The following is a 227448-nucleotide window of genomic DNA, read 5'->3' as shown; positions in this document are numbered from 1 at the left end:
GCGCGGCGCCGGTCATCAGCAGCACGGCCTTGACGATCTGGACCCAGGTGGTGCCCTTCATGCCGCCGAACACCACGTAGACGATCATCAGCGCGCCGACGCCGATGATCGTCCAGACCTTGCCGGCCTCGCTGGTGATGCCGAGCAGCAGGCCGACCAGCGCGCCCGCGCCGACCATCTGGGCCAGCAGGTAGAAGATGCTGACCACGATCGTGGACACGCCCGCCGCCGTGCGCACCGGGCGCGGGCTCATCCGGAACGCCAGCACGTCGGCCATGGTGAACTTGCCGGAGTTCCGCATCAGCTCGGCCACCAGCAGCAACGCCACCAGCCAGGCGACCAGGAACCCGATGGAGTACAGGAACCCGTCGTAGCCGGAGACGGCGATGATGCCGGCGATGCCGAGGAAGGAGGCGGCCGACATGTAGTCGCCGCCGATCGCCAGGCCGTTCTGGACGCCGCTGAAGGACCGGCCGCCCGCGTAGTAGTCGGCGGCCGTCTTGGTCTGGCGGCTGGCCCAGAACGTGATGGCCAGGGTGCCGGCGACGAAGGTGAGGAAGAGGATCATCCCCAGGGTCGTGGAACTCACTGCGTCTTCTCCTCGACCTCGTGACGGAGCTTGTCGGCGATCGGGTCGAGCTTCCTCTCGGCGTGCCGGGCGTACGCCCACGCGATGAGGAACGTCGAGACGAACTGCAGCAACCCGAAGATCAGCCCGACGTTGACATCGCCGAACAACTTGATGCCCATGAAGCCGCGGGCCCAGCCGGACAGCACCACGTACAGCAGGTACCACACCAGGAAGGCCACCGTCATGGGGAAGGTCCAGCGGCGGAAACGCCGCTTCAACTCCTGGAACTCACTGCTCTCCTGAACCTGTTCATAGACGGACGCGTCATGTTCTCTGGTCGTCACGAGACCTCCACTGTGATGCGGATCACGCTCAACGTAAGAGCGCAACCTACCCGTCGTGGAGAGCCGTGGGGGTGCTGTTCGGCGAGCCGCTCGCGTACCGCGATTAGTTGGGGATGGCCTGCGGTGAAAGGTCTGTTCGGCGCGATGAGCGGTCGGGTATTCCGTTCACCCCGATATCGGACGCGGCGGGCCGGGCAGGGCGCTCAGCGCCTGATCCAGGTCCTCGACGAGGGTCGCGGCGGGCTCCAGGCCGATCGACAGGCGGGCCAGGCCGACGGGGATGCCCATGGTGGCCCGTACGCTCTCCTCGACGGTCAGGGCGGGGGCGTTGACAAGGCTCTCGAAGCCTCCCCAGGACACCCCGATCCTGAAATGTCGCAATTTATCGAGGAAAAGTGCGGCCTGTTGGCGATCGTCCGTGGCGAGTTCGATGCTGAACAGGCTGGAGAAGCCGGACATCTGCCGCAACGCGGTCGCATGGCCCGGATGCGAGGGCAACCCCGGATGGTTCACCGCCCGTACGGCGGGATGCCCCTCCAGGAACGCCGCCACCGCGAGCCCCCGCTCCTGGTGGGCGGCCATGCGCACGGGCAGCGTGCGCAGCCCCTTGATCACCTTGGCCGCGTCGTGCGGCGACATGGCCGCGCCGTAGAGCTGGTACTCCGTCAGCGCCAGCGGCCGGATCAGCCGGGCCGGGCCGACCACCACGCCGCCGACCAGGTCGCTGTGCCCGCCGACGTACTTGGAGAGCGAATGCACGACCAGGTCCACGCCCAGCGTCAGCGGTTTCTGGAACAGCGGCGTGGACCAGGTGTTGTCCATGACCGTGACGAGCCCGCGCCCGCGCGCCCAGGCCGCCACCTCCGCGATGTCCACGATCGCGTACGCCATGTAGGAGGGCGACTCGAAGTAGAGTAGGCGGGTACTCGCCCTGATAGCGCTGTCACATCCCGCGAGGTCGTCGACGTGCGTATGCGTGACGCCGTACTTCTCCAGGTAGCGCAGGAACTGCGTGGTCGGCCCGTACACCGCGCCGAGCACCAGCACGTGGTCGCCGGCGGAGACGATCGAGGAGATCGTCGCCGAGATGGCGCCCATCCCCGAGCCGAAGCACTTGGCCCGCTCACCGCGCTCCAGCGCGGCCAGCTTGCGCTGCGCCACGTCGACGGTCGGGTTGGTGCCGCGGCCGTAGACGTACCGCTCGTCCTCGTCCCGGATCGCGGCTCCCAGCTCGGCCGCCGTCCCGAAGGTGAACAACGAGTTCTCGAACACCGGCGGGTTCACCGCGCCCAGTGTCCACGGCTCGTCCTCGCCCATCCGGCCGCAGATCCATTCATCCTCCATGGGGGCAGACTATGACAACGCGTAAGCCCACCATGGCGGACGTCGCCCGGCACGCGGGCGTCAGCCTGAAGACGGTGTCCCGCGTGGTCAACCAGGAGCCGCACGTCCGGGCCTCGCTGCAGCAGCGGGTGCACGACTCGATCAGCGCGCTCGGCTTCCGCCGCAACGAGGCCGCCGCCCGGCTGGCCCGCGGTGCGACCATGCTCACGCTCGGCCTGGTGATGGAGAACATCTCCAACGAGTTCTACGCCCGCCTCGCCGCCGCGGTGGAGGCGGCGGCGGCCGAGCACGAGGCGCTGGTGGTGTTCGGTTCGTACGAGGAGCGTCCGGACAAGGAGCGCATGCTGATCGAGTCGATGCACGCGCGGGGCGTGGACGCGCTGATCGTCGTGCCCTCGCCGGCCGACCACTCCTGGCTGGCCGAGCACGTCGGCCCGCGCACGGTCTTCGTCGACCGCGTGCCGCGCGGGCTCGACCGGGCCGACGTGGTCAGGCTCGACGACGAGCGCGGCGGCCGGACGGCCACCGCGCACCTGCTCGCCCACGGGCACCGCCGCATCGCGCTGATCTCCGACGACGACGGGCTGAGCTCGGTGCACGACCGGGCCCGCGGCTACCGGGCGGCGCTGCGCGAGGCGGGGGCGGCGGCCGACGAGGCGCTGGTGGTGCGGGGGGTGTTCGATCCCGGGCGGGTGTCGTACGAGGTGGGGCGGCTGCTCGACCTGCCCGACCCGCCGACGGCGTTCTTCGCGACGAACAACCGGGCGGCGATCGGCGTGCTGGAGGCGTTGCGGGAGCGTCCCGAGCGGCCGGCGTACGTGGGGTTCGACGACTTCGCGCTGGCCGGCCTGTTCAGCCCGGGGGTGACGGTGGTGCGGTACGACATCGGCCGGCTGGCGCGCGGCGCGGTGGAGCTGCTGCTGGATCCCGTCCGCGAGCCGCGGCGGATCACGGTTCCCGTGGAGCTGGTCGCCCGGGGGTCCGGGGAGTTGCCGCCTGCCTGACCTTCCGGTCAAACCTCCCCCAAGTCCCCTTATGTCGGAGCCTGATGGGATACGGGAGGGGTAATCGCAGGTCATGGCCGAGAGCAGCCCGTACCGCGATGACCGTACGCCCGAGGAGCAGGCGCTCGGCTCCGGCGCGTCGGCGCCCGCCCGTCCGAGCCCTGAGGTCTGCCTGGAGATCTCCGAGATGCGGGTGGAGGAGGCCGGGCCGGAGGGCCGGGCCCCGGGCGCCCGGCGCGGCGGCGCGCGGGCGCGGGCGACGCTGCGGGTGCGGCTGGACGACCTGGCGCACCTCATCGACCACCTCCTGAACGCCGCCCCCCACCTCCTGGACCACCTGCCCTCGACCACCGACACTCCCCCACCCCGCACCGCCCGCCACGCCTTCCCCACCACGCCCACCCCCTCCACCCGGGACTCCCTGTCCTCGGGGAAGACCGCTGCGGGGACGCCTGCCTCGGCGGCGCGGGGAGGCGGGGTGTGGGGAGGCCGACCGGAGGAGGGCGGCGGGGTGCGTCGGGGGTGGCCGAGGGGTGGCGCCCCCTCCTGGCGACCGGAGCGAAAGCACGCGGGCGACCTGGGAGCGGCCACCGGACGGACCATCCATCACGCGGCCCCCGTCGAGGAGGCCCCGCACACCGTCCCGGGGCACGAGGTGCTCGACGTCGAGACCCACGCCGGCACGGCCGCCAGACCCATGACCGAACAGGCCGCCCGGCACAGCGACGCCTCCCACCCGACGCCCCCGACCAGACCGTACTTCGCCCCCGACGAGGGAACCCTCCCGGACGAGCCCCCCACCGCAAGCGCCACACCGCACGAACCGCCTGCCGCGGGCACCACGCCGCATGAGCCCTTCCGTCAGGCCCAGGACGTCATGCCCTCGACTGCGGGCAGTCGTACCCACGCGATGCGGTCCGGCGGCCGAGACCTGGGGCCCGGCCGTTCCAAGACACCGCCCGCCGGCGTCGGTGACCGCCCGGGTCTGGACCCTCCGCCGCAGGAGCCGTCCCATCCGGGCCTCGCCCACCGGATACCGTCCCAGCCCGGCCCTCGGTCACAGGCGCCGGCCCAGCCCGCCCACGCGCCGCAGGCGTCAGGCCAGCAGCACCAGCCCGGCCGGCCCGCGACCCATCCCGGCAGCACGCCGCAGGAGTGGACCCGTCCGCACGTCCCACCCCAGGGGACGGCCCAGCCGCGCCCAGGCCGAACCCCAGCCCCACCCGACACCGAGCCAGAGGGGTCGGCCCGGCCGGACGTCGCGAGGGAAGGGGCGAGTCAGCCCTGGCCCGGCCGAAGCACGTCCGCACGCGCCGCCGGCCCGTACCGCCCCGGCCTGGACCCACCGCCCCAGAGCGAACAGCCCCATGACCAGGGCGGCATCCCGCGTCCCACGGAAGGCGACCGCAAGCCCCGGGCCGCGAGCGCTCAAGAAAGCCCAGCCTCATCGAGGGCAGCAGGCAGCGCGGCGGCCGTGGGCGGCGCTGGGACCGAAGGCGGCCCTGGGAGAGGACGAGGTGCCGGAGCCGGCGCGGGGGCCGGAGATGTGGCGCACAACGAGGGCGCCAGTGGAAACGGGGTGGCGTCGGAGCGCTTGGGAGGCGTCGCCGCGGGCTGGTCGTGAAGGGCGAGAGGGCGCAAGGGCGGGCAGACGCCCACCGGCACGCTCCCGCGCGCCGGCCGGGCGCGCAACCGACGCCCCGGGCACAGGACCGACGGCCCGGGCACGGGACCGGCGGGCGGACGAGGGACCGGAGGGCCGGGGGCGGGTCATGGGGAGCGGGGGTGCCAGTCGCCGCGGTCCAGGTCGAGGTTTTCCGGGGTGTGGAGGCGGACCATCGTGCGGGCCACCCCCGGCGGCACGCGGTGCGGCGTCAGGAACGACACCGACACCATCACCGTGAACGCGATCGGCACCGTCCAAGCAGCCGGCTGGGCCAGCAGCGCCCCCGTGAGCCCCTCGTACGGCCCCCCGGTGATCGTGGCGAGCACGGCCGAGCAGGCGAGCCCGCCCCCCACGAACAGCCCCGCCAGCGCCCCGGTGGTGGTGAGCCGCCGCCACCAGATGCCCAGCACCAGCAGCGGGCAGAAGGACGAGGCGGCCACCGCGAACGCCAGCCCCACCACGTCCGCGACCGGCAGCGCCCGCGCCCACAACGCCAGCGCCAGCGGCACGGCGACGGCCATGAGCGTGGCGATCCGGAAGGAGCGCACCCCGCCCTTCAGCAGGTCCTGCGCGATCACCCCGGCGACGGACACGGTCAGCCCCGAGGACGTGGAAAGGAAGGCCGCGAACGCCCCGGCCGTCACGAGGGCGGTGAGCAGGTCGCCGAGCGTGCCGCCGATCATGCGGCTGGGCAGGGTGAGCACGACCGCGTCGGTGCGCACGAGGTCGGGGGCGTAGAGGCGGCCGAGCCAGCCGTACAGGGCGGGCAGCAGGTAGAACGCGCCGAGCAGGGTCAGCACGACCAGCGTCGTACGGCGGGCGGCCCGGCCGTCGGGGTTGGTGTAGAAGCGCACGAGCACGTGCGGCAGGCCCATCGTGCCGAGGAACGTGGCCAGGATCAGCGAGTACGTCGAGTAGAGCCCGTACTCCTTGGCCCCGGCCAGCGGCATCTGCCAGGTGGTGGCGTCCTGGACGCTGAGGGCGGGCGCGCCGTCGCCCTTCCAGGCCAGCAGCAGGAACACCAGCGGCACGGCCAGCGCGGTCAGCTTGAGCCAGTACTGGAACGCCTGCACGAACGTGATCGACCGCATGCCGCCGGACAGCACGTTCACCGCCACCACCCCCGCGACCAGCAGCCCGCCCGCCCACACCGGCGCCCCGGTGATCGTGCGCAGCACCAGCCCGGCGCTCTGGAACTGCGGCATCAGGTACAGCCATCCGATCAGGACGACGAGCACGCTGGCGGTCCTGCGCACGGTCATCGACTCCAGCCTGGCCTCGGCGAAGTCGGGCAGCGTGTACGCCCCCGAGCGCCGCAGCGGCGCCGACACCAGCACCAGCAGCACCAGGTAGCCGCCGGTCCAGCCGACGGGCAGCCACAACATGTCCACGCCGTAGGACAGGATGAGCCCGGCGACGCCGAGGAAGGAGGCCGCCGACAGGTACTCGCCGCCGATGGCGGAGGCGTTCCACAGGGGGCTGACGGTCCGGGAGGCGACGTAGAAGTCGGAGGTGGTGCGGGAGAACCTGATGCCGTACGCGCCGATGAGCACGGCCGCCGCCATCACGACGACCACCGCGGTGAGGCTCACGAGGGGCCCTTCGCGCCGGTCACCGGCGTTCCACCAGCTCGGCGAAGTGGCGTTCGTTGCGCTCTGCCTGGCGGACGTACAGCCAGGCGCCGATGACGAAGGCGGGGTAGATGAGCCCGGCCAGCACCGCCCACGGCAGGGAGACGCCGAGGACGTCCACCTCGCGCAGTTCGGGGATGAGCAGGAACAGCAGCGGCAGGCCGCCGACCACGCAGGCCAGCACGGTGCAGACGAACAGGGCGAGCCGGAACTGGGTGCGCAGGAGCGAGCGCATGTAGACCTCGCCGAGGCGGGTCTGCTCGTCGATCTCCCTGGTGGCCGGGTAGCGGGGGCGGCGGGCGGCGGCGGTGCGCGGGCTGGTGACGCTGACCCGGCGCGGCGTCTCGGAGCGGCGGAAGGCGTCCATGCGGCGGGCGGCGTCGGTGCGGCGGGTCGCATCGGTGCGGCGGGCGGGGTCGGTGCGCGGCGACCCCGCAGGACGCCCCGGCCGGGGATCGGAGGTCATTCCGTCCTGCCCTTCCTGGCGCGGCGGACCAGCAGGTCGCGCAGCTCGCGGGTGTGCCGCCGGCTCACCGGGAGCTCGGTGTCGCCGACCCGCACGCTGCACCTGCCGGAGTCGATGTGCAGTTCCTCGATGTGCTTGACGGCGACCAGATGGCTGCGGTGCACCCGGACGAACCCGGCCGGGGCCCAGCGCTCCTCCAGCGTGGCGAGCGGGATGCGGACGAGGTGGCTGCCGTTCGCGGTGTGCAGCCGGGCGTAGTCGCCCTGGGCCTCCACGTAGAGGACGTCGGCGCTGGAGACGAACCGGGTCACGCCGCCCAGCTCGACGGGGATGGTGTCGCTCTCGCCGGTCTCGGCGGGCACGTCGGCCGAGACCGCCACGCGCCTGATGGCCTCGGCGAGCCGTTCGGGACGCACCGGTTTGAGCAGGTAGTCCTCGGCCTTGATCTCGAAGGCGTCCACCGCGTGCTCCTCGTACGCGGTGACGAACACGACCCGCGGCGGGTTGGCGAACTGCGACAGCAGCCGTCCGAGCACGACGCCGTCCAGGCCGCGCATGCGGATGTCGAGGAAGACGGCGTCGATCGGGCGGCCCTCGGCGATGCCGCGGTCCAGCAGGCGCAGCGCGGCCGCCCCGTCGCGCGCCGTCACCACCTCGCCGATGCGGGCGTCGGCGCGGAGCAGGTAGGACAGATCCTCCAGCGCGGGGAGCTCGTCGTCCACCGCCAGGACGCGCAGCCCGGTCACACTCACTCCTCACACCTCGAATGCATTAGACAGTGATGAAACCCGCACCAAACGTCAAGGCCGTCACGGCGGGGTCACAGGTGGGGGCAGGTGTGGGAAGTCGGCGGGAGGTCAGCGGGCCGAGACGCCGGGGTGGTACTTCGGCAGGCGCACGTTGACCTTGGTGCCCGCGCCCGTGCCGGTCTCGACGACCAGGCCGTACTCGTCGCCGTAGACCTGGCGGAGCCGTTCGTCGACGTTGGCCAGGCCGACGCCGCCGGTGGGGGCGATCTCGCCGGCCAGGATGCGGCGCAGCCGGTCGGGGTCCATGCCGAGGCCGTCGTCCTCGACGCTGATGCGGCACTCGGCGCCGGCGTCCTCGGCGATGATCGTGATGCGGCCGACGCCGTTGCGGCTCTCCAGGCCGTGCCGGACGGCGTTCTCGACCAGCGGCTGCAGGCACAGGAACGGCACCGCGACCGGCAGCACCTCGGGGGCGATGCGCAGGGTGACCTGCAACTGGTCGCCGAACCTGGCGTGTTCGAGGGTGAGGTAGCGCTCGATCGAGTGCAGCTCCTCGGCCAGCGTGGTGAACTCGCCGTGCCGCCGGAAGGAGTAGCGGGTGAAGTCGGCGAACTCCAGCAGCAGCTCGCGGGCGCGTTCGGGGTCCGTACGGACGAAGGAGGCGATCGTGGTGAGCGAGTTGTAGATGAAGTGCGGCGAGATCTGCGCGCGCAGGGCCCGGACCTCGGCCTCCATGAGCAGCGTGCGCGAGCGGTCGAGCTCGGCCAGCTCCAGCTGCGAGTTCACCCAGCCGGCCACCTCCTGCGCCGCCCTGACCAGGCCGGCCGAGGCGTTCTGCCCGTAGGCGGCCAGCGCGCCGACCAGGCGGTCGTCGGTGGTCAGCGGGACGACGACGGCGTGCCGGATCGGGCATTCGAGCAGCTCGCAGTCGATGGTGAGCACCTGGGTGCGGCCGTCCCGCAAGGTGGCGGCGGCGTGCTCGAACGCCTGGGCGGCGTGGTGGTCGCCGGCGCCGTCGTAGACGAGCAGGCGCTCGCGGTCGGTGATCGCGAGCGCGGCCGAGCCGAGCAGCGCGCGCAGGTGGCGGGAGGCGCGCTCGGCGCCCTCGGGGGTCAGCCCGGCCCGCAGCGGCGGCCCGGCCATGGACGCGGTGTGCAGGGTCTCGAACGTGGCCCGCTCGGCGGGGCTGGTGCCCAGCTCGCGGCGGCCCCGCATGACGCGCCAGAGCACGATCGCGGGCACGCCCACCAGCACGGCCACGACGGCGACGCCGACCAGGTACTCCACGCGCCCCGAGCCTAGCGCCCGCCGCCGCCCGTGCCGCCCGCCGCCCTCACTCGGCCGCCAGCGCCTTGGCGACGGCCGCCGCGTAGGTCTCGGCCTCCTGCGCGGACTCGTAGGCGGTGCGCGGCCAGAAGAAGCCGCGCAGCCCGTCCTTGCGGTTGCGCGGCACGACGTGCACGTGCAGGTGGGGCACGCTCTGGCTGATCCGGTTGTTCATCGCCACGAACGTGCCGGCCGCCTCCAGCCCCTCCTCCACGGCCCTGGCCATGGCCTGCACCCGGGAGAAGAACGGCCCGACGTCGGCGAGGTCGGCCAGCGTCTCGACGTGCAGCCGGGGCACGACGAGCACGTGCCCCTTGAAGACCGGGCGGGTGTCGAGGAAGGAGACGGCCACCTCGTCGGCGCTCACCACGTGGGCGGGACGCGCGCCGGCGATGATCTCGCAGAACAGGTCGGTGCTCACCGCCCGACCTTATCGGCGAAGGCCGTCCAGCTCGTCATGTTGGGCGCGGTCCACTCGTCGGGGGCGTGCAGGAAGCGCTCGCCGACGCGGTCGCGCAGCCGCCCGGGGACGTCGGCGACCTTGGCCCCGCGGCAGTGGTAGACCAGCCCGCCCGGCCGCTGTCCCATGGCCATCCAGGGCAGCCAGGGCGAGACCCGGCACCAGGAGAAGACCGCCGGCACGTCGGGCATGCCGGACTCGACGTCGGCGGCCGAGGCGAAGAACTGGAAGAGCTCCAACGCCCGATACGTGTCCCGAGCCGAGTTTTCCGGATATTTCGCGACAGGTAGTGGCGAAGGATAGGAAAGGCGGATGTCGGCGTTGTAGACGACCTGCTCCCCCAACCGCGTCACCGGCACCGGATAGGCCCCGAGCCGCTGGTTGACCGGGTCGTTGAAGACGTGCTGCACCTCGACGGACCGCCCGGTGAGCGGGTTGTCCCACACGTCGATCGGTTCCCTGGTCCTCGGGTCGAGGTAGAGCGCCGCCTCCCTGGTCAGCAGCTCCCAGCCGCCGTCGGCCGGGCGCGCCCGCGCCACGTTCAGCCCCTCGAAGCCGAACAGGTGATGGGGGCCGTCGTCGTCCTGCCAGCCGTAGACGTCGCCGGTCCAGTAGGAGATCGTCTCGGCGCCGTCGGCCGAGGCACGCACCCGGATGAAGTCCATGATCCGGAGCTTACCCCTTGCTTCGAGACAGCATGTTGCTATCTTTAGAGACATGGTGTCGCTAAATGAGCGGACCCGGCAGAGCTGGCTCCCGCTGATCGTGCTCGGCGTCGGAATGTCGATGATCATCATCGACGCGACGATCGTGAACGTCGCCGTCCCCGCGATCATGGGCGATCTGGGGTTGTCGGCCACGGACGTCGAATGGGTCAACTCCATCTACTCCCTGGCCTTCGCCTCCCTGCTCATCCCCCTCGGCCGGACCGGCGACGTGCACGGCAGGCGCCGCATGTTCGCCGTCGGCCTGGTGGTGTTCCTGGCCGCGAGCATGCTGGCCGCCTCCGCGCCGAGCGGCGCGCTGCTCATCGCCGCCCGCGTCGTCCAGGGCGTCGGGGCGTCCATGGTGGTCCCGATGACGCTGGCGATCATCAACTCCCTCTACACGGGCTCGCGCCGGACGATCGCCTTCGCCGTCTGGGGCTCGATCATCGGCGGCATGGCCGCGCTCGGCCCGCTGCTCGGCGGCTGGGTGGTGACCGACTTCGGCTGGCGCTGGGCGTTCTGGGTGAATCTGCCGATCGGCCTGCTCGTGCTGCTCGGCACGGCCCGGGTGCCCGAGTCGAAGGACGCGGCGGCGGGCGGCTCCGACGTCCCGGGCGTGCTGCTGTCGGTGGTCGGCCCGGCCGCGCTGGTGTTCGGCCTGATCGAGGGCCAGCGCTACGGCTGGTTCACGCCGACCGGCGAGGCCACGCTGTTCGGGTGGACCTGGCCGCTCGGCGGCGTCTCGCCGATCCCGTTCGCCTTCGGGCTCGCGGCGCTCGCGCTGGCCGCGCTGCTGCTGGTCGAGCGCTCGCGGGCACGATCGGGCCGCCCGGTCGTGCTGGACCTGTCGCTGTTCGCCATCCCCTCCTTCAGGTACGGCGGCGCCGCCGCGATGATCATCAGTCTCGGCGAGTTCGGCCTGATCCTGGTGCTGCCGCTGTTCCTGCAGGCGGCCATGGGGTTCACCGCGTTCGCCACCGGCCTGATCATCGCCTCGCTGGCCGGGGGCACGTTCCTGGCGGGCGGCGTCGTCCCGCGGCTCGACCTGGCGCCCAGGGTCATCGTGCGGCTGGGGCTCGTCCTGGAGGCCGTGGGCGCGATCGCGATCGGCCTGGCCGTCTCCCCCTCGCTCGGCCCGTGGACGCTGGTGCCGTGGCTCGTCCTGTACGGCGTCGGCGTCGGCTTCGCCTCGGCCCAGCTCCCGAACGTGATGCTCGCCGACGTGCCCGCCCGCCGCTCCGGCGTGGCCTCCGGGCTCCAGAGCACGATCCGCCAGCTCGGCGCCGCCGTCGGCATCGCGGTGCTGGGCGCCGTCCTGGTCACCGGCCTGGACGCGGCGATGGCCGAACGCCTGCCCGGCGAGCCCGCGCTCGGGCAGGCCGTACGGGAGAGCGCCGGCGCGGCCATCGCGGCGATCAGGGACCCCGCCGACCACGCCGCCGCGGTCGCGGCGGGCGCCGACGCCACCCGCCGGGTCACGATCGTGACCGGCCTCGTGCTGTTCGGCGGCGTCGGGGCGACGTTCCTGCTGCCCGATACTGGGAGGAGACGACGCGAAGAGGAGTGAGTCCGGTGCCGAGGATCAGCGCGGCGACGGTGGCCGACCATCGGGCCAGCCAGCACGCGGCCCTGCTGGCGGCCGCCATGGAGGTCCTGGCGGCCGAGGGCCCGGCCGGGCTCACCCCTGCGGCCGTGGGCGCGCGGGTCGGGCTGGCCCGCTCCAGCGTCTACCGCTACTTCTCCTCCACCGCCGACATCCTGGCCCAGCTCGTGGAGGACGCGATCCCCCGCTGGGCCGACCGGCTCGTCACGGCCACCCGCGACGGCGGCCTGGAGGAGCGGGTGCGCGCCTTCGGCGCCGTGTCGCTGGCGTTCGTGACCAGCCCCGACCACGCGCTGCTGCGCGCGGTGGCCGCGGTCGACCTGCCCGCCGAGTGCCGCCACCGGCTCGACCAGCTGCACGAGACGATGATCGAACCGCTGCGCGGGCTGCTCGCCGAGGCCGGGGAGCCGCATCCCGACCTGGTGGCCCACCTGGGGTGGAGCATCCTGGGCGAGGGCCGCCGCCGCCTGGCCGCGTGCGCCGACTCCGGCGAAGGCGCCGAGGCCGAGGTGATCACCGCGACCACCCTCGACGTGTTGTGCCGGGCCGTGCTCAGCGCACGGTGATCTCGAAGACCGCCTCGCCCGACTGCCGCCTGCTCTCCTCGTCGGGCGGCGTCGAGCTCTGGCCGCACCGCCAGCAGTCGCGCAGCGTGATCTCGGCGGTGCCCGGGCTCTTGGTGTTGAAGACGAAGTAGGCGGTGCCGCCGCTGCCGGGGCCCTGGCCCGCGCTCCTGCGCTCCTCGCTGATGTAGGAGGCCACCCTGGCGTCGGGCACCGCCGCCAGCCGCCAATCGTCGCCCACCGAGGGGTTGTCCGGGACGGCCAGCGAGAACCGCTGCCCGGGGCGCAGCTCGGCGCGCACGGTCGTGCCCTTGGCGCCCTTGACGACGGTGCCGAAGTCGCTGACCGCCGAGCCGTCGCCGCAGCCGGCCACCAACCCCGAGGTCAGCAGGGCGAGTGCGGCGGCGACGGCCTTCCCACGCTTCACTCGGGAAGGCTATCCTCCTTCGGCGGGTCCCGGGGCTCCACGTACGGCTCCTGCCCGACGGGCTCGCCCTCGGCGATCTGGCGTTCCCTGATGAGCTCGGCGTCCAGCTCGGCGCCCAGCAGCAGGGCCATGTTCGACAACCACAGCCAGATCAGGAACACCACGACGCCGGCCAGCGTGCCGTAGGTCTTGCCGTAGGACCCGAAGTGGGCCACGTACAGGGCGAAGCCGCCGGAGACCACGACCCAGAGCACCACCGCGAGCAGCCCGCCGGGGGTGATCCAGCGCACGCCGGGCTGGCGCACGTTCGGCGCGGCCCAGTAGAGCACCATGATCAGCCCGGCCGCGACGAGCGCGAGCACCGGCCATTTCAGGATGTCCCACGCGGTCACCAGCGCGCTGCCCAGGCCGAGCGCTCTTCCGACGCTCCTGGCCAGGTCGCCGGTCAGCGCGACGGAGATCGCGCCGAGCGCCAGCAGCACGGTGGCCAGCACGGTGAGCCCGATCCGGAGCGGGGTCACCTTCCAGAACGGACGCCCCTCGTCGATGTCGTAGATGGTGTTGCCGGCCCGGATGAACGCGCCGATGTAGCCCGACGCCGACCAGAGCGCGACCAGCAGGCCGACGATCGCGACCAGGCCGGCCGAGGCCGCGTTCTCCTGGACCGACCGCACGCCCGTGACGATCAGGGAGCGCACCTCGTCGGGCGCCAGCACCACGAGGTTGCCGACCAGGGTGGCGGTGTCGCGCCTGCCGAGCAGGCCGAACACCGACACCAGCACGATCAGCGCGGGGAAGATGGACAGGACGGCGTAGTAGGTGAGCGCTGCCGCGAGGTCCTGGACGCCGTCGTTGCGGAACTCGACGACGGTGCGTTTGAGCACGCTCCACCAGGCCCTGCGCGGCAGTTCCGCAGGTCTTTCGGGGGAACGCACGCCTACTTCGCCCTGTTGCGCTTCCTGAGCCGCCGCACGACGAGGGCCGTCACCGCCGCCGCCGCGGCCAGCAGCAGCACCGGACGCTTGCGCGCCCCGGTGGCGGCGTCCTTGACCTGGTGGGGGGTGGCCTCGCGGACCTTGCCCGCGACCTCGCCGGCCATGCCCTTGGCCGTGCCGGTCACCTCGGCGGCCTTGCCCTTGGCCACGCCGGTCATCTCGGCGACCTTGCCCTTGGCCGTGCCGGCCGCCTCGGCGGCCCGGCCCTTCAGGTCGGCCTTGTGGGCCAGGGCGCTGACCGTGTCGCCCAGTTCGTTCCTGGTCTCCTTGATGCTTTTTCGCACGTCGTCCTCTTCCTCGTCGTCCTCGCCACGGCCCCCGCCCCCGCCCAGCGACTCCTCCTCGACCGCGCGGCTCTCCACCGCCTCGGTCCGGTCGTCCGGCACGGGGGTCTCGGGGATGAAGGTCTCGTGTTCCTGCCGGGCCAGTTCGGCCCGTTTCGCGTTCTCCGCAGCCCCCGGTCTCGTCGGAGGCACGTTGATCGACTCGCGTTCGGTCGGCGTGCCGACGGTCGCCCTGCGGGCGCCCACGTCACCGGCGTGCTGCTCGCTGTATCCGGGGTCCGTCTCGCTCATCGGCGTGCCCTCTCCTTGACCATGTCGATATCGGCCTTGACGCTCGCGATGGTCTCCTGGGGGACCGGCGGCGTGGCCTGTTTCACCTGGTTCTTTCCGGTCAGGCCGAGCAGGGCGGCGGCGATGAGCAGAACCGCCCCCACGATCGCGGCGGCCGCCCACGCGGGCATGACCAGAGCGAGGAGCAGGACGACGGCGGTCACCAGCGCGGCAGCGCCGAAGAACGCGGCCATCCCGGCCGCGCCGAACAGCCCCGCGCCGAACCCGGCGCGCCTGCCCTTCTCCGCGAGCTCCAGCCTGGCCAGGCGCAGCTCGTCCTTGACGAGCCTGGAGACCTGGTCGGACAGATCACTGACCAGCTTGTGGGTATCGTTCACGACGTCGCCTCCTCCGCTGAGGAAGGCGACTACCCAGCTGACCGCCTGTTATTACCTCTTGGCGGCCTTCAGCAGGAACCGGAGGACGGACGCCACCGGCGACTCGGGCGCCTCGCACCAGTTGTCGGGCTGCTTCGGCTTGCTCCACGGTGCGGGCAGCTCGCACGAGGGAGCCTGCGGCTCAGGCCGCTCACACCACGATCCGGGAGTGTTCATCCTTCGATGGTACGACCTCCGGCCCGGCCCGCAGAAGACTCGCGGACCGGTCGCTCCAGGCCGGCGGTAACCTGCCGGGGTGCTGGTACACGGGGTGTGGGCGGGTGACGGGCTCGCCTTCTGGGGAGAGGTTCCCGGCCGGGCCGCCGCCGTGTCCCGTTGGGCGGGCGCGCGGCCCCATCCGTTCGCCGCGTCCCCTGCCGAGCTGGCCGGCGCGCCGGGCCTCGGGGTGGGCGGGCCGTCCAGGGAGCTGGAGCTGCTGCTGCCGGGGGCGGCCAAGGGGCCGCTGCCCTCGCCGGAGACAGGGCTGCTGACCGAGGTGGTCAGGCCGCGGCTGCTGCCGTGGCGGGTGCCCGCGGTCGTGCTGCCGCCCGCCGAGGCCCTTGCCGCGCTGGACGGCCTTCCGGGCGACGCCACCGCCACCGTCCGCCATTGGGCCGCCATCGCCGCGCTCGCCCGCGACCTGGTGGGCCGTGGCCGGGTCGTCCCCCAGCTCGTCCCGGTGCCCGATGCCGACGGGGCCGCGCCCGATGCCGACGGCGCCGCGCTGGCTCTGTGGCGGCCCGTGCTGACCGGGGCCGACGCCGCCTACTTCCGCGACCTGGCCCTGGCCATGCCGCCCGCCTGCCGCACCTGGGCCGCCGAGCGTCCGGCCGCCGGGGTGCAGCTCCAGGCGCTGGAGGCGTTCACCGACGCGCTCGTCCGGCAGGCCGTCACCACTCCCCTGGCCGCCCCCTCCGCCGCCGCCCCGGCGACGCCGCGGGAGCGGTGGCTGGCCGCGCTGACCGGCGACCCGGCCTGCCCCGACGACCCGGGGCTGCGCGAGGAGCTGGACCGCTGGCGGGCGGCCGTCACGGCGGCCGAGGGCGCCACCCGCGTCTGCTTCCGCCTGCTCGAACCGGCCGCCGGCGACGACTGGCGGGTCGAGCTGGCGCTGCAGGCCGCCGACGACCCCAGCCTGTACGTCCCGGCCGCCCGCGTCTGGGACGGCGAGAAGGGCCTGCCCGGCCGGCCGGAGCGCGAACTGCTGGCCGGGCTCGGCCGCGCCGTGCGGCTCTACCCGGAGCTGGACCGGGCCCTGCGCGTGCCGGAGCCGAGCGAGCTGGCCCTCGACACGGCGGGCGCGTTCGCCTTCCTGCGCCAGGCCGCGCCGCTGCTCCAGGCGGCCGGGTTCGGGGTTCAGCTGCCGCGCTGGGCGGGCCGTACGCGGCTCGGGCTCAAGCTCACCACCAGGACCAAGCCGCAGACGGCGGCCGTCAGCCAGGGTTTCGGGCTGCGCGAGCTGGTCGACTTCCGCGTCGACCTGGCGGTGGGCGAGGAGACGATCAGCGAGGCGGAGCTGGCCGAGCTGGCCAGGCTCAAGGTGCCGCTGGTCCGGGTCCGCGGCCAGTGGGTGGAGCTGGACGACCGGCAGCTCAAGGCCGCGCTGCGGGCCGTGGAGGGCGTGCGCGCGGGCGAGGCGGCCGCGGCCGACCTGCTGCGCCACGTGATCCAGGGCGACGACGAGCTGCCGTTGCTGGCGGTCGACGCCGACGGCGTGCTCGGCGACCTGCTCTCGGGCCAGGCCGAGCGGCGGCTCACCCCGCTCGCGACCCCGCCGGGCCTGGACGCCGTGCTGCGGCCCTACCAGGAGCGCGGGCTGGCGTGGCTGAGCTTCCTGTCCGAGCTGGGCCTCGGCGGCGTGCTCGCCGACGACATGGGCCTGGGCAAGACGGTCACCACGCTGGCGCTGCTCGTCCACGAGCGGGCCGCCGCGCCCACGCTGCTGGTCTGCCCGATGTCGCTGGTGGGCAACTGGCAGCGGGAGGCGGCCAGGTTCGCCCCGGGGCTGCGCGTGTACGTCCACCACGGCCCCGGCCGGGACGCCGCCCGCATCGCGGCGGCCGACCTGGTGATCACCACGTACGGCACCGCCCACCGCGACCTGGAGATCCTGCGGGAGCACGAGTGGCGCCGGGTGGTGTGCGACGAGGCCCAGGCGATCAAGAACAGCGGCACCCTCCAGGCCCGCGCCGTCCGGTCGATCCCCACCGGCACCCGGCTGGCCCTGACCGGCACGCCCGTCGAGAACCACCTCGCCGAGCTCTGGTCGATCATGGAGTTCGCCAACCCCGGCCTGCTCGGGCCGCGGGCCCGCTTCCGCACCCGGTTCCAGGAGCCCATCGAGGCCCGCCAGGACGAGCAGGCCGCCGATGCGCTGAAGCGGGCGACGGGCCCGTTCATCCTGCGCCGCCTCAAGACCGACCGGTCCGTCATCTCCGACCTGCCGGAGAAGATCGAGATCAAGGAGTGGTGTCCGCTCACCCCCGAGCAGGCCACCCTCTACCAGGCCGTCGTCGACGACATGCTGGCCCGGATCGACGACAGCGAGGGCGTCGAGCGGCGCGGCCTGGTGCTGTCGGCCATGGCCAGGCTCAAGCAGGTCTGCAACCACCCGGCCCACCTGCTCAAGGACGGCTCCCGCCTGGCCGGCCGGTCGGGGAAGCTGGCCCGGCTGGAGCAGCTGGCCGAGGAGGTCCTGGCCGAGGGCGAGAAGGCGCTGCTGTTCACGCAGTACGCCGAGTTCGGCACGATGCTCCAGCCCTACCTCGCCCAGCGGCTCGGCCGTCCGGTCCTGTGGCTGCACGGCGGCCTGCCCAAGAAGACCCGCGACCGTCTGGTCGAGCGTTTCCAGCACGACCCGGAGCCGATGTTGTTCCTGCTGTCGCTCAAGGCGGCCGGCGTCGGGCTCAACCTGACGGCGGCGAGCCACGTCGTCCACGTCGACCGCTGGTGGAACCCGGCCGTGGAGGACCAGGCCACCGACCGGGCCTTCCGCATCGGCCAGCGCAGGAACGTCCAGGTGCGCAAGCTGATCTGCGCGGGCACCCTCGAAGAGCGCGTCGACCAGATGATCGAGCGCAAGAAGGCGCTGGCCGAGCGGGTGGTCGGCGCCGGCGAGGAGTGGCTGACCGACCTGTCCACCGACGAGCTGCGCGAGGTGTTCCGCCTCACGGGAGGGTCCTGACCATGCCCGACTGGTACGACGGCGGCGGCCCCATCGAGGTCGAGGGCGGCCTGCGGGCCCGGTCGCGGCGCGGCAGCATCGGCTCGGCCTGGTGGTCCAGGCGCTTCGTCGACATCCTGGAACGCGTCTGCGACAAGGGCCGCCTGTCCCGCGGCCGCGCCTACGCCCGCAAGGGCCAGGTGCTCTCGATCGACCTGTCGGCGGGGCTGGTCCGGGCGTCCGTGCAGGGGTCGCGGCCGAAGCCGTACGACGTCGTGGTCAGGATCGATGTCTACGGCGAGGACGTGTGGGCGCGGCTGGAGGAGGCCGTCGCGGCGCAGGCCGTCCACCGGGCCAGGCTGCTGGCCGGGGAGATGCCGGTCGAGATCGAGGAGCTGTTCGCCGCCCATGGCGCCGACCTGTTCCCGCGCGACCTGGACATGGAGTGCTCGTGCCCCGACTGGGGGTTCCCGTGCAAGCACCTGTCGGCCGTGCTCTACCTGCTGGCCGAGTCGTTCGACGACGACCCGTTCCTGGTGCTGGCCTGGCGCGGGCGCACCCGCGAGCAGCTGCTCGGCTCGCTGGCCGACGACCCGCCCGCGCCCGACCCGCTGGAGGTGGCCGACGTGCCGTTCGCCGACCGGCTGGCCGACTTCTACGCCCCCGGCGCCACCGCGCACCGCCCGGAACGCCGCCCCGCCGCGGCCGCCCCCGACCTGCTGCCGCGGGTCTTCCCGCCGCCCGCCGGCCTGGCGGACGCGCTCGCCCCCGCCTACCGGGCGCTGGGCGAGGGCTGAGGTCAGTTGTCCTCGAAGGAGTCGGGGACCATCACGCGCACGCCGTTGGGCACCACGCGCAGCGTGATCGGGGTGCGCAGGCGCACCTCGCCGTCGACGTCGGCGGCCATCGGCGGGTCGGTCTCCAGCAGCATCTCCCGGCCGACCACGAACGGGCCGCCCGCCAGGCTGCGCCAGCGGCCGGTGGTCGCGCGCAGCAGCGTCTCGCCGAGCAGGCGCAGCTTCTTGCCCGAGCCGAGCTGGTAGGCCACCAGCATGCCGTTGTCGATGCTGATGTCCTTGGCCACCTGCCAGCCGCCGTGGAAGCGGCCGTTGGCGATGTTGAGCTGGTGGGTGAGCAGCTCGTGGCGCTGGCCCTCGACGGTGATGTAGGCCCGGAAGGGCCGGTGGCCCGGCAGCACGGTCAGCGCGGTCATCGGGTAGGCCGGACGGCCCACGATGCGCTTGAGCCAGGGCTTGACCCGGCCGGCCACCTCGACCGAGACGCCGAAGCTGGCCAGGTTGGCGAAGGGCCGGTCACCGGCCATGCCGAGGTCGATGTCGGCGACCTTGCCGGTGGAGAACACCCGGATGGCGCCGGCCAGGTCGAGCGGCAGGCCGAGGCTCCTGGCGAAGTTGTTGGTGGTGCCGAGCGGCAACACGCCGAGCGCCACGTCGCGGTGGGCGACGTGGCGCACGGCCGAGGAGAGGGTGCCGTCGCCGCCGCCCACGATCAGCAGGTCGGGGTCGGTGGCGAGGGCGGTGTCGAGCAGGTCGCGCAGCCGCTTGGGGTTGTAGACCGACAGCTCGGCCAGCGGCTCGAACCCCAGGTTGTGCAGCTGCTCGATGACCTCGAAGTAGTGGCGGCGGCCGCGGCGTGAGCGAGTGTTCACCACCACCGCCACCCGGCGATCCCGCCGGATCGCCTCAGTGTGCTCGATCTTGGTGCGCAGTTCGCTCATGGTCATCAATCGTAGGCGCTGTGTCCGCCGCTCAGTGCTGGATCGGGGGGCCGCCGGAGACCGGCGGCCCCCCTTACGCTACTTCTTCGGCGGGACGACCTGGACGATGGCGCCCAGGTTGCCCGGCAGCTGGCTGATCAGCTTGAACTGCACGCCCAGCGCCTTGCCCTCGTCGCCGGGGTTGCCCGACCCGGCCACGTGGCCGTTGCCGAGGTCGGTCCCGTACAGCTCGGTGGCGGGGGTGCCGTCCAGGTGCACCACGCGGGTGCTGTACGGCTGGTCGCCCTTGCTCGGCACCACCGCGGAGGCGTCGAAGTCACGGTAGTAGAGCGAGCCGTTCTGCAGCTCGAAGCCCGGAACCCAGGTCTTCGCGTCGGTGAAGGACGACACGCCCCTGAGCGCGGGGATGTTGGTGCAGTACTCGCTGAACGGCTCGTCCGGCGCCTCCAGGCACTCCTTCAGCGGGTACGTCTGGTCGAAGGAGAAGGCCGCGTTCGAGGACTGCGTGCGGCCCTCCATGTTCTTGTGCCTGGTCGGGTCCTTCTGGGCGGCGGTGCCGGTGCGGCGCAGCGGGTCGTAGTGCGAGTCCACGACCAGCAGGCTGCCCTTGGAGCCGATGCTCGGCGGCAGGGTCAGGTTGTTGACCACCGAGTTGTTGGTGAAGGTCGAGTCGCGGTACCAGACCAGCAGGCCGGGCGCGTTGTACTTGACCTTCTCGACCTTCCACGCCCCGTCGCGGGAGTAGTTGGTGTCGTAGGCGTACTGCAGGCCCTTGTCGAAGCCGTCGAAGTTGCGCCACTCGGCGAGGTAGAAGCGGGAGATCTCGCGCGAGCCGTTGTTGACGGTCCAGCCCTGGCCGCTGGTGTTGGTGAACGTGCCGCCGGTGGCCTTCCAGCCGTTCTCGCCGTTCTCGACGTCGTCGCTCCAGACGGCGGTGCCGCCGTTGGTGAGCGAGAAGTCGTCGGCGTGCCAGCCGCGCGGCTCGAAGGCGGCGTCGGTGTTGTAGGTCAGGCGCAGCTTGATCGACTGCCCGGCGTACGGCGTCAGGTTGACGTAGTCGTGCCGCCACTGGCCGCCGGTGTCACCGGTGAGCCCGTACTTCTTGTTGCCGAACGTCTTGAGGTTCTTGTTCGGGTCGGGGTAGCCGTCGGGGGTGGTGACCTCGGCGCCGGCCTCGTCGTAGACCTTGAGCTGGGTCCAGGTCTGGCCGCCGTCGGTCGAGACCTCCACGAAGCCGAAGTCCCAGTCCTGCTCGATCTCGTAGTTGTTCCACATCCAGAACCGCACGTCGGAGCCGGCGGGCACCGGGACGTCGCGGGTCAGGGTCTGGTTGGCCCAGTCCTGGTCGAGGTTGGACCACCAGGCCTTCGTGCCGCTGTGCGGGTCGATCATCTTCAGCGGCGTGGAGGCCAGGTTCACCCGGACGCCGTCCTCGGTGTACTTGGGCGTGCGCGAGGACTGCCCGACCGTGACGGACTGGGCGGCGTCACCCGGGTTGAACGTCTTCGGGTTGGCCCAGCCGAGCACCCACTTGTCCCACAGGCCCATGTGCGTGGGCATGGACTGGAAGATGGGGCCGGAGTGGGAGCCGCTGGACATCAGGTCCCAGAAGTCCACCGCGGAGCTGGCCTGGCCGCTGGTGTCGTACAGGTCGGGCAGGCCCAGGTCGTGGCCGTACTCGTGGGCGAAGACGCCGACGCCGGAGTCCTCGGGCTGCACGATGTAGTTGGAGATCTTCTTGTCGCTGCCGGGGATCTTGTAGCCGCCCGCGACCGCGCTGGAGTGCGCCCAGATGGCGTAGGTGCCCTCGGCGCCGCCGTCGGAGGACTTGTCCTTGCCGGCGTGCACCATCACCAGGTGGTCGATGACGCCGTCGGGCTCGTTGAAGTTGCCGTCGCCGTCGGAGTCGGCCACGTCCTCCTGGTCGTAGTCGGCCCACGGGAAGTTCGGCTGGGCCGCGGCCAGGGCGTTGACCGTGTCGATGGCGAGCTGGCCCGCGCCGGTCGGGTTGCTGGGGTGACCCGACATGTCCTGCGGCTGGCCGCCACAGGCCGCGGCGCCGTAGTACGCCTCGGAGTGGGGGGCCTTGATCCAGCCGACGGCCGAGCCGGTGACGGAGTAGGCGCCCTTGGACAGCTCCTCGTACATCTTCTTCATCGTGAAGCCGGAGATGTCGATGCCGGGCTTGCCGTCGCGCGGGTCCTTGAGGTCCTTGCGCACGCGCTCGGTGATGCCCTCGTCGCTGTAGAGCATCTTGTTGAAGTGGTCGGTGCTGAAGTCCTTGAGCCAGAAGGAGTTGTTGTCCTTCTGCGGCAGCGTCGCCGGGTCGGGGATGTTGTTGTGCAGCGGGCCGTTCTTGAGCGTGCCCGGCGGCTCGACCACGCAGTCGTCCGGCGCGCTGTCGGTCGTGCGCAGCCGGTTGAAGCCGGAGAAGTCGTCGTTCGCCTGCTCGTTGAACTCGACCAGGACGGTGAGGAGCTTGGCGGTCTTGACCTGCTTGGAGTTCTTGTAGATCCATTCAGCCGGGTTGCGGCCGGTCCTGATCGCCTGGTTCTCGCGGGCGGCGAGGACGCGGGCCGCGGCGGGGTTCCCGCTGACGAACTTCCTGTCGAACTTCTCCGCCGGTGAGAGCGAGCGGGCCTTGCCCTTGTTCAGGCCGGGTTCCTGCGGCTCCTTCTCGACCCGCGGGGGAGCGTAGTTGATGTAGTAGTCCGCCGCCGTGGGCTGGTAGCTGGCCACTGACGTGGCCTGGGCCGCCGGGACGGTCAGCGCGGCGCCGAGGAGGGCGACCGCCGGGAACACGACTAACAGGCGCTTTGAGCTTGGCACCAGGTACCCTCTCTGCCCGGGGTCGCCGGGCGCATGGCCATAGGGTGTGCAATGCCGGACGCTAGAGGGTGGATAAACGGGTCGTAAAGTACGTTGTTGAAACGTGATCAAACTACGACATTTTGACCAACAGAATTGTCGCGGCGGCATCGCCCGCAATGGCCCGGCATAAACGCAACAACGCGATCTTGAAACGCCGGATCGGCCGGCAGGTCAGTCGGCGGCGAGCACCGGCGGCGGCTGCTCGGGGCCGGGGTCCGGCTCCACGGCGGGCGTCGCGTCCTCGTGCGGGTAGTGCAGGTCGAACGCGGGCCGCTCGGAGCGGATCGGCGGCATGCCGGTGAAGTTGTGCCGCGGCGGCGGGCAGGAGGTCGCCCACTCCAGCGAGTTGCCGTAGCCCCAGGGGTCGTCGAGCGTGACCCTGGGCGCGTGCCTGGCCGTCCGGTACACGTTGTAGAGGAACGGCAGCGTCGAGGCGCCGAGCAGGAACGCCCCGGCCGAGGAGATCTCGTTGAGCGCGGTGAACCCGTCGGCCGCGCTGTAGTCGGCGTACCGGCGCGGCATGCCGAGCTGGCCGAGCCAGTGCTGGACGAGGAACGTGGTGTGGAAGCCGGCGAACAACGTCCAGAAGTGCACCTTGCCGAGGCGGTCGTCCAGCATCTTGCCGGTCATCTTCGGCCACCAGAAGTAGAAGCCGGCGAACATGGCGAACACCACCGTGCCGAAGACCACGTAGTGGAAGTGGGCGACGACGAAGTAGGTGTCGCTGATCTGGAAGTCCAGCGGCGGCGAGGCCAGGATGACGCCGGTCAGCCCGCCGAGCAGGAAGGTGACCAGGAACCCCACCGCGAACAGCATCGGCGTCTCGAACGACAGATGGCCGCGCCACATCGTGCCGATCCAGTTGAAGAACTTCACCCCCGTCGGCACCGCGATGAGAAACGTCATGAACGAGAAGAACGGCAGCAGCACCTGCCCGGTGGCGAACATGTGGTGCGCCCACACGGTCATCGACAGCCCGGCGATGGCGATGGTGGCCCCGACCAGGCTCAGGTAGCCGAAGATCGGCTTGCGGCTGAACACCGGGATCACCTCGGTGACGATCCCGAAGAACGGCAGCGCGATGATGTAGACCTCGGGATGGCCGAAGAACCAGAACAGGTGCTGCCACAGCAGCGGCCCGCCGTTCGCGCCGTCGAAGACGTGCGTGCCGAGCTTGCGGTCCGACTCCAGCACCAGCAGCGCGGCGGCCAGCACGGGGAAGGCCATCAGCACGAGCATGCTGGTCAGCAGCACGTTCCAGGTGAAGATCGGCAGGCGGAACATGGTCATGCCCGGGGCCCGCATGCCGATGATCGTGGAGATGAAGTTGACCGCGCCGAGGATCGTGCCGAGGCCGGACATCACGAGGCCCATGATCCACAGGTCGCCGCCGGCCTGCGGCGAGTGGATGGCCGACGACAGCGGCGTGTAGGCGAACCAGCCGAAGTCGGCGGCCCCGCCCGGGGTGAGGAAGCCCGCCAGCACCATGAGCCCGCCGAACAGGAACAGCCAGTACGCCACCGCGTTCAGCCGGGGGAAGGCCACGTCGGGCGCGCCGATCTGCAGCGGCATGACCACGTTGGCGAACCCGGCGAACAGCGGCGTGGCGAACAGCAGCAGCATCACCGTGCCGTGGATGGTGAACAGCTGGTTGTACAGCTGCTGGCTGACCACCTGCATGCCGGGCCGCGCCAGTTCGGCCCTGATCAGCATGGCCATGACGCCCGCGACGAGGAAGAAGCCGAAGGAGGTGATCAGGTAGAGGTACCCGATGACCTTGTGGTCGGTCGTCGAGAGCCAGGAGGCGATGACGGTCCCGGTACGGCGGCGCCTGACCTGCTCGATCGAGGTGTCCCGAACAGTCGTCACGGCTGCTCCCTCCTTCGCGGAGTTGTGCCTGCCCCGATGTCCTCCATTCCACTCCCGCGCTCGCCGTACGGGAAGCGCTTCTTGGGAACGTCTTTGAACCGGTGTCCCACATGCCGGGCGATTACCGGACCCCTTGGGGACTTCTTCTATCCTTTGGACCGAACCGACTCGGAGGAGAGATCTCGTGACCGCACAGAGTGACTACGCCGCCCTCGTCCAGCGGGGGCTCTCGCTCGACCTCACCCGGGGCAAGCCGTCACCGCGCCAGCTCGATCTCTCCGACGGCATGCTCAAGCTGCCCACCTCCGTCAAGGCCGCCGACGGCACCGACGGCCGCAACTACGGCAACCTCCAGGGCCTGCCCGAGCTGCGCGAGATCTTCGCGCCGCTGGTGCAGGTGCCCGCCGGTCAGCTCGTCGTGGGCGGCAACTCCAGCCTGACGCTGATGCACGACACGATCGTGCACGCGCTGCTGTCGAAGGTGCCGGGGGCCGAGCGCCGCTGGGTCGAGGAGCCGGAGATCACGTTCCTGTGCCCGGTGCCCGGCTACGACCGGCATTTCACCATCTGCGAGCGGCTCGGCATCAAGATGACGGCCGTCCCGATGAACGCCGACGGCCCCGACATGGACGTCGTGGAGCGCCTGGTCGCCGCGGACCCGGCGGTCAAGGGCATCTGGTGCGTGCCGAAGTACAGCAACCCGTCCGGCGTCACCTACAGCGACGAGACCGTGCGCAGGCTGGCCGCCATGCCGACGGCCGCCCCCGACTTCCGGATCATGTGGGACAACGCCTACGCCGTCCACCACCTCACCGACACGCAGGACGAGCTGGCCGACCTGCTCGCGCTGGCGGCCGAGCACGGCAACCCCGACCGCGTGTTCGTCTACGCCTCCACCTCGAAGGTGACGTACGCGGGCTCGGGCGTGTCGTTCTTCGGCTCCTCGCCGGCGAACGTGGAGTGGTTCCTCGCCAACACCGCCAAGCAGTCCATCGGCCCCGACAAGCTCAACCAGCTCCGGCACGTGGAGTTCCTGCGCGACGCGGCGGGCGTGGCCGCGCACATGCGGCGGCACGCCGAGCTGATCGGCCCGAAGTTCGAGCTGGTCGACAAGGTGCTGACCGAGCGCCTCGGCGATCTGGCCACCTGGACCAGCCCGCGCGGCGGCTACTTCATCAGCCTGGAGGTGCCGCACGCCGCCGAGGTCGTGGCCAGGGCCAAGGCCGCGGGCATCGCGCTCACCCCGGCCGGCGCCACCCACCCCTACGGCCAGGACCCGGAGGACCGCACGATCCGCATCGCCCCCACCTTCCCCGAGCTGGACGAGCTGGAGCAGGCCATCGACGGCCTGGCCGTCTGCGTCCGCCTGGTGGCGGAGGAGCGCGGCTAGATCGCCCGGCCCCGGAAGCCGAAGATGTACTCGCGCGTCTCGCCCGGATGGAACGAGACGCCGACCCCCGGCTCGAACGCGACGTTGTCGCGGGCGCAGTAGTACAGCCGTTCCCACACGGCCAGCGCCTTCTCCCGGGCCGGGGCCTCGGCGTGGTCGCGCCTGCGGGCGCCGCGCGCGCCGAGCACGAACAGCAGCCCTAGCCCCCAGAACAGCCCGGTGAGGCAGAAGGGCGCGAGCAGCACCTCGCTCCACTGGGAGTCCTTGCCCATCGCGATCACCAGCGACACGACGAGGTGCACCAGGGCCGCCACGCCGAGCATGATCCACCCCTGGTTCCTGGCCCAGGGCGTGTAGTGGCGGCTGGGGAACGACATCCACACCGCGAGCTGCGTACGGCTCATGACGTGCTTCGACGCGCCCATCGACGGCGCGGTCGGCAGGTCGGCGACCTCGCGCTGGCCGGGCAGTCTGACCCTTCCGATCCGGTATGTCGTCCCCGCGGCGACCGCGCCCGGAACCGAGACGAGCTGGTCAGCCTGCGTACATACCGGGCACCTGACTTCCACCCAGGGCAGTCTGGCCTTAAGGAACGGTCCGCGCAAACCGTAGGGTGCAGGTGTGAGACCGATTGATGCCCTGGTGAACTCGCTGTCCGAAGCTCGCGTGCTGACCGACCCGGACGTGATCGACTCCTACGCCCGCGACCGCACGTTCGTCGAGCCGGGCAAGCCGCTCGGCGTGGTGCTCGCCGCCTCGCGCGAGGACGTGGTGACGACCCTGCGGTGGGCCACCGAGCACCGGGTGCCGGTCGTGCCGCGCGGCGCCGGCACGGGCCTGGCGGGGGCGGCCACGGCCGGCGACGGGACGATCGTGTTGTCGCTGGCCAGGATGACGGCCATCAGGGAGCTCTCCCCCGCCGACGAGATCGCCGTGGTGGAGCCGGGGGTCATCACCGCCGACCTCGACCGCGCCGCCCGCGAGCACGGGCTCATGTACGCGCCGGACCCCTCGTCGTACGAGATCTCCACGATCGGCGGGAACCTGGCCACCAACGCCGGCGGCCTGCGCTGCGTGAAGTACGGCGTCACCAGGGACGCCACGCTCGGCCTTGAGGTCGTGCTGGCCGACGGGCGGATCCTGAACACCGGCCGGCGCACGATGAAGGGCGTCACCGGCTACGACCTGACCGGCCTGTTCGTCGGCTCGGAGGGCACGCTGGGCGTGATCACCGCGGCCACCGTGCGGCTGCGGCGGGCTCCGGCCGCGCCGCCGGCCACGTTCGCCGCCGAGTTCGGCTCGCTGCGCGAGGCGGGCGCGGCCGTGTCGGCGATCATGGCCGCGGGCTGCCAGCCCTCGCTGATGGAGCTGCTGGACCGGGCCACGCTGGAGGCCATCGACGACTGGCGCAACATCGGGCTCGAACCGGCCACGCAGGCCATGCTGATCGGCCAGTCCGACGCGACCGACGGCCAGGCCGTGGCCGCCCGCATGGAACGGCTCTGCCTGGACAACGGCGCCTCGTTCGTGGCCGTCTCCTCCAGTCCGCAGGAGACCGAGGAGCTGGTCGGGCTGCGCAGGATGGCCTACCAGGCCAAGGAGCGGCTGGGGGCGTGCCTGGTCGAGGACGTGTGCGTGCCGCGCTCGGCGCTGCCCGAGATGATCACCGCGATCGAGGCGGCGGCGGCCCGGCACGGCGTGCGGATCTGCACGGTCGCCCACGCCGGCGACGGCAACCTGCACCCGGTCTTCATCTTCGAGCACGGCACGGCCGAGCCGCCCCCGCAGGTGTGGGCCGCGGCCGACGAGGTGTTCCGGCACGCGCTCTCGCTCGGCGGCACGCTGACCGGCGAGCACGGCGTGGGCGTGCTCAAGCGGCGCTGGCTGGGGCTGGAGTCCGGGCCGGTGGCGGCCGAGGTGCAGCAGGGCATCAAGTCGGTCTTCGACCCGCTGGGCATCATGAACCCGGGCAAGGCCATCTGAATTTGCCAAGCCGTGACCTTGGGGCTCCGGCGCGGACACGACCTGCGACGAAACACTGACATGTTCGGTCAAAAGGTGGAACTTACTTACAGGTCCGGCAGACGTCCCACATGTCACGCTGGTAGCGTTTTGCCCCATCTATTGGTTGTCATGGGGGTCCGACGTGAATCAGTTCCAGCCGCTGGCGGCGGACGACCCGCGGCGGCTGGGGGCGTACGACATCGTCGCCCGGCTCGGCGAGGGTGGTCAAGGCGTCGTCTATCTGGGCAAGAGCGACTCGGGTGACCAGGTCGCCGTCAAGCTGCTGCACAACGCCCTCGTGGCCGACGCCGACGCGCGGACCAGGTTCCTGCGCGAGGTGGCGGTGGCGCAGCGGGTCGCCCGGTTCTGCACCGCGCCCGTCCTCCACGCCGACCTCGACGGGAGCCGCCCGTACATCGTGAGCGAGTACGTGCCCGGCCCCTCGCTGCGCGAGCTCGTCATCAACGAGGGCCCGCGCCGGGGCGCGGCGCTGGAACGGCTCGCGATCAGCACGGCCACCGCGCTGGCGGCCATCCACCGGGCCGGGATCCTGCACCGCGACTTCAAGCCCGCGAACGTGCTCATGGGCCCCGAGGGGCCGGTCGTGATCGACTTCGGCATCGCCCGCGCGCTGGACTCCCCCGGCGCGACGGCCACGGGGATGGCGATGGGGACGCCGTCGTACCTGGCGCCGGAGCAGCTCAGCGGGGCCGCCGTGTCGGAGGCGGCCGACGTCTTCGCGTGGGGCGTCACGATGGTGTACGCGGCCACCGGCAAGCCCGCGTTCGGGGCGGACTCGATCCCCGTGGTGATGAACCGCATCCTGAACGAGGAGCCGCAGCTCGGCGGGATGGAGGGCGAGCTCGGCGCGCTGGTGGGCCTGTGCCTGTCGAAGGACCCGGCGCAGCGGCCGAGCGCCGACGAGCTGATCGTCCGGCTCACGGGGCAGCCCGCTCCCAAGGCCGCCATCGAGCCGGTCACCGGCGCGACCGCCACCCCGGCCGTGCCCCACCAGGCCGGCCCTGCGAACAGCCCCGCGAACAGCCCTGCAAATGGCTCTGCGGCCGGCTCCTCCAGTGCGGCGCAGGACGCCTACCCCGGTCCCTGGACCCAGCCCACCGGCACCAACGCCGTGCCCCGGCAGCCCGGCCCCGACAACCGCCCCGCCCCCGGCGTCCCGCAGGGACCGGCGGGCCCCCAGGGCACGGGCCCCCAAGGTACGGCGGGCCCTCAAGGTGCGGCGAGCGGTCCTCAGGGCGGCCCGGCCGGGTCCGGCGCGCCAGGCGGCCCCCACGCGGGCGCCATGCCCGGCGCCGCCCAGGGCGTCCCGCACCCGGGCGTCCCGCAGGCCGGAGCCCCCGGCGGTCCGCAGGCCGGCGTTCCCGGCGGCCCGCACACGCCCGGCGGGCCCCAGACGGGCGCTCCCCACGGCGGCGCCCCCGGCACGCCTCACGGAGGCACGCCAGGCGGCTCTCAGGACAGCGTTCCCGGCGGTCCCCAGGGCGGGGCTCAGGGCGGCGTTCTCGGCGGTCCTCAGGCCAGTGGCATGGGCGGTGCGGCCGCGCAGGCCGGTGCGATGGGCGGTACGGCCGCGCAGGGCGCGGTGCCGCACGGGCACCCGCACGGCGGCATGCCGGGCGCTCCTCAGCCGGGACACCCCGGTGGTCCCCAGGCGGGACATCCCGGTGGCTCCCAGGCGGGGAACGCGGGGGCGACCAGGGTCGGCGGTCCCGGTGGTCCCGGAGGTCCGCAGGGCGAGACGTCCGACAAGGCGCCCGACAAGCAGCGGCGGACGCTGACGCTCGCCCTCTCCGGCGCGGCCGCCGCCGCGCTGCTGGTGGTGGCGGGCGCCGTCGTGGTGCAGGCCAACAGCGACAAGGTCGCCGTGACCGCCACCGGCAGCACCTCCGAGAACCCCACGGGCGACGGACAGGGCGCGGGACAACCCGAGCCGCCGGTCGCCGAGGTGACCCCGGACCCGATCCTCCCGGCGGAGACCGGCGAGCCCGTCCCCACGCTGGACGTCGGCGAGGCCGAGCCGCCCGAGAAGGTCAAGCACACCAAGGACCCCGTCATCGCGGTCCCGAACCCGGTGACGACCGTGACGGCGACGGCCCGCCCGGCGACCAAGCACCCCACGCCCACGCCCAAGCCCACCAGGACGAAGAAGCCCACGGGGTTGATCGACGGCGAGGACCAGCCGGACACCACCCCGACCCCCGGCCCCACGACGACGGTCCCGGCCAAGAAGCCGACGACGAGCAAGCCGACCGTGAAACCGACCGTCAAGCCGACCGCCACGCCCAAGCCGAACACCTTCAACGTGGTGGCCGTCTGCGGCACCGGCTACAGGGTGATCGACAAGCACGCGCTGGGCACCTCGGCCACGATCTTCCTGCTCTACAACACCAGCGCGGGCAAGAACTGCGTGGTCACGATGTCGAAGCTGGTCTATCCCGGCAAGGTCTCCATGAACGCCACCCTCCAGGTCCAGGGCGGCGCGAGCGCCGGCAACCCGGGCAAGTTCACCGCGTACGCGGGCCCGGTCCGGCTGGCGGCCGTGAAGAAGTGCGTGATCTGGGGCGGTTCGTGGAACTCGCTGAGCTGGAAGTCCGGCTGGAGCCACTGCACCTGACGTGACGGCGCGCGGCGGGACCCCTTCCTTCCGCGCGCCCCGCTCGCTACGGTGACTGACGTGATCGTCAGGTCCCTGACCCTGCGCGGCAAGCGCACCCGGGCCACGTTGCTCGCGGCCGGGCGTGAGGCGTTCGAGGAGCACGGGTACGACGCCGTGCGGATCGACGACGTGTGCGCGCGGGCCGGGGTCTCCCACGGCACCTTCTACACGTACTTCGACTCCAAGGAGTCGCTGTTCGGGGAGGTGGCGCAGACGGTGGTCGGCGAGATGTTCGCGGCGAGCGCGGTCGGCGACGCCGCCTCCGGCGACCCGTACGCCCGCATCGAGGCCGCCAACCGCCTCTACCTGCGGGCCTGGGCGGCCAACTCGCGCCTGGTCCGCATGGTGGAGCACGCCGCCGACGCCGACGCCCGCTTCGGGCGGCTGGTGCTGGAACTGCGCGAGGCGTTCGTCCGGCGCGGCGCCGACGGGCTGCGCCGGCTGCAGGAGCAGGGCCTGGCCGACCCCGCGCTCGACCCGCGGCTGACGGCCGTCATGCTGGGCGGCATGGTCGAGCACTTCGCCCACGTGTGGCTGGATCTCGGGGAGCGGGCCGGCGAGCAGGACGCCGTCGACCACCTGACCCGGCTGTGGGCGCGGGCCATCGGGCTGACGCCCGCGTCGACTTCGCGACAGGAGGCCCCGTGATCAGGAGCCGGCTCGACCCGCGCGACGCCGATTATCTGGCCCGGCGCGCGGCCATGCTCGCCAAGCTGGCCGAGCTCGACGCCGAGCACGCCAAGGCGGTGGCCGGTGGCGGCGAGAAGTACGTCGAGCGCCACCGCCGGCGCGGCAAGCTGCTCGCCAGGGAGCGCGTCGAGCTGCTGATCGACCCCGATTCGCCGTTCCTGGAGCTGTCCCCGCTGGCCGCGTGGGGCAGCGAGTTCCAGGTGGGCGCGGGCATGGTGACCGGCATCGGGGTGATCGAGGGCGTCGAGTGCCTGATCACCGCGAACGACCCCACGGTCAGGGGCGGCGCGTCCAACCCGTGGACGCTGCGCAAGTCGCTGCGCGCGGCCGACATCGCGCTGGCCAACCGGCTGCCGTACGTCAACCTGGTCGAGAGCGGCGGCGCCGACCTGCCGACGCAGAAGGAGATCTTCATCCCGGGCGGCCGGATCTTCCGCGACCTGACACGGCTGTCAGCGGCGGGCGTCCCGACGGTGGCGCTGGTCTTCGGCAACTCCACGGCCGGCGGCGCGTACGTGCCCGGCATGAGCGACTACGTGGTGATGGTCCGCGACCGCGCCAAGGTGTTCCTGGGCGGGCCGCCGCTGGTGAAGATGGCCACCGGCGAGGAGTCCGACGACGAGTCGCTGGGCGGCGCCGAGATGCACGCCAGGACCAGCGGCCTGGCCGACTACCTGGCCGAGGACGAGCACGACGCGCTGCGCATCGGCCGCGCCGTCGTGCGCTCGCTCAACTGGCGCAAGCAGGGCGTGGCGCCGCTGCCCGCCCGCGAGCCCGCCTACCCGGCCGACGAGCTGCTGGGGATCGTCCCGGAGGACCTGAAGATCCCCTTCGACCCGCGCGAGGTGATCGCCCGCGTGGTGGACGGCAGCGAGTTCGAGGAGTTCAAGCCCCTGTACGGCCCCTCGCTGGTCACCGGCTGGGCGCGCGTCCACGGTTACCCGATCGGAGTGCTGGCCAACGCGCGCGGAGTGCTGTTCAGCCAGGAGTCGCAGAAGGCCACCCAGTTCATCCAGCTCGCGAACCAGTCGCGCACGCCGCTGCTGTTCCTGCAGAACACCACCGGCTACATGGTGGGCAAGGACTACGAGCAGGGCGGCATCATCAAGCACGGCGCCATGATGATCAACGCCGTGTCGAACTCGACCGTGCCCCACCTGACCGTCGTCATGGGCGCCTCCTACGGCGCCGGCAACTACGGCATGTGCGGGCGCGCCTACGACCCCCGCTTCCTGTTCAGCTGGCCGAGCGCCAAGTCGGCGGTGATGGGCCCGGCCCAGCTCGCCGGGGTGCTGTCGATCGTCGGCCGGGCCGCGGCGCAGGCCAGGGGACAGGTCTACGACGAGGAGGCCGACGCGGCGATGCGTGCCATGGTGGAGTCCCAGATCGAGGCGGAGTCGTTGCCGTTCTTCCTGTCGGGACGGCTCTACGACGACGGGGTGATCGACCCGCGCGACACCCGTACGGTGCTGGGGATGTGCCTGTCGGCGATCAACAGCGCGCCGGTGCCGCCCGCGGCGGGGTTCGGGGTGTTCCGCCCGTGATCACCCGTCTGCTCGTGGCCAACCGGGGCGAGATCGCCCGCCGGGTCTTCCGCACCTGCCGCTCGCTCGGCGTCTCCACGGTCGCCGTCTTCTCCGACGCCGACTCCGGCGCGCCGCACGCCCGCGAGGCCGACCTCGCCGTCCGCCTGCCGGGGGCCCATCCGGCCGAGACCTACCTGGCGGTGGACCGGATCATCGAGGCGTGCCGGGTCTCCGGCGCCGACGCGGTGCACCCGGGCTACGGGTTCCTGTCGGAGAACGCCGCGTTCGCGCGGGCCGTGCTGGACGCCGGGCTCACGTGGGTGGGGCCGCCGCCCGAGGCGATCGAGGCGATGGGCTCGAAGATCGCGGCCAAGCGGCTGATGGCCGAGGCCGGCGTGCCGGTGCTGCCCTCGCTCGACCTGGCCGCCCCGGACGAGTTCCCGCTGCTGGTGAAGGCGTCCGCGGGCGGGGGCGGGCGCGGGATGCGGATCGTCAGGCACGCTGGCGAGCTGGCCGCCGAGGTGGAGTCGGCGCGGCGGGAGGCCGAGGCGGCCTTCGGCGACGGCGCCGTGTTCGCCGAGCCGCTGCTGGAGGCCGCCCGGCACGTCGAGGTGCAGGTGCTGGCCGACGGGCACGGCACGGTGTGGGCGTTGGGCGAGCGGGAGTGCAGCGTCCAGCGCAGGCACCAGAAGGTCGTCGAGGAGTGCCCGTCGCCGGGGATCTCGGAGCGCACCCGCGAGCTGCTGTGCGCGGCGGCCGTGCGCGCGGCCCGGCGCATCGGCTACGTCGGGGCCGGCACGGTGGAGTTCCTGGTCAAGGGCGAGCGGGTGGCGTTCCTGGAGATGAACACCCGGCTCCAGGTCGAGCATCCGGTCACCGAGCTGGTGTTCGGCGTCGACCTCGTCCGGTTGCAGCTGGAGGTGGCCGAGGGCGCGGCGCTGCCGTCCGGGCCGCCCGCGCCGCGCGGCCACGCGATCGAGGCGCGGCTGTACGCCGAGGACGCCGCCTACGTGCCCCAGACGGGCGTGCTGCGCCGGTTCGAGGTGCCGGGTGACGTCCGGGTCGACTCGGGCGTCGAGTCCGGGTCGCGGGTGTCGCCGCACTACGACGCGATGCTGGCCAAGATCGTCGCGTACGGCGCGACGCGGGCGGAGGCGGCGCGGAAGCTGGCCGCGTCCCTGCGCGGGGCCCGGCTGCACGGCCTCACCACCAACCGCGACCTGCTGCTGGAGATCGTGACCAATCCGGCCTTCCTCGCGGGCGAGACGAACACCGCCTTCCTCTCCCCCGGCGGCCCGCTGTCGCCGCTGTCGCCGCCGTCGTCCCCGCCTTCCGGCGACGGCGGGCTGCCGGCGCTGGCCGCCGCGCTCGCCATGGCCGCCGGGCGCCGGCGCGAGGCCCCCGTCCTGGCCGGGCTGCCCGGCGGCTGGCGCAACGTGCGCTCGCAGCCCGCCCGCGCCCGGTTCGAGGAGGCCGATGTCGTCTACGACCCGCTGCCCGCGGGCGTCACGGTGGTCTCCGCGCGGCCGGAGGAGGTGGTCCTGGAACGCGACGGCCTGCGGCGGACGTTCCAGGTCGCCCGGTACGACGGCGACGAGCGCGTCTACGTCGACTCCCCCATGGGCGCGGCCGTGCTGACGCCGGTGCCGCGTCTGCCCGAGCCGGTCGAGCACGTCGCCCCCGGCTCGTTGCTCGCGCCCATGCCGGGCAGCGTGCTGCGGGTCGAGGTGGCCGAGGGCGACACGGTGGCCCGGGGCCAGCCGGTCCTGGTGCTGGAGGCGATGAAGATGGAGCATCGCATCGCCGCCCCGGCGGGTGGCGTGGTGTCGGACGTACGCGTCGAGAAGGGGCAGCAGGTCGAAGCCGGGGCCGTGCTGGCGATCATCCAGGAGGAGACCACATGACGAGCCTGGTGCACAGGGAGCTGGCGGACGGCGTGGCCACCGTCACGCTCGACTCGCCGGCCAACCGCAACGCGTTGTCCAGGCGGCTGCTGGCCGAGCTGGCCGAGCACCTGCGCTGGGCGCTGGCCGAGCCGGGGGCCCGGGTGATCGTGCTGACCGGCACGGGCCGGGTGTTCTGCTCGGGCGCCGACCTGAAGGAGCAGCGCGGCGACTCGGACGCGCCGGTGACGGCGTCCTTCCCGGAGATCATGACGCTGCTCTGGGAGAGCCCGAAGCCGGTGATCTGCCGCCTGAACGGCACGGCCCGCGCGGGCGGCCTCGGCCTGGTCGCCGCGTGCGACTTCGCGATCGCGCCGGACACGGCGTCGTTCGCGTTCACCGAGGTGCGGCTCGGGGTGGTGCCCGCCATGATCTCGGTGCCCGTGCTGCGCAGGCTCGACCCTCGGGCGGCGGCCGAGTACTTCCTGACCGGCGAGGTGTTCGACGCCGCCACGGCGGCCCGCATCGGCCTGCTGACCAGGGCCGTCCCGGAGGACGAGCTGGACGCCACCGTGCGCCACTACGCGGGGATGCTGGCCAGGGGCGGCCCCGAGGCGCTGGCCATCACCAAGCGGCTGGTGCGGGAGGTCCCGGCGGTGTCGTTCGAGGAGGGCCTGCGGCGGATGAGCGAGCTGTCGGCCGAGCGGTTCACCTCGGCGGAGGGGCAGGAGGGCATCGCGGCGTTCATGGACAAGCGTCCGCCCAAGTGGGTGCCGTGATGGCGCTGCGCGTCGCGAACTGCAGCGGCTTCTACGGCGATCGGCTCTCGGCGGCCAGGGAGATGGTCGAGGGCGGCCCGATCGACGTGCTCACCGGCGACTGGCTGGCCGAGCTGACCATGCTCATCCTGGCCGGCAACCGGCTCAAGGGCCGTCCCGGCTACGCCCCGACGTTCCTGCGTCAGCTTGAGGACGTGCTCGGCCCGTGCCTCGACCGCGGCATCCGGATCGTGACGAACGCGGGCGGCCTCGACCCGGCCGGGTGCGCCGAGGCCGTGCACGAGCTGGCCGCCCGGCTGGGCCTGTCCCCCAAGGTCGCCCACGTGACCGGGGACGACCTCATGGGCCGCCCGCTCGACCTGGTCCACGCCGGCACCGGCGAGCGCGCGCCGGCCGCGCCGCTGACCGCGAACGCCTACCTCGGCGGCCGTCCCATCGCCGCCGCGCTGTCGGCGGGCGCGGACGTCGTGGTGACCGGCCGGGTGACGGACGCCGCCCTGGTCACCGGCCCCGGCATCTGGCGGTACGGGTGGGGCCCCGGCGACCTCGACCCGCTGGCCGGCTCGGTCGTCGCGGGCCACGTCATCGAGTGCGGCTGCCAGGCCACGGGCGGCAACTACGCCTTCTTCCAGGACGTGCCCGACCTGGCCCACTGCGGCTTCCCCATCGCCGAGCTGCGCGCCGACGGCTCGGCGGTGATCACCAAGCATCCGGGCACGGGCGGCCTGGTCTCGGTCGGCACGGTCACCGCGCAACTCGTCTACGAGCTGGGCGGCCCGCGCTACCTGGGCCCCGACGTGGTGGCCAGGTTCGACACGATCACGCTCTCCGACGACGGCCCCGACCGGGTGCTGATCTCCGGCACGCGCGGCGAGCCGCCGCCGGACACGCTCAAGGTCGCCGTCAACTACCCGGCCGGCTACCGCAACACGATGACGCTCGTCCTGACCGGCCTGGACGTCGAGGCCAAGGCGCGGGTGGCCGAGGAGGCCGTCTGGGCGCGGGTGCCGCGCGAGACCTTCGACCAGGTGGACGTGACGCTGACGGACGCGGGCCTGCTGCGGATCACCGTCATGGACGCCGACCGGCGCACGGCGGGCCGGGTCTTCTCCTCGGCCGTCGTGGAGACCGGCCTGTCCAGCTATCCGGGCTTCTACGGCCTCACCCCGCCCGGCGACGCCTCCCCGTACGGGGTGTACTGGCCGGTCCTGGTGCCGGCCTCGGAGGTGCGCCCGCGGGTCTTCCTGGACGGCGTGGAGCTGCCCGTCCAGGAGGAGCCTCGCGTTTCCCAGGGCGGACCGGTCCCCGAGCCGCCCGCGCCGCCGGTTCCGGCGCCGCCGGGCGGGCCCGCCGGGCGCGTGCCCCTGGGCCGGGTGGCGGGGGCGCGCTCCGGCGACAAGGGCGGCGACGCCAACCTCGGCGTCTGGGTCGCGACCGACGAGCAGTACGCCTGGCTGGCGGCCACCCTCACCGCCGACCGGCTCACGTCCCTGCTGCCGGAGCTGGCCGCCCACCGCGTCGAGCGGCACGAGCTGCCCAACATCAGGGCGCTCAACTTCGTCGTGCACGGGCTGCTGGGCAGAGGCGTGGCGGCCAGCCCGCGGATGGATCCGCAGGCCAAGGCCCTGGGCGAGGAGCTACGCGCCCAGATGGTCGACGTGCCCGCCGCCCTGCTGCCCCAGCGCCCGCAGGCCGAGCAGCCCGGCGCCTAGCAGGCCCGCGTCCACGCCGAGCGCCGACACCCGCACCTCGGGCGCGGGGCGGAAGGCGAGCCGCGCGGCCAGCCGGGCGCGCAGCGGGGCCAGCAGGGCGTCCCCGGCCAGCGACAGGCCGCCGCCGACGACGATCACCGCGGGGTCCAGCACCAGCGTGTACGTGGCCAGGGCCAGTGCCAGCGCCTCCACGGCCTCCGCCCACACGCGGGCGGCCGGCTCGTCCCCGGCGGCGGCCCGGCGGACGACGTCCTCGGCGGAGGTCTCGCCGGCGCGGGCGGCGACGGAGGCGGCCGAGGCGTAGGCGGACAGGCAGCCGCGCTGCCCGCACGGGCACGGGAGCCCGCCGGGACGCACCGGGATGTGCCCGATCTGCCCGGCCCAGCCGGCGGCGCCGCCGTACAGGGAGCCGGTCAGCACGACGGCTCCGGCGATGCCGGTGCCGATGGGCAGGTACAGCGCGTCGGGGGCCGCCGATCCGTAGGCCAGCTCCGCCTCGCCGGCCGAGCGCACGTCGTGGCCGAGGGCGAGGGGGAGCGTCCCGCCGGCGAAGGCCGCGGCGGGCACGTCCCGCCAGCCGAACGCGGCCGAGAAGACCGCCCGCCCGGACGCGACCAGGCCGGGCACGGCCAGGCCCACGGCCGCCGGGCGCAGCAGGGCGCCGGCGACGGTCCGCGGCGCGCTCAGGTCGGCGACGAAGGCGGAGATCGCCGCGATCACGCGTTCCGGCCCCTCGGTGCGGGGGGTGGGGCGGCGTTCCCGGTAGAGGATGCCGCCGTCCTGGGCGATCAATCCGCCCTTGAGGGTCGTTCCCCCCACATCAACTGCCACAACGCACTTCATCCACCCATGTTCTCCCAGCAGCGCCGCCATCGGCCCGGTCGTGGCCCAGGACGAGCCGACCGCCCGCGACCTGCCAGGCGACCGGTCGCGGCAGTTCCCGCCGTTCATGCCGGGCCCTGGGTTGACCGGGCGTCGGGGCTCTCGTAGGTTGAAGCCTCCAGAATATCGTTCTGTCAAAGGGCGGCCATGACCTCCACCCACATCGACGTCAGCGCCATCGACCTCGACGACCTCGGCGCGTGGATGGACGCCGAGGGGCTGCCGGGCGGGGCGATCACGGACGTCGCGCCGATCCCCGGCGGCACCCAGAACGTCATGGTCCGCCTCGAACGCGGCGGCCGGCCGTACGTGCTGCGCAGGCCGCCCCTGCACGCCCGGGCCAGGAGCAACGAGGTGCTGCGGCGCGAGGCGCGGCTGCTGGCGGCGCTGAGCGGCACGGCGGTGCCGGCGCCCCGGCTGGTGGCCGCGCAGACCGCCCGGGAGCCGGTGTTCTACCTGATGGAGCCGGTGGCCGGGTTCAACCCCTCGACCGGGCTGCCCGAGCCGCACGCCTCCGACGCCGCGATCCGGCACCGGATGGGCCTGGAGGCCGCCGCCGCGCTGGCCGAGCTGGGACGGGTCGATCCGGCGGTGCTGCCCGGGTTCGGCCGTCCCGAGGGCTTCCTCGACCGGCAGGTGCCGCGCTGGCTGAAGGAGCTCGACTCCTACGGCGAGCTCGACGGCTACCCCGGCCCCGACATCCCCGGCCTCGACGCCACCGCCGACTGGCTGACCCGCCACCGGCCCGCCGCGTTCGTCCCGGGGATCATGCACGGCGACTACCACTTCGCCAACCTGATGTTCGCCCTCGACGGACCCCGGGTGGCGGCGATCGTCGACTGGGAGATGTGCACGATCGGCGACCCGCTGCTCGACCTGGGCTGGCTGCTGGCCACCTGGCCGGTGAACAACGGGCACGTGCCGGGGTTGCCGTCGGAGCGGGAGCTGGTCGCGTACTACGCGGCGCTGTCGGAGCGCGACCTGTCGGCGATCGACTGGTACGCGGTGCTGGCCTGCTTCAAGCTCGGCATCGTGCTGGAGGGCACGCACGCGCGGGCGTTCGCCGGCAAGGCGCCCCGGGACATCGGCGACGTGCTGCACGCGACCACCCTCGGTCTGTTCGGCCGCGCCCACGACATCATGGAAGGCTTGTTGCGCTGAACCCGATGCGGGAAAAGGATCACGCCGGACGCCCAGATGCGTACAATTGCGCGCAATTGCATCTGGCATTCGGGGAAAGGATCGTCATGCGCATGCGGTTCCTCGGCTCCACCTCGGAGGCGGGCGCCTGCCCCACCCTGTACGAGACCGATCGCGGCACCATCGTCGTCCAGGGACTTCACGTCACCGACCCCGAGGCGCTCGCGGACCTCCGCGACGTGCTCGACGGCGAGGCCGCCGTCGAGGTGCCCCGCGAGCTCATCACCGAGATCGCCCGCCGGGTCCTGCTCGACGGGTCAGCCGGCGCCCGGCCCACCAGCGACGGGACACCGTCGGCAACCGCTTGATCACGATTGCGCGGCTGGGCCTGGCATGATCGGTGCCCGCGGAGCTAGCCTCTTGCCGCGTGACGTCCTATCAGCAGGCGCGCATCGACCTCGGCGGCCAGCTTCGCCAGTTGCGCGAAGCCGCCCACCTGTCGGGCAAAGACCTGGCCGAGCGGCTGCGCTGGCAGCCGTCCAAGGTCTCCCGCCTGGAGAACGCCAGGCAGACGGCGACCGAGGACGACGTGGTCGTGTGGGCGCAGGCCGTGGGAGCCGCGCCCGACACGACCGACGAGCTCATCAGGCAGGCCATCGCGCTGCTGGAGCGGCACGACGACTGGAAGCAGCGGCACCGCAGCGGCCTGGCCGCCATCCAGGAGGACATCCGCGACCTGGAGGCGCGCACGAAGCTGTTCCGCGTCTTCGAGCCCGGTATCGTCGTCGGCCTGCTGCAGACCTCCGAGTACGCCCGGCACGTGTTCCGCAAGGTCAAGCGCCTCTACAGCGCGGCCGACCAGATCGACGCGGCCGTCCGCGTGCGCATGCAGCGCCAGGAGATCCTCTACGACCGCACGCGCACGTTCCGGTTCGTGGTGCCGGAGTCGGCGCTGCGCAGCGCGCTGGCCCCGGCCGACGTCATGCGCGGCCAGCTCGACCGGCTGCTGGCCGTCAGCACGCTGCCCAACGTGGAGTTCGGGGTGATCCCCTTCGGCACCGAGCTGCCGTCCGCGCCGATCAACGGGTTCTGGATCTACAACGAGGCCATGGTGGGCGTCGCCACGATGACCAAGGACCTCGTGCTGCGCGACCCCGACGACATCGCCTTCTACGTGCGGGCCTTCGACGACTACGCCAAGGTGGCGGAGTTCGGCGAGCCCGGCCGAGAAGTCATCATCCGTATTCTTCGCGAATACCTGCAACAAACCCCACATTAACCTCAGCAATTGCTTGCCACCCGCAGCAAGATCGTGCAATTCTGTCGCGAGACGTTGCGGAGGTGACGCATGATGCTTGATACCGCGCTCTGCCTTGAGCGGTTCGCGTGGCACGCGGGCCGTCACGCCGATCTTTCGGTGCAGAATGTCGCGCTGGCCAGCGACCCGGCGTACGTGTCGGTGCGCAACCGGTTCTCCGCCACCCTGGCCGAGACGGTGACCTGCTCCGACGACGGCGCGTACATCACGTCGTGGGGCTACCGCCTCGGCACCGCCGAGGACGTCGAGTCGGCGGCCGCCCGCCTGGCCTTCCTGCTGGCCGCCCTGCCCGCCTGACCCGGGCCGGACTCAGCCGAACCGCTCCACCGCGATGCCGGCCTCCCCTGCGGCGGCCGTGCGCGCGTGGGCCAGCAGCCGCGCCCGGTCGAGCACGTTGGGATGCAGGGTGTAGCGGATGATCAGGCCGTCGAGCATGGCGTCGATGCGCTCGGCCGCGCCCGCCGGATCGGCGCAGGCGAACTCCCCCGCCTCGGTGCCGGCCGACAACACCTGCGCCAGCGCGTCGAGCCAGGCCGTCTCCAGCTCCAGCATGATCGCGTTGACCGCCGGCTCGCGCAGCGCGGTGTTCCAGGCGTCGATCCAGAGCAGCCAGCTCTGGTCGGAGCGCGACTCGGGGATGTAGTAGCGCAGCACCCGGTCGAGGCGCTCCACCGCCGTGCCGGGGCCGTCGGCCAGCTCCTTGAGCCGGGCGCTCTCGATGTCGAGCGTGGCCCGCAGCATGGCGGTGATCAGCTCGTCCTTGGTCGCGAAGTGGTAGTGGATCAGGCCGCCGCTGACGTTGATGGACTTGGCGATGTCGGCGATGCGCGTGTTGGCCAGGCCGCGTTCGAGCACCACTTTGCGGGTGGCCTCGAGAAGCTCTGCTCTGCGCTGGTCGGCCTGATCGGCCCGGGTCGTACTCGCCACCCGATCAGCCTACAGCGGCCGCGGGAACGGGCCCCGCGGCCGCCGTCGCTTCCTCAGTGGGCGCAGTCGTACAGGCCGGTGTGGCCGTCCACGGCCGCGCAGTCGGCGGTGACCCAGGTGGTCACCGCGGTGTCGCCGCCGCCGGGGCCGCCCCGGCCGCCGGGCAGCACGTACCTGAGCCGTCCCGACGAGACGAGCTCCCGCAGGCGGGGGACGGTCATGGCGGGGTCGGAGCCGGTGAAACCGCCCATGGCGATCACCGGGCGGCCGGTGGACAGGATGATCGAGGAAGCCTGCCGGGCGCTGCCCACGGCCACCAGCCACGTCGCCCGGCCCTGGTTGGCGACCAGGTACTGCACCGTCGAGCCGGCCACGCCGCCGCCCATGGAACCGCGTTCCCGGGCGTCCGGCTCTCCGCCCTGGAGGGCGTCCGTCCGGGGGCCGGGGAGCTCGCCGCCCGGCGGCGGACCGCCGAAGCCGCCGGGGCCGCCCGTGCGGCCCGTGGACGGGCCCGCCGTGGGATTGGTCCCGTTCACCCGCGCCCCCAGCGGTGAGACGGCGTAGGCCGCCGGACCGGCGAGCCCCGCGACCAGAGCGGCCGCCAGCGCCACGACGGTCACCCGGCCCGCCATCCGCCCCCTGCCCGCCACGAGCCCTGTCGCGGCCCCTGTCGCGGACGCCGGCACGAGCCCTGTCACGAACACTGTCACGAGCGCCACCACGGCCACTGTGGTCGCCCCGAGCACGACCCAGGCCAGCCACGGCAGCCACTCCGGCGTGCGGCGCAGCACCACGAACGCCCACCCGCCGGTCACCGCGACCGCCGCGGGCAGCGCCCACGCCCAGCCCCGCGACCCGCGGTACGCCTGCCACATCACGGTCGCCCCCATGCCGGTCAGCGCGGCCACGGCAGGCGCCATCGCGGTCGTGTAGTAGGGATGGAACGTTCCATGGGAGAAGCTGAACACGGCGTGGTGCACGACCAGCCAGCCGCCCCACAGCAGCCAGGCGGCCCCGTCGAAGACGGTCCCGCGCGCCCGCAGCAGCACGGCGAAGGCCAGCGCCACCGCGCAGAACGGCAGCAGCCAGGAGATCTGCCCGGCCATGACGTCGTTGAACAGCCGCCCGGCCCCGGCCTGCCCGCCGAAGTTCGCGCCGCCGGACCCGCCGCCGGCCCGGTCCTGGCCGAAGATCCGGCCGAGCCCGTTGTAGCCGATCACCAGGTCCCGGACCGTGTTGCCGGTCGAGCCGCCCACGTAGGGCCGCGAGGCGGCGGGCCAGAGGTCGACGACCACCATCCACCAGGCGCTGGACGCGACCAGCACGACCCCGGCGGCCAGCAGGTGCCCCACCCGCCGGGCCAGGCCGTGACGGGCGCACACCAGGTACGCCGTCCCGAACGCGGGCACCACCAGGTACGCCTGCAACATCTTGGCGTTGAACCCGAGCCCCACGAACAGCGCGGCGAGGAGCAGCGGCCGCAGCCGGGCCGTGCGCAGCGACTCCAGGCAGAACCAGGCCGCCAGCACCAGCAGCAGCACGAGCACGGTGTCGGGGTTGTTGTCCCGGTTGATGGCCACCGTGATCGGGGTGAGCGTCATGACCACGGCCGCGACCAGCGCCGCGACGTGCCCCTGACGGGTGCGCCCGAAGGACCGGCGGACCGCCGAGTACACCGTCCCGACAGCCGCCACTCCGGCGAGGACCTGCGGCATCAGCATGCTGTACGTGCTGTAGCCGAAGATCCGCGCCGACAGCCCCATGACCCACAGCGCGAGCGGCGGCTTGTCCACGGTGATGAAGGACCCGGCGTCGAGCGCGCCGAAGAAGAACGCCTTCCAGCTCCGCGTGCCCGACAGGACGGCGGCGGCGTAGTACTCGTTGGCGTTCCCGCTGAGCGCCCAGGCGTACAGGACGAAGGCGGCGGCCAGCACCGTCCACATCGCGGGCCGCGACCAGCGCGGGTCGCCCGCGGCGCCGGTCAGCGCGCGCACGCGGGCGGGCGCGGCCACGGCGGTCATCGCCCGCTCCTGCGCCGGGGGTTGAACACCCACACGCGCAGCAGCAGGAACCGGACGAGGGTGGCCGCCGCGTTGGCCGCGATGACCGCCACCAGCTCCACCCCGTGCGAGACCCCGCCGGGCAGCAGCGCGAGGCTCCCCGACGTCAGCGCCAGCCCCACCAGGAACGCGATCAGGCCCTCGAACTGGTCGCGCAGCGCCCCGCCCGAGCCCTTGACGCCGAACGTGAAGCGGCGGTTGGCCGCCGTGTTGGCCACGGCCGTGACGAGCAGCGCGACCGCGTTGGCCGCCTGCGCCGGGACGACCTGCCGCGACATCGAGAACAGCGCCAGGTAGGCCAGCGTGCTGACCACGCCCACGATCGCGAACCTGGGCAGCTGCCTGGCCATCCCCTTCGGCAGCTCGGCCCGCCGCACCCGGGCGGGCATCGGCAGGCGCGCCGCGCCCGACAGGGTCCTGCGGGCCACCCTGGCCAGCCCGCGCAGGTCGTCCAGGGCGGTCCGCAGGAGGTCCACGCGGCTGTCAGGGTCGTCCACCCAGTCGACGGGGACCTCGTGGATGCGCAGGCCGTGCCGCTCGGCCAGCAGCAGCAGCTCGGTGTCGAAGAACCACTGCTCGTCCTCGACGGCGGGCAGCAGCGCCTGCGCGATCTCCGTGCGCACGGCCTTGAACCCGCACTGCGCGTCGGAGAACCCGGCGCCCATCACCGAGCGCAGCAGCAGGTTGTACGAGCGGGAGATGAACTCCCGCTTGGGCCCGCGCTCCACCCGCGAGGCTCTGGCCAGACGGGTGCCGATGGCCAGGTCGCTGTGGCCCGACAGCAGGGGGGCGACCAGCGGGAGGAAGGCGTCCAGGTCGGTGGACAGGTCGACGTCCATGTAGCTGACGACGTCGGCCTCGCTGGTGGACCAGACCTGGCGCAGGGCCCGGCCGCGGCCCTTCTCGTCGAGGTGCACGGCCCGTACCTGCGGCAGCTCACGGGCCAGCTCGGTGGCCAGCCGCCAGGTGTCGTCGGTGCTGGCGTTGTCGGCGATGGTGATGCGGAAGCCGTACGGGAACGTCGTGGCGAGGTAGGCGTGCAGCCGGGCTACGCTCTCCCGCAGCGCCCGCTGCTCGTTGTGGACCGGGACGACCACCTCTACCAGGCGCGTCCTTACCGCTGTTGTCTCCATGCAGCCAGCTCACGATTCGGGTCTTTGAGAGGACTTATCCGATTGTGAGTGACGAGTGAGAGTTCCAGGAAGATCGATCGTCGCGATCGCGCCGCCGCCGGGCGCGTTGGACAGCCGTACCTTGCCGCCGGTCTCGGACACGGCCTGCGCCACGATCGCCAGGCCCAGCCCGGAGCCGGGCAGGCCGCGGGCCGAGGGCGAGCGCCAGAAGCGCTCGAAGACGTGCGGCAGCTCCTCCTCGGGGATGCCGGGGCCGTGGTCGCGGACCGTCAGCCGGCCGTCCTTGAGCGAGACCTCGACCTGGCCCTCGGGGCTGAACTTGCGGGCGTTGTCGATGAGGTTGAGCACGGCGCGTTCGAGCGAGGCGGGGCTGCCGACGACGTACCAGGGGTGCAGGTCGGTGCGCACGTCGGCGCCGCGCAGCCGGGCGCGTTCGGCGGCGGCCGTGACGACGTCGTGCAGGGCCAGCTCGACGTGCGGCTCGTGGTCGGTGTCGCCCCTGGCGAGCTGGAGCAGGTCGCCGACCAGCGTGGACAGCTCCGCGAACTGCGCCTTGACGTTGACCAGCAGGCGTTCCTTGGCGCCCGGGTCGAGCTGCCTGCCGGTCTGCTCGCTGCGCAGCAGCAGGTCGATGTTGGTGCGCAGGGTGGTGAGCGGGGTGCGCAGCTCGTGACCGGCGTCGGCGACGAGCTGCTGCTGGCGTTCACGGGAACCGGCCAGGGCGGCAGTCATGGCGTTGAAGGAGGAGCTGAGCCGGGCGATCTCGTCGTTGCCCTGGACGGGGATGCGGGTGTTGAGGTCCTCGGTCTCGGCGATGTGCTCGGCCGCCTTGGTCAGCCGGCCCACGGGACGCAGGGCCGTACGGGAGATGGCCCGTCCCGCCAGTGCGGCGCCGATCACGCCCACGGCCGCGATGGCGGCGAGCGCGAGCGCGGTGTTCCGCAGGGTGATCTTGATGTGATAGAGCGGCCTGGCCTCCAGGACGGCCACGCCGGGCGCGAAGTTGACGGCCACGACGCGGACCTCGCTGCCGTCCCGCGTCACGCCGTAGCGGTAGACCGGCTCACCGCCGCCGGATGTCGCCCTCTTGTCCTCCTCCGCCGGCACGATCGGCGAGCCGAGCGAGCAGGTCCTGCCGTCGGCGAACAGCAGCGTGGCCATGTCGTGGTAGTCGGAGGCGCCCTCCGGTGTGCAGTTCTTCTGGAGGAACCGCTTGTCCCCCTCGCCCTCCGGCTCCAGGATGGTCTGGTCGAGCTGCCTGATGACCTGGTTCTGCACGATGAACCAGGACAGCCCGGCGCACACCGCGATCGCGATCGCGACGGCGGCCGCGACCAGCAGCGTCAGCCGTGTGCGCAGGCTGTTGCGGATCACGGTGTGGCCCGCAGGACGTACCCCACCCCGCGGACCGTGTGGATCACCCGGGGCTCTCCCCCGGCCTCGGTCTTGCGGCGCAGGTACATGACGTACACGTCGAGGGAGTTGGAGGTCGGCTCGAAGTCGAAGCCCCACACCTCGTTGAGGATCTGGTCGCGGGTCAGGACCTGACGGGGGTGGGCCAGGAACAGCTCCATCAGCAGGTACTCGGTCCTGGTCAGGTCGAGCGCGCGGGCGCCGCGGGTGACCTCCCTGGTCGCCGGGTCCATGCGCAGGTCGCCGTAGGACAGCGTGCCGCCGTCGGTCGAGCCCGCGTTGAGCGCGCCGCGGCGCAGCAGCGCGCGCACCCGGGCCAGCAGCTCGTCCAGCTCGAACGGCTTGACCAGGTAGTCGTCGGCCCCCGCGTCGAGCCCGGACACCCGGTCGCCGACGGCGTCGCGGGCGGTGAGCATGAGCACGGGGATGTGGTTGCCCTGGGCCCGCAGCCGCCGGCAGGCGGTGAGCCCGTCGAGCCGCGGCATCATCACGTCGAGCAGCACCGCGTCGTACGGCTCGCCGGCCAGCGCCTCCAGCGCCGCCTGGCCGTCGTTGGCGGTGCCGACCCGGTAGCCCTCGAACTCCAGGCTCGACTGCAGCGCCTCGCGCAACGCGGGCTCGTCGTCCACCACCAGCAACCGTGCGGGCTCACTCATGTGTCACAAGATATGAGCCCACTATGAGAGCACGATGAACGGGATCATCGGTGTGCCCTGAGAAATCGCCGCCGGGGAACGGCGGTCCTTCCGGCCCGGTTCAGGGCCGCAGCAGCGCCATGGCCGCGTTGTGGCCGCCGATCCCGCTCACGCCGCCGCCCCTGCGGGCGGCGGCGCCGCACAGCAGGATGCGTTCGTGCCCGGTCTCGACGCCCCATCCCCTCTCCTCCGCGTACGGCCAGCTCAGGTCGGCGTGGAAGATGTGGCCGCCCGGCAGTCCCGCGTCCCTCTCCAGGTCGACGGGGGTTTTGACCTCGACGCACGGGGCGCCGTCGGGGGCGCGGAGCAGGCAGTCCTCGATGGGCTCGGCGAGCACCGCGTTCATGGAGGCGAACGTGGCCCGCAACGCATCCTCACGCGCTTTTTCTGGATTTTCCCGGAAAAGTCGGGCGGGCATGTGGAGGCCGAACAGGGTCATCGTCTCGGCCTTCCCCCGCAGTTCCGGCCCCAGAATGGACGGGTCCGTCAAGGAATGGCAGTAGACCTCCGCGGGCGGCGATTCCGGGATCTCCCCTCGCGCCGCCTGCTCGTACGCCTTCGCGAGCTGGTCGCGCCCCTCGTTGATGTGGAACGTGCCGCTGAAGGCGGCCCAGGGGTCGGCCGAGGGGTCCTTCAGCCGGGGCAGCCGGGCCAGCACCATGTTGATTTTGAGCTGCGCGCCCTCCGGCACGGTCGCGGGCCCGCCGAGCACCCGGTCCAGCACCGCCGGGGGCAGGTTGACCAGCACGTGGCGGCCGTCCACGGTGTGCTCGCCGTCCTCGGCGACGTACGCGACCTCGCCCGACGGCGAGATGCCGACGATCTCCGCGCCGGTCCTGATCTCCGCCCCGGCCCGCCTGGCCGCCCGCTCCAGCGCGCCGGAGACCGCGCCCATGCCGCCCACCGGGACGTTCCACTCGCCGGTGCCGTCGCCGATCACGTGGTAGAGGAAGCACCTGTTGGCCAGCAGGTCGGCGGACGGGTCGGCGAACGTGCCGATCAGCGCGTCGGTGAGCACGACGCCGCGCACGGTGTCGTCGGCGAACCGCTCGTCCACGGTCTGGCCGACGGGCCGGGCGAACAGGTCGCGCCAGGCCTCCGGGCCGACCAGGCGTTCGATCTCGGCGGGCGTGCGCAGGGGTTCGAGCAGCGTGGGGGCCAGGACGCGGGCCACGTCCGCCGTCATGGCGTAGAAGTCGCGCCAGGCGCGGTGGTCGTGCTCGCCGCCGGTGACGGCGCGGAAGGAGGCGGCGGTGCGGGCCTCGTCCTCGTTGTCGACGAGCAGGCCGGTGTCGCCCTTGGGGGTGTAGGAGGCGTACCGGCGGCGGCGCAGGTCGAGGTCGAGGCCGAGGTCGCGGACGATCCGGGTGGGCAGCAGGCTCACCAGGTAGGAGTAGCGGGACAGGCGGACGTCCACGCCCGGGAAGGCCCGCGTGGAGATCGCCAGGCCGCCGACGTGCCCGAGGCGCTCCAGCACCAGGACCCGGCGACCGGCTCCGGCGAGGTAGGCGGCCGCGACCAGCCCGTTGTGCCCGCCACCTGCCACGACGACGTCATACGCACCCATCCCCGCACCTTATGACCCGACCTGTGCCCTTAGTCAACGGTTCGTGCGGAGATGGTGCGGCCACTCGCGGGTGGGCCCGGCCGGGGTCCCCTCCCGGCCGGGCCCGGATCCGTCAGCCCGTCCTGTTCACCCAGACGCGCTTGACCGGCCACGGCGTGAGCCGTACCGAGGAGACCCCGCCGACGGCCGTCCAGCCGCCGGTGAGGACGATCGGCCCGGCGTACGGGTGCGACTGCTCCACCCCGACGGCGTGCTGGCCGGTGCCGGAGGTGCAGCTGCTGTAGGCGTAGCCGCCGCTGACCCAGGCGGTGCAGTCGGCAGGCGCGGCCAGGGCGGGCGACGGCGCCAGGCCCGCCGCGGCGAGGCACATCACCGCCGATCCGGCCAGGGCGACGAGGGGACGACGAAGGCTCATGCGGAGTCTCCTGAGTTTCGGGGGGTGAACGCGCTTACTTTTAGGAAACTTTCCTAAGGGAAAGCTAGATCGCGTTCCAGGCGGCGTCAACGGCCACCTTCGGGAACGTGCTCACGGACGGCTGGCGATGGCCAGGAGCGTGGCGGCCGGGGCGGTGAGCGAGCGCCCGCGCCGCCACACCGCGCGCAGGTTCCGGACCAGGTTGAGCCCGGCGAGGGGCACCTCGACCAGGCGGCCGGTCGCGATGTCCGCCTCGACCGCGTAACCGCTGAGCACCGCGGGCGCGGCCCCGGCCTGCGCCGCCCCCTTGACCGCCGAGTTCGACCCGAGCTCCAGGCGAGGGCTGGCCCGGTGGAGGCTCTTGAACGCCACGTCCAGCGTCTCCCGGGTACCCGAGCCTGGCTCACGTACCACCAGCGGCGTGGCGGCCAGCTCGGCCCCGCGCAGGGCCGTACGGCGGCGCGCCCAGGGATGGCCGGGGGCCACCACGACGACCAGCCGGTCGGTGCCCACCACCCGGCTGTCCAGCCCCTCCGGCACGGTCGGCCCCTCGACGAAGCCGAGCTCCACCTCCTCGCCCAGCACCCTGGCCGCGACGTCGGCGGAGTTGACCACGTCCAGTCCCACCTGGACCTCGGGCTCGCGGTTCTGCAGCTCGCCGAGCCAGCGCGGCACCAGGTACTCGGCCACCGTCATGCTGGCGGCCACCCGCAGGTGGGCCGCCTCGCTGTGCCGCACCGCCTCCACGGCCCGCATCAGCTCCTCGGCCGCGGCCAGCACCTGGGCCGCCCACCCGGCCACCATCCGGCCCTCGGCGGTGAGCGTGGACCCGCGCGGCGTGCGCTCCAGCAGCGGGACGCCGAGGCGGCGCTCCAGCATGGCCACCCGCTTGCTGGCCGACGGCTGGGCCATGCCCGCCGCCTTGGCCGCCTGGCCCAGGCTGCCCAGCTCGCCCACGTCGACCAGCAGCTTCAGCGAGTCGAGATCCGGCAGCGCACTCATAGCCACAGGCTATGGCCTCCCAGTCAACGCGTGTCTACCGGCCGGTACGCGGGGCCCGAAGACTGGGATCATGCCTCTCCCCGACCAGCGGATCCCCCCGCTCACCGCGCCCCGGCCGACCCCCGACCCCCGAGGCGGCGCGGCGCCGGCCGTCCCCGCGGCGTCGGTGTGGCCGGGCATCGGGCTGGCGGCCGCCGCCGTGGTGGTGGCCGTGGTGGCGAACCGGTTCGCCCCGGCGTTCAGCCCGGCGGTGATCGCGGTGCTGTCCGGGGCGGTCCTGGCCAACCTCGCGGCCTGGGCGGCGACGTCCGCGCGGTGGGGCGGGGCGGGGGCCGTCTGGGAGCGGTTCAGGCCGGGGCTGGCGTTCGTGGCCCGGCGGGTGCTGCGGGTGGCGATCGCGCTGCTCGGGCTCCAGATCGCGCTGCCGCAGGTGCTCGCGCTCGGCTGGCAGACGCTGGTGATCGTGGTGACCGCGACCGGCGTGACGTTCACGGTGACGCCGCTGATCGGCCGCCGCCTGGGCCTGTCGTCCGGCACGTCGCTGCTGGTGGCGACCGGGGTGTCGATCTGCGGGGCGGCGGCGGTCGCGGCCATGCGCGAGAGCGTGGAGGACACCGACGACGACGACGCGGCCGCCGCGCTGAGCGTGGTGGTGCTCTACGGCAGCGCGGCCATCGTGGCCGTCCCGGCGCTGGCGGCGCTGCTCGGGCTGTCGCCGGCCCAGCTCGGCGTCTGGACCGGCGCGGCCGTGCACGAGGTGGCGCAGGTGGCCGCGATCGGCGCGGCGTCGGGCGTCCTGGCCGCCGCGGTGACGGTGAAGCTGGCCCGCGTCGTCCTGCTGGCCCCCATCGTCGCCCTGACGTCCTTCCGTGCCCGCCGTTCCTTGACCGGTGCGCCCGCGGCCGACCGGCGGGAGGGGCGCCGGACGCCCGTCATGCCGCTGTTCGTGGCGGCGTTCCTGGTCATGGTGGCGGTGCGCAGCACCGGCTGGGTCCCGGACGTCGTCACGCGGGCGGTCCCGCAGGTCACCAACGTGCTCATGGCCGCCGCCCTGTTCGGCCTGGGCACCGGGATCGACGTGCGCAAACTCGTCAAGGGCGGGCGGGCCGTGCTGCTCGGCGCCATCGCCACCGGGCTCATCGCCGCCGTCTCGCTCACCGGGGTCGCCGTGCTGCTGTGAGGCCGCCCGAGTGGACGTCCTGGCCAGGCCACCGTACGCTGCTCTGTTCGGAACAAATTCCGTCAGGCACGCCGTTCTCCCTGAACCGGCCAGGACCACTCAAGGAGCTTGAAACCCGTCATGCGCAGCGCCACCGATCCCCTTCTCCAGCCGTCCGACGAGGTCGCCGAGGCCCTGGCGGGCGGCGCGCCCGTCGTGGCCCTGGAGTCCACGATCATCTCCCACGGCCTGCCGCAGCCGCGCAACCTGGAGGTGGCCCGCGAGCTGGAGGGAGTGGTCCGCGCGGCGGGCGCGGTCCCGGCGACGATCGCAGTCCTCGACGGCGTGGCCAGGATCGGCCTGAACGAGCTGGAGCTGGAGCGCATCGCCACCGAGTCCGGGCTGCGCAAGCTGGGTCAGCGCGACCTGCCGCTGGCCGCCGCGCTGAAGGCGAGCGGGGCGACCACCGTGTCGGCCACGTCGTTCCTGGCCGCCCGCGCCGGCGTGCGGATCTTCGCGACCGGCGGCCTGGGCGGCGTGCACCGCGGCTGGACCGAGGACCAGGACGAGTCCGCCGACCTCGACACCCTGGCCCGCACCCGCATCACGGTCGTCTGCGCGGGCGTGAAGTCGATCCTCGACGTGCCGGCCACGCTGCAGCGGCTGGAGACGCGCGGCGTGACCGTGGCCGGCTACCGCACCGACACCTTCCCCGGCTTCTACCTCAACTCCTCCGGCCAGCCGATCGACTGGCGGATCGAGTCGGCCGAGGACGCCGCCGCCGTCATGCGCGGCCAGGACGCGCTGGCCGGCCCGGAGACCGCGTTCATCGTGGCCAACCCGGTGCCGCGGGACCAGCAGCTCGACCCGGCGCTGCACGACCGCGTGCTGGCCGAGGCGCTGGCCGCCGCCGAGCGCGAAGGCGTCAAGGGGCAGGCGATCACGCCGTTCCTGCTCAGCTACCTCGTCAACGGCACCGGCGGCGCGTCGCTGGAGGCCAACCTGGCCGCCGTGCGCGGGAACACCGCCCTGGCCGCCGAGATCGCCGTGGCCTGGTCGCGGGCGTGAGCGACACCGGCCTCCTGGTGATCGGTGACGTCGTCACCGACGTGGTGGCGCTGCACGGCTCCCCGGTCATGGCGGGCACCGACACCGCCGCGGAGATCGTGCTGCGGCCCGGCGGCTCGGGCGCGAACACCGCCGCCTGGGCCGCCCACCTGGGGGCCGACTCGCGGCTGCTGGCCAAGCTCGGCTACGACAGCAGCGAGTGGCACACGACCGAGCTGGTCAGGACCGGGGTCCGGCCCCACGTGCTGGTGGACCAGGAGCACCCCACGGCGGTCGTCATCGCCATGGTGGACAAGACCGGCGAACGTTCCATGCTCACCAACCGCGGCGCGGGCGGCCTGATCTCCGACGCCGACTGGGACCCGTCCCTGCTGGACGGGGTCGGCCGGCTGCACCTGTCGGGTTACACGCTGTTCGCGGCCCCCGGTCTCCGCCTGGCCAGGGCCGCCGTCCGGGACGCCGTGGCCGCCGGGGTGCCGGTCAGCATCGACCCGGCCTCGACGGGGCCGCTGCGGGACTTCGGCGTCGAACGTTTCATGCGGGAGACGTCCGCGGCCGACCTGATCATCCCGAACCTGGACGAGGCGCTGGTCCTGACCGGCGTCCCGTCGCCGGAGCGGGCCGCCGTGCTGCTGAGTGAGACGTACGGCACAGCGGTCGTGAAACTGGGCGCCGAGGGCGCGCTGGTGGCGGTGGACGGCAAGGTCACGGCGACGTGCGCGGGCGTGTCCGCCGAGGTCGTGGACTCCACGGGCGCCGGTGACGCCTTCGCGGCCGGGTATCTCACCGCCACCCTCCAGGGGGCGGACGCCGCGCTCGCGCTGGAGGCGGGTTGCCGTGCCGGTGCGCAATGTGTGGCCCAGGTGGGCGGCCGTCCACGGTACGGTTTTGATCTGAACCGTCTTTACCCTATTCACACTGATTGATAGCTTGCCGCGTAGGCTGCACCATTAGCCACATGCGTACCGGGTTGCCCACGCGGCCCACTGGGGAGGTTAGGGTCCGCCGATGGAAGTCGAGTCATCGATCTGCCTGAGCGACCTCGTCCCTGCTCTGCGCTGGAGCCGCCCTCAGCAGGTGGCCGAGGTGCTGGGTGATCCGCGGCTGCCGGCGGGGTGGTGGTCCTCGCTCGCGGTGTCCAGGGCGCTCGGCACGGCGGGTCTCGACTGGGTCTGCGAACGACTCGCCCGGCTGATCTCCTCCCGCTGGGACCATCTGCCGCTGGTGGACCTGCTTCCCGCGCTCGCCGTCCATCAGGTCGATCCGGCGCTGCCCGGCTGGCCGGAGGCCACCCGTACGGCGATCACCGGGCTCGGCGGCTGGCAGCGGCTGCGCCGCCTGTCGCCCGGCGATCTCGCCACCCCGTCCGCGACGCCCGAGGTGGTGGTCGGCTCGGTCCTGCGCGAGGTGCTCGGGCGCATCCCGGCGCAGCGGGAGGCCGTACCCGCCCAGCAGTCCGGCTCGCCGGACGTCACCCGTCCGCTCGCGCGCGGCGCGACGGGGTCCTTCCCGGCCGTCCCGGTGGCCGAAGCCGGTGCGTACGCCGCCCAGCCCGCCAGCGGCCCCCAGCGCCCGCCCGCCGCCTTCACCCCGCACAGCGACGCCTTCCCGGCCCAGCCCCAGGGCGCCCCGCGCCCGGCCCCGGCCGGTGAGGGCGGCCTGCCGCAGCGCCCGGCCGCGGCCCGCCCCGCCGCCCAGCAGCCCGGCTCGTTCCCCCCGCCGCCGGAGAACGCCCAGGGACACCAGACCGGCTCCTTCACCGCCCAGCCCGACGCCACCCGCCAGACCGGCTCGTTCCCGGCCCAGCCCGCTCAGACCGGCTCGTTCCCGGCCCAGCCCGCTCAGACCGGCTCGTTCCCGGCCCAGCCCGCTCAGACCGGCTCGTTCCCTGCGCAGCCCGCCAATGGCCCTCAGACCGGCTCGTTCCCGGCGCAGCCGTCCAGCGGCCCTCAGACCGGGTCCTTCCCGGCGCAGGGTGGTGCGCGGCTGCCGCAGCGGCCCACCGGCGGGCGTCCGGACGGCGGCCCGCAGGCCGGCGCCGACGGCCCCCCGTACACCGCCCCAGTCCCCGGCGGGACGGCCGCTCCCGGCCCGGTGCCCGCCGACCCCGACCACGCGATGGTCCGCGTCGTGGACGGCCTGTTCCGCGGCCTGGACAAGCTGGAGCTGGCCGTCGCCGTGCACCGGCTGTTCGCCGAGGACCCGGTCAGCCTGCGCACCCTGGCGCACAAGCTGCTGGTGGACCGCGACGTGCTCTCCCAGGCCCAGCGCACCGCCGAGGAACGCGTCCTGCACTGGCTGCGCTCGTCGGAGTCGGCGCCGGTCACCGGCCACATGTTCCGGCTCACCGAATGGCTCGGCGCGGCGGCCACCGAGGAGCAGCTCATCGGCGCCGACCCGGCCCACCCGGCGATGGTCCCGTCGCTGCGCACGCCCCTGTGGCGGGTCCTGGTGACGCTCATGCCCGACCGCCGCCTCCAGGACGGCTGGCTGGTCGTCGGCGACATCCACGGCCTCCAGGCCCGTACGCGGCAGCTCCTGGCCGCCGCCCCGCCGGACACCGACGTCGTCGAGCTGCTGGCCGAGCTGGGCATCCGCGCCCACTCCGCCAAGGCGTGGCTCGACGCCCTGCCCTCGGAGTCGGCCCCCGGCCCGGCGGACGCCTCCCCGCAGCCCGCCCAGCCGCTCCCCCGCCGCACGCCCGGCGCCAACGGCCACCACCACCGGGGCGGCCAGCCCATCCCGACGGCGGGCGCGAACTCGATCGACCCCTCGGCGGCCCTGGCCACGTTGTCGGCGCTGTCCGGCGGCCGGTCCGGCATGCTGCCCGGCAGCCTGGCCGGAACGCCGTCCACGCCGCCTCCGCCGCTGCCGAGCCCGTCGTCGGACCCGCGCCGCTGGCAGCGCATCGAGGTCACCCCGGAACACCTCAGGGGCGGCCCGGTGCCGGTGCCGGAGGGTTACGCGGCCCAGCTCGGCATGCGTCCGGGCACCCTGCTGTCGGTGACCGGCCCCGGCGACAACGCGATCGTGCTGGTCTGGCAGGGCCACCAGCCGGTCTTCGACTCGCTGCAGCCGGTGCTCATGCGCCTGAACGCCCGCCCCGGCGACCAGGTCTACGTCACGGTGGACGGCTACCGCCTGGAGGCCCAGCTCACCGGCTGACCTCGCGCCTACGCGGTCACCCGAACAGGCCCAGCCGGTGGGCCGTGGCCGCCGCCTCGCCGCGGGTGGCGACGCCCAGTTTGGCCAGGATGTTGGAGACGTGCACGCTGACCGTCTTCACCGAGATGAACAGCGCCGCGGCGATCTCCCGGTTGCTGCGCCCGTTGCTCACCTCGCGCAGCACCTCCAGCTCGCGCGCGGTCAGCCCCAGCGGCGGCCCCTCGGGCTCGTCGGCGCCGCCGACGCGGGCCCGCCGTCCGAACACGTCGAGCTGTTCGAGCAGCGGCGTGGCGCCCAGCTGCGCGGCCAGCTCCCGCGCCCGCGTCACCATCCCGGCCGCGGCGCGCCGGTCGCCCGCGGCCAGCGCCGCCTGGGCGGCCCCCGCCAGGCACTGCGCCTCCGCGTACGGCTGCCGCAAGCCCGCCCAGGCCGCCACCGCCGACTCCCACGCCTTGAGCTGGGCCGCCCCGCCGAGCCCCTCCTCCGGCCCGGTCAGCGCCGCGAACGTCAGCCGCTGCGCCTCCTGCAGGTCGCCGTCCACGGCCAGCTCCCGCGCCACCTCCCGCAGCCGCGCCACGACGGCCGCCGCGACCCTCGCGTACGGCGCGCCGCCCTCGCCGAGCGCGGGCCGGGCGAGCTGCGCGAACGTCACCAGCAGCGGCCAGGCGTAACGCGGCGAGGGCAGCAGGTCCTGGTTCTCCAGCCCCCGGGACGCGGCCTCCAGCGCCTCGCCGAGCCGCCCCTGCGCCCGCAGCAGCAGGACCTGCCTGCGCAGCTGCGGCAGCACGGTCTGGTCCCGGTAGGTGCCGCGCGCGAACACGCTGGCGGAGGACGACAGCAGCTTGTCGGCCCGGTCGATCTGTCCCCGCGCGAGCGCGATGTCCACCAGGAACCCCTGGAGACTGGCCCGGTAGGGGGCCGGCGGCGCGAGGTCGAGCGCCTGCTCGACCACCTGGAGCGCCTCGTCCCAGCGGCCCAGCGAGAGCAGCGGCTCGGTCAGGTTGATCGCCAGGAAGGTGCCGGACGTGCGCGCCAGGCCGTAGTGCCCGGCCTCCTGCACGCCCTCGCGGGCGACCTGGGCGGCCCGCTCGTGCCGTCCGGCGCCCTCCAGCGCGTCGGACTCGGAGATCGCGCAGCGCATCAGCGCGTTGTAGGCGCCCTGGGCGCGGGCGACCCGGCGCGCCTCGGCGAACTGCCCGAGCTGGGCCTCGATGTCGGAGAAGCGCGACCGCGCCCAGGCGAGGCTGATGAGCGCGTGGGCCTCGACGTTGGCGTCGCCCATCTGGTGGCCGATCTCCATGGCGAGCTGCGCCGTCGCCAGCTTCTCCGGCCAGTCCTCGGGACGGTGCAGCATGCGCGCCAGCGTCTCCAGGACCTGGCCGCGCAGCTTGCTCGGCGGCTCGGCGGGCACCAGCTCGGCCGCCTGGCGCAGGTCGTCGAGATAGCCGGCGCGGCCCAGGTCGTAGCGGGTCAGGCCGCGCTGGCGCAGCAGGGTGGCCGCGGTGATCGGGTCGGCGTCGAGGTCGACCTCGGCGAGCGCGGCCCCGGCCAGCGCCAGGCTGCGCTCGTACTCGCCGGCGAGGTGGGCGACCGTGGAGGTCTGCCTGAGCACGTCGAGGCGGCCGCAGCCGATGCGCTCGGCGGCGTCGGGCACCTGGTCCCACAGCTCCAGCACCCGCGAGAGCATCCTGAGCTGCTCGTCGTAGGCGGTGGACTTGCGGGCCGCGGCGGCCGCGCGCCAGGCGCTTACCAGCGCCCAGGTGGAGTCGTGGGCGGAGTGCCAGTGGTGGGCCAGCTCGATCGCGCCGCGCGGGGCGGGCAGGATCGACAGGTCGCGTTCGAGTGCCTGCGCGTAGCGGGTGTGCAGGCGGGTGTGCTCGCCGGGCAGCAGGTCGTCGTGGAGCGCCTCGCGGATGAGCGCGTGCCGGAAGCCGTAGCCCTCGCCGTCGACCACCAGCACGTTGCCCGCCACGGCGGGGCGCAGCGCCCGCGACAGGGCGGTGTCGTCGAGCCCGGCCACCGCGCTCAGCAGGTCGTGCTCGATGCGCTGGCCGCCCGCGCTGGCCACGCGCAGCAGCTCCTGCGTCTCGTCGGGCAGCCGCTCGACGCTGGCCAGCAGCAGGTCGCGCAGGGACTCGGGCAGCATGTCGCCGCCGTCGGCCTCGCTCAGCAGCGCCTCGACGAACAGCGGGTTGCCCTCGCTGCGGGCGTAGATCAGGTCCATCGCGGCGGCCGACGGCTCGCGCCGCAGGATGCTGGCCGCCTGCGCGACGGCCTCCCTGCGGGTGAGGCGGCGCAGCTCGATCCGGCTCACCCACTCGATGCGGCCCAGCTCGGCCAGCATCGGCCGGAGCGGATGGGTGCGGTGCAGCTCGTCGGTGCGGTAGGTGACCACGATCATCAGCCGGGCCGCCGTGCGCTGGTAGCGGACCAGGAACGACAGCAGGTCTCGGGTGGAGCGGTCGGCCCAGTGGGCGTCCTCGACCACCAGCAGCACCGGACGCTCCTCGGCCAGCCGCTCCAGCAGCCCGAGCACCTGCTCGAACAGCCGGGCCCGCGCCTCGGCGCCGTCCTTGTCCGGCTCGCCGAACTCGGGCAGCAGCCGGGCCAGCCCGCGCGTCGTGCCGCCGGGCACCAACGCCGCCACGCCGTCGCGCCCCAGCTCGCGCACGAGCCCGCGCAGGACGGCCGTGAACGGCGCGAACGGCAGGCCCTCGGTGCCCAGCTCCAGGCAGCCGCCGACGAGCACCCGCGCCTCGCCCGCCCGGTCGATGAACTCGCTGATCAGGCGGGTCTTGCCGACCCCCGCCTCGCCGCCCACGAGCACGGTGGACGACGCGCCCGCACGTGCTCTGGCCAGGGCGTCGCCCAGAGCGTGCAGCTCGCGGGCGCGCCCGACGAACAGGGGGCTGACGGTGTGAATGCTCACGCCCCAAGGATGCCATCAAACACCGACAAAACGGACCGAAACTCCGGGCCGTCGTCTGTCAGCGCAAAACCTTGCGGAAGAAGGTGGCCGACGCCTCGTACCCCAGGGCGTGGTAGAACTCCGGCGCCCGCCGGGTGGCCATCGCCACGTACCCGGCGTGACGGGTACGGGCCCACGCCTCGAACTCCTCCAGCAGCCGGCGGCCGATGCCCTGCCGGCGCGAGCCCGACTGGACCATCGCCTCCTCGACCCAGGCGACCGGCCCGTTGGCGAACAGCGTCAGGTGCACGAACCCCAGCAGGTACCCGTGGACGCGCCCGCCCACCACGGCCGTGAGCAGCAGGGCGTCCTCGTTGCGCAGGAGCTGCGGGAGCGCGGCGTCGAAGGCCGCGCGCTCCGGCCTGAAGGTCAGCCCGAACTCGCGCGCCAACGCGAACACCTCGTCCGCGTCCGCCTTCTCCGCCCTCCTGATGAGAAGATCGTCCGCCGTCATGAGGTACGACACTAGAACCTCTGTGCCCTTTCGTCCATCGTGCCACGGGAGTGTGCCGTGACGTCCGGTACGGCCTCCGGTCAGAGGTCGCCGAGGCCGAGCTGGCGGGCGATGAGCATGCGCTGCACCTCGCTGGTGCCCTCGCCGATCTCCAGGATCTTGGCGTCGCGGTAGAAGCGGCCGACCGGGAACTCGTTCATGAAGCCGTACCCGCCGAACACCTGGGTGGCGTCGCGGGAGTTGTCCATGGCCGCGTTCGAGGACACCAGCTTGGCGATCGCCGCCTCCTTCTTGAACGGCACCCCGGCCAGCATCTTCTCGGCCGCGTGGTAGTAGGCCAGCCGGGCGGTGTGGGCGCGCACCTCCATGTCGGCGATCTTGAACTGGATGGCCTGGTAGTGGCCGATCGGGTGGCCGAACGCCTTGCGGTCCCTGACGTACTTGAGGCATTCGTCCACGCAGCCCTGGGCCAGGCCCACGCTGAGGGCGGCGATGGCGATGCGGCCCTCGTCGAGGGTCTGCAGGAACTGCGCGTAGCCGCGTCCGCGCTCGCCGAGCAGGTTGGCGGCGGGCACCCGGCAGTCGGAGAAGGACAGCTCGCGGGTGTCGGAGGCGTTCCAGCCGACCTTGGAGTACTTCTTGGAGACCGTGAACCCCGGCGTGCCGCTCGGCACCAGGATCGTGGAGATCTCCCGCTCGCCGGTGAGCGCGGCCACGCCGATCACGCCGGTGATGTCGGTGCCGGAGTTGGTGATGAACGCCTTCGTCCCGTTGATCACCCATTCGCCGCCGTCGAGCACGGCGGTCGTCCGCATGCCGCCCGGCACGTCGGAGCCGCCGCCGGGCTCGGTCAGCCCGAACGCGCCCAGCATCTCGCCGGAGGCCAGCCGGGGCAGCCACTCCTGGCGCTGCTCGTCGGTGCCGAATCGGTAGATCGGCATCGCGCCCAGCGAGACGGCGGCCTCCAGGGTGATCGCCACGCTGGAGTCCGCGCGGGCCAGCTCCTCAAGGGCCAGGCACAGCGCGAAGTAGTCGCCGCCCATGCCGCCGTACTCCTCCGGGAACGGCAGGCCGAACAGCCCCATGTCGGCCATCTTGCGCACGATGTCGTAGGGGAACTCCTCGCGCTCGTAGTAGTCGCCGATCACGGGGGCCACCACGTCACGGGCGAACGCCTCGACGGTCTTGCGCAACTCTTGGTATTCGTCGTTCAGCATGATCAGCCTTTCGCGAGGGCCTGGACGACGCGCGAGGGGCTGGGCCGGCCCAGCCGCTCGGCCAGCCAGGTGCTGGTGGACACGAGTTTGTCCAGGTCGAGCCCGGTCTCGATGCCGAGCCCCGACAACATCCACACGAGGTCTTCGGTGGCCAGGTTGCCGGTGGCGGACTCGGCGTACGGGCAGCCGCCGATGCCGCCGGTGGAGGCGTCGACGGTGGTCACGCCCGCCTGCAGGGCGGCGAGCGTGTTGCCGAGCGCCTGCCCGTAGGTGTCGTGGAAGTGCACGGCCAGCCGCTCGGGGCCGCCGAACGCGCCGATCAGCTCGGTGACGTGGCCAGGCGTGCCGACGCCGATCGTGTCGCCGAGCGACAGCTCGTAGCAGCCGAGCCCGAGCAGCCGCTCGCCGACCGCGACGACCTGCCCGACCGGCGTGGGCCCCTCCCAGGGGTCGCCGAAGCACATCGACACGTACGCGCGCACCCGCAGCCCGTGCTCCAGCGCCCTGGCCACGACCGGCTCGAACATGTCGAACTGGCTCTCCAGCGTGCGGTTGAGGTTCCTGGCGGCGAAGGTCTCGGTGGCGCTGGCGAAGATCGCGATCTCGGTGACGCCCAGCTCCAGCGCGCGGTCGAGCCCGCGCTCGTTGGGCACCAGCACCGGGTAGCGCACGCCGGGCCTGCGGTCGAGGCGGCCGAGCAGCTCACCGGCGTCGGCCAGCTGCGGCACCCACTTGGGATGCACGAAGCTGGTCGTCTCGATCACCTGGTGGCCGGCGTCGGCCAGCCGGTCGACGAACTCGGCCTTCACCTCGACCGGCACGATCGCCGACTCGTTCTGCAGGCCGTCGCGCGGGCCCACCTCGTAGACCGTGACCCGCTCGGGAAGCCCTCGCATGCGGTACGGCATCACGCCTCCTCACCGGTGACCACGGCCAGCACGGCGTCCATGTCGACCGGCTTGCCCGGCTGGACGGGCAGCTCGGCGACCACGCCGTCGCAGGGGGCGGTGACCGTGTGCTCCATTTTCATGGCCTCGACGACGACCAGCGGCTGCCCCTCGCTCACCCGGTCGCCGGGCTGCACCTTGACCAGCAGGACGGTGCCGGGCATGGGGCTGCGCACCACGCCGTCGGCCGCCCCCGCGGCGCCGGGCCGGTCGCCCGGGTCGCCGATGAGGTGGCGGGTGAACGCCCACGACTCGCCGTCCTTGCCGAGCCAGAGCGTGTCGCCGTGGCGGGCGGTCAGGTAGCGGGCGGTCCGGCCGCCGAGCGTGACGGCCGCCGCGCCGCCGCCGGTCGTGACCCGGGCGGGCACCGCCTCTCCGTCGAGCAGCACCTCGGCCGACCGGCCGGGCAGGCCGCGGACGGGCACCGCGTGCACGCCGTCGCGCGACTCCAGCCGCCAGGTCGTCCAGGCGGGCGCGCCGACCCGCCAGCCGTCGGTGACCTGCCAGGGGTCGGGGCCCTGCGGCAGCGTGTGGAAGATCAGCGCCGCCGCCGCGGCCACCTCGCGCGGCACGCCGGACTCCGGCAGCAGCCCGGGCAGCACCCGTTCGACCAGGCCGGTGTCGAGCTCGCCCGCCACGACCGCGGGGTGGCGGGCGAGCCCGCGCAGGAACGGCACGTTGGTGACCACGCCCAGCACCGCGGTGCGGGCCAGCGCCCGGTCGAGCGCTCTGAGCGCCGCCTCTCGGTCCGGCGCCCAGGCGATCACCTTGGACAGCATGGGGTCGTAGTCGCTGCCGACGACCCCGCCCTCGGCCAGGCCGGAGTCGACCCGCACCCGGCCGGGCCCGTCGTCGCCGGGCTCGCGCAGGGCCAGCACGCGCCCGCCGCTGGGCAGGAAGCCGCGCGCCGGGTCCTCGGCGTAGACGCGCGCCTCGATGGCGTGGCCGTCGAGCCGCACCTGCTCCTGGCCGAACGGCAGCGGCTCGCCGGCCGCGACGCGCAGTTGCAGCTCCACCAGGTCCAGGCCGGTGACCAGCTCGGTGACCGGGTGCTCGACCTGGAGCCGGGTGTTCATCTCCATGAAGTGGTAGGAGCCGGTGGTGCCGTCGACGATGAACTCGACCGTGCCCGCGCCGACGTACCCGACCGAGCGGGCGGCCTCGACGGCCGCGGCGCCCATGTCGGCGCGCATGCCGGGGGTCACGAAGGGCGACGGCGCCTCCTCGATGATCTTCTGGTGCCGGCGCTGCAGGCTGCACTCGCGCTCGCCCAGGTGCACGACGTTGCCGTGGGCGTCGGCCATGACCTGGATCTCGATGTGCCGGGGGTTCTCGACGTAGCGCTCGATGAGCAGGGTGCCGTCGCCGAACGCCGCCCGCGCCGTACGGCGGGCCGACTCCAGCGCGTCGGGCAGCTCGGCGGCCGAGCGCACCAGCACCATGCCCTTGCCGCCGCCGCCCGCGGACGGCTTGATCAGCGCCGGGAAATCGGCCCACTGCGCCAGGTCGTCGCCCGGCTCGGCCCCGCCGGGGACGACCGGCACCCCGGCCGCCGACACGGTGGCCTTGGCGCGGATCTTGTCGCCCATGGCGTCGATGGCCTCGGGGGACGGGCCGACGAAGACGAGCCCGGCCTCGGCGCAGCGCCGCGCGAACGCGGCGTTCTCGGCCAGGAAGCCGTAGCCGGGATGCACGGCCTGCGCGCCGGAGGCGAGCGCCGCCTCGACAATCGCCTCGATGTCCAGATATTTCGAGACTTCGAGGGCGATGTCTGCTTCGCGGGCGTGCCTGGCGCCCGCGTCCGGCGGCGTGAACACCGCCACCGACTCGATGCCGAGCGCGCGCAGCGTCCGGACGACCCGGACGGCGATCTCGCCCCGGTTGGCGATGAGAACACGGTCGAAGAACATGATCACATCCGGAAGACGCCGTAGCCGGCGGGTTCGAGCGGCGCGTTGGCCGCCGCGGACAGGGCCAGGCCGAGGACGGTGCGGGTGTCGAGCGGGTCGATCACGCCGTCGTCCCAGAGCCGGGCGGTGGAGTAGTAGGGGTTGCCCTGGTGCTCGTACTGGGCGCGGATGGCGTCGGGGTCGGCGTTGCCGACCGTGGTCAGCACGTTCGCCGCCTGCTCGCCGCCCATGACGGAGATGCGGGCGTTGGGCCACATCCACAGGAACCTGGGCGAGTACGCGCGTCCGGCCATGGCGTAGTTGCCCGCCCCGAACGAGCCGCCGATCACCACCGTGAACTTGGGCACCCGCGCGCACGACACGGCCGTGACCATCTTGGCGCCGTGCTTGGCGATGCCGCCCGCCTCGTACGCCTTGCCGACCATGAACCCGCTGATGTTCTGCAGGAACACCAGGGGGATGCGGCGCTGGTCGCACAGCTCGATGAAGTGCGCGCCCTTCATCGCCGACTCGCTGAACAGGATGCCGTTGTTGGCCACGATGCCCACCGGGTGACCGTGCAGGTGGGCGAAGCCGGTGACGAGGGTGGAGCCGTACTCGGCCTTGAACTCCAGGAAGCGCGAGCCGTCCACCAGCCGGGCGATGACCTCGCGCACGTCGTAGGGCTGGCGGGTGTCGGCCGGGACGAGGCCGTAGAGGTCGCGCGGGTCGTGCCGCGGCTCCTCGGGCGCGACCGTGTCCCAGGGACGGGGGGCCCGGGGGGCCAGCGTCGAGACGATGTCGCGGACGATGGCCAGGGCGTGGGCGTCGTCCTCGGCCAGGTGGTCGGTGACGCCGCTGACCCGGGAGTGCAGGTCGCCGCCGCCCAGCTCCTCGGCCGTGACCTCCTCGCCGGTGGCCGCCTTCACCAGGGGCGGACCGCCCAGAAAGATCGTGCCCTGGCCGCGGACGATGACCGCCTCGTCGCTCATGGCCGGCACGTACGCGCCGCCGGCGGTGCACGAGCCGAGCACGGCGGCGATCTGCGGGATGCCGCGGGCCGACATGGTCGCCTGGTTGTAGAAGATGCGCCCGAAGTGCTCCCGGTCGGGGAAGACCTCGTCCTGCCTGGGCAGGAACGCGCCGCCGGAGTCGACCAGGTAGACGCAGGGCAGGTGGTTGTGCAGGGCCACCTCCTGCGCGCGCAGGTGCTTCTTGACGGTCATCGGGTAGTACGTGCCGCCCTTGACGGTCGCGTCGTTGGCCACGACCACGCACTCGCGCCCGGCCACCCTGCCGACGCCGGTGATGATCCCGGCGGCGGGCGCCTGGTCGTCGTAGAGGCCGCCGGCCGCCAGCGGCGACAGCTCCAGGAAGCGGGAACCCGGGTCGAGCAGCCCGTCGACGCGGTCGCGCGGCAGCAGCTTGCCCCGCTCGACGTGGCGCTGCCGCGACCGCTCGGGACCGCCGAGCGCCGCCGCGGCCAGCCGTTCGAGCAGCTCGGCGGCCAGCCGCTCGTTGAGCTCGGCGTTGCGTTTGTACGCCTCGCTCCCGGGCTCCACGGCCGACTTCAGCACCGGCCAGTCGCTCATGAGTCCCCTCTCGTCATGGCCGAGATGTTAGTCATCATTAACGTAATCGTCTAGCATGTGAGACGTGACCACTGCCTCCCCACCTACCCGCGAGCGCGGCAGAAGGCGCATGGAGATCCTCGCCGCGGCCGCCCGGCTGTTCGCCGCCCGCGGTTTCCACGGGGTCTCCATCGAGGACATCGGGGGCGCGGTCGGCGTCTCGGGTCCCGCGCTCTACCGGCACTTCAGCGGCAAGGAGGCGCTGCTCGCCGAGATGCTGCTCGACGTCAGCTCGCGGCTGCGGGAGTCGGCGGTGGCGGTGGCGACCTCCTCGGACGGCCCGGCCGAGACGCTCGACGCGCTGCTCAACGTGCAGATCACGTTCGCGCTCGACCAGCCGGCGCTGATCACCGTGCACGACCGCGAGCTGGGCAACGTGCCCGAGCCGGAGCGGCGCAGGATCAGGCGGCTGCAGCGCCTCTACGTCGAGGAGTGGGTGACCGTGCTGGCCGAGCTGCACCCGGCGTGCCCGCCGGCCCGGCTGCGCGCGGCCACGCACGCGGTCTTCGGCCTGCTCAACTCGACGCCCCACAGCGCGGGCGAGCTGCCCCCGCACGACATGCGCCCCCTGCTGCACACGATGGCCCGCGCCGCGATCGAGGCCAGCGTTAACAATCACTAACTGACCGACGGCGATTCACGCGGTGCGAAAACCCCCGAAATGCCGTAGATATCTGCAAACGGTCCTGGATCAGGGTTAAACGGACCGGACCACAATCTGTCATGCACTCCGGCAGACGGCGGCGGCGATGACGGACATAATCAGGGTGTGGCGCGCGACACTGTTGAGACACATTTCATCCAATCCGTTGAGGCGCTGAAGTCAGGCCCCGCCCGAGATCCCGGCGGCCCGGTGCGCGAGGGCACGTCGCTCACCGGCGACCGGTGCCGGACCCTGTTCCAGCGCCAGCTCGACAGCCGCCTGCTCGACATCGCCGCCCGCTGGCTCCGCGAGCAGAACGAGGGCTTCTACACGATCGGGTCGGCCGGCCACGAAGGCAACGCGGCGGTCGCCGCCGCGGCCAGGGCGAGCGACCCGGCGCTGCTCCACTACCGGTCCGGCGCCTTCTACCTGACCAGGTCCGAGCAGGCCGGCCGGCTGCCCGAGCAGGGCCTTCGCGACGTGCTGATGGGCCTCACCGCGGCGGCCGACGAGCCGATCGCGGGCGGCCGGCACAAGGTCTTCGGCCACCCCCACCTGGCCGTCATCCCGCAGACCTCGACGATCGCCAGCCATCTGCCGCGCGCCGTGGGCGTGGCCTTCGCCATCGAACGGGCCGCCGCGCTCGGCGACCGGTCGGCCTGGCCGCCCGACGCCATCGCCGTGTGCAGCTTCGGCGACGCCTCGATCAACCACGCCAGCGCCCTGACCGGGCTCAACACCGCCTCCTACGCCACCTTCCAGGGGCAGCCGCTGCCCATCCTGTTCGTGTGCGAGGACAACGGCATCGGCATCAGCGTCCGCACCCCCAAGGGCTGGGTGGAGGCGGCGGCGCGACGGCCGGGCATCGCCTACTTCGCCGCCGACGGCTGCGACCTGGCCGACGCCTACGACGCCGCCACGCTCGCCGTCCAGCACGTCCGCGCCAACCGCTCGCCCGCGTTCCTGCACCTGTCCACCGTGCGGCTGATGGGGCACGCCGGGTCCGACGTCGAGTCGGCCTACCGCACCCAGCGGGAGCTGCGGGCCGACATGGAGCGCGACCCGCTCGTCCGCACCGCGCGGCTGCTGGTGGAGGCCGGCCTGGAGACGCCGGAGGACCTGCTCAAGACGTACGAGTCGGCGCGCGAGCACATCCTGCGCATCGCCCTGGAGACCACCCGCGCCCCGCGGCTCGGCTCGGCCGCGGAGGTCATGGAGCCGATCGCGCCGCGCCGTCCCGACCTGATCGCCAACATCAGCCCGACCGCGGCCGAGGGCCCGGTCAGGGAGAAGGCGTTCGCCGGCACGCTGCCCGAGACGGAGAAGCCGCTGACCTTGTCGCAGACCATCAACCGCACGCTCGCCGACGCGCTGGTGGTCTACCCCGAGATGACGGTCTTCGGCGAGGACGTCGCCAGGAAGGGCGGCGTCTACGGCGTCACCCGGGGGCTGCAGAAGCGGTTCGGCGGCTCGCGGGTGTTCGACACGCTCCTCGACGAGCAGGCCATCCTCGGCCTCGCGCTCGGCTCGGCGGTGTCCAACCAGCTCCCGGTGCCGGAGATCCAATACCTGGCCTACCTGCACAACGCGCTCGACCAGATCCGCGGCGAGGGCGCCACCCTGTCGTTCTTCTCGCGCGGCGCCTACACCAACGGCATGGTCGTCCGCGTCGCGGGCTACGCCTACCAGAAGGGCTTCGGCGGCCACTTCCACAACGACAACGCGGTGGCCGCGCTGCGCGACATCCCGGGTCTGGTCCTCGCCTCGCCCGCGCGTCCCGACGACGCCGCCGCCATGTTGCGCACCTGCCTGGCCGCCGCCCGTACGGCCGGGTCGGTCTGCGTGTTCCTGGAGCCGATCGCGCTCTACCACACGCGTGACCTGTTCGAGGAGGGCGACGGCGGCTGGCTGGCGCCGTACACGCCGCCGGGGCGCTGGCGCGAGACGCACGTGCCCGTCGGCCGGGCCCGCTCGTACGGCGAGGGCCGTGACCTGACGATCGTGACGTTCGGCAACGGGCTGCGGATGAGCCTGCGCGCCGCGGTCCGGCTCACCCAGGAGGGCTACGGCTGCCGCGTCCTCGACCTGCGCTGGCTGGCCCCCCTGCCGGTGGACGACCTGCTGCGGGCGGCCGAGCTGACCGGCAAGGTGCTGATCGCCGACGAGACCCGCCACTCCGGGGGCGTGTCCGAGGGCGTGACGGCCGAGCTGATCGACGCCGGGTTCACGGGGCAGGTGGCCCGGGTGACCTCGGCCGACAGCTTCATCCCGCTGGGCGACGCGGCCGACCACGTCCTGCTGTCGGAGGAGGAGATCGAGCAGGCGGCGCGCAAGCTACTCGGCTGAGCGCGCCCCTCTGACGCAGGCCGGCTTCGACCAGGCGACCGTGGTGGCCGCCGAGATGCGCAGCGGCACCCCCACCAGGAAGCAGTAGCCGGTGTCCGGGTCGAGCCCGGCGACGCGGCCGCTGGTGGCGCCCGTGCCGAGGGCGACGACGGTCACCTCGCCCCCGCCCGCCCGCGAGCGTTGCAGGACGACCGGGTAGCGGCGGGCGTCGGCCGGCAGCGCCCAGCTCAGCTCCACCAGGGCGCCGCGGTCGGCGGTGACCTTGAGCCTGCGGGGGGCGAGCGCGGCGACGTCCCGCTTGCTGATCGGCGGCGGGGTGGTGGCGGTCGCCGCGGGCGTCGCGGCCTCGGGGCGGCGCTCGGTGGGGCCCGGACCGGCGGGCGGGCGCAGCGACAGGTAGACGGCCAGGCCGGTGCCGCCGATCGCGACGGCCGCGACCGAGCCCCCGATCAGCAGACGCCTCCCGAGGCTTCCGGCCCTGGCGGGCGGCGTCGTGACGGCCTCCCGCCGAGCCCCGCCCATGTCCCCCGCCGTGGGGGCGACCCGTCTCGCCACGCCCGCGTTACCCGCCAGTCCCGGCTGATGCGGGGCGGGGGCTTGGGGGTGGGGGTGGGGGAGCCGGCTGCCGGTGGCGGGGAGGGAGGAGTCGCCGGGGTGCGGCGGAGGCTGCGGGCCGCCGCGCGGGCGGCGCGGGACGGTGGACGTCGCCGGCCCCGGCCCCGGATCCTGGCCCACCAGGTCGGTCACCGACAACCCCAGCTCGGCCTGCACCTCCTGCAACCGCCGCGCCAGCTCCCTGGCCGAGCCGGGCCGCAGCTCGGGCTGCTTGGACATCGCGTGCAGGATCGTCCCGAACACCGCCGGCGGCACGTCCGGCCGGTTGATCGGCGGCGGGTCGAGGCTCAGCACCCGGTACATCAGCGGCGCGATCGACGGGTCGGCCGGGTTGTGGAAGGCGGGCTGCCCGGCCAGCAGGTGGTAGAGCGTCGAGCCCAGGGAGTAGATGTCACCGGAGACCGAGTGCGGCTGCCCGGTGAGCACCTCCGGGGCGGCGTGCAGCGGGGTGAACGCCTGGGAGGTGGCCGAGATCTCCGCGTTGTCCACCACCCTGGCCACGCCGAAGTCGGCGATGGCGGGCTCGCCGTAACGGGAGATGAGGACGTTCTGCGGCTTGATGTCGCCGTGCAGCACCCCGGCCTCGTGCACGGCGGCCAGCGCGCCGGCCAGTTTGACGCCCGCGCGCAGCACGTCGGGCACCGCGAGCGGCCCCTCCTTGCGGACCTTGTCGCGCAGCGAGCCGTTCTCGAAGAAGTCCATCGCGATGTACGGCTTGCCCGAGCGGGTCACGCCGGTGTCGAAGACGGTCACGACGTTGGGATGGCCGGTCAGGCGGCCGGTGAGCCGGAGCTCGCGCTGGAAGTGGCGCATGGTGCGCTGGTCGACCCGGTCGACCGACAGGACCTTCAGCGCCACGATCCGGTCGAGGCGCTCCTGATAGGCACGGTAGACGACGGCGAAACCGCCCTGGCCCGCCTGATCGAGCACCCGGTAGCCGGGCGCGTCCTCGGCTGGCAACACGGCACTCCCCCCTGTTGCCGGTGAGTTTAATGTGAAATTTCGGCTTTCAGGGGGTCAACGGGTTCATCAGGTACGCGCCGAACACCACCGACACGGCGGCCACGACCAGGAAGAAGAAGACGTAGAAGCCGCCGGGCAGGAACGTCAGCCGGGCGAGCTGGTCGGCGTCGGAGTCTCTGGCCTGCCGCCTGCGCCGCTTGCGCTGCAGCTCGACGATCGGCCGGACGCCGCCGAACAGCAGGAACCACGTCGCGACCATGGCCACGATCTGCTGGACCTGGGCGGGGGCGTACATGGACAGGGCGAACACCGCGCCGCCGGTGACCAGCAGGATCAGCGCGCCGTAGAGGTTGCGGATCAGCAGCAGCATGCACACCAGGAAGAGCAGCACGCTCCAGATCAGCAGCGTGATGCGGCCCTGCTCGGTGAGCCAGGCGGCGGCCAGCCCCAGCAGCGAGGGGGCCAGGTAGCCGGCGAGCGCGGTCAGCACCATGCCGGGGCCGTTGGGGCGGCCCCTGGTCAGCGTGACGCCGGAGGTGTCGGAGTGGAGCCGGATGCCTTCCAGCTTGCGCCGGGTGAGCAGCGCCATGACCGCGTGGCCGCCCTCGTGGGCGATCGTGATCAGGCCCCTGGACACCTGCCAGGGGGTGCGGAACGCGACGACCGCGAGCGCGGCCAGAGCCGAGACCAGCACGACCCAGGGGTCGGGGTCAGGCTGAACCTTGATCAGGTGGGCCCAGAGCATGTCCATCGAGGAGAAACACTAGCCGGGTAAAGTCCCGGCTGTGGCCGCAGAACTACATTCTGACGCGGACGTTCCGGCGTGGTGGCGCGACCTCGGGCTGCCGGGCCTGATCGACCTGCATGTGCATTTCCTGCCCGAACGAATGGAACGCCGGGTCTGGCATCACTTCAACCACGGCGGCCCCTTGATGGGCGCCGGCTGGAAGATCGAGTACGAACGCCCGGTCGAGGAGCGGCTGACGAGGCTGCGTGAGATGGGCGTACGGCGCTTCCCCGCCCTGGCGTACGCGCACCGGCCGGACATGGCGCGCGACCTCAACGCCTGGACGCTCGACTTCGCCCGCCGCAACCCCGACTGCCTGCCGTCGGCGACGTTCTACCCCGAGCCCGGCGTCGCGGACTACGTGCGCGCGGCGCTGGCGGACGGCGTCCAGATCTTCAAGGTGCACCTCCAGGTCGGCGGCTTCGACCCGGCCGCGCCCGAGCTGGACGAGGTCTGGGGGCTGCTGGCGGAGTCGGGCGTGCCCGTGGTCGTGCACGCCAGCTCGGTGCCCGTGCCCGGCGGCCACGTGGGGCCGGGGCCGATCGGCGCGGTGCTGGCCGCCCATCCGCGGCTGCGGGCGGTGATCGCGCATCTGGGCATGCCCGAGTACGAGCCGTTCTTCGAGCTGGCCGTCCGCCATGAGCGGGTCGCCCTGGACACCACCATGGCCTTCACCGACTTCTCCGAGCGCGGCATGCCGTTTCCCAGCCGATTGCGCCCGGTTCTGCGTGATCTCGGGCTTTCGGGGAAGGTGGTGCTCGGCAGCGATTTCCCGACGATCCCGTACCCCTACGCGCACCAGCTCGACGCACTCGCCCGCCTGGACCTCGGCGAGCAGTGGCTGCGGGCGGTGTGCTGGGACAATGGTGCGGCCATGATTCGATAGCAAGGTGAACGATCGGCACGTGGCGCTCATCAGCGCCTTCTACGACGCTCTGGGCCGCGCGGACTTCGCGGCCATGGAGCGCTGCTACCACCCCGAGATCAGTTTCGGCGACCCCATCTTCCAGGAGGTCGAGGGCCGCGACCGGGTGATGGCGATGTGGCGGTTGCAGCTCGGCGTGCGCGACGGACTGAGATCCGGCTACCGCGACGTCCAGGCCGACGAGTTCAGCGGCTCCGCCCACTGGACGGCCAGCTACACCTTCTCCTCCACCGGCCGCACGGTCGTCAACGAGATCGACGCGCTGTTCAGGTTCGAGGACGACCTCATCGTCCGCCACCACGACGAGTTCGACTTCAGGCGCTGGTCCAGAATGGCTCTCGGCAGGCCGCAGGGGCTGCTGTTCGGCTGGACGCCGATGTGGCGCAAGACCATCAGGGACCGGGCGACCCAGGAGCTCGACAGCCTGGTGTCCTCGCAGTAGTCAGCACGGCAACGGATCGGAGGGTGCATGGCCAGGGTGAAGGGGTTCAGGCGCAGCGGTGACCACCGCGAGGAGGCGCCGGAGCACTCGATGGACCCGCGCGCCACCGAGGAGCACCCCTACCGGCCCACCGTGATCGACAACGCCGTCTACCAGAACGGCGAGCGGGTCGACAACCCCGGCTCGCTCGCCGACGCCTTCGAACGCCTCAAGCAGATGCCGGACAGCATGGCCTGGATCGGCCTCTACCGTCCGAAGGAGTGGGAGCTGGTCAAGCTCGCCGAGGAGTTCGAGCTGCACGAGCTGGCGCTGGAGGACGCGATCGTCGGCTCCCAGCGGGCCAAGGCCGACCGCTACGGCGACACGCTGTTCGTGGTGCTGCGCGCCGCCCGCTACCTCGACGAGGTGGAGGAGGTGGCCTTCGGCGAGCTGCACGTCTTCGTCGGCCCCAACTTCGTGATCACCGTGCGCCACGCCGAGGCCCCCGACCTGCAGGGGGTGCGCAAGCGCATGGAGTCCGACCCCGACCTGCTGCGCCAGGGCCCGCAGGCCGTCCTGTACGCGATCCTCGACGCCGTGGTCGACGGCTACGCGCCGGTGGTGGCCGGGCTGCAGAAGGACATCGAGGAGATCGAGGTCGAGGTCTTCAGCGGCGACCCCTCGGTGTCGCGGCGCGTCTACGAGCTGTCCGGCGAGGTGATCGAGTTCCAGCGGGCCACCGCGCCGCTGGTGGGCATGATCCACGGCTTCATCGCCGGCGCCGCCAAGTACGGCGTCAACGAGGAGCTGCAGAGCTACCTGCGCGACGTCGCCGACCACGCGATCACGGTGACCGAGCGCATCTCGGCCTTCCGCCAGATGTTGCAGAACATCCTGGTGGTCAACTCGACGCTGGTGACCCAGGCCCAGAACGCGGAGATGGCCCGCATGACCGAGGCCAGCATCCAGCAGGGCGAGGAGGTCAAGAAGATCTCGGCGTGGGCGGCCATCCTGTTCGCCCCGACGCTGGTCGGCACCATCTACGGGATGAACTTCGACTTCATGCCCGAGACCCACTGGGTGTTCGGCTACCCGTTCGCGATCCTGCTGATGGCGGCGGTGTGCATGGTGCTCTACATGGTCTTCAAGCGCCGCGACTGGCTCTAGGGTCCACTGCGTCCGCCGCGGGCGTGGGCCGCGAAACTAACCACGTGGTAGATTCTTGGTCGAGCCGGTGGACGGCCGATCTCGCCGTACCCCGGCACGTTTGCGCAGCCCGCGTGCCCCCAGACCGCCAGAAAGGGCCGGCCGGTGACCGAACCGACGCCACGCCGAGGGCTCAAGGGCGAGCGCACGCGCGCCCGCATCCTCGACTCCGCCACAGAGCTGTTCTCGCGCTCGGGCTTCCACGCGGTGTCGCTGCGCGACATCGCCGCGCACGCGGGCATGACCCACGCGGGGCTGCTGCACCACTTCCCCGGCAAGGAGAGCCTGCTCATCCAGGTGCTCAGCCGCCGCGACGAGGTGGACGGCGAGCTGATGGGCGGCCCCGACGACGGGCTCTCGCCGCAGGAGCTGCTCGACCGCGCGGTCGCGCAGGTCGCCAGGAACATGGGCACGCCCGGCCTGGTCGGGCTGTACGTGAAGATCTCCGGCGAGGCCGCCGATCCCGGCCATCCCGCCCACGACTACTTCGTCCAGCGCTACCGCAGGCTGCGCCGGCAGGCCGCGTGGCTGCTCGGCGCCCTGTTCGAACGCGCCACGCCGCCGCTCGACCACGATCCCGACGCCGTCGCCCAGCAGCTCATCGCGCTCGTCGACGGCCTGCAGACGCAATGGCTGCTCGACCCGGACCAGGTGGACATGCGGGCCGCCGTCATCACCTTCCTCAAGCAACTAGGACTGCAGCCCAGATAACGAGGTGTCCCATGGCTCTTCCCCCCGACCTCACCACGGCAGAGAAGGCGTCGCTCACGTCCGGGAGCGACACTTGGCACACCACGGCCGTCCGCGACGCGGTGCCCGCGATCACGCTGTCCGACGGGCCGCACGGCATTCGCCGCCAGCGCGCGGACGCCGGAGACGCGCTCGGGCTGACCCGCAGCGAGCCCGCCACGTGCTTCCCGCCCGCCGTGGCCCTCGGCTCCTCGTGGGACCCGGCGCTGGCCCGCCGGGTGGGCGCTGCGCTGGCCAAGGAGGCCGCCGCGCTGGGGGTGGACGTGGTGCTGGGCCCTGGGGTGAACATCAAGCGGTCGCCGCTGTGCGGGCGCAACTTCGAGTACTTCTCCGAGGATCCGTACCTGACCGGGGTGATGGGGGCGGCGCTGGTCACGGGCGTCCAGTCGCGCGGCGTCGGGGCCTGCGTCAAGCACTTCGCGGTCAACAACCAGGAGACCGACCGCATGCGGATCAGCGCGGACGTCGACGAGCGCACGCTGCGCGAGATCTACCTGCCCGCCTTCGAGCACATCGTCCGCGAGGCCCGCCCGTACGCGATCATGTGCTCCTACAACCGCGTCAACGGCGTGTACGCCTCCCAGCACCGCTGGCTGCTGACCACCCTGCTGCGCGACGAATGGGGCTTCGACGGCCTGGTGATGTCGGACTGGGGCGCGGTCAACGACCGGGTGGCGGCCCTCGAAGCGGGCCTGGACCTGGAGATGCCGCCCACCGGCACCGACGGCCTGATCGAGGACGCGGTGCGCTCGGGCCGCCTGACCGAGTCCGTGCTCGACCTGGCGGCGGGCCGCGTCGCCGGGCTCGCCGAACGCGTCGCCGGCCGCGAGCGGCACGACGGCTGGGACGTCGACGAGCACCACGAGCTGGCCCGCGAGGCCGCCCGCGCCTCCGCCGTACTGCTGAAGAACGACGGCGTGCTGCCGCTGGCCCCCGGCCTGCGCGTGGCCGTGCTGGGCGAGCTCGCCCGCACCCCGCGCTACCAGGGGCACGGCAGCTCGCACGTGGTGCCCACCCGCCTGGACACCGCGCTCGACGCGCTCGGCCGGGCCGTCGAGGGGCTGACGTTCGCCCCCGGCTACCGGCTCGACGGCGAGGCCGACGCCGATCTGGCGCGGGAGGCGGTGGAGTGCGCGGCGGCGGCCGAGGTGGCGGTGGTGTTCCTCGGCCTGCCCGAGGCCGCCGAGTCCGAGGGCTTCGACCGCACCTCGATCGACCTGCCCGGCGTCCAGGTCGAGCTGCTGCGGCGGGTGGCCGAGGTGTGCCCGCGGGTGGTCGTCGTGCTGTCCAACGGCGGGGTCGTGTCGGTGGCCGGGTGGCGGCACCTCGCCTCGGCCGTCCTGGAGGGCTGGCTGCTCGGCCAGGCGGGCGGCGCGGCGCTGGCCGACCTGCTGCTCGGCACGCACAGCCCGTCCGGACGGCTCACCGAGACGATCCCGCTGCGCCTCGCCGACGTACCGTCCCATTTGCACTTCCCCGGCTCCGATGGCCACGTCGTGTACGGCGAGGGCCGCTACGTCGGCTACCGGCACCACGACACGCTGGGCACCGAGGTCGCCTACCCCTTCGGCCACGGGCTGACCTACACCCGATTCGAGTACTCCGACCTGGACGTGCGCGAGACCGGCCCCCACACCTGGGATGTCGCCTTCACCGTCGCCAACACCGGCGACCGCCACGGCCAGGAGGTGGCCCAGCTCTACGTCGCCTTCGAGGCCGAACACCCCTCGCGGCCGCGGCACGGGCTGCGCGCCTTCGCCAAGGTCGGCCTGGCCCCCGGGGCGAGCGAACGCGTACGGCTCGCCCTCGGGCCGCGCGACCTGGCGCGCTGGTCGGTGACGCGCGGCGGCTGGCGGATCGACCCCGGACCGTTCACCGTCGAGGTGGGCGCGTCGTCACGGGACATCCGGCTGCGCGCGGAGCTGAGCACGCCCGGCGACGGATATGTGGGCGAGCTGAGCGAGATGTCCACGCTGGGCGAGTGGCTGGCGCACCCGGTGGGCGGCCGGGTGCTGAGGGAACGGCTCCGGCAGGCCCCGGGGCTGCCCGACCTCGACCGGACAGATTCGCCTCTGGTGGGGCTGGCGCTCGGCATCCCGTTGATCAAGTTCCGGACGTTCGGGATCGGGCTGACGGCCGACGTCGTCGCCGACCTCGTCGCCGCCGCTCGGAGCGCGCTTCCGGGAGATGATCGCTAGGTCGTCCCGTCCTGGCGGACCCCATGTGCGTCCGTTCTCCTGAAGGACCCGCCTCCCCGGCACCCCCATCTCCCCAGCCCCACCAGCAGCACCGGGCACCGCCTGGCGACTGAACGAGCGGCGCCCCCCTCCTCCCCGAAGAACCCCCTTCACCCCCCACCCGCCACCCACCCCGGCGCTTTGGCCACCCACCCGAGCCCTTTGGCCACTCACCCGCCACCCCGCCCAGCGCTCTGGCCACCCACCCCAGCCTTTTGGCCCCTTACCCACCACCCCGCCCAGCCCGTACCTCACCCGACCCCCAGCCCGCAGCACCCTCCACCGACACTCAGCTCAGCCCAGTCTTTTGCCCCTCAGCCAACACCCAGCTCAGTCCGTAGGACCCTTAGCCGACACCCCCACCCGCCGCCACCTCCAGCCACCCTCACCCCCGCCCCCAGCGCTCATCTCCCCTCACCTGACACCACCCCAAGGCTTCCCCCTCCCTGCCATTCACCAAATACAACCGAATAACGCATTTAGCCTCTTTATCATCACAAACCTTCACCCAATTCATCAGCCCAGAGCCGAATCACGCGAGGACTCCTTTTTCATTTCACCGGCGCCGACGCGGCGGGCTAATATTCCATCGACCACCCCTCCCCCGCCCCCAAAGCGCAACGAAATCGGGTGATGATGGCGACGCAGCACGAAATAACCGCCGCCCGGCGTCACATCGAACGACTGCGCGACGAACACGCCAACGACCTGACCGCTCTGATCCGCCTGGTGGACGGCGGCGCGCTCAAAGGCCCCGCCGGCGACAGGCTCGCCACCGACCTGCGCACCTGGGACCACGGCTTCAAGGACCTGTTCACCCGGGCCCTGAGGCTGCTCGACACGCTGCACCCGTCCGAGCCCGCCTCATGACCCCTCCCGTGGGCATCGACCCCGCCCTGATGACCCAGCTCATCAACGGCATGAAGCGAGCAAGCAGCACACTCCCCGACATCGGCCTCCAAGTCGAACGAGCCCTCACCGCCCTCGGCGTAGCCCTGTGGGGGCCGGCCCAGCTGTCGACCATCGGCCGCCGGCTGCACGACCAGATCCCCACACTCCAGGGCCGCCTCGACCTCATCCTCGCCACCCCAGACCGGCGCCCCGGCGAAGACGGCGTCCTCTGGGCCGACGAATCCCCATGGCTGTCGAAGTCCCCCTCCGAAGGCGCGGCCGCGGCCACCGCACTGGCCGCCCGTCTCCGTACGCAAATCGCATCCCATTCACTCGACGCAGAATCCGTAGCCGAACTCGAACGTCACAAGAACGACCCGTTCTTCGCCGTGGCCTTTCTCACCCTGATGCCGCCGCGTGAACTCAAATCGCTCATCGCCCGCGCGTACTCCTACGACCTCCCGCCCGGCGACCGCCCCCTCCTCTACGACACGGCCACCCAGGACCGGTTCCTCACCATGCTCAGCACCCTGCTCGGCACCGCCTCCCACGGCGTCGGCCGGACGCGCCTGGCCGCCGACTACGCCGACCGCCTGATCGAGGACATCGACCATCCCCAGGACGCGTTCGCCGTCAAGAGACTCCTCCAGGACGGCGACTTCGACCACACCTTCCTGCTCACCCTGGTCCGCAAACTGCACGACCTGGACCTCGCCCATCCCCCCGACCCGTCCCTCCCCCGAGACCCCTGGACGCTCCCCGGCCCCAGAGACATCTCCCCCGGCGACCTCAGCCCCATGGGCGCCGCCCTGATCGCCCTGGCCCACCACCCCGCCGTGGCCCAGGACTTCTTCACCGACCCCGCCCGCAAACCCCTCGCCTACCTGATGCGCACCCACCCCTGGCTGGGCGACGCCGACGCCGACCTCGGCTGGGCCATCCAGGCCGCCACCACAGAATTCCGCGACCACGACCTGCCACCGGGCGGGTCACGCGGCTACAAGTCCGCCCTGATCGCCTCCTGGGCGGTCCGCTTCTGGAGCGACCCCAAGGTCCAGACCAACCTCCCCTCCACCCGCCCCCACCTCGGCACCATCCTCAGCCAGTACATCGGCGACGTACACCGCTCCGCGCAAATCTTCAGCAAGGAGGTGCCGGGTGTCGTAAGCGGTCTTGATCCGGCCAAGGAACTGCACGGTTGGAAACCCTATGGTTCGAGGTTCGACGCGGATGAGATCCATAAGGCCATGACATGGGCCTTCGAGGACGAAGAAACATTCCGGGCCGTCGCCGCTGCGCATGGCCTGTACGCCGCCAGGATGCTGGACGAACTCGCGGCCAAGGTCGCCACAGAGGTGGAACGCGACTTCATTACATGGCAAGAGGCACACCCGGAGGCAACACAGCAGCAGCGAGACAACATGCGCCAGGACATCCTGGAGGAGCGCATGGCGCGTAGCGGAGGGGCGGAGTTCACCGCAGCGGTGGGGAGTCTCGGCATGACGACCTGGTTGATCATCAATGCCGCCAACATTTCCTCGATCGCAAAGGCGAAAGCGGTCGACGTCCGCTTGAACTCTTTCAAGAGGTTGACCGAACAGGTGGTCGGGCTGATCCCGATGCCATCGGGGAAGTTCGTCGGACTCATGGCCGACACAGCCAAGGGGTTGATGTTCGACAAGGTTTCACCGAGTTATGAGGAGCAGGCTCGCCAGGACGCCGACACCGCGCTGGGCGCGGCCAAGCACATGTTCACCGATCTGACGGCTTCTGTAATGATGCGCCACGGCCTCTTCGGAAAGGCTTCCGCCCAGACTCACCCGTACTACTACGAGGATTTCTCGCCTGGCACGCCAGGGCATTTCATTACGAACAGGTCCATTAAACCGTGGGCCGAGATGAACGCCGAACAACGTTCCGCCTACGATGAGTGGCTGTCACTGCCCGTGACTGCCCGCGTCTTTGGCCAGCCCGATGTCGCCATCGCACTCAGTTTCAAGGCAGCGGAAAAGCACTATGGCGGGCATGGCTCATGAGAAGGAAACTGTGGCTGATGTTCATTGCCACCCTCCTGCCACTCATGGCGGCATGCTCATCACCGCCCGACACGGCATCGGACACCAGGCCGCTCGGGAACATTACCGCTAGCCCGCGCGAGTGTGACTTGATCTCGGCGAACGCCATCCAGATCGCCACCGGCTTCAAGGATTATCGGGCCATCGGTACAAGAATGAGCGGAGGGCGGCAGTTCGCGTCCTGCTCGGTTGTCGACGGTCTTGCCTTGGAAGGCGAGCTAGGGTTGGTCATCAAGGTCCATGAGCCGTCTCCGGTCAGCCCCGAAGGACTCGAGAACACGAAAGTGGCCACTAGGGGAACCGACCTACCTGCTGGACTGCGACCAGGATTCGCGTCACGACGCAAGGATGCCACCGGCCAAGTGATCGATTTCGTCTACGGCTGGACTCCTGACTACCAGCGTCTCCTCAGCATCGAAGTGACGGAAGGGGCGCCGGGGAGGGATTCGTTGGCGGATGCGGTGGAGTTTTTTCGGCAGCTCAAGCCGCTGCTGCTCACGTCGTCGCGATAGTGGGTTGCCTTGTGGTGGTCGGAGCAGGTGGGCGGCTGTCCAGGGCCTCCGGCGGATCAGGTGGGGAAGTTGGTGAGGTGGGGTTCGGCCTCGGTTATGGATTGGCGGAGGTCGGTCAGGAGGGACGGGAGGCGGTCGGGGGTGTAGCGGGCCGAGGGGATCGAGATGGACAGGGCTCCCACGGGGGTGCCGCGGCCGTTGCGTAGCGCCGCTCCGACCGCCGAGACGCCCTGTTCCGTGTCGTCGAGGTTGAGGGCGTAGCCGCGGGGGCGGATCTCGTCGAGTTCGCGGAGCAGGGACGCGCGTTCCTGCTCGGGCAGGTCCTGGTAGAGGTCGGCGAGCTGGTCGCGGGGCAGCGAGGACAGCAGGACCTTGCCGCCGGAGGCGCGGTGGGCGGGCAGGATCGTGCCGCGGCGGTCGCCGACGTACAGGATCTGCGGGGACTCGATGCTGTCCAGGAAGCGTACTTCGGTGCCCATTCTGACCATGAGGTTCACGGTCTCCCGGACGCGGGCGCTCAGGGCCTCCATGGCGGGCCGGACGTGTGCGCGCAGCTCGCGCAGGGACGAGCCGCCGCCGTCGCCCGCCGCCGGGCCGAGGAAGGGGCCCGGCAGGTAGGTGTGGTGCTCGTCCTGGACGGCGAAGTCGCGATAGACCAGCATCGCCAGCAGGCGGTGCGCGGTCGAGCGGGCGATGCCGAGCTCCTTGGCGACGTCGGTGACCTTGAGACGTCCTTGGTCGCGCAGCATGTGGAGGAGAAGCAGCGCGTTGTCGACCGAGCCCAGGGGGTACGCGGGCTTGTTCTTCACAGCAGAACGCTAGTGCAGTACGCGGAATTACTCCCTAGCGTTGGGCAGCATGAATCCCGATGAGACGTTGTACGTGGACGTCGCTGTCGTGCATCTGTCCTGTTCTGGGCGCAGGTCGGCGACTTGATGCCCGTACGTCCTGGGTTCAGGGCGCGGCTGCATGGGAGACGCTCCATCCGACGGCTCAACGGGCGGTCCAGCGGACGGGTGAGGTGGGTTCGGTGGGTGGGGGTGGCGAGCGGCGGGCCGTCGTGCCGGCCCGCACCGGTCTGGACGGTCTGCCGGGTGTCACCGCGGCCTTCGAGGCGGGCATCCGGTGCCCTGGGGCTGCTGTTGCCTGAGCACCGCTGCATCCGGGGGCGCGGTTGGTTCAGGCGCGTGGGCCGGTTCGAAGTGTTCTGTTTTCCGACACGCCCTCTTGAGGGCCTGCACCAGTATCGAGAGGAGCTCGAGTGAAGCTCGCGACGCTGCGACTGCCGCGCCGTACGGCCGCCGTCCGGATCGACGGGGAGCACGCCGTTGAGGTCGGGGCGCCCGACGTCGGGATGTTGCTGGCCGACCCGCGCTGGCGGGAGGTGGCCGCCGCGGCGGACGGTGCACGGCATCCGCTGTCCACGGCCGACCTGGCGCCCGTGGTGCCGGTGCCGGGGAAGATCATCTGTGTCGGGCTCAACTACCGCGATCACATCCTGGAGATGGGACGGGAGTTGCCGCGGTATCCGACGGTGTTCGCGAAGTTCGCCGAGGCGCTGATCGGGCCGTACGACGACATCGAGCTGCCCGCGGTGTCGGAGGCCATGGACTGGGAGGGTGAGCTGGCCGTGATCGTCGGGTCGGAGGTGCGCGACGCCTCGCCTGAGGAGGCCGAGGCGGCCATCGCCGGGTACTCGGTGCTCAACGACGTGACGGCCAGGGACTACCAGAACCGTACGGCGCAGTGGCTGCAGGGCAAGACGTTCGAGGGGACGACGCCGTTCGGGCCCTTCCTCGTCACACCGGACGAGGTCAGCGGGGCGATGACCCTGGAGTGCGAGGTGGACGGGGAGGTCGTGCAGCAGGCGGACACGGCCGGCCTGGTGTTCCCGCCGGCTGAGCTGATCGCGTACCTGTCGCAGATTCTCACGTTGCGGCCGGGCGACGTCATCGCGACCGGCACGCCCGGGGGCGTGGGCCATGCCCGGAAGCCGCCCCGGTATCTGATGGACGGGAGCAAGGTCGTCACCCGGATCGCGGGGGTCGGCGAGCTGGTGAACACGGCTCGACGCCTGGCCTGACCCGGCCTCACTCCCGGACCGCCTCGGCCCGACCTGCTCTCGCTGGGCGACGACCTATTTCGCCGGTTGCATGTGGGCGGCCGACCTCGACCGTCTCTCGGTGCTGCCGGGGTGCGTGGGGGCTCGGCGGCCGTCGTGGGCCTCTACCGAACTGCACGAGGGTTCGGCAGAGGCCCGAGAGACGGAACGCAGGGGCGGTCCCCGTGGGCGGGTGCAGTGGCGGTCCCGGCGGACGAGTGGGGTGGCCGGCAAGGCGCGCGGTGGCGTCCCGCCTGCGGGTGTCGTGGCGGTACCAGTGGACGGGGGGCAGTCGGGGCGGTGAGCCCTGGGGCCGGTCCCAGGTCGGTACGTGGGGCAGGGCCGCCTGGTCCTTCCCCGGTGACGATGTGCGGGCGGTGATGCGGTGTCTGGTGGGCGACATCGCGCGCCCGGTGCCGTGGTTCCTGGTCCGGGGGCGTGCGCCGGGTCGTAGGGGTGTGCGAGCCGGTCGTGGGGGCTGGTGGTGACGAGGGTGCGGTGGCTGGGGTGCACGGGTTGCGCGTCAGGGAGGAGGGGGCCATGGCAGGGGTAGGTGGGTGGTGGCTGGGGTGTCGGTGCCGGGGAGGATCATGGTCAGTACCTCGGCTGCGCTTCCTGACGTGACCGTCACCGCCTCCGCCGTGCGCAGGTAGCCGGTGGAGACCGTCGTGGTCCCCACCTCCATGCCCGACGCGGGCCGCTGGAGCAGCGTGACGCGCCAGTCGCCGTCGCCGAGGACCACGGCGTCCGTCCGCCGTTCGACCAGTCGTAGCGCGGGGTCGAAGTGCCACAGGCTGCGCAGCGTCCCGGACGGGACCGAGTCGTGTACGGCCATCACGTCCTCGCCGTGCCCGACCAACACGCGGCGGGTCCTGGTCACCCCGTAGGCGTCGTCGGCCAGCTCGAACTCCTGGCGTCCGGGGGCGAGGTCGGCGTGCACCAGGCGGGTGGCCGTGCCGGGACGGAAGTCCCCGTCCGGGACGGGCACGTTGTGGGCCTGCGGGGTACGGGTCCAGGCCGCGTACTCGGTCCGTTCGTAGGAGTGGAACCCGGCCTCGACCAGGATGCGGCGGCCCTGGGCGCTGTAGGTGACGCCGAGGTGGTCCTCGTGGCCGTGCAGGCGGCGGCCGGGGCCGAACCTGATCGAGTAGTGGGCCGAGCGCGGGTCGTCCCAGGCGGTCCTGCCGAAGACGTATCCGGCGTCGAAGACGCGTACGAGAGGGCCCTCGTGGGGGAAGCCGGGGGCGCGGGTGTCGGCCGGGCTGTCGCCGATGGGGGTCAGGCAGCCGTCGGGCTGGGTGGCGTGCGCGATGTAGCCCTCCAGGGCGGTCCGGCGGGCGGCGAGGCGGGCCGGGGGCTCGGCGCCGCTCTCGCTGATCGCGCGCAGGGCCACGCCGAGGCGGCGGTGCACGTACAGGCCGTAGCGGGGGGCCTGTTCGTGCAGCACGCCCTGGGCGTCGACGGCCAGTTCGGCGGATCCGGTCATCCTGCGTACGGCCAGGTCGCGCCACTTGGCGCGGCCGAGGCGGCAGCCGATGAGCAGCAGCCCGATGTCCTGGTCCAGCCCGTGGTTGTGACCCGCGCGGTAGAGCGCGGGGTCGGCCAGGACCTCGCCGTGCTCGGCCAGGCTCGCCCACAGCTGCGGGGTGCGCACGTGCTCGCTCAGGCAGACCAGCACGGGCGCGCGCAGGGCGACGGCGTGCTCGGCCCACGCCCACGGGCTCAGCTCGTGGCCGCCGCGCGGGTTCCGGCTGATCCACTGCGCGGTCACGTCGGCGGCGCGCTCCAGGCAGGCCCGCTCGCCCGTGCGCTCGTACGCGGCGACCAGCCGGCCCGCCCAGCGCAGCGTGTGCAGGTTCAGCGCCCAGGAGCGGTTGCCGTACGGGTCGGCGGTCCAGTCGATCTCCGTGCCGAGGTCGGCGGGCGGCAGGCCGGCGAAGCGGACCCGTCCGTCCATCACCTCCGCGACGTCGGCGGCGGGGAACTGGTCGCTCAGGCAGATGGCCCTGCCGGTGGTCGTGCGGGCACGCCAGAACACGTCGCGGCTCCTGTTTCGGGGCGCGCTGAACTCGCCGCGCGGCGGTCACGCGCCTGCCGGGGTGGGGTCAGTGCAGGTCGGGGGTGGGAGGGAAAGCGGCTCAGTGCAGGTTGGGGGCCTGGTCGGTCCAGCCTGCCGTGAGGACGATCTGCGAGCTGCCGGTCCCGCCCGCGTCGGCGCCGGCGAGGACCTGGGAGGTGGCAGGATCGATGATCAACGTCCGCCGGACGCCGATGGGGAGCGGATAGCTGAACGCCTCCCCGGGACGGCCCAGCGGGTCGGCGCGACCGCCCAGGTAGCGGACGTCGGGCAGGTCGGCCAACGCCCGGTAGGCGGCCGCGCGTACGGCGGGAGGTGACGGCTTGCTCCACAGCAGGCCGCTGAGCGCGTCGGCGAGCAGGCCCGCCGAGCCGGCGGGCAACATCGCGGCCACCCGCTCCTTGAGCGCCGCGGCGTCGGCGGGCAGCTCCTGGATCTGGCGGAACGTCAGGTCGCGGCCCGCCATGGTGAACGGCGCCCGGCCCGTCACCGGGACGACCCGCCCACGCCCCGCACAGCTTCCCTCATGGGCCGGTCCCGAGGGGGGCGCGGGGGTGGCGACGCGGCCCAGGTGCGACGTGGAGGCGGCAGGGGTGCGGGTGGAGGTGGGAGCCGCAGGGGTGGGAGTGGAGGTGGGGGCCAGGGTGGAGGTGATGGTGAGGGCGGAGTTGGGGGCCGGGGTGGCGGTGCAGGTCCAGGCTCGGCCGTCTCTGGTGGCCCAGAGCTCGGTGAGGCGGTCGCCGTCGTGCAGCCGGCTGATGTGCCAGTAGGTCGCCTGCTGCCCGGAGGCCGCCGTACTGGCTGCCGCGAGCAGGATCGAACGGCCCGGCACGGCGGACGGCGTCCCTCTGACCAGCATGAGGGCCACGGCGAGAGCGGCGGCCGTGGCCAGGGAGAGCGCCGACAGCCGCGTCAGGCGCCGGCGGCGGCGCGCGGCCGCCACCCGCCGCCACACCCTGGCCTGGGCGTAGGGTGCGGGCGCCGGATGCCCGTACAGGTCACGGACGACCCGCAGGTCGTCACCGCCAGGGAACGAGCGCGGGTCAGGAGCGGGCCCGGACTGCTCGGGAACGGCGGACGAACGCGGGTCGGGAGCGGAGCCGGGCTGCTCCGAGACGGGAGGGCGGGGGTCAGCCATGGGTGGGCTCCAGGACGTGCGTGCCGAGCAGGCCGCGCAGCTTCTTGCGGGCCCGGCTGAGCCGCGACCCCACGGTCCCGTACGGGATGCCGAGGACGGTGGCGATCTCGTCGTGGCTCAGCCCGGCGAGCGCGACGAGCAGCAGCACGTCGCGGTCGCGCCGGTCGAGCTCGGCCAGGGCGGCGGCCAGGTTGGGACGAAGGCTCTGGGCGCTGACCCGCAGGGCGACGGCCTCCTCGTGGCCGGGCGCGTCGCCGTCGGGGCCGCAGCGTCCGAGCGCCCGCAGCGTGCGGGCCTCCAGCCGGCGCTGCTTGCCGATGAGGTTCGTGGCGATGCCGTAGAGCCAGGCGCGCACGCCCGCCCGCGACGGGTCGTAGTGCGCGCGCTTGCGGAAGGCGGTCAGGAAGGTCTCGGCGACGATGTCCTCGGCGTGGTCGGGGCCGAGCCGCTGGGCGACGTAGGCGTGGATCTCGCCGAAGTACCGGTCGAACACCTCCTCGAAGCGCTCGTCGAGCGTGCGCTCGCCGGGCGCGCGGGCGGCCCACGGCACCGCCGTCGCGATGGTCTCCCCCGTCATGTCCAGCCTCCGTGCGTCAAGTGGTTCTTCTCTTATCACCCGATGCGCCGGATCGCTTTCACGACAATTCACTCCCAACGGTCACATGCCTTTCTTCCGGGTAGGCGGATGGCATGGGGGAGCTGGTCATCGCCCTGGCCGGGGTGGGATCGCGGGGGTTGCCGGTGCTGGAACGGCTGCTGGTCCGGCTGGCCGGGCTCGACCGCGCGGTGACCGTGCGGGCGTTCGACGCGGCGGGCTGCCGTTCCTGGCCCGGCCGTCCGTGCCCGTCTTCCCGACGCCGGCGGTGCCGACGCCGTGACCGCCGCCCTGCTCGGCCAGGAAGAGTGCGGCGAGGACGCGGTCAGCGGCCGCCGAGGAAGCGGCGGACGTCCTCGATCTCCGCCCGGACCGGTTCCTCGGGCAGCTCGCCGAACGGCTGCACGCTCACCTGCGCGCCCTTCCTGGACCACACGCCCGCGACCGTCCCCCCGGCCAGCACGACCGGGCGCAGGACGCCGCCGCCGGGGAACACCTTGGCGGCGTGCTCGGAAGCCAGGACGCCGTCCCGGCCGCGCCAGCCCATCAGGAACTCGTCGAAGGCGGGCACGAGGCGCAGCACGGGCTCGATGGGCTCGGGCGGGTCCTGGGCGGCGCTCGTCCGCCAGGCGGCGCGGGCCTCGCCGAGCGGCAGGCCGGACCAGGCGGCCAGGTCCTCGGGGGTGGCCGGGTGGTGGGCGCGGCGGTAGCGCACGGCCAGCTCCTTCAGCGCCTTCCCGCGGTCGGGCTCGGGCACGACGGGCGCGCCGAGCCAGTCGCCCGCGTGCACGTACGTCGGCTTGCCCGCCCTGGACGGGCCGAGCACCGCCAGGCCGTGATGGGCGGCCAGCGCCATCAGGTGCACGACGCCCTGGCCGCGGGCCCGTCCGGCGAGGCGTTCCGTCAGCTCGGCCTTGGTCAGCGGGCCCTGGCCGGCGAGCGCGTTCACGGCGAGCGGGAGCAGGTCGTCGCCCGTGACGCCCTCCTGCCGCAGGCGGCGCAGGGCCGCGGTGTCGCTGCTGGTGAGGGTGTGGATCCAGGGGAGGTCGTCGGCGTGCACGAAGTGCAGCGTGCCGCGCGGGCCCCACGTCCTGACGATCTCGCGGGCCTGCCAGGCGGCCTCGATGCCGGACGGTGTGAGGGTGGCCGAGCGGGCGCGGAAGGCGAGCAGGGCGGAGGGCACGTCCTGGGCCTGGATCGCGGTCAGATGCCGGACGACGTCGGCCGCGGTGAGGCCGGGCGGGCGGTGCAGGAGCTGGGCCTCGACGCTTCTCATGGACGGGATCATCGCAGGAGGAGGCGGTCGCGCAGGCGGGTGGGGAGGGGGGTGCGCGAGCGGGCGGCGCGGCGGACGGCGTCGCTGCTGTCCCATGCGCGGGCGGCGTCGGCGTCGGTGACATCGTCGGGGGCGTACCGGACGAAGTTCGAAATTTCGGCCAACGGCCTGAGATGAGTGGTGATGTCGGGTGGCTGACCGGTCAGGACGTCCTCGGCGGTCAGCGTCCGCCTGCCGCCCAGCCGCAGGTCGTCGCAGGTCTGCCGCCAGGCGCCGAGCACCCGGTCGCCGGGCGCCCCGCCGCGTCTCCTGGACCGCCTGCGCCACCAGGGCAGCACGGCGGCCGTCGCCGCGTACGCCACCAGCAGGCCCCCGCCCACGGCGGCGGCGAGCACCCAGGGCGACGGCCCGCCGCCGGGCCGCGCGCCCTGTTCCCCGGCCTTCGGGCGGACCGTGCCGGACCGGTCGCCGCCCCCGCGCGTGAACTCGCCCTCCAGCTGCTCGCTCTCCCTGATCGACGAGGAGACGACGTCGTGGTCGTCCTTGGCGCCGCTGCGGCCGGGCGTGGGGTAGAACGGCCGCCAGCCCAGCCGTTCGAACTTGATCTCCGCCCACGCCATGACGTGCCCCGACCTGACGTGGTAGACGCCCCCGGACGCCTGTCCCGGCCGGAAGCCCACCACCACGCGCGACGGCAGCCCGAGCGTCCTGGCCATGAGCGCGAACGTCGCCGCGAACTGCTCCGAGGTGCCCCGGTGCGTGGTCCGCAGGAAGAACTCCAGGCCCTTGAGCGAGTGGCCGGGCGGCGCGGTGACGTCGTAGGAGGCGCTGGTGCGCAGGTAGCTCTGCAGCCGGTACGCCTGCTTGATCGGCGCGTCGGCGCCCTTGGTCGCCTCCTGCGCGAGCTCGCGGAACAGCTTCTCCTGCGGCCCGGGCGGGAACGCGGTCAGCGCGGCGTCGTCGTGCGCGGGGGTGGCCGCCAGCAGGTCCTCCTTGGACGGCTCCGGCACCCTGGACGTCACCTCGTAGGCGAAGCCCTTGCCGGGACGCCTGCCGGTTCCCGCGGCGGGGTCGGCCAGCAGGGCGCCGCTCTGCGGGTCGGCGGCCAGCCCGGGGACGCCGTCGACCTCGACCGGCCGTTCGGCGGCGGGCAGCCACGTCCCCGGCAGCCCGGTGAAGGTCACCCGCTGCCGGACTACCCGGGCGGCCCCCGTCCACTCCCCCTCGGGGACCCGGCCGCCCGTGGGACGGAAGCGGGCCCCGGACGTCCAGCGCACGCCGTCGTAGCGGTCGAGCACGGCCAGCCGCCAGTTGAGCGGCTTGTCCGCCTTGACGGTGAACAGCTCCCTGTCGGGGATCTGCAGCCAGCCCGACACGCGGTCGAGCGGGCTCACGCTGTCCACCCGCCGGGGCGGCGGCAGATCGGCGTCCTGCCTCGGGTCGTACGGCTGCGCCGCCACGGGCAGCAGCGGCCCCACCACCAGCGCCAGTGCGGCCAGGACGGCGGCGGCGGGCAGGCCGCCGAGCAGCCAGAGCGGCGAGCGGTCGTCGCGGACCAGGGCGAGGGCGGCGACGAGCACGAACAGGGCGGCGGCGACCGGCAGGTTCGAGCCCTCGCCGTCCACGCCGAGCAGCAGCGCGGCGGCGAACACGGCCAGGGCGGGGACGGCGGCGACGATCCTGGTGCGGGTGCGGGTGAGGGTCTCGGCGCCGATGACGGCCGCGGCCCAGACGAGCGTGTGCACGAGGACGAGCAGGCGCGGCTCGGGCTGGGCGGGGAGCAGTGTGGTGAGCAGCGCGTGCCAGGCGTCGGCCACGTCGGCGAGCACGCCGGGGGCCAGGCCGTGGTAGAGCGGGATCGTCCCGGCGAGCCAGGCGACGAGGTCGAGCGCGAGCGCGAGCCACAGGGGCCGCCGCGCGGTGAGCGCCGCCACCAGGACGGGGGCGACGGCGGCGGGCACGATCGCGAGCAGGAGCTCCGCGCCGGGGAAGACCCGGTGGAACCCCCACCCGGCGACCCCGGCCACGGCCGCCACCACCACCAGCCCGACGCCTCCCCGCCACCCCACCCCGGACGCGCGCGCAGAAGGGACAGGGGCGGGCGCGGGCGCAGAAGGGACAGGCGCGGGAGAAGCGGGGGCGGGAGCGGGAGAAACCGGAGCGGGCGCGGGGGGTTGTGGAGGTGTCATCGGGGGGTCCAGGCGAAGGGGAGGGCGGCCAGGTCGGTGAGGGGGATGACCGTGACGCCGGGCACGCTCACCGACCCCGGACCGGTCAGCACGCAGATCACCCGGTCGAAGCGCCGCCGGACCCCCGCCGCCCGTCCCGCCTCGGCCGCGTCACCGGTGACCAGCACCAGCGACCCGCCGCCGCGCGCCACCCGCATGATCTCCCCCACGCCCGCCGAGCCCGGCCGCGCCAGGGCGAGCCGGTCGAGGATCGCGTCGGGGTCGGCGTCGGCCTTGGCGTCGGCCGCCGCCCGCTCGCCGGCCAGCACCCGCACCGGGAACCCCGCGCGGGCGGCCGCCACCGCCACGGACGCCGCCGCGTCGACCGCCAGTTCGGTCAGCTCCCGCGTGTCCAGGACGACGGTCGTGGTGGGCAGGCTCGCGTCGATGAGCTGGCGGACCATCAGCGTGCCGGTCCTGGCGCTGGAGCGCCAGTGGACGTGCCGCAGGTCGTCGCCCACGACGTACTCGCGCAGGGTGTGGAAGGTGACGGTGCCGCTGGGGGCGTTGTCGCTGGTGGGCCCCTCCAGGTGGTGGGCCCGGCCGGACGGCGGCACGGACAGCGCGACGGTGCGCGGGCGGACCAGGAGGGTGACGGCGTCGCCGTACCGTCGCACCCGGCGCGTGAGGCCGAACGGGTCGGCCCGGACCAGCAGCAGCGGCCCGACCGGGATCTCACCGCGCACGTCGGTGGGCAGCGGGTAGGAGACGGTGCGCGCGGCGTTCCTGGGCAGCCGCGGCAGGCCGATCAGGTGCTCCGACGTCCCGACTCGGTCCTGGACGCGCAGCCCCGACAGGCCGCGCCGGCCCCGGTTGACCACGTTCAGCACCGCGACCGCCGCCTCGCCCCTCGGCACCTTGAGCGGCGTCACCTCGCGCCGCACCTCCAGGTCGGGCGCGGGGGCCGTCCAGGCGAGGGCGGCGGCCAGGGCGAGCACGCCGCCGGTGGCCAGCACGACCGGCTCGGGGTAGCCGAGGGCGAAGCCCGCCGCGTAGAGCGCCGCCGAGCCCGCGAGCGTGGCCCACCCGAGCGGGGTGAACAGGGCAGTGAGCCGCATCTACGCCGCCTGCGGCACCGGCATCCCGGCGAGGATCTCGCCGAGCGCGGACGCCGCGCCGATCTCGCGCAGCTCGGCCTCCGGGGTGACGATCAGCCGGTGCGCCAGCACCGGGACGGCCAGCGCCTTGACGTCCTCGGGCACCACGTAGTGCCGTCCGGCGGCGGCCGCCCTGACGCGGGCGGCGCGCAGCAGCGCGAGGCTTCCCCGGGGGCTCGCGCCCAGCCGCAGGTGCGGGCTGGTACGGGTGGCCGCGCACAGCCCGACGATGTAGTCGTAGACCGGGTCGGCCACGTGGATCCGGGAGGCGAAGTCGATCATCCCGGCCACGTCCGTCGCCCGCGCCACCACCGGCAGCCGCTCGACCTGCGGCCCGGTCGGCCCGCCCTTGAGCACCTCGACCTCCGAGACGTGGTCGGGGTAGCCGACGGAGATCTTCATCAGGAACCGGTCGAGCTGGGCCTCGGGCAGCGGGTACGTGCCGTCCATGTCCACCGGGTTCTGCGTGGCCACCACCAGGAACGGCCGCGGCACCGGGTGCGGCTCGGCGTCCACGGTGACCCGGCGCTCCTCCATGACCTCCAGCAGGGCCGACTGGGTCTTGGGCGAGGCCCGGTTGATCTCGTCGGCGAGCACGATGTTGGCGAACACCGGGCCCTGGTGGAACTCGAACTTCTGGTGCGCCTGGTTGAAGATCGACACGCCGGTGATGTCGCTCGGCAGCAGGTCGGGGGTGAACTGGATGCGCCGCCACTCGGCGTCCACGCTGGCCGCGACCGAGCGGGCGAGGGTGGTCTTGCCGGTGCCCGGGACGTCCTCGACGAGCAGGTGGCCCTCGGCGAACAGGCAGATCAGGGCCAGTTCGACGGCCTCGCGCTTGCCGCGGACGACGCGCTCGATGTTGCCGGCCAGGAGCTGGAACCGCTGGGCGAACTGGCCGGCCAGGGCGGCGGGCTGCTGGGCCTGGGCCATCTGGTCCGGGTAGTTGTACTGGGTCAACCGGTCCCTCTCCTCAGTCGGTGCACTCGAAGAGCGGCGGCGCCGGGAACGAGCCGCGGGGCGTGGTCATGAGCGTCTCGCTCAGATAGGCCACGCCGCCGTTCCACTCGATCCTGTTCCAGACGTCGCTGGTCTCCTTGCTCTCGTCCTCCGTGACGCTCTGGCCCTTGACCTGGCAGATGACGGTGATCGAGAGGTACTGCCCCTTCGGGATGCGGCCCGCCTCGCCGGTCTTCGTCGCGGCGGGGCGGACCAGCGTGTCCACCACGTTGTTGTTGGCGTTCTTGTACTGCTGCCTCGGGTAGGTCAGGTCCACCTCGACGGAGGCGACGTCCGGGCTCTCCCCCGCCTGGTTCGTGGCCTTGAGCTTGAAGGCGTACTTCGCGTTGTTCTTCAGCCCGTCCACGCTGAACGACGTCCCCTTGATCGCGTCGTTCGCGACCGCGCCGCTGAGCTGGTAGGTCACGCTCGGGTCGCCGTTCTCGGGGGCGCTCCAGGTCAGCTCGGCGCCCCGGTTCCTGGGCCTGGCGGCGAAGTTCGACGGCGCCGCGGGCGCCACGCAGGGCCTGGCCCCCGCACTCCGCTCCGACTCCACCTCACCGCCCGGCCAGTGGGCGACGACGACGAAGGTGTACTCCTGGGCGCAGTCGCCGCCGGTGAACTCGAACTGGAAGGGCCCGTCGGCGTTCACCGACTGCGGTTCCGGCCGTCCCTCGCCGGACGCCTTGAGCGTGTAGCGCTCGACCTTGCCGCCGGTGGACGGGCTGAAGGTGACGGTCACCCGGCCGGGGCCCGACCGCGCGGTCACCGCGCCGGGCGCGCCGGGGGCGGCGGTGGGCGTCGGGGTCGGAGTCGGGGTCGGGGTCGGGGTGGTCGTGGTCGTGGGGGTCGGCGTGGCCGTCCTGGCCGGGTGGCGGGGCCGCTCGGTCTGCTTCGTCCTGGTCGGGTCGGGTTCGCTGGTCTCGGGCGGATCGTCCGGAGGCGGGTCGGGGATCGTGGGGTCGGGGCGCGGGGTCTGCTTGGGCTTGGGGGTGTTGGTCGGCCCCGGTACGTCGGAGTCGTCCTTGTCCACGTCGTGCTTGCGGCCCTCGGGGTCGATGACCAGGGCCTTGTCGCCGTTCTCGTCGTTGGCCCAGAGCAGGCCGTCCTTGACGAACACGTCCACCGGGCCCGGCCCGTCCGCCACCTGGAGGGTGGTGGGCCGCCCGCCGGCGGCGCTGTCCCAGACGATCAGCGCGCCACGGCTCTTGTCCGGTACGTACACCTTCGACCCGAGCACCTGCGGCACCCCGAGCCCGGCGGGGTCGTCGGTCGCGAACCTGGTGCTGAGCACGGCGTTGGAGGAGGTGTCGAGCACGACGAGCAGCCCCGAGCCGCCCGGCGTCAGCACCGGGACGAGCGGGCCCTCGGTCGAGGCCGGGGTGAGCACGCCGCCCTTGGCCGCCCGCGCGACCTCCTTGGGCAGGGCGATCTCGCCGACGCCGCCGTCCGCGCCGACGGTGACGGCGGTGGCGGCCCGGGTGTTGACCACGACGGGCAGTCCGCCGGCGATGGTCACGGCCAGTTCCTCGCCCGGTTCGCCCACCTTGACGGGGGTCGCGGCGACGCCGCCGGACACCGGCACGACCTGGCCCCTGGCGGTCACCGGCACCCAGAGCCTGCCGCCGCCGTCGATCCTGGCCGCGCCGAGCGGGCCGGGCAGAGTGATGGGCGCGCCCACGGCGTTCAGCGTGACCGGGTCGATGCGCTGGACGCGGCCAGCCGCCGGATCGACGGCGTAGGCCGTGCCGCCGGAGACGGCGAGCTGCGTCCCGGCCGCGCCGAGGTCGCGGGTCTGGGTGACGGTGAGCTGGCTGGGCTCGACCCGGCTGACGAAGCCGGTGCGGTCGTCGACGAGCAGCACGTTCGTGCCGTCCTGGACGACGCGCAACTGCTTGCCGGCCTTGTCGTCGAGGTAGCCGTCCACCTCGCCCGACAGGCCGTTCACGTGCACGACCCTGCCCTTGGCCTTGGTCCACAGCCACGCGCCGACGTCGGCCAGCTCCGGATTGGCGCTGGAGACGCCCACGCCGAACCATGCCGCCGCGGCCACCAGGAGCACGGCCGCCCCACCGGCCATCAGGGCCGTCGCCCGGTCCCCGCCGAGCACACGGATGGACAACCGTTACTCACCCCGTATGTGCGATCACAGAGAGTTTGCCCCGCTTTAACCTGGATCACCCTAGCGGGCGGGAGTCCCATCCGCGTCCGTACCGGCTGGTAGCCCGCGCCGGGTTCCGTGTCTGTCGGTGTGAAGCCGTACCTTAGTGCGCGTGTCCGAACAGCCCCTGACCCTCGACGCCGCCCTCTCCGAGGAGGCGGTGCTGTCGACCTACCGCCGCATGTTCGCCGCGCTGGCCCGCGACAGCGGCGCGGTGGTCGACGACCCCGCCCTGGTCGACATCGCCGAGACGCTGTTCGCGGCGTTCGCCGAGGCGGGCGAGGAGTGGCTGACGCACGAGCAGATGCGTTTCGCCTGCCGGGCCTACCCCAGCGACCAGTTCGACAACCGGCTGCGGGTGCTCAAGGGGCTCGGCGCGATCCGCGAGGTGTTCCCCAAGCCCAACCAGCTCCGCTACCGCGCCTCGTTCACCAGCGTCGTCGGCCTGATGTTCATCCGCCGCATGATGGACGACGGCGGCCAGTCCGAGATGCACCGCCTGCTCGCCCTGGAAGACCTCAACGTCGCCGACCCCCGCACCACGAGCGAGGAGGCCCGGCAGAGCGCGGTCAACCTGGCGCGCGCGTTCCGGCTCTGGGCCCTGGAGCTGATCACGCTGACCACGGGCACCATCGAGGAGCTGCGCGAGCAGGCCCCCAAGCTCTGGGGCACCGAGGAGATCGCCCGGCGCGCCCAGGGCCTGCACGGCACGATCCTGACCCGCTGGCCCGAGCTCGACCGGGTCTGCACCGACCTGCGCGCGTCCATCTACTCCTACAGCGACGCCTCGCGCCGCGCCGCCGGCCGCCTGGCCGACTCGGCGGGCACGACCCGCAACCTGACGCTGCTGCCCACCGAGACGTGGCGCACGTTCGCCCAGACCGCCTCCAAGGAGCGGCTGGCCTCGGTGCTCGACGGGTTCGTCTTCGACGCGCCCGCGCCGTGGCACGATCCGGCCGCCGTCGCGCGGGCGGTCGACGAGGCGCCGCGGCCGGCTCCGGTCCAGCCCACTCCCCCGCGTTCGGCGCTGCCCGACCCCGGGCCCGAGGGCTCGCTCGACTCCTCGCCGGGGGCCGCCGTCGAGCGGCTCACGCAGGTGGCCGAGTCGCTGCTCGGCGCCGCCTCCCGGGTCGCGCTGGCCGACGTGATCGGCTCCGACTGGCCCGCCGCCCGCCGCCTGCTCGCCGACCTGACCACCGCCGACCTGCGCCCCGAGCTCCCCTACCGGCTCACCTGGTCCGACGGCCTGACCGTCGACCCCGACGGCGAGCCCGCCTGGCTGTCCCACGGCTACCTGGAGCGCACCTCATGACGTCCACCGGTTCTCCGGCCTCCGAGCGCGGCCGGTCCGCCGGTCAGGCGCTCGCCCACGCGCGGGCGCGCTCCGGCGGGCCGCTGCGGCTGGGGGCGGGCGTGCCCGCGCCCGCCGGGATGACCCGCCTGACCCGGCCCGACTCCACCGGGCACGCGCTGCCGGTGTGGCCCGACGGGGTGACACCGTCGCTGCTGGAGGAGTACCAGATCGCCGCCGTCCCGGTGGAGCGGGCCGGCGAGACGCGGCGGGTGCTGGCGGCCACGCTCAAGTGCTGCTGGAACGATCTCTCCGTCGATCCGTGGCCCGGCGACCCGGCGCCCGTCGAGCTGGTGCTCGACACCTACCGGGCGCTGATCGGGCGCACCGACGACCTGATGCGCAACTGGGCGCGCGGCGCGCTGCGGCGGCTGCACGACTCGGCGTGGATCGTCCTCGACGACGGGGTGGTGACGCTCGGGCCGCGCTGCGCGCTGTGGCCGGCGGAGTCGCACGCCCAGTTGCAGGAGCTGGTCCGCCGCCTGCCCGAGCCCGAGCGGCCGGAGCTCACCGTGGTGGGCGACGCCGACATCGTGGCCGCGGCGGTCCTGCCCCTGCCCGGCGCGGGCGGGCGGGCCGAGCTCGGCGTGGCCGAGTTCGACGACCTGCTGGGCGCCTACGACGAGCGGCGGCGGGCCGAGCTGGTGGCCGCGTTCATGGTGGTCGAGCACGCCGCCGAGCCGGTCGCCGAGGGCCGCTTCGCCGCGCTGCGCGACCCGGCGCTGCGCCACACGCTCGGCGAGATGCTGGCCCGCCGCGGCCGCGTCCTCATCCAGCTGCGCGAACGCTGGACCTCGGGCTACGACGACACCCACACGGCCGCCCTGGCCCAGCCCCCGTCCCCCGCTCCCGAGCCGGAGGCGGTCCTGGAGACGGCGGGCGCGGCGGCGGCGGATCGCCCGCCGGCGGTCGCGGCGGGCGCGGGGCTCGGCGTGAGCGAGCGGGCGGTGCTGACGCTGGTGCTGGTCCACTCTGTCGCGATCCCCCGGGCCGAGGGCCTGCTGCCGGAGGACTCCTGGCTGTCGCCGCACCCCACCCCGGTCGAGGAGCTGCGCCGCCACACCCAGGTCCCGATCGGCGAGCTGGAGTCGGCGCTGCGCACGCTGCGGCACGCCGGTCTGCTGGCCCAGGTGAAGGCCGGCGAGGAGGCGGGCGGCTACGTCCCCGGCCCGCAGTTCCACCGGCTCACGCCGGCGGCCCGGCGGCGGCTGCAGGAGGAGCTGATCCTCGCCGCCGGCCCGCACACGCCGCTCGCGGCGGCCGTACGCGCCCGCAGGTCGGCGCAGTGAACGTCATGACAGATGGAAGGGTTACGGGGGTTCGGGTGTCGCAGATGGAGAACGTCGTCGGAGACCGGGTGCTGATCGCCGTGCAGGCGGTCAACATCTCACGGCTCTCGACCCATCCGGTGCCCACGGTCCCCGGCACGCTGATCGTCGTCGCGGGCGCGGGCCCCAAAGACTCCAACGGCGCGGGCAAGTCGTCGTTCATCGCCTCGATCACGGCGCTGCTCGGCGACGAGCAGTGGCGCTTCGCCTCGGGCGCCAAGGCGGTCTCCGAGCTGCTCTTCAACGCCGAGCTGGCCAGCGGCGCGGGCGCCCGCCAGTGGGCGAGCGCCGACCACGGCTACATCGTGGGCGTCTTCGGCCCGCCCGGCATGGACTCCTTCGCCCCGCCGCCGACCGCGCCCGAGCCGTCCGCCGCGCCCGACCTCACCCTGACCGAGGAGGGCGAGGCGGGCGAGGAGGGCGAGCAGGACAGCGGGGAGCTGTTCGAGGTGCCCGACACCTCGGGCGGCGCGATCACCGTGTGGCTCAAGGTCAACCAGGAGGCTCCGCACCTGGAGATCCGCTGGCGGGAGGGCGTCCACCTGGCCGCCTCGCCGTCCGAGGCCGAGCGGGTGGCGCGGGCCGACGAGATCTGGGCGTCGCTGCCGAGGTCGGCGGGCAAGCGCGACGTCGTGGCCCGCGACCTGACCAAGGTGCTCTACGGCGACCGGGTCAGGTGCGTGTCGTTCCTGTCCACGTCCGTGCGCAGCAAGGTCGCCACCAACCTGCTCTCCCAGCCGCTCAACGAGATCTCCCCCGAGCGCGTCTTCGAGGCCATCGCGGCGCTCACCGGCCTCGACGCCGAGCTGGAGCAGGAGCGCGAGGCCCGGCGCGACGAGCACGCCAAACGGGTGCGGGCGGCGCAGGCGGCCGACCGGCTGGCCGAGTTCGAGGTGGAGTCCAAGGCGCTGCTCGGCACGTTCGACCGCCGCGACCAGGCCCGGGTGCGCCTGGCCGAGGCGTTGCGCTGCTGGCGCGGCAGGCAGGCGCGCAAGCTCGCCGACGCCGCCGCCAAGGACGAGCTGCTGGCCGCCGACCTCGGCCGCCACCGCGCCGCGGGCGAGTCGGCGGCCGAGGAGATCGCGCTGGTCAAGGCCGAGATCGCCACGCTGCGCGAGGACACGCTCGACCGCCAGGTGTCCCAGGCCCGCAAGGAGCTGGCCGCCCTGCAGGCCCGTACCACCAAGCTCGACGCCGACCGCGCGGTGGCCGAGAACTCCGCCGACGAGCTGCGCGCCGCGATCCCGGCGCTGGAGGAGACCCGCAGGTTCGCCGACGGACGCGACGTGCCCGCCGCCGAGGCCGAGCTGCGGCAGGCCGGGCTCCGGCTCAACGAGGCGCTCAAGGCGCTCGGCGTGGCCGACCAGGAGGTGTCCTCGGCGCGGGCGGCGCTCGACGACGCCGAGGGCGGCCCGGCCGCGGCCCAGCTCGACGCGCTGTCGGCGGCGGGTGTCGGGGCGACCGGCCTGCTCGACGCCCTCGACGTGGCCGAGCAGGCCCGCGACGCCGCCCTTCCCGGCGCCCGCCTGCGCGGCTGGCCGCACGAGCACGCCGTGATCGTCGACGCCGCGCGGCTCGGCGAGGCGGCGCGGGCCCTGGCCGACCTGCCCGGGTCCGTGCTGGTCAGCGCGGCCGGGGTGAGTGTGGTGGGGGCGTTCGACGGGGTGGCGACCGGGCGGGAGGCCCGCATCAAGGCCGCCGGCCAGCGGCTCAACCGCGCCGAAGACGCCCAGGAGAGCGCCGCGGAGGTGGTGCGCGAGGCCGAGGAGGCCGTCGCCGAGGCGCAGCGGCGGCTGGAGGGCGCGCGGGCCGGGGTGCGGCTGGCGGAGCTGGAGGCCAGGCTGGCCGAGCGCCGTGACCGGCTGGTCGGGCTCAACGCGGCGATCGAGGAGCTGGCGCCGAAGGTCGCCGAGGCCGAGCGGCAGGCGGGCGCGCTCGACTTCCGGGCCCGTACCCGCGACATGGAGATCGAGCGGCTCGACGGGCGGCGGCAGCGGCACGAGAGCGAGCGGGCGCAGGCCCGCGAGCAGGAGGCCAAGGTCACCGCCGAGCGGGAGGCGCTGCGGCTCGACGCGCTGGCCGCCGACTGGGGCGGCACGGTGGAGACCGCCCGCGAGTGGATCGCGGCGCTGCCGGAGGAGGAGCGTCCGCGCGCGGCCGAGGAGTGGTGGCGCGTCGCCGAACGCCACTTCGACCAGGCGCTGCGCGACACCTTCCCCGAGGAGGACGCCGAGATCCCGGAGGAGCTGGCGTTCCTGCTGTCGGAGCGGGGCGGCAGCACGGCGCGCGAGCAGGCGACGTTCGCGGCGGTGTGCGGGTCGCTGGCCTCCTACCTGCGCGGCCAGGAGGAGTACGAGAAGCACCAGCGGCGGCAGATCGAGGCGCAGGTCGTCACCCGGCAGCGCGACCTGGCGGCGGCGGCCCGGGGCGCGGAGGAGGCGGCGCAGTCCACGGCCGTCCACCGGGCGGCGCTGACGGCGGCGATCAAGGCGAGGCTGACGCGGGTGGCCGAGGAGTTCGAGAAGCTCGACACCTCCTACGGCGGCTACGGCGCGACGCTGGAGTTCCCGGTGCCGCCCGCGCCCGCCGACCCCGAGCAGCGCTGGCAGTGGCGGGTGACGCCGAAGTGGCGGCGGGGCGAGGGGCAGGGGTTCGTGCCGTACAACCGGCGGGCCAACACCGCGCTCATGGACGAGAAGGCCGTCAAGCTGGTGTGCGCGGCGGCCATCGCGTCGTCCGGCGGCGGCCATCTGTGCCTGGTGCTCGACGAGCTCGGCCGCAACCTGGGCAAGGAGCACCGCAGGGAGGCGGTCGCGCTGTTCCGGCGGATCGGCGAGACGTACGGCATCACGGTGATCGGCGCGCTCCAGGACGACATGGAGCCGTACGCGATCGACGCCTGCGGCCAGTACGTCAAGCTGCGGCGGTCGTCGGACGCGATGCCGTACAACGAGCCGCCGGTGATCGTCGGCCACGACCAGCACGCCGAGCGGGTGCGCGCGCTGGCCGCGTACGTCGACCGGGGCCAGCCGGTCAGCCGGCCGGTCGAGCAGCCGGTGTAGCGGGCGCGGGGAGGGCGGGTCAGGCGGCGCGGCCGAGGTCGTCGGCCGCCAGGGCCCGGCGGAAGTCCTCCCCCGCGTGCTCGACGGCCGTGAGCTGCACGGCCTCCCGCCGGAACACCATCGACAGCCCCCAGTCCGCCAGTACCCGCGCCTTGTGGTTGAACGTCGGCACCCAAGCCAGGTGGTACGCCCGGTGCGCCAGCCACCCCAGGAACCCGGTCAGCCGGATCGCGTGCACCTGCGCCACGCCCTGGTGGTGGCCGAGCCCGGCCACCGACCCCAGGTACGCGTGCCGGTACGCCTTCAGCCGTCCTCCCCTGACGTGGGCCGCCAGGTTGCGGGCGAGCAGCTTGGCCTGGCGCACCGCGTGCTGGGCGTTGGGCGCGGTGAACCGGCCCGGACGGGTCAGGTCGGGCACCGCCGCGCCGTCGCCGGCCGTGAACGCGTCCGCCAGCCCGGCCACCGTCAGGTATTCGGTGGCCCGCAGCCGTCCGGCCTCGTCCACGGGCAGCCCGCTGTCGGCGGCGAGCGGGCTGGGCCGGCCGCCGGCCGCCCACACCAGCGTCCCTGCCTCCAGCGACGTGCCGTCCGACAGCCGGGCCACGCCGCCCTCGGCCGAGTTCAGCCGGGTCTCCAGCCGCACGTCCACGCCGCGGGCGCGCAGCGCGTCCACGGTCCAGCGGCCGAGGCCGGGGTGGAGTTCGGGCAGGATGCCGCCGGTCGCCTCGACCAGGGTCCAGCTCAGGTCGGCAGGTTCGATCCCGTCGTGGTAGCGCAGGGCCTCGTCGGCCAGCCCCTGCATCTCGGCCAGCGCCTCGACGCCCGAGAACCCGCCGCCGACCACCACGAACGTCAGCGCCCTGCGCCGTACCAGCGGGTCGTCGGTCGAGGCGGCCGCGGCGAGCTGGGCCAGGACGTGGTTGCGCAGGTGCACAGCCTCGCCGAGGCTCTTGAACCCGACCGCGTGCTCGGCCAGCCCCGGGATGGGCAGCGCGCGGGTGATCGACCCGGCCGCCATCACGAGGATGTCGTACGTGAGCGTCCTGGCCGGACCCTGGACCGGCTGGAACCGCGCGGTGCGGGCCTCGTGGTCGACCCGGATGACGTGGCCGGTGAGCACGCGCGCGCCCTTGAGCACCCGGTTGAGCGGGGCGACGACGTGGCGGGGCTCGATCGTCCCGCCGACCGCCTCGGCCAGGAACGGCTGGTACGTCATGTACCCCCGCGGGTCGACCACGGTGACCGTCACCTCGCCCGACCGGATCAGCCGCCGCAGCCCGCGGGCCGCGTACATCCCGACATATCCACCGCCGACGATCAGAATGTGCTTGCTCATCGTCCGCCCCTCCTCATCAGGTTCTTCACCAGGAGGACGGGACAGCCCCGGCGGATGTGACAGGAGAACCCGGTTCATCGCAGGGAGATGTCGCCGGTCTCCGGCAGGGCGAGCAGGCAGAGCAGGCTCAGCAGGGCCATCGCCGAGACGTAGAGGCCGACGCCCATGACGCCGAGGCCGCTGGTCTGCAGGCTGGTGGCGACCAGCGGCGGCACCGCCCCGCCCAGCACGCCGCCGAGGCTGTAGGCGACCGAGGCGCCGCTGTAGCGGAACTCCGTCCTGAACAACTCGGGCAGGTACGCCCCCATCGGCCCGAAGATCAGCCCCATCAGCCCGAGCGCGCCGGCCAGCGCCACCCCGGCCAGGACGACCGACCCGGTCTCCATCAGCGGAAACATCACCAGCCCCCACACGACGGCGACGGCCGTGCCGGTGAGCAGGGTGCGGCGGCGGCCCAGCCGGTCGCTGACCACCGCCGAGACGACCGTGCCCGCCGCCATGAACAACACGCCGACCATGGTCAGGGTCAGCATGGCGGTCTTCGGGATGCCGAGGGTGGCGGTGCCGTAGGACAGGCAGTAGGTGGTGGCGGTGTAGAAGAGCGTGTAGGCGACGGTCATCGCCCCGGCGGCGAGCAGCACCCGCCGCCAGTGGTGGCGCATCAGCCCGGCGAACGGCACCTTGGCGATGCGGCGCTGGTCGAGGGCGGCCCGGAAGACCGGCGTCTCGGAGATTCGCAGCCGCACGTACAGGCCGACGACCACGAGGAGCAGGCTGGCCACGAACGGCAGCCGCCAGCCCCAGCCGCCGAACTGCTCGTCGGTCAGCGTCTCGCCGAGGATCAGGAACAGCCCGTTGGCCACGATGAACCCGGCCGCGGGGCCGAGCTGGGGGAACATCGCGTACAGGCCGCGTCTGCCGGGCGGGGCGTGCTCGGTGGCCAGCAGCGCCGCGCCGCCCCACTCGCCGCCGAGGCCGATGCCCTGGGTGAAGCGCAGCAGCACCAGCAGCACGGGCGCGGCCACGCCGATGGCCGCGTACCCCGGCAGCAGGCCGATCGCCACCGTGGACAGGCCCATCACCAGCAGCGAGACGACCAGCATCGACTTGCGGCCGACGCGGTCGCCCCAGTGACCGAACACCGCCGACCCGAGCGGACGCGAGACGAACGCCACCGCGAACGTCGAGAACGCGGCCAGCCGGCCGGCCACGGGGTCCATGCCGGGGAAGAACGCGGTGTTGAGCACCAGCGCGGCGGCGGTCCCGTAGATGTAGAAGTCGTAGAACTCGATCGCGGTGCCCATGAGGCTGGCCATGGCGATCCTGGTCGTGCTGGGCGCCGAGACCCGGGGGGAAGTCTTCACTTCATGTCTCACTATCCGGACTGACATCTTGTCAAGCGGTACAACGACGCTACCACCTGCGCAATGTCACACAGCCGCCCGATAGATTCGTCGGCAAACGTCGCCTTTTGAGAGGACCGCACCTTGGCCGTGGAACTGGTCATCTTCGACTGTGACGGGGTACTCGTCGACAGCGAGCGCATCTCGGTGCGCGTGGGCACCGCCGCCCTGCGCCGCCTGGGCTGGACGATCGACGAGAGCGAGTACGCCGAGCGCTTCGTCGGCTGCAGCAACGAGTACTGGGACGAGCAGGTCGGCGAGACGCCCCCGGGCTGGCACGACCAGATCACCCAGGAGTACCTGGCCGCGATGGAGGCCGAGCTGCGCGCCATCGAGGGCATCGAGTCCGCCCTCGACCGCCTGGACATCCCCTACTGCGTGGCCTCCAACGGCCGGCACGCCAACGTCCGCAACAGCCTGGAGCTCACCGGCCTGGCCCGGCGGTTCGACGGCCGCGTCTTCAGCGCCGAGGACGTCGCCCGCGGCAAGCCCGCCCCCGACCTGTTCCTGCACGCCGCGGCGACGATGGGGGCCGCGCCGGAGGGGTGCGTGGTGATCGAGGACAGCCCGTTCGGGGTGCGGGCGGCGATGAGCGCGGGGATGCGCTGCCTGGCCTTCGCGGGCGGCCTGACGCCGCCCTCGCGCCTGTCCGGCCTCGGCGCCACCCTCTTCCACGACCCCACCACAATCCCCGACCTGATAGCCACCCTCCCCTGACCCACACTGCCCCCGACACCCGCCCCTGCTCGTGCCCCTGCCCCTGCCACCCGGCCCTGCCCGTGACACCGGGACCAGCCCCGCCCCTTACGCCGCCCTGACCGGCCCCTGCCCCTCCAGCCGGCCCAGAGGGAGCACCCCCCTCCTAAACCGAGAAGCTGGCGGTCACAGCTCGCCGTAGCGGGTGGGGGGGCAGGTGGGGTCGAGGCGGTCGGCGGTGCGGCGTAGGGAGTGTGCGAGCCGCGCCCGTACAGCCACCCGCTCCGGATCCCGCCTGCGCGGCGCCCCCGGCAGGGCCGCGTCGAGCGAGTCGCGGAACCCCATCGCCGTCCGGTGCGCGAGAACCTGCATGGCATCCATGTCTCTCCTCCTTAATCAATTAAGAGCTTAATCAATTAAGAACGCACCGGCAAGGCCGTTCGATACGGTGGGACGATGGCAAGGGTCACCCTGCAGACGATCGCCGACAGGCTCGGCGTGTCCCGCGCCACCGTGTCGTACGCCTTCTCCCGGCCCGACCAGCTCAGCGACGGGCTGCGGCGGCGCATCCTGGAGGTGGCCGACGAGCTCGGCTACGCGGGCCCCAACCCGACGGCGCGCTCGCTCCGGCTCGGCCGCGCCGGCGCGCTCGGCCTGCTGTTCAGCGAGACGCTGGCCTACGCCTTCGCCGACCCGTACGCCCTCGGGTTCTTCCAGGGCCTCGCCACGGCGGCCGAGGAGGCGGGCGTGGGCCTGCTCATCCTGCCGCTGCCGCACGGCGACCGGCGCAGCGACACCGTGCGCGACGCGGTGGTCGACGCGTTCTGCGTGGTCTCGCTGCCCGACGGCCATCCGGCGCTGGCCGAGGTGCTGGCCAGGAAGCTGCCCGTCGTGGTGGTGGACGAGCCGTACGTGCCCGGCCACCCCTTCGTCGGCATCGACGAGCCCGCCGCCGGAGCCGCCGCCGCCGCGCACGTGCTCGGCCTCGGGCACCGGCGGGTCGCGGTGGCCATGGTCGGCCTGCACGACGACGGCCACACCGGCTGGGCCGACCGCGCCCGCCAGGAGGGCGCGGTGTTCGCGGCGATGCGCGCCCGGCGCGGCGGCTACCAGACGGCCTGCGAGCAGGCCGGCCTCGACTGGGACGACGTGCCCTTCTACGAGGTCGCCAGGAACTCGCGGGAGGCGGGCAGGAAGGCCGGCCACGCGCTGCTGCGGCTGGACCCCCGGCCCACGGCGATCCTGACCAACACCGACGTGCTCGCCCTCGGCGTCCTCGACGCCGCCGCCGACCTGGGCCTCGACGTGCCGGGCGAGCTGTCGGTCGTCGGGTTCTCCGACAGCGCGGCGCAGGAGGCGGGGCTCACCACGATCCGGCAGGCCAAGCAGGAGATCGGGGAGGCGGCCGGGCGGCTGCTGCTGTCGGGGGCGGCGGCCCGGCCGGAGCGGCGGCTGTTCCCTTACGAGCTGATCGTGCGGGCCTCGACCGCGCCACCGCCCAGCTGACCGCCCAGCTGACCGCTTAGCTGACCAGGGTCGACCCTCTGCGGGTCTTGCCCACCTTGAGCTGCACGGGGATCCGGGTGCGCAGCTCGCCGACATGGCTGACGATGCCGACCGCGCGTCCGCCGTCGCGCAGCCCGTCGAGGATGTCGAGCACGTCGTCGAGGGTGTCCTCGTCGAGGGTGCCGAAGCCCTCGTCCACGAACAGCGTGCCGACCTCCGCGCCGCCCGCCTCCGCCGTGACCACGTCGGCCAGGCCGAGCGCGAGCGCGAGCGAGGTGATGAAGCTCTCGCCGCCCGACAGGGTCGCCGGGTCGCGGTCGACCCCGGTCCAGGCGTCGGCCACCTTCAGGCCCAGGCCGCCGCCGGACCGCGCCCGGGATCCGGCGGTCTTGCGCAGGTCGTGCCGGAGCAGGTAGCGGCCGGACGACATGTGGTCGAGGCGCTCGTTGGCGGCGTCGACCACCTGCCTGAGCCGCTCCCCCAGCACGAACGACGTCAGGCTCATGTTCCACTGGTTGTCGCCGGACGTGCCCGAGGCCAGCGCCGCCATGCGTTCGGCCAGCCGGTGCCGCTCGGCCGCGGGACGCCACCGCTCGATGCGCGCGGCCAGCTCCTCGCGCAGCTCGGCGAGGCGGGCGGCGCTGGCCGCCGCGCGGTCGCGCTCGCTCGCCAGCCGGGTGTGCGACTCCTCCGCCGCGTCTCTGGCGGCCTCGGCGGCCGCCAGATCGGGCGCGGGCTCGGCGGCCGCGGCGATCAGCTCGGGGTCGGCGAGCAGGGCGGTGACGGCGGCGTGCTGGTCGTCGAGCCGCCGCAGCAGCTCCGCCTTGCCCTCCCGCTCGGCCGGGCTCCGGTACGCCTCCTCGGCCTCCCGCACGTCGGCGAACCCCGCCTCGGCCGCCGCCCGCCCGGCCGCCTCGGCCGCGGCGTCGAGCTCGGCGGCCGCCGCGACCGCCGCCCTGGTGGCCTCCAGCGCCTCGCGCAGCAGCTCGGCCTCGTCGTGCAGCCTGGACAGGCGGGCCGTCAGGGTCAGGTCGCCGCCCCGGGCCGCGTCGAGCCGCGCCCCCAGCCGCCCGGCGTCCGCGCTCAGCTCCTCATGTCTGGTACGGCCGGCCGCCACCCGCGCCGCGATGCGGCGTCCGCGCTCCTCCAGCTCGGCACGTTCGCGGCCGAGCGCGGCCACCTCGGCCGCCAGCCCCGCCTCCTTGGCCGCCACCGCGGCCAGCCGCCGCAACTCCTCCTCGGCCGCGGCCAGCACCCGCCTCCCGTCGACCCCGTCCGGGGGCTCAGGAAGGGCGTCTGCCGTGAGCGGGCGCTCGGAGAGGAGGGTCTCGGGGTGCAGGGTCTGGGCGAGACGGGTGTGCAGACGGGTGCGTTCGGCGGTGAGCCGGGTGCGGTGGGCGTGGTGGGCGGCGAGCGCCTCGGCGATCTCCCTGGCCCGGTCGCGGACGTGGTCACGGTCGCCTTCGAGGCGGTCGAGCGCGTCGGCGAGGGCGGGCTCCCGGTCGGCGACCGACCGCAGCCGGGCCAGTTCCTCCTCGGCCGCGAGCACGTGCCCGGCCGCGGTGTCGGCGGACAGCCCATCGGTGGCCTCCGAGGCGTCGGCGAGCCGGGACTCGACGGAGGCCAGAGCGCGTTCGGCGGCCTCCCGGTCGGCGGCGGCCGCCTCGTGGGCGGCCTCGGCGGCGTGCTCGTCGTCGGGCGAGGGCGCGCTGGGGGCCGCGGCGGCGGGCACGGGGTGGTGCTCGGAGCCGCAGACCGCGCACGGACGCCCGTCGGTCAGGTCGCGGGCCAGCTCGGCCGCCATGCCGTCGATCCTGGCCTGACGCAGGTCGAGCCAGCGTTCGCGGGCCTCCTGGGCACGGTCCACCAGCACCTGGTGGGCGGCGGCGGCCGACTCCAGCTCGGCGGCCAGGGCGTCGCGGCGGTGGGCGGCCTCCAGGACGGCACGGGCGGCGTCGAGACGGGCGGCGGCGGCCGGCACGGCCGCCGCCTCGGCGCGCACCTCGGCCAGGGCGGCGCCAGCCGCGGCCAGCCGGGCGGGCAGCTCTGCCTCGGCCGCCGCCACCTCGGCCTCGCGCCGGGCCAGCGCCTCCAGCTCACCGGCCAGTGCGGCGAGCTCCCGGTCGACGTCGATCAGGTCGGCGGCGGCGTCGCGTACGGCCTGGGCCGCCGGGATGCGCGCCGCGGCCACCCGCGCGCCGGCCAGCCTGTTCTCGGCGTCGGCGATCAGGCCGGGCAGGACGGCGAGCCGCGCGGCGGCGGTCTCGTCGGCGCTGACCAGCTCGGCCAGCTCCTGCGCCACCCGCGACAGGTCGCGCCGGACGACCGACAGCCGGGCCTCCTCGGTGAGCAGCTCGGACAGCCGGGCCAGCTCGGCGCGGCGCTCCCGCTCCAGGCTCTCCAGCTCCTCCACCGACGGCTCCGCGCCGCTCGCCGGCCCCTCGACGCCTGGCGTGGATCGGCGGGTGAGGAGGGGACGGGCGCGGGCCAGGGCGTCGGCGACCATGGCGCGGGCCTTGGCGGCGGCCTCGGCGCGCTGCCCGGCGGCCGTGATGAGCGGGAGCACGCGGTCGGCGCGGGCGGCGTCGTCGATGACGGCCTGGAGGTCGGCGCGTTCGTCGGCGCGTTCGTCGAGGGTGCGGCGCAGGGTCAGGGCCTCGGCGTGGCGGCGGCGGCGGTCGGCGAGGGCGGCGGCCTGCTCGAAGCGCGACCGCGCCGCGCGTACGGCGTCGCCCGCGGCGGCGTGCCGCTCCTCGCACCGGTGGACGACGGCCCGCGCCGCGTCCAGCAACGCGCCGGCCCATCCGAGCGGATCGTCCGCCGCCGACGGCAGCCCCCTGTCCCCGGCGCCGCCGTCCGGCGCGGAGGCGAGGACGGGCCCGGCGGCCTCCTCCAGGCGTTCGACGGCGAAGGCGACCTCGCGCCCCAGCTCCTGCTCCTCCCGCCCCGTGGCCCGCCGCCGCTCGGCCAGCCACGCCTCGGCCTGGGTGAACACCTTGACGGTGAACAGCCGCTCCAGCAGCCGGGCGCGGTCGTCGCCGTCGGCGCGCAGGAACTTGGCGAAGTCGCCCTGCGGCAACATCACCACCTGGCAGAACTGCTCGGCGTTCATCCCGAGCAGCCCGCCCACCAGGTCGCCCGCCTCGTCGAGCCGGGTCGTGAGCCCCTGCCAGGCGGCCCCGCGGCGCTCCTCGACGATGACCTTGGCCTTCTCCTCGGTGAACCCGGCGCCGCGCAACTTGGGACGCTGCCACGACGGCGACCGCCGGATGCGCAGCGAACGGCCCCGGATCGTGACCTCCAGCGTCACCGAAGGGCCGGCGCCGGCGGGCGCGTGGTCGCAGCGCAGGCTGCGGGCGCTGTTGCGCTGGCCGGGCACGACGCCGTAGAGGGCGAAGCAGAGCGCGTCGAGGATCGTGGTCTTGCCCGCCCCGGTGGGCCCGTGGATGAGGAACAGGCCCGCCTCGGTGAGGGCGTCGAAGTCGACCGTCTCGGTGCCGGGGAAGGACCCGAAGGCCGTGAGGGAGAGCAGGTGCGGCCGCATCTACGCCATCGTCTCCTTCATCCGCGACGCCTCGACCGCCTGTCTCAGCAGCTCTTCCTCCTCGGGCGCGGCGGGCTCGCCGCGCACCTCGCGGACGAAGTCGAGGGCGACCTCGGCCTCGGGCCGCCCGCTGACCCGCACCGGCCCGGCGGCGGGCGCCGCGCCCACCGGGTCGAACGCCAGGGCGAGGGCGTGCGGGAACCGGGCCCGCAGCCGGTCCATGGCCTGCTTGGGACGGACGGCGTCGGTCAGGGTGATCTGCAGCCAGTGGTCTTCGTAGGCGGCGAAGGCGGGCAGGGTCAGCAGGTCGTCGAGGTCGCCGCGGAGCCGCCCGACCGGCCGGGGCACGGGCGCGGGCACGAACTCCGCGCCCGAGCCGAGCGTGACCAGCCAGCAGCCCTTGACATGGCCGGTCTCGGAGAAGGAGTAGGCCAGCGGGGAGCCGGAGTAGCGCACGGTCTCGGACATGCGCTGCCGCCCGTGCAGGTGACCGAGAGCGACGTAGTCGACGCCGTCGAAGGCCGACAGGGGGACGTGGGACACGCCGCCCACGCTGATGTCGCGCTCGCTGTCGCTGGCCTGCCCACCGGTCACGAAGCAGTGGGCCAGCACGACGGCGGCCCGATGGCGGACGGCGTCGGCCCGGACGCGGCTCATCGCGTGGGAGATCGCGGCGGTGTGGCCGCGGTCGGGCAGCTGCCAGGGGGTGCGCACCAGCTCGGGCTCCAGGTAGGGGATGCCGTAGAAGGCGACGTCGCCGACCAGCACCGGCTCCCACGACTGCCCGGGCTCGGTGCGGACGTGCACCCCCGAGGACTCGAACAGCGCCGACCCGAACCCCAGCCGCAGCGCCGAGTCGTGGTTGCCGCTGATCAGCACCACCCGCGCCCCGGCGGCGCGCAGGCGGGCCAGCGCGTCGGAGAGCAGGGCCACCGCGTCGACCGGCGGCAGGGCGCGGTCGTAGACGTCGCCGGAGACGGCCACGACGTCGACCCGCTCGGCGCGCACCGTCTCGACCAGGTGGTCGACGAACGCGGCCTGCGCCCCGAGCAGGCTCTCCCGATGGAAGGAGCGCCCGAGGTGCCAGTCGGAGGTGTGCAGGATCCGCATGTCGCAGGAAGCTAACATCTCTCACCGACAAATGCGGCCCCTCCCGTCACAGAAGCCGGGAGTAGGCTGGATGATCAGCGGGCAAACCAACGCACATGGGGAGGCCGATGCGCACTGGCCGTGGCACCTTGAGCGTCGCCGCCGGCCTGGTGCTGGTGGCTCTCGCGTCGGTCGGCTACGTGTTGCCGCCCGCGTTCGACCCGCCGCCGCTGAAGGCGGATCCGGCGTTCGCCGCGATTCCCCCGCAACCGGCCGACGAGCTGCGCCGGGTGGTGGCGGCCGCCCCCGTGCGGCGGGAGGAGATCTCGCTGCCGGCCGAGGGCCAGCGCCTGGAGGGCACCTTACGCGTGCCGCTCTCGCCCGGCCCGCACCCGGCGATGGTGTTCGTGTCGGGGTCGGGCAACGGGTCGCGGACGGAGTTCACGCCGCAGGCGGAGTTCCTGGCCAGGGCGGGCGTGGCGACGATCGCGTTCGACAAGCGGACGGTCGGCTACGACTTCCGCGACCGCGACTTCGGGCTGCTGGCCGACGACGCGCTGCGCATGGTGGAGTACCTGCGCACCCGGCCGGAGGTGGACGCCTCGCGCGTCGGGCTGTGGGGGGTCAGCGAGGGCGGCTGGGTCGTCCCGATCGCGGCGGCGAAGAGCGCGGCGGTGGGCTTCGCGGTGCTGGTCTCCTCGCCGAACGTCTCGCCGCTGCGGCAGGTCGCCTGGGCCCTGAACGAGCAGCTGCTGCGGCTGCACGCCCCCATCGGCGCCCGCGACCTGCTGACCAGGGCGATGGGCGGCGTCGGCTTCACCTTCCTGCGTTACGACGCGATGCCGGCCTTACGTCAGGTCAAGCAGCCGGTCCTGGCGTTCTACGGCACGACCGACCCCTCGATCCCCTTCGTGGAGTCCACCAAGGCGCTGGTCACGGCGCTCACGGAGGCGGGCAACGACCGGTACACGATCCGCTTCATGGACAAGGGCGACCACGCGATGCGGGTCAACGGCGGCCCGTTCACCAAGGGCTACCTGGAGACGCTGGCCAACTGGATCACCGGCCTGCCGGGCACCGCCAGGCCGTCGGCGCACATGGCGGGCAGCACGCCGGTCCAGCGGTTCGAGGCCAGCGACGTGCCCGCGGCCCCCTGGTACGCGGGCGGCACGATGCTCGGGCTGACCATCTGCCTGGCCGCCGTCGGGTACGTGGCCGGCCCGGTGGCGGCGATGGTCGTCCGGCTGCGCGGCCACGGCAGGGAGCCGGTCGAGACCAACGCCCGGCTGTGGCCGCCGATCAGGCGCAGGCTGCGCAGGATGGCGTGGACGGGCCTCGGCCTGCTGGCCTCGGTCGTGGCGTTCATCATGCTGCTGGTGCTGTTCTCGGTGAACCAGGCGGGCGCCTGGCCGGCCGTGCTGGCGGGCTGGCTGGTGGTCCGCGTGCTGGCCGCGCTCATGCTGGTCCAGGAGGTCACGGCGGTGGCCGCGTACGTGTCGGCGCTGCGCGAGGGCATGCAGCCCACCCGGTGGCAGTACGTGGCGATCGGCGGCGTGCTCGGCGGCACCGGGCTGCTCCTGGTGGCGGCGGCCTACTACGGCCTGTTCTCGTTCCCCTGGTAGGAAGTGCCCTGGGGGGAAGTGCCCTGGTAGGCGTTCATCCAGCGGTCGAGCTCGGCGAAGACCTGCTTGCGCGCGGGCTCGGCCGACAGCACCAGGTCGTGCACGCCGTCCTGGATGCGCACGCAGGTGACGTGGGGGCCGATCGCGGTGGCCCAGCGGGCCATGTGCTCCGGGTCGAGCACGATGTCGGCCGAGCGCGCCTCGGGCACGAAGTCGCGTACCCGCAGGCCCGTGGAGGAGGCCAGGACGAGCACCGGCACGTCCACCGCCAGCCCGCGGTGCAGCCGCCGCTGGGCCCGCCGGATGGCGGCCAGCCACATGCCGTGCACGGAGAACCCGACCAGCGGCTTGAGTTCGAGGTCGTAGTCCCATTCGCCCTGTTCGGTGCGGTGCAGGCTCTGGCCGTAGGCGGTGCTGATGCCGAGGGGCAGCGGCCGCCGGACGTAGGACATCGGGGTCTTGAGCAGGTCGGCGGCCAGCCGGAGCGGGGCCGGCACGTTGAGGTCGAGGAACGGGCTGTTGAGCACGAGCCCCTGCACCAGGCCCCGGCCGCGGACCCGGTCGGCCCACAGCGCGGTGATCAGGCCGCCGGTGGAGTGGGCGTTGACGGTCAGCTCGTCGTGGTCGCGGCGGATGAGCCGGACTGCCTCGTCGATCTCGGGGAAGTAGTCGGTGACGCTCCTGATCAGCCCCCTGGTCTGGTGCGGGAGCAGTGAGCGGCCGTACTTGCGCAGGTCGAGGGCGTAGAAGTCGATGCCGCGCTGGACGTAGTGGTCGGCCAGATGGTCCTGGAAGAAGTAGTCGGTGAACCCGTGGACGTAGAGCACCGCCCTGCGCGAACCGGCCTTCCTGGAGATCAGGGTCGCGACGACCTCGCCCTCGAAGTCGGGCTGCATGGGGAGAACGGTGATCTCGTACATATCAGACAGAATATGGATTGTCCGGCCATGTGGGGACGCCGGGCGGAAGGTCGGTGCTCACCTTCATCGGGAAGTCGGCCGGACGCTTCTCCAGGAACGCCGTCACCCCCTCCACCGTGTCGGCCGCGCCCCCGAGTTCGGCCATGAGCCTGGAGTCGGCGGCGTGCGCCTCCCACGGCGAGGCGGCCGACAGGCCCGACCACATCAGCCTGCGCACGGCGGCGACGGAGACGGCCGAGGTGTTGTCGGCGATCTCGCGGCCCAGCGCGTACGCGGCCGGCAGCAGCTCCTCGTCCGGCAGCACCCGCGAGACCAGACGGCCCTCCAGCGCCTCGGCGGCGGGGAAGACCCGGCCGGTCACCGCCCACTCCATGGCCCGGGAGATGCCGACCACCCGGGGCAGGAACCAGCTCGACGCCGCCTCCGTGACGATGCCGCGCCGGGCGAACACGAACCCGAACCTGGCGCTCTCGGCGGCCAGCCGGACGTCCATGGGCAGCGTCATCGTGACGCCCACGCCCACCGCCGGGCCGTTGATCGCGGCGATGACGGGCTTGAGCGAGGCGGCGATCCGCAGCGCGACCGTGCCACCGCCGTCGCGCGGCGCGCCCTCGACCAGCTCGGCCGGCTCGGCCTCCGCCCGGTGGCCGAACGTGCCCCCGCCGCCGCCCAGGTCGGCCCCCGCGCAGAAGGCCCGCCCGGCTCCCGTGACGACCACCGCGCGCACGTCGTCGTCGGCGTCGGCGAGGTCGAACGCGCTGATCAGCTCGGCGCGCATGGTCAAGGTGAAGGCGTTGAGCCGCTCGGGGCGAGACAGTGTGATGGTGGCGACGCGATCGGCCACGTGGTACGCGATCTCGGAGAAGGCCATGACCCGAATCTTATTCGGTTACCGATGTTCACCCTCCGATAAAGACATATTTCGCATCCAATGCGTAGGCTGCCCGCGCTGTCCGTGCCTGCGGGTTACGGTGGAGTTCGGGGAACGGGGATGCCGTGCAGGGTAAGGAACCGGTGAGCGCGGGAGCGGTCCTCGGCTGGCTGGCGCTCTCGGCGCTGGCGCCCGGGGCCGCCCATCTGCGCGCCGGCCGGCGCACGGCCGGCCTGATCCTGCTGTCGTGCTACTTCGCCGGCCTGCTGGCGCTGCTGGCACTCGCGCTGACGACCGACAACCTGCTGGGCTCGCTGACCCAGGACTCGTGGCTGACCGCGATCGTCGTCGGAGCCGCGGCGCTGGGCGTCGCCTGGTTCACGGTGATCGTGCACTCCTTCGTGGTGCTGCGTCCCGGGCGACTGCCGCAGAACGGCCAGATCCTGGCCGGCACCTTCGCGGGGCTGCTCGCCGTCGCCGTGGTGGTGCCGTTCGGGCTGGTCGCGCAGAACGTGTGGACGTCCCAGCAGACCCTCGACGACATCTTCACCGGCCCCGAGCCGGCCGAACCCGCCGTCCCGGCCGGGCAGGAGCCGCCGCGGGACCCGTGGGCCGGGCGGGACCGGGTCAACATCCTGCTCCTCGGCGGCGACGCCGACGACAACCGCACCGGCGTGCGCACCGACAGCATGAACGTGGCCAGCATCGACGTGAAGTCCGGCAACACCGTGCTGGTCAGCCTGCCGCGCAACCTGGAGAACGTGCGCTTCCGCCCCGGCACGCCCATGGCCCAGCGATTCCCCGACGGCTTCCGCCTGCCGCCCGACCCCGGCGGCGGCCGCAGCGACCTGCTCAACAGCGTCTGGGAGTACGCCGACGCCCATCCGGAGATCTTCGGCGGCCGCCGGCAGCAGGGCCCGCAGGTGCTCATGGACACCATCGGCTACACCCTCGACCTGAAGATCGACTGGTACGCCCTGGTCAACATGTGGGGCTTCGCCCGGCTCATCGACGCCATCGGCGGCATCACGCTCACCGTCGAGCAGGACGTGGTGTTCGGCAAGTACAACGAGGGCCTGGTCAAGGCCGGCACCAGGAAGCTCAAGGGCGCCGACGCGATGTGGTACGCCCGCTCCCGCACCTTCAGCGACGACTACACCAGGATGCGGCGGCAACGCTGCGTGCTCGGCGCGCTGCTGGACCAGGCCGACCCGGCGACCGTGCTGGTCCGGTTCAACCGGATCGCGCTGGCCGCCAAGGAGCTGATCAGGACCGACATCCCGCGCTCGATGCTGACGAACCTGGTGCCGCTGGCGCTCAAGGTCAAGAACGCGAAGGTGACGAGCCTGCAGTTCGTGCCGCCGCTGATCCGCACCGGCTACCCCGACTGGGACAAGATCCGCCGGCTGACCGCCAAGGCCGTGCGCGACTCGGCCGCGACCACGTCCGCCGTCGCCGCCTCGGCGACCCCGTCGGCCACCCCGTCGGCCACGGCATCGCCCACAGGCGACCCCTCGCCCGTGAAGTCCGGCAAGCCCTCCGCGCCGCCGACCAAGGGGCTCACCGAGGGATGTGGCGCGGGTTGAGCCGGACGCCCTGACGACCCCGGTCACGGATGGCATGCTGGGGGACCCGGCAAACCTGGAGGAGATTCGCGATGTCCCACCCCCTCGGCAGCTCGCCCGCCGTCCGGCGCACCCCTCTCGACGCCGAGGAGAGAGTGCGGGCCGAGGCCGGTTTCGTCCCCCTGGTGGCCCAGCAGCTGGCCGAGAACGGCCGGTTCAGGGTGAGCGCCGACAGCGCCGAGCTGGTGGAGGTGTTCCAGGGGGTCGCCCGCAAGGTGGGCGAGCTGCTCGGCCGGCCGGTGGTCAGCTACTCCAACGGCCGGTACATGGTGATCACCTTCGCCCAGGACTCACCGGTGGGCTGAGGCCGCACTGCGGTCAAGCAGGGCGCGCAGGATCCGGTGGGGGTGCGTCCAGAGCAGCGCGCCGCCGGCGCCGGGCACGACGTGCCGCACGGCTCCCGGGATGCGGGCGGTCAGGCCCTCCCCCAGGTCGGGCGAGTGGGTGGCGTCGTGCTCGCCGTACCAGACGTCGACCGGCGCCGTGATCGACGACAGGTCGACGCCCCAGCGGCCCATCGCCAGGACGGTGTCGCGGGCGTAACCGGCCGGCCCCTGCGCGAACGCCTCCGCCAGCGCCTCGCGGTATCCGGCGGCGAACTCGGGCCGCTGGTAGACGGCCAGGTCGCAGGCCGGGCTGCCGCCCATCACCAGGTCCCACATCGCCTGCGGGGTGAAGCCCGCGAAGATCCGCTCGGCGGCCTCCGGGTCGTGCGTGGACAGGTCCGTCAGCTGCCGCAGCTCGGCGGGCAGCGCGCCGGCGAAGCGGGGGTCGGCCACCTCGTCGGCGGCCGAGACCAGGGCCAGCGCGCCGGTCACGCCGGCGGCGGCACAGGCGAGCGCGAACGGCGCGCCCTGCGAGTTGCCCACCATGGCCGGACGCCCGAGGCCGCGCAGCCCGGCGAAGACCTCGACGTCGGCGGCGAACCCGGCGAACGTGCGGCCCGGCGCGGGGGTGGAGGCGCCCAGGCCGGGCCGGTCCAGGGAGATCAGGCGCACGCCGAGGTCGTCGGGCGCCGCCGCGCCCATGCCGAGCCGGCGGCTGGTGGCGGCCCCCGGGGAGAGCAGGACCGGCCTCCCGTCCGGCGGCCCCCACTCGGCCCAGCCCAGGAGGCGGCCATCGGGCAGCCGTTCGGCGCCCGTGCGGGCAGGAGGTGCGACCAAGGTGTTCATGCGCCCATCATCCCGTGCGCACCTGGGGGTGCTTCCACCGGTTTTCCGTGGCACGCCGGGCCGCCCGGCAGGTGAATCCGCAGGTCATCCTGCACACTGGGCTTGTGCTCATCGATCTCGTTCCGCCCTTCGAAGGGCGTCACTGTGAGACGACCACCGCCGGCACGCTGCTGCGGCACGCGGGCGTGGAGCTGTCGGAGGCGATGCTGTTCGGGCTGGGCGAAGGGCTGAGCTTCATCTACTGGGACAGCGGCTCGCTGGACGTCCCGCTGATCGGCGGACGGGTCAAGCCGCACGCGCTCACCGAGAAGCTGGCCGCCGCGCTCGGGTTCACGCTGGACACGCAGGAGACCTCCTCCCCCATCACGGCCTGGTCCAACGTCCGCCGCCACCTCGACGAGGGCACCCCCGTCGGGATCCGGCTCGACTGCTTCCACCTCGACTACATCAGGACGCCCTACCACTTCGGCGGCCACTACGTGGCGATGGTCGGCTACGACGAGGGCCACGCCCACCTCGTGGACACCGCCCAGCAGGGCACCCGCAACCGGGTCCCGCTCGACTCGCTCGAACGGGCCCGCGCGGCGACCGGGCCGATGACGGCGCACAACCTGTCGTACACGCTGGGGCCGTGCGCCGAGCCCGACCTGCCGCAGGCCGTCAGGACGGCCGTCCGGTCCACCGCCGCCGCCTTCCTCAACCCGGCGATGAGGAACATCGGCTACCGGGGCATCGAGCAGGCCGCCGCGCTCATCCCCACCTGGCTGGAGCGCGGGCCGACCGCGCAGCTCACGCGTACGGCCAACCTCATGGAGCGGGGCGGCACGGGCGGCGCGTTCTTCCGCAACCTCTACACCGAGTTCCTGGCCGAGGCCCAGATGATCGCGCCCGGCAAGGCCCTGGAGACGGCCTGCCAGGCGTACATGGCGCTGGCGCCCAAGTGGAGCGAGGTGGCCGACCTGCTGGCCCAGGCCGGGGAGACCGGCCGGCAACAGCCGCTCGACCAGGCGGGGACGCTGCTGTACGACCTGGCCGTGCGCGAGCGGCTGGCCATGGAGACGCTGTACGAGGCGGCGTAGCGGGAGCGGGGACCGGCGGGGTCAGCGGGGGTCAGCGGGGCGGCGGAAGGTGGCACGCCAGCGGTGGCGTCCGCCGTCGCGCAGGTCCTCGATCCGCTCAGCCGTCAGCCCGCCGGTCGCGAACGCCGCGATCTCCGACGCCGTCAGCGGCCACGGCGGGGCGCCGACCGGCCCGCCGTCCTCGCGGCCGGACGCGATCACCAGCAGCGTGCCTCCGGGGCGGACGAACCCGGCGACGCTCTCGGTGGCGCGGGCGTGCAGCTCCTCCGGGAGGGCCTGCACGGTCATGATCTCCACCACCAGGTCGAAGGCGTGCCGCCAGGCGGCGGGCGGGTCGAGCAGGTCGGCGGTCACGTAGTCGACCGGGCTGTCCGGGAACCGCTCGCGGGCCAGGCGCACGGCCGACGCGCTCACGTCGAAGGCGACCGTCGCGTGACCGAGGGCCGCCACGTGCTCGGCGTCGTCGCCCAGGCCCGCGCCCACCACGAGCGCCCGCCCGCCGCCGGGGCCGCGTCCGGCGGTCCACTCCACGAGCAGGAAGTGCGGGGTGCGCGAGTCCCAGGGCACGATCGCGTCGCCGGTCGCCGACTCGGCGTAGAGGTGCTCGAACCAGCCGGTCGGGTCGTCGGCGGCCAGCGATCGGGCGGCCAGCCGCCTGGCGTCGGCGTCAGGGTCGCGCTCGGTCATCGGCACTCCGGGTACATCATGCGGGCCGGTCATGCGTGGAAGGACTCCTTGGCCAGGCGGCCGAGGCGGGTCTCGTCGATGGTGTGGCCCAGGCCGGGCTGGGTGAGCGGGACGGCGATGACGCCCGCGTTCGCGCCCACCAGCGGCGTGACGATCTGGTTCTGCTTCGGCGGCTGGGTGACGTCGCACGGCAGCGTGCAGCCGGGCAGGCTGGCGACCGCCACCGTGGCCGCCCTGGCCAGGCCGGCTCCCTGGCCGCCCGCGCACTGGATGTCCCAGCCGGCGGCGGCGGCCCGGTCGTGCGCCCGCCGGGCCTCCGACAACGACGGGAAGGCGGTGGGGCGCAGCAGGAGCACCCTGGCGGCGCGCAGGGTCAGGTAGTCGTCCAGCTCGGCGGTCGAGCGCACCTCAACAGCGACCGAGGCGGCCACGTCGTCCTGGAGCGCGGCGTGCGCGTGCACGTCGCCGAGCGGGAAGGGCCGCTCGATGACCTCCAGGCCGTAGGAGTCGAGGGCGACGAGCTGGCCGAGGTCGGTGTAGGCGTTGCCGCCGTCGACGGCCAGGGTCAGGGCGGGGTAGGCGCGCCGGACCGCGCGTACGGGCTCGACGTCCCAGCCGGGCCTGATGTCGAGGGTGACGTGCCCGTAACCGGCGCAGACCTGCTGGTTGACGCGGGCGACCAGGCTCTCGACGGACGGGTCGGGCGCCAGGCGCACGGTGGCCATCACCGAGGTGCGGGTGCCGCCGATCGCGTGCGCGAGCGGCACGCCGCGCATCCTGGTCCACAGGTCCCAGCAGGCCATGTCGACGGCCGGATCGCCGCTCGGCACGGCGTCGGGGTGTTCCCAGTCGACGCCGATCAGCAGCGCGGCCAGCGACTCCTCCAGCCGCGACCAGGCTTTGGGCTCCGGCGAGACGGCCTCGCCCCAGCCGGTCATGCCGCCGTGGTCGGTGAGCTTGACGAGCAGGCTCTCCGACCTCGCGCCGTACGGCAGGACCAGCCGGAAGACCTCCAGCTCCCGCACTCGCGGCATGAACCCCCCTTAAGCCATGACGAGAGAGTCGTCGCGCCTGGTGAAGGCCATCCACGCCGATGCGTTTGGCAGCGTTCTCAGCACTATGACGTTCTCATCACTATGACGCGGTCCCTTCCATAGTGCCTGCCTTGGCGGACTGCACAAAACGGGGGGCCAGCACGACGGCCAGGACGGCGAGCACGACGGTGAATCCGAGACCCACGGCGTAGTTCTCGCCCGTGGCGGTGAACAGGGCGCCGCTGACGGCGACGGCCACGACGGTGAACACCGACTCGCCGACGCCCACGGCCGCGCTGTTCTGCCCTTCCTCGCCCTCCTTGGACATCTCCAGCACCAGCACGGACACCGTGGGGTGCAGCGCGCCGATGCCGAGGCCGGAGACGGCCATGGCGACGTAGGCGACCGCGATGGGCAGGGAGTCGACGAGCACGAGCGAGACCAGCGCGATGCCGACGGCGATCATCGCGGCGCCGCCGCGGATGGCGACCATGTGGCTGATCGTGCCGCGGCCCTTGATCCAGGAGCCGGTGGACCAGCCGAGCGCCCCCACCGTGAGGACGACGCCCGCGCCGGTGGCGGTCAGGCCGCGCTCGTTCATCAGCATGAGCGGGATGAGCACCTCGGCGGCCATGAGCGAGCCGTAGGCCAGGCCGCGCAGCACGGGGGCGGTCGGCAGGCCGCGGGCGGCGCGCAGCGAGCCGGGCAGCAGCAGCTTGGGCAGGGCCACGGCCAGTAGGACGACGCCGGCCACGAGCAGCGGCAGGCCGGCCAGCTTCAGGGCGCTGCCGTACTGGATGAGGGCGGCGGCGACGGCGGTCAGCGTGGCCCAGACGAGCTTGCGGCCGAGGCCGGGGGCGGGTTCGGCGGAGCCGCGCTCGGCCGCACGGCCCGCGGTGCCGCGCCACAGCAGCAGCGCCGCGGGGATGACCAGCGCGGAGACGCCGAGGAAGATCCAACGCCAGCTCACGTTCTCCACGACGAACCCGGCGATGGCCGGGCCGATCATGGAGGGCACCACCCAGGCGGCCGAGAACAACGCGAACACCTTGGGATGCATGGCCCCCGGGAAGACCCGGGCGACCAGCACGTACAGGGAGACCTGGATCAGCCCGGCGCCGAGCCCCTGGACGAACCGCCCGGCGACCAGCGCCTCCATCGTGGGCGCGAACCCGGCGACCAGCAGCCCGGCCACGAAGGCGACCACGCCGACGGCGATCGGCTGCACCGGCCCCCGCACGTCGCTCCACCTGCCGCCGAGCACGGTCGCGATCACGCTGGCCGCGAGGGTGGCGCTGAAGGCCAGGTTGTACAGGGACATGCCGCCAAGGTCGCGGGCCACGATCGGCATCGCGGTCGCCACCGCCATCGCCTCGAAGGCCACCAGCATGACGAGCGCGACCAGGCCGACGCTGAGCGCCCGGTACTGCGCGGACAACACCCCGGCCGGGGCCGGGGCGACGTCCTCGATCGGATCAACAGTCGTAGTCATGACGGTAAAGCTACGAGCAAGCCCGGACCGGCACATCGGGCGCGGGGCCTAGGCAATTGGGCCTAAGGCATGCGCGACTCGATGCCGTCGAGCAGCAGTTCCAGGCCGTAGCGGAAACGTTCCTCGCCGCCGGCGGCGACCAGGTCGTCGATGTGCTCGACCAGGTAGGGGAAGCGGTCGCGGGGCAGGGCGCGGTAGTAGTCGGCGACCTGGCTGACGAAGGAGGCGAAGTACTCCTCCTGCGAGGACACGCCGGCGGCGCGCATCCGGCTGATGTGCACCGAGCCCTCGTAGGCGTCGCCGATGAGGTAGAGGGACAGGCGGTCGAGGCACAGGGCGGCCTCGCGCGGCGGCATGCCGGCCTCCACCAGCAGCCCGTAGACGAACTCGCCGGTGCGCAGCGAGTTGCCGCCCGAGGGGATGTTCGCCAGGGCCGCCCTGGCGACGTCGGCGTGCCTGTTCAGCACCCGGTAGACCTCCAGCGCGTACGACCTGAGCTGGTCCTTCCACTGGCCGGGGTCGCGCTCGGGCAGCCGGATCTCGCCGAGCACCCGGTCGTAGACCAGTTCGAGCAGCTCCTCCTTGTTGGCCACGTGCGCGTACAGCGAGGCGGGGCCGGTGTCGAGCTCCTGGGCGACGCGTCTCATGCTGAGCGCGTCGAGCCCTTCGGCGTCGAGGACGCGCAGCCCGGTCTCGACGATGAGGTCCTGGCTGAGCTGCCGCCTGATCTGCGGTTGCTTGCGGGACTTGCGCCACGGCGGCACCGGCACGGCTTCTTCCTTGCTCCCCATGGCGAACACTGTACTTGACACGAACGGTGTTCGCCACTAAAACGGTGTTCGTAAACGAACAGTGTTCGTACCTAAGAACGGCGTTCTGAAGGAGTTCCTGTGACAGTGACCAATGCGGGGCAGGCCACGGAGGCCGTCGCGCCCTACCGGTGGCGCTGGGCCGCCCTTTTCGTGATCCTGGCCGCCGAGGTGATGGACCTGCTCGACGCGCTGATCACCACGATCGCCGCCCCCACCATCCGCGCCGACCTGGGCGGCAGCGACAGCCTCGTGCAGTGGCTCGGCGCCGGTTACACACTGGCCATGGCCGTCGGCCTGGTCACCGGCGGGCGGCTCGGCGACCTGTTCGGCCGCAAGCGCATGTTCCTCATCGGTGCCTTCGGCTTCACCGCCGCCTCGCTGCTGTGCGGAGTGGCGGGCAGCCCCGAGATGCTCATCGCCAGCCGCGTGCTGCAGGGCCTGTTCGGCGCCGTGATGTTGCCGCAGGGGCTGGGGCTGATCAAGGAGATGTTCCCGCCGCAGGAGATGGGCAAGGCGTTCGGCATGTTCGGGCCCGTCATGACGATCTCGTCGGTCGGCGGCCCCGTGCTGGCCGGCTGGCTGGTCGACGCCGACTTCTTCGGCACCGGCTGGCGCATGATCTTCCTGATCAACCTGCCGATCGGCCTGGCCGCCGCCGTCGCCGGCATCCGCTTCCTGCCCGAGTACCGCCTCTCGAACGCCACCAGGCTCGACCTGGTCGGCGTCGGCCTGGTCTCGGTCGCCGGATTCCTGCTGATCTACCCGCTGATCCAGGGCCGCGAGCTCGACTGGCCCGCCTGGACGTTCGTCTCGATGGCCGCCTCGCTGGTCGTCTTCGCCCTGTTCGGCCGGTACGAGTCGCGCCGCGCCGCGTCCGGCAAGGACCCGCTGGTCACGCCCAGCCTGTTCCGCAAGCGGGCCTTCTCCGGCGGACTGGTGGCCGGTCTGGCGTTCTTCTCCGGCATGATCGGCCTCAGCCTGGTCTTCAGCATCTACATGCAGGCCGGCCTGCACTTCAGCCCGCTCAAGGCGGGCCTGGCCAGCCTTCCCCAGGCGGTCGGCGGCGTGCTCGGCTTCGGCCTGGCCATGTCCGGGCTCCAGGAGAAGCTGGGCCGCGGGCTGCTGCAGATCGGCGTGGTCGTCATGGCCGCAGGCGCGGCCGTGCTCGGGGTGACCATCCAGCTGGCCGGCACCGACGTCGGCGTCTGGCAGCTCGCCCCCGGGCTGGCGCTGGTCGGCATCGGCATGGGCCTGACCATGGCGCCGTTCTTCGACATCGTGCTGGCCGGCGTCGAGCCGCACGAGTCGGGGTCGGCCTCGGGCACGATGACCGCCGTCCAGCAGCTCGGCGGCGCGCTCGGCACCGCCGTGCTCGGCACGCTGTTCTTCAACCTGCTCAAGCAGGAGTGGAGCTTCGGCTCGGCGATGCAGGTGACCGTCTGGGTCGAGGTCGGGCTGCTGGCCGTGACGTTCGCCCTGTCGTTCCTCATGCCGCGCAAGGCCCGCCCCGAACAGGCCGGCCACTGAGCGCCGGCCCGGCCGCGGCTCCCCTGCGGGGGTGGAGCCGCGGCCGTCCGCGCGCCCCCGCTCAGGTGCCGACGTGGCGTTCGGCCCAGCGCGCGATGTCGCGGCGTTCGATGGCGGCGGCCATGAGGTCGGGGAAGGCGTCGGGGGTGCAGGCGAACGCGGGCACGCCCATCGCGGCCAGCGCGGCGGCGTTGTCGTGGTCGTAGAAGGGCGCGCCCTCGTCGGAGAGCGCGAGCAGCACGATCACCTGCACGCCGGCCTGGGTCATCGCCGCCACCCGGCGCAGCATCTCCTCGCGCACGCCACCCTCGTACAGGTCGCTGACCAGGACGAAGACGGAGTCGGCCGGGCGGGTGACGAGGCCCTGGCAGTAGGCGATCGCCCGGTTGATGTCGGTGCCGCCGCCGAGCTGGGTGCCGAACAGCAGCTCGACCGGGTCGTGCAACTGCTCGGTCAGGTCGACCACCGCCGTGTCGAACACCACCAGCGACGTCTTCAGCGACCGCATCGAGGCCAGGACCGCCCCGAACACGCTGGAATACACCACCGAGGCCGCCATCGAGCCGCTCTGGTCGATGCAGAGCACCACCTCGCGCTGCACCGACCGCTGCCGGCGCGCGTAGCCGACGAGCCGCGACGGGACGACCGTGTTCCGGTCGGGCAGGTAGTTCTTGAGGTTCGCCCGGATCGTCCGGTCCCAGTCGATGTCGGCCACCCGCCTGGGCCGGTGGGTGCGCGCCGAACGGTCGAGCGCGCCCGTCACCGCCGCCCGGGTGCGGTCGGCCAGCCGGCGTTCGAGCTCTTCGACGACCTTGCGCACCACCGCCCTGGCCGACTCGCGGGCCTGCGCGGGCATCACCCGGTTGAGCGCCAGCAGCGTGCCGACCAGGTGCACGTCGGGCTCCACGGCCTCCAGCATCTCCGGTTCGAGCAGCAGCCGGGTGAGGTTCAGCCGCTCGATCGCGTCCTTCTGCATGACCTGGACGACCGTGGACGGGAAGTACGTGCGGATGTCGCCCAGCCAGCGGGCCACCCGCGGCGCGGACGCCCCGAGGCCGCCCTCGCGCCGGCTCTGCCCCTCGCGGCCGTCGTGGTCGTAGACGGCGGCCAGGGCCGCGTCCATCTGCGCGTCGGCACCCTGCAGGGCGCAGCCGGTGCCGTCGGCGTCGCCGCCCCCGAGCACCAGCCGCCACCTGCGCATGCGCTCATCCACGGTCTCTCCCGATGATCGCCAGCACGGTCGCCACGGCTCCCGCCGCGCGCCGCTCGTCGATGCCCGGCTCGTTCCCGTCGCCGGTGCCGCCGGTGCCGCCTGCGCGGCCCGCCGCGCTCACCCGCTCGCCGACGGCCCGCCGCTCCGGCACGGCGAAGCCGCCGAACGTGCGGCGCAGCAGCGGCAGCACGTCGGTGAACTGGTCGGCGGGCAGCGCGGTCAGCCAGGCGTCGACCAGGCCCAGCAGGCGCGGGTCGTGCACCAGGAGCAGGCCGCCGCCGGACAGGAACCCCTCGACCCAGGCCGCCGCCCTGACCGGGGTCTGCCCCCGGGACATGGCCCTGGACATGCGGTCGCCCGCGTCGGCGAGCTCGCCGCAGTCGAGCAGGACGCGGGTGAGCCGGCCCTCGATGAGCCCGTGCAGGTCCTGCCGGTCGGCGATGCCCCGCAACGTGCCCAGCCACCGGGCCCGCGGCGAACCGCCCGCCCCGCCCTCGCCGTCCGCGTCCCCCGCGCCACCGCCGCCGTCCGCGTCCGCCGCGGGACCCTCGCCGTCCGCGTCCGCCGCGTCGCCGCCGCCGTCCGCCCCGGCCCCGTCGGCCCCGTCGGCCGCGTCGGCCGCGTCGGCCGCCATGGGCGGCGGCGGGGCGGTGGGGGGTTCGGTGAGCAGGGCGACGGCGGCGTGCACGGCGTCGACGTGTTTGAGCAGCTCGGCCGCCGCGTCGTCGTCGAGCGCGGTGACCGCGACCGGCAGCCCGACGCAGATCCGGTCGAGCATCGAGCGCACGATCACCGCCAGCCCCTCGGCCGAGGTGCCGCGCACGTCGCCGTACCGGTGGGCGCGGACCATCGCGGGCAGCGCCGCCATCAGCTGGGTGACGTCGGTGTCCAGCGCCGCCTTGGCCGACAGCGCGGCGAGCACGCCGGGCAGCGCCTGCGGCAGGTCGGCCAGCAGGCACTGCTCCACCAGCGCGGTCAGGTCGGCGAGCGCCGCCGACGCGGCCCCGGCCAGGTCGCGGGCGCGCCGCGCGGCCGCGGCGGCGACGGTGGTGCCGAGGGCGGCGTGCTCGATGAGCGCGAGGTCGTGCTCGGGCCGCCACTGCAACGTCCAGGACTCGCGGAACGTGCCCTTGCCGCGCGCCTGCCCCGGCGTGCCCCAGCCCACCTCCAGCAGCCGCAGCCGGTGCAGCAGGTGGCTGCGCTCCAGGTCGAGCGGCTTGCGCAGGTCGAGGTCGAGCTCCCGGTCGAGGGCCTCGGGCCGCAGCTTCAGCCGCCGCCGCTGCTCGCGCAGGTCGCGCTGGAGCGGGACCATCGGGGTGCCGTCGGTGACGTGGCCGAGCCGGTCGCCGACGACCATCCGCCGCTGGATCAGCTCGACGGCCAGGTCGTCGCCCTCGCACAGCACCGCCCTGGCCGCCTCGGTCACCTCCCCCAGCCCGGCCAGCGGCCGGCCGCGCAGCCCGGCAAGGGTGTCGGCCAGGCGGACGGACTCGATGACGTGCGCGGAGGAGACCGGCAGCCCCTCCTCGCGCAGCACGGCGGCGGCCTCGGTGAGCCAGCGCTCGACCGGCCGGTCGGGGGCGGTGAACAGGTGGTGGTACCAGCCCGGCGAGGTGATGCCCGCGCCGTAGCCGCTCCAGGAGGCCAGCCGCCCGTACGTCCAGGGCACCCACGTCAGCTCGGCCTTCACCTTCGGCATGCCGCGCAGCAGCGCGTTGTCGGCGGCGGCCGGGGGCAGCGGCCCGGCGAGCGCGGGCACGTGCCAGGCGCCGCAGACCACCGCGATCGTGCCGAACCCCTCCTTGATCGCGGCCCGCAGCGCCTTGCGCATGTACGCCTCGCGCCTGGCCTCCCGGCCGGCCGGGACGTGGCCCTCGCGCACGGCGGCCATGGCCTCGGCGATCACCTCGAACGGGGTGTCGCCGCGGTGCTCGACGACGTCCTCCCACCAGCGTTCCGGGTCGTCGTGCCCGGCCGCGGCGGCCAGCGCGCCGATCGGGTCGGCCCGCAGCCCGTCGCCGGACTCGTCGTGCTCCTCGTCGTGTTCATCGTCGTCGGCCAGGGAGTGGGCGGCGGGCAGGTCGCAGAAGCGCACCGGGACGCCGGCCGCGACGCCGTACAGGATCGCCTGCCATTCGGGCGAGAACTGCGCGAACGGCCAGAACGCGGCCCTGGCCGGCGCGCCGGGCACATGCGCGAGCAGCGCGACCGGCGGCTCCAGGTCGGGGGCGAGTGCCACGATCGCGTCGGCCTCCGGCGGCCCCTCGACGAGGATCGCGTCGGGGCGCAGGCGTTCGAGCTCGCGCCGCAGCGCGCGGGCCGAGCCGGGGCCGTGGTGGCGCACGCCCAGCACGGAGACGGCGCTCATGACACCTCGCGGCAGGCGCGGTAGAAGTCGCGCCAGTCGGGACGCTCGCGCACCACGGTCTCCAGGTACTCGCGCCACACCACCCGGTCGGAGACCGGCTCCTGCACCACCGCGCCGACGATCCCGGCCGCGACGTCGGAGGGCCGCAGCACGCCGTCGCCGAAGTGGGCGGCCAGCGCGATGCCGCTGGTGAGCACCGAGATCGCCTCGGCGGTGGACAGGGTGCCGCTCGGCGACTTGACCTTGGTCCGGCCGTCCTCGGTGACGCCGGCGCGCAGCTCGCGGAAGACGGTCACCACGCGCCTGATCTCGGCCAGGCCGGTGGAGGTCTCCGGCAGCTCCAGCGAGCGGCCGAGCTGGGTGACGCGGCGGGCGACGATGTGCACCTCCTCCTCGGCGCTGGCGGGCACGGGCAGCACGACGGTGTTGAACCGGCGGCGCAGGGCGCTGGACAGCTCGTTGACGCCCCGGTCGCGGTCGTTGGCGGTGGCGATGACGTTGAAGCCGCGCTCGGCCTGGACCTCGCGGTTGAGCTCGGGGATCGGCAGCGTCTTCTCCGACAGGACGGTGATCAGCGCGTCCTGGACGTCGGAGGGCATGCGGGTCAGCTCCTCGACGCGGGCGACCCGCCCCTCGGCCATGGCCCGCATCACCGGCGAGGGGGTCAGCGCCTCGAACGAGGGGCCCTCGGCCAGCAACCTGGCGTAGTTCCAGCCGTACCGGACGGCCTCCTCGGCGGTGCCCGCGGTGCCCTGGACGAGCAGCGTCGAGTCGCCGCTGACGGCGGCGGCCAGATGCTCCGACAACCACGTCTTGGCCGTGCCGGGCACGCCGAGCAGCAGCAGCGCGCGGTCGGTCGCGAGCGTGGCGACGGCGACCTCGACGATGCGGCGGGCGCCGACGTATTTGGGGGTGACGCGGTCGTCGTCGCCCAGGATGTAGCGGGTCACCGCCCACGGCGACAACTTCCAGCCGGGGGGCCGGGGGCGGTCGTCGTCCTTGGCCAGGTAGGCCAGTTCCTCGGCGTACTGGTCTTCGGCGTGGGGACGCAGGACGGTCATGCGAGCTCCTTGTACATGTCGGCACGGAAACGCAGGAGGGCGGCGACCTGCTGGATCGGCGCCACCGGCGAGTAGCTCTCAGCCAGCGGGAACAGCGCGGGGTCGATGTGCTCGCCCGCCAGCTTGACCAGCTCGCCGAGGTTCCACGGCTGGACGGCCGCCACCTTGACGATCTTGTGCAGGACGGCCGTGGCCAGGCCCTCCCGCCAATGGGACGACACGCCGCCGAGCACCATGATCAGCTGGCTGTCGAGGTCGTGCTTGTGGACGAAGCCCGCGGCGAGCTCCTGCTGCTCGGCGGGCGGGAGCGCTTCGAGCAGGTCGGCGATCGGGTCCCAGCCGAACATCGCGCGCGCCCACTCGGGGTCCTTCTGCAGCACCGCGGCCCGGACCCAGGCGGCCTTCACCTCGGCGTCCCAGTCGGGGATGCGCATCTTCAGCAGCGCGGACGGCGGCCGGCCCCAGAAGCCCAGCGGGGCGCGGGCCAGGATCTGCTGCAGCCACCAGGCCCGCTCGCCGATGCCGCGCGGCGGCTTGGGACGCACGCCGTCGCGCTCCATCGCCCGGTCGCACTCCAGGGGCGCCTCGACGGCGATGGCCGAGCCGGAGATCGACACGCAGGCGCGGGCCCGCTCGGCCATGCGCCTGGACAGGCGGGAGCCGGGCAGCCGGGTCAGCAGGTTGGCGGCGGCCTGGCGGACCTCCCGGCGGCGGTCGTCGAGCGCGGCCTCCAGGAACGGCTCGTCGCCCATGGCGAGCCCGTCGGCCAGCAGCTCGACGAACTCGGCCCGGTCGTCGGGCGTCTCCCGCTCCCAGGTGCTCTCCAGCAGTTCCCTGGCCGCGGCGGGGTCGGCGGCGCGCAGGGCGCGCAGGTGGGCGCGGCGGTCGGCGGGGCCGCCGAGCTCCCAGGTCTCGCCGGTGGGCTCCTCCAGCAGGTAGCCCCACGCCGGGTTGAGGCCGGCCAGCCAGCGGCCGCGCTGCCCGGCCAGCACGCCCAGGTGGGCGCGGATCGAGCGGTCGCGCCGGCCTCGTTCGAGCAGGTCGGGCAGCACGTCGCAGGGCACCCTGCGGCCGGTCGCGGCGGCCGCGGCCAGCCATTCGGGCAGCAGGCGGTCGTAGTCGCCGCCCATGATCCGGACCAGCCGCTCGGCCGCGCGCCTGCCCACGGCGGGCAGCTCCTCGGCCGGGGCGGGGGACGGCGGCGCGACCTCGACCGGGCCGCGGCCCGCGCGCCGCCGGGCCGTCTCGACGGCGGCGTCCGCCAGCAGGTCTCCCCGGTACGGCCTGCGGTCGGTGCCCACCAGGGCCGTCGAGGCCAGGTCGTCCCAGGTCACAGGAGCACCGCCGTTCCGTCGTCGTCGTAGGTGGTGAGCGGGCGCAGGCCCTGCGGCGTCCATTCGGCGGCCAGCGTGACGGGACGGCCGCCCGAGACGGCGATCAGCCGCCAGGGGTCGCGGGCCCGGGGATGCAGCGGCAGCCCGCCGACCGCCGTGCGGCCGGGGACGACGCCGGCCAGCACGAGCGGCCACGACTCGGTCCAGGGATCGTCGGCCAGCACCCGCGCCACCTCCTCCAGCGCCTCGCCGGCCGGCACCCCGGCCGGCAGGGCGCCCTCGCCGGGAAGGGGGTCGGTGTCGTGGCGGGCGGCGACGAGGGCGCGCAGGGGCGCGGCGCCGGGGTAGAAGGCGAGGTCGGCGTCGATCGTGGCGCCCGTGACCAGCGAGGCGTCGAGGGCCTGGCCGGGCGGGGCGAAGGAGAGGATCAGCGCCGCCCGGCCGGTGGCGCGGCCCTTGAGCCAGACGCGGCGGGCGGTCAGCCGGTCGTGCTCGTCGTCGCGGCGGCCGAGCACGTGCCAGTGGTCGCGCACCGCCGGCCCGGCCAGCACCTCTTCCCGGGTGACCGGGAAACCGGTGCGGATGCGGACGGTCTCGGCCAAGGGCGCGGGCAGCTCGGCGCGGCGGCGGTGGGCGACGGCGAGCAGGTTGATCAGCGCGTACTCCTCCAGGAGCCGGCCGGGCCAGTCGTCCTCCGCGCGCACCTGGGTCAGCCGGGACACCAGGCCGGCGACGCCGGGGGCCTGGGCGTCGATGAGGCGCTTGGCCAGGCCGTCCCAGTCGTGCTCGGCGGAGGACGCGAGGCCCTGGCGGATCTGGTCGGCCAGCCAGCGCTCCAGCTCCGCCAGCCCGGCCCCCACCCGCGCCTGCCGCACCGACTCCGCCTTCCCCACGCCCGCCGCCCCAGCCCCAGCCCCAGTCGTGGGCGCGGCGGCATCGTCGCGGGAGGTCTCGGCGCGGGCCGCGGACCTGGCGGCGCGCTCGGCGCGGCCGTCGAGCCACTCGGTGACCCACTGCGGCGCGGCCTCCTCGGCGGGCACGCCGTCGGCCGACCACAGCAGCAGCAGGCCCAGCGCGTGTTTGCAGGGGAACTTGCGGCTGGGGCAGCTGCACCGGTAGGCGGGCTCGGTCAGGTCGACGCACGCCAGGTAGGGCTTGGACCCGCTGCCCGCGCACTCGCCGTAGAGGACGCTGCCCGTCGTGCCGCGCGAGGACCACTTGCCCGCCGCGGCCACCCCCTGAGCCGCCTTCCTGGACGACGCGTCGGGGGCGAGGGCGAGCACCTGATCAAGGCTCCACCGTTCGATCACCTGCCGCAGACTAGCCAGGCCGACCGACAGTTCGCGCGGCGGGCGGCCCGTCCGCCGGACGCGGTCCCGGCGCGCCCCGGGCCCTCGTAAGATCGGCCATGTGGAGCTGAGGATCTATCCCGACGGCGCGCCCACCGAGGTCGCCGACGAGGCCGCCGCCCTGGCGCTGGCCGCCGCGCTCGACGGCCAGGCCGTCCTCGACGGCACCCGTTTCCTGCGGCGCGACGTCACCGGCGCGCCCATCGCCTTCGCCGAGCGGCCGCCCGTGGCCGCCGCGCTCGACCTGCTCCCCCATCCGGAGGGCGGCTGGTACCGCGAGACCTGGCGCTCGCCCGTCACGGTCCGGCCCGACGGGTACCCGGGGCCGCGCGCGAGCGCCACCGGCATCTACTTCCTGCTCCAGCCGGGCGAGGAGTCCGTCCCGCACGTCGTCAGGTCCGACGAGGTGTGGCTGTGGCACCGGGGCGGCCCGCTGAGCCTGACCGTGGGAGACCGCGACGTCGTCCTGGGCCCGCTGGTCGAGCGGGGGCAGGTGCCGCAGGCGGTCGTGCCCGGCGGCGTGTGGCAGTCCGCGCGCCCGGCGGGTGACGAGGCAGTGCTGGTGAGCTGCGTCGTGTCGCCGGGGTTCGACTTCGCCGATTTCACCGCGTGATCGTAAAGATCGTCTTATATAGAAGGCATGCCGGGCATCGAGGCGGCCCTGACCGCCGCTGGGAAGAGCGTCGCGGAGCGCGCCATGCGCGAATGGCTGGCCGTCCGGGCCGCGCGCAAAGACCGGACGAGTGAGCTGAAGGACCTGGTCCAGAGCGGCTTTCGCGACCGGCTGGCGCCCCGGAAGATCGACAACCAGCTCCAGGGCATCGCGCTGGCCGTCGAGGGGCGGCTGTCGCGCCTCATCGAGCAGGAGTTCCGCGGGCTGGACGAGTCCGCGCGGGCCGCCGTCCTGCTGGAGACCGTGGCCGCGCTGCGCGCCGCCGACCTGTCGGACGAGGCGCTGTTCGAGTCCGACGCCGACCCGACCAAGCTCGCCGAGCGCATCCTGGCCGCCCTCCCGGAACCGCGCCTCGGGGAGGCCGAGGACCGCCTGTACGCCGTCCTGCTCGCCGAGTCCGTCGACTGCCTGGTCGGCCTGATGCGGCAGCTCCCCCAGTACGTGCCACGCGCCGCCACCGAGATGCTGGGCAGGCTGAGCGGCCTGGCCGAGGGCGTGGAACGGCTGCTCGCCAGGCTGCCGCAGCGCACGCTGGAGGCCCCCGAGGGCACCCAGGACGACGCCGCGTTCGAACGCCTCTACCTCGGCTTCGCCAGCCGCACCCTCGACGAGGTCGAGCTGTTCGGCGTCCGGGTGGAGTCCTACCGCCCGCGCACGTCGCTGAGCATGGCCTACATCAGCCTCAACGTCTCCTCCGGCGAGCGCGGGCGGCGCGCGCCGGAGCGGCTGTCGATCGCCGCGCTCACCGGCGGGCATCCCGCCGAGCGCGGCGCCGAGCGCATCGAGTCGGCGCTCGGCCGCGCCCGGCTCACGCTGCTGCGCGGCGACGCGGGTTCGGGCAAGAGCACGTTGCTGCGCTGGCTCGCGGTGACCGCCGCGCGCGGCGGCTTCTCGGGGGACCTGGCCGCCTGGAACGGCTGCGTGCCGCTGATGATCAAGCTGAGGAGCCATTCGTCGGGACGGCTGCCCGCGCCCGCCGCCTTCCTCGACGACGTCGCGCGGGAGGTCGCCGGGCGCATGCCGCGCGGCTGGGTGGAGCGCGTGCTGGACTCCGGCCGCGGCCTGCTGCTGGTCGACGGGGTGGACGAGCTGCTCGTCCGGCACCGGCCGGCCGTGCGGGAGTGGTTGTCGCGGCTGCTGGCGGCCTATCCGGGGCTGCGGGTCGTGGTGACCTCGCGTCCGACCGCCGCCGACGCCCGCTGGCTGGCCGACGAGGGGTTCGCGGCGTCCACGCTGGAGCCCATGACGCCCGACGACCAGCGGGAGCTGATCCGCCAGTGGCACGTCGCGATGCGCGACTGCCCGAGCCTGCCGTGCGAGCCCGGCGAGCTGGAGGGCTACGAGGTCGCCCTGCTGGCCCGCATGGAGTCCAATCCGCACCTGGGCGTGGTCGCCTCGACCCCGCTGCTGGCCGCCATGTTGTGCGCGCTCAACCTCGACCGCCGCACTCAGCTGCCGCGCAGCCGGATGGGCTTCTACGACGCCGTGCTCAGCCTGCTGCTGGAACGCCGCGACGCCGAGCGGCGGATCGACGACGACGTGTCCCTCGACCCCGACCAGAAGGTGTGGATCCTGCGCGACCTGGCCTGGCGGCTGGTGTCGATGGGCCGTTCCGAGCTGTCCAAGTCGACCGCGCTGCGCCGGGTCGAGCAGAAGCTCGCCTCGATGACCCGCGTCTCGCACACCGCCTCCGACGTGCTGGAACACCTGCTGCGCAGGAGCGGCGTGCTGCGTGAGCCGGTGCCCGGCCGGATCGACTTCGCGCACCGGACCGTGCAGGAGTACCTGGCCGCCGGGCAGCTCGTGGAGGACGAGGACGTCGAGGCCGCGGTCGAGCGGGCCCACCTGGACCAGTGGCGCGAGGTCGTGGTGATGGCCGCCGGGCACGCGAACGGCCGGCTGCGCGGTGAGCTGCTGCGCGGCCTGCTGGACCGGGCCGACCAGGGCGGCAAGCACGCCCGCCGGCTGCGGCTGCTGGTGGCCGCGTGCCTGGAGACCGTCCAGGAGATCCCGGCGGGGCTGCGCGACCGGGTGGAGGCGTGCCTGGCGGAGGTGATCCCGCCGCGTACGGAGGAGGAGGCGACCCTGCTGGCGGCGGCGGGCGAGGAGATCCTGCGCCGCCTGCCCCGCGACCTGACGGGCCTGCCGGTGCAGCGCGCGGCGTGGACGGTCCGCACGACGTTCCTGATCAACGGCCCGGAGGCCCTGGACCGCCTGGCCGACTACGCCGCCGACCCGCGCTGGCAGGTACGGGAGCAGCTCCGCCAGGGCTGGGAGTACTTCGACGCCGACGTCTACGCCCGGCGCGTCCTGGCCGACATGGAGGACGTCACCTTCTCCAGCGCCCGCCATCTGCGCAGCGCCTGCCTGCTGAAGGCGGCGGACGTGCGCGTCACCGTGCCCACTCCCCTCGCCGACCTGCGGTTCCTCCGCGACCTGCCGCAGACGGAGTCGCTGAGCCTGCAGGACGCCCAGATCCGGTCCCTGGACGGGGTGGAGTCGCTGCCCCGGCTGACCCACCTCGGCCTGTTCTTCTACGACGAGCCGCACGCCGTGGACGTCGCCTGCCTGGAGAAGTCGCGGCATCTGCGCAACCTGCGGCTGTGGGGCGTCCGGCTCGACGATCCGGCCTTCCTCGACCGGCTGCCCCGCCTGAACGATCTCCTCATCGACCTGCTCGACGACGATCGGGACTCCTGGCACGCGCCGCTCGCCCGGCAGGACGAGCTGGAGTCGCTGCACGTCAGGCGCGAGGGCCTGCCGCTGCCCGGCTCGGTGCTGTCCGGGATGCGGGCGCTGCAGCGGTTGTGGCTGGACGGAGTCGCGGAGGCCGGCGCCTGCCTCGACGCCGCCGCCCGGACCTGCCAGGCCGTCACGGAGGTGTCCCTCGACGGGGTCGGCGGGCTCGACCTCGCGCCGCTCGACGGGTTCTCCCTGACCCGCCTGCGCCTGCGCCACTGCCCGACCCTGACGGACCTCAGCCCGCTGCGCGGGCAGACGCGGCTCTCCTCCCTGACCCTGGCCCTGTGCCCCGGCGTGACCGACCTGTCGCCGCTCGCCGCGCTCCCTCGGCTCCGCAGCCTGAGCCTGTTCCTCTCGCGTCCCGACCTCGACGTGAGCCCGCTGGCCGGGATGCCTGGGCTCACCGTCCATCTGGGGCACACGCAGCGGGTCGTCAACGGGGACGGCGTGCGGATCAGGAGGGTGTGACGTCCCGGCAGGGGTGGGCGGCGCCTTTAACTACCCGGAATTTCGTGCTAAACGTGGCAATATCCCGTTCGGAGTTCTCACCAACCGGCCTTGTCCGGCCTGGCGCCCTGCCCTGATCACGTCCAGGCCGTCGTCACAGAACTTGCACGGCGTGTACACGTTCACCCCCCCGGGACGCCCGGCGTCCGCCCGTGCGCGGGCGCCGCCTCCCGCTGGACGAGAAGGGGAACCACCATGACCCTGCCCCTCGCCGCGACCCCCGCCGTCGACTCCGCCCCCGCCCGCCGCCGCGGACTCGTGCTGCTGCTCAGCGCCCTGGCGGGATTCCTGCTGACCGTGGTGTGGTCGGCCGAGTTCGTGGACCAGACGATCGGCTCGACGGTCGCCGACACGATGCTCGGCCGCGACGCCGACGCCACCCCCATCGCCGGGACGCTCTCCGGCATCGTGTTCGCCTTCGCCTCCGGCCTGGCGGGCTCGTTCACCGCCTGCAACATCGCCGCGCTCGGCGCGGTCGCGCCCCTGGTCGGGGCCAGACCGTCGGTCGGCGAACGGATCCGCGGGACGCTGCGCCCGCTCGGCTGGCTGGCGGCCGGCGCGCTGGCCGTGTCCGGCGCGTACGGCGTCGTGGTGGGGATCGTGGGCACCGCCATGCCGCAGTTCGCCACGGCCAGGCCCGCGCCGGGCACCCTGTCCCCCGGCCTGATCCAGGCGATGGTCACCTTCGGGCTGATCGGGCTGGCCTTCCTCTACCTGGGCCTGGCCGCGCTCGGCTACCTGCCCGACCCGCTGGCCCGCCACCCGAGGGCCCGCATGGCCGTCATGGGCGCGCTCATCGGCGGCTTCCTGATCGGCCGCCCGTTCCCGCTGTTCCGCCAGCTCTTCAGGGACGCCGCCGAGAGCCACAACCCCCTGTACGGCGCGCTGGCGTTCATGCTGCAGTCGGCCGGCAACATCGTCGTCATGTCGGTCCTGTTCGTGCTGCTCGCCCTGGCCACCGGGGGCCGCGCGCACCGCTGGCTGACCGCCACCCCGACCCGCCTGGCCCTCGTCACCGGCGCGGCGCTCGTCGTGGCCGGGGTCTTCACCCTTCTGTACTGGGACGTCCGGATCCTGGCCCGCCGCGACCTCATCTGGTACCCGACGGCGCCCTGGAGCTGACCTGCGCGGCGGCGGCCCGCGGGCGGGCTACCGGCCGTTTCTGCGGGAAGGAGGAAAGGTGACCGTGGGAGGTGCGCGATGAGGGCCGTCATGAACGCCGCGATGTTGCGGATCCGCAGGCACCGGCCGGACCGCAACCCGTTGCGCCGCCGCTCCGACCGGCTGGAGAGCGCCGGGCTGGCGGTGGCGGTGCTCCTCGTCCTGCTGAGCGTCTGGCCGGCCGTGCTGGCCGGCCGCGTCACCTACGAAGGCGGCCTGCGCGAGGCCCGCGTGGGCCCCGGCTTCCGGCAACAGGTGACCGCGACGACGTTGCGGGAGCCGCGGCCCGTGCGGCCGTCGTTCGGCGAGGCGGCGACCACCATGGTTCCGGCGAGCTGGACCACCCCGGCGGGCGTGGCCAGGACCGGGCAGGTGCAGGTGCCGGCCGGCACGCGGGTGGGCCAGACCGTCCCGCTGTGGATCGACGGCGAGGGCGACCCCACGACGCCGCCGCCGAGCCGCACCGACGTGGTCCTGCGTGGCGTGGGCATGGCGGCGTTCGTCCAGGTGCTGGCCTTCCTGCTGGTGCTGGGGGCCGTCGCGGCGCTGCGCCGGCTGCTGGACCGGCGCAGGTACGCCGACTGGGACGCGGCCTGGATCCGCGCCAACGACCGGTGGCGCCGCCCGCGCCGCCCGTAGCCGGGCCGTGCGGTTTACCGCCGTGTGTCCGGGCAGCCGTACGCGGGAGGAGGCGAGCCATGGAAGCCAAGGAGTGGACGGTCCGGATCAGCCTCGCCGAGGACGGCGACGACACCTCGGCGCGGGCGGTCCTGACCGTCCCGGACGGCACACGTGTCGAAGGGTCGGGCCACGCCCGCCGCAACCCCGCCGACCCGTCCATGCCCGAGGTCGGGGACGAGCTGGCCGTCGCGCGGGCGCTGGCCGACCTGGCCGGACGGCTGTCCAGCGACGCCCGGCACGAGCTCGGCGACGCCGGCCCGGTGCCGACCAGGTCGTGGTGAGGGCCGCGATATCGACTTGACGCGCCCGCCCCCGGTCCGCTGACATGGCCCCCGCGGATCGTACGGACCGGAGGGGACGCGCATGGGCGGCAGGATGCACGCGGACGAGGCCGACATCGACGAGGCCCTCGTCCGGCGGCTGCTGGCCGCGCAGTTCCCGCGGTGGGCCGGTCTCCCGCTGCGCCGTTTCCCCTCCTCCGGCACCGTCAACGCGGTCTTCCGGCTCGGCGACGACCTGGCCGTCCGCCTGCCGCGCGTCAGGCAAGGCGTCGGCGACGTCGCCAGGGAGGGGCGGTGGTTGCCGCTGCTGGCCCCCGCGCTGCCCGTCCCGATCCCCGCGGTGCTCGGCCAGGGCCTGCCGGGCGAGGGGTTCCCCTGGCCGTGGTCGGTGTGCCGGTGGCTGGACGGCGACAACCCGGAGGCCGGGGCGCTCTCCGGGGACGGGGAGGCGCTGGCCGCCGATCTCGCGGCGTTCGTCGCCGCGCTGCGCGAGGTCGAGCCCGCCGGGGCGCCCGGCGCCTACCGGGGCGGCCCGCTGTCCCGCCTCGACGAGGCCACCCGGGCCGCGATCGGCGAGCTCGACGGCATGATCGACACCGCCGCCGCCACGGCCGCCTGGAAGGACGCGCTGAGCGCGCCCGAATGGCAGGGCGGGCCCGTCTGGGTGCACGCCGACCTGATGCCGGGCAACCTGCTGGTCCGCGACGGCCGGCTGAGCGGGGTCATCGACTGGGGCACGGCCGGCGCCGGCGACCCGGCCTGCGACCTGATCCCGGCCTGGAACCTGCTGCCGCCCGCCGCCCGCGAGGTCTTCCGGGCCGCGCTCGGCGCCGACGACGCCACCTGGGCGCGCGGCCGCGGCCGGGCCCTGTCCATGGCGCTCATCCAGCTCCCCTACTACAAGGACACCAACCCGGCCATGGCGGCCAACGCCCGGCACGTGATCCGCGAGGTGCTCGGCAGCCCGCGCTGAACCGCACGCTGACGGGATTCTTGGGTTTTTTCCGGCGAGATGATTGTCTGTCCGGAGGAACTACGAGGAGGCCACCGGTGAGCCGTCAGATCGTGTCAATCGTGGGTGGGAAGGACACCACCGGCGAGAGCGTGTACGAGTCGACCAATCCCGCCCGCCCCGGCGAGGTCGTGGCCCGGGTCGGCCTGGCCGACGCCGCCGCGTTCGCCGCCGCCTGCCGCACCGCCAAGGAGGCCCAGCGCGAGTGGGCCAAGGTGCCGGCGCCGGTGCGCGGCCGGGTGATCGCCTCCATCGGGCGGCTGGTCGAGGCCAACGCCGAGAGCCTGGCCCGCCTGGTCACCCGGGAGATCGGCAAGCCGTACGCCGAGGCGCTGGGCGAGGTGCGGGAGATCGTCGACACCTGTGACTTCTTCCTGGGCGAGGGCCGCCGGCTCTACGGGCAGACCGTTCCGTCGGAGATGCCGGACAAGAACCTGTTCACGTTCCGCAACCCGGTCGGGGTCGCCGCGGTGATCACGGCGGGCAACTTCCCCGTGGCCGTGCCGTCCTGGTACCTCGTGCCCGCGCTGCTGTGCGGCAACGCCGTGGTGTGGAAGCCCGCCGAGTACGCCGCCGCCTCCGCCGAGGCCATGTACCGGCTGTTCGCCGCCTCGGGGCTGCCCGACGGGGTGCTCAACGTGGTCTTCGCCGACGGCGCGCAGACCTTCGCGGGGCTGGAGCTGGCCCTGGAGGAGGGCAGCGTGCACAAGGTCGGCTTCACCGGGTCGAGCGAGGTCGGCAGGAAGGTCGGCGAGCTGGCCGGGCGCCACCTGCAGTCGGCGTGCCTGGAGCTCGGTGGCAAGAACCCGATGGTGATCATGCCGGACGCCGACCTCGACCTGGCCGTCGAGGGCGCGCTGTTCTCCGGCTTCGGCACCGCCGGCCAGCGCTGCACCAGCCTGGGTACGGTCATCGTGCACGAGAGCGTGCACGACGAGTTCGTCGAGCGGTTCGCGCGGGCGGCCGCGGCGGCCAGGATCGGCGACCCCGAGCAGGACGTGCTGGCCGGCCCGCTGCTCGACCAGAAGTTCGCCGACCGCTACGAGGAGTACCTGACCTGGATCCAGCCCCACCACGAGGTCGTCTCGGGCAGCACGGGCAGGATCACCGAGGACAACCCGCGCGGCGACTTCGACGGCGACGGCGGCCTCTACTACCACCCGGTCATCGTCGACGGCGTGCGGCCCGGCGACCGGCTGTTCCTGGAGGAGACGTTCGGCCCGATCGTCGGCGTGACCACCTTCTCCACCCTGGACGAGGCCGTCGAGCTGGCCAACCGCCCCGGTTACGGCCTGTCGAGCTCGATCTACACGACCAACCCCAAGCACGCCTTCCGCTTCCGCGAGGGCATCTCGGCCGGCATGGTCAGCGTCAACAACTCCACCTCCGGCGCCGAGGCCCACCTGCCCTTCGGCGGCAACGGCAAGTCGGGCAACGGCAGCCGCCAGTCGGGCATGTGGGTGCTCGACCAGTTCACCCGCTGGCAGGCGATGAACTGGGACTTCTCAGGCCGGCTGCAGAAGGCCCAGATGGACGTGGCGGAGATCGTCCCCGACCTGGAGTTCCGGATCTGAGACGCAGGAAGCCGCCCCCGGCCGGGGGCGGCTTCTCAGGTGTGCGGGCGGATCAGACCTGGCCGGCCTTCTCCAGGGCCTCGCAGCAGGTGTTCACCAGCAGGCGGGTGACCACGTACGGGTCGACGTTGGCGTTCGGGCGGCGGTCCTCGATGTAGCCCCTCTTGTCCACCTCGACCTGCCACGGGATGCGCACGGACGCGCCGCGGTTGGACACGCCGTAGGTGTACTTGTTCCACGGGGCGGTCTCGTGGTGGCCGGTCAGGCGCAGCTCGATGTCGGCGCCGTACTGGGAGACGTGCTCCATGGGCTTGTCGCCCTCGCCGAGCGCCTCGCAGGCGGTGATGATGGCGTCGTAGCTCTCGCGCATCGCCTTGGTGGAGAAGTTGGTGTGCGCGCCGGCGCCGTTCCAGTCGCCGCGGGCGGGCTTGGCGTCGAGGGTGGCCTCGACGCCGAACTCCTCGGCCGTCCGGTAGAGCAGGTAGCGGGCGACCCACATGTGGTCGGAGACCTCAAGGGGGCCGGCCGGGCCGATCTGGAACTCCCACTGGCCGGGCATGACCTCGGCGTTGATGCCGGAGACGGCCAGGCCGGCCGCCAGGCAGCGGTCGAGGTGCAGCTCGACGATGTCGCGGCCGAACACGGCCTCGGCGCCCACGCCGCAGTAGTAGTGGCCCTGCGGGGCGGGGAAGCCGCCCTCGGGGAAGCCGAGCGGGCGGCTGCCCTTGAAGAAGGTGTACTCCTGCTCGATGCCGAACCAGGACTCCTGGTCGGCGTACCGCTCGGCGATCGGGCGCAGCAGGGCGCGGGTGTTGCTGGAGTGGGGCGTCCCGTCGATCTCCTCGACCTCGCACAGCACGAGCACGTTGTCGCCGCCGCGGATCGGGTCGGGGCAGGTGAACACCGGGCGGAGCACGCGGTCGGAGGCGTGGCCCTGGGCCTGGTTGGTGCTGGAGCCGTCGAAGCCCCAGACCGGAGGCTCGGCACCGTCGGCCAGGATCTTCGTCTTCGAGCGCAGCAGAGCGGTGGGCTCGGTGCCGTCGATCCAGATGTACTCAGCCTTGTAGCTCACGGTGATCCTTTCGGGATTTCTCTCAGCCACGCCCGAGTCTTATGGATGGCCATTTCCCGGTTTTTGCCCGAATGTGAACGCCGTGTTAATCGTGCCGCCACCCGTCCCGCTATTAGGGGGTAAATCCAATAAAGACGGTTAGCTGGGGCAGGTCGGCCGTCCGGGGGACGGCGGCCGTACGACGATCGAGGCCGGGGGATGATGATCATGGAGGATGTCTGGTTCGGCGCGCTGCTCGCGCCCGAGGCGGCGGACGGCGACCGGGTCCTGCGGCACGCCGAGCTCGCCGACCGGCTCGGCCTGGACCTGGTCGGCGTCCAGGACCACCCCTACCAGGCGGGATTCCTCGACTCCTGGACCCTGCTGGCCACCATCGCGCAGCGCACCGAGCGCGTCCGGCTGGTGCCCGACGTGGCCAACGTGCCGCTGCGCCCGCCCGCCGTGCTGGCCAGGGCCGCCGCCTCGCTGGACATCCTCAGCGGCGGCCGGGTGGAGCTGGGGCTCGGCGCGGGCGCGCTGTGGGACGCCATCGCCGCCATGGGCGGCCCCCGGCTCTCCCCCGGCGAGTCGATCGAGGCGCTGGCCGAGGCGATCACCGTCATCCGGGCGCTGTGGACGCCGGGCGACCCGGTGACCTTCTCCGGCGGCCACCACCGGCTGGCGGGCGCGCGGCCCGGCCCGTTCCCGCCGCACCCGATCGGGATCTGGATCGGCGCGACCGGGCGGCGGATGCTGGAGCTGACCGGCCGGACCGGCGACGGCTGGCTGACCTCGTCCTTCCACAGCCCGCCCGAGGCGGTGACCGCGCAGGCCAGGATCCTCGACGCGGCCGCCGCGGACGCCGGGCGCGACCCGGCGGCGATCCGCAAGGTCTACAACCTCGGCGGCAGCCTGTCGCCGCTGCCCGGCGCGGGCTTCCTCGACGGGCCAGCCGCCCTGTGGGCCGAGCAGCTCACGGAGCTGGTGTTCGAGGCGGGCATGAGCGGGTTCGTGCTGGCCCCGGGGGTGGAGGCCGAGCGCGATCTGCGGGTGTTCGCCGAGGAGGTCGCGCCCGCCGTACGGGCGGCCGTGGCCAGGGAACGCGGCCGGCCCGCGCCCGAGCCGGTCCGCCGGCCGGTGACGATCCCCGACCTGGACGAGCCCGGCCGGCCCAGGACGGCCGGCGGCGACCCGGCCGCCCTGCCCCCCGACCAGGCCCGGCTTGGCCGCCGCCTGGTGGACGTGCACGACGGCTACCGCGCCCAGCTCCGCCAGGTCAGGGACGCGATCGAGCAGGTCGCCGCCGAGACCGCGGCCCCGCGCCAGGACGGCGACCGGCTCGCGCTGCGCCAGAACCACTGGACGCTCGGCGTGTTCTGCGCGACCTTCCGCCGCCTGCTGACCGTGCACCACGACGTCGAGCACGGCAGCACCTTCCCCGCCCTCACCGAGCGCGACCCCGCCCTGGAGCCGGTGGTCAAGAAGCTGGAACAGGAGCACGAGGTCATCGCCGAGCTGCTGGACCGCCTGGACCGGGCGTGCGCGGAGATGATCGCCGACCCGGCCAGGATCGACCGGGTCCGGGCCGGCGTCGAACGGCTCTCGCAGGCCCTGGCCTCGCACTTCGCCTACGAGGAGGCGGAATTGGCCGAGCCGGTCGGCCGCCTGGAGATCCGCCTTTAGCCCGAGGAGCGTTCGTGGACGTGTCCGCGCCCGTGTGGTGGCTGACGATCCTGGGGATCGCCGGCCTGCTGCTGTTCGACTTCTTCTTCCACGTGCGGCAGGCGCACGTCCCCGCGCTGCGCGAGGCGGCCGTCTGGTCGGCCCTGTACGTCGGGATCGCCCTGCTGTTCGGCGTGGGCGTGTGGGCGTTCGGCGGCGCCGAGCCGGGCGCGGAGTACTTCGCCGGGTACGTGACCGAGAAGGCGCTGTCGGTCGACAACCTGTTCGTCTTCCTCGTCATCATGGCGAGCTTCCGGGTGCCGCGCGCCGACCAGCAGAAGGCCCTGCTGTTCGGCATCGTCTTCTCGCTGATCGCCAGGACCGGGTTCATCCTCCTCGGCGCCGCAATGATCGAGACGTTCGCCTGGGTGTTCTACGTCTTCAGCCTGATCCTGCTGCTCACGGCGGGCAACCTGCTGCGGCCCGAGGGCGGCGAGGGCCACACCGACAACGTCATGGTCCGCCTGGCCCGCGGGCTGTTCCGCGCCACCGACAGCTACGACGGCGACCGGCTGTTCACGGTGGTGGACGGCCGCCGGGTGATGACGCCGATGTTGCTGGTCATGATCGCCCTGGCCGGCACCGACGTGCTGTTCGCACTCGACTCCATCCCGGCCATCTTCGGCCTCACCCAGAACGTCTACCTCGTCTTCACCGCCACCGCCTTCTCCCTGCTGGGGCTGCGGCAGCTCTACTTCCTCATCGACGGCCTGCTCGACCGGCTCATCTACCTCGCCTACGGGCTGGCGGTCATCCTGGCCTTCATCGGCGTCAAACTCGGGCTGCACGCGCTGCACGAGAACAACGTGCCGTTCATCAACGACGGCGAGCCGGTGAACGTCACCGAGATCAGCACCGGGCTGTCCCTGTCGGTGATCGTCGGCGTGCTGCTGGTCACCGTTGCCGCCTCGCTGGCCAGCCCCCGCGGCCGGGCGCAGAACGTGGTGTCGGCCGTCCGCCGGCACGCCCAGGACTACCTGGACGTGGAGAAGGACCCGGCGCGGCGCGAGGAGGTCTACCGCGACCTGCTCGCGGCCGAGGCGCGGCTGGGCGAGCTGCCGGAGCGGCAGCGGGCCGGCGTCGCCCGGGACGAGCGGCTGACCGCCCTGGTGGCGCGGGCGCACGCCGAGCACCAGGCCGAGCACCAGACCGGGCACCAGGCCGGGCACCAGGGCGGGCAGGACCCGGCTAGGTAGGGGTGGCCTGGCGGGAGGTCAGCGGGGCCGCGATGTGCTCCAGCGGCGTGCGCTCGGCCTTCACCCCGAAGACGATCTCCACCAGCCCGGCCGCCACCATCATCCCGGCGCCGAAGCAGTAGCCGTAGAACAGCCGGGTGGGGTCGGGGTTGCGCTGGTCGCCGATGAGGGAGGCGAAGACCGTCGGCCCGAACGCGCCCGCGACCTGCCCGAGCGCGAAGAAGATGGCGATGGCCTGGGCCCGCAGCTCGATAGGGAAGATCTCGCTCACGGTCAGGTACGCCGAGCTGGCCGCCGCCGAGGCGATGAAGAAGATCACCGACCAGAGCGCGGTCTGCGTGACCGCCGTCAGCATCCCCTCCTTGAACAGCCACCCGGTCACCGCCAGCAGCAGCCCCGAGGTGATGTACGTGGCCGAGATCATCTGCCTGCGCCCGACCGTGTCGAACAGCCTGCCCAGCAGCAGCGGCCCGAGCAGGTTCCCGGCCGCGAAGGCGAACATGTACTGCGGCACCGAACCCGCCGGGACGCCGTAGAAGTGCGTCAGCACCAGCGAGTAGGTGAAGAACACGGCGTTGTAGAGGAACGACTGGCAGATCATCAGCGTCGCCCCCAGCACCGAGCGTTCCGGGTACGTGCGGAACAACGTCCTGGCGACCTGCGACAGCGGCGCGTGATGCTCGGGGACGATCTCCAGCGCCTGCTCCTGCGGCACCGGCTCCAGCCTGACCCGGTCCTCCCGCTCGACCTCCCGCTCGATGCGGGCGACGACCAGCTCGGCCTCCTCCTCGCGGCCGTGCGTCATCAGCCAGCGCGGGCTCTCCGGCAGGTGCCGGCGCAGCCCCCAGATGGCCAGGCCGATCACCGGCCCGACCGCGAACCCGAGCCGCCAGGCCCAGTCGGGGTCCAGCGGCCCGCCCGGGTGCAGCAGCAGGAACGTGGCCGAGGTGGCCAGCAGCGACCCCAGCCAGTAGGTGCCGTTGATGGCCAGGTCCACGTGGCCCCGGTAGTGGGAGGGGATCATCTCGTCGATGGCGGAGTTGACGGCCGCGTACTCGCCGCCGATGCCCGCCCCGGCCACGAACCGCAGCACCAGGAAGCTCCACAGGTCCCACGACAGGGCGGTCAGGCCGCTGGCGACCAGGTAGATGCCGAGCGTGAGGATGAACAGCTTCCGGCGGCCGAGCCGGTCGGACAGCCAGCCGAAGTAGAGCGCGCCGGCCACCTGGCCGATCAGGTAGACGGTGGCCGACAGGCCCACCTCGGCGGAGGTGAAGCCGAGCGTGTCGGGGCGCTGCAGGAACGCCCCGACGTTGCTGGCGATGGTGATCTCCAACCCGTCGAGCACCCAGGCCACGCCGAGCGCGATCACCAGCCGGGTGTGGAACGGCGCCCACGGCAGGCGGTCCATGCGGGCGGGGACCAGGCTGCGTACGACGCCGTCCTTGCTCATGCGTCCTTACTCTAAGTGACCATATGATCACCCATCGGCCCGGGTCCCGTTGCCGTTGCCGTTGCCGTCGTAGCCGAGCAGCCGCATGGCGGTGTCCGGGTCCATGGCCGCGGCCAGCAGCTGGGCCCGCCGGTGGGCCTCGTCGCGCTCGCGTTCCGCCTTGGCCTGCGCCGTCCGTACGCCCCTGACCGCCACGAACGCGAGCCCGGCGCCCACGACCACCCCGACGACCACGACGAACAGCAGGAGCAGCAGGGCCGGCGAGGCGAGCGCGGGAGCCGCCGCGACGTCGGCGCCCGCGCCGGGCACCGCGCCGGTCACCGCCAGCGCCGCGATCAGGGCCAGCGCGATCAGCCCGAGCAGGCTGGCCACGACCAGCCAGGCCCGTCCGGCGCGCCGCCGCGGCCCGGCCTCGGCGACCGCCCCGGGGACCGGCCCGAAGCCCGCGTGCGGGACGGCGGCCGGAATCCCCGCCGGGACCGCCTGGACCGCCGACGAGACCGCTGACGGGCCCGCTGATGGGCCCGCTGATGGGACTGCTGACGGGACTGCTGACGGGACTGCTGACGGGATTGCGGCGGCCCGCGGGGCTGGCGCCCACGGCACGAACTCGGGCCGATCACCACCCTGTTCGACGCCCTGCCCGACACCCTGCCCGACACCCTGCCCGACACCCTGCCCGACACCCTGCCCGCCGCCCGGGTCGATCCGGGTGACCTCGGCCGTGATCACCTGCGCCGCGGCCGGGGCGGCGAAGGCGACCGCCCGGGGCGCGGCCTCCTCCTCCACCGGGCCGGGCAGCTCGCGCTCGATGCGGCTGTGCTCCTTGTGCGCCCTGGCCGCGTCGTGGTGGTAGTCCTCCAGCTGCTCGTAGAGCTCGTCGGAGGCGTAGATCGTGCCGTCCACGAGCGGTCCGCGCTCGCCCCGGATGACGGCCACCACGTCGTCGCCGTTGAGCGTCTTGTGCGTCTCCAGGGCGTGCGCCAGGCACAGCACCTGCCTGCGGTGCTCCTCCAGCAGCCGCTCGGTCTTCTCCAGCAGCCGCACCAGGTTGAACTCGATGCGCTCGCCCAGCACGTCGGGGGTCAGGTCGGGCGCGGCACGCACCGGCTCGCGCTCGGTGATGCCGATGCCGCCGCCCCCGCCGCCCCGGCCGCGCATGGCCTTGCCGCCGTGGATCTCCAGCTCCTGCAGCGCGGGCAGCGACGTGACGCCGGAGCCCATCCCCCAGTACGACTCCATGAGCGCGGTGAGGAACGTGGCCGCGTGCAGGTCGCCGGAGACGCCGGAGGAGTTGTCCTCGCCGAAGAACATGCGCTCGCCGGCCAGCGAGGCCAGGGAGACCATGATGTCGGCCTCGTACTCGGACTTCCAGCGGGTGAACTGGTCCTCGGGCTTGATCGAGGCGACCATGCCCAGGTAGTCGGCGCCCTTCTCGATGGTGGCGATGTCGATCTCCAGATGGAACCGGGTCACGTACGCCACCACGGCGTGGCACGCCTCGTGCACGGCCACGGCGTGCCGCTCGCGCTCGATGTACTCGACGTCCTCGGGCGGGCCGAGCTGCTTGAGCCGCTTGGCGCGCAGCACGTCCGACCAGGTGATGACCTCCCGGCCGTCGCGGATGGCGGTGATCAGCGACTCGTTGACCAGGTCCTTGATCGTGGCCCCGGTCGCGTACGGCGTGATCGTGGCCAGCTTGTCGATCTGCTCCCCGGTGAGCTCGTGCTCGACCTTGTCGAAATAGCCCTGGTACGTCCGTACCCGCCCGGCCTTGGACGGGTAGCCGACCTTGTAGATGCGGTCGATGCGGCCCGGCCGCAGCAGTGCCTCGTCCAGCGCGTCGGGCCGGTTGGTGGCCATCATGACGAGGATGCGGTATTTGGGCGGCGGCTTGGGCCGCATCCCGAGCAGCCGCCTGACCAGCCGGTTGAAGAAGCCGCGCGGCTTCTTGAGCCCGGACAGCTCGGTGAGCAGCGCCTGGAGGGTGCCGGGGTCGCCGCTGTTCATCATGCCGCCGCCGGCGAAGAAGCGCTCGCGCCAGGTGCCCGGCGGGTCGGCGGCCTCCCGCCGCCCCTTGAAGGCCAGCACCGAGCGGCTCTCCTCCGACAGGTACGTCATCCCGTGGCAGCCGGAGTGCGCAGTGAAGCCGGAGTGCCCGAACATGCCGGAGGGCCCAGGCAAGCCGGTGTGCGCCGAGAAGCCGCCCTGCCCCGGCGGACCCTGCTGGGCCAGCTTGCCGCGCTTGCCGAGCGAGTCGGCCTCGTCGAAGAAGACGATCACGCCGCCGTACCGCAGCGCCAGCTTGCGCAGCTTCCTGAACAGGCCCTTGACCTTCAGGATGCCGACGCCCATGAACATGTTCGTGAAGGCTCCCGGATCCACGAACACGTACGGCTTGCCGGTCTCGCCGGCCACGGCCTCGGCCATCAGCGTCTTGCCGGTGCCCGGCGGGCCCCACAGCAGCAGGCCGCTGGGCACGTACCCGCCGCGCCGCTCGATCTCGTCGGGCCGCTCCAGGAAGACGATGTTCTCCTGGACCCGCTCGACCACGTGGTCCTGTCCCCAGACGTCGGCGAAGCGGGTCTTGATGTCGTCGGGGAAGTACGTCTCCACGCCGCCCCTGGACAGGAACCAGAACAGGCCGACGAACTGGATGATGACGAAGAAGAACAGGAAGACGATCTGCAGCAGGAACGGCAGCGCCTGCCAGATCAGCGTCGGCGCCTGCAACAGGGCGACGAACGGGCTGACGTCCAGCACCGCCCCCGCCACGAGCGCGGTCAGCGTGACGAAGAAGGCGATCTTCAGGGCTCGGGAGATGCGGTACCTGGTCCAGTCGTCGAAGCGCCGGTGCGTCCACCGCTCGAACCCGCCGAAGACCTTCTGGCTCCAGAACCGGTGGTAGCCCGACCAGTGCTCGCTGACCAGGAAGTGCAGTTGCCGCAGGGCCTCGGCGCCGAGCAGCCAGAAGATCCACTGGTACTCGTAGCCGATCTTCCAGGCCGCCTCGGGGAAGGTCACGACGCCCGTCCAGTCGGCCATCACCTTCCAGGTGAGGATCAGGTAGGCCAGGACCAGCGCGACGAGGAACTTGCTCCGGTCCCAGAACTGCATCTTCTTCCTGGTCACGGAGTCGGGGTCGGAGGGCCCGCTGCCGGGGGCGCGCAGCCCTTCGTGCTGAACGGTGGTGGTCACTGACGTCCCCTCATCCGGGCAGCCGGAGCAGCTTGAACGAAGCCGCGATCTTGTCGAACTCGGCGCCGCGGTCGCGGTAGCAGGTCGCCCGGCAGCCGATGAGCATGACCGAGACCGTCGCGCCCTTCTCGTCGAGGATCGCGGTCTGGTCGAACGTCTGGACGTCGGCGCCGATCTGGTAGTTGAAGCGCACCCGCACGCCTCTGGCGCCGTTCTCCAGGGCGAGGACGTCGTCGCTGAGGAGCTCGAACTTGGCGAACATGGGCGGCCGGCCGGTGGTCATGGCCTGCTGCTCGTACAGCTCGCGCATCGGGTCCGTCACGGGCAACACGAAGTCGCGCAGCCGGTTGAGCGAGATCGCGTCCCGCTGCTGCTCGGTGAGCTTGTGCACGGTGGCGTACACGAACGGGTCGGACGAGCTCAGCAGATGGTTGACCGACGGCTCGGCCGACTGGTCGAAGGCCGTGGACCAGACCCGCTGCGCGCGCGTCGCCGCCGCCAGCGAACCGGGTCGGTCACCCGTCAGATAGAGTTCGATCGGATTGGCGTTGAGCTGCGTGAACGAGGCGGGCACCTTGAAATAGGTGGTGCCTTCCCTGTCCCGTACGTAGGTGAACTCCGGCTGCCCGCACGCCGGCAGCACGAAAACCGCGACCATGAGCGCGATCCAAGCCCGTGTCCTTTTCACCAGGGCTTACCTCCGCTTTACGGACCAACGCAGTTGTTGTGCCCGCTTTCATGCGGAATGAGGCCGGATGCACGATGAGAAATCTTGACCAAATCTTGGCCATTGATTGGCTTTACTTGTTACAGATCACCAAATGGTGGTATGGGCCAGGTCGCCACACTCTACGGTCGCCCGGGATACAACGTTCGTGCAACCCCCATTGGTAGACCACAGGAAGTAGCAAAGGATATGAGGACGCCCATCCCGAGCCTCGGAGCGCACCATGAAAGAACCCGCGATGGAGACCGTCGACTCCTTCGGCATGACGGCTGAGCGGCAGTTCGCCGACCTGTGGTCGAGGACCGCCCTGTCGGTCAAGGAGCGCCGGCTGCTGCTGCTCGGGCTGCTCGTCGGACAGGGGCTCGACGAGCTGACCGCCGTGCAGCTCGACGTCGCGCTGCGGGCGGGCGACCTGAGCGAGAGCGAGCTGCGCGAAGTGGTGGTCTTCCTGACCCACTACGCCGGCTGGACCCGCGGATCGCGGCTCAACGACCAGGTCGAGGAGCTGATCGAGCGGGTCAGGCAGGCTCGATCCGGTAGAGCGGACCCCGCAGGCTGAGCGCGTACAGCTCGCCGTCGAGCCCCTCCCCGAAGGAGGAGAGCTGCTCGACCCGGCCGATCTCGGCCGCCTTCGACGGCTCGGCCGCGGGCGCGGCCCGGACCCAGCCGGCGCAGAAGTCCCCGTACAGGAAGCTGCCGCGCAGCCAGGGCAGCGCGGCGCCGCGGTAGACGTACCCGGCGATCACCGAGCAGTTGCCGTCCTTGTGCAGGGGGTAGGTGATGACCGGCTCGGTCAGGCCGCGGCCCGTGCCGCCGCGGAAGGGCCGCCCGCCCTCGCGCAGGTTCCAGCCGTAGTTCTCGCCGCCCTTGGAGGCGGCCGGCTGGCGGTCGACCTCCTCCACCTCGTCCTGGCCGACGTCGCCGATCCACAGGTCGCCGCTGTGCCGGTCGAAGCCGAACCGCCAGGGGTTGCGCAGGCCGTAGGCCCAGATCTCGGGCCGCGCGCCGTCCTTCCCGGCGAACGGGTTGTCCCGCGGTACCTTGTACGGCCTGCCGCGCGGGTCGATGCGCAGGATCTTGCCCAGCAACGTGCCGAGGTCCTGGCCGTTGCCCTGCGGGTCGCCCGCGCTGCCGCCGTCGCCGAGCCCGACGTAGAGGTGGCCGTCGGGGCCGAAGGCGAGCTGGCCGCCGTTGTGGTTGGCGTACGGCTGCTCCTGGGTGAGCACGTCGCGCCGGCCGGTGGCGCGCCGGCCGTCGAAGGCCCATTCGGTGACGTGGGTGGCGCCGCGGGTATCGGTCCAGTCGAGGTAGAGCCAGCGGCCGGAGGGATGGAAGGCCACGCCGAGCAGGCCCTGCTCGTTGCCGCCGCTCACCTCGCCCGACAGGTCGACGATGACGTCGCCGTCCGTGGCGCGCAGCCGGCCGCCCTGCTCGGCGACGTAGAGCCGGGCGTCGCCCTTGCGCGCGGCGAGGGCGACCGGCCGTTCGAACCGGCCGAGCTCGCGGAAGCGCACCTGCCGGGGAGCGCTCTTCGGCTCGGGGCTCGCCGGTGTGGAAGCCCGAGTGGAGGCCGGCGGGGCGGGCGGGGCGGAGGACACGGTGGCCGGGCCGGGTGGTGGCGAGGCGGCCGAGCAGGCGGTGAGGGCCAGGAGGAGCACGGCCGCGAGGGGGCGCACGCCGTCCATACTCGCACGCCCGACCGGGGACGTTAAGGTTCAGGACATGCCTACCGCATTGATCACGGGCGCCACCGCCGGCATCGGCGCCGCGTTCGCCCGCCGCCTGGCCGCCGACGCCTGCTCGCTCGTCCTGGTCGCGCGCGACGAGCAGCGGCTCGTCCAGGTCGCCGACCAGCTCAGGCTCAGGTACGGCGTGGACGTCGAGGTGCTGCCCGCCGACCTGGCCACCGAGGAGGGCCTGGCCAGGGTCGAGTCGAGGCTCCGCGACGGCGTCGACCTGCTGGTGAACAACGCCGGTTTCGGCCACCCCGGCGACTTCCTGAAGGTGCCGGTCGAGGACGAGCTGCGCATGCTGAAGGTCCACTGCGAGGCCGTGCTGCGGCTCACCCTGGCGGCGCTGCCCGCGATGCGCAAGCGCGACCGGGGCGCGGTGATCAACGTGGCGTCGGTCGCGGCGTTCTTCTCCCGCGGCACCTACAGCGCCTCGAAGGCGTGGGTGGTCAACTTCAGCGAGTCGGCGGCCAACGACGTGCGCAACCCGCGGATCAAGATCATGGCGCTGTGCCCGGGTTTCGTGCGCACCGAGTTCCACCAGCGGGCGTCCATGGACACCTCGGGCATCCCGGGGTTCCTGTGGCTGAAGGCCGACAACGTGGTCAGGGACGCCATGCGCGACCTCGCGCTCGGCAAGCGGGTCTCGGTGCCCGACCTGCGCTACAAGGCCATCGTGGCGATCGGCAAGCTGGTGCCGCACAACCTGGCCGGGCGCGTCTCGGCCAGGCTCGGCCGCCGCTGACCTCGGGGCGTGCCACAACAAGGTGGGCCCCCGCCGCGGGAGGGGGTCGCGGTGGGGGCCCGGGACGGCCGTGAGTAACTCACGGCCGGGAACCGGAAGATCCGGCGGGCTCTGCTAGCGGTTGGCCTCGTGGCCGATGGCCAGGCCGCTCGTCGGGTCGAAGAAGTGCAGGTTGTGCGTGTCCAGGACCAGGTCGATGCGCTGGCCGGGGCGCACGTGGCTGCGGGCGTTGACGCGGGCGGTCCACAGGGACTTGTCGCCCACGAGCGGCAGCGCCGCCTCCTCGTCGTCGCCCGTGTCGGCGGCGGCGACGGTGTCCTTGTGCTCGACCGGCGGGGCGTCGATCAGGAACAGCACGTTGATCTCGGAGCCCAGCTCCTCGGTGACCTCCGCCTTGACGGGCAGGGTGGCCCAGCCGTTGGCGTGGTTGCCGGCCGAGTTGGCGTCCTCGAAGTCCGACGGGCGGATGCCGAGGATGACCTTCTTGCCGATGTACTGGTCGAGGCCCGGCTTGTCGGCGAAGGCCGAGTCGGGGATCGGCAGGCTGATGTCGGCGAAGCGCACGACCGCGCCGTTGTCGCGGGCCAGCTCGGCGGTGACGAAGTTCATCGAGGGCGAGCCCATGAAGCCGGCGACGAACAGGTTGACCGGCTTGTCGAACAGGTTCTGCGGGGTGTCGACCTGCTGGAGCAGACCGTCGCGCAGGACGCAGACGCGGTCGCCGAGGGTCATGGCCTCGACCTGGTCGTGGGTGACGTACACGGTGGTGACGCCGAGGCGCTCGTGCAGGGTGTTGAGCGAGGCGCGCATGGAGACGCGGAGCTTGGCGTCGAGGTTCGACAGCGGCTCGTCCATGAGGAAGGCCTGCGGCTCGCGGACGATGGCGCGGCCCATGGCGACACGCTGGCGCTGACCGCCGGACAGAGCGGCCGGCTTGCGCTTGAGGTAGGTCTCCAGGCCGAGCATCTTGGCGGCCTCGTTGACCCGCTTCTGGATCTCCGGCTTGGGCATCTTGCGGAGCTTGAGGCCGAAGGCGAGGTTCTCCTCGACCGTCATGTGCGGGTACAGCGCGTAGTTCTGGAAGACCATCGCGATGTCGCGGTCCTTCGGCGGAAGGTGGTTGACCACCTTGTCGCCGATGGCGATCTCGCCGCCGCTGATGTCCTCAAGGCCGGCGATCATCCGGAGCGCGGTCGACTTGCCGCAACCCGATGGGCCCACCAGCACCATGAACTCGCCGTCCTTGATCTCAAGGTTCAGCCCGTTCACGGCCTTCACGCCACCGGCGTAGATCTTGTCGACGTTCGTCAGAACGATGGATGCCATGACATTCCTTCGCGCTCCAGGGCGATCGGCCCGGACGTTGGTTCTCGGTTCCCGTGGATACGTTTTCACGTATCTCACCCGAAACGGACATCGGTGTCAAGGGGTACCGCGTGACCAGCCTTTGTAGGACCGATGGGCTTCCGGTGACCTGGAATCCATGATGGAATCGTTTCCATGGAGAAGCGGGCGACGATCAAGGATGTGGCCGAGGCGGCGGGCGTCGGCGTCGCGACCGTGTCCCGGGTGCTGTCGGGCGGCTCGGCCAGCCCCAGCACCAGGGAGCGGGTGCTGGCCGTCGCCGCCCAGCTCGACTACCGGCCCAGCGCGCTCGGCCGCAACCTGCGCCAGCGCCGCACCGGCGGCCTGGGCCTGCTGGTGCCCGACCTCACCGACACCTTCTATGGGCAGCTCTGCGAGGGCGTGCTCGCCTGCGCCCGGTCGGCGGGCGAGCCGGTCGTGCTGGGCTCGACGGGCGGCGACCCGGAGCAGGAGGCCGAGCTGATCGGCATGCTGCTCGAACAGAGCGTCGACCGGGTGATCGCGGTGCCCTCCGGCGACGCCGAGACGTGGGCCCCCGCGCTCAGGGCGGGCATGACGGTGGTCTTCGCCGACCGCCTGCCGCCCGAGGCCGGGCGCGACGGCGACCGCGACCCCGCCGAGAGCGCCCTCGACGATCTCATGCTCCTCGACGGCGTGGCCCCGCGCGGGCGCGTCCCCGAGGGCGCCGCGCGTCCGCTCGACGTGCCCGCCGTGCTGGCCGACGACCGCGCCGGCATCCGTACGGCCGTGCGCTACCTGCGGGGCCTCGGCCACCGGCGCATCGCCTTCCTCGGCGGCCCCGGCCACGACCGGCGGGCCGCCGCCTTCCGCGAGGCCGTGGGCGCGCCGGTGGACGAGGAACTGGTGGTGTTCGGCACCGGCAGCCGCGACTCGGCGTACGCCGCCGCCTCCGGCCTGTTCCAGAGCCGTCCCGACCTGTCGGCCGTCGTCGCGGGCGGGAACGTCCTGGGCGAGGCGGCCGTGCTGGCCGCCCGCGAGCTCGACCTGCGGGTGCCGAAGGACGTGTCGCTGGTGATGTACGACGACGTGCCCTGGGCCGAGCTGTGCGCCCCGCCGCTGACCGTGATCGCCCAGCCGGGCCGGGACATGGGGTACCGGGCCTGCGAGCTGGTGCTGCGCGAGGGCACCCGGCGGGCGCGCTCGGTGGTGCTGCCCACCGAGCTGATCATCCGCGGGAGCTGCGGCCCCCGCAGGTGACCGGCGGGCGGCACGCGCTCAGCTCTCGCCGAGGACGTCCCGCGCGTGCGCCTCGATCACCTGGGCCACCTCCGCAGGCGCTCTCAGGTGCGCGCCGTGCCCCTGCCCGTGCAGCGTGACGCGCCGGGCGCCGGGGATCGTCTCCCGCAGGGCGTCGAGCCGCGCGCCGAGATGGGCGGGGCTGCGGTCGCCGCCGAGCAGCACCACCGGCGTGCGGATCGCCGCGTAGGCCGCCCGCCGGTCGCCCAGAGCGTCGATCGCCAGCAGGTCGTCGATCTGGCGGGGCGCGCGCAGCCGCGTCGGCCGATGGCAGGCCACCGCCACGGAGGTCAGCCAGGAGATCGCCGGCGACAGGCCCACCACGTCCCTGAAGAAGATCCGCATCGCCCGGCCCGGCCGGCCCGCCGCCACCGCGGCCGCGGCCGCCTGGCCGGCCGCGCCGCCGAGCGAGGGTCCGAGGGCGACGGGCGGCTCGTACAGGACCGCGCCCGCGAAGGCGTCCGGCGCGAGGAGCAGGGACTCCAGCGCGGCCACCGCGCCGGAGGAATGCCCGACGAGCAGGACGGGCCCGCCGAGCGCGGCCGCCACCGCCACCGCGTCGGCGGCCTCCTGCGCCATGGTGGCGGGCCCGGCCAGGTCCGGCCGGTACTGACGGCGCCGGACGCGCACCACGCGGAACCGCGGCGCGAGCAGCCCCGCGACCTTGCCCCACTGGGTGCCGTCGTCGAGCCCCGCGTGCAGGACGAGGACGGCCGGGCCCTGCCCCTCCTCGACCACCCGGACGTCGGTCCCGTCGGCGGATGTCACCGTGAGCATGGCGCCTCCTCAGTGCGGCCACTGTACGCCTCCTCAGCCCCGTAGTACCTCAGAGCTACGCGCAAGGTGCATCCCCCAGCGGGAAGCCGACTACAAGGCGTGATCCCTACCTTCGGTGCCGGAAGGAAGAACCGGCACGGAAGGGGACCATTCGCCATGGCATCGCTGAGGCACCGCCTGCTCGCCGCGCTCGTCACCGCTTCGGTGGCGGTGCCCGCGTCCGGCGCCGGCGGGTCCGCGGGGGTGCCCGCGCCCGTTCCCGCCGCCGTGGCGCCGCTGCGCGCCGCCACCCCCGCCGCGCTGTCCGCCGAGCTCGCCGGGCGGTACGCCGCCGGGCGCGCCGCCGTCCTGGCCGCCGAGCGCACCGCCGCCGCGCGGGGGCACCGCCTGCGGGCGGCGGCGCTGCGGGCCATGGCGGACCCGTCGCGCACGTTCCTGTCCTTCGACGGGCGCGACGGCGGCCGGACCGTGGAGGTCTTCGGCGACCTGGCGACGGCCCGGCGGATCGCCGTCCTGGTGCCCGGCTCCGACACGAACCTCGACCGGTACGGCCGGCTGCACGCCGGGGCGACGCGGCTGCGCGAGGCGCTCGGCGACGGCTCGGCGGTCATCGCCTGGGCCGGCTACCGCACGCCCGGCACGCTCAGCCTGGACGTGCTGACGCCCGCGCGGGCCGACGAGGCCGTGCCCGGGTTGCGCGCGTTCGTCCAGGAGCTGCGTGCGGTCAAGCCCGGCGCCCGGCTGTCGCTCGTGTGCCACTCCTACGGCTCGGTGGTGTGCGGACGGGCCGCGCCCGGCCTGGACGTGGCCGACATCGTCCTGATGGGCAGCCCCGGCGCGGGCGTCCCCGACGTCGCCGCCATGCGCACCCGCGCGGTCGTGTGGGCCGGGCGCGGCGCCGCCGACTGGATCGCCGGCGTGCCCCACGCGCTGGTCGAGCTGCCGTTCGTCACGGTCGGGCTGGGGGCGGACCCGGTATCGCCCGGGTTCGGCGCCCGCGTCTTCGCGGCGGGCGACGGCGGCCACAGCGACTACCTGCGGCCCGGCTCCCCCGCCCTGACAGCCGTCGCCCGCATCGTCTCCGGAGAGGCCGCCCGCGATGTCTGACTCCTCCCCCCGCGTCGTCTCCGGAGAGGCCCCCGCGATGTCTGACTCCTCCCTCCGCACGCGCTCCGGCCCGCGCGGGCTCGCCGCCCGCATCGAGGCCGGGACGCCGCCGGAGCGCGACCGGGCCCTGGACGCGCTGCGGGCCCTGGCCATCCTCGGGGTGGTGGCCGGGCACTGGCTGGTGACCGCCGTGGTCAGCGACAGCGGCAGCCTGCGCGTCACCAGCCCGCTCAAGTACCTGCCGCAGCTCGCCCCGATGTCGTGGGCGTTCCAGATGCTGGCGATCTTCTTCCTGGTGGGCGGCCTGGTCGGGGCGAAGGGCCACCGGTCGGCGCGGGCGGCCGGCATCGGCTACGTCCCGTGGCTGCGCGGCCGGTTGGGGCGGCTGTTCCGCCCGGTGGCGGTCGTCGCGGCGGTGTGGGCCGTGGCGGCGGTCGCGATGCTCGCCTCCGGGGTGCCGCTGGAGGACGTGCGGCTGCTGGTCAGGATGGCGGCGGCGCCGATGTGGTTCCTGCTGGTGTTCGCCGCGCTGACGGCGGCCACGCCGCTGGCCGCCCGGCTGCACCCGGCCTGGCCGCTCGCGGCGGTGGCGGCCTGCGACGCGGTGCGGTTCGGGCCCGGCGGCCCGGAGTGGTTGTGGTGGGTGAACCTGGCGGCCGGGTGGCTGGTGCCGTACTGCCTGGGCGCGGCCTGGGCCCGCGGGCGGCTGCGGAGCCGGGCCACCGGCTGGACGCTGCTGACCGGCGGCGCGGCCACGGCCCTGGCGCTGGTGGTGTGGGGCGGCTACCCGGCGACCATGGTCGGGGTGCCGGGCGCCCCGGTCTCCAACCTGGACCCGCCCTCGCTCGCGGCCGTCAGCTTCGGGCTCGCCCAGTGCGGCGCGGCGCTGCTGCTGCTCGGCCCGCTGCGCCGGCTGCTGCGCCGCCCCGCCGTCTGGGCGTCCGTGGCCGTGGCGAACCTGGCCGCGATGACGATCTTCCTGTGGCACCAGACCGCGCTGATCGCGGTGACCGAGCTCGGCCTGCTGGCGAGCCGGGCGCTCCTGGAGAGCCGGGCGCTGCCCGGCCTGCACACCCCGCCCGAGGAGCTCGGGTGGGTGGCGGCCCGGCTGGCCTGGCTGCCGGCGTTCGCGGCGGCGCTGCTGGTGTGCTGCGCCGCCTTCCACGCCTACGAACGCCGGCGGCCCCGCTAGAGCAGCTTCTCGATGGCCGCGACGACGGCCGGGTCGTCGGGGGCGGTGCGGGGACGGAAGCGGGCCACGACGTTGCCCTCGCGGTCGAGCAGGAACTTCTCGAAGTTCCACTGGACGTCGCCCGCCGCGCCCTCCTCGTCGGCCGTCTCGGTGAGCTCGGCGTAGAGCGGGTGGCGGCCGGGGCCGTTGACGTCGGCCTTGGCCAGCAGCGGGAAGTCGACGCCGTAGGTCGCCGAGCAGAACTCCTGGATCTCCTCCGCCGTGCCGGGCTCCTGGCCGGCGAACTGGTTGCAGGGCACGCCGACCACGCTGAAGCCGCGCGGGCCGAAGTCCTGCTGGAGCTGGACCAGGCCGGCGTACTGCGGGGTCAGGCCGCAGCGGGAGGCCACGTTGACCAGCAGCACGGCCTTGTCGCCGGCGAGGTCGCCGAGCGTGGTGGGGTCGTCGGCGAGGGTGCGGAGCGGGATGTCGCGAAGGCTCATGATCTGAAGCTTACAGAACGACGCCCGCCGCAGATTGTGACCTATTCCTCATTTTTCCCGCGAAACCCCTGAATATCAATATGTCGCGATCTTGGAATTCCGCCTGATTTTTCATGGTCAATTAGGAAATGTGGGCGTTTGTCAGGCAGGGTGACGCGGTCCCCGTCCCCTTCGAAAGGGAATCCGCATGCCCATGCTCCGCCGTACCGGTGTCCTGGTCCTCGCCGCAACGCTCGCGACGGTGACCGGCACCACGGCCGCACAGGCGCAGAGCTCCCAGAGCAGTGGCAGGAACAAAGCCATCGCCAAGTCCCTGGCCGCCCAGCGCGGCTGGGGCGCCGCGAGCTACGGCTGCCTGGTCAGGCTCTGGGCCAGAGAGAGCGGCTGGAACCACAGGGCCGGCAACCGGTCGGGCGCCTACGGCATCCCGCAGGCGCTCCCCGGCCACAAGATGGCCTCCTCGGGCGCCGACTGGCGCACGAACCCGCGCACCCAGATCCGGTGGGGTCTGGGCTACATCAAGCAGCGGTACGGCTCGCCGTGTCGCGCGTGGGCGCACTTCCAATCCCACAGTTGGTACTGAGCCAAACCCCAGGTACGTCCGCGTTTTTACTCAAGGACATGCCATATGGGCGACGGGCCGGGCAATCCTGGCCCAGCGAGATCGCCCTTTATCCGAATTGAGCGCGCAAACACCTGTCCTTCGCGTGTCGAGATCGCGGCCCGCGGTCACGGCCCGTAATAGGAATCGTGCTTGAGGACACGTCGTGGCGCCTTCCGGGCCGTCCAGCACGATCGGGCGGTACAGGATCCCGGGAGGCCGCGCGGACCCTCCGCGTCCGAGCCACGGACGCGGACCGGCAGGGCGCCCCCGAGGGGGCGCCCGTCCGCACGCGACCCGAAAGCAAGGATCGCCTTGGACAGCAAACGCGTGCTCAGCGGCACTCTTCTCACTATCAGCGCGTTCGGCGTCAGCACCGGCCCGGCCTGGGCGGAGTCCCGGCCTCCGGTGATCAAGATGCGGACCTGGACAACGTCAGCGCAACCGAAGATCGCGGCCGTACGGCCCGCCGGAAGAAACAAGAAGATCGCCCTGGGACAGGTCGTCCAGCGCGCGTGGAACTACCGGGAGTTCCGCTGCCTGGACAACCTGTGGACCAGGGAGAGCAATTGGAACCACCACGCGCTCAACCGGTCGTCGGGCGCCTACGGGATCCCGCAGGCGCTGCCCGCGGGCAAGATGAGCGGCGCGGGCAAGGACTGGCGGTCCAACCCCGAGACGCAGATCCGCTGGGGCCTGGCCTACATCAAGGGAAGGTACGGCAGGCCCTGCGGCGCCTGGGGGCACTGGCAATCGCACAACTGGTACTGATCTCGCGTGCCGGAGGGCATCCGGGCCCGCCCGGGTGCCCTCCTACTGACCCGCGTGCACCGCGATGGCCTGGATGAGCAGTTCGACCCCGAACTCGAACTCCGCCTCGTGGTCGCACTCGGCCAGCAGCGGCGCCAGCGCGCTCACCTCGGGGAACAACGCCGGATCGACGACGGCGGCCTCGACCGTGCGGCTGTGGACGGGCGCGAAGGTGGGCGTCACGCCGACCTCGCGCAGCAGCGAGCCCACGATGAAGGCGATGAACATGCGCAACATCCGGACGGCGTCGGGCCCGTCGAAGCCCGCGCCGCGCAGCGTGGCCAGCGCCCGCTCGACCGGCAGCAGCCCGGCGTGGGAGTGGAGCTGGCGGCTGACCACCACCATGGTCGAGCGCGGATGGTGATGGGCGATCTGCCGGAAGGCCCGCGCCTGCGCCCGCACCCGGTCGGTCCAGTGGGCGTCGGGGTCGTCGGTGAACTCGATGCCGCTCAGCACGCTCTCGGCCACGCCGTTGAGCAGCGCGTCCTTGTTCGGCACGTGGTTGTAGAGGGACATCACGCCGACGCCGAGCTCGGCCGCGATGCGGCGCATGGAGACCGCGTCGGCGCCCTCGCGCTCGATGAGGTCGATGGCCGCGGCCACGATGCGCGGCCTGGACAGGGGCTCGGTGGTCATAGCTCATTCTATTGACGCACGTACACCGTACGTGCAAGGGTCGAGCCGTGGACGTACACCGTACGTAATCCCCCTCGCGGAGGTCCCCCATGTCGACGCACGATCTCTACACCCTCCCCGCCGAGCTCTCCACCTGGGACGTCGGCATGGCCGGCGCCAGCCGGTTCACCTGGGAGTACGACGAGGGCCGCGACCGCATGCTGGCCTTGTACCAGAAGGGCAAGGACAAGCAGTGGGACTCGGCCAAGCGCATCGACTGGGACCTGGAGGTGGACCCGTACAACGTGCTCGGGATCCCCGACAACACAATCGCCATCCACGACACCCCGCTGTGGCACCGGCTCGGCCCCCAGCAGCGCCAGGACGTGCGGCTGCACGGCGCGGCCTGGCAGTTCTCCCAGTTCCTGCACGGCGAGCAGGGCGCGATGATCTGCTCGGCCCGGATCGTGGAGTCGGTGCCCGACCTGGACTCCAAGTTCTACGCCGCCACCCAGACCATGGACGAGGCCCGCCACGCCGAGACCTACGCCCGCTTCCTCCAGGAGAAGGTGGGCCTGGCGTACCCGATCAACGAGCACCTCAAGGCGCTGCTGGAGAGCACGCTCAGCGACTCCCGCTGGGACATGCCCTACCTCGGCATGCAGGTGCTCATCGAGGGCCTGGCCCTGGCCGCGTTCGGCGTCATGCGCGACATCACCACCAAGCCGCTGCCCAAGCAGATCCTCGCGTACGTGATGCAGGACGAAGCCCGGCACGTCGCCTTCGGCCGGATGGCGCTGCGCGACTACTACAAGAACCTGTCGGAGTCCGAGCTGCGCGAGCGCGAGGACTTCGTCATCGAGGGCTGCTACCTCATGCGCGACCGGCTGCGCGGCGCGGAGTCCTGGGAGCACCTGGGCCTGTCCAGGGCCGAGACCGACGAGGTCATGCGGGCCACCGACCAGTCGGAGTACCTGCGGCTGTTCCGCTCGCTGCTGTTCAGCAGGATCGTGCCGTGCGTCAAGGACATCGGGCTGTGGAGCCCGCGGCTGCAGCAGGCGTACGCCGACATGGGCGTGCTGGAGATGGCCGGCCAGTCGCTCGACGCCCTCATGAAGCAGGACGAGGACATCGCCGACAAGCTGGACGCCGCCCGCTTCGCCGCCGAGGAGGCCGAGCGGCACGCCGAGGTCGCCGACACGATCGCCCTCGGCACGTCCGCCCCCTGACCGGCCCGCCGCCCGCTCCCCCGGGCGGCGGTGTCAGCGTCCGCCGTGGAAGCGGCGGTGCAGTTCGCGCACCTGCCCGGCCAGCTCCGGGACGGGCCCGTCCACCGGGACGCCCGGCGCGACGGCGTTGACCGGCAGCGTGCTCACCGGCGGCGCCGGCACGCCCAGCTCCGCCAGCCAGCCGCCGAGCTGCTCCGACGACGCGACGTACACGATGCGCCCGAGGCCCACCCAGGCGTGGGCGGCCGCGCACATCGGGCAGTGCTCGCCGGAGGTGTAGACGGTGGCCGCCGCCCGCTCCTGCGGGGTCAGGTTGGCCGCCGCCCACCGCGCCAGCTCGAACTCCGGATGCCGGGTGCGGTCGCCCCCGGCCACCCGGTTGTGGTCCTCGGCCAGCACGGCGCCGTCCGCGGCGACCAGCACGGACCCGAAGGGCTCGTCGCCCGACTCCAGCGCCTCGGTGGCCAGCTCGACACAGCGCCGCAGGTACGGCAGTTCACTCTCGGCGATCATCGCGACTTCCCGTCCGGTGAGAATGGTGAGCGGAAAGGACAGCTCCGCCTTAGCCCGGGCCGCGCCCGAGCCGCAGGTGGCAGTGTGCCCGGCCGTCCGGACGACGGCGGGCGCGGGGTCGCCGGACGCGCCGTGAGGGTCTCGTTTCTGCCCGTAACCTGCAGAAACCCCCACATTTACCGCAAAAAATGGGTTGATCCCACGTATTAATCTGGATGGGATGCCTCCCGATACTGACACACCTCGCCGTCCCCTGCTCTCCTCCAACTCCCTGTGGCGGATGAAGTCCTACCTCCGCCCGTACGCCGCCAGACTGGTGCTCATCTGGCTGGCCGCGATCCTCAGCATCGCCGCGAGCATCGCGCTCCCCCTGATCAGCGAGAAGGTCATCGACGGTCCCGTGACGCGGGGCGACTCCGACGGGCTGCTCCCGCTCGGTCTCATCGCCCTGGGCGTGGGCGTCGTGGAGGCCGGGCTGATCTTCCTGCGGCGCTGGACCCAGGTCAAACCCGTCCTCGGGCTGGAGACCGCGATCCGCGACGACCTCTACGAGCACCTGCAGCGCCTGCCGATGGGCTTCCACGGCGACTGGCAGTCGGGCCAGCTGCTGTCGCGGGCCACGACGGACCTGTCCACGATCCGCCGCTTCCTCGGCTTCGGCATGCTCTTCCTGGTGATGAACGTCCTCCAGCTCATCACGGTGACCGTGCTCCTGCTGAACAAGTACTGGCCGCTCGGGCTGCTGGTGCTGGCCTCGGCCGTGCCGATCGTGTGGACGTCCCTGCGGTTCGAGAAGCGGTACATCAAGATCTCCCGCCAGGTCCAGGACGAGCAGGGCGACCTCGCCACGCTCGTCGAGGAGTCGGCCATCGGCATCCGTACGATCAAGGCGTTCGGCCGCCGCCACCACGTCTACGACCGCTACGACGAGGCGGCCCGCAAGGTGTACGGCAGCTCGGTCGACAAGGCCACCCTGTCGGCCCGGTTCTTCGCCTTCCTCGAAGTGATCCCCAACGTCACCCTCGCCCTGGTGCTGCTGCTCGGCGCGCTCGCGGTGGGCTCCGGCTCGATGACGCTGGGCACGCTGGTCGCCTTCACCACCCTGATGCTCCAGCTCGTCTGGCCGATCGCCAGCCTCGGCTACATCCTGGCCATGGCCCAGGAGGCGATGACCTCCGCCGACCGGGTCATGGAGGTCATGGACACCGTCCCGGCGATCGAGAGCGGCAGCCGCACGATCGAGCTGCCCCGGGGCCACCTGCGCTTCGAGGGCGTCGGGTTCGCCTTCCCCGGCGCGGACGAGCCGGTGCTGCGCGACGTCTGGCTGGACGTGCACCCCGGCGAGACGGTCGCGATCGTGGGCGCGACCGGCGCGGGCAAGACCACGCTGACCGCGCTGGTGCCCCGGCTGCTCGACGCCACCACGGGCCGCGTGACCATCGACGGCGAGGACGTGCGCGACCTCGACCTGACCACGCTGCGCTCGCTGGTGGCCACCGCGTTCGAGGAGCCGACGCTGTTCTCGATGAGCGTGCGCGAGAACCTCATGCTCGGCCGGCTCGACGCCACCGAGGAGGAGCTGGCCGCCGCGATCGCCACCGCCCAGGCCGGCTTCGTGTACGACCTGCCCTGGGGCCTCGACACCCGCATCGGCGAGCAGGGCCTGTCCTTGTCGGGCGGGCAGCGGCAGCGGCTCGCCCTGGCGCGGGCGGTGCTGAGCAGGCCGCGGGTGCTCGTCCTCGACGACACCCTGTCGGCGCTCGACGTGGAGACCGAGGCGCTGGTGGAGGAGGCGCTGCGGCACGTCCTGCGCGAGGCGACCGGCATCGTGGTCGCCCACCGCGCCTCGACCGTGCTGCTGGCCGACAAGGTGGCGCTGCTGCGCGACGGCACCATCACCCACGTCGGCCGCCACCACGAGCTGCTGGCCGACGTGCCCGAGTACCGCGAGCTGCTGGCCCAGGACGCCGACTTCGACCCCTCGGAAGGAGCCCTGCGATGACCGCCGCCCCCGTCTCCTCCTGGCGCGGCGTCGCCTCCGAGGAGCAGGACGAACTGCCGGAGAAGGTGTCGGTGCTGCTGCGGGAGCGCTCCCGCAGGCTGCTCGGCGACCTGCTGCGTCCCTACCGCAAGGCCATCGCGCTGCTCACCGCGATCATCGTCGTCTCGAACGCCGCGGCGCTGGCGATCCCGTACCTGGTCAAGGTGGGGATCGACGACGGCATCCCGCCGATGACCCGCGGGTCGGGGCCGTCGATCCTGCTGATCGTGGTCGGCGTGATCCTGGTCGCGGCCGTCACTCAGGCGCTCACCCGGCAGGCGTTCCTGCGCCTGTCGGGGAAGATCGGCCAGAGCGTGCTGCTGGAGCTGCGCAGGCGGGTGTTCGACCACTTCCAGCGGCTGTCGCTGAGCTTCCACGAGAAGTACACCTCGGGCCGGGTCATCTCCCGGCTGACCTCCGACATCGAGGCCATCTCCGAGCTGCTCCAGTCGGGCTTCGACGGGCTGGTCAAGGCGGTGCTGACGATGTTCGGCACGGCCGCGCTGCTGCTCGTCCTCGACGTGCACCTCGGCCTGGTGGCGCTGGTCCCGCTGCCGCTGCTGCTGCTGTTCACGCGATGGTTCCGGCGGCAGTCGGTGATCGTCTACCGGCGCACGCGGGAGACGGTCGCCCTGGTGATCGTGCACTTCGTGGAGTCGATGACCGGCATCCGCGCGGTGCAGGCGTTCCGCAGGGAGCCGCGCAACCAGGAGATCTTCGCCCAGCTCAACGACGACTACCGGGACGCCAACGCGCGCAGCATGGTGCTGGGCGCGGAGTTCATGTTCGGCATCAAGCTGATCGGCAACCTCACCGTGGGCGGGGTGCTGCTCTACGGCGGCTACCTGGCGATCCAGGGCGAGGTCACGGTCGGCGTGCTGGCCGCGTTCCTGCTGTACCTGCGGCAGTTCTACGAGCCGATGCAGGAGCTCAGCCAGTTCTACAACACGCTGCAGTCGGCGGGCGCGGCCCTGGAGAAGCTGTCGGGCGTGCTGGAGGAGGAGCCGGGCGTGCCGGAGCCGCGCCGGCCCGAGCCGCTGCCCCAGCAGGCCCGCGGCATGGTCCGCTTCGAGGACGTGCGCTTCGCCTACGTCGAGGAGATGCCGATCCTGCCCGGCCTCGACCTGACGATCCCCGGCGGGCAGAGCGTGGCGCTGGTCGGCGCGACCGGCGCGGGCAAGACGACGCTGGCCAAGCTGATCTCCCGCTTCTACGACCCGACCGCGGGCCGCGTGCTGCTCGACGGGGTCGATCTGCGCGACCTGGACGAGACGACGCTGCGCCAGGCCGTCGTCATGGTGACGCAGGAGAACTTCCTGTTCAGCGGCACGGTCGCGGACAACATCAGGTTCGGCCGGCCGGACGCCACCGACCGGCAGGTCCGCGAGGCGGCCAAGGCGATCGGCGCGCACGAGTTCGTCGCCGGGCTGCCCGACGGTTACGACACCGAGGTCGGCAAGCGCGGCGGGCGCATGTCGGCGGGCCAGCGACAGCTCATCGCGTTCGCCAGGGCGTTCCTCGCCGACCCCGCGGTGCTCATCCTCGACGAGGCCACCTCCAGCCTCGACGTGCCGAGCGAGCGGCTGGTGCAGCGGGCGCTGCGCACGATCCTCGCCGACCGCACCGCGCTGATCATCGCCCACCGGCTCTCGACCGTGGAGATCGCCGACCGGGTGCTGGTGATGGAGGCCGGCCAGGTCGTCGAGGACGGGCCGCCCGACCGGCTCATCGCCGCCTCGGGCCGCTTCGCCGGGCTGCACCGGGCCTGGCTGGAGAGCCTGAGCCAGTGACCACGACGCCGTCGGCCCACCGCGCGAGCGGCGGGCCGGCGCGCTAGTGGTGGACGGGCGCGGCGGCCACGAGGCCGCGGTACAGCTCGTACCCGACGAACAGGGCGACGGGCACCCCGATCGCGACGAGCAGCCGACCGGCCAGCGGCGCCCCGGCCAGGGGCGCCTTCGGCTCCTCCAGCGCCGGACCCGACACGGCGCCGAGCTCGGGCACGAGTTGGGGCCGCACCTCGGGATCCGGCCGCAGCTCGGGGTGCCTGGCCAGGTAGCCGTTCGGGAACGACGTCACGTGGTAGGCGCCGCATCCCGGGCAGCACGTGCCCGACGAGGGAGGTTGCACGGCAACGCCGGAGCTGAGCCAGATCTCGACCTGATTGCCGTGGTCGTCGGCGAAATGCCGGACGACGAATTCCTCCTCCCAGACGCGCAGACAGCGCAGGCACTCGAAGGGCCAGGTCTCGCGGGTCTCGAACCCGTCGCGCACGAGGATCACCCCCGGCTGGGGATTCAGTGGTCTAGACCTGAGTCTGCGCCTGGCCCCGCGCCTGCGCAAGACGCACCTTATGACACTTCAAGCTACGAAACGCTTACCAAGTGTCATGGTTTAGCACCGTTTTTCGGCACTTGCCCGTCCGCCGTCGCGTCTCCCGTCAGTACGGACGCCGCGGCGGAACCGGGCTGAGCAGCGGCGTGGCGTCCGGGACGACCGGCTCGTCCGACCGGAACAGCTCCGGATGGCGGGCGAGATAGCCGGCCGGGAACGTGGTGGTCTGCTGACAGCCGCAATGCGGGCAGATCACCCCGTACGACGGCGGCGGCACCACGAGCCCGTCCCTGAGCCAGATCTCGGCGGCGTTCCCGTGCTCGTCGTCGACGTGCCGGACGAGGTAGTCCTCTTCCCAGACGTGCCAGCAACCGCGGCACTCGAAGGGCAGGGTCCTGCGTTCTTCCTCCACTGAGGTCACCCCCTCACTACGAGTGTCCGCCTCCCCTCCGGAACATCGCAAGCCGGGGGTCACCGGACCGTGAGCACGAAGGTGACCGCGCCGAGCACGACGCTGAGGGTGCCGAGCCAGGCGAACAGCGCGTCGAGGCCCGCGTCGATGGGCCGTCCGCCGTGCAGGGCCTCCTGGACCCGGCGGAAGCGCACCCCCGTCCTGATCAGCAGGACCGCGCCGCACAGCGCGGCCAGCGCGAACCCGGCGACGGCCACGGCGGGCAGGCCGTGGCGCACCGCGAGCCCGGCCGCGCCGAGCCCGCCCGTGGCCAGCGCCACGGCGGTGCGGACCCAGGCGAGCCGGGTGCGCTCGCTCTGCAGGCCCTCGTCCCAGATCTCCTGTGACATCTACACCGACAGGATGATGAGCACGAGGGCGACGACGGCCACGGTGGCGACGCCGTACCCGAAGACCGCCGCGAGGGCGGGCGGCGGGAGCGGCGCCTGGTTGCGCAGGGCGCGCTGGATGTTGCGCCAGCGCGGATAGGCCATGCCCGCGGCCAGCGCGGACAACGACACCAGCATGACGGCCAGCACCGTGCGAACCCACGGAACGAACACGTCGGAGGGCACCGCCGCCATGGCCACCCCGCCCGCGCTGAGCGCCAGCGCCGTACTCAGCCACGTGAGGAAGGTGCGTTCGTTGGCCAAGGTGAAACGCGGGTCGGGCTCCATGCCTTATATGGTAATTCGTCCCCTTTTCCCCTAGAGAAGACGGGATTTCAGCTGCACGCCTTGGCGACCTGCTGGGCGTAGTCGACCGCCTCGCTGCCCACCTTCTGGGCCGCGTCGACGGCGTCGTTCACGTTCTGGACGTCGATCCCGCCCAAAGTCTTGGCAAGGTCTTCGCTGGCCTGCTTGAGCGTGGTGTTGGCGGCCTTGTCGGCCACGTCGTTGAGCTTGCCCGCGGCGTCGTCGAGCGCCTTCTCCATGGCCTTGGGGTCGTCGGTGAGGTCCTTGACCTTGGCGGCCAGGTCGGTGACGATCTTCGGCGCCTCCAGGCACGCCTGGGCCTTGTCGATCGTGTCGTTGACCTCGCCGCACCCGGCGGCCAGGACGCAGACGGCGAAGAGCGCCAGGGGCACGAACCGGCTCTTGATGAGTCGCATACCTCGACCTTACCCAGCGCCCCGCGCCCGCGGCGGTGCGCGCGATCAGTGAAGGAGCCCCGATCGACGGCCGGCGGCGGCGAAGGCGGCCGCGATCCGGTCGAGCTGGGCGTCGGTGTGGGTGGCGGTGAGGCTGACCCGGATGAGGGCCTGCCCCGGCGGAACCCCGGGCGAGATCATGGCCGTGGTGAACACCCCTTCGTCGAACAGCTCCCGCCACAACCGGAAGCAGCGCAGGTCCTCCCCCACCGGCACGGCGATGACCGGACGGTCCGACGGCACGACGGCGTACCCCAGCCCGGCCAGCTCGCCGCTCAGCCGCCCGGCCGCGGTCCGCAACCGGCGCCGCCGCTCGGGCTCGGCGACGACGATCTCCAGGGCGGCCAGCGCGGCGGCGGCGCAGGCCGGTGACAGGGCGGCGGTGAACACCATGGACCGCGCGTGGTGGCGCAGGTAGAGGATGATCTCCTCCGGCCCGGCGACCGCGCCGCCGATCGTGCCGAACGACTTGGAGAAGGTGATGGTCTGCACGTCCACCGCCTCCTCCAGGCCGTGCGCCTCGGCGGCGCCGCGACCGGCGTCCCCGAGCAGGCCGGCGTCGTGGGCGCTGTCCATCACGACGCGGGCTCCGTACGCGCGGGCGAGCTTGGCGATGCCCGGCAGGTCGCACACGTTGCCCGAGGTGGAGAACATGCCCTCGGTCACGATCATCCGGCCGGTGTCCGGGTCGGCGGCGGCCAGCAGCCGTTCCAGGTGGTCCATGTCGTTGTGCCGGTAGCGGCGTAAGCGCGCCCCGCCCAGGCGTACGGCGTCGATGAGGCACGCGTGCACCAGCCGGTCGCCGATCACCACGTCGCCGGGCCCCAGCAGCGCGCCCAGCGCGAGGTTGGCCAGGTAGCCGGCGCTGGTCACCATGACCGCCGGACGCCCGAGGAACTCCGCGAGCCGCGCCTCCAGCTCCTCGTGCAGCGCGAGCGAGCCGTTCGTCAGCCGCGAACCGCCGCTGCCCGCCCCGAGCCGCCGGATCGCCGCGACGGCGGCCTCCTTGACGCGGGGATCCCCCGAGAGCCCGAGATAGTCGTTGGACCCGGCCTGCACCAGCACCCGCCCGCCGACCACCACCTCCCCGTCGCCCGGCCGCTCCTGGATCGGGTGGTAGTACGGATAGACGCCCAGCTCCTTGACCGGCTGGTACCCGGGCAGACGACACTTCGCGAACACATCGGCCATGCCTTCTCACTCCCCTGAGCGCGGACCCCCTGAGAAGAGTCTGATCGACCACCCCGCCGGCCGCGCGGAACTCCCTTCGCCGAAGGCCCGGCACGCACGGCCTTCTCTCAGGTCAGGGCCCGGACAAGAGGTCTGCGCGGAAGGCATCGGCGGCCGGGTCCTAGGATCGGATCCATGGCAATGTGCGAGCATCTTTCCCAGGCCGACGACCCGGCGGCGAAGACCCCAGAGGGCTGCGAGGAGTGCCTGGCCAGCGGCAGCCGATGGGTGCACCTGCGGCGCTGCCTGGAGTGCGGCCACATCGGCTGCTGCGACTCCTCGCCCAACAAGCACGCGACCAAGCACTTCCACGCGACCACGCACCCGGTGATCCAGTCGTTCGAACCGGGCGAGAGCTGGCGCTGGTGCTTCGTGGACAACCAGATGGGCTGACCCGCCCTGCGCGGGCGGCGCCCGTCGGGGTCAGCGTTCGAGGATGGCCTCCTCGAAGTCGAGCTGGGCCATCACCTCGCGCAGCACCTCGTCGTCGAGGCGGCGCTCGTCGCGCAGGCGGACGAACACCTCACGCTCGGCCGTGAGCATGTCACGGCGCAGCCGCCGGTAGATGCTGCTGGGGGTCTCGGCGCCGCCCTGCGCGGTGCCGCCGCCCAGGCGTTCCCACGCGGTCAGCGACCGCCGCCACGACTTCTCCCTGAGCTGGTCGATGACCTGCTTCTTGATCTCGTCGGGCTCGCCCTCCTGCTCGACCAGGCGTTCGAGCTCGGCCAGGCCCGCCTCCAGCGCGGCCTGCTGGGCGGCCGCCTCGGCCAGCGTGTCCTCGTAGCGCTCCTGCTCGCTCGACACGCGCAGCTTCCTGATCAGGGCGGGGAACGTCATGCCCTGGATCAGCAGGGTGCCGATCACCGTGGTGAACGTCAGGAACAGCAGCATGGCCCGGTCGCGGGCCGGGATCTCCGGCGGGATGGAGAACGCCGCCGCGAGCGACACCACGCCCCGCATGCCGGCCCAGCCCAGGATCACCGTCTGCTGCGGGCTGGGCGCCGGGCCCCGCCGGACGAGCTTGACCAGCGGGGTGAACGCGAACACCCACACGAACCTGGACACGATCGTCACCGCCAGCACCGCCAGCGCGTAGCCGGCGACCTGCCAGGGGCCGTAGCCGGTGATGCCCTTGATCACGGTCACGAGCTGCAGCCCGATGAGCGCGAAGACGATCGACTCCAGGAAGAAGTCGGTGACCTTCCACACCGCGTCGGACACCAGCCGGGTGCCGAACCCCCGCTGGTGCATGCGGTTGCCCAGGTAGAGGCCGACGACCACGACGGAGATCACGCCCGAGGCGTGCACCGGCTCGGGCCCGAGCCCGGAGACGTGCACGGACTCGGCCGCGAGATAGGCCGCGAACGGGATCAGCAGCATCAGCGTGTTCTCGACCAGCGAGTCGCGGGTGTGCTGGAACACCCAGGCGAACACGAACGCCAGCGCCAGCCCGATCGCCACGCCGCCGAGCGCCGCGAACAGGAACTGCGCCACGCCCTGGAACAGGTCGATGCTGCCGCCCACGGCCGCCCCGATGGCCACCCGGTAGGCCGTCAGCGCCGTGGCGTCGTTGAACAGGCTCTCGCCGATGAGGATCGTCAGCGACTTGCGCGGCAGCCCGAGCCGCCGGCCCACGGCGACGGCCGCCACGGCGTCGGGCGGCGCGATGATCGCGCCGAGCGCGAAGGCGGCGGCCAGCGGGAGCTGCGGCAGCAGCAGGTGGACGACCAGCCCCACCACGGCCGTGGTGAACAGCACCAGGCCGATCGACAGCAGCGCCACGGCCCGCTTGACGTCACGCAGGCGCAGGTAGGAGCTGTCGAGCGCGGCCGAGTAGAGCAGCGGCGGCAGGAACACGAACAGCACCAGCTCCGGCTGCAACGGCACCGCCGGCACCAGCGGCGAGACCAGCAGGCCGGCCGCGACCAGCAACAGCGGGGCCGGCCAGCCCCGCCGCCGCGCCACCGCCGCGACCGCGACCGCGCCACCGGCCATCAGCAGCAGTTGCAGGCCCATGGTCGGGTTCAACGACGTTCCTCCAGCTCGCCCGGGTGGATGCCGTGAGCGTACCCGGCGGCCGGGAGGAGGGTGTCACCACTCCCGGCGGTCGCGCCCGTCGCCGTAGTCCTGCTGCTGGTCGGGGCGCAGGCGTTCGCCGGTCGAGAACAGGGGGTCCGTCACGTACGGACGGCCCATGTTCGGGTCGGACGACTGCGGCGGGTACTCCTGGCGGCCGAGCGCCAGCAGCGGGTCCACCGGGTTGGGCTGCGCGGGCTGCTGGTAGCCCTGGTAGGTGTCGGCCGCGCGGTAGGAGTCCTGGGCGGGCGCGGGGTTGTGCCTGCGGCCGGCGCCGGGGATGCCGTGCATGGGCGTGCCGAGCCCGGCCGTGCCCTGCGGCTGCGCCGGAGGCTGCTGGGGCTGGGACGGCGGCTGCTGGTAGGAGCCGTAGGAGTCCGGGGAGTACTGCTGGGCCGGCGGGTAGGGGTCGGCGGCCTGCGACGGGAAGCCGAGCGGGTCGGTGCTCAGCGGCGCCGGTCGGCGCTGGTCGGCGGGCAGCTGGTAGACGGGCTCGCTGCTCTCGACGTACTGGGGGCCGGTGAAGGGGTCGCCGGCGTACTGCGGGCCGCTCAGCGGATCGCCGGTGTACTGCGGGCCGCTGAAGGCGTCACCGGTGTACTGGGGACCGCTCAGCGGATCGCCCGTGTACTGCGGGCCGCTGAACGGGTCACCGGTGTACTGGGGGCCGCTGTGCGGGTCGCCGGGGTACTGGGCGGCGGGCTGCTCGACGTACTGGGGCCCGGTGAAGGGGCTGCGCTCGCCGTACGACGGCGTCTCCCGGGGGCCGGTGGTCTCGCTGTAGGAGGCCACCAGTTTGTCCTGCGGCGCGGGGCCGCGCGCGACCAGCACGTCGTTGGGCGACAGCGACGCGGTGGGCCGCTCGTCGAGCGCGGGCGGCGGAGGCTGCTGCTGGGCGTGCTGAGGTGGCCGGTGATACGTGCCGGTGCCCGGCATGACCTCGGTGCCCGGATCGGCCGCGGGCACCGCGGGCTGCTCGCCCGTGGCCTCGGCGTAGCCGTCGTCGAGCGTGTCGAGCAGCCTGCCGACATCCTCCATCGGCATGCGGAAGCTCGCTGTGCACATCTCCCCTCGCCACAGGCTGAGGACGAGTGTGCCCTCATGCCACGTGACCCGGAGGCACCGCTCCTGACCTCGTGCATCGAAGAAGACTTCGCCGAACGACGGCAACGGGACAACTTCCGACATGGCAGACATACTGCTTTAACCAGCCTTTATTCGTCCACTCAACCCCGGAAAACCCTACCTAACCGCTCTCACCATCGAGACCGTGAACCCCATCGATCACACCAGCAAGATCTTCCTGACCAGTTGGAGTTCCGCTCGACAGTGTGCCACGCGAGTCCCGCGGGGAGCCCGGGAACGCCGGGATGCGCATGGCCGGACACAGGGCGTCCCGGCGCGTCGGCCCGGGATTGCGGGTACCGTTGACGACCGTGCCGGACTCCCATCTCCCGTCAGTGGACGAACTGCTCAGCATCGCGGTCGGCGCTCTCGGAGGGAGCGAACGGCAGGGCCAGGTCACCATGGTCAAGGCCGTCCAGAAGGCCATCGACGACGAGGAGCACCTGGCCGTCCAGGCGGGCACGGGCACCGGCAAGTCGCTGGCGTACCTGGTGCCCTCGATCCGGCACGCCATGGACAGCGACACCCCCGTCGTGATCTCCACGGCCACCATCGCGCTGCAGCGCCAGCTCGTCGACCGCGACCTGCCCCGGCTGGCCGAGGCGCTGGGCAAGGAGCTGCCGCACGAGCCGACGTTCGCCATACTCAAGGGCCGGCGCAACTACCTGTGCCGCTACAAGGCGACGGCGGGCTGGCCCGAGGAGGACGAGCAGGACCAGCTCTTCGACCCGCGTGAGGTGAGCGCGACCGGCCGCATGGTCCAGCGCATCCAGGAGTGGGCCGACGAGACCGAGACGGGCGACCGCGACGAGCTGGTGCCCGGCGTCAGCGAGCAGGCCTGGCGGCAGTTCTCGGTGAGCGCGCAGGAGTGCCTGGGCGCCACCCGCTGCCCGAGCGGCCCCGAGTGCTTCGCCGAGCTGGCCAGGGCGCGCGCGGGCGAGGTCGACGTCGTGGTGACCAACCACGCGCTGCTGGCCATCGACGCCATGGGCGACCTGCCGGTGCTGCCCGAGCACGAGGTCGTGGTCGTCGACGAGGCCCACGAGCTGGTCGACCGGGTGACCTCGGTGGTCACCAGCGAGCTGTCGGAGGCCTCGGTGATGCTGGCCGTGCGCCGCGTCGGCCGGCTGATCGAGCAGCCGCTCGCCGACCAGCTCATGGAGGCGGGTGAAGACCTCAAGGCGCTGCTGGCCGCCGCGCCGCCCGGCCGCATCGACGAGCTGCCGCAGGTGCTCGGCCTCACCTTGCAGCTCATCCGCGACACGGCCTGGCGCTGCATCACCGCCATGGGCCCGCGCAACGCCGACAAGGACGACCCCGACAAGGCCGGCCAGCGCAAGGCCGCCTTCACCGCGCTCGACGAGGTGCACGACACCGCCGTCCGCATGCTCGACGCCTACGGCCACGCCTCCGAGGCCGACCGCGCCGAGGTGGTCTGGCTCGACGGCGCCACCGACCGCCGGCCGCCCATGTTGCGGGTCGCGCCGCTGAGCGTGAGCGGCATGCTGCGCGACCGGCTGTTCGGCGAGCGCACGGTGGTGCTCACCTCCGCCACGCTCGCCCTCGGCGGCACGTTCGACGGGCTGGCCGCGCAGTGGGGGCTGGGCGACAGCAAGCGCTGGCAGGGCATCGACGTCGGCTCGCCGTTCGACCACCCGCGCGCCGGCATCCTCTACGTCGCCAAACACCTCCCCCAGCCGGGCCGCGACGGGCTGCCGCAGCAGTATCTCGACGAGATCACCGAGCTCATCGAGGCGGCCGGCGGGCGCACGCTGGGGCTGTTCTCCTCGATGCGCGCCGCCAAGGCCGCCACGGAGGCGCTGCGCGAGCGGCTCGACGTGCCGCTGCTGTGCCAGGGCGACGACTCGACCATGCTGCTGGTCAAGCAGTTCGCCGAGGACGAGCCGACCTGCCTGTTCGGCACGTTGTCGCTGTGGCAGGGGGTCGACGTCCCCGGGCCGTCGCTGCGGCTGGTCATCATCGACCGGGTGCCGTTCCCGCGTCCCGACGATCCGCTCACCTCGGCCCGGCAGCGGCACGTCGCGGCGCGCGGCGGCAACGGGTTCATGGCGGTCGCGGCCAACCACGCGGCCCTGCTGCTGGCCCAGGGCACCGGCCGGTTGCTGCGCGCGCAGGACGACAAGGGCGTCATCGCGGTCCTCGACCCGCGCCTGGCCACGGCCCGGTACAGCGGTTTCCTGCTGGGGTCGTTGCCGCCGTTCTGGCGCACCACCGACCCGGCCGTCCCCCGTGCCGCGCTCAAGCGGCTGTCCACCGAGTCCTGACCCGCTGATCACTGTCTTCGGGCAACGGCCTTTTCCCTTACGGCTTCGCCGGGTCAGGCCACCCGCCGTACGGGGCCGGTGGCCTTCCAGGAAACGCCCGCTGACCCTTCACCGGCGGGCCGCCGTCACGCGAGCCCACCCTGCCCCACTCCGTGGCCCCGCGAGCCCGCGACGGAACCCTGAGCGGGTCTGATCCGGGAGCGGTCCTGCGGGAGCGGCTAGAACGGGGTGAGGTCGGGGCGCTTCGGGGTGAGGCCGTCGCCGGAGGAGGTGCCGCGCAGGCGGCGGGACATCCACGGCACCAGGTGCTCGCGGATCCACTGGGCGTCCTCGCGGCGCCGCGCCCGCGGGTCGACCAGCCGCTCCGGCCAGTCCTTGCGCCAGTCGTCGAACGGCACCCCGAGCACGTCGAGCACGCGGGCCGCCACCAGCCGGTGGCCGTCCTCGTTCATGTGCAGGCGGTCGGTGCTCCAGGCCCGCCAGTCGCGCAGCCCCTGCATCGACCACTGGTCGACCAGCCGGCAGCCGTAGAGGTCGGCGATGGAGCGGATGTGCAGGTAGAAAATGGCGAAACGGCCGCGCAGCCGCCGCATCAGCGGCGTGTCGCGCGGATCGACCCCGGTGAACAGCAGCACGTCCGCGCCTCCGGCCCGCAGGTCGCGCACCGCGCGGGCCAGGCGCTTGGCCATCACGTCGGGGTCGCTGCCCGGCCGCAGCAGGTCGTTGCCGCCCGCGCAGAAGCTGACCAGGTCGGGACCCATCTCGATGGCCCGCGGCACCTGCTCGGTGACGATCTGGTCGAGCAGCTTGCCGCGGACGGCCAGGTTCGCGTAGCGGAACGCCGGGTCGTCGGCGGCGAGCCGTTCGGCCACCCGGTCGGCCCAGCCGCGGTAGTGCCCGTCGGGGCCTGGATCGTTCAGTCCTTCGGTGAAACTGTCCCCGAGTGCGACGAAGGACTTGTATTGCCTCATGAGCTGCTGTTCATCTCCGCGATAGCGTGTAGCGCCAGGACGTAGGACTGTAGTCCGAATCCGGCGATCGTGCCCGTCGCCACCCCGGCGACGACCGAGGTGTGGCGAAACTCTTCCCTCGCCGCGGGGTTGCTGATGTGCACCTCGACGAGCGGGGCGGTGCGCTGGGCGATGGCGTCGCGCACGGCGTAGGAGTAGTGGGTGAAGGCGGCCGGGTTGAGCACGACGGGGATGCGGCCGTCGGCGGCCTCGTGCAGCCAGCCGATCAGCTCGGCCTCGTCGTCGGTCTGGCGCACCTCGACCTGCTCGCCGAGCTTGCGGCCGGTCTCGCGGCACAGCTCGGCGAGGTCCTCCAGCGTCTCGGCCCCGTAGACGTCGGGCTCGCGGGTGCCGAGCCGGCTCAGGTTGGGGCCGTTGAGCACGAGGATCATCGCGCGATCTCCTTGTAGGCGGCTTCGAGCAGCTCTTCGGCGGGGTCTTCGAGGCGGCCCGGCCTGGCCAGGTCGTCGAGGACGACGAAGCGCTGCTTGGCGCCCCGGTTCTTCTTGTCCAGCCGCATGTGGTCGCGCAGCCGCGGCCAGGCGCCGGCGTGGTAGGAGACCGGCAGGCCCACGGAGGTGAGGATCGCGCGGGTGCGGGCGGTCAGGTCGGCGCGGCCGGACAGCCGGGACAGCTCGGCGGCGTAGACCATGCCGAGGGCGACCGCCTCGCCGTGGCGGATCGTGTAGTGCTCGTCGCGCTCGATGGCGTGGGCGAGCGTGTGTCCGTAGTTGAGGATCTCGCGCAGGCCCTGCTCGCGCAGGTCGGCGCCCACGACGTGGGCCTTGACGCGGATCTTGCGCTCGATCAGCTCGCGGGTGTGGGGGCCGTCGGGCCTGGTGGCCCCCTCGGGGTCGGACTCGACCAGCGTGAGGATCTGCGGGTCGGCGATGAAGCCGCCCTTGATGATCTCGGCGAGCCCCGCCACGTAGTCGGCCTTCGGCATGCCGGGCAGCACGGCCAGGTCGCAGAGCACCCCGGCGGGCGGCAGGAACGTGCCCACCAGGTTCTTGCCCTCGGGGGTGTCGATGCCGTTCTTGCCGCCGACGGCGGCGTCGACCATGGCCAGCAGCGTCGTCGGCACGAGCACGACCTGCACGCCGCGCAGCCAGGTGCCGGCCACGAAGCCGGCCAGGTCGGTCGTCGCGCCGCCGCCCACGCCCACGACGGCGTCGGAGCGGGTCAGGCCGTGGCGGCCGAGCGCGGACCACAGGCCGGCGGCCACCTCGGGCGTCTTGCACGCCTCGCCGTCGGGAACGGGCAGGTCGGCCACCTCGTAACCGGCCTCGGCCAGCGCCGCGAGGACCGGGCGGGACAGCTCGGGCAGGCCCTGCGGGCGGACGACGGCGACCGTGCGCGCGCCCGGCCGGAACAGGCCCGGCAGCTCGGCCTGCACGCCGCTGCCCACCACGACGTCGTACGGGCTGTCGCCGGATACGGGGATCCGCGTCGCGGTCATGCCGGCAGGCCCTCCAGGATCTCGTCGGCGAGCTCGCCGGGGTCGCGCTTGTCGGTGGCGAGGGTGACCACGGCCAGACGCTCGTAGACCGGCCGCCGCTCCTCCATCAGCTTCTTGAGCTGGCTGCGCGGGTTGAGCACCAGCAGCGGCCTGGCCGAGCCGAGCCCGACCCGCTGGACCGCGTCGGCCAGGCCCACCTGCAGGTAGACCACGTGGTGACCGGCGAGCAGGGCCTGGGTGTCCTCGTTGAGCACGGCGCCGCCGCCGAGCGACAGGACGCCGTCGTGCTCGGCCAGGGCGCGGCGCACGGCCTGGTGCTCCAGCTCGCGGAAGCGGGCCTCGCCGTCCTCGACGAAGATGTCGGAGACCGGTTTGCCGGCCACGGCCTCGACGTCGGCGTCGGTGTCGCGGAAGGCGACGCCGAGCCGCTCGGCCAGCAGCTGCCCGATCGTGGTCTTGCCGGATCCGGGCGGCCCGATGAGCACGGCTCTGGTCACTGGTCGCTCACCCCTTCTCGTTCGCTCCGCGCGGCCGTCACTTGATCACCATCGAGGAGAGGTAGCCGGACAGGTTGCGGGCGACCTCCTCCACCGAGTCGCCGCCGAACTTCTCCAGGGCCGCGTCGGCCAGCACCAGCGCGACCATGGCCTCGGCCACGATGCCCGCGGCCGGGACGGCGCACACGTCGGAGCGCTCGTGGTGGGCCTTGGCCGCCTCGCCGGTCTTGACGTCGATCGTGGCCAGGGCCCTCGGCACGGTGGAGATGGGCTTCATGGCGGCGCTGACCCGCAGGACCTCGCCGTTGGTCATGCCGCCCTCGACGCCGCCCGCGCGGTTGGTGACCCGCTTGACGCCGTTCTCGGCGGTGTACTCGATCTCGTCGTGGGCGCGCGAGCCGGGCCGGCGGGCGGTCTCGAAGCCGTCGCCGACCGCGACGCCCTTGATCGCCTGGATGCCCATGAGGGCCGCGGCGAGCCGGGAGTCGAGCCTGCGGTCCCAGTGGGTGTAGCTGCCCAGGCCGGGCGGCAGGCCGTAGGCGAGCACCTCGACGACGCCGCCGAGCGTGTCGCCCTCTTTGTGCGCCTGGTCGATCACGGCGACCATGGCGGCGCTGCCCTCGGGGTCGGAGCAGCGGACCGGGTCTTCGTCGATCCTGGCCAGGTCGCCGGGGCCGGGCAGCACCTCGGTCGGGGTCTGCGCGCCGCCGATGGAGGTGACGTGGCTGACGATGTCGACGCCGAGCGCCTGCTTCAGGAAGCGCCTGGCGACCTCGCCGAGCGCGACGCGGGCCGCGGTCTCGCGGGCGCTGGCCCGGTCGAGCACCTGGCGGGCGTCGTCGAAGCCGTACTTCTGCATGCCGGCCAGGTCGGCGTGGCCGGGGCGGGGGCGGGACCGCGGCGCGTTGCGGGCCAGGCCCTCCAGCTCGGCCGGGTCGACCGGGTCGGCCGACATGACCTTCTCCCACTTGGGCCACTCGGTGTTGCCCACGCGGACGGCGACCGGGCTGCCCATGGTGCGGCCGTGGCGCACGCCGCCGACGATCGTCACCTGGTCCTGCTCGAACTTCATCCGCGCGCCGCGGCCGTAGCCGAGCCTGCGGCGGCGCAGGGCCTCGTCGATCGCGGCCGTGGTCACCTCGACCCCGGCGGGCAGTCCTTCGAGGATGGCAACGAGTTCGGGGCCGTGGGACTCTCCGGCCGTCAACCAGCGCAACATGACTCCAAGTCTTCCATGTGCGGCCGGGTGGGATGTCCGTCGTTCACCAGCCGAGACAGAGCGCCACGAAAGCACCGAGCAGCATGAACGGTCCGAAGGGGAACTGGGTGTGCCGGTCGCCCCGCCCGGTGAGCAGCAGCGCGACCGCGTACAGCGCGCCGAGCAGCTGCCCGGCGAACGCGGCGGCCACCCACGTCTGCCAGCTCATCGCCGCCGCCATGCCGATGAGCCCGGCCAGCTTGACGTCGCCGAGGCCCATCGCGGCCGGCCTGGCGAACCACAACAGGCCGTAGACGGCCGCCAGCGCCGCCGCGCCGAGCAGCGCGCGCGGCAGCTCCCCGGTGGGGAGCAGGGTCAGTGCGATGATCGGGTACGCGGGCAGCGTGATCGCGTCGGGCAGCAGGGTGGTACGCCAGTCGATGACCGCCAGCGCCGTGCCGGCCAGCGCGAGACCCGTGTACGGCGGCCCGGCGAGCCAGGCGGTCAGCGCCGTCACGGCGGCGGTCAGCAGTTCCACGCCCGGCGGCCACGGCGGCGGGGACGCGAGGTCGTCGTAGGCGTCGGCCAGCGCCCTGACCTGGTGTCCGGCGACCAGACCGAGCAGCGCCATCAGTGCGACCACGAGCAGACCTTAATGCGGCGGCCCGGCGGCCGTCCCGGGATCGCGGCGGGCGGCCCGGGTATGGCGTGCGCCAAGAGCGAACCCGCGTCCCGGCGGGCTTTCGCGCCCCGGACGGAGGGCCGCGACGCACGCCGGCGGTCATGGGTTCGGGGGTGATCCCCCAAAGAACTTTGATCGTCCGGGACGGGGTGGCACGCGGCTCCGGGGGTGGTCAGGAACCTACTTTCTGTCGTGGCCCCCCGGAAGAGTGACCGAGAGGAAGACCCATGTTCCGTGGCATCCTGGCCGGCGGCCTCGCGCTGAGCGCCGCAAGCCTCATCATGACCGGCCCCGCCGCGTACGCCGACCTGCAGGCCCCTTACGCGCGGGCCGCGGCGATCGTCGACGCGGACGGCGAGCTGAACAACGGCAAGAACATCCTCAAGACGTGGCGGGCCTCGACCGGCCGCTACTGCGTGATGGTCGACAGGCACGTCACCACGTCCGCCGCGGTGATCCAGATCACCCCGCGGGCGCCCCGCCGCCTGCCGTTCATCGCCTACCGGAACTCGTCGGCGACCTGCCACGAGTCCAACACCATCACCGTCGGCGTCTACGACACCAGCACCGGCCGGCTCGCCGACGGCGGCTTCGACCTGACCATCTCCTGACCGAGAACCGAGGGAGCACCCAAATGAACATCATCCGGCGCGCGGCCGGCGTCGCGCTCGTCGCGGCGGCCGTCCTGACGCCCGCGGCGGCGTACGCGGACACGCCCTACGCCCAGGCCTCGGCCACCGTCAGGGCGGACGGCGTGGTGACCGCCAGCAAGAACGTCGAGGAGGTCAGGCGTATGTTCCGCGGGACGTACTGCGTGATCCTCAGCGACGACGTCGACTACGACGGCGACCTGGCGATCCACGTGACGCCGACGGGCCGGTCCAGCTACCCGCGCTCGCTGTCGGTGCAGCGCGGGGCGGCGATCTGCGGCGGCCACTACCGGGCGGTCGCGGTCTACAGCCAGCTCGCCGACGGCGTGGCGGCCGACACCGGGTTCTACCTGACCGTCTCCTGAGGACGTCCGCTCCTGAGGACGTCCGCTCCTGAGGATGTCCGGCGAACGCCCCCGGCCGGTGACGACACCGGCCGGGGGCCTCGGCTTGTCCGGCTCACGGGAGAAGCGGCGTTCAGCCTTTTCCGTGGGAGGAGCGGCGTTCAGCTGTTTCGGCGGGAGAACCAGCGGCGGCGGGGCGGGGCGGGCTCCATCCTGGCGACGGTGACGCCGCCGAGCTGGTCGACGGTGCCGGACTCGACCGCGGCCAGCGCCTTCAGCACCTCGCCCTCGATCACGAACTGCACCGGCCCGGCCACGTCGACCACGACCGCGGCGGCCTCCTCGTGCACGGCCGCCCGGCAGACCTGGAGCGTGCCGGTCTGGATGGGGCGGGCGTCCTTGCGCCATCTGGTCAGCGCGTCGGTGCCGGTGAAGGCGAGCACCGCGTGCCTGCCGTCCTGGCCGACGAGCTTGGGCAGCGCCATCTCGCTCTCCTTCTCCTGGCGCAGCCCGTGCTCACCGACCTCGGACTCGGTCAGCAGGGCGACCACCGGCACCAGCAGCCGCGCGCCGCTCAGAGCGGCCAGCACGTCGGCGGGGCCGCACGCGCCCGACTCGTAGGCGGCCAGGGCGGCGGCCACGGCGGGGGCGGCGCTGCCGTCGTCGTCGGGGTCGAGTGGCTGTGGGATGGTCGGCACAACGAACGAGACTACCCGCGGGCGCCACCGCCCCCGTTCCTGGAGGCGCCCTGAAGGCGGTCCCGCGATGCTCGGCGGCGTTCCTGGGATGCTCGTCGGTGTTCCGGCGGTGTTCCGGCGGTGTTCTGTCGGGGTGGGCTGCTAGACAGGTGCGGTGCGGATCTCTCGGCTCCCCCTCGACGAGCAGACTGCGGCCGTGCGGGCCGTGCTGGAGACCGACCCGGTGCTGGTGCGGGTGCTCGGCGGAGCTCGCGCGCTCGGCCTGCCCGGCTGGTGGCTGGCGGCGGGCGCGGTCGTCCAGGCGATCTGGAACCACGTGACCGGACGTCCGGCGGGCTACGGCGTCAAAGACTACGACCTGATCTATCACGATCCGTCCGACCTGTCGTGGGAGGCGGAGGACCGCGCGATCAGGGCCGGGCGGGAGCTGTTCGGCGACGTGCCGGTGGAGATCCGCAACGAGGCCCGCGTCCATCTGTGGTACGAGCGCCGCTTCGGCGTGCCGTGCCCGCCCTACGACAGCTCCGAGGCCGCGATCGACTCCTTCCCCAGCACCACGAGCGCGATCGGCGTCCGGCTCACCCCGTCGGGGGCGTGGCGGGTCTACGCCCCCTACGGCGTGGCCGACGCCTTCAACCTCGTGCTGCGTCCCAACCCCCGGCAGGCGCCGCGCGAGGTCTACGAGGCCAAGGCGGCGCGCTGCGCCGAAGCCTGGCCCGAGCTGACCGTGCTCCCCTGGTGCGAGCCAGGGCCTGCCGGTCAGCCGGGCTGACCGGTCAGCCGAGGCCCGGCCGGTCAGCCAAGGTCGGCGATGGCGGCGACCGGTCCGCCGCCCGACGGCCCCTGGTGCACGGCGGCCACCGAGACGAACACCGCGGGGTCGCCGGTGACCGAGGCCGCCACCCCGCCGACGGCCGCCTTGATCTGCCGGTGCCAGTGCACGTCGGAGTCGTCCAGCATGATGTTGCGCCGCCCGCGCACCCGCCCCGACGGGTCGGCCTCGCACTTCATGAACACGTTGACCAGCCGCCCGCCGAGGTCGGAAGGGTGGGGACGGTCGGGCAGCGGCAGCCCGGAGTCCCTGATGGCCGCCCAGATGCCGTCGGCGTCGAGCGCGTCCTGCATGACGCTGTGCCCGATGCGGTAGCGCCCGCCGATGCCGCGCACGTTGCCCACCAGCACGATCTGCGCCCGGTCCAGCTCCACCCCCGACGAGCACGACGCCACCGACGAGTACAGCGACAGGTCCTTGTGGATCTGGTCGGCCCGCGGCATGTCGATCTCGCCGAGCGCGACGGCGATGCCGAGCGCGGTGGTGGAGTTGGACAGGTCCATCGACGGGCCGGTCTCCTCGATGGCGGTGTCCTTGCCGCGGCTTTTGGCCTCGGTGATGGTGGCCAGGGTGAGCAGCGGCGTCTTGGTCTGCACGTAGTGCACGTCGCGCGGGTCGTCGATGCCGGCGATCTTCATGGCCTCCCGCACCCCGGCGGCCACCTTCTCCACCATCGCCGGACGGCCGATGTCCTCGGGCAGGATCACCTCGCTCATCGCCACGCCCACCGACAGGCGCGGCTCGTCGCTCATCGGCGCGTCCGCCGTGGTGGCGAAGACGGTGGCGTGCGGGCTGAGGACGCCGTCGGTGCCGCCCGACCACACCAACGGCACGCTCTCCGGGGACGGGTGACCGTGCTCGGCCAGGACCTCGCGGAAGGCCCGGTCGGCCAGGATGCGCGTGTAGTCGTTGACGCCGCCGTTGCCCTCGGTCTTGCCGATCACCGCGAGCACCCGGCGCGCCTCGATCACCCCGTCCTCGATGAGCCGGGACAGCCCGGAGGCGTCGGTCACGCTCTCGATCGGCACCTTGCGCACTTCAATCGGGTCCGGCATGCGTTGCCCCTTCTCCAGTACCGGCTTCCCCACAGTCGCGACGCTAGCCGAGCGGCCTGGCGGGGTTCATGGGCAATGTCTGCCCATGAACGGCCGCGGCGATGTCAAGGTGCGCTGGCCGGTCAAGCTCTCGGCGGAACCTCGAAGCGCACAAACGGAGCGAAGGTAGTGTTCCCGGATGTGATTCGCGAAGCCCACGTCAACGGCATCAAGCTCGTCTACCGCGAGGAGGGCGACCCCGCCGCTCCACCGCTGGTCCTCCTCCACGGCAGGACCGCGAACCACAACGACTGGAACGGCATCACCCAGCACTTCGCCGCCCGTCACCACGTCCTCGCACCCGACCTGCGCGGCCATGGGGCCAGCGACCGTCCGGGCGAGTACGCGGTGAGCACGATGGCCGAGGACGTCGTGGCGCTCCTCGACCACCTGGGCCTCGACCGCGTCCGGCTGGTCGGGCACTCGCTCGGCGGCATGGTCTCCTACCACGTGGCCATGCGCCACCCCGAGCGGGTCGAGCGGCTGGTGCTGGAGGACGTCACGGCGCCGTATCCGATCGAAGGACGGCAGCCGCTCGTGGAGGACGACTCCACCGGCTTCGACTGGCGGATGATGCACCAGACCGAGCCGTACATCGTCGATCCCGACCCGGCGCTGGCCGCCGAGCTGGGGAAGATCACGGCACCCACGCTGGTGCTGTCCGGCGGACGGCTGAGCCCGTTCGACGCCCCCGGGCTGGCCCGCCTGATCCCCGGCGCCGAGCTGGTCACGATCGAGGCCGGGCACCTCGTCCACGTCACCGAACGGGCCGCCTTCCTGGCCGCGGTGGACGCCTTCCTGGACAGGTGAGACCAGGCAGGCCATGACCTCTATGCTGGTCGTCCCCCCACGATTCACGGAGACCCGCTGTGTCCAGCCCCCCATCGGCCCCCCGTCCCGGCATGACCCCGGAGCGGGTCGGGATGTTCAGCGACGCGGTCTTCGCGATCGCGATCACGCTGCTCGTCCTGGAGATCCCCCGCCCGGCGGAGGACGACTTCCGTGACCTCGCGGGCTTCCTGAGCCATCACCAGGGCTCGTTCGCGGCGTTCGCGCTGGCCTTCCTCATGTTGTGGTTCAGCTGGCGGGCCCACCACACGCTCTTCGACCAGCTCCACCGGGTCTCCCAGCCGGTCCTGCTGCTGCACGTGCCGCTGCTGCTGTGCTCGGCGTTCCTGCCGTACACGATGAACCTGTGGAGCGAGATGTCGGCGGCCGACATCGACGTCCAGGCGTCCAAGGGCCTGGCGCTGGCGCTGTTCGCGGGGACCGAGGCGCTCCTGATGTTCTGCCAGGGCGCGCTGTTCACGCTGGCCCTGTCGCAGGGGCTGCTCAACGCCCACGCGAGCAGGCGGCGCATGGCCACCTCGGCCTGGGTGTACTGGGGCTGCGGGGTGTTGTGGGCGGTCAGCGCGGTCCTGGCCTTCGGCGTCGGCGAGGACTCCACGTTCCTGTGGATGGCCACGCCGGTCGTGGTCGCGATCATCGTGCTCGTCCGCAGGCGGCTCGCCCCTGGCGCGGTTCAGCCGGATGTCACGGGGCAAACGTGACCTCAATGTCACAAAGATCCGCCAAGGTGAAAAGGTGCGAACGAGGCTCAGCGATCACGTAAGGGAACGACTGGGCACGTTTGGCCTCATGGCGCCCTCGATCGTGCAGTGCGCGGTGGGCGCGGCGCTGGCCTGGGTCGTCGCCGTCGACCTGCTCGGGCACGCCCGGCCGTTCTTCGCCCCGATCTCCGTGCTGATCTGCGTCGGCGTGGGGCTCGGCCAGCGGCTGCGGCGCGTCGCCGAGCTGGTGGTCGGCGTGAGCCTCGGCGTCGGCGTCGGCGACCTGCTGGTGTCCTGGATCGGCTCGGGGCCCTGGCAGCTCGCGCTGGTCGTCGGGCTGGCCATGGCCGTCGCGCTGCTGCTCAACGGCGGGGCGCTGTTCGTCGCGCAGGCGGGCTCGTCGGCGGTGCTGGTGGCCACGCTGCTGCCCGGCGAGAACGCCGGCGGCCTCGACCGCATGGCCGACGCCCTCACCGGCGGCGTCATCGGCGTCGCGGCGGTCGCGCTGATGCCCGCCAGCCCGTTCACGATCGCGGCCAAACACCTGTCGGGGGTGCTGGACGCGCTGTCCACCGTCCTGGAGCAGGCGGCGGAGTCGATCGAGAAGCGGGACGTCGACCTGGCCGCCGAGGCGCTGGAGGAGGCGCGGACGACGCAGGCCGCCGTCGAGGAGTTCGCGATGGCGCTGGAGACCAGCAAGGAGATCACCATGATCTCGCCGCTGCACTGGCATCGCCGGGCCGCCCTGGCCCGGTACGAGACCGCCGCCGTCCCCGTCGACCTGGCCCTGCGCAACGCGCGGGTGATGGTCCGCCGCACGCTGGCCGCGTTGGGCGAGGCGAGCCCGCCGCCCACGGCGCTGGCCGAGGCGATGCGGGAGGTCTCGGAGGCGGCGCTGCTGCTGCAGCTGGAGCTGGCCGCCGGACGCGATCCCCTGCTGGCGCGGCAGGCGCTGCTCGCGGTGGCCGGCCGCGAACGGCCCGAGCGGCTGGGCTTCTCGGCGCACGTCATCATCGCGCAGCTGCGGTCGATCGCGGTGGACCTGTTGCAGGCCACGGGCCTGGAGCACGAGCAGGCCAGCCAGGCGCTCACCCCGCTCGACGAACCCCAGAGCAGCTAGCACCCCCGCGCACGCCGAAGGCGGGCACCCGTACGGGCGCCCGCCTTCGCGGTCCTGCGGTTACGGGTTCGCGCTTTCGCGGTTCCGCAGGGCGGTTCGCGCTTTCGCGGTTCCGCGTTCCGCGGGGAGGTCAGACCGTCTGGAGTGCGGCCTCGGCCTCCAGGGTCGCGGCGGTGGCGTTGATCACGGCGGCCACCCGCAGCGCCTCCTGGACCTGCTCACGCGGCATCCCCGCGCCCCGCAGCACCTGCTCGTGCGACTCCAGGCAGCGGCCGCAGCCGTTGATCGCCGAGACCGCCAGGCACCACAGCTCGAAGTCCGTCTTGTCCACGCCCGGGTTCCCGATCACGGTCATCCGGAGCCTGGCCGGCAGCGTCGCGTACGTCTCGTCGCCGATCAGGTGGGTGGCGCGGTAGTAGACGTTGTTCATCGCCATGATCGACGCGGCCGCCTTGGCGGCGGTGAACGCCTCGGCCGACAGGTGGTCGGCGGCGTCCTGCGAGAGCTCGGCGATGACCCGCGCCGACCTGGTGGCCAGGGCGCACGCCAGGACGGCGCCCCAGAGCTGCTGGTCGGTCAGCGACGAGGTGGTCGTGACCGAGCCCAGGTTGAGCCTGGTGTCCTTGGCGTAGTCGGGCAGGAGCGACTTCAGGGTGTCGACGCTCACTGGGCCAGCAGCTTCTGGGCGTCGAGGCCGGCCTCGCCCTTGTTCCAGTTGCACGGGCACAGCTCGTCGGACTGCAGGGCGTCGAGGACCCGCAGGACCTCCTTGACGTTGCGGCCCACGGAACCGGCGGTCACCATCGAGAACTGGATCTCGTTGTTCTGGTCGACGATGAACGTGGCGCGCTGGGCGACGCCGTCCTGGCCGAGCACGCCGCAGGCCTGCGACAGCTCGCGCTTGATGTCGCTCAGCATCGGGAAGGGCAGGTCGCGCAGGTCCTCGTGGTTCTTGCGCCAGGCGTGGTGCACGAACTCGGAGTCGATCGAGACGCCGAGCACCTGGGCGTCACGGTCGGCGAACTCGCCGTTGAGACGGCCGAACTCGGCGATCTCGGTCGGGCAGACGAACGTGAAGTCCTTCGGCCAGAAGAACACCACGCGCCACTTGCCCTCGTAGGTCTTGTGGTTGATCTCAGCGAACGCCTTGTCGGGGTCGAGGTCGACACAGGCCGTGAGTTCGTACTCGGGGAAGCGGTCACCGACGGTGAGCAAGTTCCTACTCCTTCGGAGGAAGTGCGGGTCAGGGCACCTACGTTGCCGCACCTAGCATTGATTCGAGAAATCGAGTAGTTGGACCAATCTGAGAGGTGATTCCTATCAGTGAGCCCATGCCCACCCTCGCTCAGCTGCGTTCCTTCCTGGCCGTGGCCGAGCATCTCCACTTCAGGGAGGCGGCGACGGCACTGAAGATGAGCCAACCCACCCTGTCCGGAAATATCGCCTCATTGGAGGAGATATTGGACACACAGCTGCTGGAACGGACCACCCGCAAGGTGCTGCTCACCTCCGCCGGCGAGCGCGTGGCCGAGCACGCCTGGCGGGTGCTGGCCGCCGTGGAGGACCTGATGGGCGAGGCCGCCCAGAACCGCGAGCCCTTCAGCGGCCCGGCCCACCTCGGCGTGATCCCCACCGTGGCGCCGTACGTGCTGCCCGCGCTGCTGCCCATGTTCGCCCAGCGCTTCCCGCAGCTCAAGCTGACCGTCCACGAGGCCAAGACGGACACGATCCTGGAGGAGGTCCGCGAGGGGCGGCTCGACCTGGTCCTGCTCGCCCTGCCGACGGACGTGGGCGGCCTGGTGGAGACGCCGCTCTACGACGAGGACTTCCTGCTGGCCCTCCCCCACGACCACCCCCTGGCCGCGGACCCCGCGCCGCTCGACCGCGACGCGCTCAAGGGCCTGGACATCGTGCTCCTCAACCAGGGCCACTGCCTGCGCGAACAGGCCATAGACGTGTGCCGCGAGGTGGGCGCGCGGGCCACCGCGACCACGTACGCGACCAGCCTGCCGACGCTGGTGCAGCTCGTGGCGGGCGGCCTGGGCGTGACGCTGCTGCCGGAGTCGGCCGTGCCGGTGGAGACCGGCAAGCGGGTACGCCTGGCGCTGCGCCGCTTCGCCGCCCCCGCCCCCGGCCGCACGATCGGCCTGGCCTACCGCGCCTCCTCGGCCCGCGCGGCCGAGTACGACCAGCTCGCCAAGGCCGTCCGCACCGCCATCCGCCAACGCCGCCTCCCGGTCAAGCTCACCTCGTGAACGCGCGCAACGCCCCGGCGATCTCCGTCACGTCGTCGAGCTTGCCGGAGGCGACGGCGACGATCAGGTCGTAGGCGTCGTCGTCGGCCGGGTCGAGCTCGATTCCGTTCTTCGCGAGGAAGACGTAGGTCGTGAGCCAGCCCGCGCGCTTGTTCCCGTCGACGAGCGGACGGTTGGTGACGATCGAGTGGAGGAGGGCCGCGGCCTTGGTCATCAGGTCGGGATAGGCGTCATGCCCGAACAGCGAGGTCCGCGGCCGCAGGAGCGCAGCCTCCAAGAGCCCGAGGTCACGCACCTGGAAGGGGCCGCCCACCGCGGCCCGCGCGATGCGGAGCCCCTGTTCGAGGCTGACGTAGCGGATCACTCGCCCAGCCTGCGCAACAGGTCCGCGAATCGCCTGGCGCCTTTCTCGGCCAGAGCGTCGGTGATCTCGTCGTCGGAGGCGCGCTCCAGGTACTCCTCGATCGCGCGCAGCACGATCTGCTGCATGCTTCGCCCTTCCAGCTCGGCACGCTTACGAAGAGCCTCGGTCTGTTCGTCGTTGAGGCGAAGGGTCATGGCCATGCCCTCATCGTAGGTCGGGGGCGGTATCACAGCGATACCACGGACAACACTTCGCTTTGCGCCGGGATCAGCGGGGGACGAGGTGGAAGAAGGAGCCGTCGGCGGGGGTGTGGGCGGGGTCGGAGAGGTCGTCCAGGCGGGTGGCCGCCTCCGGGGGGAGGGTGAGGTCGAAGGCGGCCAGGTTCTCCCGCAGCTGCCGCACCGAGCGCGGCCCGAGCAGCACCGACGTGACGCCGGGACGTCCGGCGACCCAGGCCAGGGCGACCGCGGCCGGGTCGGCCCCCAGCTCGGCCGCGACCTCGGCCAGCCCCTCGGCGACGGCCAGGTTGCGGTCGTTGAGCAGCGACTGCGCCCAGCGGGCCGCGCCGGGCATCGCGGCGCCGAGCAGGCGGCCCATGCGGCTGTCCGGGTCGGGGATTTCGCCGCGCCGGTAGCGGCCGGTCAGGACGCCGCCGCCGAGCGCGCCGTACACCACCGTGCCGAGGCCGAACCGGGCGCAGGCGGGCAGGATCTCGGCCTCGACGACCCGCTGGAGCAGCGAGTACTGCGGTTGCAGGCTCACGAACGGCGTGCCGCCCACCCGCTCGGCGGCCCACTGCGCCTCGACGATCTGCGCGGCGGTGAAGTTGGAGCAGCCGAGGTAGCGCACCTTGCCCGAACGGACGAAGCCGTCGAGGGTGGCCATCGTCTCCTCGATCGGCGTGCCCGGGTCCCACTGGTGGCACTGGTAGAGGTCGATGTAGTCGGTGCCGAGGCGGCGCAGGCTGGCCTCCAGGGCGCGGGTGAGGTGCCGTCTGGACAGGCCCCGCCCCTCCGGGCCGACCGGCATGGCGCCCTTGGTGGCCAGCACGACCCACTCGCGCCTGCCGCGCAGCGCCCGGCCGACGATCTCCTCGGTCTCGCCCCGGTGGTAGAGGTCGGCGGTGTCGATGAAGTTGCCGCCCGCGTCGAGGTAGGCGTCGATGACGCGGCCCGCCTCGGCGGCGTCGCCCGCGGCCAGGCCGTGCTCGGTGCCGAAGTTCATGGTGCCGAGGCAGGCGCGGGAGACGCGCAGCCCGGAACGTCCCATGGTCTGGAAGTGCACGAAGATACCCCTAGAATCGGAATGACTGTTCCGCTTGGATGCGGGGAACGATACGGAACAACGGTTCCGGATGTCAACGCGAGGATGTCAACGCGAGGAGGGGCCATGCGTGCCGACGCCCGGCGCAACCGCGCCCGTGTGCTGGAGGCGGCCGAGGTCGTGCTGGCCCGCGACGGGCTCGACGCCTCGATGCGCGAGATCGCCGCGCTGGCCGGCGTGGGCGTGGGGACGATCTACCGCCAGTTCCCCACCAAGGAGGCCCTGTACGCGGCGATCGTGGCCGACCGGCAGGAGCGGCTGGCCGAGATGGCCGAAGAGCTGGCCGGCGCCGCCGACGCCGGAGCGGCCTTCTTCGAGTTCTTCGACCGCATCGTGGCCTACTCCACGGTCAAGAAGATCCTGGTGGACGCCCTGGCCAGCGCCGGCATCGACGCCAAGGCGGGCGCGCCCGACATCAGGGGCGCGATCGGCGCGCTGCTGGAGCGGGCGCAGCGGGCGGGGGCGGTGCGCGAGGACGTGGGCATGACGGAGCTGCTCGCCCTGCTCAGCGCCGCCTGCCTGGCGGCGCAGCACCACAACTGGAGCGACGACCTGCGGGCCAGGGCCCTGGCCGTGCTGTTCGACGGCCTGCGCCGGGCTACCCCTGCGACAGGCGCTTGAGCCGGGTCACCGCCTCGTCGATGACCTCGTCCTTCTTGCAGAACGCGAAGCGGACGAAGTGCCGGCCGCGTTCGGGGTGCTCGTAGAAGACCTGCGTGGGGATGGCCACCACCCCGGCCAGCTCGGGCAGGCGGCGGGTGAGCTCCAGGCCGTCGGTGAAGCCCAGCGGCCGGATGTCGGTCTGCACGAAGTACGTGCCCGCCGGCCCGAACACCTCGAAGCCCGCCGCCGCCAGCCCGTCCATCAGCCGGTCGCGCTTGTCCTGGAGCCCGGCGCGCAGCGCGGCCACCCACTCCAGCTCGGTGCGCAGCCCGTACGCCACCGCGAGCTGCCAGGGCGCGCTCGCGGTGAAGGTGAGGAACTGCTTGACCGTCGAGACCGCCCGCACCAGCTCGGGCGGCGCGCACACCCAGCCGGTCTTCCAGCCCGTGACCGAGAACGTCTTGCCCGCCGAGGAGATCATGACCGTGCGCTCGCGCATGCCGGGCAGCGTGGCCAGCGGGACGTGCTCGACGCCGTCGAAGGTGAGGTGCTCGTAGACCTCGTCGGTGATCGCGATCAGGCCGTGTTCCTGGCACAGCTCGGCGATGACCGTCAGCTCGTCCCTGGTGAAGACCGTCCCCGTCGGGTTGTGCGGTGAGTTGACCAGGATCGCCCGGGTACGCGGCGTGACGGCGGCGCGCAGCTCGTCGGGGTCGAAGGTGAAGCGGCCGTCCACCGGACGCAGCGTCACCGCCGCGAGCCTGGCCTGGGCCAGCGCGATCGAGGCCGCGTAGGAGTCGTAGTACGGCTCGAACGCGATCACCTCGTCGCCCGGCTCGCACAGCGCCAGCACGCTCGCCGCGATGGCCTCGGTGGCGCCCACGGTGACCAGCACCTCGGCCGCCGGGTCGTAGTCGAGCCGGTAGTGGGCCATCCGGTGCTCCGAGACCGCCTGCCGGAGCTCCAGCACCCCAGGCCCCGGCGGGTACTGGTTGGCGCCCGAGGTGATCGCCTGCACGGCGCGGTCGAGCATGGCGGCCGGGCCGTCGGTGTCAGGGAAGCCCTGTCCGAGGTTGATGGACCCGGTCTGCACGGCGAGCGCGCTCATCTCGGCGAAAATCGTCGTGCCGAAGGCGCGCATCCTGGAAACAAGTGGTTCGGTCACGCCCCCACACTATTAGTCTCGTCTCGTGATCATCCGGGTCGTGCTAGCCCTCGCCCTGAGCGTTCCCCTCGTCACGCCTGCCACGCCCCCTCCCCTGGAGGCCGCGCCCTGCCCGGTCGCCGTGCCGGAGCACACCGTCTGCGGGTTCCTGCTGGTCCCCGAGCGCCGCGACACGCCGGGCCGGACCATCAAGGTCGGGTACGCCGTGCACACCTCGACGGCCGCCGGCCGCAAACCCGATCCGATCGTCTACATGGGCGGCGGGCCGGCGTCGTCGTCGCTGCAGCTCACCGGGTTCCTGAGCCAGATGTTCCCCGACCGCGACGTGGTGACGATCGAGCAGCGCGGCGGGAAGTACTCCCGTCCGGTGCTGGGCTGCCCCGAGACGGCCGAGGCGCTGCTCGGACGGCTGCGCAGACCGCCCGCCGACGTGGGCGCGGCGGCCCGGCGCTGCCGCGCCCGCCTCCAGGAGCAGGGCGTCGACCTGCGCGGCTACAACACCAAGGAGATCGCCGCCGACGTGGTCGCCCTGCGCCAGGCGCTCGGATTCCCCTCCTGGAACCTGTTCGGCGTCAGCTACTCCACCCGCGTCATGGCCGACGTCGCCGCGGCCGACCCGCAGGGCGTGCGGTCGGTCGTGCTGGACTCGTTCCTGCCCGAGTCCGTGGCCTGGTACGACGACGCCGACCGCAACCTGGGCGACACCGTGGCCGCGCTCGGCGTGGGCGACGCCTTCGACCGGGTGGTGGCCGGGCTCAACCGCTCCCCCGCCCGGGTGCCGACCACCGATCCGCTGCTCGGCCGGCCGTTCACGGCGACGATGTCCGGCGACGACGTGGCCACCGTCCTGGCCGAGGCGCTGCACGAGGCGGACGTGTCGGCCGTGGCGCCCGCGCTGGTCGGCGGGCTGGCCGAGGGGCACGACGAGCTGCTGCGGCCGCTGGCCGACGCGGTGGGCGAGGGGCTGGTGTCGCACGAGTTCGGGCTGTACCACGCGGTGCAGTGCCAGGACGAGGTGCCGTTCAACACTTTCACCACCAAATCCCGACTTTTCACGGTAAACGCGGACAAAGCGGTGTGTGATGCGTGGCAACTTCCCAGATCCGCCCCCGTGAACGCCGTCCCCAAGGCCCCCGTCTACGTCGTCGGCGGCGATCGGGACCCCACCACCCCCGTCAGGACGGCCGGGCCCGCCGCCGAAGCCATCCCCGGCGCCCGGTTCGAGACGTTCCGCGGCAGCCACGCCGTCTTCCTCACCAGCGCGTGCGCCAGGAAGCACATCGCCGAGTTCGTCGAGTCCCCCGGCGGCGTGTCGCCGAAGCCGTGCGAGCCCGACCCGGGTCTGCCGCCCACGCTCCGGCTCGCCGACACGCACGTCACCGGCGCGCCGTACCGGATCTCGCAGACGCCCTGGCTGGCCGCGCCCTTCGCGCTGTTCGCGCTCGTCTCGCTCGTCCAGCTCGCCGCGGGAGCGCTGCGCGGCAGGTCGGCGACCGCCTTCGCGGGGCTGGCCGGCGTGGCGTTCGCCGGGCTGACCGGCCAGGCCGTCTACGGTATGGCGAGCAGGAACGAGACGGCCCTGGCCGTCGGCGTCCCCGCCCCGGTCGGCGGCCTGTACACGTGGATCGCGGCGGCCTCGGCCGTGCTGAGCGTCGCGGCCCTGTTCCACGCACGGCGGTGGCCGCACATCGTGGCGGCGGTCACCGGCGCCGGATTCCTCGTATGGTGGTTCACCTGGTTCCTGTGACGCGCATCCGTGAGCTGGACGCCCTCCGCGGCTTCGCGGTGGGCGGCATCATGCTGGTCAACACCTGGCAGCACGCGAGCCACGAGCCCTACACCGGCATCGACCGCACGATCGAGGCGCTGTTCCAGAGCCGCTTCTACCCGATCTTCTCGCTGCTGTTCGGCATCAGCTTCGTGCTGTTCCTCGACCGTTCGGGAAGCCGCTGGGCGCTGGCCCGCCGGCTGGCCTGGCTGGCCTGCTTCGGCCTGCTCCAGCACACCTTCTACGAGGGCGAGGTGCTGACCGACTACGCCCTCTACGGCCTGGTGGTGCTGCTGCCCGCCTCGTTCCTGCCGGGCGGCCTGCCGGTGCTGGCGCTCGGCGTCGCGGCGACCGTCTGGGCCACCTGGCACGGCGCGGGCCCGTCGCTCATCCCCGGGCTGTTCCTGGTCGGCATGGGGCTGATGCGGCTGCGCCCGCCGCGGAGCCTGCTGGCCCCCGTGTTCGCGGCCTCGGCGCTGACCTCCCTGGTGCTGACGGTCACCTGGGCGGGCGTCGCGGAGGCGCCGGGGGCGGGCGACTGGACCGTCTACAGCGTGGCCGCGCTGTCGGGGGCGGCGGCGTACGCCAGTGGGCTGCTGCTGGCGCTGCGGCCGTGGTCCTCGGCCCTGCTGGAGCCGCTGGGCCGGATGGCGCTGACGAACTACGTCACCGGCACGGCGGTGATCGCGCTGTGCACGGTCCCGCTGAAGACCGGCGCCACCCGCTGGCCGGTGCTCGCGGTGGCGCTGACCACCGTGGTGGCGCAGACGTTGTTCAGCGGCTGGTGGCTCACCAGATTTCGGTACGGCCCACTTGAGTGGATCTGGCGGTGCCTGACCTGGTTTCGACTGGTGCCCAACCGGTTAGAGTCGGGCCGTGACCACAATCGCCCTCTGCCAGATTCCGGTCTCTCCTGACCCGGCCACCAACCTCAAGAGGGCCAGGGAGGCGCTCGCCCGCGCCGAGGGGGCCGACCTGGCGATCTTCCCCGAGGCCACGCTCACCCGTTACGGCAGGCGCGTCACCGAACTGGCCGAGCCGCTCGACGGGCCGTTCGTGTCCGGGCTGGCGGAGGCGGCCCGGACCCACGGCCTGGCGGTGATCGCCGGCGTGTTCGAGCCGGGCGAGGGCCCGGCCGGCGCGAAGGTGCACAACACGGCCGTGGCGATCGGCCCCGACGGCGGGATCAAGGCCGCCTACCGGAAGATCCACCTGTTCGACTCCTTCGGCTCCAAGGAGTCCGACCTGGTGGCGCCGGGCGCCGAGCCGGCCGTGGTCGAGCTGGCCGGGCTGCGCGTCGGGCTGGTCACCTGCTACGACATCCGCTTCCCCGAGCTGACCAGGGCGCTGGTCGACAAGGGCGCCGACCTGTTCGCGGTGATCGCCGCCTGGGGGTCGGGCCCGCTGAAGGAGGACCATTGGGTCACGCTGGTCCGCGCACGGGCCCTGGAGAACACGATGTGGACGGCCGCCGTCGGCCAGGCGCCCAACCCGGAGGAGTCGAAGGACGGGTTCGGCGTGGGCCGCAGCATGCTGGTCGACCCGCTCGGAGTGGTCCGGGCCGACCTCGGCACCGGTCCGGGGGTCCAGCTCGTCCGCCTCGACACCGAATGGACGGCCACCGCCAGGGCCATGCTCCCGTGTCTGGATCACCGGGTGCTCAAGGGTCAACCGACCGTAAAGTAGAGCCATGAGCGGAACGCAGATGCAGAAGGTCGTGCCGCCGCGTCTGCTCGTGCCGTACCTGTCGGGCAAGCGCACGGTGATCTCCGGCTACGTCTACCGGGTCCAGGACTGCGTCAGGCTGACCACGCCGGCGGCCCTCTACTACGGCCTCGACCTGTCCTTCGACGGCTCGGAGCTGTTCCCCGAGGTGCCTGAGCTCTACCTGATGCGCTGGCACGCCCGCGACGTCGACACCTACGCGGTGCCCTACGGCCCGCACATGGGAGGCGACTGGAGCGACGTGCCGCCGTTCGCCGGCAACGGGTTCACCACCTCGCCCGACCACGTGGTGCCGCAGTTCCACACCGTCCCGATGCCGATCCCGGCGGGGGCGGAGATCGTCCACGTCACCGACGAGGGCGAGCGGCCCTTCGCCGGCTACGACGGCCTGACCTGGCGGCCCGCCGCATGAGCGAGGAGATCACGCCGGTCGCCTCCGGCTTCGTGGCCCGGTTCGGCGAGCGTACGCTGCCGGCCGCGCTCGGCCCCGACAACGACCAGGTGGTGCTGTTCAGCGAGGTGGAGCTCGACGGCTTCGAGCCCGCCTCGGGCTACTGGCGGCGGGTGGTGGCCAGGTCGCGGCTGGAGTGGCTGGTGCTCGTCCGCACCGTCGGCGCCTTCGGCGGCGAGCCGTGCATCGTCCTCGACGAGGACGACGACGGCCTGCACATCGCCTACACCGGCCACAGCGGCATGAAGGCCGAGGCGCTCGGCTACTGGATGGTCGACCACGGCGCCTACGAGGTGGTCGTGCCGCGCGAGGAGGTCTTCTCCATCCGCGTCGAACGCATCCCCGTGCCCTAGGCGGTCAGCCCAGGGCACGGTAGCGGGCCAGGCGGGCCGCCAGGCGGTCGGCCGGCGGCGCCTCCAGCAGCTTGGCGATCTCGTGCTCCAGCGCCCGCCCCACGCGCTCACAGAACTGCCTGGGCTCGTAGGCGGCGTCCGGCAGCTCGGGGATCACCCGGTCGACGATGCCGTCGCGCCGCAGGTCGGTGGCCCGGATGCGCTGGGCCTGGGCGATCTCGGGGGCGAAGTCGACCGACCGGTAGAGGATGGCCGAGGCGCCCTCCGGCGGCAGCGGCGACAACCAGGCGTGCTGCGCGCACAACACCCGGTCGGCCGGCAGCAGCGCCAGCGCCGCCCCGCCCGCGCCCTCGCCGAGCAGCAGGCACACGGTCGGCGCGTCGAGGGTGACCAGCTCGGCCAGGCAGCGGGCGATCTCGGCGGCCAGCCCGCCCTCCTCGGCCGACTTCGACAGGTCGGCCCCCGCGGTGTCGACCACGGTGACCAGCGGCAGCCCCAGCTCGGCCGCCAGGCGCATGCCGCGCCTGGCCACCCTGAGCCCGGCCGGGCCGAGCGGCGAGCGCCGGCGCTGTCTTCGCCGGTCCTGGCCGAGCACCACGGCGGGCGCCGACCCGAACCTGGCCAGCGCCAGCACGAGCCCCGGCTCGTTCTCGCCGGCGCCGCTGCCGCTGAGCGGCGTCACGTCGGTGGCGGCCAGCTTGAGCAGCGTGCGCACGCCCGGACGGTCGTCGCGGCGCGAGCGGGTGATCGCCTCCCACGCCTCCACCGGCCGCAGGTCCTCCGCGGGCGGCTCGCCCGCCTCGACGCCGGTACGCGCGGCGCACAGCACGGAAAGGGCCCGGATCGCGACCCTGCGGGCGTCGTCGGCCGACACGACGGCGTCGACCAGGCCGTGCTCGTAGAAGTTCTCGGCCACCTGGACGCCCTCGGGAAAGGGGTAGCCGTGCAGCGCCTCGAACACCCGCGGCCCGAGGAACCCGATCAGCGCCCCCGGCTCGGCCGCCGTGACGTGCCCGAGCGAGCCCCAGGAGGCCAGCACGCCGCCCGTCGTCGGGTGGCGCAGGTAGACGACGTACGGCAGCCCGGCCGCGCGGTGCTCCTGCACCGCGACGGTGATCCGGACCATCTGGACGAACGCCAGCGCCCCCTCCTGCATCCGGGTGCCGCCCGAGGCCGGGGCGGCCAGCAGCGGCAGCCGCTCACGCGTGGCGCGCTCGACCGCGGCCGCGATGCGGGTGGCCGCGGCGACCCCGACCGACCCCGCCATGAAGGAGAACTCGCAGACCACGACGGCGACCCTGCGGCCGTCGAGCAGCCCCTCGCCGGTGATCACCGACTCGTCGTAGCCGGACTTCACGCGGGCCGCGGCCAGCTCCTCGGCATAGGAGGAGCCGGGCTCCGCCGGATCGGCGGGCGGCGCGTCCCACGACTTCCACGACCCCCTGTCGAGGACCGCTTCGATCAGTGTGCGCGCGTCCGGACGGCTCACTATCGCTCCTAACGATCAACCGATGATGCCATGGTGACGCACGAGGGTACATGCCGGAGCCGGGAATTGCCGATCATCCCTCCCGCTCTTCGAGCCAGGCGAGCACGGCCTCGCCGTCCTGGCCGAGCGCGGGGGGCGCGGTGTGCTCGGCCGCGGGCAGGCCGTCGAAGCGCAGCGGCGGCCCGGGAAGCTCGATCGGGCCCAGCACGGGGTGGTCCACCTGGACCAGGAGGCCCTGGGAGCGGGTCTGCTCCCAGGCGTAGACCTCGTCGATCGACCTGATCGCGCCCGCGGGCACGCCGGCCTCGCCCAGCCTGGCCAGCCAGTGGGCGCGGTCGTGGTCGGCCAGGGCCTTCTCCATGTCGGCGATCAGCTCGTCCCGGTGTGCGAATCTCTGCCTGTTGGTCGCATATTTCGCCACATCAGGGTCGATGTCGAGTAGCTTGGCGACCTTCTTCCACTGGCCGTCGTTCGCCACGGCGATCTGCAGCATGCCGTCGGCGCAGCGGAAGGCGCCGTAGGGGGCGATGGAGGCGTGGTGGTTGCCATTGGCGCCGGGGACCTGGCCGCCGACCGTCCAGGCCGTGCCGTGGTAGGAGTGGACGCCGGTGACCGCGGCCAGCAGGGACGTGCGCACCACCCGGCCCCGGCCGGTGCGCTCGCGCTCGTACAGGGCCGCCGCCACGCCGTACGCGCCGTGGATGCCGGCCAGCAGGTCGGCGATCGAGGCGCCCACCCGGTACGGCTCCTCGCGCGAGGGCCCGGTCAGCGACATCAGCCCCGCCTCGCCCTGGGCGATCACGTCGTAGCCCGGCCGGCCGCCCTCGGGCCCGTCGTGGCCGAACCCGGTGATCGACAGGACGACCAGGCGCGGGTTGAGTTCGTGCAGGCGCTCGACGGGGAAGCCGAGCCGGTCGAGCACGCCGGTGCGGAAGTTCTCGATCAGCACGTCGCTCTGCCGGACGAGCCGCTCGATGAGCTGCCTGCCCTCGGCGGACTTGAGATCGACCACGATGGACTGCTTGTTGCGGTTGGCCGCCAGGAAGTAGGTCGAGATGTCGTGGTCGGGCCCCACGAAGGGCGGCCCCCATCCGCGCGAGTCGTCACCCCCGTCCGGATGCTCCACCTTGATCACCCGGGCGCCCAGGTCGCCGAGCATCTGCGCGGCGTGCGGCCCCGCCAGGGCCCTGGACAGATCGAGGACGACGACGTCGCCGAGGGGTCCGAGCAAGGTCAACCTCCAGCTTGCGTTGGGCCGGAAGAATATTCTCTCAGGCGGCCGTCCACCATCGCCTACCCTGGTCCGGTGAAATCCCTGGCCCGCCGCATCCAGGCCCTGCCGCCCTCCTGCGGGCCCGTCCGCCTGGTGGCCGTCGACGGCCCGGCGGGCTCGGGCAAGACCACGTTCGCCGGCCGGCTCGGCGCGGCGCTCGGCTGCCAGGTGATCCACAGCGACGACTTCCCCGTCCACTGGGACGACGGCCCCGGCGCCTGGTTCCGGCTGCTGGACGAGCAGGTCCTGCAACCGCTGCGGCACGGCCGCCCGGCCGGTTTCCGCCGGTACGACTGGGTGCGCGAGCGCTACGCCGACCAGGTCCCCGTGCCGGCCGCGCCCGTGCTGGTCGTCGAGGGCGTCGGCACCGCCCGCCGGTCGGCCGCCCGGCTGCTGGCCTTCACCGTCTGGGTGGAGGCCCCCGAGGCCGTGCGGCTGCGGCGCGTCCTCGACCGCGACGGCCCCGAGCTCGAACCCCGGTGGCGGCAGTGGTTCGCCGCCGAACGGGCCTGGTTCGCCGCCGACCGCACCCGCGAGCGCGCCGATCTCGTCGTCGAGACGTGAACCGGGTCGCCCTCCCGCCCGACTGAACAGGGTGACGGAAGGACGACATGACAGATGAGCTGCTCGTCGTACGCGCCCAGCTGGGCGAGCGCGCGGCGATCGCCGAACTCGTACGCCGCTGGCACACCCCGGTCTGGACCTACGTCCGGCGCATGCTGGACGCCGAGCGGGCCGACGACGTCGCCCAGGAGATCTGGGCGGCCGTCGTGCGCGGCCTGCCCCGGCTGCGCGCGCCCGGACGGTTCGCGCCCTGGCTGTTCACCATCGCCCGCCGGGCGGTCACCGACCGCCTGCGCGAGGAGTACGCCAGGGCGGAGGGCGCGGCCGAGCCGGAACCGGTGACCGAGGACCCCGCCGAGGCCGTCGTCGACCGCGCCGGCCTGCTCGCCGCCCTGTCCGCCCTGCCCCCTCCCGAGCGGGAGATCCTCGTCCTGCACTACCTGGAGGACCTGCCGGTCGAGGAGTGCGCCCAGATCTGCGGCATCCCCGCCGGAACCGTCAAGTCCAGACTCAGCCGCGCCCGCCGCCTCCTGCGCGACCACCTGAAGGAGATCGACCATGACCGATGGGCCGCGCCTGACCGCCGACCAGATCATCGAGCGCCTCGAACCGTCGCTGTCGCCGTGGCGGCGCGTGCGCGCGCTGACCGCCCTGCTCGCCGGGGCCGCCGGGACGGTCTTCGTCTGCGCCCTGTGGTGGACCGAGCCCGGCCCGCTGCCCGGCCGCACCCACCTGGCCTTCGCCGCCCTCACCGCGTTCTGCCTGGCCTGGGCCTGCTACGGCGGCTGGCTGAGCACGCGCAGAACGCCGCTGTTCGCCCGCGACCGGGTGATCGCCGGCTGGATCGCCCTGGCGGCGGCCCTGCTCACCACCGCGCTCGTCGCCGCCGTGGCCACCGGCGCGCTGGCGCTCGGGCTGGCGTTCGTGGCGGCGAGCGCCGTGCTGACCGGGCAGGCCCACGCGCGGCGGGCGCGGCTGCTGCGGCTCAAGCGGGATCTAGGTGGGTGACGTCGTTGAACGCCACCACCTCGAACCCTCCGCCCGCGGCCCGCCAGACCGACACCGACGCGTTCAGCACCGGCGCGAAGCGCAGGACGTCGGCCAGGTCGGCGTCGTCCCGCCCGGCCATGACGTGCCGCAGGCCCAGCACCACCGAGTCGTGGGCGACGATCAGCACCCGCCGCCCGTCCGCCGCCGCGCGCAGCCCGTGCAGGAAGTCCTTCAGCCGGGCCACCACGTCGGCCAGCGACTCGCCGCCGGGCGGGCGGTAGGCGTAGGGCCCCTCGGCCCGCATCCGCCGCACCTCGCCGGGGAACCGCTCGCCGATGGCGGCCAGGTTGAACCGGGCGAAATCGCCCGACTCCTGGTCTCTGAGCCGCTCGTCCACGGTGACCGGCAGCGCGCCGGCGCCCCAGGTCTCCTGGGCGGCCTTCCAGGTGTCGAGGGCCCGCAGGTAGGGGGAGCACCACACCTCCTCGGGCGCCTCGCCGGCGGGCAGCCCGGCCAGCATCCGGCCGAGCGCCCGCGCCTGGAGCAGGCCGAGGTCGGTCAGCGTCACCTCGTGGTCGCCCCGCTCGTAGACCAGTGGCCGGTCGCCGGCCTGCGCGTGCGCCAGGTTCGCTGGCTCTCCCCGTGGCGTACGGCGACGATCCGCGAAGGTCCCATGGCCGCCATCCTCGCATCCGGACGCCGTACCTCGCCGAAGCCGCCGGAGCGGGCCGTCGTAGGGTGATCCTCATGACTGAAGTCGCATTGCTCGGGACCGGGCTCATGGGCGCTCCCATGGCCCGCAACCTGCTCAAGGCCGGCCTGCCGGTCAGGGTGTGGAACCGCACGCGGGACAAGGCCGAGCCGCTGGCGGCCGACGGCGCCGTCGTGGCCGGCTCCCCCGCCGAGGCGGTCGAGGGCGCCGACGTGATCGTCACGATGCTCAGCGACGGCGACGCCGTGCACGACGCGATGACCGCCGCCGCGCCCGCGCTGCGCCCCGGCCAGGTGTGGGCGCAGATGAGCACGGTCGGCGTGGCGGCGGTCGGCCGCCTGGCCGCCCTGGCCGCCGAGCACGGGCTGACCTTCGCCGACGCGCCCGTCCAGGGCACCAGGCAGCCGGCCGAACAGGGCACGCTGCTCATCCTGGCGGCCGCCCCCGAGCCGGCCCGGCAGGCGCTCGCCCCGGTGTTCGACGCCGTCGGCGCGCGCACCCTGTGGCTCGGCGAGGACGGCGCCCAGGGCACCGGCACCAGGCTCAAGATGGCCGCCGTCAGCTACGCCATCTCGATGACCGGCATCGTGGCCGAGGCCCTGGCCCTGGCCAAGGGGCTCGGCGTCGACCCCGGCCTGGTGCGCGAGGTGATCACCGGCGGCCCGCTGGACAACGTCTACTTCCAGGCCAAGTCGAAGGCCATCCTGGAGGGCGACCTGGAGCCGTCCTTCACCGTGCACAACGCCGAGAAGGACACCCGGCTGATCACCCAGGCGGGCGAGTCGGCCGGGGTGCGGCTGGACATGGTGGCGGCGGCCGGCGAGCGCCTGCGCCGCGCCGAGGCGCAGGGGCACGGCGACCAGGACATGGTGGCCACCTACTTCGCCAGCTTCGACGAGGAGTAGCCCCCGCCGGTTCCCTACAGTTCGTCCACCTCCGCGAACGTCCTGCCGCCGGACAGCCTCGGGTAGCCGGGGCCGCGGTCGAAGAAGCGGTCAGCGGGCGGGCGGAGGCGGGCGCGGAGCTCGGCGGTGCCGCGTTCGTCGATGCGGTCGCCGTCCAGGACCACGCCGTAGTCGCCCAGGGCGCCGGCGATCGAGACCTTGCCGTCGCGGACGTCGGCCGCCACCGCCCGCGGGTCGCGGTCGTAGGGGGAGCCCCAGCCGCCGCCGCCCGTGGTGCGGATGCGGATCAGGTCACCGGCCTGGACGGGGTGGTCGTCCACCAGGCCGTCCATCTCCTTGCCGGCGATCTCCACCCGGAACGGACGCCCGGCCAGGCCGCCGTTGACGCCCCAGCACGACAGGATCGACCGGTCGGCGATCGACATGTACGACGCGTCCCTGAGCATCCTGATGTGCTTGTCGTAGCCCAGGCCGCCGCGGAACATGCCGGGGCCGCCCGAGTCGCAGGCCAGCCCCAGCCGCTCCACCCGGAACGGCCAGCGCGCCTCGGCGAACTCGACCGGGATGTTGCGCGAGTCGGGGACGATGTGGATGGTGTCCTCGCCGTCGGCGTACCAGCGGCCGCCCGAGCCGCCGCCCAGCACCTCGCGCATCAGGTACGGCGTGCCGTCGGCGTCGCTGCCGTAGACGCCGGTGTAGCGGATGGTCTCCTGGTCGGCGGGCATGCGTCCGCCGGTGGCCTTGGCCAGCACCCCGGCCAGCACGCCGAGCAGGCGCAGGATGACGAACGTGCGGGCGTTGGTGGGCGCCGGGAAGACCGGGGTGAGCAGCGTGCCCTTCTCCGGGAAGACCATCCTGATCAGCGGCACGACGCCCTCGTTGACGTCGAGCTCGGCCATGCGCTCGGGCGTGTCGGCGAGGTTGCGCAGCACCGGCGCCAGCCACTTCTTCAGGAAGACGCCGTCGGCGTAGTCGCCCGCGTGGTTGATCGGGCCCTTGGCCTGGGGCGAGGTGCCGGTGAAGTCGATGGTGAGCGGCGCGTCGGCGGCGTGGTCGACGGTGAGCGTGATGCGCTGGGCGTGCAGGCGGGGCTCGTCGACGCCGTCGTGCTCGGCGTAGTCCTCCCAGACGTACGTGCCTTCGGGGATCTTGGCGAGCAGCTCCCTGCGGAAGGTCTCGGTGGTCTTGGAGACGATCGCGTCGAAGCACTCCTCGACGGCCTGCCTGCCGTACCGGTCGAACAGCTCGCCGAGGCGGCGGGCGCCCATGAGGCAGGCCGAGCACTCGGCGTCGAGGTCGCCGGCCAGGGAGTCGGGCATGCGGGAGTTGCGGGTCATGATGCGCAGCGCGGTGTCGTTCGGCACGCCCTGGTCCCACAGCTTGATCGGCGGGATCATCAGGCCCTCCTCGTACACCGAGCGGGCGTGCGAGGGCATCGAGCCGGGCACCGCGCCGCCGATGTCGTCGTGGTGGCCGAACGCCTGCACGAACGCCACCACGGCCCCGTCGTGGAAGACCGGCACGGTGACGCACAGGTCGGGCAGGTGGCCGATGCCGCCCTCGGACAGGTAGACGTCGTTGTGGAAGTAGACGTCGCCGGGCTTCATCGTCTCGATCGGGAAGTCGCGCACGATCGGCTGGACGAGCGCGCTGTAGGAGCGGCCGGTGAGCTTGCGCAGCCGGGCGTCGTGGATGCCGGCGCGGAAGTCGTGCGCGTCGCGGATCATCGGGGAGCGGGCCGTGCGGGCGATGGCCGTCTCGACCTCCCGCTCGACGGAGGCCAGCGTGCCCTCGACGATCTCCACCAGGATCGGATCAATCACGTCGGATCTCCACATTTCCGTATTCGTCCACCTTCGCGGTGAAGCCCGGGTGCACGGGGATCGTCGATCCGTACTCCTCGATGACCGCCGGGCCCTGGACGGTGGCGCCCGGCCCGAGCGCGGCCCGCTGGTGGATCGGCGTGTCGCGGGTCTCATCGAAGTGCACGGGACGGACCGACGTGGCGCCCTCCCCCGGCTTGCCGAGCCGCCGGATCGCCGGACGGGTGATGGGACCGATGCCCGAGACGCGCAGGTTGACCCATTCGACGCCGTGGCGCGGGTCGTCGCGGTAGGCGTACCCGTACAGCTTCTCGTGGGCGTCGTGGAAGGCGTCGATCACCGTGCGCTTCCAGTCGTCGTCGAGCGGGCCCGCCGGGGCCGCGACGCGCACCTCGAACGCCTGCCCGTAGTAGCGCAGGTCGGCGCTGCGCACGTGGACCGGGTCGTCGAAGCCCTCGCGGTCGAGCGCCTCGGCGGCCTGGCCCTCCAGCTCCTGGAAGATCTGCGCGGCGGTCTTGAGGGCGAGGTCGCGGGTGACGTACGTGCGCACGTAGTCGTTCTTGACGTCGACGGTGAGCAGGCCGAACGCCGAGACGTTGCCCGGGTCGCGCGGCACGACGACGGCGGGCAGGCCCAGGATGTCGATCAGGCGGCAGGCCAGCAGCGGCCCCGACCCGCCGAACGTCACCAGCGGGAAGTCCCGTACGTCGAGGCCGCGCTTGACGGTGAGCTGCCGGATCGCGTTGCTCTGGTTGAACGCGCTGATCTCCAGGATGCCGGTCGCGGTGCGCTCGGGGCTGAGCCCGAGCTTGTCGGCCAGCGCCTCGACGCCCTGGCGGGCGGCGTCGGCGTCGAGCGGGATCTCGCCGCCCAGCAGGTGGGGCGGGATGCGGCCGAGGAACACGTGCGCGTCGGTGACCGTGACCTCCGAGCCGCCCTTGCCGTAGCACAGGGGCCCCGGATCGGCGCCGGCCGAGCGGGGGCCGACCTTCAGCGTGCCCTCGGGCGAGATCCAGGCCACCGAGCCGCCGCCCGCGCCGACCGTGACGATGTCGATCATCGGGATCTTGCACGGGTACCGGCCGACCGTGCCCTCGGTGGTCAGGGACGGCTCGCCGTCGATCACCACGGCCACGTCGGTCGAGGTGCCGCCGCCGTCGAGGGTGATCACCGACGGGTGCCCGGCCGTGGAGGCGATCAGCGCCGCGCCGAGCGCGCCCGCCGCCGGGCCCGACAGCACGGTGGTGATCGGCTGGTTGACGACCTCGCGCGCCGACAGCACGCCGCCGTTGGACTTCATCACCGAGAACGGCATGCCGAGCCGGTTGGACAGTCCGGCGATGTAGCCGCGCACGGCGGGCTTGACCGCGGCGTCCACCAGGGTGGTGATCGAGCGCTCGTACTCGCGGTACTCGCGCAGCACGTCGCTGGAGAGCGAGATCACCGCCTCCGGGTGCTCGCGCCAGAGGATCTCGCGCATGCGGCGCTCGTGCTCGGGGTTGGCGTAGGAGTGCAGGAAGCACACGCCGACCGCGGTGATCCCCTTCGACCTGAGCCAGCGCGCCGCCTCGACGGCCTGCTCCTCGGAGAACGGCCGCACCTCGTTGCCGAGGTGGTCGAGCCGGCCGCCGACCGTCCTGACGAGGTGCACGGGGACGATCCGCGGCGGTTTGACCCAGAAGTAGGAGTTGCCGTAGCCGTCCGGCACACTCTGCCTGGCGATCTCCAGGATGAACTCGAAGCCCTCGGTGGTGATGAACCCGAGGTTGCCGATGCGGTCTTCGAGCAGCTGGTTCGTCGCGACGGTGGTGCCGTGGACGATGGAGGCGACGTCGAGCTCGCCCAGCTTCCCGATGCCCGCGACGAACCCGTCGGCCGGGTTCGCGGGCGTCGAGGGGGTCTTGGTGGTGACGATCTCACCGGTCTGCTCGTCCACCGCCACGACGTCGGTGAACGTGCCCCCGGTGTCCACTCCGATTCGGACGCTACGCATGGCTCCTCAGCTTCGGCGACGGCCGAGAACTTCGTCGATGACCCGGGGCGCGTTCTGGGTGCCGACGTAGGCCGCCAGGCGCACCACCAGCTCTTGGGATTTTGCCAGTTCGGCCTCGACTCTGGCCTTCCCCGACTGGCCGGCCTGCACGCCGAAATAAGCGCCCATGATCGTGCCCACCACCCCGGCCACGCCCGCGAACAACGCGGCGAACTCCTTGGTGGCGAACACCGCGGCGCCGAAGGCGATCAGGATCGCGACGATGCCCGCCACGACGACCAGGAAACCGTACCGCCATCGGGTGGCGTCGGCCTGGGCGGCCGTCACGTCGTCCTGTGTCAGCATCGCGTCGAGCGTCGGTGGATTGTCGGTGACCACAGTTCCTCCTGAGAGTCCAGGGGAGAAATGTCCCACGAGGTCATGGAACAAGCCAAGCCGCTAAGCTGGCCTCCTGTGACCGAACTGTCTGCCTTGTCAGCCGTGCCATCCGGAGCCCGGGACGCCGTGCTGAAGTTCTACTTCGGCCCCATGGACTGCGGGAAGTCCACTCTGGCGCTCCAGATGAACTACAACCACGGCCGCCAGGGGCGGCGCGGGCTGGTCCTGACCAAGCACGACCGCTCCGGCGGTCCGAAGGTCACCAGCCGGATCGGGCTGGGCCTTGAGGCGATCGAGGTGGAGGACTCCCTCGACCTCGTCGGCCTGGTCACCTCGCACGAGCGCATCGACTACCTGATCTGCGACGAGGCCTGCTTCTACACGGTCGAGCAGATCGAGCAGCTCGCCGACCTGGTGGACGAGCACGGCATCGACGTCTACGCCTTCGGGCTGGCCTCCGACTTCAGATCGGTCATGTTCCCCGGCGCGCAGCGGCTGTTCGAGCTGGCCGACGAGGTGTGCCGGCTGCAGGTCGAGGTGTTGTGCTGGTGCGGACGCCCCGGGCAGCTCAACGCGCGCGTGGTGGGCGGGGTGCTGGCGCGGACGGGCGAGCAGGTCGTGATCGGCGACACCGACGCCTCGCCGGTGCGCTACCAGGTGCTCTGCCGCCGCCACCACCGCTCCGGCCAGCTCGGCGAGGGCGGCGCCCCGGCCTGACCCGCGTGCCTGGCCCCGGCGTGAGCCGCGTGGCTCACACCAGCCGGTCGAGGGCTGCGCGGAACAGGCGGCGCTCGTCCTCCGGCAGGGTGGACAGGAAGGCGCGCTCGGCCTCCTCCACGGCCGGCACCGCGAGGCGCATGGTCTCGCGGCCGTGCTCGGTCAGCTCGACCGCGTTCTTGCGGCGGTCGCCCGGATGCGGCCGCCGCGCCACCAGCCGCTTGCCCTCCAGCGCGTCGACCATGGCGACCATCGTCGTGCGGTCGATGCCGAGCCGCTGGGCCGCCTCCTGCTGCGACAGCGGCTCGGGGGCGTCGATCACCGACAGCACCCCGAGCTCCCGCCCGTCGATCCCGTAGGGCGCGAGCGCCGGGCCGGTGAACTCGGCCAGGCGCAGCGCGGCATGCTTGAGCAGGTAACCAAGGCGGCGGCTCGACACCTTCCGATTGTCGCACCGCCGCGGGCGGGGCCGTTCAGACCGCGCAGTAGCCGTCGTCGTCGCATCCGTCGGCCGGCGGGGCGAGCTGGGTGATCGGCGTTTGACCGGTACGCTCGGCGACCTCGTCGATCGCCGCCGCGAAGGCGTCCTCGGGCTGCGCGCCCGACACCGCGAACTTGCCCTCGAACAGGAACAGCGGCACCCCGCTGACACCCAGCGCGCCGGCCCTGGCGAGATGCTCGCGCACCTGCTCGGCGCCCTCGCCGGTGTCCTGGACGCCGACCTCGCCGGCCAGGCGGCTCAGCACGCCGGGATCGCCGACGTTCGCGCCCTCGCCGAAGTACGCGCGGAACAGCCGGTCGGCCATCTCCTTGCCGAGCCCCTGGGCGGTGGCGGCCTCGATGAGCCGGTGGGCCTCGAAGGTGTTGGCGTTGACGGCCCGCTCGTAGTCCATCTCCAGGCCCTCTTCGACGGCGACGGCCTTGACCCGCTCGGTCATCTGCCGCGCGCCCGGCCCGAACTTGCGCTCAAGGGCCGGGATCAGCGGCTCGCCCTCGACGGGGGCGTCGGGGTTGAGCTGGAACGGGCGCATGGTCACCTCGATCGTGCCGCCCTTGGCACGGAAACGCTCGGCGGCGCGGGCGAACCTGACGTGCCCGATGTAACACCAGGGGCACACGACATCGGAGAAAATCTCGACTTTCACCCCATCGACAACCACGCCGCCCGCACGACGATTCCGCCGGCCGCGGGTCACCCGGCGGCCAGCTCCTCCAGCCGGTACGGCAGGTAGGCCGAGTCGTCCACCAGCGCGGACGCGCCGCGCCACCAGCCGAACCACTCGCCGCTGCGCCACATCCAGTCGACCCGCTCGATGGCGGCCACCACGTCGCCGACGGTCCCCCACCGCTCGCCCAGCTCCTCGCGGGTGACGCCGTGGCGGACGGCCCAGGCCCGCAGCACACCCGCGGCGGCGGCCGGGATCTCGCGGGCGTACGGGTCGGGCTTCTCGCCGGGCAGCCGGTGGGGCCCGAGCCCGGCGGCCACCCCCCAGCTCCACTGGGCCTCGGCGGGCCTGGAGTAGCGCAGCGACTGGAAGTCGAGGTTGGACCCCAGCGCGTCGTCGGGACGGCGGGCGACGACCGCGTCGAGCCGGCCGCCCGCGTCGAAGTGCACCACGAGCCGCTGACCCGGCCGGACCCCCGGCGGCAGCTCGAAGCGGTCCTCGGCCTGCCAGGAGTTGAGGTCGACCTCGGCGACGGGCCGGCCCCAGAGCTGGTCGGCGGCGTCGTCGGCGATCCACGCGGCCAGCATCTCCAGCGCGGTCAGGTCGGTCCACGGCTCGATCGCGACGGCCGTGCGCAGCACCTCGTCGGGCGGCGGCAGCTTGCCGCCCCTGGGCCGCGTCCACCAGCCGGCGCCCAGTTCGCGGGTGCCGACGAGGAGCGCGGCGATGGCGGCCAGCTCGGCCGATCGGCGGGTGAGCGACGCGCCGAGCGCGAGCCCGAGCGCGCGGTCGGTCCGCTGGTCGCCGAACACCGGCCGCACCTCGGCGACCAGGGACTCGGCGGTGGGGCGCTCCTCCCCCAGCAGGTTGCGTACGATGCGCCTGGCTTCGTTCCGTGCGTCTTCAGCGTGTGCCTGCCGCATACCGCCACGCTACGCCGGGAGATCCTTTTCCGCGAGGGTCGTCGTGGCGCGTCCCTCAGCCGCGCCGGCCACTTGTGTCGCGGCCGAGCAGCCGGCCCACCGCGACGCCGGCGAGCGCGGCGGCCGCGCCCATGCCGAAGGCGGCCAGCAGCGCCCACGGGCGGGTCTCGGCGGGCCGCGCGGGCGGCCGTTCGTAGACCGCCGGGGCGGCCGGTGCGGCCTCCGGTGCGGCCTCCGGGGCGGCCTCCAGTGCGGTCTGTGCCGCCGGGACCGGGGGCGGGGCGCTGAGGTGGCCCTCGACGGCGGAGAAGAACTCGCCCGCCGTGCGTTTCGCGACCGAGCCGAGCATGCGCTGCCCGACGCCGCCGATCATCCCGCCGATCACCGCGTCGGCGTCGTAGTCCACCCGGGTGCCGCCGTCGATCTCGCTCAGCCGTACCAGGACGGTGGCCTCGACCGTGCCCGGCGCGCCCTGGCCGCGCGCCCGCAGCGTGAAGCTCTCGGGCGCGCGCGGCTCGGCCAGCGCGACCTCCCCCTGGTAGACGCCCTTGATGGACGCCACGCCCGCGTTGACCGTCATCCTGTAGGTGTCCGGCCCGGTCTCCTCCAGGCGCTCGCAGCCCGGGATGGTGCGCACGAGCACCGCCGGGTCCTGGAGCGCGGCCCACACTCGATCTCGCTGTACGCCGATCACGGCGCTGCCCGCCACCTTCATGCGGCCACTCTAGGCACCGGTGACCGGCTGGTTAAGGGCAAGACCTGCCAGTCGGGCGACGCGTCGCGCCGATCAGGGCTGGCAAGATGGTGCTCCATGTGCTGGGGGCGTGGAACGGTCAGGGGCGGGGCCGGGCGTGGCGGGCTGGGGCCGGCCGTGCTCGCCGGGGTGCTGGTGGCGCTGGCCGCCGGGTGTGCCACCGGCGGCACCACAGGCGACACCGGCGGGGTCGTGACCGGGCCGTCGGCGAAGCCGTCCGCGACCGGCGTCCCCACGTCCCGGCCCACTCCGCAGGGCCCGCCGGGGGCGCTGCCGCGCGCCGGCGAGGTGGGCCCGATCAGGGGCGAGAACGGCCTGCCCCCGGTGATCAGCTCGATCCCCACCAAGCGCAAGGTCGTCTTCCTGACCATCGACGACGGCTGGGAGCAGGACCCCGGCTTCGTCAAGCTGGTACGCGACCGGCGCGTCCCCATCACCGCCTTCGCCATGCGCGACGCGGTCGAGGCCAAGGGCAGCCCCGACCCGGCGGGCGGTCCCGGCCGCTACGTGGGCGCCGGCAAGTGGGGGTACTTCCGGCAGCTCCGCGACGTCCACGTGCCCGTCGAGAACCACACCCTCACCCATCCCGACCTGCGCCGCCTGGCCCTCGACGGGCAGCGCCGCGAGATCTGCGGCGCGGCCCAGGTGGTCGGCAAGGAGATCGGGACCCGGCCGGCGTTGTTCCGGCCGCCGTTCGGCAGCTACAACACCGACACGCTGCGGGCCGCCCGGCGGTGCGGGGTGAAGGCCGTGCTGCTGTGGACCGCCACCGTGCAGCCGGGTGGCAAGATCGCCTACCAGGTGCCCGACAAGCGCCTGCGTCCGGGCGACATCCTGCTCCTGCACTTCCGGCCCAACCTGGCGGCCGACTTCCGGGTGCTGATCGACAAGATCAAGCGGCGCGGCTTCGAGCTGGGCAATCTGCAGGCCTACCTCGACGCCGCGGGCGGGGTCCGCCGGGCGGGGTAGTGCGCAATCCGCCCGGCGGGTGACGCGCCGGGACGTACCCGTACGGGATCCTCGAAAAGTAGGCAGAACCGGGGGATGTGACCAACGTCGCATCGCGATGCTCTACGGCCTGTAGTACTACTACAGGTAGAAGTACTACAGCTTGTAGAGCTATGAGCGGGTGGGGATTGATGGACGCGCTTGACCTGGCACGGTGGCAGTTCGGGGTCACCACCGTGTACCACTTCTTGTTCGTGCCCCTGACCATCGGTCTGGGCATCTTCGTCGCGGGCCTCCAGACGGCCTGGCACCGCACGGGCAAGGAGCACTACCTCAAGCTCACGAAGTTCTTCGGGAAGCTGTTCCTGATCAACTTCGCGATGGGCGTGGTGACCGGCATCGTGCAGGAGTTCCAGTTCGGCATGAACTGGAGTGAGTACTCCACGTTCGTCGGTGACGTCTTCGGCGCGCCGCTGGCCATGGAGGCGCTGCTGGCCTTCTTCATGGAGTCCACGTTCCTCGGCCTGTGGATCTTCGGCTGGGACCGGCTGCCGAAGAAGGCGCACCTGGCCAGCATCTGGGCCGCCGCGATCGGCTCCAACCTGTCGGCCTACTTCATCCTCGCGGCCAACGCCTGGATGAAGCACCCGGTCGGCTACGAGGTCGTGGACGGCAAGGCCAGGATGACCGACCTGTGGGCCGTGCTGACCAACTCCACGGCGGTCGCGCAGGTGCCGCACGTCATCGGGGCCGCGTTCATCGTGGCGGGCGGGTTCGTGCTGGCGGTCAGCGGCTACTGGCTGCTGCGGACGCGCGCGCCGATGTGGCGCAGCGCCGCGCGCGGCGCGCTGGTCATGACGGCGATCGCGGGGGCGGTCGTCGCGGGCACCGGCGACATGTCGGCCAAGCTCATGTACGAGCAGCAGCCCATGAAGCTGGCCGCGGCCGAGGGCCTGGAGCGCGACACCGCGGGCGCGGCCTTCTCCCTCGCGCCCGGCATCGAGATCCCCAAGGTGCTCAGCTTCCTGGCCACCAACGACCCCGACGCCACCGTCCAGGGCACCGAGGACCTGCAGAAGCGCTTCGAGCAGCAGTTCGGCCCCGGCGACTACCGGCCCGACCCGGCGATCGTGTTCTGGTCGTTCCGCGTGATGATCGTGTTCGGCATGGCCACCGCGGGGCTCGCGCTGCTCGGCCTCTGGCTGACCCGGCGCAGGCGCGAGGTGCCGTCCTGGCTGGCGCGGGCGCTGCTGCTGGCGCTGCCGCTGCCGTTCGCGGCGGTGATCGCGGGCTGGCTGCTGAGCGAGATCGGCCGGCAGCCCTGGACGGTCGCCGGCGAGCTGCTGACCGCCTCGAGCGTCTCGCCCGGCGTGACCCTGGCCGAGGTCGCCATCTCGCTGACCGTCTTCACACTCCTGTACGGCGGCCTGGCCGTGGCCGAGGTCGTCCTGCTGGCCAAGCACGTGCGCAAGGGCGTCGAGGAGCGGCAGCCCGCTCCCGAGGCGCAGCCGCTCGAACCGTCGCTGATGTACTAGAGGGACCAGACCATGATCAACCTGTGGTTCGTCATCATCGCCTTCCTCTGGACCGGGTACTTCGTCCTCGAAGGCTTCGACTTCGGCGTCGGCCTGCTGGCGCCGCTCCTGAGCAGGAACGCCGCCGAGCAGCGCCAGAGCCTGCAGACCATCGGCCCGGTCTGGGACGGCAACGAGGTGTGGCTGATCACGGCCGTCGGCGCCATGTTCGCCGCCTTCCCCGCCTGGTACTCCGGCCTGTTCAGCGCGTTCTACCTGCCCGTCACGCTCATCCTGGTCGGCCTGATCGTGCGCGGCGTCGGGCTGGAGTGGCGCGGCAAGGTCGCCAACCCGATCTGGTGCGACCTCGGCATCCTGGTCGGCAGCGGCCTCCCGGCGTTCCTGTGGGGCGCGATCTTCGCCGACGTGCTGTTCGACAGCGGCCCGGCGGCCCTGCTCGGCGGCGCGTTCACGCTGACGCTCTGCGTGCTGCACGGCGCGGTCTTCCTCGCCCTGCGCACCACCGGCCCGGTGCGCCGCCGGGCCAGGACCGCCGCCATGGCCGCGGCGGCGGTGGCCATCCCGGTGGCCGTGCTGGCCCTGTCGAACCTGGGCTCGCTGCCCGCCCTGGCCGCCATGGCCGCGCTGGCCGCCGCGGCGGCGCTCATCTGGCGGCGCAGGGAGGGCTGGGCGTTCGGCGCGACCGCTGCGGGCATCGTGCTGGCCACGCTGGCGGTCTTCATGGAACTGCGCGTCGCGCCGCTGCCCGGGCTGACCCTGGCGGCGGCCGCCTCGGGGCCGTACACGCTGACGATGCTGAGCTGGATCGGGCTGATCACGCTGCCGTTCGTGCTGGTCTACCAGGGCTGGACGTACTGGGTGTTCCGCAAGCGGGTCATGCTCGCGGCGGCGTAGGGCGCCTCAGCCGACCGTGCGCATCTGGTTCGTGCGGTGGTCCTTCAGGTGGAGGTCGCCGCGGAGCCGCTCCTTCAGCAGCTCCAGCACCTTGCGGCTGGACAGCACGGTCCACAGGTTGCCGACCAGGTGCGGGTTGTACTCGGGGGCGGCGTCCATCCAGGCGTCCTTGCCGGACTGGCTGGCGAACGTCGTGACGAAGAACTGGCCGTCGGCGGTCCGGCAGTAGCCCGTACGGATCTCGGCGGCGTCGACCTGCATGCGCGGCTTGCAGCCGACCTTGGCGGCGAGCTGCTCGACCGTCTGGGGCGCCGCCGCCCGCGGGGCGTTCCGGCCGGCCGCCGCCGGGCCGCCGGAGCCGCCGCCGGCGGAGCAGGCGGCGACCAGCCCGGCCAGCAGCGCGAGGACGGCCAGACGTGGAAATGTCGTCATGTGCGGAGATACGCACGGCCCCCCGCGCCGGTTCAGCGCAGGACGGCGCAGCCCCGGGCGCGCAGCAGATCGAGCACCGGCGGGTCGTCGTAGAGCTTGTTCCAGCGCAGGTCGAGCTTGCGCAGGCCGGTCAGCTCGGCGACCGCGGCGGGCAGCTCGCGCAGCCGGTTGTTGCGCAGGTCGAGATGGGTGAGGCCGGACGGCAGCGCGGGCAGCTCGCTCAGCTGGTTGTTGCGCAGGTCGAGCACGCGCAGCTCGGTCAGCGCCGCGAGGGCGGCGGGCAGCCGGGTCAGCCGGTTGCCCTGCAGATGCAGCTCGCGCAGCCGGCCGAGCCCGCCCACGGTCTCCGGCAGCGTCTCCAGCCGGTTGTTGTACAGGCGCAGCTCCACCAGCGACGCCATCGACCCGAGCGCGTCCGGGAGCCTGGTCAGCCGGTTGTCGGTGAGGTTGAGGTAGGCCAGCCGGTCGAGGCGGCCGAGCGCGGCCGGGACGTCGGTGAAGCCGTTGTCGCTCAGGTAGAGGTAGTCGGTGAGCGGCAGGTCGCCGACCTCGGACGGGATCGAGGCGAGCCGGTTGTGGCCGAGGTCGAGCATGCGCAGCCGGGTCAGGCCGCCGATGGCCGCGGGGAGCTCGGTGAGGGCGTTCTCGGCGAGGTTGAGGGATTCCAGCGCGGTCAGCTTCCACAGCCCGGCGGGCACGGAGGTCAGCCGGTTGCCGCCGAGCGCGAGGTGGCGCAGGCGCGGGCCGAGGTCGCCGGTCAGGCGCTCGATCCGGTTGCCGTAGAGGAAGAGGGTCTCCAGGCCGGGCGGGCAGCCGGGGACCTCGGTCAGCTCGTTGCCGTCGAGGTGCAGGGCGCGCAGCGCGGTCAGGCCGGACAGGCGGGGCAGCTCGCGCAGCCGGTTGCCGTCGAGCCGCAGTTCCTCCAGCGCGGCCAGCCCGGCCACCCGGGCGGGCACGTGCGTGATCTCGTTCCAGGCCAGGTCGATCGTGCGCACGTCGTCGGGCACGTCGGGGAAGCGGGTCAGGCCGGCGCCGGGAGCGAGCATGGCGCCGATCATCGCATACGCAGCCCGAACAGGTCGGACGGCGAGATGGGCATGCGGTCGATCTCGATGCCCTCGGCGTCCTCGATCGCCGAGGCGATGACCGCCGACACCGGGATCACGCCGGCCTCGCCCGCGCCCTTGATGCCGAGCGGGTTGAGCGGCGAGGGCGTCTCCAGGTGGGCGGTCTCGATCGGCGGGATCTCGGTGGCGTACGGCATGAGGAAGTCCATGAACGAGGCGTTGACGAGCTGGCCGTGGACGTCGTACTCCATGCGCTCGTACAGGGCGCCGCCGATGCCCTGGGCCACTCCCCCGTGGATCTGGCCCTCCACGATCATCGGGTTGATCAGCCGGCCGCAGTCGTGCACGACGGCGTACCTGACGACCCTGATCTCGGCGGTGTCCGGGTCGGTCTCGACGACGGCCGCGTGCATGCCGGAGGCGAACGTGGACCGGATCGGCGAGTAGAACTCCCGCCCCTCCAGGCCCGGCTCGTCGCCCTCGGCCACCGGCGGGCGGGCCGGGTCGGCCGCGCCGGAGAACTGGGTCGCCCTGGCCGTCTCCTCGTCGAAGGCGTACCGCAGCGGGTTGGCCAGCACCGCCACCGTCGAGAGCGGGATCGCGGCGGTCGGCGCGCCCACGACGTGCACCAGGCCGTCGTCGATCTCCAGGTCGGCCGGGTCGGCCTCCAGGGCGTCGGCCGCGATGCGCAGCGCCTTCTCCTTGACCTTCCGGCAGGCCAGGGCGATGGCGTTGCCGCTGACGACGGCGGCGCGGGAGGCGAAGGTGCCCACCGCGTACCCGAACCTGCGGGTGTCGCCGGTGACCACGCTGACGCGTTCGATGGGCACGCCCAGCTCGGCGGCGGCGATCTGGGCGAAGACGGTCTCGTGCCCCTGCCCCTGGGAGGTCAGGCCGGTCGAGACGTGCACCCGGCCGTCGGAGGTGATCTGCACGTGCCCGCCCTCGTACGGGCCCACGCCCGTGCCCTCGACGTAGCAGCCGATGCCGATCCCCCGGCCCGGACGCCGCTCGAAGGAGTCCCAGCCGATCAGCTCCTTGATCATGCGGAGCATCTCCGGGTAGTTCCCGCTGTCGTAGATGAGCGGGCGGCCGTCCTGGAACGTCATCCCCTGGTCGTAGGGGAACTCGTCGGGCCGGATGAAGTTGGCCGCGCGCACCTGCGTGCGGTCCTTGCCCAGGTAGCGGGCGATCTTGTCCATGGTCCGCTCCATGCAGAACACGCCCTGCGGCCGGCCGGCCCCCCGGTACGGCGTGACCTGCACGGTGTTGGTGTAGACCGCCGTGAACTCGACCCGGTAGGCCCCCGGCTTGTACGGCCCCAGCAACTGCGTGGAGGTGACGATGGGCACGATGATCCCGTACGGCGTGTAGGCGCCGTGGTCGTGCAGGATCGTCACGTCCAGGCCCAGGACGCGGCCGTCGTCGTCGAAGCCGACGCGTACGTGGTGGATCTGGGCGCGTTCGTGCGCGGAGGAGATGAAGTGCTCCCTGCGGTCCTCGGTCCACTTGATCTCGCGGCCGAGCGTCATCGCGGCCCACGGCACCAGGATCTCCTCCGGCCACGGATGCACGATCTTCACGCCGAAGCCGCCGCCCACGTCCGGGGCGATCACCTCGACCTGCGGCAGCGGCAGCCCGAGCGCGGCGGCGACGGCCATGCGCACGCTGGTGGAGGTCTGGGTGCTGGAGTGGACGCGCAGGTCGCGGCCGTCCCAGCGGGCGTGCACGCCGCGGCCCTCCAGCGGCATGCTGGCGCTGCGCTCGATGTCGAGCCGGAAGGCCAGCGTGTGCGGCGCGCTCTCGACGGCCTCGCGCGCGCCCCTGCCGTCGGCCCCCGGCACCTCCTGGACGAGGTGGGCCCCCACGTTCCCCGGCACGTCCTCGTGCACGAGCTGGGCGCCCTGCACCGCCTCGGCCAGGCCGACGACCGGCTTGAGCGGCTCGTAGGCGACCTCGATGAGCGCGCAGGCGTCCTCGGCGGCGTACCGGTCGGCGGCCACGACCATGACCACGGGCTCGCCGACGTGCCGGACGACCTCCCTGGCCAGCGGGTACGCCGTGCGCCCGTGGGTGAGCGCCGGGTGCGGGATCAGCAGCGGCAGCGGCCGGCCCACCCGCTCGGGCAGGTCCTCCCAGGTGTAGATCGCGACCAGGCCCGGCACGTCGAGCGCGGCGGACACGTCGATGTCGCCGACGCGGGCGTGGGCGTGGGGTGACCGGACGAACGCGGCGGCGAGCGCGTCGCGGCCCAGGTCGTCGAGGAAGCGGCCCTGGCCGGTGAGCAGCCTCGGGTCCTCCCGCCGCTGCACCGGCTCGCCGAACATCCTGGTCGTCACGGTCCCTCCCGTCGCGGCCCGCCGGCCCGCGCCGCTCACGACTCCTCCGCCAGCAGCTCGGCGGCGCGGTGGACGGCCTTGACGATGTTCTGGTAGCCGGTGCACCGGCACAGGTTGCCGGACACGCCTTCGAGCACCTCCTCGTGGGTGGGCGCCGGGTTCTCGGCCAGCAGGGCGGTCACCGTGCACAGGAAGCCCGGGGTGCAGAAGCCGCACTGCAGGCCGTGGCACTCGGCGAAGGCCCGCTGCACCGGTGAGAGCCCGTCCGGGCCGGCCAGGCCCTCGACGGTGGTGATCTCGTGCCCGTCCACGGTGACCGCGAAGGTCAGGCACGACCGGACCGGCTCGCCGTCGAGCAGCACCGTGCAGCAGCCGCAGACGCCGTGCTCGCAGCCGACGTGCGTGCCGGTCAGGCCGAGGTCGTGGCGCAGGCAGTCGGACAGCAGGCGGCGTCCGGGGACGCTGACCCGCCTCGCCGTGCCGTTCACGGTCAGCGTGATCTCATGTTCCACCGGTCGCCGTCCCCTCCCGTGCCGCCTCGCGCAGGGCCCGTTCGGCCAGCACGCCCACCAGGTGCCGCCGGTAGGCGGCGGTGGCGTGGATGTCCCCTTCGGGGTCGGTCCCGTCCCGCACGGTCCGCGCGACGGCCGGCCAGTCGACGCTCGCGGCCGGCCGGTGGCCGCACGCGCCGGTCACGTCCATCAGGACGGGGACCGGGCCCACGCCGACGCAGGCGACCCTGGCCGCGGCGACGCGCAGGTCGTCGTCGAGCGTGACCACGGCGCAGACGCCGGCCAGGGCGTAGTCGCCGTGCCGCCGGGACACCTCCTCGAACGCCGTCCCGGCGCGCCCGCCGAGCGCCGGGAAGTAGGCCGACACGGCCAGCTCGTCCGGCCGGACGCCGGACTCCATGGGCCCGACGAAGAACTCCCGCGCCGGCACGTCCCGCTCGGCGACGCCCGCGGCGGTCCACCGGGCCAGCCGCACCGAGCCGCCCAGGACGGCCAGCACCGCGGGCAGCTCGGCGGCGGGATCGGCGTGCACCAGGCTCCCGACGACCGTGCCCCGGTTGCGGATCACGGGGTGGGCGACCAGCCGCAGCGCCTTCGTCAGCAGCGGGTGCGCGCCGGACCGGGCCACCCGCGAGTGCCGGGCCAGCGCGCCCACCCGCACCCCGTCGCCGCCCGCCTCCACCGTGTCCAGGGCGGTCAGGCGGTTGATGTCGACGATGTGCTCGGGCGCGGCCAGCCGCATGTTCAGCATGGGGATCAGGCTCTGGCCGCCGGCCAGCACCTTCCCGTGCACCTCGGCGAGCGTCCGCAGCGCCGCGCCCAGGTCGCGGGGGGCGTGGTGGGTGAACGGCGGCGGCTTCACCCGGCCTCGCCCGGAGCCGGGTGCGGGGCCGGTCCCGGTGAGCGCCCGGCTATGACGCGCAGCAGGTGGTAGCCGCCCACCACCACGACGGTGCCGAGCGCGATGCCCTCCAGGGAGAAGTCTCCGCCGATCATGTGCGTCACCGGTCCGATCGCCAGGATGATGCCCGCGCCGATCGGGACCATGTTCACCGGGTCGGCGAAATCCACCCGGTTCTCGATCCAGATCTTGGCGCCGAGTAGTCCGATCATGCCGTACAGGATGACGGTGACGCCGCCGAGCACGCCGCCCGGCGTGGCGGCGACCAGCGCCCCGAACTTCGGGCACAGGCCGAACAGGATCGCGATCAGGCCGGCGATGTAGTAGGCGGCCGTGGAGTAGACCTTGGTGGCCGCCATGACGCCGATGTTCTCGGCGTAGGTGGTGGTGGGCGAGCCGCCGACCGCGCTGGTGACGACGGTGGCGGCGCCGTCGGCGATGATCGCCCGGCCGATGTAGGGGTCGACGTCGGTGCCGGTCATCTCGCCGACGGCCTTGACGTGGCCGACGTTCTCGGCGATGAGCGCGATCACCGCGGGCAGCACGAGCAGCACGGCGGAGAACCGGAAGTCGGGCGCGTGGAAGTCCGGCAGCCCGAACCAGTCGGCCCTGGCGACGGCGTCGAAGCTGACCCGGTCGTGCGGGAAGGCCGTGGCCACGCAGTACGTGCCCTCGGCCGGGCAGGCGGCGCCGGCCGCGTCGCGCAGGTTCTGGCCGGGCAGCACGGAGGTGACCGGCCCCGCCGCCCGGTCCAGCACCCAGGACAGCGCGAACCCGGTGACCAGCCCGATGAGCACCCCGACGCGTCCGGCGAACCCCTTGAACGCCACGATCACCACGAACGTCACCAGCATCGTGATCAGCGCCACCCACTGGTCCTGCCCCCAGTAGACGTCCGCGACCACGTACGCCAGCCCGAACCCGATGAGCATCACCACCGCGCCGGTGACGACGGGCGGGAAGACCCGGTGGATGATCTGCACCCCGAGCACGTGCACGGCCAGCCCCGCCAGCGCCAGCACGAGCCCGGCGACCAGGATCGAGCCGGTCACGATGGCGTCGGCGACGCTCTGGTCGGTGCCGACGGCGGCCCTGATGGCGAACACGCCGCCGACGAACGACGCGCTGGTGCCCAGGTAGCTGGGCACCTTGCCCTTCACGATCAGCAGGAACATGATCGTCGCGACGCCGGACATCATCACGGCGACGTTCGGGTCGAGCCCCATCACCAGCGGGAACACGAACGTGGCGCCGAACATGGCGATCACGTGCTGGGCGCCGAAGCCGACCATGCGCGGCCAGCTCAGCCGCTCGTCGGGCCTGACCACCTCGCCGGGCGCCAGATGCCTGCCGTCACCGTGTCTGGTCCATCCGAAAACCATCTGCGCCCTCTCTTCCGGGCCGGCGACCGTGCCTTTGCGGGCACATTAGGACCGCTGGGATGCGGCTACACGGGCATGATCTGCCAAATATCCCGCGGTCACCAGAGCGAACCTCCGAACGGGGAAGTCGCCGGCCGGTCAGAGAGGGGGTTATCGGCCTGTTTCGGGCACCGGTTCGCGGCGCGTGGCGCGCAGCAGGTGGTAGCCGACGAGCAGCACGATCGTGCCGAGCGCGATGCCGCTGAGGGAGAACGTGCTGGTGATCGGGAAGGCGACCGGCCCGATGGCGATGATGATGCCCGCGCCCACCGGGACCAGGTTGACCGGGTCGGACAGGTTCACCTTGTTCTCGATCCAGATGCGGGCGCCGAGCAGGCCGATCATGCCGTACAGGATGGTCGTGACGCCGCCGAGCACGCCGTCGGGGGTCGCGGCCACGAGCGCGCCGAACTTGGGGCACAGGCCGAACAGGATCGCGATGACCGCGGCGATGTAGTAGGCGGCCGTGGAGTAGACCTTGGTGGCCGCCATGACGCCGATGTTCTCGGCGTACGTGGTGGTGGCCGGGCCGCCGACCGAGGTGGCGACCACGGTGCCGACGCCGTCGGCCATGATGGCGCGGCCCATGTAGCCGTCGACGTCCGCGCCGGTCATCTCGCCGACGGCCTTGACGTGGCCGACGTTCTCGGCGATGAGCGCGATCACGACCGGCAGCACCAGCACGATCGCCGACACCTCGAACACCGGCCCGTGCAGCGACGGCAGGCCGATCCAGTCGGCGTCGGCGACGCCCTGGAGGTTGACGCGGAAGTGCTCGGTCACCTTGCCGGTGGCGTCGGGGGCCAGGATCTTCCCGCCCACCACGTCCCAGACCCACGACAGAACGAACCCGAAGACCAGGCCGAGCAGCACGCCGATGCGGCCGAGGAAGCCCTTGAAGACCCCGATGAACACGAACGTGGCCGCCATCGTGAGCAGCGCCACCCACGGGTCCTTGGGCCAGTAGACGTCGGCCGCGACGTAGGCCATGCCGAAGCCGATCAGCATCACCACGCCGCCGGTGACGATCGGCGGGAAGACGCGGTGGATGATCCGCACGCCGAGCAGGTGGATGGCCAGCCCGCAGCCGGCCAGCACGACGCCGACGGCCAGCAGCGCGCCGGTGACGGTCGCGTCGCCGCCCCCGGCCGCCCTGATCGCCACCACGGCCCCCACGAAGGACGCGCTCGACCCGACGTAGCTGGGGATCCTGCCCTTGACGATGAGCAGGAACAGGATCGTCGCGACGCCGGACATCATCACGGCCAGGTTCGCGTCGAGCCCCATGACCAGCGGGAACACGAACGTCGCGCCGAACATGGCGATGACGTGCTGGGCGCCGATGCCGACCATCCGGGGCCAGGAGAGCCGCTCGTCAGGCTTGACGACCTCTCCCGGCGTCAGATGCTTCCCGTCGCCGTGCAGCTTCCACCCGAACACCGCGAACCCACCTCAATCTTCCGCCTGACCAGCGGCGACGTCTTCCGAAGTATGTCGGAGAGCACAATAAGGGGTGTCGCGACCATCCGGATACGGCGGGCCGTTATTGCACGTGGATCGTGAACCCGTCGCCGCTCACCACCTGGCCGGTACGGATCTTCGCCGTCTTCCGCAGCTCGACCTCGCCGTCGACCTGGACCAGGCCCTCGGCGATGAGGTGTTTGGCCATGCCGCCGGTCTCGGTGACCCCGCAGTACTTCAGCAGGTCGCACAGCGGGATGTACTCGGAACGCAGTTCGAAATCCAGATCCACGAGCCCCAAGCCTAGATGCCGCGCATGCGCAGCACGTGCAGGGCCAGGGTCAGGTTGAGCCGCAGGTGGGGGTCGTCGGTGAAGTTGCCGAGCAGGCGTTCCAGCTTCCCGATCCGGTAGCGCAGCGTGTTGTAGTGGAAGTGCAGCCGGCGGGCGGTCTCGGCGACGTTGAGGTTGGTCTCCAGGAGCACCTGCAGCGTGCGCCGCAGGTCGGCGTTCTCGGCGTCCTCGTCCCAGGCCAGCGGGCCCAGCGTCTCGCGGACGAACGCGTGCAGCTCGCCGGTGTCGTTCACCAGCGACAGCAGCCGGTAGACGCCGAGCTGGTCGAAGTGCGCGACCGCGCCCGGCCCGTGCAGCTGCCGGCCCACCCGGGCCGCCTTCATCGCCTGCGCGTACGCCTCCGGCAGCGTCCCGGCCCCCGGGCTCGGCCGCGAGGTGCCGGTCGAGAACGTCGCGGGCGGCACATCGGCGAACGCCGAGGCGGCGTCCTTGGCCACCCTGGCGGCGTCGAGCGAGGCGTCCAGGACGGCGACGACCTCGTGCGAGAACCCGGCCACCGCGCCGCGCGGGTCGTGCCGCCGCACGGCCGCCGTCCAGCAGGACACCAGCCGGTCCTGGGCGCTGCGCTCGTCGCCGTCGGGGTCGAGCTCGGCCACCAGCACGATCACCGGCCGCGCCAGGTCCCAGCCGAACGCCCTGGCCCTGGCGTCGACCCGCTCGGGCGTGCCGGCCCGGCCGGTGAGCACGTCGCGCAGGAAGTCGGCCCGGTACTTGCTCTCGACCGCGTTGACCGCCTCCTGCCGGGTCACGACCAGCGCGGCGACGGTGGCGGCGCGTTCCAGGATGCCGATGTCGCTGTCCCGGATCGCGCCGGTGGCGCTGTAGGCGACGATCCGGCCGTGGTGGTGGCCGCCGGCCAGCACGGGGGCCGAGGCGAACGCCCTGCCGCGGCCCGGCGTGTCGGCGGACCGCGCGGGCGGCGGGCCCTCGCGGGAGATCGACTCGCGCAGGGCGGCGACGTGCTCGGCCGCCCCGGCGGTGGCCAGGACCTGGCCGGAGCCGTCCACGGCGGCCACGGCCACGTCGAGGAGCTGGGCCACCTCGGCGGCGACCTCGTTGAGCCCGCCACCGGCCAGCACCACGTGGACCAGCGCCCGGTGCGCCTCCTCGGCGCGGGCCAGCACGGCGGCCTGGCGGTTGAGTATGTCGGTGAGCACCTGGTTGAGGATGTCGTCGAAGCCGACGTCGTTGGGCAGCAGGATGAGCGGGAAGCCGAGCCGGTCGGCCTGCTCGGTCATCTCGGCGGGCAGCTCGTCCACGTACCGGCCGAGTTTGATCGCCAGGGCGGCCAGGCCGCGTTCGTCCAGGTCGGCGACCAGGCGGCCGAGCGACTGCGGCGTGTTGCGCAGCGGGTAGCCCGTGGTCAGCAGCAGCTCGTGCGGCTTGACCCAGGCCAGGATGTCGGGCACCTCCATGACGTTGAGCCGCTGCACGATGCGCCCGAGCCCGCTCTCCCCCGCGATCAGCCTGGCCTCGGCCAGCGTCGAGACGCCGAGCACCTCCCCGACCGAGACGCCGTGGATGATCGTTCCGGTGCTGGCCAGACGCACGGGGGGCTCCATGTGGTGATTGTGACTCCCCAGACGGTCTGTCAGGAAGAGCCAACCTTCCCGCTGACTGTTGGCAAATTTCTCCGTACGGAGGGTTCTCCGGCCGTTCTACGGTCAGGACCAGGGTCCGATGGGAGGTTCGGTGACCGTCAGTACTCATGCGCGGCGTGCCCGGGTCCGTGTGACGGGCGCGGCCAGCACCGCCGTGCGTCCCGTGCTGGAGGCCCCGCGCAGCCCGGCCCGGGTGCTCGCGGCGTTCTCCGCGGGGATATACCTGGAGGTCAGGACCGACTGCGAGCCTTCGGTGATCGCCCTGATCACCGGCGAGGCGGCCCGGCTGCCCAACTCGGTGCTGCTGGCCACGCCACTGCCGAAGGTCACCGTGGGTGACGACGCCTCCGTCGGCGACCGCGGCATCGAGCTGGGCTCGCTGAGCCTCGGCGTGCGCCGCTGGTGGGACCCGGCTCCGGCGCTGGGCCCGGTCGACCCGCTGAGCCTGGCCGACGTCGTCCTGGACGGCCCCGGACGGCCCGGCCTGGCCGGGAACGACGCCGTCGAGCTGCTGGCGCGCAGTTGCGCGCAGGCCCGGCTGCTGGGCGCGGTGACGGCGGCGGAACGGCTCGTGGGGCTCGGTCCCGGGCTCACGCCGAGCGGCGACGACGTGCTGGCCGGGCTGCTGGTGACGCTGCGGCACCTCGGCACGGCGACCGGCACGCGGCGGGCGGTCTGGCTGGCCGACTGGCTGGCGGCGACCGTCACCTACGACGCGCGCACCCGTACGACGCCGATCTCGGCGACGTTGCTGCACTGCGCGGCCAGGGGCGAGGCCAGCCCTGAGGTGACCGGCGTGCTGCGCGGCATCGCGGGCAGGCAGGCGCTCGAACCGGCGCTGCGGCGGTTGCACCGGCTCGGCCACACCTCGGGCGCCGACCTCGCCCAGGGCATCTCGATCGGGCTCGCCTCGGTCCGGGCGTTGAGCGGGCGCCCGTGAGCGACGACCTGATCCAGCTGAGAAAAGGGACGTACCACGACTCCGTCACCTTGATGCGAATAAGTCGTGCGCTGACCGAAATGCCGGGCGTGGAGGTGGCGATGGTGGCCATGGCCACCGAGCTCAACCTCGCCATCGTCCGCGACCTCGGCTTCGAGCCCCCGCCCGCGGGCCCCGGCGACCTGCTCATCGCCCTGCGCGGCGCCGACCCCGCGCGGGCCGTCGAGGAGCTGGACGCCCGGCTGACCGCGCGGGCCGCCACCGCCGCCACGGGGTCCGGGGAGCAGCCGCCGCGCACGACCTTTTCGGCCGCCAGGACGCCGGCCGACCTGGTCCTGGTGTCCGTGCCCGGCGAGCACGCCTTCTGCGAGGCCCGCGACGCCGTCGAGGCCGGGCTGCCGGTGATGATCTTCAGCGACGGCGTGCCGCTAGCCCAGGAGCGGTGGCTCAAGGAGCTGGCCGAGGAGCGCGGCGTCCTGGTCATGGGGCCCGACTGCGGCACCGCCTCGATCGCGGGCGTCGGGCTCGGCTTCGCCAACGTGCTGCGGCCGGGGCCGGTCGGCCTGGTGGCCGCCTCCGGCACGGGCGCCCAGCAGGTGTCCTGCCTGCTCGACTGGGCGGAGGCCGGGATCAGCCACATCCTCGGCGTGGGCGGCAGGGACCTGTCCGCCGAGGTCGGCGGGCTGGCCACGATGCGCGCCCTGCGGCTGCTCGACGACGATCCGGCCACCGAGCTGATCGTGCTGGTCGGCAAGCCGCCCGGACCCGGCGTGGCGGGGGCCGTCCGGGAGGTGGCGGCCGGGCTGCGCACGCCGGTGGTGGAGGCGGTGCTGCCGGAGACCGACCTCACCGAGGCGGCCGGGCGGGCGCTGCGGGCGCTGGGCCGCGGCGTGCCCGGATGGCCGTCCTGGCCGGGAGCGCTGCGCGGGGAGCCGCGGAGTGTCAGGGGGCTGTACGCGGGCGGCACGCTGTGCGCGGAGGCCGCCGTCCTGGCCGGGCCCGGCGAGTTCACCGACTTCGGGGACGACGCCTACACCAGGGGCCGGGCGCATCCGATGATCGATCCGACGCTGCGCCTGGAGGCCCTGTCGCGGGTCCGGGCGGACGAGGTGGTGCTCATGGACGTCGTCCTCGGCCACGCCGCCGACCCCGACCCGGCGGCCTCGCTCGCGCCGGCCGTCGCCCGTACGCCGGCCACCGTCGTGGTGGCGCTGGTCGGCAGCGCGGGCGATCCCCAGGACCTGCACCGGCAGGCCGCGGCGTTGCGCGAGGCCGGGGCGGCCGTGTTCGTCTCCAACGCCGAGGCCGCCCGCCACGCCCGGAGCCTCCTGTGACCCCGCCCGCCGTGCCCTCGTTCGCCGTTCGTCGCCTTGCCGGGAGGGTGTCGTGAGCCTGTTGTCGGGGCCGCCGCGGGTGATCACCGTCGGCGCGGAGCTGCTCGACGAGGCGCTGGCGGCCCAGGCCGTGCCGACGACGCCGGTGGCCTGGCGGCCGCCGCTGCCCGGCACCGCCGACGCCCTGGCCAAGGTGCTGGCCGATCCGCGCAGGACGGCCGCCAACGAGCTGGCCGTGCGCAGGCTGACGAGCGCGCGGCCGTACCTCGTGGGCCTGCGGCGGGCCGCCGAGGTGCTGCCCGCGGGGACGTTCCTGCACGCCGGGCCGCCGATCGAGTGGGACCGCGCCTCGGGCCCGATGCGCGGCGCGCTGATCGGCGCGATGTTGCTGGAGGGCCTGGCGGGCGACGAGCGCGAGGCCGAGGCCGGGCTGGCGGCGGGCGCGGTCGCGCTGCGGCCCTGCCACGAGCACGCCACGGTGGGCCCGATGGCGGGCGTGGTGAGCCCGTCGATGTGGCTGCTGGAGGTACGCGACGAGGAGCACGGCGGCACCGCCTACTGCTCGCTCAACGAGGGCCTGGGCAAGGTGCTCAGGTACGGCGCGTACGGCCCCGAGGTGCTCGACCGGCTGCGCTGGATGGACGAGGTGCTCGGCCCGGTCCTCGCCGCGACGCTGGCCCGTACCGGCCCGATCGACCTGCGCTCGCTGATCGCGCAGGCGCTGCAGATGGGCGACGAGCTGCACAACCGCAACCGCGCGGCCACCTCGCTGCTGCTGCGCGAGCTGGCCCCGGCCCTGGTGGAGGCCGCGCCCGCGCAGGCGGCGCAGGTGCTGCGCTTCGTCAACGGCAACGACCACTTCTTCCTCAACGCGGGCATGGCCGCGGGCAAGGTGAGCACGGACGCCGCCCGCGACATCCCCGGCTCCTCGCTGGTCGTGGCCATGGCCAGGAACGGCACCGACTTCGGCGTGCAGGTCTCCGGGCTCGGCGGGCGCTGGTTCACCGGCCCGGCCGGGGTGCCGGACGGCCTCTACCTCGGCGCGTACGGCCCCCAGGACGCCAACCCCGACATCGGCGACTCCACGATCACCGAGACCTCCGGGCTGGGCGGCTTCGCGATGGCCGCCGCGCCCGCGATCGTGCGCTTCGTCGGCGGCGAGGTGGCCGACGCGGTCCGGGCCACCCGCTCGATGTACGAGATCACGCTCGCCGAGCATCCCGCGTACCAGATTCCCGGGCTCGGATTCCGCGGCACGCCCGTCGGCATCGACGTGACGCTCGTCGCCAGGACGGGCATTCTGCCGGTCGTCAACACCGGCATCGCGGGGCGCGTGGCGGGCACCGGCCAGGTCGGCGCGGGGCTGGTGGAGCCGCCCGCGCAGGCGTTCACCAGCGCGTTGATCGCACTCGCCGCTGAGTAAGTGATCAGTTTGAAAAGCCGTATATCTGCAGGTCAGAGCGGCTGTAAAGGGTCTTCGCCTTCCATTACCGATTTTCCGCCGATATCGTGGCGAACCTCATAATCTGCAAGTAGCGCATGGCGCACGGTGGCGCGTACGGCGATCCACCGCTCGAAGCGGTCACGCTCTGATGTGACGGATGAGGCTGAATGGGGGCGGCAAGATGGCAGCCGACCGCTTGCTCGGCGGGCCCGGCCCGGACCAGGGTGCGCCGGGGGGTGACCCGCAGAGCCAGGGGCGTCTGGTCGGCAGGCGTTACCGGTTGATGTCGCCGGTCGGCCGGGGCGGCATGGGCATGGTGTGGCACGCCCATGACGTGCTGCTCGACCGGGACGTCGCGGTCAAGGAGCTGATCCTGCCCTACGGGCTGGATCAGGCGGGCAAGCAGATGGCCCACCGGCGCATGCTGCGCGAGGCCAGGTCGGCGGCCCGGCTGACGCATCCGGGCATCGTCACCGTCCACGACGTCGTCGAGGAGGACGGCCGGCCGTGGATCGTGATGGAGCTGGTCCGCGCCTGGTCGCTGGAGCAGGCCGTGCGGCAGAGCGGCCCGCTGCCGGTGATCCAGGCCGCCGAGATCGGCATCCGCGTGCTCGACGCGCTCCGGCACGCGCACGCGGCCGGCATCCTGCACCGCGACATCAAGCCGGGCAACGTGCTGCTGACCTCCGACCGCGTGGTGCTGACCGACTTCGGCATCGCCGCCATCGAGGGCGACGTGACGATCACGCAGACCGGGCTGCTCATGGGCTCGCCCGCGTACGTGCCGCCGGAGCGGCTGTCCGGGCAGCCGATCGGGCAGGCGGCCGACCTGTGGTCCTTCGGCGCGACCCTGTACGCGGCCGTGGAGGGGCGGCCGCCGTACGAAGGGCCGGACGCGATCGCGGTGCTGGGCGCGGTGCTCACCCAGGAGCCGATCAGGCCGCAGCGGGCCGGGGCGCTGCTGCCGGTGATCGAGGGCCTGCTGCGCAAGAACCCGGCCGAGCGGCTCACCGCGGAGCAGGTCGCCGACCTGCTGGAAGCGGTGCTGCGCGCCCACGGCTCGGCCCGTCCGCGCCCGCCCGAGACGCTGCCGGCCGAGTCGGACCCGACGCCGCTTGGGATTCTGCCGCCGCTGGAGCACCCGTCCGGGCCGATGCCCTCGCGCATCGTGGAGACCCCTTCGGGGCCGGTGCGGGTGCCGTACGACCCGCTGGCCGGCCCGGCGGGCGGGTACGCCATGCCGCCCTACGACGGCCTGTCGAGCCCGTCGGGCAGCCATCGCACCGACCGGCTGCCGTCCCCGGCCGGCGGCTTCGACGCCTTCGGCGGCCCGTCCGGCCCGCACCGGATGGAACCGCCCGCCGCCGACCTCGACGACCTCGACGACCTCGGCGCGCCCGTCCCGCCCGCGCCGCAGCCGATCCTGCCGCTGACGACGGACAGCAGGGCGGCCGCCGTCCCGGCCCCGTGGCCGCTGGCCTCGGCCGACGAACTGCGCGAGCACTCGCGCGACCTGTCGCACGACATCAGCCACAGCCGCCTGGCGACCCTGCCCGGCTCCGGCGCCGGGTCGCGCTCCGGCCCGTCGGGCACCGGCGCCACCCGGACCGGTTCCTCGCGCACCGGCTCCACCCGGACCGGGCCGGCGCGCAGCGGCCCCTCGCGCGGCGGTTCTTCGCGGGCGGGCACCAGCCGCCGCAGGGTCCAGGAGGGCGACGGCCCCTGGATGCGCGGCGGCCGGCCCACGCCGTTGCTGATCGCCGGTGCGGTCGCGGGCGTGGCCGTGGTGATCGGCGCGATCGTGGTCATCCTGTCCGGCGGCCCGCCGCAGGTCTCGCCCGGCACGCAGTCGACCGCCGCCACCAGCCAGGCGCCGCGCAGGACCGGGCCGTCGCCGGTGCCCGACGGCTACAAGGAGCACACCCCGCCCGGCTTCGCGGCGGCGGTCCCGGACGGCTGGAAGCTGGCCGCCTCGGGGGACGCGGCCACCTTCACCGGCCCCAAGGACTCCGGCACCCGGATCGTCGTCGAGCAGGCCGCCCCGGAGGCCGACGGGCTCGCCGAGCTGAGCCGGCGCGAGGCCGACGGCGGCGTGGAGGGCTACATCCAGGTGCAGCTCCAGGCCACCGGCTACCGCGGCTGGAAGGCCGCCGACTGGGAGTACACCTACACCTCCAAAGAGGGCGTCCCGATGCACGCCCTGACCCGGTACGTCACGCTCGACGACAAGACCGCCTTCACGATCTCGTTCGACATGCCCGAGCTGAAGTGGGACGACCAGGCCGAGGTCCGCAGGACGTTCCTGGACACCTTCCGCCAGACCACCTGACCCATATTGCACCGATCATTCCAAAACGTGCTAGCGTGCTCGTCATGGCACGACCACGGACGTTCGAGGAGGACCGCGCCGTCGAGGCCGCCATGCGCGCGTTCTGGGACGCGGGCTACGAAGGCACCTCGACCCAGGACCTGTGCGAGGCCACCGGCCTCGGCCGCAGCAGCATCTACAACACCTTCGCGAACAAGCGCGACCTCTACGAGCGGGCCCTGCGCCGCTACCAGGAGGAGCGCACGTCCGCGCTGATCGAGCTCATGGCCTCCGGCCTGCCGGCCGTGGAGAAGATCAGGACCGTGCTGTGGCAGGCGGTCGACCCCGAGGCCGGCGACCCGGCCGGCTGCCTGGTGGTCAACGCCCTGGTGGAGCTGGCTCCGCACGACCCGGAGATCGCCGTCCTGCTGCGCCGCGACGGCGAGCGGCGGGTGGAGGCGATGCGCGGCGCGATCGAGCGCGGGCAGGCCCTCGGCGAGATCGGCGCGGACAAGGACGCCCTGGCCCTCGCGCACTTCGTCGTGGCCACGGTCAGCGGCCTGCGCGTCGCGGCCCGGGGCGGGGCGGGCCGGGCGGTGCTCGAATCCATCGCGACGACGGCGCTGACCGCTTTCTGACCTTTCCTGCGCCTCCATCACTTTTCGTGCCCGAATTTTGTACTGAGCGTTCTAAAATTGAGGGAGTTCTCATGCCGTTGGCGGTGTTCATCCTGGGGCTGGCGATCTTCGCCCAGGGCACCTCGGAGCTCATGCTGGCCGGACTGCTGCCGGAGATGGCCGCCGACCTCGGCGTGTCCGTCCCCGACGCGGGGCTGCTGATCTCGGCGTTCGCGATCGGGATGCTGGTGGGGGCGCCGGTGCTGGCCGTCGTGACGATGCGCTGGCCGCGCCGGACGGCGCTGCTGACGTTCATGGCGGTCTTCGCGCTGACCCACGTCGCCGGGGCCCTGACCACCAGCTACGGCCTGCTGTTCGCCACCCGCGTGGCGGGCGCCTTCGTCTACGCCGGGTTCTGGGCGGTCGCGGCGTCCACGGCGGTCGGCCTGGTGCCGCCGAACGCCAGGGGGAAGGCGATGAGCATCGTGGCGGGCGGGCTGACCGTGGCCACCGTCGTCGGGCTGTCCCTCGGCACGGTCATCGGCCAGCACCTCGGCTGGCGCGCCGCGTTCTGGGCCGTGGCCGCGCTGTCGGCGCTGGCGGCCCTGGGCGTGCTGGCCACGATCCCCGGCGGCCGTCCCGAGCGGGAGGCCGCGCCGGGCGTCGCCGAGCAGCTGCGCTCGATGCTGAGCCCGCGCCTGTGGCTCGCCTTCGCCACCACCGCCCTGGCGACCGGCGGCCTGCTGGTCTCCTTCAGCTACCTGAGCGCGATGCTCGTGGACACGACCGGCCTGCGGGCCGCCTGGGTGCCCGCCGTCCTGGCGCTGTACGGCGTCGGCGCGGTGATCGGCATCACGATCGGCGGGCGCACCGCCGACACGCGCCCCTTCGCGACCCTGTACGCGGGCATCGCCGGGCTGGTCGTGACCTCGGTCCTGCTGGCTCTGGCCGCGCCGGTCGCGGTGCTGGCCGTGCCGCTGGTCCTGTTGCTCGGCGGGTTCGGCTTCGCCACCAACCCGACGCTGAACACCCGCGTCTTCACCCTGGCCAAGGACGCCCCCACGATGGCCGCCGCGATGAACGTCTGCGCCTTCAACGTCGGCATCACCGTCGGCCCGTGGCTCGGCGGGCTGGCCATCGGGGCGGGCGCCGGATACCCGTCCGTCGGCTGGATCGGCGCCGTGCTCGGCGCGGCGGCGCTGGGCGTGGTGGCCCTGTCCGCCCGTCCGGGCCGGGAGCCGGTCGCCGCGGCCCACCGGGCCGAAGCCGTCCCGAGGGCGTGAGGTACGGTCCTGGCCATGGAACTGGCGAGCATCCACTTCTATCCCGTCAAGTCCACCGCCGGGCATGACGTCCATGAGGCCGAAGTGCAGCCGTGGGGGCTGGCCGGCGACCGGCGTTACCTCGTGACCGACGGCCAGGGCGGCATGCTGACCGCCCGCGAGCACCCCAGGCTGCTGGCCTGCGTGGCCCAGCTCGACGGCGACACCCTCACCCTGACCGGCCCGCACGCGCCCCCGCTGCGGGTCACCCCGACTTCCGCCATGACCACCGTGGACGTCTGGCGCACGCCCGTGGAGCTCACCGACTGCGGCGACGACGCGGCACGCTGGCTGTCGGACCTGATCGGCCGCCCGGCGCGGCTGGCCTGGCTCGACGACCCGGCCCGGCGTCCCGTCAACCCCGAGTACGGCCTGC

Annotated in this window: 202 protein-coding genes and 1 pseudogene (2 of these 203 cut by a window edge); 91 read left to right on the top strand and 112 right to left on the bottom strand. The window is 73.0% G+C overall.

The genetic code is table 11. From position 1 onward, the window contains the following. The 3 genes from ACIBK9_RS39310 to ACIBK9_RS39300 all read right to left on the bottom strand — a co-directional run. On the bottom strand, positions 1 to 568 hold the beginning of the coding sequence (locus tag ACIBK9_RS39310; protein ID WP_387665301.1) for a cation acetate symporter. Its footprint begins 1052 nt before the window's first position; the window shows 568 of its 1620 coding nt (coding positions 1-568); its start codon is at positions 566 to 568; the stop codon falls past the left edge of the window. Positions 569 to 585: 17 nt separating this feature from the next. Then, complete coding sequence (locus ACIBK9_RS39305; protein ID WP_397163875.1) at positions 586 to 915, bottom strand: DUF485 domain-containing protein; 330 nt, start codon at positions 913 to 915, stop codon at positions 586 to 588. A 165-nt stretch (positions 916 to 1080) separates the two neighbouring features. After that, on the bottom strand, positions 1081 to 2259 hold the full coding sequence (locus ACIBK9_RS39300; RefSeq protein ID WP_397163874.1) for a trans-sulfuration enzyme family protein: 1179 nt from the start codon (positions 2257 to 2259) through the stop codon (positions 1081 to 1083). 11 nt (positions 2260 to 2270) lie between these two features. On the opposite strand from ACIBK9_RS39300, the gene ACIBK9_RS39295 reads away from it, so the two are divergent. Further along, positions 2271 to 3263, top strand: a complete 993-nt coding sequence (locus ACIBK9_RS39295) for a LacI family DNA-binding transcriptional regulator (protein WP_397163872.1) — start codon at positions 2271 to 2273, stop codon at positions 3261 to 3263. Positions 3264 to 5033: 1770 nt separating this feature from the next. Here the strand turns inward: ACIBK9_RS39295 and ACIBK9_RS39290 are convergent. From ACIBK9_RS39290 to ACIBK9_RS39265, 6 genes are all read right to left on the bottom strand, one after another. Beyond that, positions 5034 to 6494: a cation acetate symporter gene (locus ACIBK9_RS39290; RefSeq protein WP_387665299.1), complete on the bottom strand. Its 1461-nt coding sequence runs from the start codon at positions 6492 to 6494 to the stop codon at positions 5034 to 5036. 46 nt (positions 6495 to 6540) lie between these two features. Further along, positions 6541 to 7026 (bottom strand): hypothetical protein, encoded by a 486-nt coding sequence (locus ACIBK9_RS39285; RefSeq protein WP_397163870.1) that lies wholly within the window; start codon positions 7024 to 7026, stop codon positions 6541 to 6543. Continuing rightward, entirely contained in the window at positions 7023 to 7772 is a 750-nt protein-coding gene (locus ACIBK9_RS39280; protein WP_352324464.1) for a LytTR family DNA-binding domain-containing protein, read from the bottom strand. The genes ACIBK9_RS39285 and ACIBK9_RS39280 overlap by 4 nt, the downstream gene beginning before the upstream one ends. Positions 7773 to 7883: 111 nt before the next feature. Then, positions 7884 to 9062 (bottom strand): histidine kinase, encoded by a 1179-nt coding sequence (locus tag ACIBK9_RS39275; RefSeq protein ID WP_352356966.1) that lies wholly within the window; start codon positions 9060 to 9062, stop codon positions 7884 to 7886. 46 nt (positions 9063 to 9108) lie between these two features. Then, a complete protein-coding gene (locus ACIBK9_RS39270; protein WP_397163867.1) occupies positions 9109 to 9522 on the bottom strand; it encodes an HIT family protein in 414 nt (137 codons plus the stop codon). Continuing rightward, entirely contained in the window at positions 9519 to 10226 is a 708-nt protein-coding gene (locus tag ACIBK9_RS39265) for a DUF1838 family protein (protein ID WP_358285265.1), read from the bottom strand. The genes ACIBK9_RS39270 and ACIBK9_RS39265 overlap by 4 nt, the downstream gene beginning before the upstream one ends. A 52-nt stretch (positions 10227 to 10278) precedes the next feature. Here ACIBK9_RS39265 and ACIBK9_RS39260 point away from each other — a divergent pair, with 52 nt between their 5' ends. Both ACIBK9_RS39260 and ACIBK9_RS39255 read left to right on the top strand, forming a co-directional pair. Then, positions 10279 to 11835: an MFS transporter gene (locus ACIBK9_RS39260; RefSeq protein ID WP_397163865.1), complete on the top strand. Its 1557-nt coding sequence runs from the start codon at positions 10279 to 10281 to the stop codon at positions 11833 to 11835. Between the two features lie 5 nt (positions 11836 to 11840). After that, positions 11841 to 12437, top strand: coding sequence for a TetR/AcrR family transcriptional regulator (locus tag ACIBK9_RS39255; RefSeq protein ID WP_387664439.1), 597 nt, complete (start codon positions 11841 to 11843; stop codon positions 12435 to 12437). Here ACIBK9_RS39255 and ACIBK9_RS39250 read toward each other — a convergent pair. Genes ACIBK9_RS39250 through ACIBK9_RS39230 form a run of 5 tightly spaced genes read right to left on the bottom strand, consistent with a single transcriptional unit; the run spans position 12424 to position 15024 of the window. Continuing rightward, positions 12424 to 12861: a protease inhibitor I42 family protein gene (locus ACIBK9_RS39250; protein ID WP_397163864.1), complete on the bottom strand. Its 438-nt coding sequence runs from the start codon at positions 12859 to 12861 to the stop codon at positions 12424 to 12426. The genes ACIBK9_RS39255 and ACIBK9_RS39250 overlap by 14 nt on opposite strands. Next, on the bottom strand, positions 12858 to 13796 hold the full coding sequence (locus tag ACIBK9_RS39245; protein WP_397163863.1) for a YihY/virulence factor BrkB family protein: 939 nt from the start codon (positions 13794 to 13796) through the stop codon (positions 12858 to 12860). Before ACIBK9_RS39245 ends, ACIBK9_RS39250 begins: the two co-directional genes overlap by 4 nt. Positions 13797 to 13798: 2 nt before the next feature. Then, the gene (locus ACIBK9_RS39240; protein WP_397163861.1) at positions 13799 to 14431 is read right to left on the bottom strand and encodes a DUF3618 domain-containing protein; all 633 of its coding nucleotides are present in this window, start codon (positions 14429 to 14431) and stop codon (positions 13799 to 13801) included. Next, positions 14428 to 14808, bottom strand: a complete 381-nt coding sequence (locus tag ACIBK9_RS39235; RefSeq protein ID WP_397163860.1) for a phage holin family protein — start codon at positions 14806 to 14808, stop codon at positions 14428 to 14430. The genes ACIBK9_RS39240 and ACIBK9_RS39235 overlap by 4 nt, the downstream gene beginning before the upstream one ends. Positions 14809 to 14859: 51 nt before the next feature. Beyond that, the gene (locus tag ACIBK9_RS39230) at positions 14860 to 15024 is read right to left on the bottom strand and encodes a hypothetical protein (protein WP_358285249.1); all 165 of its coding nucleotides are present in this window, start codon (positions 15022 to 15024) and stop codon (positions 14860 to 14862) included. A gap of 79 nt (positions 15025 to 15103) precedes the next feature. Here ACIBK9_RS39230 and ACIBK9_RS39225 point away from each other — a divergent pair, with 79 nt between their 5' ends. Both ACIBK9_RS39225 and ACIBK9_RS39220 read left to right on the top strand, forming a co-directional pair. After that, a complete protein-coding gene (locus ACIBK9_RS39225; protein ID WP_397163858.1) occupies positions 15104 to 18031 on the top strand; it encodes a DEAD/DEAH box helicase in 2928 nt (975 codons plus the stop codon). 2 nt (positions 18032 to 18033) lie between these two features. Further along, complete coding sequence (locus tag ACIBK9_RS39220; RefSeq protein WP_364337940.1) at positions 18034 to 18807, top strand: SWIM zinc finger family protein; 774 nt, start codon at positions 18034 to 18036, stop codon at positions 18805 to 18807. A 2-nt stretch (positions 18808 to 18809) separates the two neighbouring features. Here ACIBK9_RS39220 and ACIBK9_RS39215 read toward each other — a convergent pair whose 3' ends face one another. The 3 genes from ACIBK9_RS39215 to ctaD form a co-directional block, all read right to left on the bottom strand. Next, positions 18810 to 19748, bottom strand: coding sequence for a diacylglycerol kinase family protein (locus tag ACIBK9_RS39215; protein WP_358285242.1), 939 nt, complete (start codon positions 19746 to 19748; stop codon positions 18810 to 18812). 78 nt (positions 19749 to 19826) lie between these two features. Further along, positions 19827 to 22577 carry an immune inhibitor A domain-containing protein gene (locus ACIBK9_RS39210; RefSeq protein ID WP_397163856.1) on the bottom strand — a complete coding sequence of 917 codons (2751 nt, stop codon included), beginning with the start codon at positions 22575 to 22577 and terminating at the stop codon, positions 19827 to 19829. Positions 22578 to 22790: 213 nt separating this feature from the next. Further along, a complete protein-coding gene (ctaD, locus tag ACIBK9_RS39205; RefSeq protein WP_397163855.1) occupies positions 22791 to 24488 on the bottom strand; it encodes a cytochrome c oxidase subunit I in 1698 nt (565 codons plus the stop codon). 184 nt (positions 24489 to 24672) lie between these two features. Between ctaD and ACIBK9_RS39200 the strand changes: the two genes are divergently transcribed. After that, positions 24673 to 25878, top strand: coding sequence for an aminotransferase class I/II-fold pyridoxal phosphate-dependent enzyme (locus ACIBK9_RS39200; RefSeq protein ID WP_397163853.1), 1206 nt, complete (start codon positions 24673 to 24675; stop codon positions 25876 to 25878). Here the strand turns inward: ACIBK9_RS39200 and ACIBK9_RS39195 are convergent. Further along, positions 25875 to 26447: a hypothetical protein gene (locus ACIBK9_RS39195; protein WP_364337936.1), complete on the bottom strand. Its 573-nt coding sequence runs from the start codon at positions 26445 to 26447 to the stop codon at positions 25875 to 25877. The two genes, ACIBK9_RS39200 and ACIBK9_RS39195, sit on opposite strands and share 4 nt — an antisense overlap. A gap of 52 nt (positions 26448 to 26499) precedes the next feature. On the opposite strand from ACIBK9_RS39195, the gene ACIBK9_RS39190 reads away from it, so the two are divergent. The 7 genes from ACIBK9_RS39190 to ACIBK9_RS39160 all read left to right on the top strand — a co-directional run bounded on the left by ACIBK9_RS39190 (position 26500) and on the right by ACIBK9_RS39160 (position 37149). Further along, positions 26500 to 27861 carry an FAD-binding oxidoreductase gene (locus ACIBK9_RS39190; protein WP_397163851.1) on the top strand — a complete coding sequence of 454 codons (1362 nt, stop codon included), beginning with the start codon at positions 26500 to 26502 and terminating at the stop codon, positions 27859 to 27861. Positions 27862 to 28024: 163 nt separating this feature from the next. After that, the gene (locus ACIBK9_RS39185) at positions 28025 to 30517 is read left to right on the top strand and encodes a serine/threonine protein kinase (protein WP_397163850.1); all 2493 of its coding nucleotides are present in this window, start codon (positions 28025 to 28027) and stop codon (positions 30515 to 30517) included. Between the two features lie 60 nt (positions 30518 to 30577). Further along, the gene (locus ACIBK9_RS39180) at positions 30578 to 31207 is read left to right on the top strand and encodes a TetR/AcrR family transcriptional regulator (protein ID WP_397163849.1); all 630 of its coding nucleotides are present in this window, start codon (positions 30578 to 30580) and stop codon (positions 31205 to 31207) included. A gap of 53 nt (positions 31208 to 31260) precedes the next feature. Then, positions 31261 to 32793: an acyl-CoA carboxylase subunit beta gene (locus ACIBK9_RS39175; protein WP_358285984.1), complete on the top strand. Its 1533-nt coding sequence runs from the start codon at positions 31261 to 31263 to the stop codon at positions 32791 to 32793. Further along, positions 32790 to 34679 carry a biotin carboxylase N-terminal domain-containing protein gene (locus ACIBK9_RS39170; RefSeq protein WP_397163848.1) on the top strand — a complete coding sequence of 630 codons (1890 nt, stop codon included), beginning with the start codon at positions 32790 to 32792 and terminating at the stop codon, positions 34677 to 34679. Before ACIBK9_RS39175 ends, ACIBK9_RS39170 begins: the two co-directional genes overlap by 4 nt. Beyond that, on the top strand, positions 34676 to 35437 hold the full coding sequence (locus ACIBK9_RS39165) for an enoyl-CoA hydratase-related protein (protein ID WP_397163847.1): 762 nt from the start codon (positions 34676 to 34678) through the stop codon (positions 35435 to 35437). Before ACIBK9_RS39170 ends, ACIBK9_RS39165 begins: the two co-directional genes overlap by 4 nt. Beyond that, complete coding sequence (locus tag ACIBK9_RS39160; RefSeq protein ID WP_397163846.1) at positions 35437 to 37149, top strand: acyclic terpene utilization AtuA family protein; 1713 nt, start codon at positions 35437 to 35439, stop codon at positions 37147 to 37149. Before ACIBK9_RS39165 ends, ACIBK9_RS39160 begins: the two co-directional genes overlap by 1 nt. Here the strand turns inward: ACIBK9_RS39160 and ACIBK9_RS39155 are convergent. Beyond that, positions 37075 to 37980, bottom strand: a complete 906-nt coding sequence (locus ACIBK9_RS39155) for an ROK family protein (protein ID WP_397163844.1) — start codon at positions 37978 to 37980, stop codon at positions 37075 to 37077. The genes ACIBK9_RS39160 and ACIBK9_RS39155 overlap by 75 nt on opposite strands. Before the next feature lie 198 nt (positions 37981 to 38178). Here ACIBK9_RS39155 and ACIBK9_RS39150 point away from each other — a divergent pair, with 198 nt between their 5' ends. The 4 genes from ACIBK9_RS39150 to ACIBK9_RS39135 all read left to right on the top strand — a co-directional run bounded on the left by ACIBK9_RS39150 (position 38179) and on the right by ACIBK9_RS39135 (position 40786). Further along, positions 38179 to 39192 (top strand): phosphotransferase family protein, encoded by a 1014-nt coding sequence (locus ACIBK9_RS39150; RefSeq protein ID WP_397163842.1) that lies wholly within the window; start codon positions 38179 to 38181, stop codon positions 39190 to 39192. Between the two features lie 86 nt (positions 39193 to 39278). Then, a complete protein-coding gene (locus tag ACIBK9_RS39145; protein ID WP_397163840.1) occupies positions 39279 to 39539 on the top strand; it encodes a hypothetical protein in 261 nt (86 codons plus the stop codon). A gap of 59 nt (positions 39540 to 39598) precedes the next feature. After that, complete coding sequence (locus tag ACIBK9_RS39140) at positions 39599 to 40450, top strand: helix-turn-helix transcriptional regulator (RefSeq protein ID WP_357964569.1); 852 nt, start codon at positions 39599 to 39601, stop codon at positions 40448 to 40450. Positions 40451 to 40519: 69 nt separating this feature from the next. Next, positions 40520 to 40786 (top strand): hypothetical protein, encoded by a 267-nt coding sequence (locus tag ACIBK9_RS39135; RefSeq protein WP_352320256.1) that lies wholly within the window; start codon positions 40520 to 40522, stop codon positions 40784 to 40786. 12 nt (positions 40787 to 40798) lie between these two features. On the opposite strand, the gene ACIBK9_RS39130 is transcribed toward ACIBK9_RS39135, so the two are convergent. The 8 genes from ACIBK9_RS39130 to ACIBK9_RS39095 form a co-directional block, all read right to left on the bottom strand. Next, a complete protein-coding gene (locus ACIBK9_RS39130; protein WP_387664398.1) occupies positions 40799 to 41416 on the bottom strand; it encodes a TetR/AcrR family transcriptional regulator in 618 nt (205 codons plus the stop codon). A gap of 53 nt (positions 41417 to 41469) precedes the next feature. Next, positions 41470 to 43437: a glycosyltransferase family 39 protein gene (locus ACIBK9_RS39125; protein ID WP_397163839.1), complete on the bottom strand. Its 1968-nt coding sequence runs from the start codon at positions 43435 to 43437 to the stop codon at positions 41470 to 41472. Next, a complete protein-coding gene (locus tag ACIBK9_RS39120) occupies positions 43434 to 44609 on the bottom strand; it encodes a glycosyltransferase (protein ID WP_397163838.1) in 1176 nt (391 codons plus the stop codon). Before ACIBK9_RS39120 ends, ACIBK9_RS39125 begins: the two co-directional genes overlap by 4 nt. 9 nt (positions 44610 to 44618) lie before the next feature. Continuing rightward, a complete protein-coding gene (locus tag ACIBK9_RS39115) occupies positions 44619 to 45983 on the bottom strand; it encodes a sensor histidine kinase (RefSeq protein ID WP_397163837.1) in 1365 nt (454 codons plus the stop codon). Beyond that, on the bottom strand, positions 45980 to 46678 hold the full coding sequence (locus tag ACIBK9_RS39110; RefSeq protein ID WP_397163835.1) for a response regulator transcription factor: 699 nt from the start codon (positions 46676 to 46678) through the stop codon (positions 45980 to 45982). Before ACIBK9_RS39110 ends, ACIBK9_RS39115 begins: the two co-directional genes overlap by 4 nt. A 100-nt stretch (positions 46679 to 46778) precedes the next feature. Beyond that, the gene (locus ACIBK9_RS39105) at positions 46779 to 48284 is read right to left on the bottom strand and encodes a phytoene desaturase family protein (protein WP_397163834.1); all 1506 of its coding nucleotides are present in this window, start codon (positions 48282 to 48284) and stop codon (positions 46779 to 46781) included. A 112-nt stretch (positions 48285 to 48396) separates the two neighbouring features. Continuing rightward, complete coding sequence (locus ACIBK9_RS39100) at positions 48397 to 48699, bottom strand: hypothetical protein (RefSeq protein ID WP_397163833.1); 303 nt, start codon at positions 48697 to 48699, stop codon at positions 48397 to 48399. Positions 48700 to 48810: 111 nt separating this feature from the next. Beyond that, entirely contained in the window at positions 48811 to 49701 is an 891-nt protein-coding gene (locus ACIBK9_RS39095; protein ID WP_358285206.1) for a LysR substrate-binding domain-containing protein, read from the bottom strand. A 70-nt stretch (positions 49702 to 49771) separates the two neighbouring features. Between ACIBK9_RS39095 and ACIBK9_RS39090 the strand changes: the two genes are divergently transcribed. The 4 genes from ACIBK9_RS39090 to ACIBK9_RS39075 all read left to right on the top strand — a co-directional run bounded on the left by ACIBK9_RS39090 (position 49772) and on the right by ACIBK9_RS39075 (position 55093). After that, complete coding sequence (locus tag ACIBK9_RS39090) at positions 49772 to 50881, top strand: YeiH family protein (RefSeq protein ID WP_397163832.1); 1110 nt, start codon at positions 49772 to 49774, stop codon at positions 50879 to 50881. Between the two features lie 120 nt (positions 50882 to 51001). Then, positions 51002 to 51928 (top strand): pseudouridine-5'-phosphate glycosidase, encoded by a 927-nt coding sequence (locus tag ACIBK9_RS39085; protein WP_397163830.1) that lies wholly within the window; start codon positions 51002 to 51004, stop codon positions 51926 to 51928. Beyond that, on the top strand, positions 51925 to 52854 hold the full coding sequence (locus tag ACIBK9_RS39080) for a carbohydrate kinase family protein (RefSeq protein ID WP_397163829.1): 930 nt from the start codon (positions 51925 to 51927) through the stop codon (positions 52852 to 52854). Before ACIBK9_RS39085 ends, ACIBK9_RS39080 begins: the two co-directional genes overlap by 4 nt. An 82-nt stretch (positions 52855 to 52936) precedes the next feature. After that, complete coding sequence (locus ACIBK9_RS39075; RefSeq protein ID WP_397163828.1) at positions 52937 to 55093, top strand: hypothetical protein; 2157 nt, start codon at positions 52937 to 52939, stop codon at positions 55091 to 55093. Between the two features lie 16 nt (positions 55094 to 55109). On the opposite strand, the gene ACIBK9_RS39070 is transcribed toward ACIBK9_RS39075, so the two are convergent. From ACIBK9_RS39070 to ACIBK9_RS39045, 6 genes are all read right to left on the bottom strand, one after another. Beyond that, on the bottom strand, positions 55110 to 58022 hold the full coding sequence (locus ACIBK9_RS39070) for an ATP-binding protein (RefSeq protein WP_397163827.1): 2913 nt from the start codon (positions 58020 to 58022) through the stop codon (positions 55110 to 55112). Positions 58023 to 58080: 58 nt separating this feature from the next. Further along, on the bottom strand, positions 58081 to 58515 hold the full coding sequence (locus ACIBK9_RS39065; protein ID WP_397163825.1) for a GNAT family N-acetyltransferase: 435 nt from the start codon (positions 58513 to 58515) through the stop codon (positions 58081 to 58083). A gap of 80 nt (positions 58516 to 58595) precedes the next feature. Further along, positions 58596 to 59732 carry an acyl-CoA dehydrogenase family protein gene (locus tag ACIBK9_RS39060; RefSeq protein ID WP_352357043.1) on the bottom strand — a complete coding sequence of 379 codons (1137 nt, stop codon included), beginning with the start codon at positions 59730 to 59732 and terminating at the stop codon, positions 58596 to 58598. 2 nt (positions 59733 to 59734) lie between these two features. After that, complete coding sequence (locus ACIBK9_RS39055) at positions 59735 to 60640, bottom strand: hydroxymethylglutaryl-CoA lyase (RefSeq protein WP_397163823.1); 906 nt, start codon at positions 60638 to 60640, stop codon at positions 59735 to 59737. After that, complete coding sequence (locus tag ACIBK9_RS39050; protein WP_397163822.1) at positions 60640 to 62589, bottom strand: acetyl/propionyl/methylcrotonyl-CoA carboxylase subunit alpha; 1950 nt, start codon at positions 62587 to 62589, stop codon at positions 60640 to 60642. The genes ACIBK9_RS39055 and ACIBK9_RS39050 overlap by 1 nt, the downstream gene beginning before the upstream one ends. A 2-nt stretch (positions 62590 to 62591) precedes the next feature. Then, on the bottom strand, positions 62592 to 64160 hold the full coding sequence (locus tag ACIBK9_RS39045; protein WP_387664371.1) for a carboxyl transferase domain-containing protein: 1569 nt from the start codon (positions 64158 to 64160) through the stop codon (positions 62592 to 62594). A gap of 109 nt (positions 64161 to 64269) precedes the next feature. On the opposite strand from ACIBK9_RS39045, the gene ACIBK9_RS39040 reads away from it, so the two are divergent. Both ACIBK9_RS39040 and ACIBK9_RS39035 read left to right on the top strand, forming a co-directional pair. After that, on the top strand, positions 64270 to 64821 hold the full coding sequence (locus ACIBK9_RS39040) for a TetR/AcrR family transcriptional regulator (protein ID WP_358285980.1): 552 nt from the start codon (positions 64270 to 64272) through the stop codon (positions 64819 to 64821). A gap of 231 nt (positions 64822 to 65052) precedes the next feature. Then, positions 65053 to 67188 carry a thiamine pyrophosphate-dependent enzyme gene (locus ACIBK9_RS39035; protein ID WP_397163820.1) on the top strand — a complete coding sequence of 712 codons (2136 nt, stop codon included), beginning with the start codon at positions 65053 to 65055 and terminating at the stop codon, positions 67186 to 67188. On the opposite strand, the gene ACIBK9_RS39030 is transcribed toward ACIBK9_RS39035, so the two are convergent. Continuing rightward, a complete protein-coding gene (locus ACIBK9_RS39030) occupies positions 67177 to 68766 on the bottom strand; it encodes a protein kinase (protein ID WP_397163818.1) in 1590 nt (529 codons plus the stop codon). The genes ACIBK9_RS39035 and ACIBK9_RS39030 overlap by 12 nt on opposite strands. A 46-nt stretch (positions 68767 to 68812) precedes the next feature. Further along, a complete protein-coding gene (locus ACIBK9_RS39025; protein WP_358285179.1) occupies positions 68813 to 69517 on the bottom strand; it encodes a M50 family metallopeptidase in 705 nt (234 codons plus the stop codon). A gap of 34 nt (positions 69518 to 69551) precedes the next feature. Between ACIBK9_RS39025 and ACIBK9_RS39020 the strand changes: the two genes are divergently transcribed. From ACIBK9_RS39020 to ACIBK9_RS38985, 8 genes are all read left to right on the top strand, one after another. Continuing rightward, on the top strand, positions 69552 to 70439 hold the full coding sequence (locus tag ACIBK9_RS39020) for an amidohydrolase family protein (RefSeq protein WP_387664366.1): 888 nt from the start codon (positions 69552 to 69554) through the stop codon (positions 70437 to 70439). A gap of 4 nt (positions 70440 to 70443) precedes the next feature. Next, positions 70444 to 70920 (top strand): nuclear transport factor 2 family protein, encoded by a 477-nt coding sequence (locus ACIBK9_RS39015; RefSeq protein ID WP_352357058.1) that lies wholly within the window; start codon positions 70444 to 70446, stop codon positions 70918 to 70920. A gap of 27 nt (positions 70921 to 70947) precedes the next feature. Beyond that, positions 70948 to 72066: a magnesium and cobalt transport protein CorA gene (locus ACIBK9_RS39010; RefSeq protein ID WP_397163816.1), complete on the top strand. Its 1119-nt coding sequence runs from the start codon at positions 70948 to 70950 to the stop codon at positions 72064 to 72066. A gap of 144 nt (positions 72067 to 72210) precedes the next feature. Further along, positions 72211 to 72816, top strand: coding sequence for a TetR/AcrR family transcriptional regulator (locus tag ACIBK9_RS39005; protein WP_397163815.1), 606 nt, complete (start codon positions 72211 to 72213; stop codon positions 72814 to 72816). Between the two features lie 11 nt (positions 72817 to 72827). After that, a complete protein-coding gene (locus tag ACIBK9_RS39000; RefSeq protein WP_397163813.1) occupies positions 72828 to 75053 on the top strand; it encodes a glycoside hydrolase family 3 C-terminal domain-containing protein in 2226 nt (741 codons plus the stop codon). Between the two features lie 672 nt (positions 75054 to 75725). Further along, entirely contained in the window at positions 75726 to 75962 is a 237-nt protein-coding gene (locus tag ACIBK9_RS38995; protein WP_397163812.1) for a hypothetical protein, read from the top strand. A gap of 8 nt (positions 75963 to 75970) precedes the next feature. Then, complete coding sequence (locus tag ACIBK9_RS38990; RefSeq protein WP_397163811.1) at positions 75971 to 78019, top strand: hypothetical protein; 2049 nt, start codon at positions 75971 to 75973, stop codon at positions 78017 to 78019. 17 nt (positions 78020 to 78036) lie between these two features. Next, a complete protein-coding gene (locus ACIBK9_RS38985) occupies positions 78037 to 78570 on the top strand; it encodes a hypothetical protein (RefSeq protein ID WP_397163810.1) in 534 nt (177 codons plus the stop codon). Positions 78571 to 78626: 56 nt separating this feature from the next. Here the strand turns inward: ACIBK9_RS38985 and ACIBK9_RS38980 are convergent, their stop codons facing one another. Further along, positions 78627 to 79379, bottom strand: a complete 753-nt coding sequence (locus ACIBK9_RS38980) for an IclR family transcriptional regulator (RefSeq protein ID WP_397163808.1) — start codon at positions 79377 to 79379, stop codon at positions 78627 to 78629. 452 nt (positions 79380 to 79831) lie between these two features. Between ACIBK9_RS38980 and ACIBK9_RS38975 the strand changes: the two genes are divergently transcribed. Next, positions 79832 to 80653 carry a fumarylacetoacetate hydrolase family protein gene (locus ACIBK9_RS38975; RefSeq protein ID WP_397163807.1) on the top strand — a complete coding sequence of 274 codons (822 nt, stop codon included), beginning with the start codon at positions 79832 to 79834 and terminating at the stop codon, positions 80651 to 80653. 541 nt (positions 80654 to 81194) lie between these two features. Here the strand turns inward: ACIBK9_RS38975 and ACIBK9_RS38970 are convergent. The 8 genes from ACIBK9_RS38970 to ACIBK9_RS38935 form a co-directional block, all read right to left on the bottom strand. Continuing rightward, positions 81195 to 82709: a heparinase II/III family protein gene (locus ACIBK9_RS38970; protein ID WP_397163805.1), complete on the bottom strand. Its 1515-nt coding sequence runs from the start codon at positions 82707 to 82709 to the stop codon at positions 81195 to 81197. A 100-nt stretch (positions 82710 to 82809) separates the two neighbouring features. Further along, entirely contained in the window at positions 82810 to 83886 is a 1077-nt protein-coding gene (locus tag ACIBK9_RS38965) for a hypothetical protein (RefSeq protein ID WP_397163804.1), read from the bottom strand. After that, on the bottom strand, positions 83879 to 84463 hold the full coding sequence (locus ACIBK9_RS38960; RefSeq protein ID WP_397163802.1) for an RNA polymerase sigma factor: 585 nt from the start codon (positions 84461 to 84463) through the stop codon (positions 83879 to 83881). The genes ACIBK9_RS38965 and ACIBK9_RS38960 overlap by 8 nt, the downstream gene beginning before the upstream one ends. A gap of 343 nt (positions 84464 to 84806) precedes the next feature. Continuing rightward, the gene (locus ACIBK9_RS38955; protein WP_397163800.1) at positions 84807 to 85757 is read right to left on the bottom strand and encodes a winged helix DNA-binding domain-containing protein; all 951 of its coding nucleotides are present in this window, start codon (positions 85755 to 85757) and stop codon (positions 84807 to 84809) included. Positions 85758 to 85765: 8 nt separating this feature from the next. After that, positions 85766 to 87799, bottom strand: a complete 2034-nt coding sequence (locus ACIBK9_RS38950) for a DUF3488 and transglutaminase-like domain-containing protein (protein WP_397163799.1) — start codon at positions 87797 to 87799, stop codon at positions 85766 to 85768. Between the two features lie 143 nt (positions 87800 to 87942). Continuing rightward, positions 87943 to 89043, bottom strand: coding sequence for a DUF58 domain-containing protein (locus tag ACIBK9_RS38945; RefSeq protein ID WP_397163797.1), 1101 nt, complete (start codon positions 89041 to 89043; stop codon positions 87943 to 87945). Next, complete coding sequence (locus tag ACIBK9_RS38940; RefSeq protein ID WP_358285117.1) at positions 89044 to 90042, bottom strand: MoxR family ATPase; 999 nt, start codon at positions 90040 to 90042, stop codon at positions 89044 to 89046. Positions 90043 to 90055: 13 nt separating this feature from the next. After that, a complete protein-coding gene (locus tag ACIBK9_RS38935; protein WP_397163795.1) occupies positions 90056 to 92203 on the bottom strand; it encodes a fibronectin type III domain-containing protein in 2148 nt (715 codons plus the stop codon). A 151-nt stretch (positions 92204 to 92354) separates the two neighbouring features. On the opposite strand from ACIBK9_RS38935, the gene ACIBK9_RS38930 reads away from it, so the two are divergent. The 3 genes from ACIBK9_RS38930 to ACIBK9_RS38920 are packed head-to-tail and all read left to right on the top strand — an operon-like array spanning position 92355 to position 97983. After that, a complete protein-coding gene (locus ACIBK9_RS38930; protein ID WP_387664334.1) occupies positions 92355 to 93554 on the top strand; it encodes a hypothetical protein in 1200 nt (399 codons plus the stop codon). Beyond that, the gene (locus ACIBK9_RS38925; RefSeq protein ID WP_397163794.1) at positions 93551 to 94882 is read left to right on the top strand and encodes a hypothetical protein; all 1332 of its coding nucleotides are present in this window, start codon (positions 93551 to 93553) and stop codon (positions 94880 to 94882) included. The genes ACIBK9_RS38930 and ACIBK9_RS38925 overlap by 4 nt, the downstream gene beginning before the upstream one ends. A 44-nt stretch (positions 94883 to 94926) precedes the next feature. Then, positions 94927 to 97983, top strand: coding sequence for a chromosome partitioning protein ParA (locus ACIBK9_RS38920; protein ID WP_397163792.1), 3057 nt, complete (start codon positions 94927 to 94929; stop codon positions 97981 to 97983). Positions 97984 to 98002: 19 nt separating this feature from the next. Here ACIBK9_RS38920 and ACIBK9_RS38915 read toward each other — a convergent pair whose 3' ends face one another. Together ACIBK9_RS38915 and ACIBK9_RS38910 are read right to left on the bottom strand one after the other, a co-directional pair. Beyond that, the gene (locus ACIBK9_RS38915; RefSeq protein ID WP_397163790.1) at positions 98003 to 99319 is read right to left on the bottom strand and encodes an NAD(P)/FAD-dependent oxidoreductase; all 1317 of its coding nucleotides are present in this window, start codon (positions 99317 to 99319) and stop codon (positions 98003 to 98005) included. A 74-nt stretch (positions 99320 to 99393) separates the two neighbouring features. Beyond that, positions 99394 to 100683 (bottom strand): MFS transporter, encoded by a 1290-nt coding sequence (locus ACIBK9_RS38910; RefSeq protein ID WP_397163788.1) that lies wholly within the window; start codon positions 100681 to 100683, stop codon positions 99394 to 99396. Positions 100684 to 100812: 129 nt separating this feature from the next. Here ACIBK9_RS38910 and ACIBK9_RS38905 point away from each other — a divergent pair, with 129 nt between their 5' ends. After that, a complete protein-coding gene (locus tag ACIBK9_RS38905; RefSeq protein ID WP_387665295.1) occupies positions 100813 to 101439 on the top strand; it encodes an HAD family hydrolase in 627 nt (208 codons plus the stop codon). Positions 101440 to 101604: 165 nt separating this feature from the next. On the opposite strand, the gene ACIBK9_RS38900 is transcribed toward ACIBK9_RS38905, so the two are convergent. Further along, positions 101605 to 101799, bottom strand: coding sequence for a hypothetical protein (locus ACIBK9_RS38900; RefSeq protein ID WP_352357102.1), 195 nt, complete (start codon positions 101797 to 101799; stop codon positions 101605 to 101607). A 75-nt stretch (positions 101800 to 101874) separates the two neighbouring features. Here ACIBK9_RS38900 and ACIBK9_RS38895 point away from each other — a divergent pair, with 75 nt between their 5' ends. Further along, the gene (locus ACIBK9_RS38895; RefSeq protein WP_358285102.1) at positions 101875 to 102924 is read left to right on the top strand and encodes a LacI family DNA-binding transcriptional regulator; all 1050 of its coding nucleotides are present in this window, start codon (positions 101875 to 101877) and stop codon (positions 102922 to 102924) included. A gap of 16 nt (positions 102925 to 102940) precedes the next feature. Here ACIBK9_RS38895 and ACIBK9_RS38890 read toward each other — a convergent pair whose 3' ends face one another. After that, positions 102941 to 106468 carry an AAA family ATPase gene (locus tag ACIBK9_RS38890; protein WP_397163786.1) on the bottom strand — a complete coding sequence of 1176 codons (3528 nt, stop codon included), beginning with the start codon at positions 106466 to 106468 and terminating at the stop codon, positions 102941 to 102943. Continuing rightward, a complete protein-coding gene (locus ACIBK9_RS38885; protein ID WP_397163784.1) occupies positions 106469 to 107578 on the bottom strand; it encodes an exonuclease SbcCD subunit D in 1110 nt (369 codons plus the stop codon). Positions 107579 to 107685: 107 nt separating this feature from the next. Here ACIBK9_RS38885 and ACIBK9_RS38880 point away from each other — a divergent pair, with 107 nt between their 5' ends. Then, positions 107686 to 109179 (top strand): alpha/beta hydrolase family protein, encoded by a 1494-nt coding sequence (locus ACIBK9_RS38880; protein WP_397163783.1) that lies wholly within the window; start codon positions 107686 to 107688, stop codon positions 109177 to 109179. Here the strand turns inward: ACIBK9_RS38880 and ACIBK9_RS38875 are convergent. Then, the gene (locus tag ACIBK9_RS38875; RefSeq protein WP_397163782.1) at positions 109152 to 110099 is read right to left on the bottom strand and encodes an alpha/beta hydrolase; all 948 of its coding nucleotides are present in this window, start codon (positions 110097 to 110099) and stop codon (positions 109152 to 109154) included. The genes ACIBK9_RS38880 and ACIBK9_RS38875 overlap by 28 nt on opposite strands. Position 110100: 1 nt before the next feature. Continuing rightward, complete coding sequence (locus tag ACIBK9_RS38870) at positions 110101 to 110970, bottom strand: enoyl-CoA hydratase-related protein (RefSeq protein ID WP_397163781.1); 870 nt, start codon at positions 110968 to 110970, stop codon at positions 110101 to 110103. A 143-nt stretch (positions 110971 to 111113) separates the two neighbouring features. Here ACIBK9_RS38870 and ACIBK9_RS38865 point away from each other — a divergent pair, with 143 nt between their 5' ends. Then, positions 111114 to 112556: an LCP family protein gene (locus ACIBK9_RS38865; RefSeq protein WP_397163780.1), complete on the top strand. Its 1443-nt coding sequence runs from the start codon at positions 111114 to 111116 to the stop codon at positions 112554 to 112556. 71 nt (positions 112557 to 112627) lie between these two features. Beyond that, entirely contained in the window at positions 112628 to 112900 is a 273-nt protein-coding gene (locus tag ACIBK9_RS38860; protein ID WP_358285066.1) for a hypothetical protein, read from the top strand. Here the strand turns inward: ACIBK9_RS38860 and ACIBK9_RS38855 are convergent. Continuing rightward, a complete protein-coding gene (locus ACIBK9_RS38855; RefSeq protein ID WP_397163778.1) occupies positions 112886 to 113767 on the bottom strand; it encodes an alpha/beta fold hydrolase in 882 nt (293 codons plus the stop codon). The genes ACIBK9_RS38860 and ACIBK9_RS38855 overlap by 15 nt on opposite strands. 104 nt (positions 113768 to 113871) lie before the next feature. Here ACIBK9_RS38855 and ACIBK9_RS38850 point away from each other — a divergent pair, with 104 nt between their 5' ends. After that, positions 113872 to 114846, top strand: coding sequence for a BtrH N-terminal domain-containing protein (locus ACIBK9_RS38850; RefSeq protein WP_397163777.1), 975 nt, complete (start codon positions 113872 to 113874; stop codon positions 114844 to 114846). A 21-nt stretch (positions 114847 to 114867) separates the two neighbouring features. On the opposite strand, the gene ACIBK9_RS38845 is transcribed toward ACIBK9_RS38850, so the two are convergent. From ACIBK9_RS38845 to ACIBK9_RS38830, 4 genes are all read right to left on the bottom strand, one after another. Further along, a complete protein-coding gene (locus ACIBK9_RS38845; protein WP_397163775.1) occupies positions 114868 to 115533 on the bottom strand; it encodes a class I SAM-dependent methyltransferase in 666 nt (221 codons plus the stop codon). Positions 115534 to 115562: 29 nt separating this feature from the next. Next, entirely contained in the window at positions 115563 to 116567 is a 1005-nt protein-coding gene (locus tag ACIBK9_RS38840) for an enolase C-terminal domain-like protein (RefSeq protein WP_357964663.1), read from the bottom strand. Positions 116568 to 116667: 100 nt separating this feature from the next. Further along, a complete protein-coding gene (locus ACIBK9_RS38835; protein ID WP_397163773.1) occupies positions 116668 to 118059 on the bottom strand; it encodes an MFS transporter in 1392 nt (463 codons plus the stop codon). A 62-nt stretch (positions 118060 to 118121) separates the two neighbouring features. Then, a complete protein-coding gene (locus ACIBK9_RS38830) occupies positions 118122 to 118850 on the bottom strand; it encodes a TetR/AcrR family transcriptional regulator C-terminal domain-containing protein (RefSeq protein WP_387664298.1) in 729 nt (242 codons plus the stop codon). A 99-nt stretch (positions 118851 to 118949) separates the two neighbouring features. Here ACIBK9_RS38830 and ACIBK9_RS38825 point away from each other — a divergent pair, with 99 nt between their 5' ends. Continuing rightward, positions 118950 to 120398: a DHA2 family efflux MFS transporter permease subunit gene (locus tag ACIBK9_RS38825; protein WP_397163771.1), complete on the top strand. Its 1449-nt coding sequence runs from the start codon at positions 118950 to 118952 to the stop codon at positions 120396 to 120398. Positions 120399 to 120459: 61 nt separating this feature from the next. Here the strand turns inward: ACIBK9_RS38825 and ACIBK9_RS38820 are convergent, their stop codons facing one another. Genes ACIBK9_RS38820 through ACIBK9_RS38800 form a run of 5 tightly spaced genes read right to left on the bottom strand, consistent with a single transcriptional unit; the run spans position 120460 to position 127684 of the window. Continuing rightward, positions 120460 to 121599 (bottom strand): VWA domain-containing protein, encoded by a 1140-nt coding sequence (locus ACIBK9_RS38820; RefSeq protein ID WP_358285975.1) that lies wholly within the window; start codon positions 121597 to 121599, stop codon positions 120460 to 120462. A gap of 4 nt (positions 121600 to 121603) precedes the next feature. Beyond that, positions 121604 to 123979: a DUF5682 family protein gene (locus tag ACIBK9_RS38815; RefSeq protein ID WP_397163769.1), complete on the bottom strand. Its 2376-nt coding sequence runs from the start codon at positions 123977 to 123979 to the stop codon at positions 121604 to 121606. Beyond that, a complete protein-coding gene (locus ACIBK9_RS38810) occupies positions 123976 to 125040 on the bottom strand; it encodes an AAA family ATPase (protein WP_352323438.1) in 1065 nt (354 codons plus the stop codon). The genes ACIBK9_RS38815 and ACIBK9_RS38810 overlap by 4 nt, the downstream gene beginning before the upstream one ends. Continuing rightward, on the bottom strand, positions 125037 to 126374 hold the full coding sequence (locus tag ACIBK9_RS38805; RefSeq protein WP_397163768.1) for a DUF5691 domain-containing protein: 1338 nt from the start codon (positions 126372 to 126374) through the stop codon (positions 125037 to 125039). The genes ACIBK9_RS38810 and ACIBK9_RS38805 overlap by 4 nt, the downstream gene beginning before the upstream one ends. Beyond that, a complete protein-coding gene (locus tag ACIBK9_RS38800; protein ID WP_397163766.1) occupies positions 126371 to 127684 on the bottom strand; it encodes an SWIM zinc finger family protein in 1314 nt (437 codons plus the stop codon). Before ACIBK9_RS38800 ends, ACIBK9_RS38805 begins: the two co-directional genes overlap by 4 nt. Positions 127685 to 127784: 100 nt before the next feature. Here ACIBK9_RS38800 and ACIBK9_RS38795 point away from each other — a divergent pair, with 100 nt between their 5' ends. The 7 genes from ACIBK9_RS38795 to ACIBK9_RS38765 all read left to right on the top strand — a co-directional run bounded on the left by ACIBK9_RS38795 (position 127785) and on the right by ACIBK9_RS38765 (position 136354). Beyond that, a complete protein-coding gene (locus ACIBK9_RS38795; protein ID WP_397163764.1) occupies positions 127785 to 128336 on the top strand; it encodes a cupin domain-containing protein in 552 nt (183 codons plus the stop codon). Between the two features lie 27 nt (positions 128337 to 128363). After that, positions 128364 to 131606 (top strand): NACHT domain-containing protein, encoded by a 3243-nt coding sequence (locus tag ACIBK9_RS38790; RefSeq protein ID WP_397163763.1) that lies wholly within the window; start codon positions 128364 to 128366, stop codon positions 131604 to 131606. Between the two features lie 234 nt (positions 131607 to 131840). Further along, positions 131841 to 132767 (top strand): hypothetical protein, encoded by a 927-nt coding sequence (locus ACIBK9_RS38785; protein ID WP_387664286.1) that lies wholly within the window; start codon positions 131841 to 131843, stop codon positions 132765 to 132767. 78 nt (positions 132768 to 132845) lie between these two features. Further along, on the top strand, positions 132846 to 133445 hold the full coding sequence (locus tag ACIBK9_RS38780) for a hypothetical protein (RefSeq protein WP_364328144.1): 600 nt from the start codon (positions 132846 to 132848) through the stop codon (positions 133443 to 133445). 59 nt (positions 133446 to 133504) lie between these two features. Further along, positions 133505 to 133768: a DUF1876 domain-containing protein gene (locus ACIBK9_RS38775; protein ID WP_397163761.1), complete on the top strand. Its 264-nt coding sequence runs from the start codon at positions 133505 to 133507 to the stop codon at positions 133766 to 133768. 82 nt (positions 133769 to 133850) lie between these two features. Continuing rightward, complete coding sequence (locus ACIBK9_RS38770) at positions 133851 to 134741, top strand: aminoglycoside phosphotransferase family protein (RefSeq protein ID WP_397163760.1); 891 nt, start codon at positions 133851 to 133853, stop codon at positions 134739 to 134741. Between the two features lie 101 nt (positions 134742 to 134842). Further along, positions 134843 to 136354, top strand: a complete 1512-nt coding sequence (locus ACIBK9_RS38765) for an aldehyde dehydrogenase family protein (RefSeq protein ID WP_397163758.1) — start codon at positions 134843 to 134845, stop codon at positions 136352 to 136354. A 52-nt stretch (positions 136355 to 136406) separates the two neighbouring features. Here the strand turns inward: ACIBK9_RS38765 and glnII are convergent, their stop codons facing one another. Continuing rightward, positions 136407 to 137426 carry a glutamine synthetase gene (gene glnII / locus ACIBK9_RS38760; RefSeq protein ID WP_397163756.1) on the bottom strand — a complete coding sequence of 340 codons (1020 nt, stop codon included), beginning with the start codon at positions 137424 to 137426 and terminating at the stop codon, positions 136407 to 136409. 207 nt (positions 137427 to 137633) lie between these two features. Here glnII and ACIBK9_RS38755 point away from each other — a divergent pair, with 207 nt between their 5' ends. Continuing rightward, positions 137634 to 139088: an LLM class flavin-dependent oxidoreductase gene (locus ACIBK9_RS38755; protein ID WP_397163755.1), complete on the top strand. Its 1455-nt coding sequence runs from the start codon at positions 137634 to 137636 to the stop codon at positions 139086 to 139088. A gap of 14 nt (positions 139089 to 139102) precedes the next feature. Beyond that, positions 139103 to 140323, top strand: a complete 1221-nt coding sequence (locus ACIBK9_RS38750) for a TerC family protein (RefSeq protein WP_397163754.1) — start codon at positions 139103 to 139105, stop codon at positions 140321 to 140323. Here ACIBK9_RS38750 and ACIBK9_RS38745 read toward each other — a convergent pair. Genes ACIBK9_RS38745 through ACIBK9_RS38735 form a run of 3 tightly spaced genes read right to left on the bottom strand, consistent with a single transcriptional unit; the run spans position 140316 to position 145632 of the window. Further along, on the bottom strand, positions 140316 to 141776 hold the full coding sequence (locus ACIBK9_RS38745) for an MFS transporter (protein WP_397163752.1): 1461 nt from the start codon (positions 141774 to 141776) through the stop codon (positions 140316 to 140318). The two genes, ACIBK9_RS38750 and ACIBK9_RS38745, sit on opposite strands and share 8 nt — an antisense overlap. Positions 141777 to 141803: 27 nt before the next feature. Further along, a complete protein-coding gene (locus ACIBK9_RS38740; RefSeq protein ID WP_397163750.1) occupies positions 141804 to 144974 on the bottom strand; it encodes an AAA family ATPase in 3171 nt (1056 codons plus the stop codon). A 10-nt stretch (positions 144975 to 144984) separates the two neighbouring features. Then, complete coding sequence (locus tag ACIBK9_RS38735) at positions 144985 to 145632, bottom strand: hypothetical protein (RefSeq protein ID WP_397163749.1); 648 nt, start codon at positions 145630 to 145632, stop codon at positions 144985 to 144987. Positions 145633 to 145924: 292 nt separating this feature from the next. On the opposite strand from ACIBK9_RS38735, the gene ACIBK9_RS38730 reads away from it, so the two are divergent. Continuing rightward, positions 145925 to 146260 (top strand): carboxymuconolactone decarboxylase family protein, encoded by a 336-nt coding sequence (locus tag ACIBK9_RS38730; protein WP_352324894.1) that lies wholly within the window; start codon positions 145925 to 145927, stop codon positions 146258 to 146260. On the opposite strand, the gene ACIBK9_RS38725 is transcribed toward ACIBK9_RS38730, so the two are convergent. After that, the gene (locus ACIBK9_RS38725; protein ID WP_397163747.1) at positions 146220 to 147377 is read right to left on the bottom strand and encodes a PQQ-dependent sugar dehydrogenase; all 1158 of its coding nucleotides are present in this window, start codon (positions 147375 to 147377) and stop codon (positions 146220 to 146222) included. The genes ACIBK9_RS38730 and ACIBK9_RS38725 overlap by 41 nt on opposite strands. 46 nt (positions 147378 to 147423) lie before the next feature. Here ACIBK9_RS38725 and ACIBK9_RS38720 point away from each other — a divergent pair, with 46 nt between their 5' ends. Further along, positions 147424 to 148176, top strand: coding sequence for an SDR family oxidoreductase (locus ACIBK9_RS38720; protein WP_358285009.1), 753 nt, complete (start codon positions 147424 to 147426; stop codon positions 148174 to 148176). A gap of 114 nt (positions 148177 to 148290) precedes the next feature. Here the strand turns inward: ACIBK9_RS38720 and ACIBK9_RS38715 are convergent, their stop codons facing one another. Next, entirely contained in the window at positions 148291 to 149502 is a 1212-nt protein-coding gene (locus ACIBK9_RS38715) for a sn-glycerol-3-phosphate ABC transporter ATP-binding protein UgpC (RefSeq protein ID WP_352357172.1), read from the bottom strand. Between the two features lie 174 nt (positions 149503 to 149676). Here ACIBK9_RS38715 and ACIBK9_RS38710 point away from each other — a divergent pair, with 174 nt between their 5' ends. Next, positions 149677 to 150759, top strand: coding sequence for a LacI family DNA-binding transcriptional regulator (locus ACIBK9_RS38710; protein ID WP_397163744.1), 1083 nt, complete (start codon positions 149677 to 149679; stop codon positions 150757 to 150759). 18 nt (positions 150760 to 150777) lie between these two features. On the opposite strand, the gene ACIBK9_RS38705 is transcribed toward ACIBK9_RS38710, so the two are convergent. Further along, positions 150778 to 151575, bottom strand: coding sequence for an alpha/beta fold hydrolase (locus ACIBK9_RS38705; protein WP_397163743.1), 798 nt, complete (start codon positions 151573 to 151575; stop codon positions 150778 to 150780). A gap of 156 nt (positions 151576 to 151731) precedes the next feature. Here ACIBK9_RS38705 and ACIBK9_RS38700 point away from each other — a divergent pair, with 156 nt between their 5' ends. Continuing rightward, on the top strand, positions 151732 to 152682 hold the full coding sequence (locus ACIBK9_RS38700; RefSeq protein WP_397163741.1) for an alpha/beta hydrolase: 951 nt from the start codon (positions 151732 to 151734) through the stop codon (positions 152680 to 152682). A 37-nt stretch (positions 152683 to 152719) separates the two neighbouring features. Then, the gene (locus tag ACIBK9_RS38695) at positions 152720 to 153874 is read left to right on the top strand and encodes an acyltransferase (protein WP_397163739.1); all 1155 of its coding nucleotides are present in this window, start codon (positions 152720 to 152722) and stop codon (positions 153872 to 153874) included. On the opposite strand, the gene ACIBK9_RS38690 is transcribed toward ACIBK9_RS38695, so the two are convergent. After that, a complete protein-coding gene (locus ACIBK9_RS38690; protein ID WP_358284999.1) occupies positions 153871 to 154356 on the bottom strand; it encodes a glutathione peroxidase in 486 nt (161 codons plus the stop codon). The genes ACIBK9_RS38695 and ACIBK9_RS38690 overlap by 4 nt on opposite strands. Before the next feature lie 187 nt (positions 154357 to 154543). Between ACIBK9_RS38690 and ACIBK9_RS38685 the strand changes: the two genes are divergently transcribed. After that, a complete protein-coding gene (locus ACIBK9_RS38685) occupies positions 154544 to 154939 on the top strand; it encodes a transglycosylase SLT domain-containing protein (RefSeq protein WP_397163737.1) in 396 nt (131 codons plus the stop codon). A gap of 333 nt (positions 154940 to 155272) precedes the next feature. Beyond that, positions 155273 to 155728 carry a transglycosylase SLT domain-containing protein gene (locus ACIBK9_RS38680; RefSeq protein WP_352324905.1) on the top strand — a complete coding sequence of 152 codons (456 nt, stop codon included), beginning with the start codon at positions 155273 to 155275 and terminating at the stop codon, positions 155726 to 155728. A gap of 42 nt (positions 155729 to 155770) precedes the next feature. Here the strand turns inward: ACIBK9_RS38680 and ACIBK9_RS38675 are convergent, their stop codons facing one another. Next, positions 155771 to 156403, bottom strand: coding sequence for a TetR/AcrR family transcriptional regulator C-terminal domain-containing protein (locus ACIBK9_RS38675; RefSeq protein WP_352357184.1), 633 nt, complete (start codon positions 156401 to 156403; stop codon positions 155771 to 155773). Between the two features lie 89 nt (positions 156404 to 156492). Here ACIBK9_RS38675 and ACIBK9_RS38670 point away from each other — a divergent pair, with 89 nt between their 5' ends. Then, entirely contained in the window at positions 156493 to 157611 is a 1119-nt protein-coding gene (locus ACIBK9_RS38670) for a ferritin-like domain-containing protein (RefSeq protein ID WP_358284995.1), read from the top strand. 33 nt (positions 157612 to 157644) lie between these two features. Here ACIBK9_RS38670 and ACIBK9_RS38665 read toward each other — a convergent pair whose 3' ends face one another. Then, positions 157645 to 158124 (bottom strand): nucleoside deaminase, encoded by a 480-nt coding sequence (locus tag ACIBK9_RS38665; RefSeq protein WP_397163735.1) that lies wholly within the window; start codon positions 158122 to 158124, stop codon positions 157645 to 157647. A gap of 220 nt (positions 158125 to 158344) precedes the next feature. Here ACIBK9_RS38665 and ACIBK9_RS38660 point away from each other — a divergent pair, with 220 nt between their 5' ends. Next, complete coding sequence (locus tag ACIBK9_RS38660) at positions 158345 to 160126, top strand: ABC transporter ATP-binding protein (protein WP_352357190.1); 1782 nt, start codon at positions 158345 to 158347, stop codon at positions 160124 to 160126. Further along, complete coding sequence (locus ACIBK9_RS38655) at positions 160123 to 161955, top strand: ABC transporter ATP-binding protein (protein ID WP_397163734.1); 1833 nt, start codon at positions 160123 to 160125, stop codon at positions 161953 to 161955. The genes ACIBK9_RS38660 and ACIBK9_RS38655 overlap by 4 nt, the downstream gene beginning before the upstream one ends. A 43-nt stretch (positions 161956 to 161998) precedes the next feature. Here the strand turns inward: ACIBK9_RS38655 and ACIBK9_RS38650 are convergent, their stop codons facing one another. The 6 genes from ACIBK9_RS38650 to ACIBK9_RS38625 form a co-directional block, all read right to left on the bottom strand. Continuing rightward, complete coding sequence (locus ACIBK9_RS38650; RefSeq protein ID WP_397163732.1) at positions 161999 to 162439, bottom strand: hypothetical protein; 441 nt, start codon at positions 162437 to 162439, stop codon at positions 161999 to 162001. Between the two features lie 166 nt (positions 162440 to 162605). Beyond that, entirely contained in the window at positions 162606 to 162911 is a 306-nt protein-coding gene (locus tag ACIBK9_RS38645; protein WP_358284985.1) for a hypothetical protein, read from the bottom strand. 59 nt (positions 162912 to 162970) lie between these two features. Continuing rightward, a complete protein-coding gene (locus tag ACIBK9_RS38640; protein ID WP_357964720.1) occupies positions 162971 to 163300 on the bottom strand; it encodes a DUF202 domain-containing protein in 330 nt (109 codons plus the stop codon). Beyond that, complete coding sequence (locus ACIBK9_RS38635) at positions 163301 to 163627, bottom strand: DUF202 domain-containing protein (protein WP_352363977.1); 327 nt, start codon at positions 163625 to 163627, stop codon at positions 163301 to 163303. Between the two features lie 47 nt (positions 163628 to 163674). After that, positions 163675 to 164061, bottom strand: coding sequence for a hypothetical protein (locus tag ACIBK9_RS38630; protein WP_352324105.1), 387 nt, complete (start codon positions 164059 to 164061; stop codon positions 163675 to 163677). 45 nt (positions 164062 to 164106) lie between these two features. Next, on the bottom strand, positions 164107 to 165291 hold the full coding sequence (locus ACIBK9_RS38625) for an aminotransferase class I/II-fold pyridoxal phosphate-dependent enzyme (RefSeq protein WP_397163730.1): 1185 nt from the start codon (positions 165289 to 165291) through the stop codon (positions 164107 to 164109). Positions 165292 to 165465: 174 nt separating this feature from the next. Here ACIBK9_RS38625 and ACIBK9_RS38620 point away from each other — a divergent pair, with 174 nt between their 5' ends. Next, entirely contained in the window at positions 165466 to 165723 is a 258-nt protein-coding gene (locus ACIBK9_RS38620; RefSeq protein ID WP_358284978.1) for a UBP-type zinc finger domain-containing protein, read from the top strand. 30 nt (positions 165724 to 165753) lie between these two features. Here ACIBK9_RS38620 and ACIBK9_RS38615 read toward each other — a convergent pair whose 3' ends face one another. Next, positions 165754 to 167358 (bottom strand): Na+/H+ antiporter, encoded by a 1605-nt coding sequence (locus tag ACIBK9_RS38615; protein ID WP_358284976.1) that lies wholly within the window; start codon positions 167356 to 167358, stop codon positions 165754 to 165756. A 63-nt stretch (positions 167359 to 167421) separates the two neighbouring features. After that, positions 167422 to 168450: a hypothetical protein gene (locus ACIBK9_RS38610; protein WP_397163727.1), complete on the bottom strand. Its 1029-nt coding sequence runs from the start codon at positions 168448 to 168450 to the stop codon at positions 167422 to 167424. A gap of 392 nt (positions 168451 to 168842) precedes the next feature. On the opposite strand from ACIBK9_RS38610, the gene ACIBK9_RS38605 reads away from it, so the two are divergent. Further along, the gene (locus ACIBK9_RS38605; RefSeq protein ID WP_397163725.1) at positions 168843 to 170816 is read left to right on the top strand and encodes an ATP-dependent DNA helicase; all 1974 of its coding nucleotides are present in this window, start codon (positions 168843 to 168845) and stop codon (positions 170814 to 170816) included. 218 nt (positions 170817 to 171034) lie between these two features. On the opposite strand, the gene ACIBK9_RS38600 is transcribed toward ACIBK9_RS38605, so the two are convergent. Genes ACIBK9_RS38600 through ACIBK9_RS38575 form a run of 6 tightly spaced genes read right to left on the bottom strand, consistent with a single transcriptional unit; the run spans position 171035 to position 175623 of the window. Further along, positions 171035 to 171787, bottom strand: coding sequence for an SGNH/GDSL hydrolase family protein (locus ACIBK9_RS38600; protein WP_358284970.1), 753 nt, complete (start codon positions 171785 to 171787; stop codon positions 171035 to 171037). Then, a complete protein-coding gene (gene aroQ / locus ACIBK9_RS38595) occupies positions 171784 to 172218 on the bottom strand; it encodes a type II 3-dehydroquinate dehydratase (RefSeq protein WP_352363963.1) in 435 nt (144 codons plus the stop codon). Before aroQ ends, ACIBK9_RS38600 begins: the two co-directional genes overlap by 4 nt. Next, complete coding sequence (gene aroB / locus ACIBK9_RS38590) at positions 172215 to 173285, bottom strand: 3-dehydroquinate synthase (protein WP_397163722.1); 1071 nt, start codon at positions 173283 to 173285, stop codon at positions 172215 to 172217. The genes aroQ and aroB overlap by 4 nt, the downstream gene beginning before the upstream one ends. Continuing rightward, complete coding sequence (locus ACIBK9_RS38585; RefSeq protein ID WP_358284966.1) at positions 173282 to 173782, bottom strand: shikimate kinase; 501 nt, start codon at positions 173780 to 173782, stop codon at positions 173282 to 173284. The genes aroB and ACIBK9_RS38585 overlap by 4 nt, the downstream gene beginning before the upstream one ends. 37 nt (positions 173783 to 173819) lie before the next feature. After that, the gene (gene aroC, locus ACIBK9_RS38580; RefSeq protein ID WP_358284964.1) at positions 173820 to 175001 is read right to left on the bottom strand and encodes a chorismate synthase; all 1182 of its coding nucleotides are present in this window, start codon (positions 174999 to 175001) and stop codon (positions 173820 to 173822) included. Positions 175002 to 175044: 43 nt separating this feature from the next. Further along, a complete protein-coding gene (locus tag ACIBK9_RS38575; protein WP_397163720.1) occupies positions 175045 to 175623 on the bottom strand; it encodes a prepilin peptidase in 579 nt (192 codons plus the stop codon). A gap of 266 nt (positions 175624 to 175889) precedes the next feature. Between ACIBK9_RS38575 and ACIBK9_RS38570 the strand changes: the two genes are divergently transcribed. Beyond that, the gene (locus ACIBK9_RS38570) at positions 175890 to 176273 is read left to right on the top strand and encodes a hypothetical protein (RefSeq protein WP_352363953.1); all 384 of its coding nucleotides are present in this window, start codon (positions 175890 to 175892) and stop codon (positions 176271 to 176273) included. A 23-nt stretch (positions 176274 to 176296) separates the two neighbouring features. Next, positions 176297 to 176677 (top strand): hypothetical protein, encoded by a 381-nt coding sequence (locus tag ACIBK9_RS38565; RefSeq protein ID WP_358284960.1) that lies wholly within the window; start codon positions 176297 to 176299, stop codon positions 176675 to 176677. Positions 176678 to 176817: 140 nt separating this feature from the next. Here ACIBK9_RS38565 and ACIBK9_RS38560 read toward each other — a convergent pair whose 3' ends face one another. Further along, positions 176818 to 177354, bottom strand: coding sequence for an SseB family protein (locus ACIBK9_RS38560; protein WP_387664235.1), 537 nt, complete (start codon positions 177352 to 177354; stop codon positions 176818 to 176820). A gap of 154 nt (positions 177355 to 177508) precedes the next feature. On the opposite strand from ACIBK9_RS38560, the gene ACIBK9_RS38555 reads away from it, so the two are divergent. After that, positions 177509 to 178126 carry a nucleotidyltransferase family protein gene (locus ACIBK9_RS38555; RefSeq protein WP_397163717.1) on the top strand — a complete coding sequence of 206 codons (618 nt, stop codon included), beginning with the start codon at positions 177509 to 177511 and terminating at the stop codon, positions 178124 to 178126. 23 nt (positions 178127 to 178149) lie between these two features. Here the strand turns inward: ACIBK9_RS38555 and ACIBK9_RS38550 are convergent, their stop codons facing one another. Beyond that, the gene (locus tag ACIBK9_RS38550) at positions 178150 to 179241 is read right to left on the bottom strand and encodes a ring-opening amidohydrolase (RefSeq protein WP_397163715.1); all 1092 of its coding nucleotides are present in this window, start codon (positions 179239 to 179241) and stop codon (positions 178150 to 178152) included. A gap of 180 nt (positions 179242 to 179421) precedes the next feature. Here ACIBK9_RS38550 and ACIBK9_RS38545 point away from each other — a divergent pair, with 180 nt between their 5' ends. The 3 genes from ACIBK9_RS38545 (at position 179422) to ACIBK9_RS38535 (ending at position 181950) form a co-directional block, all read left to right on the top strand. Further along, positions 179422 to 180090 carry an alpha/beta fold hydrolase gene (locus tag ACIBK9_RS38545; RefSeq protein ID WP_397163713.1) on the top strand — a complete coding sequence of 223 codons (669 nt, stop codon included), beginning with the start codon at positions 179422 to 179424 and terminating at the stop codon, positions 180088 to 180090. A gap of 59 nt (positions 180091 to 180149) precedes the next feature. Continuing rightward, entirely contained in the window at positions 180150 to 180830 is a 681-nt protein-coding gene (locus ACIBK9_RS38540) for a TMEM175 family protein (RefSeq protein ID WP_397163711.1), read from the top strand. Positions 180831 to 180918: 88 nt separating this feature from the next. Next, complete coding sequence (locus ACIBK9_RS38535) at positions 180919 to 181950, top strand: aromatic acid exporter family protein (RefSeq protein ID WP_397163709.1); 1032 nt, start codon at positions 180919 to 180921, stop codon at positions 181948 to 181950. 130 nt (positions 181951 to 182080) lie between these two features. On the opposite strand, the gene ACIBK9_RS38530 is transcribed toward ACIBK9_RS38535, so the two are convergent. After that, the gene (locus ACIBK9_RS38530) at positions 182081 to 182617 is read right to left on the bottom strand and encodes a carboxymuconolactone decarboxylase family protein (RefSeq protein ID WP_358284946.1); all 537 of its coding nucleotides are present in this window, start codon (positions 182615 to 182617) and stop codon (positions 182081 to 182083) included. Then, on the bottom strand, positions 182614 to 183165 hold the full coding sequence (locus ACIBK9_RS38525; protein ID WP_357964755.1) for a peroxiredoxin: 552 nt from the start codon (positions 183163 to 183165) through the stop codon (positions 182614 to 182616). Before ACIBK9_RS38525 ends, ACIBK9_RS38530 begins: the two co-directional genes overlap by 4 nt. 116 nt (positions 183166 to 183281) lie before the next feature. Between ACIBK9_RS38525 and ACIBK9_RS38520 the strand changes: the two genes are divergently transcribed. Next, complete coding sequence (locus tag ACIBK9_RS38520; RefSeq protein WP_358284944.1) at positions 183282 to 184205, top strand: LysR substrate-binding domain-containing protein; 924 nt, start codon at positions 183282 to 183284, stop codon at positions 184203 to 184205. Here ACIBK9_RS38520 and ACIBK9_RS38515 read toward each other — a convergent pair. The 3 genes from ACIBK9_RS38515 to ACIBK9_RS38505 all read right to left on the bottom strand — a co-directional run bounded on the left by ACIBK9_RS38515 (position 184195) and on the right by ACIBK9_RS38505 (position 185853). Next, the gene (locus tag ACIBK9_RS38515; RefSeq protein ID WP_397163707.1) at positions 184195 to 184569 is read right to left on the bottom strand and encodes a type II toxin-antitoxin system death-on-curing family toxin; all 375 of its coding nucleotides are present in this window, start codon (positions 184567 to 184569) and stop codon (positions 184195 to 184197) included. The two genes, ACIBK9_RS38520 and ACIBK9_RS38515, sit on opposite strands and share 11 nt — an antisense overlap. Then, positions 184566 to 184769 carry a DUF6290 family protein gene (locus ACIBK9_RS38510; protein ID WP_397163705.1) on the bottom strand — a complete coding sequence of 68 codons (204 nt, stop codon included), beginning with the start codon at positions 184767 to 184769 and terminating at the stop codon, positions 184566 to 184568. Before ACIBK9_RS38510 ends, ACIBK9_RS38515 begins: the two co-directional genes overlap by 4 nt. A 67-nt stretch (positions 184770 to 184836) precedes the next feature. After that, a complete protein-coding gene (locus tag ACIBK9_RS38505) occupies positions 184837 to 185853 on the bottom strand; it encodes an aldo/keto reductase (RefSeq protein ID WP_397163703.1) in 1017 nt (338 codons plus the stop codon). A 105-nt stretch (positions 185854 to 185958) separates the two neighbouring features. Between ACIBK9_RS38505 and ACIBK9_RS38500 the strand changes: the two genes are divergently transcribed. Beyond that, a complete protein-coding gene (locus tag ACIBK9_RS38500) occupies positions 185959 to 186513 on the top strand; it encodes a helix-turn-helix domain-containing protein (RefSeq protein ID WP_397163702.1) in 555 nt (184 codons plus the stop codon). Here ACIBK9_RS38500 and ACIBK9_RS38495 read toward each other — a convergent pair. Next, positions 186491 to 187660: a pyridoxal phosphate-dependent aminotransferase gene (locus ACIBK9_RS38495; RefSeq protein ID WP_397163701.1), complete on the bottom strand. Its 1170-nt coding sequence runs from the start codon at positions 187658 to 187660 to the stop codon at positions 186491 to 186493. The two genes, ACIBK9_RS38500 and ACIBK9_RS38495, sit on opposite strands and share 23 nt — an antisense overlap. Positions 187661 to 187700: 40 nt before the next feature. On the opposite strand from ACIBK9_RS38495, the gene ACIBK9_RS38490 reads away from it, so the two are divergent. Genes ACIBK9_RS38490 through ACIBK9_RS38470 form a run of 5 tightly spaced genes read left to right on the top strand, consistent with a single transcriptional unit; the run spans position 187701 to position 191957 of the window. Beyond that, entirely contained in the window at positions 187701 to 189407 is a 1707-nt protein-coding gene (locus tag ACIBK9_RS38490; RefSeq protein WP_397163699.1) for an alpha/beta hydrolase, read from the top strand. Continuing rightward, the gene (locus tag ACIBK9_RS38485) at positions 189404 to 190345 is read left to right on the top strand and encodes a DUF418 domain-containing protein (protein ID WP_397163697.1); all 942 of its coding nucleotides are present in this window, start codon (positions 189404 to 189406) and stop codon (positions 190343 to 190345) included. Before ACIBK9_RS38490 ends, ACIBK9_RS38485 begins: the two co-directional genes overlap by 4 nt. Further along, positions 190305 to 191114: a carbon-nitrogen hydrolase family protein gene (locus tag ACIBK9_RS38480; RefSeq protein WP_358284933.1), complete on the top strand. Its 810-nt coding sequence runs from the start codon at positions 190305 to 190307 to the stop codon at positions 191112 to 191114. The genes ACIBK9_RS38485 and ACIBK9_RS38480 overlap by 41 nt, the downstream gene beginning before the upstream one ends. A gap of 4 nt (positions 191115 to 191118) precedes the next feature. Next, positions 191119 to 191565, top strand: a complete 447-nt coding sequence (locus tag ACIBK9_RS38475; RefSeq protein WP_358284931.1) for a hypothetical protein — start codon at positions 191119 to 191121, stop codon at positions 191563 to 191565. Beyond that, on the top strand, positions 191562 to 191957 hold the full coding sequence (locus tag ACIBK9_RS38470) for a hypothetical protein (RefSeq protein WP_352363918.1): 396 nt from the start codon (positions 191562 to 191564) through the stop codon (positions 191955 to 191957). Before ACIBK9_RS38475 ends, ACIBK9_RS38470 begins: the two co-directional genes overlap by 4 nt. A gap of 4 nt (positions 191958 to 191961) precedes the next feature. Here ACIBK9_RS38470 and ACIBK9_RS38465 read toward each other — a convergent pair whose 3' ends face one another. Both ACIBK9_RS38465 and ACIBK9_RS38460 read right to left on the bottom strand, forming a co-directional pair. After that, the gene (locus tag ACIBK9_RS38465; RefSeq protein WP_397163695.1) at positions 191962 to 193446 is read right to left on the bottom strand and encodes a carboxyl transferase domain-containing protein; all 1485 of its coding nucleotides are present in this window, start codon (positions 193444 to 193446) and stop codon (positions 191962 to 191964) included. Positions 193447 to 193519: 73 nt separating this feature from the next. Then, positions 193520 to 194677 carry a CaiB/BaiF CoA transferase family protein gene (locus tag ACIBK9_RS38460; RefSeq protein WP_397163693.1) on the bottom strand — a complete coding sequence of 386 codons (1158 nt, stop codon included), beginning with the start codon at positions 194675 to 194677 and terminating at the stop codon, positions 193520 to 193522. 75 nt (positions 194678 to 194752) lie between these two features. On the opposite strand from ACIBK9_RS38460, the gene ACIBK9_RS38455 reads away from it, so the two are divergent. The 3 genes and pseudogenes from ACIBK9_RS38455 (at position 194753) to ACIBK9_RS38445 (ending at position 196291) form a co-directional block, all read left to right on the top strand. Then, positions 194753 to 195283 carry a uridine kinase gene (locus ACIBK9_RS38455; RefSeq protein ID WP_397163691.1) on the top strand — a complete coding sequence of 177 codons (531 nt, stop codon included), beginning with the start codon at positions 194753 to 194755 and terminating at the stop codon, positions 195281 to 195283. Between the two features lie 47 nt (positions 195284 to 195330). Next, positions 195331 to 195807 (top strand): annotated as a pseudogene (locus ACIBK9_RS38450) (RNA polymerase sigma factor); the annotation flags it as partial. A gap of 34 nt (positions 195808 to 195841) precedes the next feature. Further along, positions 195842 to 196291: a hypothetical protein gene (locus ACIBK9_RS38445; protein ID WP_397163689.1), complete on the top strand. Its 450-nt coding sequence runs from the start codon at positions 195842 to 195844 to the stop codon at positions 196289 to 196291. Here the strand turns inward: ACIBK9_RS38445 and ACIBK9_RS38440 are convergent. Further along, positions 196269 to 196841, bottom strand: coding sequence for a histidine phosphatase family protein (locus ACIBK9_RS38440; RefSeq protein ID WP_397163687.1), 573 nt, complete (start codon positions 196839 to 196841; stop codon positions 196269 to 196271). The genes ACIBK9_RS38445 and ACIBK9_RS38440 overlap by 23 nt on opposite strands. Before the next feature lie 179 nt (positions 196842 to 197020). Between ACIBK9_RS38440 and ACIBK9_RS38435 the strand changes: the two genes are divergently transcribed. Next, on the top strand, positions 197021 to 197890 hold the full coding sequence (locus ACIBK9_RS38435; protein WP_397163686.1) for an NAD(P)-dependent oxidoreductase: 870 nt from the start codon (positions 197021 to 197023) through the stop codon (positions 197888 to 197890). A gap of 14 nt (positions 197891 to 197904) precedes the next feature. Here the strand turns inward: ACIBK9_RS38435 and ACIBK9_RS38430 are convergent, their stop codons facing one another. The 3 genes from ACIBK9_RS38430 to ACIBK9_RS38420 are packed head-to-tail and all read right to left on the bottom strand — an operon-like array spanning position 197905 to position 202051. Then, a complete protein-coding gene (locus ACIBK9_RS38430; RefSeq protein WP_397163684.1) occupies positions 197905 to 199713 on the bottom strand; it encodes a hydantoinase B/oxoprolinase family protein in 1809 nt (602 codons plus the stop codon). After that, positions 199706 to 201706, bottom strand: a complete 2001-nt coding sequence (locus ACIBK9_RS38425) for a hydantoinase/oxoprolinase family protein (RefSeq protein ID WP_387664196.1) — start codon at positions 201704 to 201706, stop codon at positions 199706 to 199708. Before ACIBK9_RS38425 ends, ACIBK9_RS38430 begins: the two co-directional genes overlap by 8 nt. A gap of 6 nt (positions 201707 to 201712) precedes the next feature. Further along, on the bottom strand, positions 201713 to 202051 hold the full coding sequence (locus ACIBK9_RS38420; RefSeq protein WP_352363898.1) for a hypothetical protein: 339 nt from the start codon (positions 202049 to 202051) through the stop codon (positions 201713 to 201715). A gap of 135 nt (positions 202052 to 202186) precedes the next feature. Here ACIBK9_RS38420 and ACIBK9_RS38415 point away from each other — a divergent pair, with 135 nt between their 5' ends. Then, positions 202187 to 202801 carry a thymidine kinase gene (locus tag ACIBK9_RS38415; protein ID WP_352322400.1) on the top strand — a complete coding sequence of 205 codons (615 nt, stop codon included), beginning with the start codon at positions 202187 to 202189 and terminating at the stop codon, positions 202799 to 202801. A gap of 34 nt (positions 202802 to 202835) precedes the next feature. Here ACIBK9_RS38415 and ACIBK9_RS38410 read toward each other — a convergent pair whose 3' ends face one another. Genes ACIBK9_RS38410 through ACIBK9_RS38395 form a run of 4 tightly spaced genes read right to left on the bottom strand, consistent with a single transcriptional unit; the run spans position 202836 to position 205605 of the window. After that, positions 202836 to 203240 (bottom strand): MarR family transcriptional regulator, encoded by a 405-nt coding sequence (locus ACIBK9_RS38410; RefSeq protein WP_358284905.1) that lies wholly within the window; start codon positions 203238 to 203240, stop codon positions 202836 to 202838. Between the two features lie 34 nt (positions 203241 to 203274). Then, complete coding sequence (locus ACIBK9_RS38405) at positions 203275 to 203946, bottom strand: DsbA family oxidoreductase (protein ID WP_358284902.1); 672 nt, start codon at positions 203944 to 203946, stop codon at positions 203275 to 203277. 47 nt (positions 203947 to 203993) lie between these two features. After that, positions 203994 to 204890 carry a hypothetical protein gene (locus tag ACIBK9_RS38400; protein WP_352363890.1) on the bottom strand — a complete coding sequence of 299 codons (897 nt, stop codon included), beginning with the start codon at positions 204888 to 204890 and terminating at the stop codon, positions 203994 to 203996. 55 nt (positions 204891 to 204945) lie between these two features. Continuing rightward, entirely contained in the window at positions 204946 to 205605 is a 660-nt protein-coding gene (locus ACIBK9_RS38395; protein WP_397163682.1) for a carbon monoxide dehydrogenase subunit G, read from the bottom strand. Between the two features lie 96 nt (positions 205606 to 205701). Between ACIBK9_RS38395 and ACIBK9_RS38390 the strand changes: the two genes are divergently transcribed. The 3 genes from ACIBK9_RS38390 (at position 205702) to cydB (ending at position 209021) form a co-directional block, all read left to right on the top strand. Beyond that, positions 205702 to 206613 (top strand): polysaccharide deacetylase family protein, encoded by a 912-nt coding sequence (locus ACIBK9_RS38390; RefSeq protein WP_397163680.1) that lies wholly within the window; start codon positions 205702 to 205704, stop codon positions 206611 to 206613. Positions 206614 to 206783: 170 nt separating this feature from the next. Then, positions 206784 to 208127, top strand: coding sequence for a cytochrome ubiquinol oxidase subunit I (locus ACIBK9_RS38385; RefSeq protein ID WP_397163679.1), 1344 nt, complete (start codon positions 206784 to 206786; stop codon positions 208125 to 208127). A 12-nt stretch (positions 208128 to 208139) separates the two neighbouring features. Continuing rightward, positions 208140 to 209021 (top strand): cytochrome d ubiquinol oxidase subunit II, encoded by an 882-nt coding sequence (cydB, locus tag ACIBK9_RS38380; RefSeq protein WP_352363882.1) that lies wholly within the window; start codon positions 208140 to 208142, stop codon positions 209019 to 209021. Positions 209022 to 209027: 6 nt separating this feature from the next. Here the strand turns inward: cydB and ACIBK9_RS38375 are convergent, their stop codons facing one another. The 9 genes from ACIBK9_RS38375 to ACIBK9_RS38335 all read right to left on the bottom strand — a co-directional run bounded on the left by ACIBK9_RS38375 (position 209028) and on the right by ACIBK9_RS38335 (position 219068). Beyond that, complete coding sequence (locus tag ACIBK9_RS38375; protein ID WP_397163676.1) at positions 209028 to 209453, bottom strand: hypothetical protein; 426 nt, start codon at positions 209451 to 209453, stop codon at positions 209028 to 209030. Between the two features lie 32 nt (positions 209454 to 209485). Further along, on the bottom strand, positions 209486 to 210499 hold the full coding sequence (locus ACIBK9_RS38370; protein ID WP_397163675.1) for a leucine-rich repeat domain-containing protein: 1014 nt from the start codon (positions 210497 to 210499) through the stop codon (positions 209486 to 209488). 8 nt (positions 210500 to 210507) lie between these two features. Beyond that, entirely contained in the window at positions 210508 to 212859 is a 2352-nt protein-coding gene (gene cutA, locus ACIBK9_RS38365; RefSeq protein ID WP_397163673.1) for an aerobic carbon-monoxide dehydrogenase large subunit, read from the bottom strand. A gap of 35 nt (positions 212860 to 212894) precedes the next feature. Then, positions 212895 to 213371, bottom strand: coding sequence for a (2Fe-2S)-binding protein (locus ACIBK9_RS38360; protein WP_358284884.1), 477 nt, complete (start codon positions 213369 to 213371; stop codon positions 212895 to 212897). Continuing rightward, entirely contained in the window at positions 213361 to 214233 is an 873-nt protein-coding gene (locus ACIBK9_RS38355) for an FAD binding domain-containing protein (protein ID WP_397163671.1), read from the bottom strand. The genes ACIBK9_RS38360 and ACIBK9_RS38355 overlap by 11 nt, the downstream gene beginning before the upstream one ends. Next, entirely contained in the window at positions 214230 to 215654 is a 1425-nt protein-coding gene (locus ACIBK9_RS38350; protein ID WP_397163669.1) for a uracil-xanthine permease family protein, read from the bottom strand. The genes ACIBK9_RS38355 and ACIBK9_RS38350 overlap by 4 nt, the downstream gene beginning before the upstream one ends. A 150-nt stretch (positions 215655 to 215804) precedes the next feature. Further along, positions 215805 to 217133 (bottom strand): uracil-xanthine permease family protein, encoded by a 1329-nt coding sequence (locus ACIBK9_RS38345; RefSeq protein WP_397163668.1) that lies wholly within the window; start codon positions 217131 to 217133, stop codon positions 215805 to 215807. Positions 217134 to 217236: 103 nt separating this feature from the next. Continuing rightward, positions 217237 to 217446, bottom strand: coding sequence for an RNA-binding S4 domain-containing protein (locus tag ACIBK9_RS38340; protein WP_352363868.1), 210 nt, complete (start codon positions 217444 to 217446; stop codon positions 217237 to 217239). An 11-nt stretch (positions 217447 to 217457) separates the two neighbouring features. Further along, on the bottom strand, positions 217458 to 219068 hold the full coding sequence (locus ACIBK9_RS38335; RefSeq protein WP_397163666.1) for a PucR family transcriptional regulator: 1611 nt from the start codon (positions 219066 to 219068) through the stop codon (positions 217458 to 217460). A gap of 130 nt (positions 219069 to 219198) precedes the next feature. Here ACIBK9_RS38335 and ACIBK9_RS38330 point away from each other — a divergent pair, with 130 nt between their 5' ends. From ACIBK9_RS38330 to ACIBK9_RS38300, 7 genes are all read left to right on the top strand, one after another. After that, the gene (locus ACIBK9_RS38330) at positions 219199 to 220047 is read left to right on the top strand and encodes a DUF2877 domain-containing protein (protein WP_352322369.1); all 849 of its coding nucleotides are present in this window, start codon (positions 219199 to 219201) and stop codon (positions 220045 to 220047) included. Further along, positions 220044 to 221381 carry an FdrA family protein gene (locus ACIBK9_RS38325; RefSeq protein WP_397163665.1) on the top strand — a complete coding sequence of 446 codons (1338 nt, stop codon included), beginning with the start codon at positions 220044 to 220046 and terminating at the stop codon, positions 221379 to 221381. Before ACIBK9_RS38330 ends, ACIBK9_RS38325 begins: the two co-directional genes overlap by 4 nt. Before the next feature lie 52 nt (positions 221382 to 221433). Continuing rightward, entirely contained in the window at positions 221434 to 222804 is a 1371-nt protein-coding gene (locus ACIBK9_RS38320; RefSeq protein WP_397163663.1) for a DUF1116 domain-containing protein, read from the top strand. A gap of 202 nt (positions 222805 to 223006) precedes the next feature. Next, a complete protein-coding gene (locus tag ACIBK9_RS38315) occupies positions 223007 to 225154 on the top strand; it encodes a protein kinase (RefSeq protein ID WP_397163661.1) in 2148 nt (715 codons plus the stop codon). Positions 225155 to 225198: 44 nt separating this feature from the next. After that, positions 225199 to 225771 carry a TetR/AcrR family transcriptional regulator gene (locus ACIBK9_RS38310; RefSeq protein WP_397163659.1) on the top strand — a complete coding sequence of 191 codons (573 nt, stop codon included), beginning with the start codon at positions 225199 to 225201 and terminating at the stop codon, positions 225769 to 225771. Between the two features lie 71 nt (positions 225772 to 225842). Further along, positions 225843 to 227033, top strand: a complete 1191-nt coding sequence (locus ACIBK9_RS38305; protein ID WP_387664156.1) for a Cmx/CmrA family chloramphenicol efflux MFS transporter — start codon at positions 225843 to 225845, stop codon at positions 227031 to 227033. Positions 227034 to 227048: 15 nt separating this feature from the next. Next, positions 227049 to 227448 carry the 5' portion of an MOSC domain-containing protein gene (locus ACIBK9_RS38300; RefSeq protein ID WP_387664154.1) on the top strand. It continues 416 nt past the right edge of the window, so the window shows 400 of its 816 coding nt (coding positions 1-400); the start codon lies at positions 227049 to 227051; the stop codon falls past the right edge of the window.

This window comes from Nonomuraea sp. NPDC050227 (assembly GCF_044459705.1).
In the GTDB taxonomy this organism is placed as follows: Bacteria; Actinomycetota; Actinomycetes; order Streptosporangiales; family Streptosporangiaceae; genus Nonomuraea.
The sequence above is the reverse complement of the archived record's forward strand: the minus strand, read 5'-3'. Positions and strand labels throughout refer to the sequence as shown.

What these genes read in the sequence shown, in the direction of transcription:
- ACIBK9_RS39300 (WP_397163874.1), bottom strand. Translation starts at nt 2,259, where the DNA reads ATGGAGGATGAATGGATCTGCGGCCGGATGGGCGAGGACGAGCCGTGG.
- ACIBK9_RS39295 (WP_397163872.1), top strand. Translation starts at nt 2,271, where the DNA reads ATGACAACGCGTAAGCCCACCATGGCGGACGTCGCCCGGCACGCGGGC.
- ACIBK9_RS39290 (WP_387665299.1), bottom strand. Translation starts at nt 6,494, where the DNA reads ATGGCGGCGGCCGTGCTCATCGGCGCGTACGGCATCAGGTTCTCCCGC.
- ACIBK9_RS39285 (WP_397163870.1), bottom strand. Translation starts at nt 7,026, where the DNA reads ATGACCTCCGATCCCCGGCCGGGGCGTCCTGCGGGGTCGCCGCGCACC.
- ACIBK9_RS39265 (WP_358285265.1), bottom strand. Translation starts at nt 10,226, where the DNA reads ATGGACTTCATCCGGGTGCGTGCCTCGGCCGACGGCGCCGAGACGATC.
- ACIBK9_RS39260 (WP_397163865.1), top strand. Translation starts at nt 10,279, where the DNA reads ATGGTGTCGCTAAATGAGCGGACCCGGCAGAGCTGGCTCCCGCTGATC.
- ACIBK9_RS39240 (WP_397163861.1), bottom strand. Translation starts at nt 14,431, where the DNA reads ATGAGCGAGACGGACCCCGGATACAGCGAGCAGCACGCCGGTGACGTG.
- ACIBK9_RS39230 (WP_358285249.1), bottom strand. Translation starts at nt 15,024, where the DNA reads ATGAACACTCCCGGATCGTGGTGTGAGCGGCCTGAGCCGCAGGCTCCC.
- ACIBK9_RS39220 (WP_364337940.1), top strand. Translation starts at nt 18,034, where the DNA reads ATGCCCGACTGGTACGACGGCGGCGGCCCCATCGAGGTCGAGGGCGGC.
- ACIBK9_RS39215 (WP_358285242.1), bottom strand. Translation starts at nt 19,748, where the DNA reads ATGAGCGAACTGCGCACCAAGATCGAGCACACTGAGGCGATCCGGCGG.
- ACIBK9_RS39175 (WP_358285984.1), top strand. Translation starts at nt 31,261, where the DNA reads ATGCTCGCCAAGCTGGCCGAGCTCGACGCCGAGCACGCCAAGGCGGTG.
- ACIBK9_RS39165 (WP_397163847.1), top strand. Translation starts at nt 34,676, where the DNA reads ATGACGAGCCTGGTGCACAGGGAGCTGGCGGACGGCGTGGCCACCGTC.
- ACIBK9_RS39160 (WP_397163846.1), top strand. Translation starts at nt 35,437, where the DNA reads ATGGCGCTGCGCGTCGCGAACTGCAGCGGCTTCTACGGCGATCGGCTC.
- ACIBK9_RS39150 (WP_397163842.1), top strand. Translation starts at nt 38,179, where the DNA reads ATGACCTCCACCCACATCGACGTCAGCGCCATCGACCTCGACGACCTC.
- ACIBK9_RS39145 (WP_397163840.1), top strand. Translation starts at nt 39,279, where the DNA reads ATGCGCATGCGGTTCCTCGGCTCCACCTCGGAGGCGGGCGCCTGCCCC.
- ACIBK9_RS39135 (WP_352320256.1), top strand. Translation starts at nt 40,520, where the DNA reads ATGATGCTTGATACCGCGCTCTGCCTTGAGCGGTTCGCGTGGCACGCG.
- ACIBK9_RS39125 (WP_397163839.1), bottom strand. Translation starts at nt 43,437, where the DNA reads ATGACCGCCGTGGCCGCGCCCGCCCGCGTGCGCGCGCTGACCGGCGCC.
- ACIBK9_RS39120 (WP_397163838.1), bottom strand. Translation starts at nt 44,609, where the DNA reads ATGGAGACAACAGCGGTAAGGACGCGCCTGGTAGAGGTGGTCGTCCCG.
- ACIBK9_RS39110 (WP_397163835.1), bottom strand. Translation starts at nt 46,678, where the DNA reads ATGAGTGAGCCCGCACGGTTGCTGGTGGTGGACGACGAGCCCGCGTTG.
- ACIBK9_RS39105 (WP_397163834.1), bottom strand. Translation starts at nt 48,284, where the DNA reads ATGGGTGCGTATGACGTCGTCGTGGCAGGTGGCGGGCACAACGGGCTG.
- ACIBK9_RS39100 (WP_397163833.1), bottom strand. Translation starts at nt 48,699, where the DNA reads ATGAGCCTTCGTCGTCCCCTCGTCGCCCTGGCCGGATCGGCGGTGATG.
- ACIBK9_RS39095 (WP_358285206.1), bottom strand. Translation starts at nt 49,701, where the DNA reads ATGAGTGCGCTGCCGGATCTCGACTCGCTGAAGCTGCTGGTCGACGTG.
- ACIBK9_RS39090 (WP_397163832.1), top strand. Translation starts at nt 49,772, where the DNA reads ATGCCTCTCCCCGACCAGCGGATCCCCCCGCTCACCGCGCCCCGGCCG.
- ACIBK9_RS39085 (WP_397163830.1), top strand. Translation starts at nt 51,002, where the DNA reads ATGCGCAGCGCCACCGATCCCCTTCTCCAGCCGTCCGACGAGGTCGCC.
- ACIBK9_RS39075 (WP_397163828.1), top strand. Translation starts at nt 52,937, where the DNA reads ATGGAAGTCGAGTCATCGATCTGCCTGAGCGACCTCGTCCCTGCTCTG.
- ACIBK9_RS39065 (WP_397163825.1), bottom strand. Translation starts at nt 58,515, where the DNA reads ATGACGGCGGACGATCTTCTCATCAGGAGGGCGGAGAAGGCGGACGCG.
- ACIBK9_RS39060 (WP_352357043.1), bottom strand. Translation starts at nt 59,732, where the DNA reads ATGCTGAACGACGAATACCAAGAGTTGCGCAAGACCGTCGAGGCGTTC.
- ACIBK9_RS39055 (WP_397163823.1), bottom strand. Translation starts at nt 60,640, where the DNA reads ATGCCGTACCGCATGCGAGGGCTTCCCGAGCGGGTCACGGTCTACGAG.
- ACIBK9_RS39050 (WP_397163822.1), bottom strand. Translation starts at nt 62,589, where the DNA reads ATGTTCTTCGACCGTGTTCTCATCGCCAACCGGGGCGAGATCGCCGTC.
- ACIBK9_RS39045 (WP_387664371.1), bottom strand. Translation starts at nt 64,160, where the DNA reads ATGAGCGACTGGCCGGTGCTGAAGTCGGCCGTGGAGCCCGGGAGCGAG.
- ACIBK9_RS39040 (WP_358285980.1), top strand. Translation starts at nt 64,270, where the DNA reads ATGGAGATCCTCGCCGCGGCCGCCCGGCTGTTCGCCGCCCGCGGTTTC.
- ACIBK9_RS39025 (WP_358285179.1), bottom strand. Translation starts at nt 69,517, where the DNA reads ATGGACATGCTCTGGGCCCACCTGATCAAGGTTCAGCCTGACCCCGAC.
- ACIBK9_RS39010 (WP_397163816.1), top strand. Translation starts at nt 70,948, where the DNA reads ATGGCCAGGGTGAAGGGGTTCAGGCGCAGCGGTGACCACCGCGAGGAG.
- ACIBK9_RS39000 (WP_397163813.1), top strand. Translation starts at nt 72,828, where the DNA reads ATGGCTCTTCCCCCCGACCTCACCACGGCAGAGAAGGCGTCGCTCACG.
- ACIBK9_RS38995 (WP_397163812.1), top strand. Translation starts at nt 75,726, where the DNA reads ATGATGGCGACGCAGCACGAAATAACCGCCGCCCGGCGTCACATCGAA.
- ACIBK9_RS38985 (WP_397163810.1), top strand. Translation starts at nt 78,037, where the DNA reads ATGTTCATTGCCACCCTCCTGCCACTCATGGCGGCATGCTCATCACCG.
- ACIBK9_RS38965 (WP_397163804.1), bottom strand. Translation starts at nt 83,886, where the DNA reads ATGGCTGACCCCCGCCCTCCCGTCTCGGAGCAGCCCGGCTCCGCTCCC.
- ACIBK9_RS38960 (WP_397163802.1), bottom strand. Translation starts at nt 84,463, where the DNA reads ATGACGGGGGAGACCATCGCGACGGCGGTGCCGTGGGCCGCCCGCGCG.
- ACIBK9_RS38955 (WP_397163800.1), bottom strand. Translation starts at nt 85,757, where the DNA reads ATGAGAAGCGTCGAGGCCCAGCTCCTGCACCGCCCGCCCGGCCTCACC.
- ACIBK9_RS38945 (WP_397163797.1), bottom strand. Translation starts at nt 89,043, where the DNA reads ATGCGGCTCACTGCCCTGTTCACCCCGCTCGGGTGGGCCACGCTCGCG.
- ACIBK9_RS38925 (WP_397163794.1), top strand. Translation starts at nt 93,551, where the DNA reads ATGACGTCCACCGGTTCTCCGGCCTCCGAGCGCGGCCGGTCCGCCGGT.
- ACIBK9_RS38920 (WP_397163792.1), top strand. Translation starts at nt 94,927, where the DNA reads ATGGAGAACGTCGTCGGAGACCGGGTGCTGATCGCCGTGCAGGCGGTC.
- ACIBK9_RS38915 (WP_397163790.1), bottom strand. Translation starts at nt 99,319, where the DNA reads ATGAGCAAGCACATTCTGATCGTCGGCGGTGGATATGTCGGGATGTAC.
- ACIBK9_RS38900 (WP_352357102.1), bottom strand. Translation starts at nt 101,799, where the DNA reads ATGGATGCCATGCAGGTTCTCGCGCACCGGACGGCGATGGGGTTCCGC.
- ACIBK9_RS38895 (WP_358285102.1), top strand. Translation starts at nt 101,875, where the DNA reads ATGGCAAGGGTCACCCTGCAGACGATCGCCGACAGGCTCGGCGTGTCC.
- ACIBK9_RS38890 (WP_397163786.1), bottom strand. Translation starts at nt 106,468, where the DNA reads ATGCGGCCGCACCTGCTCTCCCTCACGGCCTTCGGGTCCTTCCCCGGC.
- ACIBK9_RS38885 (WP_397163784.1), bottom strand. Translation starts at nt 107,578, where the DNA reads ATGCGGATCCTGCACACCTCCGACTGGCACCTCGGGCGCTCCTTCCAT.
- ACIBK9_RS38880 (WP_397163783.1), top strand. Translation starts at nt 107,686, where the DNA reads ATGCGCACTGGCCGTGGCACCTTGAGCGTCGCCGCCGGCCTGGTGCTG.
- ACIBK9_RS38875 (WP_397163782.1), bottom strand. Translation starts at nt 110,099, where the DNA reads ATGTACGAGATCACCGTTCTCCCCATGCAGCCCGACTTCGAGGGCGAG.
- ACIBK9_RS38870 (WP_397163781.1), bottom strand. Translation starts at nt 110,970, where the DNA reads ATGGCCTTCTCCGAGATCGCGTACCACGTGGCCGATCGCGTCGCCACC.
- ACIBK9_RS38860 (WP_358285066.1), top strand. Translation starts at nt 112,628, where the DNA reads ATGTCCCACCCCCTCGGCAGCTCGCCCGCCGTCCGGCGCACCCCTCTC.
- ACIBK9_RS38855 (WP_397163778.1), bottom strand. Translation starts at nt 113,767, where the DNA reads ATGAACACCTTGGTCGCACCTCCTGCCCGCACGGGCGCCGAACGGCTG.
- ACIBK9_RS38845 (WP_397163775.1), bottom strand. Translation starts at nt 115,533, where the DNA reads ATGACCGAGCGCGACCCTGACGCCGACGCCAGGCGGCTGGCCGCCCGA.
- ACIBK9_RS38840 (WP_357964663.1), bottom strand. Translation starts at nt 116,567, where the DNA reads ATGCCGCGAGTGCGGGAGCTGGAGGTCTTCCGGCTGGTCCTGCCGTAC.
- ACIBK9_RS38835 (WP_397163773.1), bottom strand. Translation starts at nt 118,059, where the DNA reads ATGACTACGACTGTTGATCCGATCGAGGACGTCGCCCCGGCCCCGGCC.
- ACIBK9_RS38830 (WP_387664298.1), bottom strand. Translation starts at nt 118,850, where the DNA reads ATGGGGAGCAAGGAAGAAGCCGTGCCGGTGCCGCCGTGGCGCAAGTCC.
- ACIBK9_RS38820 (WP_358285975.1), bottom strand. Translation starts at nt 121,599, where the DNA reads ATGCGCAGGTGGCGGCTGGTGCTCGGGGGCGGCGACGCCGACGGCACC.
- ACIBK9_RS38815 (WP_397163769.1), bottom strand. Translation starts at nt 123,979, where the DNA reads ATGAGCGCCGTCTCCGTGCTGGGCGTGCGCCACCACGGCCCCGGCTCG.
- ACIBK9_RS38810 (WP_352323438.1), bottom strand. Translation starts at nt 125,040, where the DNA reads ATGACCGTCCTGCGTCCCCACGCCGAAGACCAGTACGCCGAGGAACTG.
- ACIBK9_RS38790 (WP_397163763.1), top strand. Translation starts at nt 128,364, where the DNA reads ATGCCGGGCATCGAGGCGGCCCTGACCGCCGCTGGGAAGAGCGTCGCG.
- ACIBK9_RS38785 (WP_387664286.1), top strand. Translation starts at nt 131,841, where the DNA reads ATGACCCTGCCCCTCGCCGCGACCCCCGCCGTCGACTCCGCCCCCGCC.
- ACIBK9_RS38780 (WP_364328144.1), top strand. Translation starts at nt 132,846, where the DNA reads ATGAGGGCCGTCATGAACGCCGCGATGTTGCGGATCCGCAGGCACCGG.
- ACIBK9_RS38775 (WP_397163761.1), top strand. Translation starts at nt 133,505, where the DNA reads ATGGAAGCCAAGGAGTGGACGGTCCGGATCAGCCTCGCCGAGGACGGC.
- ACIBK9_RS38770 (WP_397163760.1), top strand. Translation starts at nt 133,851, where the DNA reads ATGGGCGGCAGGATGCACGCGGACGAGGCCGACATCGACGAGGCCCTC.
- ACIBK9_RS38755 (WP_397163755.1), top strand. Translation starts at nt 137,634, where the DNA reads ATGGAGGATGTCTGGTTCGGCGCGCTGCTCGCGCCCGAGGCGGCGGAC.
- ACIBK9_RS38745 (WP_397163752.1), bottom strand. Translation starts at nt 141,776, where the DNA reads ATGAGCAAGGACGGCGTCGTACGCAGCCTGGTCCCCGCCCGCATGGAC.
- ACIBK9_RS38735 (WP_397163749.1), bottom strand. Translation starts at nt 145,632, where the DNA reads ATGGTCGCGGTTTTCGTGCTGCCGGCGTGCGGGCAGCCGGAGTTCACC.
- ACIBK9_RS38730 (WP_352324894.1), top strand. Translation starts at nt 145,925, where the DNA reads ATGAAAGAACCCGCGATGGAGACCGTCGACTCCTTCGGCATGACGGCT.
- ACIBK9_RS38720 (WP_358285009.1), top strand. Translation starts at nt 147,424, where the DNA reads ATGCCTACCGCATTGATCACGGGCGCCACCGCCGGCATCGGCGCCGCG.
- ACIBK9_RS38715 (WP_352357172.1), bottom strand. Translation starts at nt 149,502, where the DNA reads ATGGCATCCATCGTTCTGACGAACGTCGACAAGATCTACGCCGGTGGC.
- ACIBK9_RS38710 (WP_397163744.1), top strand. Translation starts at nt 149,677, where the DNA reads ATGGAGAAGCGGGCGACGATCAAGGATGTGGCCGAGGCGGCGGGCGTC.
- ACIBK9_RS38705 (WP_397163743.1), bottom strand. Translation starts at nt 151,575, where the DNA reads ATGCTCACGGTGACATCCGCCGACGGGACCGACGTCCGGGTGGTCGAG.
- ACIBK9_RS38700 (WP_397163741.1), top strand. Translation starts at nt 151,732, where the DNA reads ATGGCATCGCTGAGGCACCGCCTGCTCGCCGCGCTCGTCACCGCTTCG.
- ACIBK9_RS38695 (WP_397163739.1), top strand. Translation starts at nt 152,720, where the DNA reads ATGTCTGACTCCTCCCTCCGCACGCGCTCCGGCCCGCGCGGGCTCGCC.
- ACIBK9_RS38690 (WP_358284999.1), bottom strand. Translation starts at nt 154,356, where the DNA reads ATGAGCCTTCGCGACATCCCGCTCCGCACCCTCGCCGACGACCCCACC.
- ACIBK9_RS38685 (WP_397163737.1), top strand. Translation starts at nt 154,544, where the DNA reads ATGCCCATGCTCCGCCGTACCGGTGTCCTGGTCCTCGCCGCAACGCTC.
- ACIBK9_RS38675 (WP_352357184.1), bottom strand. Translation starts at nt 156,403, where the DNA reads ATGACCACCGAGCCCCTGTCCAGGCCGCGCATCGTGGCCGCGGCCATC.
- ACIBK9_RS38670 (WP_358284995.1), top strand. Translation starts at nt 156,493, where the DNA reads ATGTCGACGCACGATCTCTACACCCTCCCCGCCGAGCTCTCCACCTGG.
- ACIBK9_RS38665 (WP_397163735.1), bottom strand. Translation starts at nt 158,124, where the DNA reads ATGATCGCCGAGAGTGAACTGCCGTACCTGCGGCGCTGTGTCGAGCTG.
- ACIBK9_RS38660 (WP_352357190.1), top strand. Translation starts at nt 158,345, where the DNA reads ATGCCTCCCGATACTGACACACCTCGCCGTCCCCTGCTCTCCTCCAAC.
- ACIBK9_RS38655 (WP_397163734.1), top strand. Translation starts at nt 160,123, where the DNA reads ATGACCGCCGCCCCCGTCTCCTCCTGGCGCGGCGTCGCCTCCGAGGAG.
- ACIBK9_RS38640 (WP_357964720.1), bottom strand. Translation starts at nt 163,300, where the DNA reads ATGTCACAGGAGATCTGGGACGAGGGCCTGCAGAGCGAGCGCACCCGG.
- ACIBK9_RS38635 (WP_352363977.1), bottom strand. Translation starts at nt 163,627, where the DNA reads ATGGAGCCCGACCCGCGTTTCACCTTGGCCAACGAACGCACCTTCCTC.
- ACIBK9_RS38630 (WP_352324105.1), bottom strand. Translation starts at nt 164,061, where the DNA reads ATGCGACTCATCAAGAGCCGGTTCGTGCCCCTGGCGCTCTTCGCCGTC.
- ACIBK9_RS38625 (WP_397163730.1), bottom strand. Translation starts at nt 165,291, where the DNA reads ATGGCCGATGTGTTCGCGAAGTGTCGTCTGCCCGGGTACCAGCCGGTC.
- ACIBK9_RS38620 (WP_358284978.1), top strand. Translation starts at nt 165,466, where the DNA reads ATGGCAATGTGCGAGCATCTTTCCCAGGCCGACGACCCGGCGGCGAAG.
- ACIBK9_RS38610 (WP_397163727.1), bottom strand. Translation starts at nt 168,450, where the DNA reads ATGCCGATGGAGGATGTCGGCAGGCTGCTCGACACGCTCGACGACGGC.
- ACIBK9_RS38600 (WP_358284970.1), bottom strand. Translation starts at nt 171,787, where the DNA reads ATGAGGCAATACAAGTCCTTCGTCGCACTCGGGGACAGTTTCACCGAA.
- aroQ (WP_352363963.1), bottom strand. Translation starts at nt 172,218, where the DNA reads ATGATCCTCGTGCTCAACGGCCCCAACCTGAGCCGGCTCGGCACCCGC.
- aroB (WP_397163722.1), bottom strand. Translation starts at nt 173,285, where the DNA reads ATGACCGCGACGCGGATCCCCGTATCCGGCGACAGCCCGTACGACGTC.
- aroC (WP_358284964.1), bottom strand. Translation starts at nt 175,001, where the DNA reads ATGTTGCGCTGGTTGACGGCCGGAGAGTCCCACGGCCCCGAACTCGTT.
- ACIBK9_RS38570 (WP_352363953.1), top strand. Translation starts at nt 175,890, where the DNA reads ATGTTCCGTGGCATCCTGGCCGGCGGCCTCGCGCTGAGCGCCGCAAGC.
- ACIBK9_RS38565 (WP_358284960.1), top strand. Translation starts at nt 176,297, where the DNA reads ATGAACATCATCCGGCGCGCGGCCGGCGTCGCGCTCGTCGCGGCGGCC.
- ACIBK9_RS38550 (WP_397163715.1), bottom strand. Translation starts at nt 179,241, where the DNA reads ATGCCGGACCCGATTGAAGTGCGCAAGGTGCCGATCGAGAGCGTGACC.
- ACIBK9_RS38535 (WP_397163709.1), top strand. Translation starts at nt 180,919, where the DNA reads ATGGCGCCCTCGATCGTGCAGTGCGCGGTGGGCGCGGCGCTGGCCTGG.
- ACIBK9_RS38520 (WP_358284944.1), top strand. Translation starts at nt 183,282, where the DNA reads ATGCCCACCCTCGCTCAGCTGCGTTCCTTCCTGGCCGTGGCCGAGCAT.
- ACIBK9_RS38510 (WP_397163705.1), bottom strand. Translation starts at nt 184,769, where the DNA reads ATGGCCATGACCCTTCGCCTCAACGACGAACAGACCGAGGCTCTTCGT.
- ACIBK9_RS38500 (WP_397163702.1), top strand. Translation starts at nt 185,959, where the DNA reads ATGCGTGCCGACGCCCGGCGCAACCGCGCCCGTGTGCTGGAGGCGGCC.
- ACIBK9_RS38475 (WP_358284931.1), top strand. Translation starts at nt 191,119, where the DNA reads ATGAGCGGAACGCAGATGCAGAAGGTCGTGCCGCCGCGTCTGCTCGTG.
- ACIBK9_RS38470 (WP_352363918.1), top strand. Translation starts at nt 191,562, where the DNA reads ATGAGCGAGGAGATCACGCCGGTCGCCTCCGGCTTCGTGGCCCGGTTC.
- ACIBK9_RS38445 (WP_397163689.1), top strand. Translation starts at nt 195,842, where the DNA reads ATGACCGATGGGCCGCGCCTGACCGCCGACCAGATCATCGAGCGCCTC.
- ACIBK9_RS38435 (WP_397163686.1), top strand. Translation starts at nt 197,021, where the DNA reads ATGACTGAAGTCGCATTGCTCGGGACCGGGCTCATGGGCGCTCCCATG.
- ACIBK9_RS38425 (WP_387664196.1), bottom strand. Translation starts at nt 201,706, where the DNA reads ATGCGTAGCGTCCGAATCGGAGTGGACACCGGGGGCACGTTCACCGAC.
- ACIBK9_RS38420 (WP_352363898.1), bottom strand. Translation starts at nt 202,051, where the DNA reads ATGCTGACACAGGACGACGTGACGGCCGCCCAGGCCGACGCCACCCGA.
- ACIBK9_RS38400 (WP_352363890.1), bottom strand. Translation starts at nt 204,890, where the DNA reads ATGCGGCAGGCACACGCTGAAGACGCACGGAACGAAGCCAGGCGCATC.
- ACIBK9_RS38395 (WP_397163682.1), bottom strand. Translation starts at nt 205,605, where the DNA reads ATGAAGGTGGCGGGCAGCGCCGTGATCGGCGTACAGCGAGATCGAGTG.
- ACIBK9_RS38390 (WP_397163680.1), top strand. Translation starts at nt 205,702, where the DNA reads ATGTGCTGGGGGCGTGGAACGGTCAGGGGCGGGGCCGGGCGTGGCGGG.
- ACIBK9_RS38385 (WP_397163679.1), top strand. Translation starts at nt 206,784, where the DNA reads ATGGACGCGCTTGACCTGGCACGGTGGCAGTTCGGGGTCACCACCGTG.
- cydB (WP_352363882.1), top strand. Translation starts at nt 208,140, where the DNA reads ATGATCAACCTGTGGTTCGTCATCATCGCCTTCCTCTGGACCGGGTAC.
- ACIBK9_RS38375 (WP_397163676.1), bottom strand. Translation starts at nt 209,453, where the DNA reads ATGACGACATTTCCACGTCTGGCCGTCCTCGCGCTGCTGGCCGGGCTG.
- ACIBK9_RS38370 (WP_397163675.1), bottom strand. Translation starts at nt 210,499, where the DNA reads ATGCTCGCTCCCGGCGCCGGCCTGACCCGCTTCCCCGACGTGCCCGAC.
- ACIBK9_RS38350 (WP_397163669.1), bottom strand. Translation starts at nt 215,654, where the DNA reads ATGGTTTTCGGATGGACCAGACACGGTGACGGCAGGCATCTGGCGCCC.
- ACIBK9_RS38335 (WP_397163666.1), bottom strand. Translation starts at nt 219,068, where the DNA reads ATGGAGCCCCCCGTGCGTCTGGCCAGCACCGGAACGATCATCCACGGC.
- ACIBK9_RS38315 (WP_397163661.1), top strand. Translation starts at nt 223,007, where the DNA reads ATGGCAGCCGACCGCTTGCTCGGCGGGCCCGGCCCGGACCAGGGTGCG.
- ACIBK9_RS38310 (WP_397163659.1), top strand. Translation starts at nt 225,199, where the DNA reads ATGGCACGACCACGGACGTTCGAGGAGGACCGCGCCGTCGAGGCCGCC.
- ACIBK9_RS38305 (WP_387664156.1), top strand. Translation starts at nt 225,843, where the DNA reads ATGCCGTTGGCGGTGTTCATCCTGGGGCTGGCGATCTTCGCCCAGGGC.